This is a genomic window from Rhizobium sp. BK619, from assembly GCF_014195245.1.
Taxonomy (GTDB): domain Bacteria; phylum Pseudomonadota; class Alphaproteobacteria; order Rhizobiales; family Rhizobiaceae; genus Rhizobium; species Rhizobium acidisoli.
In genome coordinates, this window is the sequence record NZ_JACIBH010000005.1 from 168,605 (window position 1) to 394,531 (window position 225,927).

220 protein-coding genes, 2 pseudogenes and 2 riboswitches (2 of these 224 only partly in view) are annotated in these 225,927 nt (G+C 61.9%); of the genes and pseudogenes, 89 read left to right on the forward strand and 133 right to left on the reverse strand.

Going from position 1 to position 225,927, the window contains the following annotated elements; all coding sequences use genetic code 11:
- A protein-coding gene (gene recA, locus FHX14_RS11145) for a recombinase RecA (protein ID WP_003586201.1) crosses the window boundary here: on the reverse strand, window positions 1–249 show its beginning. Its footprint begins 840 nt before the window's first position; the window shows 249 of its 1,089 coding nt (coding positions 1–249); it begins with the start codon at window positions 247–249; its stop codon lies off the left edge, out of view.
- Window positions 250–478: 229 nt separating this feature from the next.
- Here recA and FHX14_RS11150 point away from each other — a divergent pair, with 229 nt between their 5' ends.
- The gene (locus FHX14_RS11150; protein ID WP_184377137.1) at window positions 479–1,423 is read left to right on the forward strand and encodes a carbohydrate kinase family protein; all 945 of its coding nucleotides are present in this window, start codon (window positions 479–481) and stop codon (window positions 1,421–1,423) included.
- An 86-nt stretch (window positions 1,424–1,509) separates the two neighbouring features.
- On the forward strand, window positions 1,510–2,436 hold the full coding sequence (locus tag FHX14_RS11155) for a pseudouridine-5'-phosphate glycosidase (RefSeq protein WP_184377138.1): 927 nt from the start codon (window positions 1,510–1,512) through the stop codon (window positions 2,434–2,436).
- A 265-nt stretch (window positions 2,437–2,701) separates the two neighbouring features.
- Here the strand turns inward: FHX14_RS11155 and FHX14_RS11160 are convergent, their stop codons facing one another.
- Window positions 2,702–5,305, reverse strand: coding sequence for a PAS domain-containing sensor histidine kinase (locus FHX14_RS11160; protein WP_184377139.1), 2,604 nt, complete (start codon window positions 5,303–5,305; stop codon window positions 2,702–2,704).
- A 305-nt stretch (window positions 5,306–5,610) separates the two neighbouring features.
- Here FHX14_RS11160 and FHX14_RS11165 point away from each other — a divergent pair, with 305 nt between their 5' ends.
- Together FHX14_RS11165 and FHX14_RS11170 are read left to right on the forward strand one after the other, a co-directional pair.
- Window positions 5,611–6,678: a flagellar biosynthetic protein FliO gene (locus tag FHX14_RS11165; RefSeq protein ID WP_184377140.1), complete on the forward strand. Its 1,068-nt coding sequence runs from the start codon at window positions 5,611–5,613 to the stop codon at window positions 6,676–6,678.
- A 291-nt stretch (window positions 6,679–6,969) separates the two neighbouring features.
- A complete protein-coding gene (locus FHX14_RS11170) occupies window positions 6,970–7,734 on the forward strand; it encodes a DUF1062 domain-containing protein (RefSeq protein ID WP_080518704.1) in 765 nt (254 codons plus the stop codon).
- A gap of 65 nt (window positions 7,735–7,799) precedes the next feature.
- Here FHX14_RS11170 and dksA read toward each other — a convergent pair whose 3' ends face one another.
- Complete coding sequence (gene dksA / locus FHX14_RS11175; protein ID WP_003569003.1) at window positions 7,800–8,219, reverse strand: RNA polymerase-binding protein DksA; 420 nt, start codon at window positions 8,217–8,219, stop codon at window positions 7,800–7,802.
- Between the two features lie 276 nt (window positions 8,220–8,495).
- On the opposite strand from dksA, the gene FHX14_RS11180 reads away from it, so the two are divergent.
- The 4 genes from FHX14_RS11180 to FHX14_RS11195 all read left to right on the forward strand — a co-directional run bounded on the left by FHX14_RS11180 (window position 8,496) and on the right by FHX14_RS11195 (window position 12,379).
- Window positions 8,496–8,990 carry a histidine phosphatase family protein gene (locus FHX14_RS11180; protein WP_184377141.1) on the forward strand — a complete coding sequence of 165 codons (495 nt, stop codon included), beginning with the start codon at window positions 8,496–8,498 and terminating at the stop codon, window positions 8,988–8,990.
- A gap of 75 nt (window positions 8,991–9,065) precedes the next feature.
- Window positions 9,066–10,541: a YcjX family protein gene (locus tag FHX14_RS11185; RefSeq protein ID WP_003586187.1), complete on the forward strand. Its 1,476-nt coding sequence runs from the start codon at window positions 9,066–9,068 to the stop codon at window positions 10,539–10,541.
- Window positions 10,538–11,617, forward strand: a complete 1,080-nt coding sequence (locus FHX14_RS11190; RefSeq protein ID WP_184377142.1) for a TIGR01620 family protein — start codon at window positions 10,538–10,540, stop codon at window positions 11,615–11,617. The genes FHX14_RS11185 and FHX14_RS11190 overlap by 4 nt, the downstream gene beginning before the upstream one ends.
- A gap of 210 nt (window positions 11,618–11,827) precedes the next feature.
- Window positions 11,828–12,379 (forward strand): hypothetical protein, encoded by a 552-nt coding sequence (locus tag FHX14_RS11195; protein WP_003579600.1) that lies wholly within the window; start codon window positions 11,828–11,830, stop codon window positions 12,377–12,379.
- A 68-nt stretch (window positions 12,380–12,447) separates the two neighbouring features.
- Here the strand turns inward: FHX14_RS11195 and folK are convergent, their stop codons facing one another.
- From folK to folP, 3 genes are read right to left on the reverse strand one after another with little or no spacing between them, the layout of a single operon-like run.
- A complete protein-coding gene (gene folK / locus FHX14_RS11200) occupies window positions 12,448–12,951 on the reverse strand; it encodes a 2-amino-4-hydroxy-6-hydroxymethyldihydropteridine diphosphokinase (protein WP_012557833.1) in 504 nt (167 codons plus the stop codon).
- A gap of 7 nt (window positions 12,952–12,958) precedes the next feature.
- Entirely contained in the window at window positions 12,959–13,324 is a 366-nt protein-coding gene (gene folB, locus FHX14_RS11205) for a dihydroneopterin aldolase (RefSeq protein WP_003586182.1), read from the reverse strand.
- A complete protein-coding gene (gene folP / locus FHX14_RS11210; protein WP_184377143.1) occupies window positions 13,321–14,190 on the reverse strand; it encodes a dihydropteroate synthase in 870 nt (289 codons plus the stop codon). Before folP ends, folB begins: the two co-directional genes overlap by 4 nt.
- Before the next feature lie 101 nt (window positions 14,191–14,291).
- Here folP and FHX14_RS11215 point away from each other — a divergent pair, with 101 nt between their 5' ends.
- Window positions 14,292–14,918, forward strand: a complete 627-nt coding sequence (locus tag FHX14_RS11215; protein WP_184377144.1) for a DUF922 domain-containing protein — start codon at window positions 14,292–14,294, stop codon at window positions 14,916–14,918.
- 517 nt (window positions 14,919–15,435) lie between these two features.
- Here FHX14_RS11215 and FHX14_RS11220 read toward each other — a convergent pair.
- Both FHX14_RS11220 and FHX14_RS11225 read right to left on the reverse strand, forming a co-directional pair.
- A complete protein-coding gene (locus tag FHX14_RS11220; protein ID WP_003569017.1) occupies window positions 15,436–15,756 on the reverse strand; it encodes a 2Fe-2S iron-sulfur cluster-binding protein in 321 nt (106 codons plus the stop codon).
- A 201-nt stretch (window positions 15,757–15,957) separates the two neighbouring features.
- Window positions 15,958–16,341 carry an Hpt domain-containing protein gene (locus FHX14_RS11225; RefSeq protein WP_003569019.1) on the reverse strand — a complete coding sequence of 128 codons (384 nt, stop codon included), beginning with the start codon at window positions 16,339–16,341 and terminating at the stop codon, window positions 15,958–15,960.
- A 464-nt stretch (window positions 16,342–16,805) separates the two neighbouring features.
- Here FHX14_RS11225 and FHX14_RS11230 point away from each other — a divergent pair, with 464 nt between their 5' ends.
- Complete coding sequence (locus FHX14_RS11230; RefSeq protein ID WP_184377145.1) at window positions 16,806–23,813, forward strand: hypothetical protein; 7,008 nt, start codon at window positions 16,806–16,808, stop codon at window positions 23,811–23,813.
- Between the two features lie 121 nt (window positions 23,814–23,934).
- Window positions 23,935–24,495 carry a cysteine hydrolase family protein gene (locus FHX14_RS11235; protein WP_054183017.1) on the forward strand — a complete coding sequence of 187 codons (561 nt, stop codon included), beginning with the start codon at window positions 23,935–23,937 and terminating at the stop codon, window positions 24,493–24,495.
- 23 nt (window positions 24,496–24,518) lie between these two features.
- Here the strand turns inward: FHX14_RS11235 and FHX14_RS11240 are convergent, their stop codons facing one another.
- Window positions 24,519–25,040: an AAA family ATPase gene (locus tag FHX14_RS11240; RefSeq protein WP_184377146.1), complete on the reverse strand. Its 522-nt coding sequence runs from the start codon at window positions 25,038–25,040 to the stop codon at window positions 24,519–24,521.
- A 193-nt stretch (window positions 25,041–25,233) separates the two neighbouring features.
- Complete coding sequence (locus FHX14_RS11245) at window positions 25,234–25,983, reverse strand: aminoacyl--tRNA ligase-related protein (protein ID WP_184377147.1); 750 nt, start codon at window positions 25,981–25,983, stop codon at window positions 25,234–25,236.
- Window positions 25,984–26,383: 400 nt separating this feature from the next.
- Between FHX14_RS11245 and FHX14_RS11250 the strand changes: the two genes are divergently transcribed.
- Window positions 26,384–27,259 (forward strand): D-alanyl-D-alanine carboxypeptidase family protein, encoded by an 876-nt coding sequence (locus tag FHX14_RS11250; protein WP_054183015.1) that lies wholly within the window; start codon window positions 26,384–26,386, stop codon window positions 27,257–27,259.
- A gap of 9 nt (window positions 27,260–27,268) precedes the next feature.
- On the opposite strand, the gene FHX14_RS11255 is transcribed toward FHX14_RS11250, so the two are convergent.
- The 5 genes from FHX14_RS11255 to FHX14_RS11275 all read right to left on the reverse strand — a co-directional run bounded on the left by FHX14_RS11255 (window position 27,269) and on the right by FHX14_RS11275 (window position 32,705).
- Window positions 27,269–28,522 (reverse strand): sensor domain-containing diguanylate cyclase, encoded by a 1,254-nt coding sequence (locus tag FHX14_RS11255; protein WP_184377148.1) that lies wholly within the window; start codon window positions 28,520–28,522, stop codon window positions 27,269–27,271.
- Between the two features lie 148 nt (window positions 28,523–28,670).
- Window positions 28,671–29,282 carry an ABC-type transport auxiliary lipoprotein family protein gene (locus FHX14_RS11260; RefSeq protein ID WP_184377149.1) on the reverse strand — a complete coding sequence of 204 codons (612 nt, stop codon included), beginning with the start codon at window positions 29,280–29,282 and terminating at the stop codon, window positions 28,671–28,673.
- 24 nt (window positions 29,283–29,306) lie between these two features.
- Entirely contained in the window at window positions 29,307–30,677 is a 1,371-nt protein-coding gene (locus FHX14_RS11265) for an MlaD family protein (RefSeq protein WP_183690676.1), read from the reverse strand.
- Between the two features lie 8 nt (window positions 30,678–30,685).
- Entirely contained in the window at window positions 30,686–31,534 is an 849-nt protein-coding gene (locus FHX14_RS11270; protein ID WP_184377150.1) for an ABC transporter ATP-binding protein, read from the reverse strand.
- Between the two features lies 1 nt (window position 31,535).
- Window positions 31,536–32,705 (reverse strand): MlaE family lipid ABC transporter permease subunit, encoded by a 1,170-nt coding sequence (locus FHX14_RS11275; RefSeq protein ID WP_179610449.1) that lies wholly within the window; start codon window positions 32,703–32,705, stop codon window positions 31,536–31,538.
- 99 nt (window positions 32,706–32,804) lie between these two features.
- Here FHX14_RS11275 and dgcA point away from each other — a divergent pair, with 99 nt between their 5' ends.
- Window positions 32,805–33,788, forward strand: coding sequence for an N-acetyl-D-Glu racemase DgcA (gene dgcA, locus FHX14_RS11280; protein WP_184377151.1), 984 nt, complete (start codon window positions 32,805–32,807; stop codon window positions 33,786–33,788).
- On the opposite strand, the gene FHX14_RS11285 is transcribed toward dgcA, so the two are convergent.
- Both FHX14_RS11285 and FHX14_RS11290 read right to left on the reverse strand, forming a co-directional pair.
- On the reverse strand, window positions 33,740–34,957 hold the full coding sequence (locus tag FHX14_RS11285; protein WP_184377152.1) for an MFS transporter: 1,218 nt from the start codon (window positions 34,955–34,957) through the stop codon (window positions 33,740–33,742). The two genes, dgcA and FHX14_RS11285, sit on opposite strands and share 49 nt — an antisense overlap.
- Window positions 34,958–35,169: 212 nt before the next feature.
- Entirely contained in the window at window positions 35,170–36,012 is an 843-nt protein-coding gene (locus tag FHX14_RS11290; protein ID WP_003586159.1) for a UDP-2,3-diacylglucosamine diphosphatase, read from the reverse strand.
- Window positions 36,013–36,200: 188 nt separating this feature from the next.
- Here FHX14_RS11290 and FHX14_RS11295 point away from each other — a divergent pair, with 188 nt between their 5' ends.
- Complete coding sequence (locus FHX14_RS11295) at window positions 36,201–36,950, forward strand: phosphoglycerate mutase family protein (RefSeq protein WP_184377153.1); 750 nt, start codon at window positions 36,201–36,203, stop codon at window positions 36,948–36,950.
- Between the two features lie 24 nt (window positions 36,951–36,974).
- Here FHX14_RS11295 and FHX14_RS11300 read toward each other — a convergent pair whose 3' ends face one another.
- Entirely contained in the window at window positions 36,975–37,565 is a 591-nt protein-coding gene (locus tag FHX14_RS11300) for a hypothetical protein (protein WP_246713378.1), read from the reverse strand.
- A 160-nt stretch (window positions 37,566–37,725) separates the two neighbouring features.
- A complete protein-coding gene (locus tag FHX14_RS11305; protein ID WP_184377154.1) occupies window positions 37,726–39,165 on the reverse strand; it encodes an FAD-binding oxidoreductase in 1,440 nt (479 codons plus the stop codon).
- Between the two features lie 216 nt (window positions 39,166–39,381).
- Here FHX14_RS11305 and FHX14_RS11310 point away from each other — a divergent pair, with 216 nt between their 5' ends.
- Window positions 39,382–41,694: an NADP-dependent malic enzyme gene (locus FHX14_RS11310; protein ID WP_116406126.1), complete on the forward strand. Its 2,313-nt coding sequence runs from the start codon at window positions 39,382–39,384 to the stop codon at window positions 41,692–41,694.
- A 17-nt stretch (window positions 41,695–41,711) separates the two neighbouring features.
- Here the strand turns inward: FHX14_RS11310 and FHX14_RS11315 are convergent, their stop codons facing one another.
- On the reverse strand, window positions 41,712–42,245 hold the full coding sequence (locus FHX14_RS11315; RefSeq protein ID WP_184377155.1) for a ribonuclease H: 534 nt from the start codon (window positions 42,243–42,245) through the stop codon (window positions 41,712–41,714).
- 153 nt (window positions 42,246–42,398) lie between these two features.
- On the opposite strand from FHX14_RS11315, the gene FHX14_RS11320 reads away from it, so the two are divergent.
- The gene (locus FHX14_RS11320; RefSeq protein WP_184377156.1) at window positions 42,399–43,490 is read left to right on the forward strand and encodes a DUF2865 domain-containing protein; all 1,092 of its coding nucleotides are present in this window, start codon (window positions 42,399–42,401) and stop codon (window positions 43,488–43,490) included.
- Window positions 43,491–43,511: 21 nt separating this feature from the next.
- Here the strand turns inward: FHX14_RS11320 and bluB are convergent, their stop codons facing one another.
- Window positions 43,512–44,201 carry a 5,6-dimethylbenzimidazole synthase gene (gene bluB / locus FHX14_RS11325; RefSeq protein ID WP_184377157.1) on the reverse strand — a complete coding sequence of 230 codons (690 nt, stop codon included), beginning with the start codon at window positions 44,199–44,201 and terminating at the stop codon, window positions 43,512–43,514.
- A gap of 41 nt (window positions 44,202–44,242) precedes the next feature.
- Window positions 44,243–44,429: riboswitch (cobalamin riboswitch) on the reverse strand.
- 171 nt (window positions 44,430–44,600) lie between these two features.
- Between bluB and FHX14_RS11330 the strand changes: the two genes are divergently transcribed.
- The 4 genes from FHX14_RS11330 (at window position 44,601) to FHX14_RS11345 (ending at window position 50,105) form a co-directional block, all read left to right on the forward strand.
- On the forward strand, window positions 44,601–46,007 hold the full coding sequence (locus FHX14_RS11330) for a DHA2 family efflux MFS transporter permease subunit (protein WP_184377158.1): 1,407 nt from the start codon (window positions 44,601–44,603) through the stop codon (window positions 46,005–46,007).
- A gap of 198 nt (window positions 46,008–46,205) precedes the next feature.
- Window positions 46,206–48,080 carry a HAMP domain-containing methyl-accepting chemotaxis protein gene (locus FHX14_RS11335; protein ID WP_184377159.1) on the forward strand — a complete coding sequence of 625 codons (1,875 nt, stop codon included), beginning with the start codon at window positions 46,206–46,208 and terminating at the stop codon, window positions 48,078–48,080.
- Window positions 48,081–48,141: 61 nt separating this feature from the next.
- Window positions 48,142–48,723, forward strand: a complete 582-nt coding sequence (locus FHX14_RS11340; protein WP_184377160.1) for a hypothetical protein — start codon at window positions 48,142–48,144, stop codon at window positions 48,721–48,723.
- Between the two features lie 314 nt (window positions 48,724–49,037).
- Complete coding sequence (locus tag FHX14_RS11345; RefSeq protein WP_184377161.1) at window positions 49,038–50,105, forward strand: 3-deoxy-7-phosphoheptulonate synthase; 1,068 nt, start codon at window positions 49,038–49,040, stop codon at window positions 50,103–50,105.
- Between the two features lie 226 nt (window positions 50,106–50,331).
- On the opposite strand, the gene FHX14_RS11350 is transcribed toward FHX14_RS11345, so the two are convergent.
- From FHX14_RS11350 to FHX14_RS11365, 4 genes are all read right to left on the reverse strand, one after another.
- Entirely contained in the window at window positions 50,332–50,898 is a 567-nt protein-coding gene (locus FHX14_RS11350; RefSeq protein ID WP_184377162.1) for a hypothetical protein, read from the reverse strand.
- Window positions 50,899–51,417: 519 nt separating this feature from the next.
- Window positions 51,418–51,858: a hypothetical protein gene (locus FHX14_RS11355; RefSeq protein WP_210301010.1), complete on the reverse strand. Its 441-nt coding sequence runs from the start codon at window positions 51,856–51,858 to the stop codon at window positions 51,418–51,420.
- 336 nt (window positions 51,859–52,194) lie between these two features.
- Window positions 52,195–53,025: a PD40 domain-containing protein gene (locus FHX14_RS11360; RefSeq protein ID WP_184377163.1), complete on the reverse strand. Its 831-nt coding sequence runs from the start codon at window positions 53,023–53,025 to the stop codon at window positions 52,195–52,197.
- 25 nt (window positions 53,026–53,050) lie between these two features.
- Window positions 53,051–54,730 carry an NAD+ synthase gene (locus FHX14_RS11365; protein ID WP_003586139.1) on the reverse strand — a complete coding sequence of 560 codons (1,680 nt, stop codon included), beginning with the start codon at window positions 54,728–54,730 and terminating at the stop codon, window positions 53,051–53,053.
- Between the two features lie 190 nt (window positions 54,731–54,920).
- Here FHX14_RS11365 and FHX14_RS11370 point away from each other — a divergent pair, with 190 nt between their 5' ends.
- Window positions 54,921–55,451 carry a DUF1003 domain-containing protein gene (locus tag FHX14_RS11370; RefSeq protein WP_012557862.1) on the forward strand — a complete coding sequence of 177 codons (531 nt, stop codon included), beginning with the start codon at window positions 54,921–54,923 and terminating at the stop codon, window positions 55,449–55,451.
- A gap of 100 nt (window positions 55,452–55,551) precedes the next feature.
- Here FHX14_RS11370 and FHX14_RS11375 read toward each other — a convergent pair whose 3' ends face one another.
- Entirely contained in the window at window positions 55,552–55,950 is a 399-nt protein-coding gene (locus tag FHX14_RS11375; RefSeq protein WP_012557863.1) for a GFA family protein, read from the reverse strand.
- A gap of 299 nt (window positions 55,951–56,249) precedes the next feature.
- On the opposite strand from FHX14_RS11375, the gene FHX14_RS11380 reads away from it, so the two are divergent.
- Complete coding sequence (locus FHX14_RS11380; protein ID WP_184377164.1) at window positions 56,250–58,085, forward strand: ABC transporter ATP-binding protein; 1,836 nt, start codon at window positions 56,250–56,252, stop codon at window positions 58,083–58,085.
- A 56-nt stretch (window positions 58,086–58,141) separates the two neighbouring features.
- Here the strand turns inward: FHX14_RS11380 and FHX14_RS11385 are convergent, their stop codons facing one another.
- The gene (locus FHX14_RS11385; protein WP_003586134.1) at window positions 58,142–59,515 is read right to left on the reverse strand and encodes a 3-deoxy-7-phosphoheptulonate synthase class II; all 1,374 of its coding nucleotides are present in this window, start codon (window positions 59,513–59,515) and stop codon (window positions 58,142–58,144) included.
- Between the two features lie 253 nt (window positions 59,516–59,768).
- Between FHX14_RS11385 and FHX14_RS11390 the strand changes: the two genes are divergently transcribed.
- Entirely contained in the window at window positions 59,769–61,052 is a 1,284-nt protein-coding gene (locus tag FHX14_RS11390; RefSeq protein ID WP_184377165.1) for a vWA domain-containing protein, read from the forward strand.
- A 15-nt stretch (window positions 61,053–61,067) separates the two neighbouring features.
- Here FHX14_RS11390 and gor read toward each other — a convergent pair whose 3' ends face one another.
- Window positions 61,068–62,453, reverse strand: a complete 1,386-nt coding sequence (gor, locus tag FHX14_RS11395; RefSeq protein WP_184377166.1) for a glutathione-disulfide reductase — start codon at window positions 62,451–62,453, stop codon at window positions 61,068–61,070.
- A gap of 183 nt (window positions 62,454–62,636) precedes the next feature.
- Here gor and FHX14_RS11400 point away from each other — a divergent pair, with 183 nt between their 5' ends.
- Entirely contained in the window at window positions 62,637–62,855 is a 219-nt protein-coding gene (locus tag FHX14_RS11400) for a hypothetical protein (RefSeq protein WP_003579675.1), read from the forward strand.
- Between the two features lie 45 nt (window positions 62,856–62,900).
- On the opposite strand, the gene FHX14_RS11405 is transcribed toward FHX14_RS11400, so the two are convergent.
- From FHX14_RS11405 to rpiA, 3 genes are all read right to left on the reverse strand, one after another.
- Window positions 62,901–63,185, reverse strand: coding sequence for an acylphosphatase (locus tag FHX14_RS11405; RefSeq protein ID WP_184377167.1), 285 nt, complete (start codon window positions 63,183–63,185; stop codon window positions 62,901–62,903).
- 94 nt (window positions 63,186–63,279) lie between these two features.
- Complete coding sequence (locus FHX14_RS11410; RefSeq protein ID WP_184377168.1) at window positions 63,280–63,849, reverse strand: DUF2059 domain-containing protein; 570 nt, start codon at window positions 63,847–63,849, stop codon at window positions 63,280–63,282.
- 15 nt (window positions 63,850–63,864) lie between these two features.
- The gene (gene rpiA, locus FHX14_RS11415; RefSeq protein WP_003586129.1) at window positions 63,865–64,563 is read right to left on the reverse strand and encodes a ribose-5-phosphate isomerase RpiA; all 699 of its coding nucleotides are present in this window, start codon (window positions 64,561–64,563) and stop codon (window positions 63,865–63,867) included.
- A 273-nt stretch (window positions 64,564–64,836) separates the two neighbouring features.
- Between rpiA and FHX14_RS11420 the strand changes: the two genes are divergently transcribed.
- A complete protein-coding gene (locus FHX14_RS11420; protein WP_184377169.1) occupies window positions 64,837–65,547 on the forward strand; it encodes an HAD family hydrolase in 711 nt (236 codons plus the stop codon).
- Window positions 65,548–65,856: 309 nt separating this feature from the next.
- On the opposite strand, the gene FHX14_RS11425 is transcribed toward FHX14_RS11420, so the two are convergent.
- A complete protein-coding gene (locus FHX14_RS11425; RefSeq protein ID WP_184377170.1) occupies window positions 65,857–67,767 on the reverse strand; it encodes a murein L,D-transpeptidase in 1,911 nt (636 codons plus the stop codon).
- Window positions 67,768–68,165: 398 nt separating this feature from the next.
- Here FHX14_RS11425 and fumC point away from each other — a divergent pair, with 398 nt between their 5' ends.
- Window positions 68,166–69,557, forward strand: a complete 1,392-nt coding sequence (gene fumC, locus FHX14_RS11430; RefSeq protein WP_179610430.1) for a class II fumarate hydratase — start codon at window positions 68,166–68,168, stop codon at window positions 69,555–69,557.
- A 187-nt stretch (window positions 69,558–69,744) separates the two neighbouring features.
- On the opposite strand, the gene FHX14_RS11435 is transcribed toward fumC, so the two are convergent.
- On the reverse strand, window positions 69,745–70,572 hold the full coding sequence (locus tag FHX14_RS11435) for a VCBS domain-containing protein (RefSeq protein ID WP_184377171.1): 828 nt from the start codon (window positions 70,570–70,572) through the stop codon (window positions 69,745–69,747).
- 242 nt (window positions 70,573–70,814) lie between these two features.
- On the opposite strand from FHX14_RS11435, the gene FHX14_RS11440 reads away from it, so the two are divergent.
- Together FHX14_RS11440 and FHX14_RS11445 are read left to right on the forward strand one after the other, a co-directional pair.
- Window positions 70,815–72,422 (forward strand): fumarate hydratase, encoded by a 1,608-nt coding sequence (locus tag FHX14_RS11440; RefSeq protein WP_184377172.1) that lies wholly within the window; start codon window positions 70,815–70,817, stop codon window positions 72,420–72,422.
- A gap of 250 nt (window positions 72,423–72,672) precedes the next feature.
- Window positions 72,673–73,740 carry a GGDEF domain-containing protein gene (locus FHX14_RS11445; protein ID WP_003586120.1) on the forward strand — a complete coding sequence of 356 codons (1,068 nt, stop codon included), beginning with the start codon at window positions 72,673–72,675 and terminating at the stop codon, window positions 73,738–73,740.
- Between the two features lie 24 nt (window positions 73,741–73,764).
- Here the strand turns inward: FHX14_RS11445 and FHX14_RS11450 are convergent, their stop codons facing one another.
- Window positions 73,765–74,376 carry a pyridoxamine 5'-phosphate oxidase family protein gene (locus FHX14_RS11450; RefSeq protein ID WP_184377173.1) on the reverse strand — a complete coding sequence of 204 codons (612 nt, stop codon included), beginning with the start codon at window positions 74,374–74,376 and terminating at the stop codon, window positions 73,765–73,767.
- A gap of 37 nt (window positions 74,377–74,413) precedes the next feature.
- Window positions 74,414–75,394, reverse strand: a complete 981-nt coding sequence (locus FHX14_RS11455) for an alpha/beta fold hydrolase (RefSeq protein WP_184377174.1) — start codon at window positions 75,392–75,394, stop codon at window positions 74,414–74,416.
- 47 nt (window positions 75,395–75,441) lie between these two features.
- Here FHX14_RS11455 and FHX14_RS11460 point away from each other — a divergent pair, with 47 nt between their 5' ends.
- Window positions 75,442–75,909, forward strand: coding sequence for a MarR family transcriptional regulator (locus tag FHX14_RS11460; RefSeq protein ID WP_184377175.1), 468 nt, complete (start codon window positions 75,442–75,444; stop codon window positions 75,907–75,909).
- A 46-nt stretch (window positions 75,910–75,955) separates the two neighbouring features.
- Here FHX14_RS11460 and FHX14_RS11465 read toward each other — a convergent pair whose 3' ends face one another.
- The 3 genes from FHX14_RS11465 to FHX14_RS11475 are packed head-to-tail and all read right to left on the reverse strand — an operon-like array spanning window position 75,956 to window position 77,926.
- The gene (locus tag FHX14_RS11465) at window positions 75,956–76,318 is read right to left on the reverse strand and encodes a pentapeptide repeat-containing protein (protein ID WP_184377176.1); all 363 of its coding nucleotides are present in this window, start codon (window positions 76,316–76,318) and stop codon (window positions 75,956–75,958) included.
- A 12-nt stretch (window positions 76,319–76,330) separates the two neighbouring features.
- A complete protein-coding gene (locus FHX14_RS11470; protein ID WP_184377177.1) occupies window positions 76,331–77,521 on the reverse strand; it encodes a low temperature requirement protein A in 1,191 nt (396 codons plus the stop codon).
- A gap of 30 nt (window positions 77,522–77,551) precedes the next feature.
- Complete coding sequence (locus tag FHX14_RS11475; protein WP_003586110.1) at window positions 77,552–77,926, reverse strand: DUF971 domain-containing protein; 375 nt, start codon at window positions 77,924–77,926, stop codon at window positions 77,552–77,554.
- A gap of 182 nt (window positions 77,927–78,108) precedes the next feature.
- Here FHX14_RS11475 and moaA point away from each other — a divergent pair, with 182 nt between their 5' ends.
- A complete protein-coding gene (gene moaA, locus FHX14_RS11480; protein WP_184377178.1) occupies window positions 78,109–79,155 on the forward strand; it encodes a GTP 3',8-cyclase MoaA in 1,047 nt (348 codons plus the stop codon).
- A gap of 287 nt (window positions 79,156–79,442) precedes the next feature.
- Here moaA and FHX14_RS11485 read toward each other — a convergent pair whose 3' ends face one another.
- Window positions 79,443–80,228 carry a methyltransferase domain-containing protein gene (locus FHX14_RS11485; protein WP_184377179.1) on the reverse strand — a complete coding sequence of 262 codons (786 nt, stop codon included), beginning with the start codon at window positions 80,226–80,228 and terminating at the stop codon, window positions 79,443–79,445.
- Window positions 80,229–80,343: 115 nt separating this feature from the next.
- Between FHX14_RS11485 and FHX14_RS11490 the strand changes: the two genes are divergently transcribed.
- The 3 genes from FHX14_RS11490 to FHX14_RS11500 are packed head-to-tail and all read left to right on the forward strand — an operon-like array spanning window position 80,344 to window position 83,304.
- Entirely contained in the window at window positions 80,344–81,480 is a 1,137-nt protein-coding gene (locus FHX14_RS11490) for an ABC transporter substrate-binding protein (protein ID WP_184377180.1), read from the forward strand.
- A gap of 7 nt (window positions 81,481–81,487) precedes the next feature.
- Entirely contained in the window at window positions 81,488–82,558 is a 1,071-nt protein-coding gene (locus FHX14_RS11495; RefSeq protein WP_184377181.1) for an iron ABC transporter permease, read from the forward strand.
- Window positions 82,552–83,304: an ABC transporter ATP-binding protein gene (locus tag FHX14_RS11500; protein WP_184377182.1), complete on the forward strand. Its 753-nt coding sequence runs from the start codon at window positions 82,552–82,554 to the stop codon at window positions 83,302–83,304. The genes FHX14_RS11495 and FHX14_RS11500 overlap by 7 nt, the downstream gene beginning before the upstream one ends.
- 109 nt (window positions 83,305–83,413) lie before the next feature.
- Here FHX14_RS11500 and FHX14_RS11505 read toward each other — a convergent pair whose 3' ends face one another.
- The 4 genes from FHX14_RS11505 to FHX14_RS11520 all read right to left on the reverse strand — a co-directional run bounded on the left by FHX14_RS11505 (window position 83,414) and on the right by FHX14_RS11520 (window position 87,687).
- Window positions 83,414–84,364 carry a sugar-binding transcriptional regulator gene (locus FHX14_RS11505; RefSeq protein ID WP_054182988.1) on the reverse strand — a complete coding sequence of 317 codons (951 nt, stop codon included), beginning with the start codon at window positions 84,362–84,364 and terminating at the stop codon, window positions 83,414–83,416.
- A gap of 21 nt (window positions 84,365–84,385) precedes the next feature.
- Window positions 84,386–85,852, reverse strand: a complete 1,467-nt coding sequence (locus FHX14_RS11510) for an FGGY-family carbohydrate kinase (protein WP_184377183.1) — start codon at window positions 85,850–85,852, stop codon at window positions 84,386–84,388.
- 68 nt (window positions 85,853–85,920) lie between these two features.
- Entirely contained in the window at window positions 85,921–86,877 is a 957-nt protein-coding gene (locus FHX14_RS11515) for a transketolase family protein (RefSeq protein ID WP_184377184.1), read from the reverse strand.
- The gene (locus FHX14_RS11520; RefSeq protein WP_012557889.1) at window positions 86,878–87,687 is read right to left on the reverse strand and encodes a transketolase; all 810 of its coding nucleotides are present in this window, start codon (window positions 87,685–87,687) and stop codon (window positions 86,878–86,880) included.
- A gap of 214 nt (window positions 87,688–87,901) precedes the next feature.
- On the opposite strand from FHX14_RS11520, the gene FHX14_RS11525 reads away from it, so the two are divergent.
- The 5 genes from FHX14_RS11525 to FHX14_RS11545 all read left to right on the forward strand — a co-directional run bounded on the left by FHX14_RS11525 (window position 87,902) and on the right by FHX14_RS11545 (window position 93,308).
- Complete coding sequence (locus FHX14_RS11525; RefSeq protein ID WP_012557890.1) at window positions 87,902–88,882, forward strand: ABC transporter permease; 981 nt, start codon at window positions 87,902–87,904, stop codon at window positions 88,880–88,882.
- Window positions 88,883–89,000: 118 nt separating this feature from the next.
- Complete coding sequence (locus FHX14_RS11530) at window positions 89,001–89,930, forward strand: sugar ABC transporter substrate-binding protein (RefSeq protein ID WP_003586088.1); 930 nt, start codon at window positions 89,001–89,003, stop codon at window positions 89,928–89,930.
- A 28-nt stretch (window positions 89,931–89,958) separates the two neighbouring features.
- Window positions 89,959–91,437, forward strand: a complete 1,479-nt coding sequence (locus tag FHX14_RS11535) for a sugar ABC transporter ATP-binding protein (protein ID WP_184377185.1) — start codon at window positions 89,959–89,961, stop codon at window positions 91,435–91,437.
- Window positions 91,438–91,514: 77 nt separating this feature from the next.
- Window positions 91,515–92,303 (forward strand): SDR family oxidoreductase, encoded by a 789-nt coding sequence (locus tag FHX14_RS11540; RefSeq protein ID WP_003594163.1) that lies wholly within the window; start codon window positions 91,515–91,517, stop codon window positions 92,301–92,303.
- 222 nt (window positions 92,304–92,525) lie between these two features.
- Complete coding sequence (locus tag FHX14_RS11545) at window positions 92,526–93,308, forward strand: glucose 1-dehydrogenase (RefSeq protein ID WP_003594161.1); 783 nt, start codon at window positions 92,526–92,528, stop codon at window positions 93,306–93,308.
- Window positions 93,309–93,635: 327 nt separating this feature from the next.
- Here FHX14_RS11545 and FHX14_RS11550 read toward each other — a convergent pair whose 3' ends face one another.
- The gene (locus tag FHX14_RS11550; protein ID WP_184377186.1) at window positions 93,636–94,403 is read right to left on the reverse strand and encodes an SDR family oxidoreductase; all 768 of its coding nucleotides are present in this window, start codon (window positions 94,401–94,403) and stop codon (window positions 93,636–93,638) included.
- Window positions 94,404–94,742: 339 nt separating this feature from the next.
- Here FHX14_RS11550 and FHX14_RS11555 point away from each other — a divergent pair, with 339 nt between their 5' ends.
- Genes FHX14_RS11555 through mobB form a run of 3 tightly spaced genes read left to right on the forward strand, consistent with a single transcriptional unit; the run spans window position 94,743 to window position 96,808 of the window.
- On the forward strand, window positions 94,743–95,651 hold the full coding sequence (locus FHX14_RS11555) for a DMT family transporter (RefSeq protein ID WP_184377187.1): 909 nt from the start codon (window positions 94,743–94,745) through the stop codon (window positions 95,649–95,651).
- A gap of 9 nt (window positions 95,652–95,660) precedes the next feature.
- Window positions 95,661–96,290, forward strand: coding sequence for a molybdenum cofactor guanylyltransferase MobA (gene mobA / locus FHX14_RS11560; protein ID WP_003594155.1), 630 nt, complete (start codon window positions 95,661–95,663; stop codon window positions 96,288–96,290).
- Window positions 96,287–96,808: a molybdopterin-guanine dinucleotide biosynthesis protein B gene (mobB, locus tag FHX14_RS11565; protein ID WP_003594154.1), complete on the forward strand. Its 522-nt coding sequence runs from the start codon at window positions 96,287–96,289 to the stop codon at window positions 96,806–96,808. The genes mobA and mobB overlap by 4 nt, the downstream gene beginning before the upstream one ends.
- Here the strand turns inward: mobB and FHX14_RS11570 are convergent.
- From FHX14_RS11570 to FHX14_RS11580, 3 genes are all read right to left on the reverse strand, one after another.
- The gene (locus tag FHX14_RS11570; RefSeq protein ID WP_281414165.1) at window positions 96,740–98,908 is read right to left on the reverse strand and encodes a response regulator; all 2,169 of its coding nucleotides are present in this window, start codon (window positions 98,906–98,908) and stop codon (window positions 96,740–96,742) included. The genes mobB and FHX14_RS11570 overlap by 69 nt on opposite strands.
- Complete coding sequence (locus FHX14_RS11575) at window positions 98,880–100,391, reverse strand: ATPase domain-containing protein (protein WP_012557899.1); 1,512 nt, start codon at window positions 100,389–100,391, stop codon at window positions 98,880–98,882. The genes FHX14_RS11570 and FHX14_RS11575 overlap by 29 nt, the downstream gene beginning before the upstream one ends.
- Window positions 100,392–100,551: 160 nt before the next feature.
- A complete protein-coding gene (locus FHX14_RS11580) occupies window positions 100,552–101,445 on the reverse strand; it encodes a LysR family transcriptional regulator (protein WP_003594149.1) in 894 nt (297 codons plus the stop codon).
- Window positions 101,446–101,589: 144 nt separating this feature from the next.
- Between FHX14_RS11580 and FHX14_RS11585 the strand changes: the two genes are divergently transcribed.
- Both FHX14_RS11585 and FHX14_RS11590 read left to right on the forward strand, forming a co-directional pair.
- The gene (locus FHX14_RS11585) at window positions 101,590–102,012 is read left to right on the forward strand and encodes a cupin domain-containing protein (protein ID WP_184377188.1); all 423 of its coding nucleotides are present in this window, start codon (window positions 101,590–101,592) and stop codon (window positions 102,010–102,012) included.
- Window positions 101,999–102,988: an aldo/keto reductase gene (locus tag FHX14_RS11590; protein ID WP_184377189.1), complete on the forward strand. Its 990-nt coding sequence runs from the start codon at window positions 101,999–102,001 to the stop codon at window positions 102,986–102,988. The genes FHX14_RS11585 and FHX14_RS11590 overlap by 14 nt, the downstream gene beginning before the upstream one ends.
- 47 nt (window positions 102,989–103,035) lie before the next feature.
- Here the strand turns inward: FHX14_RS11590 and maiA are convergent, their stop codons facing one another.
- From maiA to FHX14_RS11620, 6 genes are all read right to left on the reverse strand, one after another.
- Window positions 103,036–103,671, reverse strand: coding sequence for a maleylacetoacetate isomerase (maiA, locus tag FHX14_RS11595; protein WP_184377190.1), 636 nt, complete (start codon window positions 103,669–103,671; stop codon window positions 103,036–103,038).
- Complete coding sequence (locus FHX14_RS11600; protein ID WP_003594126.1) at window positions 103,668–103,820, reverse strand: hypothetical protein; 153 nt, start codon at window positions 103,818–103,820, stop codon at window positions 103,668–103,670. The genes maiA and FHX14_RS11600 overlap by 4 nt, the downstream gene beginning before the upstream one ends.
- Before the next feature lie 38 nt (window positions 103,821–103,858).
- Entirely contained in the window at window positions 103,859–104,275 is a 417-nt protein-coding gene (locus tag FHX14_RS11605) for an organic hydroperoxide resistance protein (RefSeq protein ID WP_012557904.1), read from the reverse strand.
- A 193-nt stretch (window positions 104,276–104,468) separates the two neighbouring features.
- Entirely contained in the window at window positions 104,469–105,788 is a 1,320-nt protein-coding gene (locus FHX14_RS11610; protein WP_184377191.1) for a HAMP domain-containing sensor histidine kinase, read from the reverse strand.
- A complete protein-coding gene (locus FHX14_RS11615; RefSeq protein WP_003594121.1) occupies window positions 105,785–106,525 on the reverse strand; it encodes a response regulator in 741 nt (246 codons plus the stop codon). The genes FHX14_RS11610 and FHX14_RS11615 overlap by 4 nt, the downstream gene beginning before the upstream one ends.
- Window positions 106,526–106,647: 122 nt before the next feature.
- Entirely contained in the window at window positions 106,648–107,682 is a 1,035-nt protein-coding gene (locus FHX14_RS11620; RefSeq protein ID WP_012557907.1) for an alpha/beta hydrolase, read from the reverse strand.
- Window positions 107,683–108,009: 327 nt separating this feature from the next.
- On the opposite strand from FHX14_RS11620, the gene FHX14_RS11625 reads away from it, so the two are divergent.
- Window positions 108,010–109,779 carry a cytochrome c biogenesis protein DipZ gene (locus tag FHX14_RS11625; RefSeq protein ID WP_184377192.1) on the forward strand — a complete coding sequence of 590 codons (1,770 nt, stop codon included), beginning with the start codon at window positions 108,010–108,012 and terminating at the stop codon, window positions 109,777–109,779.
- A gap of 52 nt (window positions 109,780–109,831) precedes the next feature.
- On the forward strand, window positions 109,832–110,590 hold the full coding sequence (locus FHX14_RS11630) for an alpha/beta hydrolase (protein ID WP_184377193.1): 759 nt from the start codon (window positions 109,832–109,834) through the stop codon (window positions 110,588–110,590).
- Window positions 110,591–110,721: 131 nt separating this feature from the next.
- On the opposite strand, the gene FHX14_RS11635 is transcribed toward FHX14_RS11630, so the two are convergent.
- The gene (locus tag FHX14_RS11635) at window positions 110,722–112,926 is read right to left on the reverse strand and encodes an OmpA family protein (protein WP_184377194.1); all 2,205 of its coding nucleotides are present in this window, start codon (window positions 112,924–112,926) and stop codon (window positions 110,722–110,724) included.
- 329 nt (window positions 112,927–113,255) lie between these two features.
- Here FHX14_RS11635 and FHX14_RS11640 point away from each other — a divergent pair, with 329 nt between their 5' ends.
- From FHX14_RS11640 to FHX14_RS11655, 4 genes are all read left to right on the forward strand, one after another.
- Window positions 113,256–114,029, forward strand: coding sequence for a transporter substrate-binding domain-containing protein (locus FHX14_RS11640; RefSeq protein WP_003569151.1), 774 nt, complete (start codon window positions 113,256–113,258; stop codon window positions 114,027–114,029).
- A gap of 113 nt (window positions 114,030–114,142) precedes the next feature.
- Window positions 114,143–114,949, forward strand: a complete 807-nt coding sequence (locus FHX14_RS11645; protein ID WP_003594112.1) for an ABC transporter permease — start codon at window positions 114,143–114,145, stop codon at window positions 114,947–114,949.
- On the forward strand, window positions 114,946–115,776 hold the full coding sequence (locus tag FHX14_RS11650) for an ABC transporter permease (RefSeq protein ID WP_003594111.1): 831 nt from the start codon (window positions 114,946–114,948) through the stop codon (window positions 115,774–115,776). Before FHX14_RS11645 ends, FHX14_RS11650 begins: the two co-directional genes overlap by 4 nt.
- A gap of 173 nt (window positions 115,777–115,949) precedes the next feature.
- A complete protein-coding gene (locus FHX14_RS11655; protein ID WP_003594110.1) occupies window positions 115,950–116,216 on the forward strand; it encodes an usg protein in 267 nt (88 codons plus the stop codon).
- 16 nt (window positions 116,217–116,232) lie between these two features.
- Here the strand turns inward: FHX14_RS11655 and FHX14_RS11660 are convergent, their stop codons facing one another.
- Complete coding sequence (locus FHX14_RS11660) at window positions 116,233–116,958, reverse strand: DUF2270 domain-containing protein (RefSeq protein WP_003594109.1); 726 nt, start codon at window positions 116,956–116,958, stop codon at window positions 116,233–116,235.
- 114 nt (window positions 116,959–117,072) lie between these two features.
- Between FHX14_RS11660 and FHX14_RS11665 the strand changes: the two genes are divergently transcribed.
- From FHX14_RS11665 to FHX14_RS11680, 4 genes are all read left to right on the forward strand, one after another.
- Window positions 117,073–117,891, forward strand: coding sequence for a methyltransferase domain-containing protein (locus tag FHX14_RS11665; protein ID WP_003594108.1), 819 nt, complete (start codon window positions 117,073–117,075; stop codon window positions 117,889–117,891).
- A gap of 102 nt (window positions 117,892–117,993) precedes the next feature.
- Window positions 117,994–118,680 carry a glutathione S-transferase family protein gene (locus FHX14_RS11670; RefSeq protein ID WP_184377195.1) on the forward strand — a complete coding sequence of 229 codons (687 nt, stop codon included), beginning with the start codon at window positions 117,994–117,996 and terminating at the stop codon, window positions 118,678–118,680.
- Entirely contained in the window at window positions 118,677–119,018 is a 342-nt protein-coding gene (locus FHX14_RS11675; protein WP_003594106.1) for a metalloregulator ArsR/SmtB family transcription factor, read from the forward strand. Before FHX14_RS11670 ends, FHX14_RS11675 begins: the two co-directional genes overlap by 4 nt.
- A complete protein-coding gene (locus tag FHX14_RS11680) occupies window positions 119,015–119,491 on the forward strand; it encodes an SRPBCC family protein (RefSeq protein ID WP_012557913.1) in 477 nt (158 codons plus the stop codon). The genes FHX14_RS11675 and FHX14_RS11680 overlap by 4 nt, the downstream gene beginning before the upstream one ends.
- On the opposite strand, the gene FHX14_RS11685 is transcribed toward FHX14_RS11680, so the two are convergent.
- The 7 genes from FHX14_RS11685 to FHX14_RS11715 all read right to left on the reverse strand — a co-directional run bounded on the left by FHX14_RS11685 (window position 119,488) and on the right by FHX14_RS11715 (window position 123,666).
- Window positions 119,488–119,940 (reverse strand): DUF1801 domain-containing protein, encoded by a 453-nt coding sequence (locus FHX14_RS11685; RefSeq protein ID WP_184377196.1) that lies wholly within the window; start codon window positions 119,938–119,940, stop codon window positions 119,488–119,490. The genes FHX14_RS11680 and FHX14_RS11685 overlap by 4 nt on opposite strands.
- Before the next feature lie 35 nt (window positions 119,941–119,975).
- Entirely contained in the window at window positions 119,976–120,446 is a 471-nt protein-coding gene (locus FHX14_RS11690) for a DUF1801 domain-containing protein (protein ID WP_012557915.1), read from the reverse strand.
- A gap of 10 nt (window positions 120,447–120,456) precedes the next feature.
- Complete coding sequence (locus FHX14_RS11695) at window positions 120,457–120,663, reverse strand: hypothetical protein (protein ID WP_184377197.1); 207 nt, start codon at window positions 120,661–120,663, stop codon at window positions 120,457–120,459.
- A gap of 42 nt (window positions 120,664–120,705) precedes the next feature.
- Complete coding sequence (locus FHX14_RS11700; RefSeq protein ID WP_184377198.1) at window positions 120,706–121,116, reverse strand: SRPBCC domain-containing protein; 411 nt, start codon at window positions 121,114–121,116, stop codon at window positions 120,706–120,708.
- On the reverse strand, window positions 121,113–121,436 hold the full coding sequence (locus FHX14_RS11705; RefSeq protein WP_003594094.1) for a metalloregulator ArsR/SmtB family transcription factor: 324 nt from the start codon (window positions 121,434–121,436) through the stop codon (window positions 121,113–121,115). The genes FHX14_RS11700 and FHX14_RS11705 overlap by 4 nt, the downstream gene beginning before the upstream one ends.
- Window positions 121,437–121,788: 352 nt before the next feature.
- Window positions 121,789–122,964 carry an FMNH2-dependent alkanesulfonate monooxygenase gene (ssuD, locus tag FHX14_RS11710; protein ID WP_184377199.1) on the reverse strand — a complete coding sequence of 392 codons (1,176 nt, stop codon included), beginning with the start codon at window positions 122,962–122,964 and terminating at the stop codon, window positions 121,789–121,791.
- 339 nt (window positions 122,965–123,303) lie between these two features.
- Window positions 123,304–123,666 carry a hypothetical protein gene (locus FHX14_RS11715; protein ID WP_184377200.1) on the reverse strand — a complete coding sequence of 121 codons (363 nt, stop codon included), beginning with the start codon at window positions 123,664–123,666 and terminating at the stop codon, window positions 123,304–123,306.
- 265 nt (window positions 123,667–123,931) lie between these two features.
- On the opposite strand from FHX14_RS11715, the gene FHX14_RS11720 reads away from it, so the two are divergent.
- A complete protein-coding gene (locus tag FHX14_RS11720) occupies window positions 123,932–124,831 on the forward strand; it encodes an NAD(P)-dependent oxidoreductase (protein ID WP_012557920.1) in 900 nt (299 codons plus the stop codon).
- A 78-nt stretch (window positions 124,832–124,909) separates the two neighbouring features.
- Window positions 124,910–125,593 (forward strand): DNA alkylation repair protein, encoded by a 684-nt coding sequence (locus FHX14_RS11725; RefSeq protein ID WP_184377201.1) that lies wholly within the window; start codon window positions 124,910–124,912, stop codon window positions 125,591–125,593.
- Between the two features lie 47 nt (window positions 125,594–125,640).
- Here FHX14_RS11725 and FHX14_RS11730 read toward each other — a convergent pair whose 3' ends face one another.
- The 5 genes from FHX14_RS11730 to FHX14_RS11750 all read right to left on the reverse strand — a co-directional run bounded on the left by FHX14_RS11730 (window position 125,641) and on the right by FHX14_RS11750 (window position 130,437).
- The gene (locus FHX14_RS11730) at window positions 125,641–126,537 is read right to left on the reverse strand and encodes a LysR substrate-binding domain-containing protein (protein ID WP_184377202.1); all 897 of its coding nucleotides are present in this window, start codon (window positions 126,535–126,537) and stop codon (window positions 125,641–125,643) included.
- Between the two features lie 450 nt (window positions 126,538–126,987).
- The gene (locus tag FHX14_RS11735; protein ID WP_184377203.1) at window positions 126,988–128,013 is read right to left on the reverse strand and encodes a porin; all 1,026 of its coding nucleotides are present in this window, start codon (window positions 128,011–128,013) and stop codon (window positions 126,988–126,990) included.
- Between the two features lie 671 nt (window positions 128,014–128,684).
- Window positions 128,685–129,173 (reverse strand): Lrp/AsnC family transcriptional regulator, encoded by a 489-nt coding sequence (locus tag FHX14_RS11740; RefSeq protein WP_003540387.1) that lies wholly within the window; start codon window positions 129,171–129,173, stop codon window positions 128,685–128,687.
- A 69-nt stretch (window positions 129,174–129,242) separates the two neighbouring features.
- Entirely contained in the window at window positions 129,243–129,875 is a 633-nt protein-coding gene (locus FHX14_RS11745; RefSeq protein WP_184377204.1) for a uracil-DNA glycosylase family protein, read from the reverse strand.
- 4 nt (window positions 129,876–129,879) lie between these two features.
- Complete coding sequence (locus FHX14_RS11750; protein ID WP_184377205.1) at window positions 129,880–130,437, reverse strand: thermonuclease family protein; 558 nt, start codon at window positions 130,435–130,437, stop codon at window positions 129,880–129,882.
- Between the two features lie 106 nt (window positions 130,438–130,543).
- Here FHX14_RS11750 and FHX14_RS11755 point away from each other — a divergent pair, with 106 nt between their 5' ends.
- Window positions 130,544–132,079: a HAMP domain-containing sensor histidine kinase gene (locus FHX14_RS11755; RefSeq protein ID WP_184377266.1), complete on the forward strand. Its 1,536-nt coding sequence runs from the start codon at window positions 130,544–130,546 to the stop codon at window positions 132,077–132,079.
- A 1-nt stretch (window position 132,080) separates the two neighbouring features.
- Here FHX14_RS11755 and FHX14_RS11760 read toward each other — a convergent pair whose 3' ends face one another.
- Together FHX14_RS11760 and cobT are read right to left on the reverse strand one after the other, a co-directional pair.
- Window positions 132,081–132,464 carry a diacylglycerol kinase gene (locus FHX14_RS11760; protein WP_003594077.1) on the reverse strand — a complete coding sequence of 128 codons (384 nt, stop codon included), beginning with the start codon at window positions 132,462–132,464 and terminating at the stop codon, window positions 132,081–132,083.
- A 106-nt stretch (window positions 132,465–132,570) separates the two neighbouring features.
- Entirely contained in the window at window positions 132,571–133,587 is a 1,017-nt protein-coding gene (gene cobT, locus FHX14_RS11765; RefSeq protein ID WP_003594075.1) for a nicotinate-nucleotide--dimethylbenzimidazole phosphoribosyltransferase, read from the reverse strand.
- Window positions 133,588–133,775: 188 nt separating this feature from the next.
- On the opposite strand from cobT, the gene FHX14_RS11770 reads away from it, so the two are divergent.
- The 5 genes from FHX14_RS11770 (at window position 133,776) to FHX14_RS11790 (ending at window position 137,154) form a co-directional block, all read left to right on the forward strand.
- A complete protein-coding gene (locus FHX14_RS11770; RefSeq protein WP_003594074.1) occupies window positions 133,776–134,558 on the forward strand; it encodes an adenosylcobinamide-GDP ribazoletransferase in 783 nt (260 codons plus the stop codon).
- Between the two features lie 18 nt (window positions 134,559–134,576).
- Window positions 134,577–134,795 (forward strand): DUF1289 domain-containing protein, encoded by a 219-nt coding sequence (locus FHX14_RS11775; protein ID WP_184377267.1) that lies wholly within the window; start codon window positions 134,577–134,579, stop codon window positions 134,793–134,795.
- Window positions 134,792–135,493, forward strand: a complete 702-nt coding sequence (locus tag FHX14_RS11780) for a TIGR02281 family clan AA aspartic protease (RefSeq protein ID WP_012557931.1) — start codon at window positions 134,792–134,794, stop codon at window positions 135,491–135,493. The genes FHX14_RS11775 and FHX14_RS11780 overlap by 4 nt, the downstream gene beginning before the upstream one ends.
- Window positions 135,494–135,677: 184 nt before the next feature.
- Entirely contained in the window at window positions 135,678–136,115 is a 438-nt protein-coding gene (locus tag FHX14_RS11785; RefSeq protein WP_179610385.1) for an EamA family transporter, read from the forward strand.
- A gap of 115 nt (window positions 136,116–136,230) precedes the next feature.
- A complete protein-coding gene (locus tag FHX14_RS11790; RefSeq protein WP_184377206.1) occupies window positions 136,231–137,154 on the forward strand; it encodes a LysR family transcriptional regulator in 924 nt (307 codons plus the stop codon).
- On the opposite strand, the gene FHX14_RS11795 is transcribed toward FHX14_RS11790, so the two are convergent.
- The 12 genes from FHX14_RS11795 to FHX14_RS11850 all read right to left on the reverse strand — a co-directional run bounded on the left by FHX14_RS11795 (window position 137,117) and on the right by FHX14_RS11850 (window position 152,312).
- Window positions 137,117–137,854 (reverse strand): SDR family oxidoreductase, encoded by a 738-nt coding sequence (locus tag FHX14_RS11795; protein WP_012557934.1) that lies wholly within the window; start codon window positions 137,852–137,854, stop codon window positions 137,117–137,119. The two genes, FHX14_RS11790 and FHX14_RS11795, sit on opposite strands and share 38 nt — an antisense overlap.
- 110 nt (window positions 137,855–137,964) lie before the next feature.
- Window positions 137,965–138,726, reverse strand: a complete 762-nt coding sequence (locus tag FHX14_RS11800; protein ID WP_012557935.1) for an ABC transporter permease — start codon at window positions 138,724–138,726, stop codon at window positions 137,965–137,967.
- Window positions 138,723–139,649: an ABC transporter ATP-binding protein gene (locus FHX14_RS11805; protein WP_184377207.1), complete on the reverse strand. Its 927-nt coding sequence runs from the start codon at window positions 139,647–139,649 to the stop codon at window positions 138,723–138,725. Before FHX14_RS11805 ends, FHX14_RS11800 begins: the two co-directional genes overlap by 4 nt.
- Window positions 139,650–140,106: 457 nt before the next feature.
- A complete protein-coding gene (locus tag FHX14_RS11810) occupies window positions 140,107–141,720 on the reverse strand; it encodes a glycoside hydrolase family 43 protein (protein ID WP_184377208.1) in 1,614 nt (537 codons plus the stop codon).
- Window positions 141,721–141,949: 229 nt separating this feature from the next.
- Window positions 141,950–142,981 carry an L-glyceraldehyde 3-phosphate reductase gene (mgrA, locus tag FHX14_RS11815; RefSeq protein ID WP_184377209.1) on the reverse strand — a complete coding sequence of 344 codons (1,032 nt, stop codon included), beginning with the start codon at window positions 142,979–142,981 and terminating at the stop codon, window positions 141,950–141,952.
- 297 nt (window positions 142,982–143,278) lie between these two features.
- Window positions 143,279–144,412 (reverse strand): Gfo/Idh/MocA family oxidoreductase, encoded by a 1,134-nt coding sequence (locus FHX14_RS11820; RefSeq protein WP_184377210.1) that lies wholly within the window; start codon window positions 144,410–144,412, stop codon window positions 143,279–143,281.
- Between the two features lie 8 nt (window positions 144,413–144,420).
- Entirely contained in the window at window positions 144,421–145,182 is a 762-nt protein-coding gene (locus FHX14_RS11825; RefSeq protein WP_003594056.1) for a sugar phosphate isomerase/epimerase, read from the reverse strand.
- Between the two features lie 39 nt (window positions 145,183–145,221).
- On the reverse strand, window positions 145,222–147,681 hold the full coding sequence (locus tag FHX14_RS11830; RefSeq protein ID WP_179610380.1) for a glycoside hydrolase family 2 protein: 2,460 nt from the start codon (window positions 147,679–147,681) through the stop codon (window positions 145,222–145,224).
- Window positions 147,682–147,982: 301 nt separating this feature from the next.
- Complete coding sequence (locus FHX14_RS11835) at window positions 147,983–149,089, reverse strand: ABC transporter ATP-binding protein (RefSeq protein WP_054184791.1); 1,107 nt, start codon at window positions 149,087–149,089, stop codon at window positions 147,983–147,985.
- Window positions 149,090–149,093: 4 nt separating this feature from the next.
- The gene (locus tag FHX14_RS11840) at window positions 149,094–150,038 is read right to left on the reverse strand and encodes a carbohydrate ABC transporter permease (RefSeq protein WP_003594053.1); all 945 of its coding nucleotides are present in this window, start codon (window positions 150,036–150,038) and stop codon (window positions 149,094–149,096) included.
- Entirely contained in the window at window positions 150,031–150,936 is a 906-nt protein-coding gene (locus FHX14_RS11845; RefSeq protein WP_179610378.1) for a sugar ABC transporter permease, read from the reverse strand. The genes FHX14_RS11840 and FHX14_RS11845 overlap by 8 nt, the downstream gene beginning before the upstream one ends.
- Before the next feature lie 140 nt (window positions 150,937–151,076).
- Window positions 151,077–152,312 (reverse strand): ABC transporter substrate-binding protein, encoded by a 1,236-nt coding sequence (locus FHX14_RS11850; protein WP_003594051.1) that lies wholly within the window; start codon window positions 152,310–152,312, stop codon window positions 151,077–151,079.
- A 455-nt stretch (window positions 152,313–152,767) separates the two neighbouring features.
- On the opposite strand from FHX14_RS11850, the gene FHX14_RS11855 reads away from it, so the two are divergent.
- The 4 genes from FHX14_RS11855 (at window position 152,768) to FHX14_RS11870 (ending at window position 156,234) form a co-directional block, all read left to right on the forward strand.
- Window positions 152,768–153,808 (forward strand): LacI family transcriptional regulator, encoded by a 1,041-nt coding sequence (locus tag FHX14_RS11855; protein WP_184377211.1) that lies wholly within the window; start codon window positions 152,768–152,770, stop codon window positions 153,806–153,808.
- A gap of 165 nt (window positions 153,809–153,973) precedes the next feature.
- The gene (locus tag FHX14_RS11860; RefSeq protein ID WP_184377212.1) at window positions 153,974–154,588 is read left to right on the forward strand and encodes a C39 family peptidase; all 615 of its coding nucleotides are present in this window, start codon (window positions 153,974–153,976) and stop codon (window positions 154,586–154,588) included.
- 33 nt (window positions 154,589–154,621) lie between these two features.
- Window positions 154,622–155,698 (forward strand): D-alanine--D-alanine ligase family protein, encoded by a 1,077-nt coding sequence (locus tag FHX14_RS11865; RefSeq protein WP_184377213.1) that lies wholly within the window; start codon window positions 154,622–154,624, stop codon window positions 155,696–155,698.
- Window positions 155,699–155,700: 2 nt separating this feature from the next.
- Entirely contained in the window at window positions 155,701–156,234 is a 534-nt protein-coding gene (locus FHX14_RS11870) for an AAA family ATPase (protein ID WP_184377214.1), read from the forward strand.
- Window positions 156,235–156,253: 19 nt separating this feature from the next.
- On the opposite strand, the gene FHX14_RS11875 is transcribed toward FHX14_RS11870, so the two are convergent.
- From FHX14_RS11875 to gndA, 5 genes and pseudogenes are all read right to left on the reverse strand, one after another.
- A complete protein-coding gene (locus FHX14_RS11875) occupies window positions 156,254–156,871 on the reverse strand; it encodes a class I SAM-dependent methyltransferase (protein ID WP_184377215.1) in 618 nt (205 codons plus the stop codon).
- A gap of 97 nt (window positions 156,872–156,968) precedes the next feature.
- Entirely contained in the window at window positions 156,969–157,478 is a 510-nt protein-coding gene (locus tag FHX14_RS11880; protein ID WP_184377216.1) for a GNAT family N-acetyltransferase, read from the reverse strand.
- Window positions 157,479–157,491: 13 nt separating this feature from the next.
- Window positions 157,492–157,934 (reverse strand): annotated as a pseudogene (locus FHX14_RS11885) (N-acetyltransferase).
- A 36-nt stretch (window positions 157,935–157,970) separates the two neighbouring features.
- A pseudogene (locus tag FHX14_RS11890) lies at window positions 157,971–158,705 on the reverse strand (carbon-nitrogen hydrolase family protein).
- A gap of 99 nt (window positions 158,706–158,804) precedes the next feature.
- Complete coding sequence (gndA, locus tag FHX14_RS11895) at window positions 158,805–160,256, reverse strand: NADP-dependent phosphogluconate dehydrogenase (RefSeq protein ID WP_184377217.1); 1,452 nt, start codon at window positions 160,254–160,256, stop codon at window positions 158,805–158,807.
- 204 nt (window positions 160,257–160,460) lie between these two features.
- On the opposite strand from gndA, the gene FHX14_RS11900 reads away from it, so the two are divergent.
- From FHX14_RS11900 to FHX14_RS11910, 3 genes are all read left to right on the forward strand, one after another.
- Window positions 160,461–161,252 carry a helix-turn-helix domain-containing protein gene (locus FHX14_RS11900; RefSeq protein WP_184377218.1) on the forward strand — a complete coding sequence of 264 codons (792 nt, stop codon included), beginning with the start codon at window positions 160,461–160,463 and terminating at the stop codon, window positions 161,250–161,252.
- Window positions 161,253–161,322: 70 nt separating this feature from the next.
- Window positions 161,323–161,721, forward strand: a complete 399-nt coding sequence (locus tag FHX14_RS11905; protein ID WP_012557950.1) for a polyketide cyclase — start codon at window positions 161,323–161,325, stop codon at window positions 161,719–161,721.
- Window positions 161,722–162,081 carry a VOC family protein gene (locus FHX14_RS11910; RefSeq protein WP_003594033.1) on the forward strand — a complete coding sequence of 120 codons (360 nt, stop codon included), beginning with the start codon at window positions 161,722–161,724 and terminating at the stop codon, window positions 162,079–162,081. It begins immediately after the preceding gene.
- Window positions 162,082–162,225: 144 nt separating this feature from the next.
- Here FHX14_RS11910 and FHX14_RS11915 read toward each other — a convergent pair whose 3' ends face one another.
- From FHX14_RS11915 to FHX14_RS11945, 7 genes are all read right to left on the reverse strand, one after another.
- On the reverse strand, window positions 162,226–162,942 hold the full coding sequence (locus FHX14_RS11915) for a PAS domain-containing protein (protein WP_003594032.1): 717 nt from the start codon (window positions 162,940–162,942) through the stop codon (window positions 162,226–162,228).
- A gap of 287 nt (window positions 162,943–163,229) precedes the next feature.
- Complete coding sequence (locus FHX14_RS11920) at window positions 163,230–164,165, reverse strand: lipid A biosynthesis lauroyl acyltransferase (RefSeq protein ID WP_179610371.1); 936 nt, start codon at window positions 164,163–164,165, stop codon at window positions 163,230–163,232.
- Window positions 164,166–164,172: 7 nt separating this feature from the next.
- On the reverse strand, window positions 164,173–165,201 hold the full coding sequence (locus FHX14_RS11925; protein WP_179610370.1) for a zinc-binding dehydrogenase: 1,029 nt from the start codon (window positions 165,199–165,201) through the stop codon (window positions 164,173–164,175).
- A 151-nt stretch (window positions 165,202–165,352) separates the two neighbouring features.
- Window positions 165,353–166,639 (reverse strand): beta-ketoacyl-ACP synthase, encoded by a 1,287-nt coding sequence (locus tag FHX14_RS11930; RefSeq protein ID WP_184377219.1) that lies wholly within the window; start codon window positions 166,637–166,639, stop codon window positions 165,353–165,355.
- 12 nt (window positions 166,640–166,651) lie between these two features.
- A complete protein-coding gene (locus FHX14_RS11935; protein WP_179610369.1) occupies window positions 166,652–167,857 on the reverse strand; it encodes a beta-ketoacyl-ACP synthase in 1,206 nt (401 codons plus the stop codon).
- Window positions 167,854–168,336, reverse strand: a complete 483-nt coding sequence (locus FHX14_RS11940) for a 3-hydroxyacyl-ACP dehydratase FabZ family protein (RefSeq protein ID WP_003594025.1) — start codon at window positions 168,334–168,336, stop codon at window positions 167,854–167,856. The genes FHX14_RS11935 and FHX14_RS11940 overlap by 4 nt, the downstream gene beginning before the upstream one ends.
- A 116-nt stretch (window positions 168,337–168,452) precedes the next feature.
- Window positions 168,453–168,731 carry an acyl carrier protein gene (locus FHX14_RS11945; RefSeq protein ID WP_003540486.1) on the reverse strand — a complete coding sequence of 93 codons (279 nt, stop codon included), beginning with the start codon at window positions 168,729–168,731 and terminating at the stop codon, window positions 168,453–168,455.
- Window positions 168,732–169,135: 404 nt separating this feature from the next.
- Here FHX14_RS11945 and FHX14_RS11950 point away from each other — a divergent pair, with 404 nt between their 5' ends.
- A complete protein-coding gene (locus tag FHX14_RS11950; RefSeq protein ID WP_054184768.1) occupies window positions 169,136–169,858 on the forward strand; it encodes a Crp/Fnr family transcriptional regulator in 723 nt (240 codons plus the stop codon).
- Here the strand turns inward: FHX14_RS11950 and FHX14_RS11955 are convergent.
- The 9 genes from FHX14_RS11955 to FHX14_RS11995 form a co-directional block, all read right to left on the reverse strand.
- Entirely contained in the window at window positions 169,848–170,276 is a 429-nt protein-coding gene (locus tag FHX14_RS11955) for a L,D-transpeptidase (RefSeq protein ID WP_003594023.1), read from the reverse strand. The two genes, FHX14_RS11950 and FHX14_RS11955, sit on opposite strands and share 11 nt — an antisense overlap.
- Window positions 170,277–170,407: 131 nt before the next feature.
- Window positions 170,408–170,608, reverse strand: a complete 201-nt coding sequence (locus FHX14_RS11960; RefSeq protein WP_003594021.1) for a hypothetical protein — start codon at window positions 170,606–170,608, stop codon at window positions 170,408–170,410.
- Between the two features lie 106 nt (window positions 170,609–170,714).
- Entirely contained in the window at window positions 170,715–171,077 is a 363-nt protein-coding gene (locus FHX14_RS11965; protein ID WP_054184766.1) for a hypothetical protein, read from the reverse strand.
- Window positions 171,078–171,132: 55 nt separating this feature from the next.
- The gene (gene cbiB, locus FHX14_RS11970) at window positions 171,133–172,113 is read right to left on the reverse strand and encodes an adenosylcobinamide-phosphate synthase CbiB (RefSeq protein WP_184377220.1); all 981 of its coding nucleotides are present in this window, start codon (window positions 172,111–172,113) and stop codon (window positions 171,133–171,135) included.
- Window positions 172,110–173,153 carry a threonine-phosphate decarboxylase CobD gene (cobD, locus tag FHX14_RS11975; RefSeq protein WP_184377221.1) on the reverse strand — a complete coding sequence of 348 codons (1,044 nt, stop codon included), beginning with the start codon at window positions 173,151–173,153 and terminating at the stop codon, window positions 172,110–172,112. The genes cbiB and cobD overlap by 4 nt, the downstream gene beginning before the upstream one ends.
- Complete coding sequence (locus FHX14_RS11980; RefSeq protein WP_184377222.1) at window positions 173,150–174,457, reverse strand: cobyrinate a,c-diamide synthase; 1,308 nt, start codon at window positions 174,455–174,457, stop codon at window positions 173,150–173,152. The genes cobD and FHX14_RS11980 overlap by 4 nt, the downstream gene beginning before the upstream one ends.
- Window positions 174,454–175,293, reverse strand: a complete 840-nt coding sequence (gene cobA, locus FHX14_RS11985; RefSeq protein WP_003594012.1) for a uroporphyrinogen-III C-methyltransferase — start codon at window positions 175,291–175,293, stop codon at window positions 174,454–174,456. Before cobA ends, FHX14_RS11980 begins: the two co-directional genes overlap by 4 nt.
- Window positions 175,294–175,483: 190 nt before the next feature.
- On the reverse strand, window positions 175,484–176,434 hold the full coding sequence (locus FHX14_RS11990; RefSeq protein ID WP_184377223.1) for a nucleoside hydrolase: 951 nt from the start codon (window positions 176,432–176,434) through the stop codon (window positions 175,484–175,486).
- Between the two features lie 70 nt (window positions 176,435–176,504).
- Complete coding sequence (locus FHX14_RS11995; protein ID WP_184377224.1) at window positions 176,505–176,924, reverse strand: cobalamin biosynthesis protein; 420 nt, start codon at window positions 176,922–176,924, stop codon at window positions 176,505–176,507.
- 148 nt (window positions 176,925–177,072) lie between these two features.
- Between FHX14_RS11995 and FHX14_RS12000 the strand changes: the two genes are divergently transcribed.
- The 3 genes from FHX14_RS12000 to FHX14_RS12010 all read left to right on the forward strand — a co-directional run bounded on the left by FHX14_RS12000 (window position 177,073) and on the right by FHX14_RS12010 (window position 179,127).
- Window positions 177,073–177,858, forward strand: a complete 786-nt coding sequence (locus FHX14_RS12000) for a TSUP family transporter (protein WP_184377225.1) — start codon at window positions 177,073–177,075, stop codon at window positions 177,856–177,858.
- A 109-nt stretch (window positions 177,859–177,967) separates the two neighbouring features.
- The gene (locus FHX14_RS12005) at window positions 177,968–178,333 is read left to right on the forward strand and encodes a nuclear transport factor 2 family protein (protein WP_184377226.1); all 366 of its coding nucleotides are present in this window, start codon (window positions 177,968–177,970) and stop codon (window positions 178,331–178,333) included.
- Complete coding sequence (locus FHX14_RS12010; protein ID WP_184377227.1) at window positions 178,333–179,127, forward strand: helix-turn-helix transcriptional regulator; 795 nt, start codon at window positions 178,333–178,335, stop codon at window positions 179,125–179,127. The genes FHX14_RS12005 and FHX14_RS12010 overlap by 1 nt, the downstream gene beginning before the upstream one ends.
- 3 nt (window positions 179,128–179,130) lie before the next feature.
- Here FHX14_RS12010 and cobO read toward each other — a convergent pair whose 3' ends face one another.
- The 4 genes from cobO to cobU are packed head-to-tail and all read right to left on the reverse strand — an operon-like array spanning window position 179,131 to window position 185,491.
- Window positions 179,131–179,766 (reverse strand): cob(I)yrinic acid a,c-diamide adenosyltransferase, encoded by a 636-nt coding sequence (cobO, locus tag FHX14_RS12015; protein ID WP_184377228.1) that lies wholly within the window; start codon window positions 179,764–179,766, stop codon window positions 179,131–179,133.
- Entirely contained in the window at window positions 179,763–183,908 is a 4,146-nt protein-coding gene (gene cobN, locus FHX14_RS12020) for a cobaltochelatase subunit CobN (protein ID WP_184377229.1), read from the reverse strand. Before cobN ends, cobO begins: the two co-directional genes overlap by 4 nt.
- 4 nt (window positions 183,909–183,912) lie before the next feature.
- Window positions 183,913–184,962, reverse strand: a complete 1,050-nt coding sequence (cobW, locus tag FHX14_RS12025; RefSeq protein WP_183690863.1) for a cobalamin biosynthesis protein CobW — start codon at window positions 184,960–184,962, stop codon at window positions 183,913–183,915.
- A gap of 4 nt (window positions 184,963–184,966) precedes the next feature.
- Complete coding sequence (cobU, locus tag FHX14_RS12030; protein WP_183690865.1) at window positions 184,967–185,491, reverse strand: bifunctional adenosylcobinamide kinase/adenosylcobinamide-phosphate guanylyltransferase; 525 nt, start codon at window positions 185,489–185,491, stop codon at window positions 184,967–184,969.
- Window positions 185,492–185,873: 382 nt separating this feature from the next.
- A riboswitch (cobalamin riboswitch) is annotated at window positions 185,874–186,270 on the reverse strand.
- A 255-nt stretch (window positions 186,271–186,525) separates the two neighbouring features.
- Between cobU and FHX14_RS12035 the strand changes: the two genes are divergently transcribed.
- On the forward strand, window positions 186,526–188,316 hold the full coding sequence (locus FHX14_RS12035) for a chloride channel protein (protein WP_184377230.1): 1,791 nt from the start codon (window positions 186,526–186,528) through the stop codon (window positions 188,314–188,316).
- Window positions 188,317–188,322: 6 nt separating this feature from the next.
- Here the strand turns inward: FHX14_RS12035 and FHX14_RS12040 are convergent, their stop codons facing one another.
- The 3 genes from FHX14_RS12040 to FHX14_RS12050 form a co-directional block, all read right to left on the reverse strand.
- Entirely contained in the window at window positions 188,323–189,411 is a 1,089-nt protein-coding gene (locus FHX14_RS12040) for an adenylate/guanylate cyclase domain-containing protein (RefSeq protein ID WP_184377268.1), read from the reverse strand.
- Between the two features lie 260 nt (window positions 189,412–189,671).
- A complete protein-coding gene (locus tag FHX14_RS12045; RefSeq protein WP_184377231.1) occupies window positions 189,672–190,442 on the reverse strand; it encodes an SDR family oxidoreductase in 771 nt (256 codons plus the stop codon).
- Window positions 190,443–190,525: 83 nt separating this feature from the next.
- Window positions 190,526–191,980 carry a cobyric acid synthase gene (locus FHX14_RS12050; protein ID WP_184377232.1) on the reverse strand — a complete coding sequence of 485 codons (1,455 nt, stop codon included), beginning with the start codon at window positions 191,978–191,980 and terminating at the stop codon, window positions 190,526–190,528.
- Window positions 191,981–192,712: 732 nt separating this feature from the next.
- On the opposite strand from FHX14_RS12050, the gene FHX14_RS12055 reads away from it, so the two are divergent.
- Both FHX14_RS12055 and FHX14_RS12060 read left to right on the forward strand, forming a co-directional pair.
- Window positions 192,713–193,714, forward strand: coding sequence for a glycine betaine ABC transporter substrate-binding protein (locus tag FHX14_RS12055; RefSeq protein ID WP_184377233.1), 1,002 nt, complete (start codon window positions 192,713–192,715; stop codon window positions 193,712–193,714).
- Between the two features lie 34 nt (window positions 193,715–193,748).
- A complete protein-coding gene (locus tag FHX14_RS12060) occupies window positions 193,749–194,099 on the forward strand; it encodes a hypothetical protein (protein ID WP_184377234.1) in 351 nt (116 codons plus the stop codon).
- Window positions 194,100–194,175: 76 nt separating this feature from the next.
- Here FHX14_RS12060 and FHX14_RS12065 read toward each other — a convergent pair whose 3' ends face one another.
- Together FHX14_RS12065 and FHX14_RS12070 are read right to left on the reverse strand one after the other, a co-directional pair.
- A complete protein-coding gene (locus tag FHX14_RS12065) occupies window positions 194,176–194,331 on the reverse strand; it encodes a hypothetical protein (protein WP_003540537.1) in 156 nt (51 codons plus the stop codon).
- A 99-nt stretch (window positions 194,332–194,430) separates the two neighbouring features.
- Complete coding sequence (locus FHX14_RS12070) at window positions 194,431–195,372, reverse strand: LysR family transcriptional regulator (protein WP_184377235.1); 942 nt, start codon at window positions 195,370–195,372, stop codon at window positions 194,431–194,433.
- Between the two features lie 71 nt (window positions 195,373–195,443).
- Here FHX14_RS12070 and FHX14_RS33460 point away from each other — a divergent pair, with 71 nt between their 5' ends.
- Window positions 195,444–195,632 (forward strand): hypothetical protein, encoded by a 189-nt coding sequence (locus FHX14_RS33460; RefSeq protein WP_003593984.1) that lies wholly within the window; start codon window positions 195,444–195,446, stop codon window positions 195,630–195,632.
- Window positions 195,633–195,673: 41 nt separating this feature from the next.
- Here the strand turns inward: FHX14_RS33460 and FHX14_RS12075 are convergent, their stop codons facing one another.
- The 14 genes from FHX14_RS12075 to FHX14_RS12140 form a co-directional block, all read right to left on the reverse strand.
- On the reverse strand, window positions 195,674–196,399 hold the full coding sequence (locus tag FHX14_RS12075; protein ID WP_184377236.1) for an ABC transporter ATP-binding protein: 726 nt from the start codon (window positions 196,397–196,399) through the stop codon (window positions 195,674–195,676).
- Window positions 196,400–196,401: 2 nt separating this feature from the next.
- Window positions 196,402–197,148: an ABC transporter ATP-binding protein gene (locus tag FHX14_RS12080; RefSeq protein WP_003593981.1), complete on the reverse strand. Its 747-nt coding sequence runs from the start codon at window positions 197,146–197,148 to the stop codon at window positions 196,402–196,404.
- Entirely contained in the window at window positions 197,145–198,158 is a 1,014-nt protein-coding gene (locus tag FHX14_RS12085) for a branched-chain amino acid ABC transporter permease (protein WP_063824033.1), read from the reverse strand. Before FHX14_RS12085 ends, FHX14_RS12080 begins: the two co-directional genes overlap by 4 nt.
- A complete protein-coding gene (locus tag FHX14_RS12090) occupies window positions 198,155–199,039 on the reverse strand; it encodes a branched-chain amino acid ABC transporter permease (RefSeq protein WP_184377237.1) in 885 nt (294 codons plus the stop codon). The genes FHX14_RS12085 and FHX14_RS12090 overlap by 4 nt, the downstream gene beginning before the upstream one ends.
- Before the next feature lie 49 nt (window positions 199,040–199,088).
- The gene (locus FHX14_RS12095) at window positions 199,089–200,237 is read right to left on the reverse strand and encodes an ABC transporter substrate-binding protein (protein ID WP_184377238.1); all 1,149 of its coding nucleotides are present in this window, start codon (window positions 200,235–200,237) and stop codon (window positions 199,089–199,091) included.
- 133 nt (window positions 200,238–200,370) lie between these two features.
- The gene (locus FHX14_RS12100; protein ID WP_003593977.1) at window positions 200,371–201,216 is read right to left on the reverse strand and encodes a shikimate dehydrogenase; all 846 of its coding nucleotides are present in this window, start codon (window positions 201,214–201,216) and stop codon (window positions 200,371–200,373) included.
- 91 nt (window positions 201,217–201,307) lie between these two features.
- On the reverse strand, window positions 201,308–203,200 hold the full coding sequence (locus tag FHX14_RS12105) for a bifunctional sugar phosphate isomerase/epimerase/4-hydroxyphenylpyruvate dioxygenase family protein (RefSeq protein WP_184377239.1): 1,893 nt from the start codon (window positions 203,198–203,200) through the stop codon (window positions 201,308–201,310).
- A complete protein-coding gene (locus FHX14_RS12110) occupies window positions 203,197–204,081 on the reverse strand; it encodes a shikimate dehydrogenase (RefSeq protein WP_246713381.1) in 885 nt (294 codons plus the stop codon). The genes FHX14_RS12105 and FHX14_RS12110 overlap by 4 nt, the downstream gene beginning before the upstream one ends.
- A gap of 162 nt (window positions 204,082–204,243) precedes the next feature.
- On the reverse strand, window positions 204,244–205,173 hold the full coding sequence (locus tag FHX14_RS12115) for a LysR family transcriptional regulator (RefSeq protein WP_184377241.1): 930 nt from the start codon (window positions 205,171–205,173) through the stop codon (window positions 204,244–204,246).
- Between the two features lie 52 nt (window positions 205,174–205,225).
- Window positions 205,226–206,053, reverse strand: coding sequence for an amidohydrolase family protein (locus FHX14_RS12120; protein WP_184377242.1), 828 nt, complete (start codon window positions 206,051–206,053; stop codon window positions 205,226–205,228).
- Window positions 206,054–206,114: 61 nt separating this feature from the next.
- Window positions 206,115–207,182 (reverse strand): 4-oxalomesaconate tautomerase, encoded by a 1,068-nt coding sequence (locus tag FHX14_RS12125; RefSeq protein ID WP_184377243.1) that lies wholly within the window; start codon window positions 207,180–207,182, stop codon window positions 206,115–206,117.
- A complete protein-coding gene (locus FHX14_RS12130; protein WP_184377269.1) occupies window positions 207,175–207,846 on the reverse strand; it encodes a 4-carboxy-4-hydroxy-2-oxoadipate aldolase/oxaloacetate decarboxylase in 672 nt (223 codons plus the stop codon). Before FHX14_RS12130 ends, FHX14_RS12125 begins: the two co-directional genes overlap by 8 nt.
- Window positions 207,847–207,848: 2 nt before the next feature.
- Complete coding sequence (locus FHX14_RS12135; protein WP_184377244.1) at window positions 207,849–208,811, reverse strand: VOC family protein; 963 nt, start codon at window positions 208,809–208,811, stop codon at window positions 207,849–207,851.
- Window positions 208,812–208,838: 27 nt separating this feature from the next.
- A complete protein-coding gene (locus FHX14_RS12140; protein WP_184377245.1) occupies window positions 208,839–209,573 on the reverse strand; it encodes a PIG-L deacetylase family protein in 735 nt (244 codons plus the stop codon).
- Window positions 209,574–209,859: 286 nt separating this feature from the next.
- On the opposite strand from FHX14_RS12140, the gene FHX14_RS12145 reads away from it, so the two are divergent.
- The 7 genes from FHX14_RS12145 (at window position 209,860) to FHX14_RS12175 (ending at window position 216,838) form a co-directional block, all read left to right on the forward strand.
- Window positions 209,860–210,714, forward strand: a complete 855-nt coding sequence (locus tag FHX14_RS12145) for a branched-chain amino acid ABC transporter permease (RefSeq protein WP_184377246.1) — start codon at window positions 209,860–209,862, stop codon at window positions 210,712–210,714.
- The gene (locus tag FHX14_RS12150; protein WP_184377247.1) at window positions 210,714–211,754 is read left to right on the forward strand and encodes a branched-chain amino acid ABC transporter permease; all 1,041 of its coding nucleotides are present in this window, start codon (window positions 210,714–210,716) and stop codon (window positions 211,752–211,754) included. The genes FHX14_RS12145 and FHX14_RS12150 overlap by 1 nt, the downstream gene beginning before the upstream one ends.
- Window positions 211,751–212,506: an ABC transporter ATP-binding protein gene (locus FHX14_RS12155; protein ID WP_184377248.1), complete on the forward strand. Its 756-nt coding sequence runs from the start codon at window positions 211,751–211,753 to the stop codon at window positions 212,504–212,506. Before FHX14_RS12150 ends, FHX14_RS12155 begins: the two co-directional genes overlap by 4 nt.
- Window positions 212,499–213,209: an ABC transporter ATP-binding protein gene (locus FHX14_RS12160; RefSeq protein ID WP_184377249.1), complete on the forward strand. Its 711-nt coding sequence runs from the start codon at window positions 212,499–212,501 to the stop codon at window positions 213,207–213,209. Before FHX14_RS12155 ends, FHX14_RS12160 begins: the two co-directional genes overlap by 8 nt.
- Before the next feature lie 84 nt (window positions 213,210–213,293).
- A complete protein-coding gene (locus FHX14_RS12165) occupies window positions 213,294–214,463 on the forward strand; it encodes an ABC transporter substrate-binding protein (protein WP_184377250.1) in 1,170 nt (389 codons plus the stop codon).
- 297 nt (window positions 214,464–214,760) lie between these two features.
- Window positions 214,761–215,642, forward strand: coding sequence for an NAD(P)-dependent oxidoreductase (locus FHX14_RS12170; protein ID WP_184377251.1), 882 nt, complete (start codon window positions 214,761–214,763; stop codon window positions 215,640–215,642).
- Window positions 215,639–216,838: a LysR family transcriptional regulator gene (locus FHX14_RS12175; protein WP_184377252.1), complete on the forward strand. Its 1,200-nt coding sequence runs from the start codon at window positions 215,639–215,641 to the stop codon at window positions 216,836–216,838. The genes FHX14_RS12170 and FHX14_RS12175 overlap by 4 nt, the downstream gene beginning before the upstream one ends.
- A gap of 9 nt (window positions 216,839–216,847) precedes the next feature.
- Here the strand turns inward: FHX14_RS12175 and FHX14_RS12180 are convergent, their stop codons facing one another.
- Window positions 216,848–217,456, reverse strand: coding sequence for a LysE/ArgO family amino acid transporter (locus tag FHX14_RS12180; protein WP_183690877.1), 609 nt, complete (start codon window positions 217,454–217,456; stop codon window positions 216,848–216,850).
- A 99-nt stretch (window positions 217,457–217,555) separates the two neighbouring features.
- On the opposite strand from FHX14_RS12180, the gene FHX14_RS12185 reads away from it, so the two are divergent.
- Window positions 217,556–218,449, forward strand: a complete 894-nt coding sequence (locus tag FHX14_RS12185; RefSeq protein ID WP_184377253.1) for a LysR family transcriptional regulator ArgP — start codon at window positions 217,556–217,558, stop codon at window positions 218,447–218,449.
- A 6-nt stretch (window positions 218,450–218,455) separates the two neighbouring features.
- On the opposite strand, the gene FHX14_RS12190 is transcribed toward FHX14_RS12185, so the two are convergent.
- On the reverse strand, window positions 218,456–218,815 hold the full coding sequence (locus FHX14_RS12190) for a hypothetical protein (RefSeq protein WP_184377270.1): 360 nt from the start codon (window positions 218,813–218,815) through the stop codon (window positions 218,456–218,458).
- Between the two features lie 130 nt (window positions 218,816–218,945).
- Complete coding sequence (greA, locus tag FHX14_RS12195) at window positions 218,946–219,428, reverse strand: transcription elongation factor GreA (RefSeq protein WP_184377254.1); 483 nt, start codon at window positions 219,426–219,428, stop codon at window positions 218,946–218,948.
- Between the two features lie 233 nt (window positions 219,429–219,661).
- On the opposite strand from greA, the gene FHX14_RS12200 reads away from it, so the two are divergent.
- Entirely contained in the window at window positions 219,662–220,381 is a 720-nt protein-coding gene (locus FHX14_RS12200; protein WP_184377255.1) for an MgtC/SapB family protein, read from the forward strand.
- A 38-nt stretch (window positions 220,382–220,419) separates the two neighbouring features.
- On the opposite strand, the gene FHX14_RS12205 is transcribed toward FHX14_RS12200, so the two are convergent.
- From FHX14_RS12205 to FHX14_RS12215, 3 genes are read right to left on the reverse strand one after another with little or no spacing between them, the layout of a single operon-like run.
- The gene (locus tag FHX14_RS12205) at window positions 220,420–220,605 is read right to left on the reverse strand and encodes a DUF3008 family protein (RefSeq protein ID WP_003579905.1); all 186 of its coding nucleotides are present in this window, start codon (window positions 220,603–220,605) and stop codon (window positions 220,420–220,422) included.
- A 32-nt stretch (window positions 220,606–220,637) separates the two neighbouring features.
- Window positions 220,638–220,847, reverse strand: coding sequence for a DUF2945 domain-containing protein (locus tag FHX14_RS12210; RefSeq protein WP_183690884.1), 210 nt, complete (start codon window positions 220,845–220,847; stop codon window positions 220,638–220,640).
- Window positions 220,848–220,894: 47 nt separating this feature from the next.
- Complete coding sequence (locus tag FHX14_RS12215) at window positions 220,895–221,128, reverse strand: DUF2171 domain-containing protein (RefSeq protein ID WP_012557983.1); 234 nt, start codon at window positions 221,126–221,128, stop codon at window positions 220,895–220,897.
- Between the two features lie 51 nt (window positions 221,129–221,179).
- Here FHX14_RS12215 and FHX14_RS33365 point away from each other — a divergent pair, with 51 nt between their 5' ends.
- The 3 genes from FHX14_RS33365 (at window position 221,180) to FHX14_RS12225 (ending at window position 222,922) form a co-directional block, all read left to right on the forward strand.
- Entirely contained in the window at window positions 221,180–221,314 is a 135-nt protein-coding gene (locus FHX14_RS33365; protein WP_280114328.1) for a hypothetical protein, read from the forward strand.
- Between the two features lie 89 nt (window positions 221,315–221,403).
- Window positions 221,404–221,604 carry a hypothetical protein gene (locus FHX14_RS12220; protein WP_003593933.1) on the forward strand — a complete coding sequence of 67 codons (201 nt, stop codon included), beginning with the start codon at window positions 221,404–221,406 and terminating at the stop codon, window positions 221,602–221,604.
- A gap of 295 nt (window positions 221,605–221,899) precedes the next feature.
- Complete coding sequence (locus FHX14_RS12225) at window positions 221,900–222,922, forward strand: GlxA family transcriptional regulator (protein WP_003564299.1); 1,023 nt, start codon at window positions 221,900–221,902, stop codon at window positions 222,920–222,922.
- Between the two features lie 56 nt (window positions 222,923–222,978).
- On the opposite strand, the gene FHX14_RS12230 is transcribed toward FHX14_RS12225, so the two are convergent.
- Together FHX14_RS12230 and FHX14_RS12235 are read right to left on the reverse strand one after the other, a co-directional pair.
- Window positions 222,979–224,310, reverse strand: a complete 1,332-nt coding sequence (locus FHX14_RS12230) for a diguanylate cyclase (RefSeq protein ID WP_003593931.1) — start codon at window positions 224,308–224,310, stop codon at window positions 222,979–222,981.
- A 186-nt stretch (window positions 224,311–224,496) separates the two neighbouring features.
- On the reverse strand, window positions 224,497–225,327 hold the full coding sequence (locus FHX14_RS12235; RefSeq protein WP_003593930.1) for a response regulator: 831 nt from the start codon (window positions 225,325–225,327) through the stop codon (window positions 224,497–224,499).
- A 307-nt stretch (window positions 225,328–225,634) separates the two neighbouring features.
- On the opposite strand from FHX14_RS12235, the gene FHX14_RS12240 reads away from it, so the two are divergent.
- Window positions 225,635–225,927, forward strand: the start of a protein-coding gene (locus tag FHX14_RS12240; protein WP_003593929.1) for a hypothetical protein. The gene runs 691 nt beyond the window's last position; only the first 293 of its 984 coding nucleotides appear in the window; it begins with the start codon at window positions 225,635–225,637; its stop codon lies off the right edge, out of view.

The following is a 225,927-nucleotide window of genomic DNA, read 5'->3' on the forward strand; positions in this document are numbered from 1 at the left end:
CTTACCCGAGCTTTCCGGCCCGTAAATTTCGATGATTCGGCCCCTCGGCAGACCACCGACGCCAAGTGCGATATCGAGGCCAAGCGAGCCGGTCGAAATCGTCTCGATCTCGACAACATTCTCGTTGGAGCCGAGTTTCATGATCGAGCCCTTGCCGAACGACCGCTCTATCTGTGAGAGTGCCGCTTCAAGCGCTTTGCTTTTGTCCACCGATTTGTCCTCTACCAGCCGCAATGAATTCTGAGACATTCGATCCACCTTTAGGTTATTGAAGCCGCCCAAGCAATGTCGAGTTTGTACCCTATTTGTTCTACTCTCGCAATAGGCGATCAAACAATTGAAAGAAAAAGGTAAAACGACCCGTGTTCTATTTTTGTTTTATCAATGCAAAGCAACGGCTTAGACCTGAAATGCCGATACCCGCGCAAGAGAGCCCATCGCATCGATTCGCGTTTCGGGCATCAAGAGAGTGGCTGCAATGAGCGGAAAGATTCTCGTGCTCGGCGGTGCCCATATCGATAGACGCGGCCGCATCTCCGGCGAGACGGCGCCTGGCGCCAGCAATCCCGGCACCTGGTTCGAGGAGCCGGGCGGCGGCGGCTTCAATGCAGCCCGCAATCTCGCAAGGCTTGGTTTTCAGGTGACGATGATCTCGCCGCGCGGCGGCGATCCGATGGGCGAGATGGTCGGCGAAGCCGCCGATTTCGCCGGCATCGACGACCGGCCTTTTGTCTTCCTCGACCGCAAGACCCCGAGCTATACCGCGATCATCGAGAAGGACGGCAATCTGGTCATCGCCCTTGCCGACATGGATCTCTACCGCTTCTTCGTGCCGCGGCGCCTCTCCATCCGCTGGGTACGGGAGGCCTTCGCCGCCCATGATCTCATCCTTTTCGACGCCAACCTGCCGGAAGAAACGATTGCGGCGATCGTCGCCAAGGCGCATTCCCTGGCAAAGCCGGTCGCGGCGATTGCCATTTCGCCGGCCAAGGTCGTCAGGCTGAAACCGTGCATCGGGGATATCGACTACCTGTTCCTGAATGAGGCCGAGGCCGCCGCCCTTGCCGGTGAGCAGCCGGAAGACGCTGCCGGCTGGCCGCCGCTTCTGAACGAGCTCGGCATCAGGAACGCCGTCGTCACCCGCGGCCGCCGTGAGCTCGTGGCGCTTTGCGAGGGCCGCGCCGTGACGCTGCAGCCGCCGGTCGCCGACACGGTCGCCGATGTCACCGGAGCCGGCGATTCTCTTGCGGCCGGCACCCTCGCCGCCCTGATGGCCGGCCTGCCGCTCGAAGAGGCGGTTCGCCACGGCACGGCCGCCGCCACGCTCACCGTGCAGTCGCGGCACGCCGTCAACGAAAATCTGACGCCGGATCTCTTGAATGCTGCGCTTGCCCTTGTTCCCAAGGTCAGAATTCTGCATTGAAGCGGCTAAATTGAAGTTCAACATGATGTCGTCCGAAAACCGCTGAGACTTTCGGCATCATGCTCTATCGACGACAGGATAAGATCATGACCAAGCCCATTTCCCCTCTTCTGCCGATCGCCTATTCGAAGGAGGTCGCCAGCGCCAAGCAGCGTGGCGCGCCGCTGGTGGCGCTGGAATCGACCATCATCACCCATGGCATGCCCTATCCCGGCAATATCGAGATGGCCCGCAGCGTCGAGACGATCATTCGCGAACAGGGTGCGGTGCCGGCGACCATCGCCGTCGTTCACGGCACGCTGCATATCGGCCTTGAAGCCGGCGAACTGGAGCAGCTTGCCAAGGCGACCGAGGTGATGAAGGTGTCGCGCGCCGATCTCGCCTTCGCGATCGCCGAGCGTCGCACCGGCGCCACCACGGTCGCCGCGACGATGATTGCCGCCGCCCGTGCCGGCATCCGCGTTTTTGCCACAGGCGGCATCGGCGGCGTGCACCGCGGCGCCGAGGAAAGCTTCGACATATCAGCCGATCTCGAGGAATTGGCCCGCACCGGCGTCATCGTCGTCTGCGCCGGCGCCAAGGCGATCCTCGACATTCCGAAGACGCTGGAAGTGCTGGAAACCCGCGGCGTTCCCGTCGTCACCTATGAGAGCGAAGAATTCCCGGCCTTCTGGTCACGCGCCTCGGGCATCCGCAGCCCGCTGTCGCTGAACAGCCCGGCCGCCATCGCCAACTTCCAGACGGTGCGCGAACAGCTCGGCATCGACGGCGGCATGCTCATTGCCAACCCGGTGCCCGAAGCCGACGAGATCGCCCGCGAGGAGATGGAAATCTACATCGAGCGCGCACTCGACAGCGCCGAGCGCGACGAGATCACCGGCAAGGCGGTAACGCCCTATCTGCTCTCGACCATCTTCGATCTGACGGACGGCCAGAGCCTCAAGACCAATATCGCGCTGGTGGAGAACAATGCGCGGCTGGCGGCGGAGATTGCCGTGGCGCTTGGCGAGTAAGGGATGGGCGGGCTGTAATCGCCTTGGCAGATCGGGCGTGCCGTGCAAGCCCCCCTCTGCCCTGCCGGGCATCTCCCCCACAGGTGGGGAGATTGGCTGGGAGCACCGGTCTCCCCAAACAATTAGCATTGCAAACTGCACAACGTTAGCGATGGGCGAAGGTCAAGCCGAGAGTCAATCTCCCTCCTTGTGGGGGAGATGTCCGGCAGGACAGAGGGGGGTGCCCCACCGGACGCCCTATCCAAAATCGACCAAACCGTAACCGCTAACTATCCAGCGTCTCCTTGACCACAACAGCCAGCTGCTTCAGCGAAAACGGCTTCGGCAAAAACCCGAACTTTGACTCGGGCGGCAGGTTGCGGGCAAAGGCATCTTCGGCATAGCCGGAGACGAAGATGAATTTCATGTCGGGATAGGTCTTGCGCAGCTCGCGCAGCAGTGTCGGGCCGTCCATCTCAGGCATGACCACGTCGGAAACGACGATGTCGACCTTGCCGTCGAGCTCTTCCATGATGCTGAGCGCCTCGACGCCAGAACCCGCCTCGTGCACGGTATAACCGCGCGTTTCCAGCATGCGCTTGCCGCCACGGCGCACCGCCTCCTCGTCTTCGACGAGAAGGATGATCGCCGATCCCGTCAGGTCTTCCGGCTGCTGCGCCGTCGGCGCCTCCGGCCGCATGCCGATCTCGGCGACGGCGCTGTCGATCGCACCGGCTTCGGCGGCAACCGCCGGCTCCGGGATGTGGCGCGGCAGGAAGACCCGGAAGGTCGTGCCCTTGCCGACTTCGGATTCCGGCTGGATATAACCGCCCGACTGCTTGACGATGCCGTAGACCATGGCAAGGCCAAGTCCCGTGCCCTTGCCGACATCCTTGGTGGTGAAGAAGGGCTCGAAGATCTTGTCCATGATCTCAGGCGCGATACCAGTGCCGTTATCGGCGACTTCGATCAGCACCATGTCCTCGGCCGGCATGTAGGAATAGTTGAAGGCCGAGACTTCGGCAGCCGTCAGGTTTCGGGTGCGCAGCGTCAGCGTGCCGCCCTCGGGCATCGCATCGCGCGCATTGACGCAGAGATTGATCAGCACCTGTTCGAATTGCGAAAGATCGGTTTTGACGGGCCAGAGGTCGCGGCCATATTGCACGTCGAGCTTGACGTTGGTGCCGGAGAGCAGCCGGTCGACCAGCATGCGCAGGTCGCCGACGACATCGGTGAGGTTGAGCACCGAAGGCCGCATCGTCTGCTTGCGCGAGAAGGCGAGCAGCTGGCGCACTAGCACCGCGGCGCGGTTGGCGTTGCGCTTGATTTCCATCAGGTCGGCAAAGCTCGCATCGGCCGGCCGCGCCTGCAACAGCAGATGGTCGGAGGAAAGCAGGATCGCCGTCAGCACGTTGTTGAAATCATGCGCGATGCCGCCGGCAAGCGTGCCGACGGCATTCATCTTCTGCGTCTGCGCCATCTGCGCTTCCAGCGCCTTCTGCTCGGTCACCTCGACGGCATAGACGATCGCCGCTTCTTCTGGCGCCTCGTCGCTCTGGTCGATGACGGCATTGACGTAGAAGCGGAAATAGCGCGCCTCGTCGGTCGGCGTGCGGGTATCGAGGGGCGCGATATCGCCTTGCCGGTCCTTGGCCGCCGCCAGCGCCTCGGCGAGCTGCGGCCGGTCGCTTTCCTGGACGATGGTTTCGAGATGCGGCGCCTTTTCGAGGTCGTCGCGCGAGACGACGCCGGAGAACAGCTTCAGGAACGGCGCGTTGGTCCGCAGGATCCGCCCTTCGCCATCCACCGAGGCGATCGCCATCGGCGTGTTGTTGAAGAAGCGGGTGAAACGCATGGCGGCGGCCGAAGCGGACTGGCCGCCGGCCTCGCTCTTTTCACGCCCCAGCACGATCGTCCGGCTCTCGCCAGGCGCGCCGTCGCGCATCGACGTGACGCTGTGGATGATCTGCACCGGCAGGCTCTGGCCGTTGGTCTTGCGCAGGTCGAGATCGAGCGTCACCGTCTTCTTCAGGCCGGGTTCGGCCTGCACCGACTGGATCAGCGCCAGCCCCTCACCCGCCACCACGTCGCCGATCGTCATCGAGCCGGGCACGAATTTGGTGAGATCGAGGCCCAGCCACTCGGCAAGCGTGGCGTTCAGATAGAAGATCTCGCCCTTCCTGCCGGCGGAGAAGAAACCGGCCGGCGCATGGTCGAGATAGTCGATCGCGTTCTGCAATTCCTTGAAGAAGCGCTCCTGGTCGTCGCGCTCGGTGGTGATATCGGTGATCTGCCAGATCTGCAGCGGCTTGCCGCCGTTTTCCTCCGGCTGCAGCAGCCGCGCCTTCAGCCGATACCAATGGGCGCCGGAGCTGTTGCTGCCAGGCCCGACGGCGCGCAACAGGCGGAATTCCTCCCGGCCTTCCTTGCCCTCGCGCAGGCCGTTGACCAGTCGATAGAGCGCCTCGTTCGATTCGCGGTGGCGCGACAGCAGGGTTTCCAGCGTCTGCACCTCGGTCGCCTTGCGTGCGCCGGTCAGCGCGCCATAGGCGGCATTGGCATAGATGATCCTGCCCTTTTCGTCGGTGATCAGCGTGCCGTCGGGATGGCTGTTGAGGAAGGCGCGCGCCAGGCTGTCGGACTGGCGCTGCGGCATCACCTCGATGAAGCCGATGACCGAGGATACCAGGAAGAAGATGCCGACCATGGCAAGCACGCCGAGACCGCCGAGCACGATCTCATTGTCGAGCGATCTCTTGAAGACGACGAAGCCGCCGGCGGCTGCAATCAGCACAAGGGCCAGCAGAAGAATGCGCAAAACCGTGCCAGAACGCCCCCCACGATCCACAAGCGGTGCGTTATAATCGTCGGCCTGACGCGGTTTCGTCATGTATTCCTCACATAAGCCCTCCAGCTTCGTAGCACGAACACGAAGCGGGAATCAGGCACTCTTTCCTTCTTAGCAATTTGCCGCGTCGGCAAAAACACCGGCGGCCGGCAAGACTGCTTGAATTCACAGGCAACAGCGCCATCTGCCCCTGAACCCTGTCGCGGCCACCCTGCGAAAGATCGCCGAGCACCCAAGCATCGAAACACGAAATCGCGTTCTCCCGTGACTGGACAGCACCGGCGGCCCTTGCCTAAGGAACGGAAAAGTCGTCAATATGTGCCGAATATGAAATGGAGTAAGTGATTATGTTGGATGATGTTGTCGGAGCTTATGGCAGCCGTTTTCTGCTTGCCGCCGGTGGCGTCGGTCTGGCGCTTCTCCTGCTCATCCTCGTGCTCTGGGTGATCCGCAGCCGGGCGCCCTCGCCCTTCGTGCGCGGCGGCCGCAACCGCCAGCCCCGTCTGCAGGTTCTGGATGCCGCCGCTGTCGATGCCCGCCGCCGGCTGGTGCTGGTGCGCCGCGACGACGTCGAGCATCTGATCATGATCGGCGGCCCGAGCGATATCGTCATCGAAAGCCGTATCCTGCCCGCTGCCGCCGGACAGCCGGAAACCGCCGACCGTCCGCAACCGGTCGAACAGCGTCCAGTATCACCCCTGGCGCGCCCGGAAACGCCACCGGTTTCTCCGCCCCGCGCCGCAGTTGCGGCTCCGGTCGCACCGCCTGCCCCCGCCCGCGTCGAGCCAGCCGCCGAGCCTTCCTTCTCCGCACCGGTTTCGCCGGAGCCGCGCCCGCGCCCCGAACCGCAGGCCCAGCCGGCCGTGGCACCGCCGGTGGCAACAAGCCCTCTTCCGGCAAACCCGGTAACAGTGCCCCTGTCGGCCGAACGCGACATTCCTCCGCCTGCCCCGCCCCAGCCGCGCCCGCCGGAGCGTCCCGTTGCTCCCCCGGTCGCGCCCGCAGCATTCCACGATACCGCAAGTGCGGCCGAGATCCTCGATGCCGCCCGCCAGCGCGTGCTGCCGCAGCAGCGCATCGAACCCGAGATCTCCGCCCCGCCTGCCCACGACATGCCGGCCGCCGCCCGCGCAGCCCCCGGCCCAGCCGAGGACGATGCGGCTGCGCGATCGGCAGCGGCGACCCGCCATGATTTCCAGCGGGTGCTGGAAGAGGAAATGTCGAACAATCTGACGGCTGAACGCATCGTGCCGGCGCCGGCAAACCAGGCCCCGCGCCAAGCCATACCGCAGCCGCAACCGAGCAACCTGCCGCGCCGCGATCCCGACCTCGCCCCGATCACCGGCGCCGATACGGAACTGCAGAAGGAAGTTGCCCGCATCTTCGGCGAAATGAGCGTCAATCGCGACAAATGAGGGCAAAGACGCCCGCGTTCACGCTGGGTTGCCACACCTTCTCTTTCACCATGAAGTTGCACAAAAGCCGCATACCGCGGCTTTTTCAGTGTGCTGATGTCTCGGGCCTCCCCATCATACCGATCATTTGCTATCGGGGTGAAGAGCGTTGGCGCATCCGAGGTTGCATTTTGCCTAAGTAAACACCGGTCTCACTCCAGTTTCACCCGTACTGCCGCCTAGCGACATGCTGGCGGCATGCGACCATGTTCATCGGGTGGTGGCGAGAGACCGGTTTGGCATTGTTCCAATGTGCCATGTGCAGCTCCGCTGTCTCAGCTCTTCAGCCGTCCACAACATCGCCACACCGCGCCCGCAAGGGTTTTCTCATGCACCATCTCGACGGACTTCCGAACGGAAGACCAAGACGATATGTGCAAGACGCTTCGGGTCCGATGGACCATTATTCCCAAGACAGCTCCCCAGCCCTGGATCGCATGTGGCGGATGCGGAGGCCTGAGAGCCTTCGCATGCAGCGGCAAGATTCGGCTCAACGCCAACGGCCGCAAGCTGGATGCCTGGCTTATCTACAAATGCCTGACCTGCGAAAGGACATGGAACCGGCCTATATTCGAGCGCCGCAATGTCCGCGACATCGATCCTGCGGTCCTTGACGCGCTGCAATCCAACGATCCGGACTGGATCCGGGCCGAGGCCTTCAACCTCGATGCTCTACGACACAAATCGCTGCGTGTGGACGAGTTTGCCGAGTTTGAAATCACCAAGGAGATGCGGCACGAAACCGAAAATTGGACGACATTGGCAATCGAACTGACGGTCCCGGTCCCAACGAGCACACGCCTCGACCGCCTGCTGGCCTCGGAGCTGAAGCTTTCACGCTCGAGGCTGCAGGCTCTTCATGCTGAAGGCATGGTTCGGACGGATCCTGAGAAAGCGGGCATCCTGAGACGCCGACTGAGGAACGGCACCCTTGTCACAATCGACATCTCCATGGAGGCCGAGCGAGAGCAATCGTGGAAAGCTCTGGCGACAGGCATTTGTGCAGCGGAGCAGTGATAAACGAACAAGCGCCGCTATCCGATCGCGGCGCTTGTTCTGCTCTCATCTCTGCATGAAAACCGTTATTCGTCGCGATAGACTTTTTCGCGGCGTTCGTGGCGCTCCTGCGCCTCGATCGACAGCGTCGCGATCGGGCGGGCGTCGAGACGCTTGAGGCCGATCGGTTCGCCGGTTTCCTCGCAATAGCCGTAAGTACCGTCTTCGATGCGCTGCAGTGCCGCGTCGATCTTGGAAATCAGCTTTCTCTGCCGATCACGGGCGCGAAGTTCGATCGCCCGGTCGGTTTCCGACGACGCCCGGTCGGCGAGGTCGGGATGGTTTGCGCTTTCCTCGGCCAGGTGGTCGAGGGTTTCGCGCGCTTCTCGAAGGATATCATTTCTCCATGCAACCAGCTTGGTCCTGAAGTAGGCACGCTGGTTTACGTTCATGAACTCTTCCTCTTCCGAGGGAACGTAATTGCTAAGATCGATCTTCTCACTCAACGCGATTCTCCTGAAGAACATCTCATCTGGGCGGGTGTATATCCCAAGCGCTAGCCGCGATTCAAGCCAAATACGACAGGTAAACAGATTTTTAAATCTGTTACAATTTTAGGCTAACGATCTATTTTGTCATGGTTATTCCGGCTACCGTTTTCTTCTTCGCCTTCAAAACGCCGTGTTGTCAGCCACGTTTTGCGCCGTTGCGGCATGGCTGGCGATTGACGGCGGCCAAGCGCAACCGCTACTGAAAAGACCCGCCCGATCCTGGATTTGCCCATGACCGTACCGCTGCCTCCGCCGAACCGCATCTATCTCCTGCGTCATGCCGAGGCGGCCTGGGCCGAACCCGGCCAACGCGATTTCGACCGGCCGCTCAATGAAAAAGGCTTCGGCGATGCCGAGATCATTGCCGACAAAGCCGCCGACAAGGGCTACCGTCCCGATCTACTGATCAGTTCGACGGCGCTGCGCTGCCGCGGCACCGCCGATGCGGTCCATCGGGCGATGGGCCTCACGCTCGACCTGCGTTACGTCGACGCGCTCTATAACGCCACGGTCGACAACTATCTCGAAATCGTCGATTCGCAGGAAGAGGCGGCCGTCATGCTGGTCGGCCATAATCCAACCATGGAGCAGACGCTGGAAGTGCTGATCGGCCATGAAGCGATGGTCAGCGCCCTTCCCGGCGGCTTCCCGACGGCTGGCCTTGCCGTCGTCGATTACGACGCTGCCGCCGGCGGCTGGCGTCTCACCGATTTCGTGGTCGTCTGAAAGCTTTCGCGCCGCGTCTTTTTCAGGCGGCGCGCCCTTCCTATATTGCCGGCAGTCACCAACCGGATTAGCGCCTTGCCGCCACGCCTCACATCCTTTGCCGACGACGCCCGTATCGCCTTCGACAATCTCGCCGATCGGGCAAGCGGCCTCGTCAATCCGACCGTCCGGCTCGGTGTTACCGGTCTCTCCCGCTCCGGCAAGACGGTCTTCATCTCATCGCTGGTGCACAATCTCCTGCATGGCGGCCGCCTGCCGCTGTTCGAGCCGGTGCAGTCCGGCCGTGTCTCGGCGGTGCGGCTGGAACCGCAGCCCGACGATGCCGTGCCGCGCTTCCAGTACGAGGATCATATCCGCGCGCTGGTGAAGGATCGTATCTGGCCGGATTCGACCCGCGCCATCTCAGAGCTGCGCATCACGCTGGATTATCAGAGCGCCAGCGGCTGGAACCGGCTGTTTTCGCCCGGCCGGCTGTCGATCGATATCGTCGATTATCCCGGCGAATGGCTGCTCGACCTGCCGCTGCTCGGCAAGGATTACCGCACCTTCAGTGAGGAGACGATTGCGCTGGCGAAAACCGGCGTCCGCTCCGAACTGTCGCGCGGATGGCTGGCGCTGACGCATGCCGCCGATATTCAGGCCGGCGCCGACGAGATGATCGCCCGTGACCTCGCCACCGCCTTCGCCGACTATCTCAAGGCCTGCAAGGCCGACGAACGCTCGCTCTCCACCCTGCCGCCCGGCCGCCTGCTGCTGCCCGGCGATCTCGACGGCTCGCCGGCGCTGACCTTCGCGCCGCTGGCCTTGCCGGCGGACGGCCGTCCCGATCGCGGCTCGCTCTGGACGATGATGGAGCGGCGCTACGAGGCCTATAAATCCGTCGTCGTCAAACCCTTCTTCCGCGAGCATTTCGCCCGCCTCGACCGACAGATCGTGCTGGTCGATGCTTTGCAGGCGATGAACCGTGGCCCCGAAGCCGTCCAGGATCTGGAACGCGCGCTGACCGATGTGCTCGCTTGTTTTCGCCCCGGCACCAATTCGCTGCTCTCCTCGCTGCTCGGGCGGCGCATCGACCGCGTGCTGGTCGCCGCCACCAAGGCCGATCATCTCCACCATGAAAGCCACGACCGGCTCGATGCGCTGACCCGCCGCCTGGTCGATCGCGCCATCGACCGCATCGGCATGGCGGGCGCCGGCATCGACGTCATGGCGCTGGCCTCGGTGCGCGCCACCCGCGAGGCATCGGTCAAGCGCGACGGCCATGACCTGCCTGTCATCGTCGGCACGCCCATGGAAGGCGAAACCATCGCCGGCGAGCGTTTCGACGGCCAGAGAAAGACCGCGATCTTTCCCGGCGACCTGCCGGCGGATCCAGAAAGCCTGTTCGACCGCATCGCCGCGGGCGAGAGCGGCCTGCGGCTGCCCGATGTCAATGTCGTCAGGTTCCGTCCGCCGCAGCTCGAGGAAACCGGCGGCGGCATCAAGCTGTCGGTGCCGCATATCCGCCTCGACCGCGCCATGCAGTTCCTGTTCGGAGATCGTCTCGCATGAGCAAGCCCCCCTCCGATCCGCCACGCCGCCCGCCCGCGGCTTTTACCTATGAGGACGAGGCCGCCGAGCACCATGACAACGGCCGCCAGGGGGAGCAGCGGCGCAAGCCGGAAAGCTTCTCCGAAAACATCGTCGTGACGGCGGATGAGGACGATCCCTTCCTCAATCCCGACAAGGATCTGAGCGCGGTGCCCGTGGCAACGCCGCTGAGACGCCGAACCTCCTTCGGCAAGATCGCCGCCGGCGCCTTCGGCATTCTGCTGTCGCTTGGCATCGGCCTCTGGACCGACAGCCTGATCCGCGATCTCTTCACCCGCGCCGACTGGTTGGGTTATCTGGCCCTTGCCGTGCTCGCGGTCGGCATCCTCGCCGTGCTTGCCCTCGTCATCCGCGAGACGTCAGGCATGATGCGCCTTGCCGCCGTCCAGGCGATCAAGGCCGAGGCGGAAGCCGCGATGGTCGAAACCCGGCCGGCGAAGGCGCGCGCCGTCGTCGCCCGCCTCGTCACGCTGCTTTCGGCCAATCCCGAGACATCGAAGGGCCGCGCCACGCTGAAGGCAACGGAAGGCGAGGTCATCGATCCCCCGCATCTGATTGCGCTCGCCGAACGGGAATTGCTGACGCCGCTCGACCGCAAGGCCCGTGCCCTGATCGTCAATGCCTCAAAGCGCGTCTCGCTCGTCACCGCCGTCAGCCCGCGCGCAGTGGTCGACCTGCTCTATGTGCTCTATGAGGCCGTGCGCCTCATCCGCGCCATGGCAGAGCTTTACGGCGGTCGTCCCGGCACGCTCGGCATGTTCCGCCTGCTGCGCGACGTGCTGGCGCATCTGGCCGTCACCGGCTCGATCGCCGTCGGCGACAGCCTCGTCCAGCAGGTGCTCGGCCATGGGCTGGCCTCCAAGCTCTCGGCCCGGCTCGGCGAAGGCGTCATCAACGGCCTGATGACCGCCCGCATTGGAATCGCGGCGATGGATCTCTGCCGCCCGCTCGCCTTCCATGCCCTGAAGCGGCCGGGAATCGGCGATTTTATCGGCGATCTCACGCCCTCCATGTCGCCGCGCGGCAACACTCCCTGAGAGACAGGGCAATTCCGCAGCCCTTGCCATCCCTAACGTAATGTTGGCGAAATTACAGCAAATTCAAGACTATAACGACGATATACTGAAATCGGAATTGCGCGAAGCCCCTGTATTGCCTTGCATTTCGGCACAATCGAAAGGAAGGATTAACCATTCCAAGGCAAAACTTGCAGCCAGTTCGTGAGTGGTGTTTGCCAAGGAAAATCCATGTATTCGCGCAAGTTTCTCATTATATGCGGTCTGGCCGCCGCGGCATTGTCTCCCGTCGCAGATGTCGCTCCGGCAGCCACCGCCGCAACCCGTGACAAGGCCTTCTTCGATTCCGTCGCCGGCTCCTGGAAGGGCCCGGGCGAAATCGTCGCCGGCAAGTATAAGGGTACGAAATTCACCTGCAATCTGATCGGCGAGCCCACGGGCGACAGCGGCGCCGGCATCAAGCTCGACGGCACCTGCCGCGTCGGCGTCTTCAAGCAGCCGATGACCGCCGTCATCTCGCAGTCGGGCTCGACCTACAAGGGCAAGTTCCTGGACGGCGCCGCCGGCAAGGGTCTTGACGTCGTCTCCGGCGCCGTCAGCGAGGATACCGTCGTCGTCGGCATCAACCGCGCCAAGCTGAACGGCGCGATGATCGCCCGTGTGCGTGATGACAAGACGATGAATGTCACCGTTTCGGTCAAGGTGGAAAGCCAGATGATCCCGGTCATCGGCCTGACGCTGACCCGTCAGGTCGACGAGATGGCCGTCGGCTCCATCCAGTAGATCAAGCGTGTAGCGGATTTTCCTGAAGCGGCGGGTTTCCCGCCGTTTTCCGTTTCAGGATCTCCGCCTCAGCTTTGCAGCCACCAGTCGCGGCTGTTATCGGCAACCTCGATGCCCGCCACCTCGGCATCTTCAAGCCAGTCGCTGACCGCCCTGCCCCTGACGAGCAGGCCCGGCGCGATATCGGCAAGCGGCATCAGCACGAAACCGCGATCGGTCATGCGCGGATGCGGCAGTTCCAGCCGCGGCGCCTCCTGGATAACGTCGCCATAGGTCAGCACGTCGATATCGAGTGTGCGCGGACCCCAGCGCTCGATACGCTCGCGTTTCATCTCCCGCTCGATCGACAGGCAGACATCGAGCAAAGCCTCGGGCTCCAGCCGGGTTTCGACGGCGGCGCAGGCATTGAAGAAGAAGGATTGGTCGGTCTTGCCCCAGGGCGGCGTGCGATAGAGCCGCGAGACCGCCGTAATCCGGCAGTCATCTCGTCCGTCCAGCCGCTGCAGCGCGGCGGCCATCGCTTTGACGGGATCGCCGATATTGCCGCCGAGGCCGAGTGTGGCCGATCGCATTGCGGTCTCAGGCAAAGTGTTCAACGCTCACCTGCACGAAATCGAGCACGCCGGGCACCGGCGCATTCGGCTTGCGCACCGTGATCTTTGCCCGCCGGACCTGCGGGAATGTCTCGCAGAGCCCCTTGGCGATATCGAGCGCCAGCGCCTCGATCAGGTAACGGCGCTTGCCGGTGACGATCCCCTCGATCACCGTGAAGGCGATGCCGTAATTGACGGTATCGTCGATCGAGTCGCTTTTCAGCGCCTCGCCGGCAACGACATCCAGCTCGGCATCGACGAAGAAGCGCTGGCCGAGGAATTCCTCCTCGTCATGCACGCCGTGGCGCGCAAAGAAGGCGCAGTTCTGCAGCGTGATCGTGTAGGTGGTCATGTCGGCCGCTTCCTCTCGAATTCCTGGCGCGCATTCAGCATAGCATCGGCGATATCAAGCGCATCCCTGTTGATTGCGACATTGTGCACCCGGAAAACCGCTGCCCCTTGAAGCCTGAGCAGGGCACTGGTGACGGCCGTAGCTACATCCCGGTCGGCAGCCTCACGCCCCGTCACCGCGCCGAGGAAGCGCTTGCGCGACGTCCCGGCAAGCAGCGGCAGGCCGAAGCGGGAAAGTTCGGAAAACCGCGCCATCAGTTCGAGGTTCTCCTCCGCCGTCTCCTTGGCGAAGCCGAAGCCCGGATCGAGCACGATGCGGTCGCTGTTGACGCCGGCGGCCCGAGCGATCTCAAGCGACCGCTTGAGAAAATGCACCTGGTCGGCAATCACGTCGGGAAGCTTCGCCCTGTCGCGGCCGGTATGCATGATGCAGAGCCCGGCGCCGGTCGCCGCGGCGATGTCGGCGATATCGGGCTCCTTCTGCAGCCCGAACACATCATTGACGATATGGGCGCCGGCACTGACCGCCAGCCGCGCCGTTTCGGCGCGATAGGTATCGATCGAGATCAGCGCCTGGGTGCGCCCGCGCAGCGCCTCGATCACCGGCAGCACGCGCGCCTGCTCCTCGGAGGGGCTGACCGCAGCGGCGTTCGGCCGGGTGGATTCGCCGCCGATGTCGACAATCCCGGCTCCCTCGTTAACCGCCCGAAGCGCGTGTTCGACAGCAGCATCGACGGTTTCGAAGCGTCCGCCGTCGGAAAAGGAGTCCGGTGTCACGTTGATGATCGCCATGATGACAGAACGACCGCCGAGTTCGATCTCCCGGCCATGGCCCACACGCCATAAACTGCCTTCGAACCCTGTCACCAGACTTATCCCATCGATCGCGAAAAAAGCGCCATCCGATATTGCGCTTGCGGTGGCTATGCCCCAAGCTCCGGTCGATTTCAACACGGGTTGCGTTCAGAATGCCGCTTGCAGTGCGTTATATGGTCCTTCCTATCGCCTTTTCCATTGCTCTTTCCGTCTGCAGCCCGGTGGCAGCAGAAGTGATCGCAGCGAAAAGCTATTCCTATTTCGACATCCGCGGCAAAACCGCGGATGAGCTCGACCGCGAACTCAGCCGGCGCGGCCCGACCTCGAGCGGCTCCTCGTCGCGCCACCCCGGCGCAACGAAGATCCGCTTCGGTGGTGAGGCCACTTATATCCAGGATAACGGCCGTTGCCGCGTCGGCAACGTCAAGGTCACGGTCCATACCCAGATCATCCTGCCGCGCTGGACCAGCCGCAAGGGCGCCAGCAAGGAGCTGTCGGTGATCTGGGACGCCCTGTCGAGCGATATCAAGCGCCACGAGGAGCGCCATGCCGAAATCGCCCGCGATCAGGCCCGCGCCATGGAACGCGCCATCCGCACCTTGCCGCAGCAGCGCAGCTGCGAGGCCATGCAGGAACTCGTCTCAGGCGAATCAGCTCGCGGTATAGAGGAGCACGATCGGCAGCAGGCGCGATTCGACCGGGTCGAGGCGGTCAATTTCCAGAAGCGCATGCTGAGATTGCTGAACAATCGAATCAACGGCCGAGCCGGCGCAAAATAAGGCTTTTTTGGTCTGGTTGCGAGCGGAAAACCTTAGCTGCACAACGAAACTTGTGCGAAACTTGCACCCTCCCCAGTGATTGAATGGTCATTTTTCATCCTGGCAGACTCAACCGGAACGCGTTAATATGAACACATTCGAAAGTGCAGCTACGGCATCTGCCCTTTCATCGCTGGGTTCTCCTGGCGCGTTCCGAAGCCGCGGATGTTCCTCCCTCATCCGTAGGTAATGCGCCCGCCTCGCCTCGCTCGCACCAGCGCGCGAGGCGTCTTTTTTGTGGATCCTATTCCGGTCAAGTTTGAAGCGCAGCGCGCTTAAAGCATGTCGCGCAAAAGTGTGCAGCGATTTTCCCAGGCAAAGCGCGAAGCGGTTTTGCCAGGCAAAGCGCGAAGCGGTTTTGCCAGGCAAAGCGCAAAGCGGTTTTGCAGGGCAAAGCGCGAAGCGCTTTTGCCGCAACGACATGCATAAAACAAAGAGCTAAAGCGCAAGGAGCGAATCTGAAAGATCGCGACGCGCTTTAAGCCTGGCGTTCCGGCACGTGCACCACGAGGCCGTCATAGACAGCCTTCATGCGAATCTGACAGGACAGCCGCGAGGTCGGGCGCACATCGAAGGCGAAGTCGAGCATATCCTCTTCCATCGCTTCCGGCTGGCCGACCTGCTCGGTCCATGCCTCGTCGACATAGACATGACAGGTCGCGCAGGCGCAGGCGCCGCCGCATTCGGCCTCGATGCCGGGCACCGAATTGCGCACGGCATTTTCCATGACGGTGGAGCCTTGGTCGACATCGAGGTCGAAGCGCGTGCCGTCGAAGGCGACGATGGTAAGTTTTGGCATCAGGACTATTTCCGGTCTTCAAATGATGGGCGGATTTTCTTCCGACAATTCGACGCTTCAGTCAACATCGGGAAAGTCGCCATAACCTCGCAGATCAGGCCTTCGCCCGCCGTCTTCAAAGCGTCATGGAAGACGTCGCAAAAAGACCCGCGGTTCCGCAATGGAACAACGGGCCTCATTCGAACGCATTCTCAAACAGGATCAGCCGCGGCAGAGCTTGAGGATGAAATTCTCGGCGTCGATGACGGCGGCACCCAGCGCTGCCGTCGCCCCGGCGTCACCGCCGGTTTCCTCGACGGCTTCGGCCGTCTGCGACACGCGGAACGCGCCGACCGAGCTTGCCGCGCCCTTCAGGCGGTGTGCGGCAGCGCCGACGCGGATGGTTTCGCCGCTCGCAATATCCTGCAGACATGCGCGAGCCTGGCGCGCAAACATCTGAAGGACTTCGATTTCCAGCGACTTGTCGCCCATTGTCTGCTTGGCGAGATGGACGAGATCGATCGGCCGGACCTTCGAGGGACAGGGTCCCTTTGCATTATCCGGCGCCTCGAATACGATGTTCAAAGCTGCCATCTGAGCTGCCATTGCCAATTCTCCCGTCTCGTGTCGTCCGCAGTTGCAACAGTTCTGCGACAGGAGGGTGGCCATCACGTTAAATTCCGGCACATGCGGTGCGGAAATCTCGCCATATGGTTAACGTCCGTTAAATATCGCTAAATTATTGGTTTTTAAGCGGTGCCGCGGATTTAAAGATGTTAACAACGGGTTAACGGACCTGGAATCTCAAGCCTTCATTAATTGTGTGAAGAGCCCAGATGTGTCACTACGATACTGGTGGAGCGGGTTTATGGTACGCGCCTTTGCCGAGCGAGTGGATAATGGTAGTGTTTTGATACCTTCCGTTTGAAAAAGCGGCTATCTACTCTGAAATGACATGCTTATCCGTCCGTCGTTGGGATGGAAGGCTGGAACGGCAAAGTTGTTCCCCGGGTGAGGCGGAAGCCCGGGATTGCGCTGCCGGACCGGCCGACAGTAACGAGGCATAACCAATGGCGAACAACAAATATAACGAGTCGATTGAGGACAAGGCGTTCAAGGCATTGGACGAGGCGCTCCAGATCGATTTCGGCAAAGATAACGTGCCGTCTCGCCGCGGCGATGCGCCTGAGGCCCCGGAGGCTAATGTGTCTGATCCATCGAATGCGCGTAACCAGCAGGCCCAGGAAGAAGCGCAGCGCCGCAACCGCCGCGGTGCCACCGGCGAGCAGGCTTCCAGGGGGCCGGCTTTCACGCCCGCCAACGATGCCAGCCGCAACACGCCCGCCTCGATCCTGAAATCCTTCGACGGCGCCTCCAGCCGCTCGGCGGTGCGCACCGCCACGCTGTTCTCAGTGCTTTGGGTAATGGGCGGCCTCGGCCTGATGTCGCTCCTTTATGCGCCGCAGATCTGGCAGATCCGTTCACTCGCCGATCTCGTCGCCCTGCCCGGCGTCATCGCCGGTCTCGTCGGCATCATCATCCCCGTCATGATGTTCTATGCTTTCGCCATCATGATCGCCCGCGCCCAGGACATGCGCAACGCCGCCCGTTCCATGGCGGAGGTCGCATTGCGCCTGGCGGAGCCGGAAACCATCGCCTCCGAGCGCATCATGACCGTTGGCCAGGCCGTGCGCCGTGAGGTCTCGGCCATGAATGAAGGCATCGAGCGCACCATCGCACGTGCCTCCGAGCTGGAAACGCTCGTCCATTCCGAAGTCAATGCGCTTGAACGTTCCTATGCCGACAACGAGTTGCGCGTCCGCGGCCTCGTCCACGAACTCGGCTCCGAGCGCGAGGCGATCGTCAACCATGCCGACCGCATCCGCACCTCGATTGGCAGCGTCCACGACCAGCTGAAGGAAGAGTTGTCGCTTGCGACCGAAGAGATCGCCGTGCGGCTTTCCACTTCGGGCGAAGCCTTTGCCTCGCTGATCGATACGCGTGCCGCGACGATTCTGGAAAAATCGGACAACGCCCTGCAGTCGATCGGCAGTCTGCTCGCCGCCAAGACCGATAGCCTGCTACAGACACTGAACGCATCGGGTTTCGCGCTCGCCACCGAATTCGACAACCGCCTCGAAGCGCTCTCCGTCAACCTCAATGACCATGGCGAAAAACTGCTCAGCCAGTTCGAGACGCGCGCCTCGACCATGGACAGCAGCACCGAGAAGCTGAATGCCGCGCTGCACGAGCGCACGCAGCAGCTCAGCGAGATCCTGATCGCCCGCACCCGTGAGATCAATGAGAGCCTGACATCAGGCGAACGCACCATCGGCGGCACGCTCGACGACGTGCTGTCGAAGCTGAACAGCGCCCTCGACGAAAAGGGCGCGAGCTTCCGCCAGAGCCTGCAGAGCACCGCCGACGACGCCGTTATGGATCTCGACGTCCGCTCCGGCTTCTTCGAAGAGCGGCTGCAGACGACCGTTGCCCAGCTGTCCACCGCCTTCGACGAACGCGTCGCCGAATTCACCAGCGCCTTCGACAAACGCACCGGCTCGCTCGACACCAAGCTGATGGAGAGCCTCGCCCGCATCAACGAGACGCTGACCGGCGGCTCGGATTCGCTCGACGGCATCCTGAGTTCCGGCATCGAGCGGCTGAGCTCGTCGATGACCGACCAGTCGCTGGCACTCGCCACTGCGCTTTCCACCGGCCACGAAGTGCTGGAAGGCGCGATCGGCACCCGGGCGGACGAAATCACCGCGGCGCTCACCAGCCGCACCGGCGAACTGACTTCGGCGCTGCAGAGCGCCACCTCGGAAATCGCGCTGACGCTTGCATCCGGCACCTCCGATCTCCAGAACAATCTTCAGGCCCGCTCGGCCGAATTCCGCGACACGCTGCGCACCACCACCAGCGATCTGACCACCGCCGTTGCCGCCGGCACCGAGCAGGTCACCGCAGCCTTCGGCGGCCGCGGCGAGGAACTGAGCGGCATGCTGACTGCCCGCGCTGCCGAAATCAGCGAGGCGCTCGGCACGGCCCACGGCCGCATCGACAGCGTCATGGCCGAGCGCGGCGGTGCGTTGGTCGATGCGCTCACCACCCATCACGGCCGCTTCGAAGAAGCGCTGACATCACGCGCCGATGCCATCATCGATGCCGTCTCCGGCACCCACGACCGTCTGGCCGAGACGCTCGACGAAAAGGCCATGGCGCTCGCCATCTCCCTGAACGAGAGCCAGGCCCGCATCGAGGATACGCTCGAGACCCGCTCCGAAGCGCTGCTGAGCGCGGTATCGGGCACGCATGACCGCCTCTCCGAGACGCTCGATGAAAAGGCGATGGCGCTTGCCATTTCGCTCAACGAAAACCAGGCCCGCATTGAAGATACGCTCGAGACCCGCTCCGCGGCCCTGCTGAACGCCGTCTCCGGCACCCATGACCGCCTGTCCGAAACGCTGGACAGCAAGGCAGCCGCCCTGACCACCTCGCTCGACGAGCGCCATGCCCGCATCGACAATGCGTTGGGAACGCGTGCCGAAGCATTGCTGAACACCGTGTCTGGCACACGCGATCGTCTTGCCGAGACCCTCGACGAAAAGGCGGCCGCCTTCGCCATCTCCTTGAACGAGAGCCAGGCCCGCATCGAAGAGACGCTCCAGACCCGCTCGGCGGCACTGCTGAATGCTGTCTCCAGCACGCATGACCGCCTGTCCGAAACGCTGGAAGGCAAGGTGGAAGCTTTTGCCACCTCGCTCAGCGAAGGCCAGGCCCGCATCGACGAGACGCTCGAAAGCCGCTCCGCGGCCCTGTTGAATGCGGTCTCCGGCACCCATGAGCGTCTGTCCGAAACGCTGGACGAAAAGGCGATGACCCTCGCCATCTCGCTGAATGAGAGCCAGTCGCGGATCGAAGACACGCTGGAAGCGCGCTCCGAAGCCTTCCTCAAGGCCGTGTCCGGTACGCATGAGCGGCTTTCGGAAACGCTCGATGAAAAGTCGGCAGCCCTCGCCGCCTCCCTCAACGAGGGTCAGAGCCGCCTGCAGGACACTCTGGACAGCCGCTCGGAATCCTTCCTCAGTGCGGTTTCCAGTACCCACGACCGCCTGTCCGAGACACTCGACGACCGGGCAATGGCGCTTGCCATTTCGCTGAACGAGAGCCAGAGCCGCCTCGAGGAAGCCCTGACATCGGGCGCCGATGCGATCACTCAGGCGGTTTCCGGCACGCATGACGGCCTGAACGGCGTGCTCGACAGGAAGGCCGCGGCCATCGCCTCCTCGCTGAACGAAGGCCAGGCCCGCCTCGAGGAAGCTTTGGTGCACCGCACCGCCGCGATCATCGGCGCCGTAACGGCAACGCACGACAGGCTGACCGACACGCTCGACGAAAAGACCATGGCGCTCGCCATTTCGCTCGACGACAACCAGAGCCGCTTCGACAGTGTGCTCGAAGCGCGCAGCAACGCCATCATGGAGGCCGTCTCCGGCGCCGAGTCACGCGTTGCCGGCGCCTTCACCGACAAGACCGATGCTATCCGCGCCGCCTACACCGACAATCAGCAGCGGCTCGAAAATGCGCTTTCCGAGCATAGTGCCGCCCTTTCTGGCGTTCTCGATGCCGGCGGCTCCCGCTTCGAGGATCTCGTCGGCGGTCTGACCGGCCGCATCGAAGGTCGTCTGAGCGATGCCCATGCACGGCTCGGAGGCCTCGCCGACGAGGCCGCGGCGCGTATCGAAGGCGGGCTCACCTCTGCCCATGAGCGCATCCGTACGACGCTTGAAGATCGCGCCAATGCCATCGACCTGTCGCTGAACCAGGCCCATGCGCTGATCAACGATACGCTGACTGAACACGCGACCAGCATCGGCACCTCGGTGGCGACGAGCGTCAGCATGCTCGAAATGTCGCTGGAGGACCGGGAAGCCTCGATCCGCCAGGCCATCGATGCCAGCGCCCAGACGTTGGAAGAGCGCATGCATGCCGGCGCCGGCCAGATCGCCGGCCGCTTCCAGGAGGCGGCAAATGCGATTTCGACCTCCACGCAGAATTTCTCCGCCCAGCTCGATCAGTCGGTGGAAAGCCTGACGGGCCGTTTTGAAGAAACCGGATCGCGGGTAGAATCCGGCCTTGCGGCGATCGAGACCCGCATCAGCAACGGCGTCGGCGGTGTCGCCGAAAAGGTCGAAGCCGCCAGCGGCCAGCTCTCCGGCGTGCTTGCCGACGGCATCTCCCGTATCGGCGCGCTTAGCGACGACGCCAACCGGCGCATCACGGCAACGCTGGAAGGCAGCGCTGCAAGCCTCACCCAGGCGATCGACAGCCGCGCCGCCAATCTGGCCGAGACGCTCGACAGCCGTGCCACAACCCTGACCGGCGCCATCGACGGCCGCACCGTAAGCCTTGGCGAAACCCTCGACCGCGGCAATGAACGCATCGAGGAACGCCTCTCCACGATGGATCGTGCGCTGACCGTCGGCCTCGATGCCGTCAACCGCACCATCGAAGGCAAGGCCGCCGGCCTCGCCTCGACGCTGCGCAGCGCGGTAGCCGAGGCGGCCCAGGGAATGGAAGGCGAAGCGACGAGAACCACCGAGCTGCTCGGCAAGACCGGCCAGCAATTCGCCGTCGATCTCAATGCGAAAAGCGACGAATTCACCCGCACCATGGATGAGCGCTCGTCGCAGATCGTCACCCGCGTCGCCGAGGCCCAGAGCCGGCTGGCAAGCCAGGCCGCAGCCGTCGCCCAGACCTTCTCGGAAGCCGGCAACGCCATCGTCAACAAGGTTGCCGAGGCCGAGACCATCGTCGGTACGCAGGTCAATGCCATCTCCAAGGCGCTGTCGGATGCCGGCCAGTCTCTGGAGACGCGCGGCGATGCCATCCGCTCGACGCTGTCGGGGGCCGGCAGCGAGATTTCCGCCACCATGGCGGATGTCGATCGGGCGCTCGAAGCCCGCAGCAACGCTATCCGCTCCAATCTCGAGGAGCGCGCTCGCGAGATCGATACGACCTTCTCCGGCATCGACCGGGCGCTCGAAGCGCGCGGCAATTCGATCCGCGCAACACTCGACGAGCGCACCCGCGACCTCAACTCGATGCTCGCTGGCCGTTCGGTCGAATTGACCCGCATCCTCGACGAAACCGCCCGTCCGATCATCGACCGATATACCGATGCCGGCGAACAGGCGGCCGCCCGCATCACCGCAGCAGCCAACCTCAGCGCCGACCGTCTGCGCGCCGAAAACGAAGCGCTCGCCAGCGCCGTTGCCGCCCGCACCGAGAATGTCGCCAACGCCGTCAGCGCCATCGAAAACAGCCTGGTCGGCAACGTCAACGGCCTCGTCGAGCGCATGTCGGAAAGCAGCGCGGCGATGGCGATGATGATGAACCGCGCCGTCGAGCAGCTGACCAGCGTCGACAGCCGTCTCGGCGAAACCACGACGCGCTTTGCCGACTCCACCACCAAAGCCGCCGAGATGGTCAACGCCTCGACCCGGCTTCTCGAAGGCAAGGTCGACCGCCTCTCCGACATTTCGGGCCAGACGCTGTCGCAGGTCGGCGGCATCATCGGCCGTTTCGACGAACACTCCAAGGTCCTGACACAGGCCTCGCAGCTTCTCGGCGCCGCCCAGTCCAACCTTGCCTCGACGCTCGAGGAACGCGAAGGCGCGCTGCAAGCGCTCTCCGTCAGCCTGGTTCAGCGCTCCGACGAGATCGAAAAGACCATGCGCGGCCTCGGCGGCATGATCGAGACCGTCTTCGAGCGAGCCGAACAGCGCTCCAGCCAAGTCACCGGCAATCTGCGCCAGGGCGTGCAGTCCTCCTTCGCCGATATCGGCCGCATTCTCACCGAAACCGAGAAACGCGCCCAGGAAGCTGCCGAGACGATGCGCGAGGCGATCACCCGCGCCGGCGACGAGGCCAATACGACGATCGACGGCACCTTCGCCAATGTCGAGCGTCGCTCCGGCGATCTCTCCAACCGCATTCGCGGTGGCCTGACGGCATCGCTGTCGGAAGTCGAGCGCATGCTCGGCGAAGCCGGCCGCGCCTCCGACGGTGCCGCCCAGCATATGCGCGAAGCATTGCGCGAGGCGATCGATGATGCCGTCGGCCGCTTCTCCGGCGCCACCGACGATATCCGCCGTTCTGCCGCCGACATCCGCAACGAGCTCGACGCCACCCGCGCCGAACTGAAGCGCGGCGCCTTCGACCTTCCCGAGGAAGCCAAGGAAAGCGCCTCGGCCATGCGCCGGGCCGTCGCCGAGCAGATCAAGGCGCTGCAGGATATCTCCCAGCTGGTCGGCCGTTCCAGCCAGCAGCTCGAAATCTCCGAACCCGTCGCCCGCACGCTCGCCCAGGCGCAGCCGGCCCCGCGTGCCGCCCAGCCGATTGCAAGTCAGCCGATCGCAAGTCAGCCGGTGGCACCCCCGCCGCCGCAGCCGGCAGCGCCCGCGCCGATCGAAGCGACGGGCCTGCGCGGAACGATCGCCCCGACGGCACCGGCTGCCGCTCCCCAGCGCGCCGCTCCGCAGCCTGCCCCTGCCCGTCAGGAACCAGGCCGCCAGGAACCGGCTCGCGCCGAAAGCGGCGGCTGGATCAGCGATCTCCTGCGCGGCGCATCGCGTGAGGAGGCCGCCGACGAGGCGCCTGCCCGTGCCCCGGCCCGCTCGGCGGAAACCGCCGCACCGGCTGCGCGCAGCAGTGATATCCGCAATCCGCGCCACGTCGTCGAATCGCTGAACTCGCTCTCTGTCGATATCGCCCGCGCCATCGATCACGACGCTTCGGTCGATCTCTGGCGCCGCTATCAGCGCGGCGAGCGCGACGTCTTCACCCGCCGCCTCTACACGCTGAAGGGCCAGCAGACCTTTGACGAGATCAAGCGCAAATATGACCGCGAACCGGAATTCCGCACCGCCGTCGATCGCTATATCGGTGATTTCGAAAAGCTGCTCGCCGACGTCGCCCGCACCGACCCGAACCAGATCGTCTCGCAGTCCTACCTCACCTCGGATACCGGCAAGGTCTACACCATGCTTGCCCATGCCGCAGGCAGGCTCAGCTGAGTTCGCCGATCTGAATTGACGTTGAGGGAAAGCCGCTTGAACATGTGTCAGGCGGCTTTTCTCGTAAGATGCCGGTGCGACTAGGATCTCTCTGCCGAGAAGCAAGGAAAACTTCCCCCGAATGACCCAGGCCCTTCTGATCATCGACGTGCAGAATGCGATCGTCTCCGGAAAAGCATCACCGGAGCGGCAGCCTCGGATTGATGCCGCACTCGACGAGACCGTCGCGCGGCTGGCCACGCTGCAAGAAAAAGCCAGGCAGGCGGGCGCGCCGGTCGTGCTGATCCAACATGACGGCGATAGCGGCCATCGACTGGCCGTCGGCACGCCGGGGTGGGCGCTGCGCCAGGAGATTGCCCCGGAACCAGGCGAGGTCGTCGTGCGCAAGAAAAGCGCCGACTCCTTCTTCGAGACAGACCTTGCCGAACGCCTGGACGAACGCTCAGTCACCCATCTCGTCATCGGCGGCTGCATGTCGCAATTCTGCGTCGACACGACGGTCAGGCGCGCCGTGTCACTCGGATATGACGTGACGCTGATAGCCGACGGTCACACGACGGGCGATACGGCGACCCTCACCTTCTCCGAGATTGTCGCCCACCACAATGAAACGCTCGACGGTTTCGACGCCGGCAAGGCGATCGTCGATATCCGTCCCGCCGCCGACATTCACTTTTCATAAGGCTCCGGCAGCAACAGCCGACATCAAATCGGAAGCAGGCGATCGCTCCTCAACTTGACGATCAGCGCCTCGACGACCTCCGGCACATCCCTTACAGCCGTATCGACAATGATCGGCCTTTGCCCCCAATCGTCATATTCTCGCTCGACGGTTTCCTGCCACGTCGGTTTCACCAGACCTTCCACATCCGTTTTCCGCGTCTCGGCCCGGCGGCGGTGCTCGATCTTGTCGGAACAGATCACTTCCACTTCGACCGCGATCACACCGGACCGCGCCGCGACCGCCAGCCAGGCGCCGCGGGTTATGTCAAGCGGATTGACCGAGTCGGCGATCACCACGCGGCCGAGGGTGAGATTGTCCTCGGCAACCCCATAGGCGACGACATACCCTGCCGGACCGAGGTCTCTTGCAGGGTCACCACCCGACGCTCTGATCGCCTGCTCGATCGTGTCCACCCGCACGTATACGGCTCCCAGCCGTTTCGCGAGCGCACGGGCAAAAGTCGTTTTCCCGCTACCCGGCAAGCCGCCAAAGATAATCAGCATGGCTTCTCATCCCATTGTTCGATGAATGCATGTCAGGCCCGAGGAGATATGACGATCGTGTCCTTGTCGCTGATCATATTCATAGCAACGAGACGCCCGAACGTTCAACACCGGCAAACGACGACAGCTCGCTACCGACTGCATCATGTTCCACGGAAAGCCGGGACCGCCGCAGCGACCCCGGTTCCCTTTCTCACCGATCGGCCGCTATGCCCCAATTGTAAATGCACCGATCGAGGCCAATGGCGATTTCGAGCACGGTGACGTCGTGATCGATGGCAGGCCCCTTCTTCGGCTGCGACCGGTAGCGCTGCGGGAAGTCCGTGCGTCGCGAGATCGAGCAGACCTCCATCCATTTGTCGCCATTGTCGACCTCGATATCCATCGTCACCTCGGAATAGGCGGGCAGCCGGTCGGAGGGCACGATCCGCGTCGGCAGATGGATAAGCGAGGCGATCATGCGGCGCACCGGTTCGAGGCAGGCGGCGTGATAGTCGTTGCCGCTGTCGGCCGTGAAGGCGCATTGAAATTCCAGCTGCCAGAACTCCTTCAGCCGAATGTGTTTGGTGGCCTGCTCCTGCTCGCGGCGATAGGACCGGCCGGCCTGCCAGACGCAGAGCGGCAGCCGCGTCTTCGAGTGATTGCCGAGAATATGCTGCATATAGGCATAGCTCGACGGCGTGGTCTCAGGCCTCAGCACCAGCGCGGTGTCGCCGGCGGAGAGCTGTTCCTGGACCCAGATATCGGCGTTCGAATAAGCGCTTGAAACGAGCGCCCGCGGCATCAGTGCCGGCGCCTCGACCCTCCTGACATCCCAGGCCGGATTGACCGATCTGAGAAAGCGGCCGACCTCTTGCGAGAAGAAACCGATCATATGATCGCGCAGATGGATCTCACGCTCTTCCCAATGGACGAGCGAATTGACATGATAAAGATTGAGCACGGTGCCTGTCTCCTTGGCAGCGTTGATTGACGTGGTGAGGGGCTTTACGTCCAGCAGCGCGCCGGACGCCCGGAGCGCCCAACGTCACAGCAGGACGCGGAGACCTCGTCCGTCAAATGCGCGCACACTCGCGACCTGCAGGCAGGTGCTGAAATGGCGGGAGAAAGGCGCGCGCTTCATGCTCATGATGAATTTTCTACGTGCCGCCCGCGCCTTTGTCAAAACCCCAAGACGGTGAGACAAAATGAATCAGCTGTGGATTGGGCTTTTTTATTGCCGCCTGTCCTTCATTTCGTCACAAACTTTCTCGATCCGCTTGCGTTTAGCCAACGGCTGACCCGACCTTCCAACGCCCGACCTTCCAACGCCCGACCTTTCAACGACAGAGACAGTAACATCGATGACCAAGACGACCTCCCGGCTCCTTGCCACCGCGCTCTCTTCCGCCGTTCTGCTGGGCGCGTTCACCCTGGCCGAGGCCGGCCAGGCAAGCTTCGTCGTCGATGTGCAGTCCGGTCAGGTTCTCGAAGCCTCCAATCAGGACGATCTGAACTATCCGGCGTCGCTGACCAAGATGATGACGCTCTACCTCGCCTTCGAGGCCCTGCATGAGGGACGCCTCAACTGGGACCAGAAGCTGACCATGTCGGAAAATGCCGAGAGCAAGGAGCCGTTCAAGCTCGCCGTCGGCGCCGGCCGCCAGGTGACGCTGCGCGAAGCGGTCGAAAGCATCGTCGTCTTGTCCGCCAACGACTCGGCCGTGGCGATCGCCGAACAGCTCGGCGGCTCCGAACAGGCTTTTGCCAAAGCGATGACCGACAAGGCGCGCCAGCTCGGCATGACGAATACGGTCTTCAGGAACCCCTCAGGCCTTCCCGATCCCGAGCAGGTCACCTCGGCACGAGATATGGCGACCCTCGGCATTTCGCTGATGCGGGACTTTCCCGAGGAGTTCAAGCTCTTCTCCATGCGCGGCTTCCAGTTCCGCGGCATGAAGCTGCGCGGTCACAACAACCTCATGTATCGTTATGACGGCGTCGACGGCATCAAGACCGGCTATACCGATGCATCGGGCTATAATGTCGTGACATCGGCGCTGAAGGACGGTCGCCGCGTTGTCGGCGTCGTCATGGGCGAAAAGACAGCGAGCCTGCGCGACGACAAGATGGCCGGCCTGCTGGACAGCACGCTGCCGTCGTCCTCGACCGCCACGGCCTCCACGATGCCAGGCAAACAGCCCGGAGCGACGATGACGGATGCACAGCCGACGAAATAGCCTGCTATTCTATCTGAAAGCCACTTCCAGGTGCTGCCGGTCCTGAGCGATCACCCGGCAATTCGTTTCGAATCCTTCTCCCTTGATGGCAAGAATGAATTCGGAAGGAATGCCGGCCGAGCTGGACACCGAAATGCCGGCGCTTTCCGAGCCGATGGATTTGACGGTGCAGTCGATGGTCGAGCGTCGATCGTTGAACAGGATCGATCCCGCCTTCAGCACTCGCCGCCGCGCGCCGATAGCGTGATCGGCGTGGATGGAACTCCATGACACACAACGATTTCGTCCCGCATGTTTGGCCTGGTACATCGCGGCATCCGCCTGAGCCAACAGCGTCTCGATCTCCTTACTGACGATCGAGAGCGCCGACGTTCCGAAGCTCGCCGTGACATTCAAGGAGCCGTGGTCGCCGCGAATGGGCTGCGCGGCGATGGCGGCTCTGAGCTTTTCGGCGACGGCGAAAGCCCCTTCCCGGTCGACATGCGGCAGGACGACGGCAAATTCCTCGCCTCCGATACGCCCGAACAGATCGCCGGCGCGAAGAGTCGCCTTGCAAATCGAGGCAACCGCCTTGAGAACCGCATCTCCCGCGGCATGCCCATAGGTATCGTTCACCTTCTTGAAATGGTCGATATCGAAGGCGATGCAGGACAGATCATGCCGATGCCGCAAAGCGAGCGAAATCAGCTGATCGGCTTCCTGCTTGAAAGCGCGCCGCGTCATCGCCTCGGTCAGGCTGTCGGTGGCGGCCGACTGCACGAGTTCGATGCGGTCCATCGCCGCCCCCGCCAGCTCCTGAAGAATATCGAGATCTCTGCTGCCGAACGATCTCGGCTGGCGGTCGATCGCGCAGACCGTTCCGATCATATGCCCGGCCTTCGTTCGCAACGGAACGCCGGCATAAAAGCGGATATGGTCCTCGCCGGTCACCGCAGAATGTTTTGAAAAGCGCGCGTCCTTGGTCGCATCCTGCACGATAACGGGCTCGTCGCAGTCCACCACGCAGCGGCAGAACGTGTCGTCGAGCGACACTTCGTCGGCGGCGAGGCCGGAGCAGGCCTTGTACCATTGCCGGTGCGCATCGATCAGGGAGACGATGCCTATGTCGATGGAAAAGATCTGCTTTATCAGGCGGACGATCCGCTCAAATCCTTCGTCCCGCGGCGTGTCGAGAAGATCAAGCTGCTGCAGCGCAGCCAGTCGGTCGTTATCGCGCTGGATCGCCTCAGACGACGACTTTCCGAATACTCGTGCGACCCCCATGCAAGCATGCCTCCTGACAGCGATAACATGATGCGTTCCACAAATTCATGAAGAAATTGAATACGATGGCAGCCCTGCCGCCATGGGGCCGCATATTTTTCGAAATCGGCAACCCTCGATGTCGACGCGGCAATCGCCAAACGCCATCTCAGATTGAACGCAGCGTCCAGTTGACGATCTCGGAGACAACCGTGGAGAAGGCGCGGTCCAGACCCTTCACGAAGCCAGCGTTATCGCCGCCGGCCCGCGCCACGGCACGGAACACCTTCTGGGCGCGCACCGAGCCGTTGCGGTCGTTGAGGATCTTGGCGGAGATTTCGACCACCGCCTGGTTGCCGTTTGAAGCGTCGATCTCGAAGGAGCGAATATCGGTGACGACCTGATAGTCTATCGCCAGTCCCTGCCCCGGTATGCCGACGCCACCAAGTTTGCCGGAGTTCTCAAAGGCTTCCACCAGCTTCGACTGCACCATGCGCGGCAGCTTGTCGCCCCATTGCGCCCGCGAGAGATATTGAATTTCCGATGGCGAAACGCGAATGACGATCTGCTCGCTGCCGACCGCATTCAGCGCCGTTGGCGAAGCGATCAGGATCTGGCGAGATTTGGCCGCGGGTCCGTCGCCGTCGACGGCAGCGGACAGGTCATAGGTATCGTTCTTGGCCGCAGTGCCGCACCCCGAAAGGATCAGCGCCGTTAGCGGCAGCGCGATCACCGTTCCCCTGATCCATGAACGGCGCGACAACAGATGCGATGCGACCATATTAGGCTACCCCTGACTTCCCAGTTAACGCCGCGTCCGGCCGTCATATTGCTTCACCGTGTCCCCGCCGAAGATCAGCCGTTGCGGATTGCGGTCGAAGTTGGTGATCGTGTCGTTGAGATTGTTGACGGTTCCACGCATGTCGTTGACGAGCGTCTGCACGTCGCGCAAACCGCCGCTTGAGAATTTCTGCAGATTGTCGGCGATCGGCCCGATGCGCGCATTCAGGTTGTCGGCGACCTTCTTGAAGGATTCCAGCGTATCGCGCGCCTCGGTAAACAGCGATTGCGTGTTGTCGGTTCCGAGCAAGGCATCAACTTTGATGAGAATGCCGTCGATCCGGGTCGAGGCCGAATTCAGCTTGTTGGCAAGCTGCGAGACGTCCTGGATGGTCTGGTCGATATCTTTCTGACGCCCCGAAACCGTATTGGCGACGTCGCGGATGGACGCGACCGCAACGCGCGCATCCTTGGTCGCCTGCGAGATATCGTCGACAGAGCCCTTCAGCTTGGCCGGGTCGATCTGGGCGACAAGCGTGTCGACGCGGTCGAGCGTCGCCTGTGCCTGCTTCCCGAAATCGTTGAAAGTGGTGGCCGTCTGGTCGAACTTCTGGATCGCCCCCTTCAGATCGCCGGAGGCATCGGCGACATTGGCGGTGATCTTGTCGGCGTTGGAAACGATGTTGTCGATCTTCTTCGCATCAACCGCCTTGACCAGCGATTCCACCGCTTGAAGCGTCGAATCGACACGGCCGGAGACCGCCTTCACCGTATTGGAAAGCTCACCCACGCTCTGCAGGAAGGCGTCGATATTGCCGGAATTCTTGGCAAGCGCATCCGAGAACGTCTCGGCATTCTTGAACGTCTGGGTCAGGGGCGCGCGTGAATCCTCGATGAAACCCTGAAGTTCACCGACCGCGTCGTTGGCGCGATCGAGGATCTTGTCGGCGGTCGCCAGAAGATTGGTGACGCTCGATTGATCGGCGACGATGACGGCGCGTTTGCCGTTGTCGATCGCATGCTGGAGGATGCTTTCCTCGCCCTTGCGGCCGCCCGACAGTTCGATATAGGCGGCCCCCGTGAGGCCCTGGATTTCAAGAGCGGCCTTGGTCGAGGGATAGATCGGCGCATCGGTGCGCACCTGGGTGAACGCCAGCGAATATTGCGGATCGTCGGCATCGATCGACAGGGTCTGCACCGAGCCGATCTGAATGCCGTTGAAGCGCACCGGCGAGCCGACACTGAGGCCGTTGGCCGAACCCGGAATACGCACGATCAGCTCGGTCATTGGGCCGCCGCGGCCATATTCGGCCATCCAGTAGACAAAGCCGAAGGCCGCCGCGATCACCAGCACCGTGAAAAAACCGACAATCGTGTAATTGGCTTTGGTTTCCATTTATCCGATCACTTCCCGCTGCTGCCGTGCCGCGCGCCATCATCCTGCGGCACGATCGCCCGCGCCCGTTTACCCTTGAAATAGGCCTGCACCCACGGGTCGTCATAGGCCAGCATGTCGTCGATCGTGCCTTCCACCATTACCCGTTTCTTTCCGAGCACGGCAATACGGTCGCAGACCGAAAACAGGCTGTCGAGGTCATGCGTCACCATATACACGGTCAGTCCCAGACTATCGCGCAGGTTGGCGATCAGTTCGTCGAATTCGGCAGCACCGATCGGGTCGAGACCCGAGGTCGGCTCATCCAGGAAGACGAGTTCCGGATCGAGTGCCAGCGCCCGGGCAAGGGCAGCGCGCTTGATCATGCCGCCTGACAGTTCGGACGGGTATTTGTCGGCGGCATCGGCGGCGAGCCCGACCATGCGGATCTTCAGATGCGCCAGTTCGTCCATCAGCGAGCGCGGCAGGTCGAGATATTCGCGCATCGGCACCTGGATGTTTTCCTTGACCGTCAGCGACGAGAACAGGGCGCCCTGCTGAAACAGCACACCGAGCCGCATATCGAGCGCATTGCGCTGCGGTTCGTCGAGTTCGTCGAAATCCTGGCCGAGGATCTTGATCGTGCCGGAACGGCGCGGCAGCAGCCGGAGCACGGTGCGCATCAGCACCGATTTGCCGGTGCCGGACGCGCCGACGAAACCGAGGATCTCGCCGCGATAGATATTCAGGTTGAGATTATCGAGCACCACCTTGGAGCCGAAGGCGACGGTAACGTCGCGCGCCGAGAGCACGATGTCCCTCTCGTTCTTGTCGTTCCTGTCTTCCGTATCGATCGGTTTTTCCACGCGATTCGCCATGCTAGAAGTCGATCGCTGCATAGAACATCGCAAAAAGCCCGTCCATCAGGATGACGACGAAAATCGCCTTCACCACCGCAGCCGTCACATGCTGGCCGAGCGATTCCGCGCTGCCGCCGACCTTTAGCCCTTCGACGGCGGCGACGATGCCGATGACCAGCGCCATGAACGGCGCCTTGATCATGCCGGAGAGCACCGTCGACAGCGTGACCGCCTCGTGCAGGCGCGACAGGAAGTTGGCGAAGGTAATGCCGGAATAGCCCCAGGCGACAGCAGCGGCCCCCGCCAGTGAGGCGAAATTCGCCAGCACCGTCAACAGCGGCAGCGCGATGGTCAGCGCCACCAGCCGCGGAAAGATCAGCACGCCGATCGGGTTCAGTCCCATCACCTTCAGCGCGTCGATTTCCTCGCGCATCTTCATCGAGCCGATTTCGGCGGTGATCGCGCTGCCGGAACGGCCGGCGATCATGATCGAGGTCAACAGCACGCCGATTTCGCGCAATTGCAGGATGCCGACGAGATCGACGACGAAGACCTCGGCGCCGAAGTAGCGCAGCTGGAAGGCGCCCTGCTGGGCAATGATCGCCCCGATCAGAAACGACATCAGAAGGATGATCGGAACGGCGCGGACGCCCATGTGGTCGATCTGGTTGACGATCGAGGCCGGCGAAACGCCGCTGCCGCGGCCGAACTTCATCTGCGCGCCGCGCACCGCCGAGCCGAGGATATACATGGCGGCGGCGAAATTATCCCAGATGTCGTAGGTCATCCTGCCGATCGGCGCGAGGATGCGCGCCGCAAGCGAGACCTTCTCTTTCTGCTCCGGCTCCGGTTTAGCCGGCTCCTCGGAAAACATCTCCAGCATTTCATCGATATGCGGATTGGTGCCTTCGAAGCGGACGGTTCGGCCGGCGGCCTCCTCTTCCTTCTTCAGCCGGCACAGCAGCCAGATCCCGGCGGTATCGATATCGGTAATGTCGGAGAGATCGACCGTCAGGTCGCCGGCCTTCTGATGCAGCAGCTTCTCGAAGTCGCGCAGCACGAAATGCACATAGGCGCTGCGCCAGTTGCCTTTAAGACGCACATGCTGCCCCGAACCACCGGATTGGTCGTCCACGTCAAGTGAGGCAACGTTGCGATTCTCGGCGTTCAAGATACTTATGTCTTTCAAGGCTTAGGGGCGACATTGCCGACTCGGCGGATCCTTTGCCGCCCGGCGCGTCAATATACAGAAGCAACGTGCGATTTCCATGCTCACAGGACAGCAATAATGCCGCGCACCCTCAATATCCAGATGAATTCCTTTCCGATTGCCGGGGCCTTCACCATCTCGCGGGGCGCCAAGACCGAGGCCGAGGTGGTTACCTGCACGCTCGCCGAAGACGGTGCGCGGGGGCTTGGCGAATGCGTGCCCTATCGCCGCTATGGTGAGACCATGGAGAGCGTGTTCGCCCAGATCGAAGCCGCGCGTCCGCTGGTCGAGGCCGGGATCTCGCGCCGCGATCTGTTGTCGGCAATGCCGCCGGGGGCTGCCCGCAATGCCGTCGATTGCGCCCTTTGGGACCTCGAAGCGAAACAAACGGGTGAAACCGTCGCGGCCCGCCTCGGCCTTGCCGATCTGAAGCCGCTCACCACCGCCTACACCATTTCGCTCGGTGAACCCGAGGTGATGGCCGCAAAGGCGCGCGAACATGCCGGCCGCGCGCTGCTCAAGGTCAAGGTCGGCACCGGCGACGATGAAAGCCGCATCCGCGCCGTCTGCGCCGCCGCGCCCGATGCATCGATCATCCTTGACGCCAATGAGGGCTGGCCGGAAGCGGTGCTGGAACGTCATCTTAATATCGCGGCGCAAGCCGGCGTGGCTCTCGTCGAGCAGCCGCTGCCGGCCGGCCGCGACGCACTGCTTGCCGAAATCCGCCGCCCGCTCCTCGTCTGCGCCGACGAAAGTGTCCACCATACCGGCGATCTTGCAAGCCTTGCCGACCGCTATGACGCGATCAACATCAAGCTCGACAAGACAGGCGGGCTGACGGAAGCCCTGGCGATGAAGGCGGAAGCCGAGCGGCTTGGTTTCAGCATCATGATCGGCTGCATGGTCGGCACCTCGCTTGCCATGGCGCCGGCGGTGCTGCTCGCCCAGAATGCCGATTTCGTCGATCTCGACGGCCCGCTGCTGCTTGCCCGCGACCGCGAACCCGGCCTGCGCTACGCCGCCTCCCTGGTCTTTCCGCCCGAAAGCACGCTCTGGGGCTGAAGGTAGTAGGCCAAGATGACGAGGCCGAGGCCGGAGAATGCGACCAGCGCCATGACGTAATAGCTGACGACGCCGAGCCAGGCATAGAGATAACCCGATACCAGGGTCATCAGCGCCATCGCCATGCCGACATAGAAGAAGTAGGCGCCTTGCGCCGAGGATTCCTGGGTCTCCTGCACCGTCGCCATGATCCGCCGCTGCACGCCGGTATGGACGAAGGCATAGGTGAAGCCGTGGAAACATTGCAGCAGGAAAAACCCGGCAAAACCCGCATTCATGGGAAACAGGATCCAGCGGCAGACGCTGACGGCGCAGCCGAAGCGGATCAGCGTCCAGGCGTCGAAGCGCCGGTTGAGACGCTTCGACAGGAAGAACACCGTCACTTCGGAAGCAACGCCGGCGCTCCAGAGCAGGCCGACCTCCGTGCCGGAAAAGCCGAGATGATGCCAGTAGATCGACGAAAACGCGTTGAGCACCGCATGGCTCGACTGCTGGATGGCGACACCGATCAACAGCAGCAGCAAATGCGGCTCGCGCAGTCCGCTGCCGGTGGCGGCCGGAATGTTGATCGGCTGACCGCGCCGCCGCGTCGGCCCGATGCGCGGAGAGAAGATCGCCATGACAACGGTCATGGCAAAGCCGAACACCATGACGTCGAGCACCAATCCACCGCCCCAACGGCTGATCAGCTGGCCACCGACCAGTGTCGAGACGATGAAGGCAATCGAGCCCCAGACGCGCATCGACCCGTAATCGAGCCCCCAGCGGCGCACGCCCGAAATGACGATCGATTCGACGACGGGCACATAGGGCGCGAAGGTGGCGCCCTGCAGCGCATAGACGATCGTCACCGGCCAGAAGCTCGTGGTCCAGAAAAGCGCGATCGCCGTCAGCAGCGACAGGCTGCCTGACCAGAGCAGCACGTCGGCGCGCTCCTTCAGACGGTCGGCGATCATCGCAACGACGGGCGCCACCAGCACGCGCACCACCATCGGTATGGCAAGGATGATGCCGATCTCGTGGTCGCTGAAGCTGTGGGTCGCGAGCCAGACCGGAAAGAACGGCAGAACGATGCCGTTGACGAGCAGCGGTGCGCAATAGGAAAGCGCGCTGAGCAGCCGGAAGCGCGGCGGCGCTCCCTCACCCGGGGAATGTTGAGCGGGAATCATTGGTGGACCTGAAGGAAACTGGTCGTTGTCCTAACACACCACCCAGGAGGCGACTATTGCGAGAAATAGCCACACTGAAACGTTTTAGAAAATAAATAGGGCCTGTCGCCTGACGGTAACGGCTAAATCACTGGGAGCGCGAACGCAGATGCGCCGGCGCCAAAATCAAGCCGCCCTAAATCAGGCGGCTGTAAAATTATGCGGCCCTAAAATCATGCCGCTTGCGGGGCCAGTTCGCCTTCGTCGTGCATTTCAATGGCGGCAAGCGCCGGCACGCTGCTGGCGAGCGCCCGCCAGGTGATCAGTTCGAAAGTGCCATCCTCATGCTCGGCGACCGCCGTGCAGCTTTCCACCCAATCGCCCGTATTGATGTAGCGGATGCCGTCCATGTCCTGGATGATGGCATGATGGATGTGTCCGCAGATGACGCCGTCGGCGCCGTTTTTGCGGGCTTCCTCCGCCACGACGCGCTCGAACTCGCCGATGAAGTTGACGGCATGTTTGACCTGCAGCTTTGCCCAAGCCGAAAACGACCAGTAGGGCATGCCGAGGCGGCGGCGCACGGCCGCGAGCAGCAGGTTGATGCGGATCGCCGTATCGTAGGCCCAGTCGCCGAGGTAGGCGAGCAGACGGGCGTTACGGACGACGACGTCGAATTCATCGCCGTGCAGGATCAGATATTTCTTGCCGTCGGCGCCGTCATGCATCATGCGCTCGACAACCTCGATGCCGCCGAAATGCATGCCCGGGAAGTCGCGCAGAAATTCGTCGTGATTGCCGGGGATATAGACGACGCGCGTGCCCTTGCGCGCCTTGCGCAACAGCTTCTGGACGACGTCGTTGCAGACCTGCGGCCAGTACCAGCTGCGCTTCAGGCGCCAGCCGTCGACGATGTCGCCAACAAGCACGATCGTATCGGCCTCGTGGTGGCGCAGGAAATCCAGGAGGAAATCAGCCTTCGCGGCCTTCGAGCCGAGATGGACATCGGAAATGAAGAGCGTGCGGAAATGTCTGGGTTCCATCATGTCTATCACGAGCTGTCGCTCATGCCCCATCTTTCATCTAGCCTTCCAAAACCAGACTCGTGTTTCAGGAAGATGACAAGCTGGGGAAAAGCCCCGCAAACTCGGTCCCACACAGGCAAGTTGCGTTCCGTCGGCTGCGTCCTCCCGGCAATATTGCCCTCTCCATAAAGCGCGTTCATGATGACGGCGATTCCATATCCGACAATGCGGGATGGCTGATGCGTCTCTTTCTCGTTCGCCACGGCGAATCTCTCGGCAACCTCAACGAACAGGCCTATCGCCAATTCGGCGATCACAACGTGCCGCTGACGCAATGGGGCCATCGCCAGGCGGTGGAAGCCGGCAGCGCCATCGCCTCCTATTTGAAGGCATTGCCGGGCGCGGATTTCGGCAAGCTGCAGATCTGGTACTCGCCATTCCTCAGGACGCGGCAGAGCAAGGATGCCTTGCTGACCGCCTTGCCGGAAAGCTTCGTCGGCGAGATCCGGGAGGATTACCTGCTGCGCGAGCAGGATTTCGGTCTTTTCACCGAAATCTATGACCACGCCGAACAGAAGCAAAAATTTCCCGAAGAGTTCGAAAAATGGGCGAGACTGCGCAGCAACAGCGGCAAGTTCTACGCGCGGCCGCCGGACGGCGAGAGCCGGGCGGATGTAGCCCAGCGCGTGCGCCTCTTCCTCCAGACCGTCATGCGCGACGCCGAAAACAGCAGCCACAACGTGGTGATCGTCGGCCATGGCGTCACCAACCGGGCCGTCGAAATGAATTTTCTGCACCGCCCCGTCGAGTGGTTCGAGCGTTCCGACAACCCGGGAAATGCCGATATCACCCTGATCGAGGGGACTCGCCTGCAAGGATACGCGTCGATCCTGCTGCACCAGGCCGCCGACCGGCAGCCGGGACAGGAAAATGAACTGCGCGAGGCCTATGGCGCCGACGTGAGGATCACGCCGAAGCCTGGCAGATAGGTCTTCCCTTCTCCCGGCAAATTCTTAACGCCCTCCCCAATTTCGGCCCCGGATCTCCTGGAGTCCGCGTTGCAGCACATAGGGGAATTCGTCCCGCGTGACGCCCCAGCCAACGGCGTCCTGTAGCTTGGAAAGAATGAGTTCCACTTTGGCGTAAGCATAGTTGCAGGCGGCGGTGTTTGGCCGCTGGAAATACTCCATGTCTGAGAGGCAATCAATCATATCGTAGTCGGGTCCAAATCGCTTCAACGAGCTTGAAACGTCGTCGACCATCGCATCGATATGCGGTTTTGCGGGGCGTTCGAACCGAAGAGGAGATTTGTCGCCTATGACGTCTTCGACAATTGAACGAACGGCAGCGCTATCTGAGATTTCGATCTTGGGAAGATGGGCTTGGCCCTGTGCGAGGATAATCACCATGGCGCTGGTGCGGCAAGCGGGATGATCGATATTGTCCAAAAGCTTGATAGCCGTTGCGCATCTAAAGAAGGCCTCCCGCTCTGGCGAAAGCTTTTTAACCGCATCGCTCACCCCCCGATTTTCGTCTGCCGCCACGGCATTTGTGACGACAAGAACTATTGAGAGAAAGGCGATGAAAACGGATCGCTGATTCATGCGGAATATTCACCAACCTATCCAAACCCCAATCCCCTTTTATCGCAAATCAACCATCGGAACGCTACTGAAGCCGCATGCGCGGAGGACTTTCAAACTCTTTGATTCCACGACGTCACCCCGCGCCCGAGCACTGTCACTTGAGCGCGGGATGATCAGGTTAGACAGCCCGCACAGCCGCCAGCGGCTTCACATTCTGGTTCATGCGGAACAGGTTGCTCGGATCGTAACGCCGCTTGATTTCGGCAAGCCGGGCGTAGTTGGCGCCGTAGGCCATTTCCACCCTATCGGCCTCGTCCTCGGGCATGAAGTTGATATAGGCGGTACCCACAGCATGCGGCTTGGTTGCCTCGAAGAGTTCGCGCGCCCAGCCGGTGCAGCTTGCATCCATCCCGGCCTCCCGCCAGCGCGCATGCACATTCATGACGAAGTGCGAACTGCGCTGCGGAAATGCGGTGGCTTCGGTGGCAATACGGCCGGCCGCACCGCCGACATGGCCGACGAATACCTCGCATTCCGGTCCCGGCAGCTTGCGCACGGCGTTGAGCAGCACCTCGATCGTCGCATCCGAAAGCGAGGCAAAATCCTGGCTCTTCCAGTAATTGCGCGCACCTGGCGTTAGCAACGGATCAAATGCCTGCTGCCAGCCGGTGAACGGCACCGGACCAACGACATCGGCAATCGGTTTTCCGATCGCTCGCAATCTTTCCGTCGCTTTTTCTCCCGCCGCGATATCTCCACAATAGCACATGGCGAGCACCACGACCTCCTTGCCGTGCCATTCGGCCGGAAGGAACGGCAGCGGCGGCGCCTGGCGCATCACAACCCAGCAGGTCAGTTCATCGGGTGCGGCTTCCAGCGCCTGCCGATATTCCCTCAGCACTCTCTCCGCGTCAGCGAAGGGATGTACGACCAGTCCGGCAAGAACATCGGAATGCAGCGGGTTGAGCTGGAACTCAAAGGAGGTGACGACGCCGAAATTGCCGCCGCCGCCGCGCAAGGCCCAGAAGAGGTCCGGCCTTTCCGTCTCGCTCGCCTTGACCAGCTCGCCATCGGCCGTCACTACATCGACCGAGACCAGATTGTCGATCGTCAGCCCGAATTTGCGGGTCAGCCAGCCAAAGCCGCCGCCAAGCGTCAGGCCGGCGATGCCGGTGGTGGAATTGATCCCGGTCGGCAGCACCAGCCCGAAGGTCAGCGTTTCCTGGTCGACATCGGCAAGCGTTGCACCGGGCTCGATCCGGGCGCGGCGCGTCTCAGGGTCGACCCGCACCGATTTCATCGCCGACAGGTCGATGACGACGCCGCCCTCGCAGACGGCGTTGCCGGCAATGCCGTGCCCACCGCCGCGCACCGAAACGAGCAGATCGTTGTCGCGAGCAAACTTTACCGCGCGCACGACATCGGCAGCACCGGCGCAACGCGCGATAAGCCCGGGCCGCCGGTCGATCATCGCATTCCAGATCGCCCGGGCCTCGTTGTAATCCATATCCTTGCTTGTCAGGAGCTTGCCGCGAAAACCGGCGGCAAACGCATCGATGGCCACATCATTGACCATCGTCTGCCCCTTTTGCAGGGTCGTCAGGTTCAAATTGTCCATGATTTCCTCCATGCGACCGGCGCCCCGCACCGTCGCGGCGGCATATTGCGCCTGCGGTGATCACCAAACAAGTTTTCCAAAAGGATTAGCTAATTGCCGCTGCAGCCACCGGAAGCCCGCCTCGCGAAAACTTCTCCCATCCCCCATTTCCATACTGTCGCCCGTATCCGATTGATGTATGGAGGAACTTCAAAAAAGACGTGCACGGAGGCGGCAATGGATCACCAGGAAAAATCCAAGACGGAAAAGAACCTGACAAGCGGCGATCTCGACGAGCAGGCGCTGTTCTTCCACCGCTATCCCCGCCCCGGCAAGCTGGAAATCCAGGCAACCAAGCCGCTCGGCAACCAGCGCGACCTGGCGCTCGCCTATTCGCCCGGCGTCGCCGCCCCCTGCCTTGCGATCCGCGACAATCCCGAGATGGCGGCCGAATATACCTCTCGCGCCAATCTCGTCGCCGTCATCTCCAACGGCACCGCCGTGCTCGGCCTCGGCAATATCGGTCCGCTGGCGTCAAAACCGGTCATGGAGGGCAAGGCGGTGCTCTTCAAGAAATTCGCCGGCATCGACGTCTTCGATATCGAGATCGACGCGGCAAGTGTCGACCAGATGGTCTCGACCGTCAGCTCGCTGGAGCCGACCTTCGGCGGCATCAACCTCGAGGACATCAAGGCGCCCGAATGCTTCGAAGTCGAGCGGCGCCTGCGCGAAAAGATGAAGATCCCGGTCTTCCACGACGACCAGCACGGCACGGCGATCATCGTCGCGGCCGCGATCCTGAACGGACTGGAACTCGCCGGCAAGGCGATCGAGAACGTCAAGATCGTCGCCTCAGGCGCCGGGGCCGCCGCCCTTGCCTGCCTCAACCTGCTTGTCATTCTCGGGGCAAAACGCGAAAACATCTGGGTCCACGATCTCGAAGGCCTCGTTTATGAGGGCCGCACCGAGCTGATGGACGAATGGAAATCCGTCTACGCTCAGAAGAGCGACACCCGCACGCTCGCCGAAAATATCGGCGGCGCCGACGTTTTCCTCGGCCTGTCCGCCGCCGGCGTGCTCAAGCCCGAACTGCTGGCGCAGATGGCCGACAAGCCGCTGATCATGGCGCTCGCCAATCCGACACCAGAAATCATGCCCGACCTCGCCCGCGCCGCCCGTCCCGACGCGATGATCTGCACCGGCCGCTCGGATTTCGCCAATCAGGTCAACAACGTCCTCTGCTTCCCCTATATCTTCCGCGGCGCGCTCGATTGCGGCGCCGAGACGATCAATGAGGAAATGAAGATGGCGGCCGTGCGCGCCATCGCCGCCCTTGCCCGCGAAGAGCCGTCCGATGTCGCCGCCCGCGCCTATTCCGGCGAAACCCCGGTCTTCGGCCCGGATTACCTGATCCCCTCGCCCTTCGATCCGCGCCTCATCCTGCGCATCGCGCCTGCAGTCGCCAAGGCTGCCGAACAGAGCGGCGTGGCGCGCCGCCCGATCCAGGATTTCGACGCCTATCTCGATCAGTTGAACCGCTTCGTCTTCCGCTCCGGCTTCGTCATGAAGCCAATCTTCACCGCGGCCAAGGCCGCCGAGCGTAAGCGCGTCATCTTCTCCGAAGGCGAGGACGAACGCGTGCTGCGCGCCGCCCAGGTGCTGCTGGAGGAAGGTCTTGCCGACCCCATCCTCATCGGCCGCCCGCAGGTCATCGAGACGCGCCTGAAGCGCTACGGCCTGCGCATCCGGCCGCTGCAGGATTTCGAGGTCATCAATCCGGAAGACGATCCGCGCTTCCGCGAATATGTCGATCTCTATTTCTCCCTCGTCGGCCGCCGCGGCGTCATCCCGGAGGCCGCCCGCACCATCGTGCGTACCAATACCACCGTCATCGGCGCGCTGGCGCTGAGGCGCGGCGAGGCCGATGCGCTGATCTGCGGTCTGGAAGGCCGCTATGAAAAGCATCTGCGCGATGTCCGCCAGATCATCGGCAAGCGCAAGAATGTCCGCGATTTCTCAGCCCTCAGCCTGATGATCTCGCAGCGCGGCGCCACCTTCTTCACCGACACCTACGTCACCTTCAATCCCAGCGCCGAGGAAGTTGCCGAGGCAACGGTGCTGGCGGCCGAAGAAATCCGCCGTTTCGGCATCACCCCGCGCGCTGCCCTCGTCTCGCACTCCAACTTCGGCTCTCGCGAATCCGAAAGCGCCACGAAGATGCGCAACGCCCTGCAGCTGGTGCGCGAGACCGCCCCAGATCTCGAGGTCGACGGCGAAATGCATGGCGAAAGCGCCATCACCGAGGCACTGCGCAAGCGCGTCATGCCGGATACGACGCTGCACGACGAGGCGAACCTGCTGGTCTTCCCGAACCTCGACGCCGCCAACATCACGCTCGGCGTCGTCAAGTCGATGACCGACGGCCTGCATGTCGGCCCGATCCTGCTCGGCACCGCCCTGCCCGCCCACATCCTGGCGCCTTCGGTCACCTCCCGCGGCGTCGTCAACATGGCCGCCCTCGCCGTGGTCGAGGCATCGCAGCCGGCGTAAGCCGGTTGCCGGCAATGTCAGCCACCGGCTATCGACAGGCGGCCTTGATCTGCGAGCGCATCCGCGCGCTCATTGCCGGTAATACCCGAATGCCCCTTGCACCAGGCAATGGTCACCAGGGCATTTCGGGACAGCTGAAGATCGACGGCTTTCCAGAGGTCCGCATTGTCGATCGTTCGCCTTCGTCCATTCCCGTTCGGACTGCTCTTCTTCCAGCCGTTATTCTTCCAGATATGTCGCCGGCTGTTGCAGCCTTTGACGGCATAGATGGAATCGGACCAGATGATCGCGGCTTCGCCCGCTGTTTGGCTATTGATCCACATGGCTGCCCTGAGAACAGCGGTCAATTCCATGGAATTATTGCTGGAGTCTTCAGCGCCACCGAGGCCGGAGGCGATCTCCACCGCATCGCGATAAGCGACAAACGACCAGCCTCCATGCCCGGAACCGGGCTCATAACAACCGTCCGCGAAGACGTGCAGCCCCTGCTGGGATTCCGCTACGCCTGATGCCGGTGCGGATGATCTGATCTCGTCGCGAATGCCTGTCATTTTCACCGGGTCTCGGGCGATTGCTGGATAAGATCGCGTAAATACGCTAGGATTTTCTTTGAGCTTATTAAGAGAAATAGATTAAGAGGAAACGCGCGGCGAGGTGACGTCGCATTCGCCCCACCGACCGTTTGCTCATTCCGGGACGACGCCGTGAAACGCCGAAACCTGTCTCTTGCCCTCCTCCTCGCCTTCGCAGCGCCCGCCGCTGCGCAGACCAGCGCGATCTGCGAGGATTTGCGCGGCCGTCTCGCCGACCTGCCGCGATCGATCGGCAATAGCAACGGCCCGGAAGCCCGGCAATATTCCAGCGCCATGGCCGAGCAGAACCTCGAGCTGCGCAAGGTTCGCAACGACCTGCGCAGTTACGGCTGCACCTCAGGCAGCATGGTGGTGATCGGCGGCGAAAATGCCGATTATTGCGCCGAGCTCTCGCAAGCCGAAACCCGGATGATCGACAATATCGGCTATCTCCAGGACCGCCGTAACGAGCTGGCCGGCCGGAACGGCGGCGATGACGCCCGCCGCGAACTGATGGCCGCGCTCGACCAGAACGGCTGCAACAGCGAAAATTTCTACGCACCCTCCGAGCGCAGCGCCAACGACCCCGCCCCGAGCATCGAGGAACAGGCGATGCGCTCCGATACCTTCATACCGCTCGGCGGCGGCCAGGAGGCCGATCCGCGTTACGGTCTGCCGCGGGCCGACATGCTCTCGCCGGTCAGCACCATCTGCGTGCGCAGCTGCGACGGCGGCTTCTTCCCGATCAGCTCGAACGCCACGTCGGTCGATTTCGGCCGCGATGCGCAGACTTGCGCCAAGATGTGCCCCGGCATCGAGACCCAGCTATTCTATCGCGACGTGACGAGCACGGAAGCCTCGAACATGATCTCGGTCGCAACCGGCACGCCCTACAGCGCCATGAAGAACGCCTTCGCCTACAAAAGCCGCGCGCCCGGCGAGAAAAACGCCTGCGCCTGCAATCTCACCGCCTATTACGACGAGATGCGCGGCAAGCAGGCGGTAAGCCAGCCGCCGCAGCAGGGATCGATCACCACCATCCGCACCAATCCGCCGGTGAAGGATACAGCCGCCGCCGCCGCGCCACAGCCATCGATTCCGGAGCGTCCCTACGACCCCACGCAGAACAAGGTCCGCCAGGTCGGCCCGCAATTCCTCGCCGGCGACCAGGGCTCGATCGACCTTGCCAATCCTGCCGCACCTGGCCCCCAACCGCAGCAGTAGCAGCCACAGCAGCAGTGATCGCTACCTCTCGCTCCTTCCCCAGCCATCGTGGAAGACGAGTTCCTCGAGCGGCAGCCGCTGCCGCCAGCCTTTGACCGAGAGTTCCGGCTGGTCATAGAGCCGGTCGACGAAACCGGCGCAGAGCCAGGCAACCACCTCGATATGCTCGGGGATGCCGAGAATGGTCTTCAAGTCGGCTTCGTGAAAGATGCTCACCCAGCCAATGCCGACCCCTTCGGCGCGGGCCGCCAGCCAGAGATTCTGAATGGCGCAGACTGTGGAATAGCTGTCCATCCGCGGATTGTGCGTGCGCCCCAGCACCACGCTGCCGCCGCGGGTAGGATCGCAGGTCACGCAGATGCCGAGCGGCGCCTCCACGATGCCTTCGAGCTTGAGAGACCGATAGGCCTGCCGCCGCTCGCCCTCAAACATCAATGCCGCTTCCTCATTGGCCTTGGCAAAGGCATCCCGGATTCGGGCTCGCACCGTTTGACTTTTCACCAGGATGAAATTCCACGGCTGCATGAAGCCGACGGAGGGTGCGTGATGGGCGGCCGTCAGCAGCCGTTCCACCACGTCGTCGGGCAAGGGCTCGGGCAGGAACTGGCTGCGAACGTCGCGCCGCGTCATGATCGCATGATAAACGGCCTCGCGTTCGGCCGAGGAAAAACCGGACGCCGCAGACAGGGCATCCTCATCAAAGGGTCGCATCGTCAAATCCCCAACAACGCAACCGCCCGCCGTCCGCGCGGGTTGGGTCTATCTTGCCAGGCCGGTCTTCTGACTTGGCGTCACCCGTCTGCCGCAGCCTTCCCGGCGGAAGCCAGTGGCATGATGAGCGGCATACGTCGGCCTTACAGCGTTGGGCACGTTCCGGTCTTGCACCGGATTCCCGATTCTCCCGCTTGAAAAGCGGGCACCTGACGGCGCATCTATTTCAGCAAACCCGCCCTGCCGCAAGCGGCCTCATGCCGCATTCTCCCGTATGTGACATCGATCGCGTGGACAGCCGCGCATCGCTGCCGTAGAAACGAACCGATCCCAACCGACGCCCGTTGCGCCGCAATATTCCTCTTTGCACCCCGGTTGCCCGTGCCCCGCCTGACACCCATGATCCTTGCGGTCGCCCTGTTCATGGAACAGATGGATTCGACCGTCATCGCCACCAGCCTGCCGGCGATCGCCGCCGATATCGGCACCTCGCCGATCGCGCTGAAGCTTGCCATCACCAGCTATCTGGTGGCGCTGGCGATCTTCATTCCGATCAGCGGCTGGATGTCGGATCGTTTCGGCGCACGCAACATCTTCCGCATGGCGATCTTCGTCTTCATGATCGGCTCGGTCGCCTGCGCCTTTTCCAATTCGATCGCGGCCTTCGTCGTCGCGCGCCTGATCCAGGGCGCCGGCGGCTCGATGATGACGCCGGTCAGCCGCCTGCTGCTGGTTCGGGGAACGCCGCGCCACGAACTCGTCGATGCCATGGCCTGGCTCACCATTCCCGCGCTGATCGGCCCGATCATGGGGCCGCCGATCGGTGGTTTCCTCACCACCTATCTCAGCTGGCACTGGATCTTCTGGATCAATGTCCCGATCGGCGTGCTCGGCATCATCCTCGTCACGCGTTTCCTGCCGACGGTCGAACCGCGCAGTCCGCGGCCGATGGATTTTCCGGGCTTCTTCCTTTGCGGCATCGGCTTTTCCGGCTTCGTCTTCGGCCTTTCGGTGATCAGCCTGCCGGCCGTACCCGTCATCTACGGCTATGTCACGGTGGCCGTCGGCATCCTTGCCGGCCTCCTCTATCTCCTGCATGCCCGCCGCGCGCCTTATCCGCTGCTCGATCCCAAAATGTTCCGCTACCCGATGTTCCGGGCGGCGATCCTCGGCGCCTCGAATTTTCGCATGGGGCTCGGCGCCCTGCCCTTCCTGATGCCGCTGATGCTGCAGCTCGGCTTCGGCCTGACGCCGCTGCAATCGGGCTCAGTCACCTTCGTCAGCGCGCTCGGCTCCATGGGGTCGAAATTTGCCGCCTCGCGCACCTTCAATGCCTTCGGCTTCCGTACCGTCATATCGATCACCACCTTGCTGGCGGCAATCTGCCTCGGCCTCAACGGCTTCTTCACCGCTGAAACGCCGCTGCCGCTGATCATGGCCTGCCTGCTGATCGGCGGCCTTTTCCGCTCCATGGCCTTTTCGGGCGTCAACGCCATGGCCTTCGGCGATGTCGATGATGCCGACAGCAGCCAGGCGACCGCGATCAACGCCGTTGCCCAGCGTATCTCCATGGCGATGGGCGTGGCGATCGCCGGCGGCATCCTCGAAATTTCGAGCAGTCTTCATGGCGGCAGGCTGCTGGTTGCGGATTTCCACATCGCCTTTTTCAGCGTCTCGGCGATTTCGGCTCTGGCCTGCATCACCTTCCTGCGCCTGCCGCGCGATGCCGGCGCCGAATTGACGACGCGCCGCCGCAAGCACCACCAGCCCGAGCCTGAAGAGGCGATCGCGGAAAACAGCCCTTAATCGGACAGGTCGCCGCTCCGGTATCCCATTCTACTTTATGATTTATTCACACATCAAAGACACACTGCGTCTGCGCGTTTTGGGTCGCTATCAGGACATGGGCATGAGCGCTCGTGATGTGACCGCCGGCGTGGATGCCCGTGTTGATACGCCGGTCGGGAACAGATCCGACTGAGCCGCAATTCCAGGCCCCGCGGAATGTTCCAATTTTTGAAGACGATGCCTCTGACAGCCAAGCTGGCGGCGATTATCGTGACCGTCAACCTTTGCGGCATCTCCGCCTTTGCCACCTACACCTGGATGTACGAAACCAAGGCGTTGATCGATGGCGCCAAGGCCAACTGGTCCAAAGATGCGGAGCAGTTTGCGTCTCTGGCCGCCGGCGGCGTGAAATGGGGCAAGGCGAATGCTGTGCGCGAGGCCTATTCGCTCTATCGCGACGACCCCTCGCTTGATCTTGTGCAGTTTGCCGCCTTCAACGCCGAACCTGCTGCCGTCGATACGTGGACACGCGACGGCATCAGCGGTTTGCCGGCACCCGCCGATCTGGCAAAGAGCCTCAGCGCCAAGCCCGAGAAAACGACGATCGATGACAGCGGAATATCTGCTGGCGTCGTCACGATCATTGCGCCGCTTCCGCTGGATAAATCGGGCAAGGCGACCGGTTACGTCGTCACTAACTGGTCGGTCGAAAAAATCGCTGCCGAAGTCAAGCAGAAGGTCCTGATTTCGCTGCTGACGCAGTTCGTCATCACCGCCCTCGCCGTTGTCGCCTTCCTTCTCGCCATGCGCAGCCTCGTCGGCCGCCCCCTCCGGGTACTCAGCGAACGGATCAGCGCGCTACAGAAGGGCGATCTGGCCTCTCCCGTCACCTATAGGGAAAATGGCGACGAGATCGGTTTTCTCGCACGTGCCTTGGAAGTTTTCCGCAACGAGGCGATTGCCAAGGTCGAAAGAGAGCAGGCCGCGGCCGAGCAGAGCGCCTCATTCGACGCTGAACGGGCGCGCAACGCATCCTTGACGGAGGAAGCCAGCAACGCTCAGCGGCTGGTCATGATAGCGCTCGCAAATGAATTGGAAAAGCTCGCCGCCGGCGACTTCTCGATCCACCTCGCCGATCTCGGCCCCGAATTCGATAAACTGCGGCAGGATTTCAACCGCATGGTTGAAGCGGTCGCAGCAGCGCTGACCGAGATCAAGACCGCTTCCGTCGCCGTTGAAGGCGGGTCAAGCGAGCTGGCCTCCTCCGCCGATCAGCTCGCCAAGCGGACCGAGCAACAGGCAGCAGCCTTGGAACAGACCGCCGCCGCACTGGACGAGGTGACCACCACGGTGAGAACGTCGTCGCAACGGGCCGAGAGTGCCGGGAAGCTGGTCGAAGAAACAAAGCGCAGCGCCCATGTCTCGGCGACTGTCGTTCGTGATGCGATCGGAGCGATGGACCGGATCCAGACCTCGTCGAGCCAGATCGGCCGGATCATCGGCGTCATCGATGAAATCGCCTTCCAGACGAACCTGCTGGCGCTGAACGCCGGCGTCGAGGCGGCGCGCGCCGGCGAAGCCGGCAAAGGGTTTGCGGTCGTCGCGCAGGAAGTGCGCGAACTCGCCCAACGGTCCGCCAATGCGGCAAAGGAAATCAAGAACCTGATCAGCGTCTCCGGCCAGGAAGTGGCAGCCGGCGTCGGGCTTGTGAACGAAACCGGCGATGCCCTCTTGAAGATCGAGGAGCAGATTAACCGCATCAGCGACAGCATTGCTTCGATCGTCCAGTCCTATCGCGAACAGGCGACCGGCCTGCAGGAAATCAATGGCGCCATCAATCAGATGGATCAGGCCACACAGCAGAACGCGGCCATGGTCGAAGAGACCAACGCGGCATGCCAGGAGCTGCGCACACAGGGACGCCTTCTGCAGGATTCGGCCGGCAGGTTCACTGTCGCAGCCTCCGCCGCCAGCCAGCCCAAAGCTACTCAACCCGTTCGTCAATCCCGCCCGGAACAGAGAGTCTTTTCGCAGCGCCATGCGGGCAACACCGCCGTCGCCGCTTCTCCCGATGCCTGGGAAGAGTTCTGACGCCAACTTCACTCGATAAGCTTTCAATCCTCAACACCCCAAAATCGGGAAGGGAACAGTTATGAAGAAAGTCGTGACCGCATTTCTTTTGGCCTGCACCGCAGTTGCCGTGCCTATGGGCGTATCCATGGCGCAGGATGCGAAACTCGCCCCGATCTCCGACTACGTGACAAGCGACATAAAGCCCTGGCTGAACGATCCGGTCGTCATCGAAGCCATCAAGGCGCAGAATGCCGCAAACGCCAATCTCGGCCAGGCCGATATCGACGCCCTCGACAAGAAGTGGCGCGCTGAGGTCGATGGTTCTGACCATTCCATGATCGACGGCGTGCTCGGCAATGCACTGTCGAAATTCCTTCAGGAAAAGAAGGCTGCCTCCAATGGCAAGATTGCCGAGATCTTCGTCATGGATGCAAAGGGGCTGAATGTCGGCCAAAGCGACCCCACCTCCGACTACTGGCAGGGCGACGAAGGCAAGTTCCAGAAATCCTTCGGCGCCGGCAAGGACGCCGTCTTCGTCGACGAGATCGAAAAGGACGAATCGACCCAGGCGCTGCAGTCGCAGGCAAGCGTCACGATTTCCGACGACAAGGGATCGCCGATCGGCGCCATCACCGTCGGGGTGAACGTCGACGCCCTCTGATCTCAGTCTGCTTCATATCGCCCAGAAGCCCCGCGCTTTTGGGCGATATGCTTTCTGCTCCCTGCGGGAAGAGTGCCACGCCCGAACTCCTGGTTTTTAAGCCGCAAATTCTGCGTGACAAAATGCTGCCGCGACGCTACATACGCCCGATGTCGACCACTTCGATCTACGCCTCGCGATTTTATTGGTACCGCTGCTCCCAGCGGATGCGGGTCTATGCGTAACTGGAGTTGACGCGACGACAACCCGAACAGCCGCTAGTCTACCTGGCGGCTTTTTTGTTCCGCACGGTATGACCAAACAGGAGCCATACCGTGTCTGATACCATTGACGATCTCCGTATCCTTGAGGTCATCCCGCTGACCAAACCCGCCGATATCATTGCGGAAATCCCCCGAACTGTTGCCGTCAGCGAGACGGTGACCAGCAACCGCCATGCGATCCATAAGATTCTCGAGGGAGAAGACGACCGCCTGATCGTCGTCATCGGCCCTTGCTCCATCCATGATCCTGCTGCGGCACGCGAATATGCCGAGCGGTTGGCGGAACAGCGGCAGCGTTTCTCCAGCGATCTCGAAATCGTCATGCGCGTCTATTTCGAAAAGCCCCGCACCACGGTCGGCTGGAAGGGCTTGATGAACGACCCGCATCTCGATGGCAGCTACCGCATCGAGGAAGGGCTTCGGATTGCCAGGCGCCTGCTGCTCGACGTCAATGCGATGGGCCTGCCCGCCGGCGTCGAATTCCTCGACACGATCACGCCGCAATACATTGCCGATCTGGTGAGCTGGGGCGCGATCGGCGCGCGCACAACCGAAAGCCAGATCCACCGGCAGCTCGCCTCCGGCCTTTCCTGCCCGATCGGTTTCAAGAACGGCACCGACGGCGGCGCACGCGTGGCACTCGACGCCATCCTTGCCGCCTCGCAGCCGCATCACTTCCCGGCCGTCACCAAGGACGGACAGGCTGGCATCGCCTCGACGACCGGCAATGAGGACTGCCACATCATTCTGCGCGGCGGCAAACAGCCGAACTACGAAGCGGCCGATGTCGAAGCGGTCACGGCCGAGGCCGTCAAGCTCGGCCTGACCCCGCGCATCCTCATCGACGCCAGCCATGCCAACAGCGGCAAGGATCCGATGAACCAGCCGCGCGTCGTCAAATCCGTGGCCGCGCAGATCGCCGCCGGAAACCATCACATCAAGGGCATGATGATCGAGAGCAACCTCGTCGCCGGCCGCCAGGATCTCGTGCCCGGCAAACCGCTGGTCTACGGCCAGTCCATCACCGACGGCTGCATCGACTGGGACATGTCGGTGGCGACCCTGGAAGACCTGGCGCAATCCGCCCGCGCCCGGCGCAAGGCCGCCATCGCAGCCTGATAGACAGCATCAAGCGCGGCGGGCAGACACCCGCCGCCCAACAGGGCGGTGGGGGTCAACCCGGTTATCTCACGGCTACGCCTACCGGACTTCATAACTCACGCGCCCGGATGATCGATTCAAGTTCCGATTTGAAAGCTGCTACGAGCAACCTGGGCTTACCAACCCGCCGCCACGCCGCTATGGGTGGAGCACTGGGCCACCAGCACGCGGAATAGGAGCAAATTTAAAAGAGCAGCGATGGATTCACTGAATCGGGCTCGTGTTCAGTCGCGACCCTGTAATAGGTACGCATGTCGTCGCGCTCTTTTTCGTAAGTCCACTTCAAGCCCCATCTGCATTCTTCCGTCATGCACTTACGGCTCTTCGATTCGAACATATCGAGTTGAAATGCCTCGCCATTGATTTCGCCCGTAATCGAGCCGGTTTTCCCCTTGTCCTTCGATATGAGTTCAAACGCCCCTGCTCGACCATCCAGACAGTAGATCTTCCCGCGATAGGTTCGCTCGCCGGTCTCCAGCTTCCAGAAATTTGTCTTCACCTGCGATACGCTGTAGCGACCCTTGCATTGCTGCCTTTCGGCCGAGCCGATCTCGATCGTTCCCCCCATCTCCTCACTCTCGTTACTTGCGATCACCTTTCCGAGCACCGGAGTACCCGTTGCGAGGTAGCTTCCCTCGACACCACGGACAAAAAGATATGAACATCCTGCGAGCGTAAAACCCATTGCCACCACGGAGCCGGCGATCGTGAAACCACGCAGCGTCCACGCACATCTCAAGACAGCCAGCAAGTCTATACCTCCAGGTTCATCTTCATGTTTGCGGATATCAAAAGAGCGAGTTGGAGCAGGGGGCGGCCAGTCGTTACCAGCCAGAATAGCACTGATATTCAGGTCACGATATTTCCCCACAATTAGGAAGATGAATAAATGCCACAGCTCATCTTGAAATAGAATACTCCGTCCGCTTCGGCGAGTTACACGGACCTGGGGCCTTTGTTGCGACGTTCCCCTGGATGTGCCTAGTTGCACTTTTCGGCCCTGACGAGGCTTATACTGGTGACCACATCACTTACCAAAACGGCATGATGACATGGTGGGGATTGCTGGAGACGCTCAAATTCCTCGCAGTGACAGCTGTATTCGGCTTTGCTGCTGGTGGACTGTTCTGGCTAATGGCCGCCGCTGGCGTTAAAAGACAGCCCGTTTCTTAAACGGTTCCAAGCAAAGCGCTCGAGTAGGCGGTCTCTCGATATCATCAGGAACCCACCACCCCGCCATCAATGTTGGCTCGATCGCCGGCGAGGGCTTTCACGACGTGCGCCTGTGCAGGCACTTAGAGGCGACGACCATATTATAAGCGGTCACGGTTCGGATAGAGTCGAGATATTCATTCTCGTCATAAACGACGTCACTTAAAAACAGGAGCGCAATCTTGTCCTGTGACTGGAGCATAAGCTCCTCTTCCGGCGAAAGCGGCAGGTCATCGAAAAAGCTCATGGCATTATAGTTCCTGAAGTACGTCTCGTTACCGCAAGCATATCTCATATCGTGCTGAATATAGAATTTGGCGATGGGAACCGCCATCTGATTTAAAGCCTGAGACTCTTGGTATTTTCCGAACAACCGCAGATACTCCACCGGAAACGCGGCAAAGAATAAAATAGGACAGCAGGTTATGATGGCTAATGTCCCGAACAACACGGCGCGCACGATCGATTGACTTCCTTTAACCTCATTGGCGGGACCCATCTAGGCCCATTACCATATCAGATGGCGAAGCCCTATAGAGAACATACTGTCCCCACCGCCCCATCATTATCTGGCGCCTTGTGGCATGCTGGCGAGAGCGATTTCACACATGCCTCGACCACGACCTTGGCTTTCGCCAACGTGTTGTCACGGCGCGGAGCCGCTGCCAAGCCTGGGAAGCAAAGGATCAGGACAAGAATTATCTGCGGGCGCAGCCGTGTGGCTAATGTTGAAGGCATCTTCGCGTCTCTTCAGGGCGCGGCCAATGCCTGTTCCAGTAGAGTTGCGTCAGGCTAAAGGCCACCACCACCCCATAAAAATGGCGATGCGCCGCTCTCAAGATCTCGCCGGGAAATAGCGCACGTAGGCAAACTCGTCACCATTTGGTGACCAGCAGGGCACGTTGATCGTGCCCTGCCCGCCGAACAGCTCGAACAGCGTCCTCGGATTGCCGCCATCCATGTCCATCAGCCGCAGCCGCACGTCCAGGTCGCGCGGATGGTCGAAAACCGAGGGGTCATAGGACAGGATCAGCACCTTGTCGTTCTTGGGCGATGGATGGGCGAACCAGTTGCCCTGATTGTCCGACGTCACCTGCTCCAGCCCGCTGCCATCGGGGTGGATGCGCCAGATCTGCATCAGCCCGGTGCGGCTGGAATTGAAATAGATCCATTGTCCGTCGGCCGAATAGTCCGGCCCGTCGTTGCGGCCCTCGCCATGCGTCAGCCGCGTCTCGGCGCCGCCGTCGACGGAGATCGTATAGATGTCGAAGAGGTCGTCGCGGATGCCGCAATAGGCAAGCTGGCGGCCGTCGGGCGACCAGCCGTGCCAATAGGAAGGCTGGTTCTCGGTGACCAGCCGCGGCGTGCCGCCGTCGATCGGCAGGACGTAGATCGTCGACTTGCCGAATTCGGTCTTATCGGAGATGACGATCTCGGTGCCATCGGGCGAAATGCCGTGATCATTGTTGCAGTTGACGGCAAAGCCGGTATCGACCTTGACGACTTCGCCGCCATCGAGCGGCAGCCGATAGAGCAACCCGTCGCCGTTCAAGAGCAGATAGGAACCGTCGGGCGAGAAGTTCGGCGCCTCCACCAGCTTATCCGTCTGCCAAACCTCGCGGGCGCTGCCCGTTCTGAAATTGTAGATCTCGACCGAGCTGCGCATGTTTCCTCCCTTGAATCTAGTCGCGTTAGCGATCCCGGAACCGGTTGGTGATGGGATAGCGCCGGTCGCGGCCGAAATTCTTCTTGGTGATCTTCACGCCCGGCGCCGACTGCCGGCGCTTGTATTCGGCGAGATAGAGCAGGTGCTCGATGCGATGGACGGTCACCACGTCATGGCCGCGCGCGACGATTTCTTCGACCGCCATCTCCTTCTCCACGAGGCATTCGAGAATATCGTCGAGGACGGGATAGGGCGGCAGCGAATCCTGATCTTTCTGGTCGGGACGCAGTTCCGCCGACGGCGCTTTGTCGATGATATTTTTCGGGATCACCTCGCCTGACGGCCCCAGCGCACCCGGCGGCACGTTCTCGTTGCGCCAGCGGGCCAGCGCATAGACCTGCATCTTGTAGAGGTCCTTGATCGGATTGAAGCCGCCGTTCATATCGCCGTAAAGCGTGGCGTAGCCGACCGACATTTCCGACTTATTACCCGTCGTCACCACCATCGCGCCGAACTTGTTGGAGATCGCCATCAGGATGACGCCGCGCGCCCGGCTCTGCAGGTTTTCCTCGGTGATGCCGCTGTCCGTGCCGGCGAAGAGATCGGAGAGCGCGCTGCTGAAGCCCGTCACCGGTTGCTCGATCGGCACGATGTCGTAGCGGCAGCCGAGCGCCTTGGCGCAGTCGGCCGCGTCCTTCAAAGAATCCTCCGATGTATAGCGGTAGGGCAGCATGACCGTGCGCACCCGCTCCTCGCCCAGCGCATCGACGGCGATTGCCGTGCAGATTGCCGAGTCGATGCCGCCGGACAGGCCAAGTACGACCGTCTTGAAGCCGTTCTTGTTGACGTAGTCGCGAAAGCCGAGCAGGCAGGCCCGGTAGTCGGCCTCCTCGCCTTCAGGAATATGCGCCATCGGCCCTTCGGCGCAGTGCCAGCCGGCTTCGCCGCGTTTCCATGTCGTCACCGCCAGCGCGGTCTCGAACTGGCTCATCTGGAAGGCGAGCGACTTATCGGCGTTGAAGGCGAAGCTCGCGCCGTCGAACACGAGTTCGTCCTGGCCGCCGAGCTGTGCGGCATAGACCAGCGGCAGACCGGTCTCGATCACCTGCTTCAGCACCACCTGATGGCGGATATCGACCTTGCCGCGATAATAGGGCGAACCGTTCGGCGACAGCAGGATTTCCGCCCCGCTTTCGGCCAGCGTTTCGCAGACGCCGAGCTCGCCCCAGATATCCTCGCAGATCGGAATACCGATGCGCACGCCGCGGAAATTCACCGGCCCCGGCATGGCGCCCTGGTTGAAGACGCGCTTCTCGTCGAATTCGCCGTAGTTCGGCAGATCGATCTTGTCGCGCACCGCGATCACCTTGCCGCCGTCGAGCACGGCGACGGAATTGTAACGCCCGGTCTGGTCCTGCCGGGGAAAACCGATGAGAACGCCCGGCCCGCCATCGGCAGTGTCGGCGGCAAGACTCTCCACAGCTTTCCAGCAGGCGCGGATGAAGGCCGGCTTCAGCACCAGATCTTCAGGCGGATAGCCGGAGATGAAAAGCTCGGTCAGAACGAGCAGATGCGCGCCTTCGCGCGCCGCATCGGCGCGCGCTTCGCGTGCCTTGGCGAGATTGCCGGCGACATCGCCGACCGTCGGGTTGAGCTGGCCGATAGCGATGCGGAAGATATCAGAGAGAGCGTTTTCCTGTGTCATGTCATTTATTTAGCTTGCAGCTTCCGCAACGGCAACATGTCCGCGGCGAAAGCCGCACCCTGCGATGACGAAATTTTTGTGAACGGACGCGCTACGGCCTCGCGGCATAGACACGCATTGCAATTTGTTGGAGGAGCGGAATACTGCCCCCAAAAGCGACTTCATCGATAACGGGCACCGGAAACAGGCCATGTCTAATCTTTCGAACTTCATGCACCATCATTTCGACAAGCCGGCCGACGAACTCGGCGACATCGAAAAACGCGTGCTGGCGAAGGCGCACGAGCGCAAGGTCATCTCGACCGATGTCAACGCGGCTCTTTCCGCCGAAGCCTCGTTCGGCGAGCGTGTTGCCGATGGAATTGCCCGTGTCGGCGGCTCCTGGTCTTTCATCCTCGCCTTTCTGGCCTTCCTCGTCGTCTGGACGCTGATCAACACCATCATCCTGGCGACCGGCGCTTTCGACCCCTACCCCTTTGTTTTCCTCAACCTGATCCTGTCGATGCTCGCCGCCATCCAGGCGCCGATCATCATGATGTCGCAGAACCGTCAGGCCGAACGCGACCGCTTCGAGGCCGCCAAGGATTACGAAGTCAATCTCAAGGCCGAACTCGAAGTGCTCTCCCTGCACCAGAAGATCGACATGCGCGTGCTGACCGAGCTGACGGCGCTGCGCGAGGACGTCGCCCGCCTCAGCGCCGAGCTTTCCGCCAGGGGCTAAGCGTGTCGTGCAGAAGTGTGCAGCGGTTTTCCCAAGCAAAGCGCGAAGCGCCTTTGCCACAACGACGTGCGTAAAAACAAAGACCTAAAGCGCGAGGGATTTAGACAGGAAACCTGTCATATTGCGGCAGGCCATCCGATATCTCGTAAAAATCGCCCTTGTCGGCGCAGTAGATATGGTGGCTGAAGGCAAGACCGCTCGGTTCGTCGAAGGCGCCAGCCATAACGGAAACCTCCGGCGATTGGTCCCCCTGCCAGAACAGCGCCGAGCCGCAATTCGAGCAGAAGCCGCGCTGGGCTTCCGCACTCGAGCGATACCAGCGGACCGCGCCGGCATCTTCCACCGAAAGGGCGGTGCGCGGCACATTGACCGCGGCATAATAGAACCCGGTCTGCCGGCGGCATTGCGAACAATGGCAGCCGACGACGGGTCCGGGCTTCGCCCCAATTGAAAATCGCACGGCGCCGCAAAGACAGCCGCCTGTATGCCGTTCGGTCATGATCGCTCTCCCCTTTTATGAAAGAAAATTGCCGCCGATCGCGCTTGCCGTCAAATCCATTCCGCTCAACAAAATCATCAGAAATCTTGAAGGCTGCAGGCCTTGCCGATGCTTGGCTGCTGCGGTCGCCGCTGTTGCTTGCCGACAACACCCGCCCATCCCGTCCCATCCCGGCATTGAATTACTCGCTGTAGTCGGCGATACTGCAGCTCCAATTTCATTCAACCTCCGGGAGACTGACATGAGAGCGACCCTGTCCAAACAGAAAGGAAACATCGCCCACAGGGACATTCTGCCTCATGAATATTCGGTTCTCCCGCGCGAGGAAAAGCTCGCGACGCCATAACGCCTTCCTGAAACTCTTCCTGGACGATTCCAACGTCGACCGCGGCCGGCGCTGGTCGCGCATGCGAAAATTTCTCTCCTATTATCGCCCACATCTGCCTTTGCTGCTGGCGGATCTGCTGTGCGCCATCCTCGTCGCCGGCACGGCGCTCGCCATGCCGCTCTGCGCCAATATCGTCACCAGCCGTCTTCTGTCTCTGCCTAACGCCCCGGAGGCCTTCGCCCAGATCCTCGGGATGGGCGGTGTCATGCTGGCCGTCCTGGCAGTCCAGATCGCCGCCATCTTCTTCGTCGATTATCGCGGCCACGTCATGGGCGCCCGTATCGAAGCGACGGTGCGGCAGGAACTCTTCGAACACTGCCAGAAGCTCTCCTTCAGCTTCTACGATCGCCAGCGCACCGGCCAGCTGATGAGCCGTATCACCAATGACTCACTCTGGTTGGGCGAACTCTTCCACCACGGCCCCGAGGACCTTTCCATCGCCGTGCTGAAATATGGCGGCGCCATGCTGGTGCTGTTCTTCATCGATCCGCCGCTGGCCGGCCTCATCCTGATGCTGACCCCTGTCGCGGTGATCTATGCGCTGTATTTCAACCGGCGCATGAACCGCGCACTCGAAGCCAGCAAGCATCAGATCGCCGCCGTCAACGAGCGGGTGGAGGATGCGCTCGCCGGCATCCGCGTCGTTCAGTCCTTCGCCAACGAGGCGCTGGAAAGGGAACGCTTCGCCGAGCAGAACCGGCGCTTCCTGCAAAGCCGCGCCGAAGGCTACCGCAGCGAAGCATGGTTTTCGGTGGGCACCGAAACCTTCGCCCAGCTCGTCACCATACTGGTGATCGTCGTTGGAGGCCTGCGTATCCTGACAGCGGAACTGACCGTCCCGGATATGCTGACCTTCCTGCTTTGCGTTGCCGTGCTTGTCGATCCCGTCCAGCGGCTCGCCAATTTCGTGCGTCTCTGGCAGGAAGGCTATACCGGTTTTATCCGGGCGATGGAAATCCTGGAGATCGACCCCGATATCACCGATCGGCCCGCCGCCCGGCCGATGCCGGCGCCAAGGGGAGAGATCAGTTTCTCCAACGTCGCCTTCGGTTACGAGGCCGATGGGCCGCGCGTGCTGGAGCGGCTTTCCCTCACCATCGCGCCCGGCGAGTTCGTTGCCCTCGTCGGTCCTTCAGGGGTCGGCAAGAGCACGCTTTGTGCACTCATCCCGCGCTTCTATGATGTCGAGGCCGGGGCGATCCGCATCGACGGTACCGATATTCGCGATGTGACGCTGGCCTCGCTGCGGCGCCATATCGGGGTGGTACAGCAGGATGTCTATCTCTTTGCTGGCACCGTGGCGGAGAACCTGCGCTACGGCAGGCCCGATGCCGGCGATGCGGAGCTGGAGGCGGCCGCCCGCGCCGCCAATGCGCACGATTTCATCATGGCCCTGCCCGAGGGCTATGACACCGATATCGGCCAGCGCGGCGTCAAGCTCTCCGGCGGGCAGCGCCAGCGCCTGACCATCGCCCGCGCCTTTCTCAAGGATCCGGAGATTCTGATCTTCGACGAGGCGACCAGCGCGCTCGACAATGAGAGCGAACGGGCGGTGCAGCAGGCGCTGCTGAGCCTGGCGAATGGCAGAACCACCCTGGTCATAGCCCATCGCCTGTCGACCGTCCGCCATGCCGACCGCATCCTGGTTCTGACGGCAGACGGCATCGTCGAACAGGGCACCCATGATCAGCTCATGGCGCAAGACGGCGTCTATGCCAATCTCCACAGCGTCCAAGCCAGCATTTGAAGGCAATAAAAAACCCGGCATCGCGCCGGGTTTTTCTTCATTCGTATCGGCTGGTCTCAGCCGTGGGCGACCATGCGCTTCTCGTCGCGGCCGCCCTTCATGCGCTCGGCAAGCAGGAAGGCAAGCTCGAGCGCCTGGTCGGAGTTGAGGCGCGGATCGCAATGGGTGTGGTAGCGGTCCTGCAGATCGTCGGCGGTGACGGCACGGGCGCCGCCGGTGCATTCCGTCACGTCCTTGCCGGTCATTTCAACATGAATGCCGCCGGGATGCGTGCCTTCGGCGCGGTGGATCTGGAAGAAGCTTTCGACTTCCGACAGGATCCGCTCGAAAGGCCGGGTCTTGTAGTTGTTGAGCGTGATCGTGTTGCCGTGCATCGGGTCGCAGGACCAGACGACCTTGCGGCCCTCGCGCTCGACGGCGCGGATCAGACGCGGCAGGTTTTCGGCGACCTTCTCATGGCCGAAGCGGCAGATCAGCGTCAGGCGCCCGGCTTCGTTCGCCGGATTCAGGATGTCGATCAGCTGCAGCAGATCGTCGGCCTGCAGCGACGGGCCGCATTTCAGGCCGATCGGGTTCTTGATGCCGCGGCAATATTCGATATGCGCATGGTCGGCCTGGCGTGTGCGGTCGCCGATCCAGATCATGTGGCCTGATGTTGCATACCAATCGCCGGAAGTGGAATCGACACGGGTCAGCGCCTCCTCGTAGCCGAGCAGCAGCGCCTCATGGCTGGTGAAGAAATCGGTCTCGCGCAGGCTCGGGTGGTTTTCCGAAGTGATGCCGATCGCCGTCATGAAATCCATGGTTTCGCTGATGCGGTCGGCAAGCTTGCGGTAACGCTCGCCCTGCGGGCTGTCCTTGACGAAGCCGAGCATCCACTGATGCACGTTTTCGAGATTGGCGTAACCGCCCATCGCGAAGGCGCGCAGAAGGTTCAGCGTCGCGGCCGACTGGCGATAGGCCATCGCCTGGCGTTCCGGGTTCGGAATGCGCGACTCTTCGGTGAACTCGATGCCGTTGATGATGTCACCGCGATAGGCCGGCAGCGTCACGTCGCCCTGCTTCTCGACATTCGACGAACGCGGCTTGGCGAACTGGCCGGCGATGCGGCCGACCTTGACGACCGGCAGCTGCGCGCCGAAGGTCAGCACGACGGCCATCTGCAGGAAGGCGCGGAAGAAGTCCCGGATATTGTCGGCGCCGTGTTCGGCAAAGCTCTCGGCGCAATCGCCGCCCTGCAGCAGGAAGCCGTTGCCGTCTGCGACATTGGCAAGATGCTTCTTCAGGCGGCGCGCCTCGCCGGCGAAAACGAGCGGCGGATAGCTGGCGAGCTGAGCCTCCGTTGCTGCCAATGCGGCCGCATCCGGATATTCGGGAACCTGCAGGATGGGCTTTTGCCGCCAGCTGCTCGGGGTCCAATTCTCTGCCATCTCACTCACCTCATTCACATCCGTCCCTGGATGCACCTATCCTTGATTGCGGCGGCTTATAGACCTTTAGATCGGGCTTGCAAAGGCCAATCGCCCGAAGCTCCGGGCCGTGCCGCCGCCATCGGCTAAAGCTCGCATATAGGTGGCAAAAATCCCCGTTTCCATCGTTAAACCGGCATATACCACGTCGGTTTCCCCATATTTTAGACTTTGAATGTAGAACCGGGAAGAGTTTCAACATCGGGGACACATCATGGCGATCCTTCCGCCGGGATTCATATCGGATCGTTCGGGCAATTTCGGCATCATGACGGCGTTGCTGATGGTGCCGCTGCTCGGCATGGCAGGCATGGCGGTGGATTTCGCTCACGCCATGAGCCTGCGCACGCAGCTCTTTGCCGCCGCCGATGCTGCCGCCGTCGGCTCGATCGCCGAGAAATCCGGCGCGGTCGCCGCCGCCATGACCATGACCGGCAACGGCACGATCTCGCTCGGCAAGACCGACGCCCGCAGCATCTTCATGTCACAGGTGTCGGGCGAGCTGGCGGATGTTACCGTCGATCTCGGCATCGACGTCACCAAGACGGCCAACAAACTGAACTCGCAGGTTTCCTTCACCGCCACCGTGCCGACCACCTTCATGCGTATTCTCGGCAAGGATTCGATCACCATCTCCGGCGCGGCGACCGCCGAATACCAGACCGCCGCCTTCATGGATTTCTACATCCTGCTCGACAATACGCCCTCGATGGGCGTCGGCGCGACACCCACCGACGTTTCAAAGCTGGAGGCCAAGACAGGTTGTGCCTTCGCCTGCCACCAGATGGATCAGAGCACCAACAATTACACCATCGCCAAAGGCCTCGGCGTCGCCATGCGCATCGACGTGGTGCGCCAAGCGACCCAGGCGCTGACCGATACAGCCAAGGCCCAGCGCGTCAGCAGCGACCAGTTCCGCATGGGCGTTTATACGTTCGGCACCAAGGCCGAGGACGCAAAGCTCACCACGATTTCCGGCCTGACCTCCGACCTGACGAAGGTGAAGAACTATACCGACACGGTCGATCTCATGACCATTCCCTATCAGAACTACAATAGCGACCAGATCACCAACTTCGACAGCGCCATGACGCAGATGAACACCATCATCGATCCGGCCGGTGACGGCACGTCGAACACCAGCCCCGAAAAGATCCTGTTCTTCGTTTCCGATGGCGTCGGCGACAGCTACAAGCCGTCCACATGCACCAAGAAGACGACCGGCGGCCGCTGTCAGGAGCCGATCGACACCTCTTTCTGCAAGCCCTTGAAGGATCGTGGCGTCAAGATTGCCGTGCTCTATACCACCTATCTACCGTTGCCGAGCAACAGTTGGTACAATACCTGGATCAAGCCCTTCCAGAACGAAATCCCGACGAAGATGCAGGCATGCGCCTCGCCCGGCTTCTATTTCGAGGTGTCGCCGACCGAAGGTATCGCGGATGCGATGAAGGCGCTTTTCCTCAAGGTCATCCGTGCGCCGCGCATCACCAGCTAAGCGCACCCGGATGACTCAGACGCGCTGCCCGTCACGGACCCGATAGCTCGGCGCATACATGGTGACGAGCTCTTCGGCCGCCGTCGGGTGCAGCGCCATGGTCTGGTCGAAATCGTCCTTGGTGCAGCCGGCCTTCAGCGTGACGCCGAGCAGCTGCGCCATCTCGCCGGCATCGTGACCGAGGATATGGGCGCCCACCACCTTGCGGCTTGCCGCATCGACGATCAGCTTCATGATCATCCGCTCGGCGCGGCCGGAAAGTGTCGCCTTCAGCGGCCGGAACTGAGCCCGATACACCTCGAGCTCACCGTAACGCTTGCCCGCCTCTTCTTCCGAAAGACCGACAGTGCCGATCTCCGGCTGCGAGAAGACGGCCGTCGGGATCAGCTCGTAGTCCGGCCGGGTCGGATTGTTCTTGTATTCGGTTTCGATGAAGCACATCGCCTCATGGATCGCCACCGGCGTCAGCTGTACCCGGTTGGTGACATCGCCGAGCGCGTAGATGTTCTCGACATTGGTGCGGGAATAGTCGTCGACGATAATTGCGCCGCGCTCGTCGACCGCGACGCCAGCCGCCTCGAGGCCGAGGCCTTCGGTGTTCGGGTCGCGCCCCAGCGCCAGCATGACGACGTCAGCCTGCAGCGTGCCGTTGTTCAACGTCTCCAGAACGAGCCCGCCCTCGCCCTTCGAAACCTTCTGCAGCGTGTCGTGGCAAAGGATGCGAATGCCCTTGGCGACCATCGCCTCGTGCAGCCCGCGCCTCAGATCCTCATCGAAGCGCGACAGGATCTCGGCGCCGCGATAGATCAGCGTCGTCTCGACGCCGAGGCCATGGAAGATATTGGCGAACTCGACGGCGATATAACCGCCGCCTGATATGACGATCGACTTCGGCAGTTCCTCGAGGTGAAAGGCCTCGTTGGAGGAGATGCACAACTCGTGGCCGGGAAGGGCCGCATGCGGGTTCGGCCTTCCGCCGGTGGCGATCAAGATCGTCTTTGCCGTCACCGTCTGGCCTGTTTTCACAAGCCGCACCGTATGGGCGTCGACGAGCTCGGCGCGCGTTTCCAGGATCTCGGCATTGGCGCCGGCAAGTCCCTTCTTGTAAAGGCCTTCCAGCCGGGCAATTTCGACGTCCTTGGCCGCCACCAGCTTCTTCCAGTCGAAGCTGCTTTCGCCGACCGTCCAGCCGAAGCCGGCTGCATCCTCGAAATGCTCATGGAACTGCGAGGCATAGACGAACAGTTTCTTCGGCACGCAGCCGCGGATGACGCATGTGCCGCCGTAGCGGTATTCCTCGGCGATCGCCACCTTTTTGCCGAGCGAGGCGGCGACACGCGCGCCGCGCACGCCTCCGGAACCGCCACCAATGACGAAAAGGTCGTAGTCGTAGGAAGACATGAGGAGCTCCGGAAGGGAATCGCAGGAAGGATGTCCCTGATATAGGGGCGATCGCCCTCAAAACAAAAGCCCGCTCCTGCATCATGCCGTTCCCTTCGCCCGAATCTTCGCGGCAAACGGTTGACCCGGTCGCCTGAGGCTGGCAGGCAAATCCACACAGTAAAAAAGAAGCCGGAGCAAAAGATGGATCAAACTCTCTTCGCCAACCTGTGCAAGGCTGGCAAATTCAAGGAAGCGCTCGGCCTCGCCATCCAAGGCCACGAGAACGAAAAATACGCGCCGAGCCGCTTCGCAATGGACAAGAAGACAGGACTGCCGATCTTCTACCGCGGCAACAAGCGCGTCGAGCCGGATGAAACGGGCGTATGGCAATTGGCCAAGAGTTTGAAAGATTGGGGCTGAGGGTCCGGCGCTCAGAGAGAGTCATCTCCGGGCGGTTTGCCGCTTTCAAGCGGTGATGCGGAAGTCCGTGGGCATTTCCGCAAGCTGGGTCGCTTCCGTCTCGACGCCGGAAACCGATGCTCCCGCAGGTCCGCGGCCGAAACGCGCGATCATTGTCGAGATGGCGGTATCGGATCCTGCGATCAAAGCGGCGACCGATCCGTCCGTTTCATTGCGAACCCAGCCCGTGAGCCCGAGCCGCAACGCCTCCTCGCGCGCCCACATGCGGAACCCGACACCTTGGACCCTGCCTGATACCCGCACGCGCACAGCCTCGTAATGAACAGACATGTTGCCTCGCCAAAGCCTCATTGGTATTGCCGCATCCATCATAGCAAAAAAGCCCGGACGATGCCGGGCTTTTGCAAATCTGCGGAGGCAGCCCTTACTTCTGGGCAGCCGGGGCCGGCGCCGGAGCGGGTGCCACCGGGCTGTCGGTTGCCGGCGGCGGCGCCTTGATGACCTTGGAGAGTTCGGCATTGCTCTGCTTTTCCAGGTCGCGGGAAATGCCCTGCGCCCAGATGTCGGCAGCCTTCGCCGTCTCGCGCGAGGCGACCGGGCCGTCGCGCAGCAGCTTCTTGCCGACGTCGGAATTATAGAATTCGGCGATCGCCTTCAGTTCCTCGGCGGTGAAGGTCTTGGCATAGGTGAGCGCCGCCTCCTTCTCCAGATCGCCGCGGCGCGGCGCCAGTGCCAGCGCCTGCGCGTCGACCGTCGACGAAATGATGTCCTGGTAGTTCGGCGAATCCTGGATCAGGCCGGCCTTCAGGCGCTCGGCAAGGCCGGGCAGGATGTTATCGAACTGGGCGGTGGCGCCGATGGCGTCGATCGCCGCGCGAGAGGCCTTCAGCTGCTCCTCGGAGACCTCCTGCGCCTTGACGGCGGAGCCGAAGGCAAGCCCGGAAAGAACGATGGTCGCAGCGGCAAAACGGCCAAGACCTGCAATGTTCATCATGTGTGTACGCTCCTGTTATCTGTTTGCCTGCAGCGTGCGCGCACCCGCAGGACCGGCAATGATTGCAAGTGCCGCCATATTGATAAAGAGCCCGTGTTCGACGACGCCGGGTATGGAATTCAGCTCGCTCGAAAGCGCCTCTGCATCAGGAATGCGGCCAAAAGATGCATCGATAATGTGATGACCGCCATCCGTGGTAAACTCTCCGTCACCGGATTGGCGCAGGCTGAGTTCGCCGGCAAGGCCGAGCCGGGCCGCGACCTTCTCGATCGCGATCCGTGTCGAGACGAGCCCGAACGGATTGACCTCGATCGGCAGCGCGTAGGCGCCGAGCGTTTCCACAAGCTTGCTCTCGTCGGCAATGACGATCATCCGCTCGGAAGCGGCCGCGACGATCTTTTCGCGCAGCAACGCGCCGCCGCCGCCCTTGATCAATCTCAGCGCCGGATCGACCTCGTCGGCGCCGTCGATCGTCAGGTCGAGTGCCGGAAGTTCATCGAGCGACTTCAGCGGCACGCCGAGTTCGACGCAAAGCCGCGCCGTTCTTTCAGACGTCGGAACGCCTTCGACCTTGAAGCCGCTTGCGACTTTCTCCGCCAACAGACGAACGAATTCTTCCGCGGTGCTGCCGGTGCCGATGCCGAGGCGCATTCCGTCTTCGACATGGGCAAGTGCGGCCGCGGCGGCCTTGATCTTCATTTCGCGGGCATCCATGCGCCGCCAGCTCCGAATTATTGCGTTGGATGTGCTGTTTACACGGCTCGCTTGGCAAACGAAAGTCAAAATCATCACGGAAAATGAAAAGCCGAAACAAATGCCTGCGGCCTTCCCGGCCCGCATCCGGACGTTGCTTTCCGCCGCGCGATCGCCTACCTCAGGGATGATCCACCGTTCCGGGGGCGACCTGTCGTTCCCAGGGGAAACCTGTCGTGCCTCAGCACGACCTGTCGCTCTCCAGAACGACCCATTGCACAAAGAGACAAACCCTTGACCCCTTCCCACGCCCGCCCGGCACTCATCGTCTTCGATCTCGACGGTACCCTTCTCGATACCCATACGGATCTGGTCGAGAGCCTCAATCATACGATCGCAGCCCTTGACCTCGACCCGGTCAGCTATGACGACCTCACCCATCTCGTCGGCCACGGCGCGCGCGTGATGATCGAGCGCGCCTGCCGCCTGCGCGGCTATCCGCTGGAAAGCGACGCCCTGCCGGCGCTCGTCGAGCGCTTCGTCGCCCATTATGCCGGCAACATGCCCGGCCATACCGAACCCTATCCCGGCCTCGTCGCCGCGATGGACCGGCTTAAATCTACCGGTTACCGCCTCGCCGTCTGCACCAACAAAATGGAAAGCCTGGCGCTCGGCCTGCTCGAGAAGCTCGACCTCGTCGGCTATTTCGACGCCATCACCGGCGGCGACAGCTTCGCCGTGCGCAAGCCCGACGCCCGCCACCTCACCGGCACCATCGAACGCGCCGGCGGCGACATCACCCGCAGCGTGATGATCGGCGACAGCATCAACGATATCGCCGTGGCCAGGAATGCCGGCGTCCCGTCGATCGCCGTGCCTTTTGGCTATTCGGACGTGCCGGTTTCCAACCTGGATCCGGATATGATCATCACCCATTACGATGAGCTGACGCCGGAACTGGTGGAGCGGCTGCTGCGGGATTATGCGGTGAAGGTCGCGGTCTGAGGCGAGCCCCCTTCTGCCCTGCCGGGCATCTCCCCCACAGGTGGGGAGATTGGCTGGGAGCGCTGGCTTCCCCAAACAACTGACGTCGCAGCCCGACGAAACAGTAGATGGGTGCGAAGGTTTGGTCACTTGTGTTCTCCCCACCTGTGGGGGAGATGCCCGGCAGGGCAGAGGGGGGCCGGCACGGCACACCCTTTCCTTCGTAATTCCTAGCTAGGCTTAAGCCCAGAACGGCGCCGTTGGCATCTCGTCCAAACCAAAACGGGCGGCCCACAGGCCGCCCGCTCCATAATCCAATAAAAACCTACGTCAGATCTGCGCGCCACGCGCCTTGGTCGTCGCGTCGAAGGCCTTGTCGACATAACCGTCGCGGCCATAAACGTCGTCGAAATATTCCACCACGCCGTCCTTGTTCGGCCAGGCGGTGAAGTAGGAGACGTAGACCGGGATCTTCTGCGGCACCTTCACAGCATGGTTCTGCCCGCTGGCGATCTGCTTGGCGACGTCGTCGACCGTCGTGCCGAGCACGGCAGCTGCCATCGCACGCGGATTGGCAAGGCGGACGCAGCCGTGGCTCAAAGCCCGCATGTCGCGCTTGAAGAAGCTCTTCGACGGCGTGTCGTGCATGTAGATCGCGTGGCTGTTCGGGAACAGGATCTTCAGTTCGCCGAGCGCATTGTCGCTGCTTGGCGGCTGGCGCACCGAGACGTTATTGGTCGAGCCGTACCAATCGACGCTCGACGAGGCGACGGCATGGCCGTTCACCTCGACTTCATAGCCGAGCTGGTCGAGATAGTTCGGATCCGAACGCAGCTTCGGCAGCATCTCGTTGATGATGATCGACTGCGGCACACCCCAGAACGGGTTGAACTCCACAGTCTCGATCTCGTCGTCGAAGAAATAGGTCTGATTGTTCTTGCCGCCGACAACCACCCGCATCGACAGCTGTTCCTTGCCGTCATTGTGGTAATAGACCATGAAGGCCGGCTGGTTGATCATCACGTAACGGGAACCGAGATCCTCCGGCAGCCAGCGCGCCTGCTCCATGGCGACGACGAGCTTGTCGATCTTCGAGGCATTGGTATCGCCGCCGGTCATGGCGCGCACGGTCGCCTGGCCGATGACGCCATCGGCTTTCAGTCCGCGCTCCTGCTGGAAGGCCTCGACCAGCGAGACGATATCGGGAGAATAGTCGCTGCTGCCTGCGTAAGCGGCAAGCGTTGCCGCGTGATCGGTCTTCAGCGTTTCGGACCCATGCTTGCCGATCGCCTTGACGATATTGGCAATCTCGGGCGAGCTGTCGCCAGGCTTCAGCGACTTGTCGAGCGAAACGACGATTCGCTCCTCGTTGCCGCCGTCGGCTGCGCGAAGCTTGGCAAGCTCCGCCTTCAGTGCCTCAAACTGAGCACCATCGGGCGAGCGGCTGGCGATGTAGGCGCCGACATCGGGGCTCATGCGGGCAAGCTTCAGCACCGACGTCAGATTCACCGCCTTGCGCTGAAAGTCATGATAGCCGGAAATCTTGTTCGGATCGATGCGGCCACGCACGGTGTCCTGCACGAAAGCCAGCACCTTGGCGGAGAGTTCGAGCTCAAACTGCGTCAGCGCCCGGTCGCGGAAGGCGGGATCGGGATTGGCCGGGTCAATCGCCGGCGCCTGGACCGTGTAATCGGCAGGGTCGAGACCGACGGAGGCCGCATCGGCAAGTGTCGCCATCGCCGACTTGGCGCGGTCGTTGATCTGGTTGCCATCGACCCAGACGAGCGGATTGCGGCTGTCGCCGTAATAGGCTTCGAGCACCTTTGCGACGTCCGCATTGGCGCGCACCTTGGCCTGCGCCAGGAAACGGCGCTGGACTGCGGGTTCGGCGCTGGCATCGCCGCTCGCCGAAACATCGGCGACCGCGCCGGTGACGACCGGATCGGCGAACTTGCCGGTATCGACGAATTGCAACGTCTCGGCTTTGTAGGTGTAATAACGCGGGCCGCTTACCTTCGGCAGCGGCGCCTCCGGATCGAGCCCACCGAGCGAGCCGCCAACCGCGCCGCGCGGCACCGGCCGGCCGGGCGCCTGATCCATGAAGATGGTGCTCTGGGTCCGCTGCTTGTCGCCGCGCAGCATGTCCATCAATGTATAAGCATGCGCGGGTGCGGCACTCATAACCGCCACGCCGCAGGAAATTGCCAATGCGGATGCCGCGCTTTTCAAAACGAACGTCATATATCTTCCAGTCCCGGTGTCATGCTGTTCTCAGCTCAAATCCCGCGAAACTCAGCGTCCGGCTCATTGATCAGAAACCGGCCTGCGCCGCCAGCGCCGGCGGACTCAATTTTGTGTGACGGAGATCCTGCGCGGCGCTGCGCAGAAGTTCACACAAAATTATGAAATTATTAGTTAATTTTTTACCGAATTTTCGCATCCGGGCCAGTGGGACGAAATCGCCTGGACGCATAAAATTTTCAAAGTGGCCGAAAAAGCACGCCCTACAACCCACCCAAACATGACTTTCAATTTCAATATTTCGCACAGGGTCCGGTTTTCTTGTCGGGCGTTCCAACCTATAAGACCTCATCTTGCTCGGATGACCGAAAACAGCATGTAAAGGGAAGGCAAGGCCGATGACCGCAACCCGCACCGAAACCGATACTTTTGGCCCGATAGACGTCGCCGCCGACCGATATTGGGGCGCCCAGGCCGAGCGTTCGCTCGGCAATTTCAAGATCGGCTGGGAAAAGCAGCCGCTGTCGATCGTGCGTGCCCTCGGCATCGTCAAGCAGGCGGCCGCCCGCGCCAACATGTCGCTCGGCCAGCTCGACCCCGCGCTTGGCCAAGCCATCGTCGATGCCGCCCAGGAAGTGATCGACGGCAAGCTCGACGAGCATTTTCCGCTTGTCGTCTGGCAGACCGGTTCGGGCACGCAGTCCAACATGAATGCCAATGAGGTGATCTCCAATCGTGCCATAGAAATGCTTGGCGGCGTCATGGGTTCCAAGAAGCCGGTGCATCCGAACGATCACGTCAATATGAGCCAGTCGTCGAACGACACCTACCCGACGGCGATGCATATCGCCTGCGCCGAACGGATCGCCCATCACCTGCTGCCAAGCCTCAAGCACCTGCATGCCGCCCTCGACATGAAGGTCACCGAATTCAGCCACATCATCAAGATCGGCCGCACCCACACCCAGGATGCCACACCGCTGACGCTCGGCCAGGAATTTTCGGGTTATGCCGCCCAGGTCGGCTCCGCCATCAAGCGCATTGAAATGACTCTGCCCGGCCTCTGCGAACTCGCCCAGGGCGGCACCGCCGTCGGCACCGGCCTCAATGCGCCGGTGGGGTTTGCCGAAAAGGTCGCCGAAGAGATTGCCGCCATTACCCAAATGCCCTTCGTCACCGCGCCGAACAAGTTCGAGGCGCTCGCCTCGCATGACAGCATGGTCTTTTCCCACGGCGCCATCAATGCGGCGGCTGCCGCCCTCTTCAAGATCGCCAACGACATCCGCCTGCTCGGCTCCGGCCCGCGCGCCGGCCTCGGCGAACTGGCGCTGCCGGAAAACGAGCCCGGCTCCTCGATCATGCCCGGCAAGGTCAACCCGACCCAGTGCGAGGCCCTGACCCAGGTCTGCATCCACATCTTCGGCAATCATGCCGCGCTGACCTTCGCCGATAGCCAGGGCCATTTCGAGCTCAACGTCTACAATCCGATGATGGCCTATAATTTCCTGCAATCGGTGCAGCTGCTGGCCGACGCCGCAGTCTCCTTCACCGACAATTGCGTCGTCGGCATCGAAGCGCGCGAAGACAACATCAAGGCCGGCCTCGACCGCTCGCTGATGCTGGTGACCGCCCTTGCCCCGAAGATCGGCTACGACGCAGCCGCCAAGATCGCCAAAACCGCGCACAAGAACGGCACGACGCTGAAGGAAGAGGCACTTGCGAGTGGACTGGTCTCGGCGGAGGATTACGATGCGATCGTCCGGCCGGAAACGATGATCGGCCCGAAATAGGTTAGTTGGGGTGGTATGCCGCCTCTCCTCCCTCATTCCTGTGCTCGTCACAGGAATCCAGCCACGGCGCGTCCGCGCCGTGAATGAATCAGATCGTAACGAAAAAGTCTCTCGCGCCCAAAGACTTGGGCGCACTGGATTCCTGTGACAAGCACAGGAATGAGGGAGATAGACGTGCCGGCAAACCTCAAACCAACAGCGAAAAATTGTCCATCACGACAGAATTTCCCATGAAATCGAAGCGGACTTCTTCAATGTCTTCGAGATTCACCTCGAGACTGGGGCCAGTGACCTCAAGCTCCTGCTGATAGACAATCTGGCCGTCGTTCAGGGCAGTGAGCGTCAGGTGAAAGGGCAATGCGGACAGTTCTGCGATCGAGACGCTCTGAAAGGTGAAATCCCCGCCGTCGACCATTTTCAACGTCACGGGCGCCGAACCGGGGGATAGGACGGTATCGCTGAAGCCGTCCTCGGTGATGGCGTCGACGCCCGGGATGGTATCGTAGACGAACCCGTTCAGAAGCGTCAGTTCCTGACTGCCGTTCACGGAGAGCGCAAAGCCCCGATAGTCGGGAAGGAAGAAATTATCCGCCCTCGACGTGACGCCCATGTCGTCGAAATCCAGGACCTCGTGGTATTTTTCGCCTTCGTTGACGCCGTCGATCGCCAGCGTCAGCACGCCGAGGTCCGTGCCCCCTGAGCCATCGGACATCTTGTAGCTCAGCGTCTCGATGAGCTGATCGTATTTCCCTAAATTCTTCACCACGTCGAGCGTGTAGTCCAGCTCATATGTGAAGTGACCGTCAGGTTTCACCTTGAAGGTTCCGTACTTGCCCTCAATGATCGTTTCATGGTCAGGCCCATGTTTGGCGTCGATACGCACGCCATTGACGAAGCGGGCATACATATCCGCTTCCTCGGGATCGCTGGCGAGGCGCAGCAGATCTCCGCGGATCCAATTGTTTTCGAAAAAAACGAGAAGGTCGTCGACAGCAGTTGGCTTTGCATTTGTCATTGGAAGCCCCGGCAGGTTAACGCTGCCGGGAATATGAACTGGCCCCGAGCGGAAATCAACCTGAAGTCGTCGGCTTCGATTTCGCCTTTTCCATCACTCGCCTACCGCGTGTATCATGCCGACTGCATACCGCGGCACGACATGGCTCCTCTCCACAGTCCGGCCGCATCCAGATTGCTTTTGCCCCGCGGCGGATTTAGACCGGTTCCAAATTAGCGACGCACACCAGAAAGGTCACTTCGATGGCTGACGATCTCTTCCCGCTCGGCAAGGACACCACCCCCTATCGCAAGATCAGCGGCGACTATGTCTCGGTCGACAGCTTCAAGGGCCAGGAGATCCTGACCGTCGAGCCGGAAGGCATCCGCCTGCTTGCCGAAACCGCCTTTGCCGACATCAACCATCTGCTGCGCCCCGGCCACCTGAAGCAGCTCGCCTCGATCCTCGATGATCCGGAGGCGACGGACAATGACCGCTTCGTCGCCTACGACCTGTTGAAGAATGCCAATATCGCCGCCGGCGGCGTGCTGCCCATGTGCCAGGATACAGGGACGGCGATCATCATGGGCAAGAAGGGCCGCCGGGTCTGGACCGAGGGCGGCGATACCGCCGCACTCGCCCGCGGCGTCATGGATGCCTATGAGAAGAAGAACCTGCGTTATTCGCAGCTCGCGCCGGTGAAAATGTTCGAGGAGAAGAACACCCGAAATAACCTGCCGGCCCAGATCGACATCTACGAGGAAGGCACCGACGCCTATGAATTCCTCTTCGTCGCCAAGGGCGGCGGCTCGGCCAACAAGACCTTTCTCTACCAGGGCACGCCCTCGCTGCTGACGCATGATCGGATGATCGACTTCCTTAAGGAGAAGATCCTGACGTTAGGGACGGCAGCCTGTCCCCCCTACCATCTGGCGATCGTCATCGGCGGCACCTCGGCCGAGATGAACCTGAAAACCGTCAAGCTCGCCTCGACCCGCTATCTCGACGAGCTGCCGACCGAAGGGTCCGAAAGCGGCCACGCCTTCCGCGATCTCGAGATGGAGAAGGAAATCCACAGACTGACACAGCAGATGGGCGTCGGCGCCCAGTTCGGCGGCAAATATTTCTGTCACGACGTGCGTGTCATCCGCCTGCCCCGCCACGGCGCTTCGCTGCCGATCGGCCTCGGCGTCTCCTGTTCCGCAGACCGCCAAGCCAAAGGCAAAATCACCCGCGACGGCATCTTCATAGAACAGCTCGAAAGCGATCCGTCGAAATACATGCCGGAGATCGATGAGGCAAAACTGTCGGAATCGACGGTGCATATCGACCTCAACCGGCCGATGGCCGACGTGCTTGCCGAACTGTCGAGACATCCCGTCAAGACGCGCCTGTCGCTCACCGGCACGATCATCGTCGCCCGCGACCTGGCCCATGCCAAGATCCGCGAGCGGCTGGAAAAGGGCGAAGGCATGCCCGATTACCTGAAAAACCACCCGGTCTACTATGCCGGCCCCGCCAAGACGCCGGCCGGTTACGCCTCCGGCTCCTTCGGCCCGACGACGGCCGGCCGCATGGACAGCTACGTCGACCAGTTCCAGTCCTTCGGCGGCTCGATGGTGATGCTCGCCAAGGGCAACCGGTCACGGGCGGTGCGCGAGGCCTGCAAGAAACACGGCAGCTTCTACCTCGGCTCGATCGGCGGCCCCGCCGCCCGCCTCGCCCAGGACTGCATCCGCAAGGTCGATGTCTTCGAATATCCCGAGCTCGGCATGGAAGCGGTGTGGAAGATCGAGGTCGAAGACTTCCCCGCCTTCATCGTCATCGACGATAAGGGCAATGATTTCTTCCAGGAATTGAACCTGGGGTGATATCGACAAGTCGAATACGATCTCCTCAAGAGAAGAACTGTAAGTTTTTCAGACACCACTCCTATACAATGAGTATGCACTGTCTCGCCAAAGAGCCGTTTTTACGTGCAGAATCATGGGCCTGCCGGAAGTATTGACCTATAGGGCAATTGTCGTATGTAGTATTTGGTATATATCGCTTTAATCTTTTCCCAAGAAATTTAAGCTACCAAATAGAATATTGCCTTTGAATATATGAGGAGTTCGCCGGATGAATACGGCTGTCGCGCCCAAGGTGCAGGTTCCCGATGTTGCGGGCCAGATCACCTATGCCATGCGCTCGATGGGCGTTGCGCCGATACCGCGCAATTACGAACTCTTCTACGAGGCCTATATCGGCTCCAATCCGGCGCTCACCCGGGAGCTTTCAGCGCTCGGCAGCCAGGCGACGCAGGCCGAACTCGACGCGCTCGGCGCGCAATATTTCACCAGCAGCCCGGCTCGCGTCGTCGATGACGCCCATACCCGCATATCAGGCGAACTCGATGGCCTGCTGCGGATCCTGAGGCAGGAACAGAGTTCGCTCGAAAGCTATACCAGATTGCTCGGCGAGACCCATAAGCGCATCACTTCCAAGAGCAATGCAAGCGTCGAGCTGATCGAAAACGCCATCGAACTTTTGAGCCAGGCGACCGGCGACACCATGGCGCACGGCGAACGCACCGTCGAGGACGTCGTCCAGCGCTCGCAGGAGATGGACCAAGTCCGCAAGGAACTCGACGAATACAAGCGGATCGCCAACACCGATTCGCTGACGCGCCTGTCCAACCGCCGCGCCTTCGACGAGCGCCTCGCCGCCGTCTTCAACAATCCCGGCATGCGGCCGGTGACGGCCCTGCTGCTCGCCGACATCGACAATTTCAAGAAGATCAACGACACCTACGGCCATCCCGTCGGCGACAAGATCCTTGCCACCGTCGCCTCCGTCATCCGCAGCAACGTCCGGCGTGACGTCTTCGTCGCCCGCGCCGGCGGCGAGGAATTCGCCCTCATCATCGACGGCAATACGCCTGAGGAAATCACGGCAATCGCCGAGCGCATTCGCCGCACGCTGGAAACGACCCCGTTCAAGAATTCGCGCACGCGGGTCAATTACGGGCCGATCACCGTCTCGATCGGCATCTGCATGGCCTCCAGCGCCGAGGATGCCGGCGAACTCTACAGCAAGACCGACATCGCCCTTTACGGCGCCAAGAATGCCGGCCGCAACTGCACAATCCTCTATCAGGACGGCATGCAGAAGGATTTCACCAAGAGCTGGCTGATCTACAAGACCTGACGGCCGTTCCGCGCCACGGCGGTTTTACCACATCGTCTTCGCCGCGCGGCCGGGCCATTCCCGGTCGTAGGTTTCCTGGTCGAAATCGCCGACCGCGGCCTTCAGCATCTGGCCGGGACTGGGTAGCTTTGCGGGATCGGCGAAATGCTCAGCGTTCCATAGTTCGGCCCGCATCACGGCGCGCGCGCACTGGAAATAGACCTCGTCGATCGAGATGACGACGACGGTGCGCGGATGTTTGCCGTCCATCTCGAAGCTTGCAAGCAGCGCCTCGTCATCCGAGACGATGCCGCGGCCGTTGATGCGCATCGTCGTGTTCGAGCCCGGGATCAGGAACAGCAGCGCAAGCCTGGGATCACGCACGATATTGGAGAGTGAATCGACGCGGTTGTTGCCGCGCCAGTCCGGCAGATGCAGCGTCTCGTCGTCGACGACGCGCACCACGCCGCCGAGATCGCCGCGCGGCGAACAGTCGAGCCCTTCCGGCCCGACGGTCGCAAGTGCTGCGAAGGGCGAGATATCGATCATCGCCCGATAGAGCGGCGTCAGCCGCTTGGTCACCTTGTCGACCGAGGCCTGTGACAGGCCGGCGCCGTAGATCCTGTTGAGCTCTTCGATGCTGCTGATGATTTTCATGAGGCGTCCCGCCGCGGCTTGATCGTTGCGACGGACGCTACAATGCCGCGCGCCGCGCCGGAAGCTCAAAAAACGGAATGATCTCCGCATCTTTTTTGATGCTTTCGTCGGAAACACCCTCTTCGCCCCGATCGCCGTCGAGAAATGCCGCGATCACGGCAAGCACCGGCGCCGCGCCAACGATGCGCCGATGGCCGAAGCCGTTCGCCCAGAACAGCCGGACCTCCCTTCCGGCGGCCTGATAGCGCCTGGCATGGGCCGGCGGCACCTCCTTGTCGTCCTCGGCATGGATGACGAGCACCGGCCGGCCGATTGCGCCCGCCGTATTGCCGGCATCGAACTCGTCAAGTCTCCGGCCGGTGACGCGCTGGACTTCCGTCTCCAGCGCCCCTTGCGCAGCTGCGCGAAGGCCAATCATCCGGCCGAAATCGGTAAACAGCCAGGCCATCTCACTTGGCGCGCCGATCAGCACCAGCCGCTCGCAGGCAACAGGCGCCACGCCGGGCAACAGGCCCGCCGCTGAAACCATCAGCGCCGCACCGCCAAAGGAATGGCCGATAACCGCATCGAAGGCGCCGAAGCGAGCCGCGGCCGCGGCGATCGCTCCGACCGCAAGCCCCATGTGCAGGAAACGCCCGGCCGCCCGCCCGTGGCCGGGAAAATCGAGCGCCACCACCTCCGCACCCGTTGCCGCAAGCATCGAAACCAGCTCGGCCATATATTCGGCGCTCGAGCCCCAGCCATGCGTCACCAGGAAACGCCGGCGTTTTCCCAGCGCCCCGCCATTCAGCCGATAGGCATGCGCTTTCGCCCCGTCGGCGAGCTTGAGAGTGAAGCGCTCGGCGCCGGCCAGCCGGGCCGCGCCCGCGGCATGCGCCGCCTTCGCCCTTGCTCCCTTCGGCCGCGGCGACGGTGTGCGGCAGAACAGCCGGAACGCCGCCCTGCCCGCCAGATCGGGCGAAATCGCCTGCAGAGCCGAAAACCCCAGACGGGTGACCTCAAGCGCAAAATTTGCCATAGTGAGAATCCAAAAGACTGTTCAACACTGAACAATAAAGTACAACGATGAACAAAAATCAATCCCTTCCCTGGGATCATCCGCGTTTTCGCAGTTGGATCGCGGTGGCGCGCGCCTGCCAGCTGATGCAGCAATCGCTGACGCGCTCGCTTGCCTATCTCGACATCAAGCCGCCGCACCTCGACATTCTGATCAATCTCTACCGTTTCGAAGGCATCTCGCAGCAGGAGCTGGCGCGCAAGCTGCTGGTCGGCCGCTCCAATATGAGCATGCTCTTGCCGCAGATGGAAAAGCGCGGGCTGATCGAGCGGCGCGGCGACGAACGAGACAAGCGCGTGCTGCGCCTCCACCTCACCGGCGAAGGCCGAAGGTTGACCGAGGCGGCGATGGCGATCCAGACCGACCTCATCGAACGCACGCTCTCCGACGAGCCGATCGAGCAATGCATGGCGACCGCAGATTCTATGGAGCGCATCATCGGCGCGTTGCTACAGGATCTCAGGGACGAGGACTAAATCTCGTTCAGCAGATCGATTTCGTAGGAATTGTCGCCAGCCACCCTCAGTGTGACGGCAATTCGCCCTTGCCGAAAATATGCCCGAAGGCACCGGCCTTTTCGAAGATAGCGCCCGTCAGATCCGCGCCATTGAAGACGGCCGCATCGATTGCCGATCCGAGGAAGGTTGCCGATGCCAACCTTGCGCCCGAAAAGTCGCAGGTTTTTACATTGCAATCGGAAAAGTCTGCGCCTTCAAGGTTCGCGCTTGCGAAGCTCGCAACAATGAAACTTCCGGCGAAGACCGCCCCGCGAAGATCGGCATGGCTAAAATCGTAAGCTCCATCGTCGAGTTCCAGCCCCCGAAAATTGCGTTCTCCTGCTGCATAGCGGGCCAGAATTTTTTCGGATGTGATGTCACGGCTCATACCGGCAGGTCCTCAATGCAGCGTCGGCGCCGGCGATGTACCGCTCAGCGAGCGGTATTCCCAGGCGGCGACGACGATCAGCACCAGCGTCGCCAGAATGCCCAGCAGATAGATCTCGATGAAGGGTGCCGCGAAGGCAAGCAGGATCAGCAACACCAGGCCGGCCAGATGCGACAGCGGCAGCTGCCCGCTGGTCGCGCCCTTGAACCAGAGATTGCCGATCAGGAACAGGGCGGAGCCGCCGAGCACCGCGGCTGCGATGCCGAAATCGCCCATCTCGTGCGGATGCGAGAACATGAACTCGACGGCAACCGCATGGACGATGATGCCGGCGAGGATCGGGATATGCCCGTAGGTGAAAGCCTGCCGCGCCAACGCTCCCGGCGTCGCCTCATGCTCGATGCGGTGGGCGGCGCGCCCGTGGCCAAAACGGAAATAAAGCCACCACATGGCGACCGTTCCGATGAAACCGGTGATGAAGACGATGCCGGTCAGCCCCGAAACCGGCAGCTCCGAAAAGGTGCGGCCGGAAACCAGGATCGCCTCGCCGAGGCAGATGATGACGAAGAGCGCACAGCGCTCGGCCATATGCGCGCCGGAAACGTCCCAGTCGCTCGGCTTCGAGCGGCCGAGCCCGGGCACGGCAAAGCCCGCGGCCGGGCCGGCATATTCGATCGCCAGCGCGATCACCCAGGCGATCAGCCGGGCCTCATGCTCGAGCAGCCCGCCGGCGATCCAGAAGACGGCGGCCACCACGAGCCAGGTGGTGATGCGAATAAAATTCAGCGTATTGGCGCGGTCGACGCGTGTCATCGCATAGGTGGTAAACAGCGAGCGCCCGACCTGCATCGCCACATAGGCGCCGGCAAAGAGCAGCCCCTTGTCGCCGAAGGCCTCGGGAATGGAGGCTGACAGCAGCAGCCCGAGCATCATCAGCGCCACCAGCATGCCGCGCACCGGCATCTTGTCGGGATCGAGCCAGTTGGTCACCCAGGCGGTGAAAATCCAAACCCACCAGACGGCAAAGGTCATCAGCGCCGCTTCGGCGGCACCGAGCGGCGTATAATGGGCGGCAAGCGCATGCGAAAGCTGCGAGATCGAAAAGACGAAGACCAGATCGAAGAACAGTTCGAGAAAGGTCACCTTGCTGCCGGCCGCGCTCCCCTTGGCGCGCAGCCAGTTCTTTCCGTTCGTTTTCGCCATATGGCCCCCCGATGGCTGGTTATGTGAAATTCAGCGCGGCTTTTCCGCCGTGTCGCGGTTCATGCCCTTTTCTTTAAGTTCGTCCTCATAGGCCGAAAACAGCTCGGCGCCCCGTTCGCCGAGTTCGCGCAGATAGGTCCAGGTGTAGATGCCGGTATCGTGCATGTCGTCGAAGCCGATCCTGACGGCATAATTGCCGGTCGGCGTCATCGAGATGATCGCGACGTTGCGCTTGCCCGGCACCGTCACCCGCTGTCCCGGCCCGTGGCCCTGCACCTCGGCCGACGGCGACAGCACGCGCAAAAGCTCGGCCGACAGGTCGAAGCTCTGGCCGTCGTCGAAGGTTATCGCCAGCCTCTGCCGGTCTTTCGAAACACGAAGTTCGCTCGGCCAGATATCGCTCATCTCTGTCACCTCTTTCCTCTGGAGCAGTAGGCGTTCGCCTTTTTCGAGGCAAGCGCAAATTAGCGTGTGCGAAATCCGTTTCCCTTGACGGCGCAATCACATATGCACACATAGAAAGATATCGCTTGAAAACAGGCAGGCATCTGGTCTGGCGCGCTTCAGATCCGCCCGCGGAGGAATTGGTGAATACGAGAGTCGGAACGATAGGCAACGCATCGCCTCTCACGGCGGATGCACATCCGATGATCGACCCTTTCGGCCGGGCAGTCACCTATCTCCGCGTCTCCGTCACCGATCGCTGCGATTTCCGCTGCACCTATTGCATGGCGGAGAATATGACCTTCCTGCCGAAGAAGGACCTGTTGACGCTTGAGGAACTCGACCGTCTCTGTTCCGCCTTCGTCGCCAAGGGCGTGAAGAAGATCCGGCTCACCGGCGGCGAACCCCTGGTGCGCAAGAACATCATGTATCTGGTCCGCCGGCTCGGCGAAAAGATCGGTTCCGGCCTCGACGAGCTGACGCTGACCACCAATGGCTCGCAGCTGTCGCGCCATGCCGAGGAACTTTATGATTGCGGCGTGCGCCGCATCAACGTCTCGCTCGATACGCTCGACCCCGACAAATTCCGCAAGATCACCCGCTGGGGCGATTTTGCCAAGGTGATGGAAGGCATCGATGCCGCTCAGAAAGCCGGCATCAAGATCAAGCTCAACGCCGTAGCACTCAAGGATTTCAACGACGCCGAGATGCCCGAAATCCTGCGTTTCGCCCATGGCCGCGGCATGGATCTCACCGTCATCGAAACCATGCCGATGGGCGAGATCGACGAGGACCGCACCGACCAGTACCTGCCGCTCTCCGAATTGCGCGCGGATCTGGAGAAACAGTTCACGCTCACCGATATCGATTACCAGACCGGCGGCCCGGCCCGTTACGTCAGGGTCACAGAGACCGGCGGCCGCCTCGGCTTCATCACGCCGATGACCCATAATTTCTGCGAGAGCTGCAACCGCGTCCGCCTCACCTGCACCGGCACGCTCTATATGTGCCTCGGCCAGAACGACGCCGCCGATCTGCGCGCCGCACTCCGCGCCACTGAAGACGACGCCCTCCTCCACGCCGCCATCGACGAAGCCATCACCCGCAAACCAAAGGGCCACGACTTCATTATCGACCGCACGCATAACAGGCCGGCGGTGGCGCGGCATATGAGTGTCACCGGTGGGTGAGACGCGGTCCCGCAAAGCGGGAGCGATCGATCGATCCAGTGAATCGATCGCAGCGTCGAACGCCCTGAGCCCAAGCGAAGGGCCGGGATACAGTGCGGCAGGCTCCCTCTTCTCCCCAGCGGGGAGAAGATGCCCTTCAGGGCAGATGAGGGGGGCGCGACGACAGGAGCGCATGCGCTGAGCGCAAGCGAAGGGCAATAGTAAATGGCGTGCCGTGCCGCCCCCTCATCCGACCCTTCGGGCCACCTTCTCCCCGCTGGGGAGAAGAGGGAGAAGCCGCAGCCCCCTCACCCAGGCTTACGCGCACAAATCGCAAACCGCTCCTGCACCATCCGCTCCAGCCCCCGCAGAAACGGCATCTTCCGCGCCTGCGCCCAGTGAATGTCCCCAAGCTTGCGGTCGATCACGATGTCGACAAAACCGGCGTTGCGCAGAAGCTCGACGATCGCTTCGGCAGGCATCTCATGGGAGAAATGCACGCGGGAGCGGATCTTCTGGTGCCGCGCCATCATCTCAGGCGACATGTGGCTCGCCGCCGGCTTGCCCGTGAGCTTCGTCCAAAGCTTCTGCAGGCCCTTGACCCAGGTCTCCCTGCCCATGTTGCCGTCGACGATCAGCACTTTGCCGCCCGGCTTCAGCACCGCGAACCATTCTTTGAAGGCCGACGCCGGATCCACCAGCGTCCAGACGAGATGCCGGTTGGTGATGGCGTCGTAGCTGTCCTTCGGCTCCATGGTGTTTTCGGCGTCGCCGGAAACGAAGCGGATATCGGTGCCGCGTTTCTTCGCCTTGGCGCGCGCCTGCGCCAGCATCGCATCCGACCAGTCTAGCCCGGTGACCTTGAAGCCGACATCGTTCATCAGATGCGAGATCACGGCGGTGCCGCAGGCAAGATCGAGCGCTGCCCGTCCCTGCCCCGCGCCGAGATGCTTACGGATCAACCGCTGCCAGCCCTTTCGCTCGCCTTCAGAAAAGATTTCATGGCCGACGCTCTGGTCGAAGGTTTCAGCCCTCTCCGACCAGAAATCGCGGATTTCGTCGCGGATGGAGTAATTTGTATTCATCGAATTCATCTTGAGAGCCCCGGCATCGGATCAGTTTGGAAACGCTCTAAAACATATAACTTGATTAACAAAGTCATATTTCTTATGCCTGCGGACATTATTCAGACGTCAGGGGAATTTCCAGATGAATTTCGTGAAAATGCTCGCAGTTTCCGCAGCTGCGATTGCCGGCTTGATGCCGCTTTCGGCTTGGGCGCAGTCCTTCACCATCAAGGATGTCGCGGGCCGCGAAATCAGCTTCGACAAGCCGGTCGAGCGTGTGATCCTTGGGGAAGGCCGCATGCTCTACGCCGTCGCGCCGATCGAGAAGGAAGATCCCTTCGCCAAGATCGTCGGCTGGCGCAACGATCTCTGGACCACCGACAAGGACGGTTTCAACGCCTATGTCGAGAAATTCCCTAAGGGCAAGGACCTGTCCTTTCTCGGCAATCTGACGGACGGCACGCTGCAGACCGAGACGGTCGTCAAGCTGCATCCCGATGTGCTGCTGCTGCCGATCGGCAACAAGACGGCAGCCGACGAGGTGAAGCTCGAGGACATGCTCGCCGGCATCGGCGTCAAGATCGTCTATATCGATTTTCGCGAGCACATCCTCGCCAACACCGAGCCGAGCCTGAAGATCCTCGGCAAGCTCTTCGGTCATGAGGACCGCGCCGAAGCCGTCGCGGCCTATTGGAAGGAGCAGATGGCGCGGGTGACCGACAGGCTGAAGGCGGCCAATCCGCCAAAGCCGAACGTCTTCATGTACCGCGCCGCCGGCCTGGTGGAATGCTGCGGCACCTTCGGGCCTGACAATTTCGGCCTGATGGTCGATTGGGCCGGCGGCCATAATCTCGGCTCCGATTTCCTGCCCGGCTACACCGGCTCGATCAATGCCGAGCAGGTCGTCGCTTCCAACCCCGATGTCATCGTCGTCACCGGCTCCAACTGGAGCCAGACCAAGGACGCCAAGGACTTCGTCAATGTCGGCCCGAATGCCGCATCCACCTTCGGCGACAGCCGCAAGGCGCTGAACACGCTGATGGAAAATCCGGCTTTCACCGGCTCCAGGGCGGTTGCCGGCGGCAATGTCCATGCGATCTGGCATCAGTTTTATACCAGCCCCTATCAATTCGTCGCCGTCCAGCAACTCGCCAAGTGGTTCCACCCAAACCTCTTTGCCGATCTCGATCCGGATGCCACCTTCAAGGAATTCCACGAAAAATTCCTGCCGGTCGCCTATCAGCCGGGCTACTGGGTCGACGCCAAGGCAGCTGAGTAAAGCAGATATGGCCGAGATCGCCGCCATATCGATCGAAGCCGAAGCCGGGAGGGAGCGCTACCGCGCGCTCGCCCGGCGCAAGCTGTTGATCCTCGCCGCCATGACGGCAGCGCTCTGTCTTTCATTTGCCGTCGATCTCGCCTGGGGCCCGGCCCGCTACAGCCTCAGTGAGGTCGTGGCCGCCCTCCTCGACCCCTCCTCCGTTTCGGATCAGGTCCGCGCCGTCGTCTGGAACATCCGCATGCCGGTCGCCATCATGGCGATCGTCGTCGGCGCCTCGCTCTCCGTTGCCGGCGCGCAGATGCAGACGATCCTCGCCAATCCGCTCGCCAGCCCCTTCACACTCGGCATTTCGGCGGCGGCAAGCTTCGGCGCAGCCCTTGCGATCGTCACCAGCGTTCCGCTTCTGCCGGTGGCCGCCGGCCTGCTCGTGCCGGTCAATGCTTTCGTCATGGCGCTGATTGCCACGCTCTTCATCCATTTCGTCTCGCAGGCCCGCGGCGTCTCGGTGCAGACGGTGGTGCTGCTCGGCATTGCCCTGGTTTTCACCTTCAATGCGGCCCTCGCCTTCCTGCAATATCTCGCCTCCGAGCAGGCGCTGTCGGCGGTCGTCTTCTGGACGATGGGCAGCCTGACCAAGGCGACATGGCCGAAAATCTGGGTGACGCTCGCCGTCTTGCTGATCGCGTTGCCGCTCTTTGCCCGCAATGCCTGGGCGCTGACCGCCATCCGCCTCGGCGAGGACAAGGCCGCCAGCTTCGGCGTCAATGTCCGCCGCATCCGGCTGGAAACCATGCTGGTTGTCTCGCTGCTTGCCGCAGTCCCCGTCAGCTTCGTCGGCACCATCGGTTTTGTCGGCCTGGTCGGGCCGCATATCGCCCGCATGATTCTCGGCGAGGATCAGCGCTTCTTCCTGCCGGGCTCGATCCTGTCAGGCGCACTGTTGCTGTCGCTGACCTCGATCGTCTCGAAGTCGATCATCCCCGGCGTCGTCTTTCCGATCGGCATCATCACCGCGCTGGTCGGCGTGCCCTTCTTCTTCTCGCTCATCCTCTCGAACAGGAGCCGGTCATGGTAGCGCTTCAGTTGCAATCGGTCGGCGCCTATCATGGCCGCAAGCTCTTCGTCGAGAACGTGACGACACCCGTAATGAAATCCGGCGAGATCGTCGCGGTCATCGGCCCGAACGCCGCCGGCAAGTCGACGCTTTTCAAGCGCATCACCGGCCTGCTCAAGGGCCCGGGCCATGTCGTCGTCGAAGGCTCGAAGGTAAAAAACGCCATCAGCTACATGCCGCAGGATAGCTCGGCCAATGCGGTGCTGACCGTCTACGAATCCATCCTGCTCGCCCGCAAGCAAGGCCAGTCCTGGGCGGTCGGCGACAGCGACCTGCGCTTCATCGACGAGATCATGGCAGCACTTGATATCACCGCGCTGGCCTTCCGCGATCTCGGAGCGCTGTCCGGCGGCCAGCGCCAGCTCGTCTCGATCGCCCAGGCGCTCGTCCGTGAGCCCGAGATCATGCTGATGGACGAACCCACAAGCGCGCTCGACCTCCACCGCCAGGTCGAGGTCCTCGATTTCATGCGCCGCCGGGCCCGCGCAAAAGGCATGCTGGTGCTGATCGCCATCCACGACCTCAACCAGGCGCTCCGCTTCGCCGACAAAGTCCTCCTCATCGCCAACGGCCGCATGCGCGCCTGCGGCGCCCCAAGAGATGTGGTCACCGCCGAGATGCTGCGGGAGATTTATAGGGTCGAGGCACGGGTGGAAAAATGCTCGCTGGACCACGATCACGTGATCGTCGACGGGACGGCGCATTGACGCGATAGAGCCTTTCCTAACGCGCCAATACCCAAGAGAGCTCATCCTGAGGTGCGTAGCCCAGAGGGCGAAGCCTCGAAGGACGAGGCGGCGCTCCACCCTGCCTTCGTCAATCGATCAATCGCTGCGCCGTAAACTTGTCCGTCACCAGCATGTCGATGACCCCCACCCGCAGCGCGCCGGCGATAGCGTCAGTCTTTTTCGACCCGCCGGCAAGAGCGATAACCCGCTCCACCCGCTCGAGATCCTCAAGCGGAAGCCCGATGACCCGATCATCAAGGGGTGTCTTGACCGGCTTGCCGTTTTTATCGAAGAAGCGCAGCGAGATATCGCCGACGGCGCCCGCTTCGGCGAGATCGGACAGTTCGCGGGATGAAAAGATGTTGCCGGACCGTGCGAGAAGTTCGGACGGTTCGACGGCGCCTATACCGACGATCGCGAGCGTTATGCTGCCGAACAGGTCCATCGTCTCGCGGACGTACGGATCGGCCTGCATCAGAAGTTTTGCTTCTCGGGATGACGTCACGCCCTGCACGGGGAGCAGTTTCGGCTCGGCGCCGGTCAGCCGCGCAAGCCGCGTGGTCAGCTGCGTCGCATGCGTCTGCACGGAAGGATCGCCCATGCCTCCAAGGGTCTGGACGACATATTTCACCTGAGCGCTCTTCTGCGGATGAATGTTCTCGACCATCTTGAAAATGGTCTGACTCCAGCTCGAAACGCCGATGATCTCCCCCGGCGCAAGCGTCACCTCCAGCAGATGCGCCGCGGCCTCGCCGATGCGGGCCATGATGGCGCCGTCCCGATCTTCCGTGCATTCGACGACGATCGCCTCCGGCAGATCGTATTTCTCGCGAAGCGCGCTCTCGAGTTCGCTGTAGGTGCCGACGGGAGGGATCACGCTGGTTCTGACGATATCTTCAGCCTCGGCGCGCTTGAGCATGCGCGACACCGTCGCCTGCGACAGGCGAAGGTGCTGTGCGATCTCCGCCTGCCGCCGCCCCTCGATATGGTACATCTGGGCGACCCTTGAAATGAGGCGGAGTTCGTTGAGGCGAGTCATCGCTAATCCCAGAGTGAATTTTTATTCACCTTTAGCCTTTGTTTCGCGGGCCGTCGAGCGGGCGAGCGCATCATTCCAGCTATCGAGAAGCACCGCTCGATCCACGGATTGCGGCTGGATGGTTTGCGACTTTCGCGGCAGCCCCGCCACCATGTCGAGATCGCTCCACAAGCCGAGTGACAGCCCCGCCAGATAAGCAGCGCCCAAAGCCGATGCCTCGGGAGCTTCGCATTGGATCACCGGATGGTCGATGAGATCGGAGACACACTGCATCAGGAAGCGGTTCTGGCTCGGTCCGCCATCCACATAGAGCGCGCCGAGCGCACCGCCGCTCTGCGCCCGCATGGCCGCGATCACGTCATGCACCTGCAAGGCGATGGAATCGGTGACCGACCGCGCCATTTGCGCCCGCGTGGTATTGAAGTTGATCTGGGAGAACAGGGCGCGGGCATCGGCATTCCAGTAAGGTGCCCCCAGCCCCACGAATGCCGGCACGAAGCCGGGTCCGCCCGGCTCGGCACTTTCCGCAAGTTCGACAAGCGCCGCCACATCCGCAAGGCCGAGAATATCAGCCATCCAGGGAAGACTGGCGGCGCAGACGAGAATATTGCCTTCGAAAGCGAAGGTCGGCTTTCCCCCGATACGCCATGCGACCGTGGTTGTGACGCCGTTGCGCGGGGCAATGTATTGCGCAAGCGTCGTCATGATGGAAGAGCCGGTTCCGAAGGTCACCTTGCCGTCGCCCGGCGTGAAGGCGCCGTGACCGAACAGGGCAGCGTGGCTGTCGCCGATCGCGGCCATGATGGGCGTGCCATCCGCCACCCCCGGCAATCCCTGCGTTCTGCCGAAATCGGCAGAACTGTCGAGCACCTCGGGAAGGAGCGCGATATCCACGCCGAAGATCTCGCCAAGCTCCTTGCTCCATCTCTGCTCCCGCAGATCGAACAACTGGCTCCTGGCGGCATTCGACGCATCGCAAACATGCCGGCGCCCGCCGGTCAGGCAGTGGACCAGCCAGCTGTCGACCGTTCCCAGCCGCACCGATCGCCCGGCCGGAACACTGTCGAGCAGCCATCGGAACTTGGAACCCGGAAACATCGGATCCAAGGGCAGGCCTGTGAGCGCCTGCACCCGGTCGAGGTGGCCCTCGGCAATGAGCCGTTCGCAATCGGGTGCCGTTCGGCGGCACTGCCAGCTGACCAACGGTCCAAGCGCTTCTCCCGTTTCGGCGTCCCAGGCAGTGACGGATTCACGCTGGTTGGAAATCGCCACGGCCTCGATGGTGACAGCCGAGCTGGCCTTCAGGCAGGCGTCGACCGCTTCGCGGACCGAGGCGTAAAGCCGGCGCGGGTCCTGTTCAACCCAGCCCGGCTTCGGATAGGAGATGCCGACGGGAGCCGAACCTCTGCCGACGATTTCTCCCTTTTCGGAAACGAGAACTGCCTTTGAATTGGTCGTGCCCTGGTCGATCGCCAGAATTGCCCGCATTCTATCCTCCCCGGATCAGGTGGCTGCCGGGCGACAAATGCGCCCCGGCCGCTTCACGCGATCCCCAGTTACTTGCGCTTGATCAGCGCCTGTGCAGCGTCGGCGATTGCCGACGGCGCCATCCCGAACTCGTCGAGCAGGAACTCTGCCGAACCTGTGGGGGCATAGACGCCGGGAACGCCGAGACGCTTCATCGGGACTGGAGCATTGTCGACCACCACTTCGGCGACTGCGGAACCGAGCCCGCCAAAGATCGAATGCTCTTCGGCTGTGACGATCGCTCCGGTTTCCCTAGCCGCGGCGATGATAGCCTCCTCGTCGATTGGACGAACCGTCGCAAGGTTCAGAACCCTGGCATTGATGCCGCGGTCCGCGAGGATTTCGGCAGCCTTCAGAATTCGATGAGTCAAAGTGCCGTTGGCAATAAGGGTGACGTCGGAACCCTGGCGAAGGAGATTTGCCTTCCCGAGTTCGAACCTGTGCCCCTCCGGAAGCAGGTCGGGCACGCCAACGCGAGACAGACGCAGGAAACAAGGCCCGTTATAGGTCGCGGCCCACGCAACGGCAGCGGCGGTTTCAATGCGGTCACATGGTGCAATGACCGGAAGGTTGGGCAGCACCCGCGTCCAGGCGAAGTCTTCGATCGAGTGATGCGTCGGACCGAGTTCGCCATATGCCATTCCGGAAGAAATGCCCACCAGCTTGACGTTGGCATTCGAGTAGGAAATATCGGCCTTGATCTGCTCCAGCGACCGGCCCGTCAGAAACGGAGCAGCGGCGCATACGAATGGAAGGCGTCCGCCGTTGGCAAGGCCTGCTGCAACGCCAACCATGTTCTGCTCGGCTATGCCGACATTGACGAGGCGCTCTCCGAACTTCGCCTTGAAGCCGCCGAGCTTGGAGGAGCCGACGGAGTCGTTGCAAACGGCAACGATCGTGTCGTTTTCGGCTGCCAACCGTTCAAGCGTAGAGGCGAATGCGTCGCGGCAATCATAGAGCTTGGGTGGGTTTACTGACGCGTTCATTTAGAGTGCCTCCGACAATTCTGCCAATGCAATTTCGTACTGTTCCTTGTTCGGCACCTTGTGGTGCCAGTCGACCCGGTCTTGCATGAACGATATTCCGTGGCCCTTGTTGGTATGGGCGACGATGCAATGAGGTCTTGATCCCCGGTGTTCGAGAGCCGGAACGACTTCGCTCATCGTGTTCCCGTTGATCTCGGTGACCTCCCAATCGAAGGCCTCGAGCTTCGGACGAAGCGGAGCGAGATCATTGGTTTCGGCGAGCGCCGCACCCTGCTGGAACCTGTTGTGATCGATGACCAGGGTCAAGTTGTCGAGTTTGAACTGAGCGGCCGCCATGATCGCTTCCCAGTTCGAACCCTCCTGCATCTCACCGTCGCCGGTGACGACGTAGGTATGATATTTCGCGCCTGAGAGCTTGGCGGCTTTCGCCATTCCGACTGCCACCGGAAGACCGTGGCCCAGCGGACCGGTATTCGTTTCGACGCCGGGAACCTTGTTGCAATTCGGATGCCCGTTCAGCCTCGAATGCGGCTGCAGAAAGGTGGAGACCTCCTCCTCCGGAATGAAGCCGCGTTTTGCCAGCGTCACATAGAGAGCACACGCCGTATGTCCCTTTGAAAGGACGAACCTGTCGCGGTCGGGATGTCCAGGCTGATCCGGCCAGACATTCAGGACACGAAAATAGAGCGCCGCCAAAATGTCGATGACCGACATCTCCCCGCCAATATGGCCGGCGCCCGCTTCAAAGACCGCCTGCAGATCGCGCAATCGGATCTCGCGGGCGATGCGCTCGAGTTCTATCGTATCCATGGGTTCCTCGCGTGTGCATAAATATTCACTTATCAATATTTTTGCACAAGAAGCCGATTAGTCAAGCCCCTTATACGATCCAACAACAGCGAACGCCCTGAGCAAATCTTGTTGACAGCCAGAAAGCAACTTGTTAATGAATTTTCCAACAGGCGTGAATAATTATTCGAGCCTGCACAAATATCGGATACAAGCCTAGGCATAGGGAGGAGCAATGGTGGCGCTCGACATCAATGAACACAGGCTTTCGTCCGGAGCCTGGCTGAGCAAGCTCAAGGGAGCAACCGGCCCGCTCGTCGGACTGCTCGCGCTGTGCGTCTTTCTGAGCTTGAGCACCGACACGTTTCTTTCGGTTCGAAACGGCCTCAACATCCTCGATCAGATCACCGTTCTCGGCATCATGGCGGTTGGAATGACCTTCGTCATCCTGATCGGCGGCATCGATCTCTCGGTCGGCTCGGCGCTTGCCCTGGCGATGATGGTCATGGGCTGGACCGCCAATGTCGCCGGCCTGCCGCTGCCGGTCGCGATCGCTTTTGCTCTGGTCGCATCGGGAGTTTCGGGCCTGATCGTCGGACTTCTGGTGACACAGTTCAGGGTCCCGGCCTTTATTGCCACTCTTGCGATGATGTCCGCCGCTCGCGGCGTCGCCAATATGATCACGGACGGCCAGCAGATCGTCGGATTCCCCGACTGGTTCATGATGCTGGCAATCGACCGCCATTTCGGCGTGTTGACCGCCACCGTGTTTCTCATGCTTGCGGTGGTTCTTGCGGCATGGCTTTTCCTGCACTTCCGCTCCGAAGGTCGCATGCTTTATGCGGTCGGAGGAAATCCGGAAGTCGCGCGCCTCGCCGGTATCAACGTCCCGCTCGTGACGATTGGCGTCTACGTCGTAAGTTCAGTCCTTGCCGGCCTCGCAGGCATCGTACTCGCAGCAAGGCTGGATTCAGTCCAACCATCAAGCGGTCTGGGCTATGAACTGGACACCATTGCTGCGGTCGTCATCGGCGGCACGTCGCTCTCCGGCGGCGCCGGCGGCATCGGGGGAACGCTGATCGGCGTTCTTATCATCGGTGTGCTTCGCAACGGTCTCAACCTTCTCAACGTCTCGCCGTTCCTTCAGCAGGTGATCATCGGCATCGTCATCGTGCTCGCGGTCGGCGCGGAAACCATTCGCAGGCGTCGCGCCTGACGAGCGGGGTCCGCCGCGTTGGCGGACCCGAAAATTCCGCTCCAAGGGTTTGGGGCGGATCAATACCCCGAGGGGGAGGACATACCCGAGGGTTCCATCAAACAACGGAGGAAATACAATGAAAATTGCGCGCACCATGCTCGCTTCTGCTGCACTGCTCGGCCTCACGCTCGGCCCCGTACACGCAGCCGAACTGAAGAAGCTCGGCTTGGCCGTTGCCAACCTTCAGGCAAACTTCTTCAACCAGATCAAGCAATCGGTCGAAGCCGAAGCCAAGAAGCGCGGCATCGAAGTTGTCACGGTCGACGCAAAGGGCGACGGGCCGACCCAGGTCAACCAGATCCAGGATCTTCTGACCCAGAAAATCGACGCGCTGATCTACATTCCGGCCGGTGCGGCCGCTGCGACCGTTCCGGTCAAGCTCGCGAAGAGCGCCGGCATCCCGGTCGTAAACGTCGACCGCAACGCCGAGGGAGCACCGGGCGATACATTCCTTGCGACCGATTCCGTCGCCTCTGCCAAGGCGGTATGCGACTACATCCTCAAGGAAGCCGGCGGCAAGGGTAAGATGGTGATCATCCACGGCCAGAAGGGCACGACGCCGGAAGTCGATCGCTCGAAGGGCTGCGCTGAATCCCTGAAGGCATATCCTGATGTGAAGGTTGTCGCCGAGCAGTTCTCCAACATCTGGAGCCAGGACGAAGGCTTCCAGATCATGCAGAACATGCTGCAGGCAAACCCGGACGTTTCGATCGTCTTCGCACAGGCCGACGGTCTCGCACTTGGCGCCGCGCAGGCGATCAAGGTCGCCAATCCGTCGCAGAAGATCGTCGTTGGCGGCTTCGATGGCGACACCGCGGCGCTTGAAGCCCTCAGCAAGGGTGTCTTCAACGTCACTGCGACGCAGCAGACGCAGAAAATGGGCCGTGACGCGGTTGAAAATGCCGCCAAGCTTGTCGCCGGAGAAAAGGTGCCCCCGGTCCAGCTCCTGGATGCCACGCTGACAACCAAGGAAAACGTCGCAGGCTTCATCGCCAACCATCCGTGATGACGTCGAGATCTTGAGGAGGTGTGCGATGACTGATCCAGTTCTTTCCCTGAGGGGCATATCCAAGTGGTATGGGCCGCTCCAGGTGCTGAAGGATGTCAGCTTGGACGTTTATCCGGGCGAAGTGGTTGCACTTCTCGGTGAAAACGGAGCGGGCAAGTCGACGCTGTCGGGCATCATTGCCGGGTCACGCACGCCCTCCGAAGGATCAATGACATGGCTGGGGCAGCCTTATGCCCCGGCCACCCCAAGGGAAGCCATAGACAAGGGCGTTGTCCTGATCCATCAGGAGCTTCAGCTTCTGCCGCAGCTATCGATCGCGGAAAACGTCTTCATCGGACGCTGGCCGATGAAGAACGGTGTCGTCGACCGTGCCCAGATGGTTCGTCGGGCCCAGGACCAGCTCGCGCGCTTGAACCTTCATATCCCGGCAACGCGAACGGTCGCCGGCCTTTCCACAGCAAATCAGCAGCTCATCGAAATCGCCAAGGCGCTGGCTCTCAACGCAAAGCTCCTGATCCTCGATGAGCCGACAGCCGCGCTTGGCGGCGCGGAGACCGAAGCTCTCTTCGAACAGGTTCGCAAGCTCCGCTCGGAGGGCGTGGGCATCGTCTACATTTCCCACCGCATGGAAGAGATCAAACAGATAACCAACCGGATCGTCGTTCTTCGCGACGGGGAACGGGTGCAGGAATTCTCGGACAGCGCGACCCCGGTGCGAACGATTGTCGAGAGCATGGTTGGACGCCCGCTCGACCGCTTGTTCCCCACCCTGCCCGTTCCGACAGACCGCCCAGTCCTCCAGGTGTCCGGGCTGAGTTCGCCGGACAATTCGTTCCGGGACGTAACCTTCGAGGTGCGGGCCGGAGAAATTCTCGGGATCGCCGGTTTGGTCGGCGCCGGCCGCACCGAACTGGTGCGCGCGATTTCGGGCGCCGATCCGATCAGTGCCGGTTCGATCACGCTGGAAGGCGAGGAACTGAGGCTGCGCGATCCGGCGGACGCGATCGCCAAGGGCATTGTGATGGTTCCGGAAGACCGCAAGGAACAGGGCCTGGTCGTCGGGCACCGGATCAGCGAGAACATTATCTACGCTAATCTCGACAAACTGGGCGGCGGTTGGATTACTCCGAGCGTCAAGCGCTCGTTTGCGCAAAAGGCAGTTGCCAAGTTCGGCGTCAAGGGCCGTGCCGAGCAGTATGCTTCCGACCTTTCTGGCGGCAACCAGCAGAAGGTCGTGATCGCAAAGTGGCTCATGCGTGATCCCAAGGTCGTCGTGCTCGACGAACCGACGAGAGGCATCGATGTCGGCGCTCGCGCAGGCATCTACGACATCATCGTCAATCTTGCCAAACAGGGCGTGGCGGTCATCGTCGTAAGCTCGGACCTCGAGGAAGTTCTCGGAGTCTCCAACCGCATTCTCGTGCTTGCCCAAGGCAAGCAGGCGGGAATCCTCGATCGTGACCAGGCAAATGACGTCTCGGTCATGGAGCTAGCTACCATCTAAAGCAATTCCAGCAAAAGTGTGCAGCGGTTTTGCGCCAGGAATTGCGTGAAAGAAAACAGAAAGAGAAAGGAAGAGCGGTGTCCGACATCACTCTGAACGCCCCAAAGCTTTTCGATCTCAGCGGCCAGGTTGCCATCGTCACCGGGGCCGGAAGCGGCATCGGGCAGCGCATTGCCATCGGCCTTGCCCAATGCGGCGCCGACGTGGCCCTGCTCGACCGTCGAACCGACGACGGATTGGCCAGGACGGCCGAACATATCAGCGCCGCCGGCCGCCGCTCGATCCAGATCGCGGCTGACGTTACGAACAAATCTTCGCTTGGCGATGCGGTCGCACGCACCGAAGCCGATCTCGGCGCCTTGACGCTTGCCGTCAACGCTGCAGGCATCGCGAACGCGAACCCGGCGGAGGAGATGGAGGAGGACCAATATCAGACGTTGATGGATATCAACCTGAAAGGCATCTTCCTTTCCTGCCAGGCCGAGGCTCGCGCCATGCTTAAGAACGGACGCGGCTCCATCGTCAACATTGCTTCCATGTCGGGCGTGATCGTCAACCGGGGGCTGAACCAGGCGCATTACAACGCCTCCAAGGCGGGCGTCATCCATATGTCGAAGTCGTTGGCCATGGAATGGGTCGGCCGCGGCATTCGCGTCAACACCATTTCCCCTGGATACACGGCGACGCCCATGAACACCCGTCCGGAGATGGTCCACCAGACCAAGCTCTTCGAAGAGCAGACGCCGATGCAGCGCATGGCTGATGTCGACGAGATGGTCGGTCCGGCCGTGTTCCTGCTGTCGAATGCAGCAAGCTTCGTGACCGGCGTCGATCTTCTCGTCGACGGTGGTTTCTGCTGCTGGTGAGCCGATGCGGCGTTCACCGCCGGCAAGTCGAAATGAACGGTCTCGCTTCCTCCCTGGCTGAGATCGAGGCTGAAGGGAGCAACGGGCCAGACGGCGTGCGATATCGTCGTCTGCCCGCCCTTCACGCCGATCGGACAATCTGTCGCCTGAGCTCGAATAATGATCGCAGGGCAGGTGTCGCCCGGATTTGCTGTTTATCGATGGATACCGGAAGGAAAGAGCATGAAACGCTTTGAGCAAAAGACTGTCGTCATTACCGGGGCTAGCCGCGGTATCGGGGCGGCGATCGCCAAGCGGTTTGCGAAAGAAGGCGCCAACCTCGTCGTCTCCGCGAACGAGGACCTGGTCCACGCCGTTGCCGAACAAATCCGGGCCGAAGGCGGCAAGGCGATCTCTTTCATCGGCGACGTCACCGACAAGGCGAGTGTCATCGCCCTCTATGATGCTGCCGAGACGGAATTCGGCGCTGTCGACGTCTCGATCCAGAATGCCGGCGTCATCACCATTGCCCGGGTCGAGGACTTGACCGAGAACGAATGGGACAAGGTCATGGCTGTTAACACCAAGGGCGTTTTCCTCTGCGCCCAGGAGGCGATATCGCGCATGCGCAAGCACAAGCGCGGCGGCCGCATCATCAACACTGCCTCCGGCCAGGCCCGCGACGGCTTCATTTTCACGCCGCATTATGCCGCCTCAAAAATGGGCGTGGTCGGCATCACCCAGAGCCTTGCCAAGGAAGTCGCGATCGAGAAGATCACCGTCAACGCCTTCTGCCCCGGCATCATCGAAACCGACATGTGGGCCTATAACGACCAGGCCTGGGGCAAACTGCTGGGCAACTACGCCCCCGGCGAGTTGATGAAGGAATGGGTCGAAGGCATCCCGATGAAACGCGCCGGCTCCGGCGAAGACGTCGCCGGCCTGGTCACCTTCCTCGCCAGCGACGACGCCGCCTACATCACCGGCCAGACGATCAATGTCGATGGCGGGTTGATTATGTCGTAGGCGGGCTTGGGGTGGCACTGAAATTGGACGTCATTTGCCTTTCGCTTGCCGCTCAAGGCGTTCGTCGCTGCCGCTCCTCACCCCCCTCATCTGCCTTACGGGCATCTTCTCCCCGCTGGGGCGAAGGGCGAGCAAGACGCACGGTCGCCACACTTATCGCAACGTCTCAAATGGAGCGAGGCGCCGCCGCGATTCCGCTTCTCCCCAGCGGGGGTCCGAAGGACGGGTCGAGACCCGTGGCTCGACCCCGGTCGATGCCGGCAGGCAGATGAGGGGGCCACACGGCACATCTTTCATTGCCTGGGCAAAAATGCCCCCTCAACCACTCTAGGTCCGGCTGATCGAAACCCCGCCATCCGCAAGCATCGCCGTCCCGGTCACGAAGCTCGCCATGTCCGACGCCAGGAACAGCGCCGCATTGGCGATTTCCTCCGGCTGGGCCATGCGCTTCAGCGCATGCAGCCCCTCGACGAAGGCGAGCACCTCTGCCGTCGCATCCGGCGCATTGGTGATGCTGGCCGGCGTGTCGGTGCCGCCGGGCAGCAGGGCGTTGACGCGGATATTCTGCCGCCCGAGTTCGGCGGCGAGCACCTGTACGAAACCGATCAGCCCCGCCTTGCTCGCCGCATAGGCGGCCATGCCCGGCATGCCGGCGGTGTGGCCGACGAAGGTGGAGGTGAAGACCAGCGACCCGCCGCCTTTTCTCATCGCTGCCGACTGGTGTTTGGCGCCGAGGAAGGCAGCGGTGAGATTGGTCTCGATCGTCTCACGCCAGCCCTCCGGCGACATCTCCGCCACCGGCCCCATCTCGCCGAGAATGCCGGCATTGTTGAAGCCGATGTCGAGCCCGCCAAAGCGTGAGACAGCCGTTTCACAAAGCCTTGCCTGCAACCCCTCGTCCCGGACGTCGCCCGATATTGCGACGGCCTGCCCGCCCTCCGCCTCGATTTCGGCGACGACGGCGTCGAGCGCCTCTTGTCGCCTTCCGGTGACCACGAGCCTGGCGCCCTCCCGTGCAAAAAGTTTCGCCGCAGCGCGGCCGATGCCGGAGCTTGCGCCGGTGATGATCGCGACCTTGTCGTTCAGAAGTGTCATGTCCGTTTCTCCTCAGTTATCGAGGCATCCGGAATCTCAAACATAGGGCGCTGCAGCCACCCGTTTCCCGCGCGGGGAAACGAATACCGCCGACAGTCGATGTTTTCGGCCAGCGATCAGCCCCCAGCAGCGGGGGGACAAAAGCCTCGATCCCGCATCGGAAATATCGAAATTCGCGTTGCAAAACGCCACCTTGCCGGATCTGCCACATCCGAACCTGCCGCTGCGTCAGGACCATTGTGCGCTGCATCATCGATTTATCCCGGGTGTGACATTCATCCGATTCCCTTCATGTATCTTCCCGACTAAGAAGGGACGCACAGGTAAGGGAATCTCTTCATGCCACGGTCACGCAATACTGAGGGCGCCATCTATATGAGCATGGCGATGGCCGGGTTTTCCGCGAGCGACGCTCTCTCCAAATCGGTGATCGCCTACATGAACGCCGGCGAAATCATGTGCCTGCGCGGCCTCTTCACCAGCCTGCTCGTTTATCTGATCGCCTGGAAAATGGGCGCTCTGCGCTCCTGGCGCGTGGTGCTGAAGCCGATCATCTTCCTCCGCATCGTCTGCGAGATGTTTTCCGCCGTCACCTATATCACCGCGCTCGGCATGATGCCGATCGCCAATGCCTCGGCGATCCTGCAGTCGCTGCCGCTGGTCGTCACCTTCGGCGCTGCGCTGTTCTTCAACGAGCCGGTCGGATGGCGGCGCTGGTCGGCGATCCTCGTCGGCCTGGTCGGCGTGATGATCATCATTCGCCCCGGGCCGGAAGGGTTCACCGCCGCCGCCCTGCTCTGCGTCACCGCGGTGCTGACGACGGCCGGCCGCGATCTCGCCACCCGCTCGATCGATCCGGAGATTCCCTCGCTGATGATCACCGTCATCACCGCCATCTCCATCTCCTTTTTCGGCGCTTTGCTCATCCCGGTGCTCGGCGGCTGGCAGCCGGTCAGCGCCACGTCGCTCGGTCATCTCCTGCTTGCCTCGGTGCTTGTGCTCGTCGGCTACCAGTCGGTCATCCTCGCCATGCGCACCGGCGAAATTTCCTTCGTCGCGCCGTTTCGCTATACAAGCCTGATCTTTTCCTCGCTGCTCGGCTTTTTCTTCTTTGCCGAAGTGCCGGACAGTTGGATGCTCGTGGGCGCTGCGATCGTCATCGCTTCCGGCCTCTATACGTTCTATCGTGAGGCCAAGCGCCGTGTGCCGCCGATCGCGCAGGAATCTGCGCCGCGCTCACCGGTTTGAGGCAGGATGATGACTGAATTCTCTATCGGCAGATCCGAAATAGCAGGCGTCGTACTGGCCGGAGGCCGCTCGCAGCGCATGGGCCGCGACAAGGCGGGCGCAATGCTCGGGGCCGAAAGCCTGCTCCGCCATGTGCTGACCCGACTCTCGCAGCAAGTCCTTCCCGTTGCCGTCAATGCCGATGCCGCCGCCGAGGATGTGCCGGTGATCCCCGACCGTTTTCGCGGCAAGGCCGGGCCATTGGCCGGCATCCATGCGGCGATGGTCTATGCTGCCGGCCTTCCTGGGATCACCCATGTCGTCACCGTCTCGGTGGATTGCCCGTTCTTCCCGGCCGATCTCGTCGCCCGGCTGGCGGCAGCGCTCGAGCGCCCGTCGCAGATCGCCATCGCCGCCTCCGAAGGCCGCAGCCATCCCGTCTTTGGTCTCTGGCCGGTGACACTCGCCGCCGACCTCGAAGCCTGGATCGTCAGCGACGAAAAGCGCCGCGTGCGCGACTTCCTGTTGCGGCATGACGTTACGGAAGTTTCGTTTCCGCTGCATCCGACGCGCGCCAGCCTGCTAGATCCTTTCTTCAACATCAATACGCCGGATGATCTCGTCGAAGCCGAACGCTGGCTGGAGGCCCTTCGCGCATGACCGCACCCAAAATCTTCGGCATCGCCGGCTGGAAGAACTCGGGCAAGACGGGGCTCGCCGTTCGGTTGGTGACGGAGTTCACCCGCCGCGGCTACAGGATCTCGACGATCAAGCACGCCCATCATGATTTCGATATCGACAAGGTCGGCGCCGACAGCTACCGCCACCGCGAGGCCGGCGCCCATGAGGTCACCATCGTCTCCGGCACCCGCTACGCCATCATGCATGAGCTGCGCGGCGCGCCCGAACCTGAATTCGAGGAGATCCTTGCGCGCCTTGCCCCCTGCGATCTCGTGCTGATCGAAGGCTACAAGCGCGAGCCGATCCCGAAGATCGAGGCCCGCCGCCTGGAGGCCGCCAATCGCCAGCCGCTGGCGCCGAGCGATCCCCATATCTGCGCCATCGCCGCCGACCACGCCGTGACGGATACGGCCCTGCCGGTCTTCGATCTAGACGACACAGGCGCCATCGCCGATTTCATCGCCGGCATCGTCGGTCTCGGGACGCCCCGCCCCTGAGCCGCTTATCCGGCTATCGAACCTGAGAGGCGGATCTGCTTCGCCTGCCACCGCCTTAGCGATTTCCCTGGCAAGCTGGTCCTGGTTATAGGGTTTCGCCAGTCTCGGTAGATCGATGTCGGTGCCGGCGGGAAGATCGGCATAGCCCGTTGCCAACACGATCGGCAGGGACGGATGAATGGCCCGCGCCGCCTCGGCGAGCTGTGCGCCGGTCATGCCGGGCATCGAATAGTCGGTGATCATCAGATCGAAATGCCGGCCGCGCCCGATCAGCTCGAGCGCCTGCGCGCCGGAATTTGCCTCGACGACCTCGTGGCCGAGATCTTCGAGCATGTCGACCGAACTCATGGCGATCAAAGCATCGTCATCGACCAGAAGGATCTTCAGCCGGGATGCAGCCTGCGGTGCGGAGAGCACAGCCTCAGCCGGCCGCTCGGCGCGCTGTTCGGTCGCCGGAAGCCACAATTCGGCGGTCGTCCCTACGCCAAGTTCGCTTGTCAGAACAAGCGCGCCATTGAGCTGAACGGAAAGTCCATGGATCATCGAAAGGCCGAGGCCAGTACCCTTTCCGAGTTCCTTGGTCGAGAAAAACGGATCGACGGCCTTCTTCAGCGTCTCGGCATCCATGCCCGTACCGCTGTCGGCCACCGCCAACACGAGATAGGCTCCCTCACCGAGATCGCCGTCATTGCCGACAACCTGCTCCTCGCGTAGCGAAATCGACAACATTCCGCCATCCGGCATCGCATCGCGGGCATTGACCGCAAGGTTGAGCAGCGCCAGTTCGAGCTGGTTCGCATCGACCAGCGCCGGCGGCAATTTCGCCGGCAAGGTGGTGTCAATACTGATCGAGGATCCGACCGAGCGCCGCAGCAGGTCGTTCATCCCGGAGACCAGATCGGCCAGATCGACGGGCTTGACCTGCAGATCCTGCTGCCTGGCAAAGGCAAGCAAACGCTGTGTCAGCGCCGCCCCTCGGCGCGCGCCCTGAAGCGCCCCGTCGACCAGCCGCATCGCCTTGCCATCTCCGGCAAAATGTTTGCCGAGCAGCTCCAGATTTCCGAGAACCACCATCAACAGATTGTTGAAGTCGTGGGCAACGCCGCCCGTGAGTTGACCTATCGCTTCCATTTTCTGGGATTGGCGGAGCTGCTCTTCGGCTCTCTCCCGCTGAGCAACCTCTTCAAGCAAGGTCTGGTGGGCGGCGTTGACTTCCCTCGTCCGTTCCCTGACGCGCTCCTCGAGATTCTCGTTGAGCCGTCTCAGATTCTCCTCGATGGTCTTGCGAACAGTGGTATCGGAGCAGACCCCGACAAGCTTCCGGGCAGAACCATATCTGTCGGCATAAAGCTGGGCATGAACCTCGGTCCAATGCTCTGATCCATCCGGCCAGATCGTTCTATGCTCGATCGAATAATCGCGTCCCGTATCGATCGTCTGGCGAAGGCGTGCCAGCACAAGGTCGCGATCGTCAGGGTGGATGCTGGCGATCAGATCATCACGCGTCACCTCAACGTCCGGCTCTCGACCGAAGACAGCTTTGCAGGTCGCCGACGCAGACAAGACCATCGAGGATAGTTCCAGCTCCCACGCCCCGAGACGGCCGGCCGCAAGTGCTGTCTGCAACCGCCGCTCTCCCTCGCCTAAAGCCTCCAGCCGGGCGCGCGCTTCATACTGGCGCAGGCGCCCCCTTAATGCAGTCCGCGCAACGCTGATGAAGGACGTCGCATGGAAGGGCCTCTCTAGAAAGGTCACATTGCCAAGGATTTCGGAAAGCTTGGCGGCGGCAGGGTTTCGTTCAGGTCCCCCGCCGCGCTGGGTCAGGACGATGAATGGCAGGTCGGACCAACTCGGTTGGGCGGCAACCCAGGCAGCAATCGGTCTGAGGTCATTTCCGCGGACGGCCTCTTCGGTCAGGACGCCGACCGCGATTTCCTCATCGAGTGACGCGGCGAACTGCCTCAGATCGGCAACAGCTATCGAAGGTAATCCGGTCTGATCGGTCAATGATGCGGCGACCTGTGCGTCGCGTCCGGCCGGTGCGTAGATCAGGGCCTTCGGGTTCGGGAAATTAGGAATTGCCGCCGTCCTTGTTGTCAGTTGGCAAAAGCGGCGCGGATGCTGCGATGAATTCGGGAACCCCGCGGAGCACCCCCTGGAACCCGACGAGAGGATCTCCGAACCGCAAGCCGGTCGCATCGATACGATACTCTCGTATCGTGTCCTCGTGGAAGCCGGTCCTCTTCTTGATCACCGAGACCGCCCGCCGCACCTTTCCCGCAGCTTCGAAGTAGCGCAGCAGAATGACGGTATCGGCGAGATAGGTGACGTCGACGGGCGCCTTCATGTCACCGACCAGTCCGTGCTGGGCAACGGTGAGAAAGGTGTTGGCTCCTTGCCTGTTCAGATATTGCAGCAGTTCGTGCATATGCAAGATCAACGAATTCTCGTCCGGCATTGAAGCCTGGTAGCCGTTGATGCTGTCGATAATCACGGTCTTCGCCCCCGATCTGTCGACAGAAGTACAGACGCGATGGGCAAATTCACCGGGTGACAGCTCGGCGGCATCAAGCTGCTCGATGTGCACCAAACCTTCATCCCTCAGAGCCTCGATATCCATGCCGAGCTGTTTCAGGCGTGTGAACAACAAGCCGAGCTCTTCGTCAAAAATAAAAACCGCCACCTTTTCGCCGCGTGCGACGGCCGCCATCACAAATTGAAAAGAAAAGGTGCTCTTGCCTGTGCCGGCAGGACCGAGGATCAGCGTACTCGACCCTCTTTCAAGCCCGCCGCCCAGAAGCAGGTCCAGCCCGGCAATGCCGCTGGCAAGCTGGTCGCGGACATAACTCGATCTGTGTTCGGCGGCGACGAGGCGCGGAAACACGACGACACCACCGGTTTGGATGGTGAAATCATGGTATCCGCCGCGGAAAGCCTGTCCGCGATATTTCGTCACCCTCAAGCGTCGGCGTTCGGCGCCGTAACTCGGGGCCAGCTCGTCGAGATGAATGACTCCGTGCACGACGCTATGCACCGTCTTGTCGAGGGTGTCAGATGTCAGATCGTCGAGCAGAAGGACGGTTGCACCTTGTCGGGCAAAATAATGTTTGAGCGCAAGGATCTGCCGGCGGTAGCGTAGCGAGCTTTGCGCGAGCAGCCTTATTTCGGACAGGCTGTCGAGAACGACCCGGCTCGGCCTGATCCGCTCGAAAGCTGCGAAAATTTCCTTGGTGGTCTCTCCGAGTTCGAGATCCGACGAGTAAAGCAAACTCTGCTGCTGCTCGGCGTCCAGCAGACTTTCCGGAGGCACGACCTCGAACACCTCGATATTGCCGTCGATCACCATTCCGTGTGAGGCGGCCCCGGCGCGCAGTTCGCTTTCGGTCTCCGAAAGGGTGATATAGAGTCCCCGTTCGCCGAGCCGCGCACCTTCAATCAGGAACTGCAACGCAATCGTGGTCTTCCCCGCCCCCGGATTTCCCTCCAGCAGAAAGACGTGGCCCGTGGAAAGTCCCCCCGCCAGAATTGTGTCCAAACCAGACACTCCGGTCCGGGCTTTCGTGGCAGGCAGTGCAGTATTCATTCATTGTTTCCTTCAGTTTCAGGTGTGAATTAGTGGCGAATGATGGAATGTCAAATCGCCGGCGCAGCATGTTTTCACTCCAGCCAAGTGTCTGCCGGAGTGTTTTAACAAGTGCTGGCGTGGATGCCCGCTCGTTGACGCGATCTGGGAATATCGGCCGCTATTCTCGATAGCGAAGCGCATCGACGACGAGGACGAAGGCCGCCGAGGCGTGCCGGCGGCTCGGATAGTAGAGATGATAGCCCGGAAACGCCGGGCACCAGTCTTCGAGCACGCGCACCAGCCGTCCCTCGGCAAGATGCGCCTGTACGACATCTTCAGGCAGATACGCCAGCCCCGCCCCGGCGAGCGCCGCGTTCAGCCTGAGTGCAATATTGTTGAAGATCAATTGTCCCTCGACACGCACCTTCAACTCGCGCCCATCCCGCTCGAACTCCCAGGCGTAGACGCCGCCATAAGTCGGCAGGCGCAAATTGATGCAGTTGTGATCGGTGAGATCCTGCGGCGTCAGCGGCTTCGTCCGTCTTTCGAAATAGCCGGGAGCGCCGACCACAGCCATGCGCATGTCGGGACCGATGCGGACCGCGATCATATCCTTGGCCACCTGCTCCCCCAGCCGCACACCCGCATCGTAGCGTTCGGCGACGATGTCGGTCAGCCCGTAATCGACGATGATCTCGACATTGATATCGGGATAATCAGGCAGGAGCTTTTCCAAGCCGGGCCAGAGGATGGCATCCGCCGCATGCTCGCCGGCATTGATGCGAATGCTGCCGGCCGGCTTTTCCCGAAACGCGCTCAAGGCGACGAGCTCAGTCTCGATCTCATCGAGCCGCGGGCCGATGGTGAGAAGCAGGCGTTCACCCGCCTCCGTCGGCGAGACGCTGCGCGTCGTGCGCGTCAGCAATCGCAATCCAAGCCGCTCCTCGAGCCCGCGGATCGTATGGCTGAGCGCCGATTGCGACACACCGAGCTTCGCCGCCGCCTTCGTGAAGTTTTTTGCACGGGCAACGGCAAGGAAGGCGATCAGGTCATTGACGGCAGGACGCGGCATTTATGAAACTTTCTCATAAGTCCGTGCCAGAACTACCATCTAATCACGGCCAAAGGCACGCGCTAAATATCCTGTCATCTGAGGACGAAGACATCCGCCGCGCGCGGACGAACGCCCCCAACTCTCCGACAGGAAAGAACGATCATGGAAATCAAGCGAAGCGGCTCGCAGCCTTCGGCCAAAGGACCGGCAGACTGGTTCACCGGCACGGTCCGCATCGATCCTCTCTTTCAGGTGACCGACCCGGCCCGCGCGGCTGGCGCCAGCGTCACTTTCGAGCCCGGCGCCCGAACCGCCTGGCACACCCATCCGCTCGGCCAGACGCTGATCGTCACATCCGGCTGCGGCCGCGTGCAGCGCGAAGCTGGGCCTGTGGAGGAGATCCGCGCCGGCGACGTCGTCTGGTTCTCCCCCGGTGAGCGCCATTGGCACGGCGCATCGCCGACGACGGCAATGACCCATATCGCCATCCAGGAACAGCTCGACGGCAAGGTCGTCGACTGGATGGAACATGTCACCGACAGTCAATACCAAGCTTTGAAAGGAAACGGCGATGCAAAAGCGTGAGCTCGGAAAGAGCGGTCTCGAAGTCTCGGCCATCGGTCTCGGCTGCATGGGGCTGAGTTATGGATATGGCCCAGCGACAGATATCCGGGAAGCCGTCGCGCTGATCCGGCAGGCGGTCGAACGTGGCGTGACCTTCTTCGACACCGCGGAAGCCTACGGCCCCTATAGAAACGAAGAGCTTTTGGGAGAAGCACTTGCTCCCTTTCGCAGCGAGGTAGTGATCGCAACCAAATTCGGCTTCAACCTCGATGCCAATGGCGGCCAGAGTGGCATGAACAGCCGGCCCGAGCAGATCCGGGCAGTTGCCGACCAGGCGTTGAAGCGCTTGAAGACCGATGTCATCGATCTGTTCTACCAGCATCGCGTCGATCCGGATGTTCCGATCGAGGACGTCGCTGGCACGGTCAAGGCGCTGATTTCAGAAGGCAAGGTGAAGCATTTCGGCCTCTCGGAAGCCGGCGCCAAGACGATCCGCCGCGCCCATGCCGTTCAGCCGGTGGCGGCGCTGCAGAGCGAATATTCGCTCTGGTGGCGCGAGCCCGAGCAGGATATCCTGCCGGTGCTCGAAGAACTCGGCATCGGCTTCGTGCCGTTCAGCCCGCTCGGCAAGGGCTTCCTGGCCGGCGCGATTAACGAGACGACCAGCTTCGACAGCAAGGACTTCCGCAACATCGTGCCGCGCTTTTCACCAGAAGCGCGAAAGGCCAACCAGGCACTCGTCGAGCTCCTCGCGGAGATCGCCGCACGCAAGCAGGCGACCTCCGCCCAAGTGGCGCTCGCCTGGCTGCTGGCGCAAAAACCTTGGATCGTGCCGATCCCCGGCACCACCAAGCTGCATCGCCTGGAGGAGAATATCCGGGCCGCCGAGGTCGAACTGACGGCAGAGGATCTCGGCAATATCGAAAGCGCGCTCGCCACCATCAAGGTGGAAGGCGATCGATATCCCGCGCATCTGCAGGCAAGGGTCAACCGCTGAGAACAGAAGCGGCCGCCATCATGTGCGGCCGCTCTTCATTGATCGCATCACCGTCTCGGCGCCGGCGCGTTCTCCTCGAAAGCCGGGATCGTCTCGAGCCTGCCGACAATCTCCGCAATATTGGGCCACCGGGCGAGATCGAAGCCCATGCGCCGGGCGCTGATCGCCTGCGGGAAGAGAAAGATATCGGCAAGACCAGGCCGGCCGCCGACGGCGAAGGCGCCCTGCCGGCGGTCGGCAATCATCGTCTCCACAGCGGCCATTCCCTCACCGACCCAATGGCGGCTCCAGGCCGCAACGGCATCGGCATCGGCCTGGAAGGCCGCTTTGAGATGCAGGCCGATCCGCGGCGGCAGCAGCGCATGGATCTCGGCTGCGATCGCCAGCGCGATCGACCGCGCCAGCGCCCTGCCCTCTGCCGTCTCCGGCAGCAGCGACGGTTGCGGCTGGATCTCGTCGAGATATTCGACGATCACCAGCGACTGGGTGATGAGAACGCCGTCATCCGTCAGCAAGGCCGGCACCAGCCCTTGCGGATTGACGCTGCGATATCCGGCCTGCCGGCTCTCGGCCTCTTCGCCGAGAATGGTGACCGGCAGCGCCTCGGCCGTCAGCCCCTTCAGCGCAAGCGCGATCCGGACTCTTGAGGTCGCCGAGGAAATTTCGTTCTGATAAAGTTTCACTGTCTTTCTCCCTGATGGCCTGAAGAGGAAACCGTGGACGCCGCCGTCACAAGGCCGGCGAGCGGCGAAGGCTCCCGCGAGCTTACGTCGTAAATGCAGGGCGCGGCGAAGACCGTCGCGCCCAGAATGCAGATGATCACCAATCGCATCAAATCCTCCATCGGCGAGGCCGATCGGTCGTTATCCGTCAGACAACGATCAATTCGACATCGATATTGCCGCGCGTGGCCTTTGAATAGGGGCAGGTCCGGTGCGCCTCATCCACCAGCGCCTTCGCGACATCCACTTCGATGCCGGGCAGGCTGACCTTAAGGCGTGCCTGCAGGAAATAGCCGCCGTCGGTCGTTCCGAGGTCGACCTCGGCATTCACCGCGGTCTCCGTGGGAAGCCTGACCTTCAGCTTGCCTGCGGCAATGCCGATCGCGCCGATGAAGCAGGCCGACCAGCCGGCGGCGAAAAGCTGTTCGGGATTGGTGCCCGGCCGCGCGCTGCCGGGAGGCGAGAGCTTGATATTGAGCTCTCCGTCGTCGCTCTGCGAAGCGCCGTCGCGCCCGCCGGTGGTGCGGGTCTTGCCGGTATAAAGAACCTTGTCGATCTTGGTCATGGAAACACTCCTTGTCTGGCTCGCTATTCGCGATCGGATCGCCTCAGGCGATCGGGTTGAACGGAGTGTGGTTTGATCGGGTGATATATCCGGCATGTTTCCGAAATCGGCCGAAATGTCACAAAACGTAGCATCCGGCATCCAGGACATGGTCCCATACAAATCGCCGGAAATTTTCCGGCGATCCCCATCATCACCGAAGGGTGACTTCCGCCGCCAGTCCGCCGCCGGCGCGATTGTAGAGCCGGAGCGAACCGCCGATCTTGGCCGTCAGCTGCTGGGCGATCGCAAGACCAAGACCGGTGCCGCCGGTCTCCCGGTTGCGGGATTGCTCCAGCCGGAAGAAGGGCTGCATGGCGGCTTCGAGCATATCGTCAGGGATACCAGGCCCCCGATCCATCACGGTGATGACGACATTGTTTTCCGCGTTGTGCTCGACGCTGATTTCGGCGGCACCCGCAAACTTCAACGCATTGTCGATGAAGTTCGACAGGATGCGGCGAAGAGCGTGTGGCTTGGTCAAGGCGGCGCCCTGAACCAGCCCGACGACCGTCACCGCCTTTCCGGTGTCCTGATAGTCGTAGGATATGCTGTCGATGAATGAGGCGAGATCGATGCGGGCATTCTTCTCGCCGCTGCCGTGGGCGCTGCGCGCATAGGCTATACCGTCCTGGACGAGGCGCTGGATCTCCCCGAGATCATGCACCAGCTTGTCCTTTTCAGGCGAATCCTCCGCCATATCGGCGCGCAGCCGCATGCGGGTGATCGGCGTCTGCAGATCGTGCGAGATGGCCGCCAGTATCTGTACACGCTCTTCGAGGTAATGGGCGATCCGCTCCCGCATCGCATTGAATGCCCTCACCGCATGCGCAACCTCGCTCGGACCGGCCTCGCTCAAAGCGGGACCGTCCTTGTTGGGGTCGAGGGCATCGGCTGCGGCAGCAAGCGCACCGAGCGGCCGGATTGCCTGGCGAACCGCAAACCAGGTGCAGGAGATGAGCAGCAGCATCTGGATGACGAAGACATAGGGCAGCCATGCGGCGATCGGCATGACGCCCTTCGGCGTGACGTCGATCGTCAGCGGGCTTCCATCGCTCAGCGTCAGATGCGCCTGCAATCGGTTCACCTCACCTGGAATCCGTTCGATGCTGATCGGAAAGCGATGTCCGATCGCCTCCTCGATCTTGCCTGATACCTCCGCCCCCTTGCTTGACGTGTCGGGCACGCCTGGAAGGCCGGTCCCGAGCACGAAGCGGTAATTGCCGCGGCTCAGCCGGTCGAGGAGAACGCCGCGCTCGCCTGGTGGAAGCCGGTCGAGAACGGCGATCGACGTTGCGACGTCATTCTCCAGCGTGCCGAGCATCACCGCCTTGGCCGACATGGTGCGCTCCATATAGAGCACGCTGAAGGACAGCCCGTAGGCAAGGGCGAGACCGATGAGCAGGATGAGGAAGATCCGCGACCGCAACGTCCTCGGCCACATCAAACCCGAGAACCAGGGGATCGCCCTCATTGGCGCAGCTCCGTGATTTCGACCGGAACCGAAAATACATAGCCTTCGCTGCGCACCGTCTTGATGTAGGTCGGTTCACGCGCATCGTCCCGCAGCCGCTGCCGCAGGCGGCTGACCAGGAGATCGATCGAACGATCGAAGAGATCGGCATCGCGGCCCTGCGTCAGGCTCAGAAGCTGGTCGCGATTGAGCACCCGCTGCGGGTGATCGATGAAGACGCGAAGCAGCCGGTACTCGGCGCCGCTGAGTGCAATCGCGGTCCCCTCCGTGTCGAGAAGATGCCGGGCGACCGTATCGAGCCGCCAGTCGCCGAAGCTCAGTAACTGTCCGGCCTCGCTGATCTGCAGGTTAGGCGGCAGCATGCGCGTGCGCCTCAGCACCGCCTTGATCCGGGCCAGCAACTCGCGCGCGGCAAAGGGCTTGGCGAGATAGTCGTCGGCGCCCATTTCCAGCCCGAGGATCCTGTCCATTTCGTCGGTGCGGGCCGTCAGCATCAGGATCGGGATCGCCTTGTGCCGGCCGGCGCGCAGTTCGCGGCACAGCACCAGCCCGTCGTCACCCGGCATCATCACGTCGAGCACGATCAGGTCGACGGCATTGGCTTCGAGAAAGCTGCGCATCTGGCGCCCGTCCGCGGCAGTGCTGGTCCTCAGGCCGTTCTTCTGCAGATAGCCCGAAACCAGCTCGCGGATTTCGCGATCGTCGTCGACGACCAGGATGTGATCGACATGATCCATATGTTCCTGTTCCCTTACCGATAGAAGCGGCCGCGTCCTCCTCCTCGATATCGAGGCGGCTGACGCGACCTACGCATATTCCGCCGGCCCAGGCAACGAGGCTCTGCGGCCGGTCTCATCGATCAGAAGCGGTCGACGTCGATGACCGCCTGCGCAAAGGCCTGCGGCGCTTCCTGCGGCAGGTTGTGGCCTATGCCGCCATTAATCGTGCGATGCTCGTATTTGCCGGAGAATTTTCCGGCATAGGCGGATGGCTCCGGATGCGGCGCACCGTTTGCATCCCCCTCCATGGTGATCGTCGGCACGGAGATCATCGGCAATGCGGCAAGCGTCTTCTCATAGGCATCGTACTTGGCCTCGCCTTCGACAAGCCCCAGGCGCCAGCGATAATTGTGAATGACGATCGCGACATGGTCGGGATTGTCGAAGGCAGCCGCCGACCTGTCGAAAGTCGCATCGTCGAAATTCCACTTCGGCGAAGCCGTCTGCCAGATGAGCTTTGCGAAATCATGCGTATTGCTCTCGTAACCCAGCCGCCCACGTTCGGTTGCAAAATAGAACTGATACCACCAGGCCAGTTCCGCCTTCGGCGGCAGCGGCTTCAAATTAGCCTCCTGGCTGCCGATCAGGTAGCCGCTCACCGAGACCATCGCCTTGCAGCGCTCCGGCCATAGCGCCGCCATAATGTTGGCCGTCCTCCCGCCCCAGTCATAGCCGGCAATCACTGCCTTCTCGATATCGAGCGCATCGAGCAGCGCGATCATATCGGCAGCCAGCGCCGACGGCTGACCGTTGCGCGGTGTCTGGTCGTCCAGGAAGCGGGTCGTGCCGTAACCACGCAGATAGGGGACGATCACCCTGTAACCCGCCGAGGCCAGCAGCGGCGCAACATCGACGAAACTATAAATATCGTAGGGCCAGCCATGCAGCAGCAGAACAACGGGACCATCCGCGCTGCCGGCCTCGGCATAACCAATATCGAGCACGCCCGCCTTCACCTGCTTCAGCGCTTCGAAAGACGTATTGGTTCCGGCCTTTACGGCGGGCAGCGCCGACTGGGCGACGGCTGTCCCGGCCACGCCGAATTCGACGGCCGCAAGGGCGATTGCCGTCATGCCGAAGAAGCGGCGGCGGTGATGGTTGATTTGCTCTGACATCGGTCTCTCCTGTCGAATGAATCACGTCCTCAAAAGACGTTCCACTTGTATCAGCGATATGTCATGAGCAATCATTATTGAATGCTGATGTAGCTTCCGGCCGCCAGGATACATTCCGATACAATCGCGCCGTTTTCATCGCTCGCGGTATCTGCGACGCCGGTTTGTGTCGCTCTGTATCGCGATCGCCCATCAGCAACACTTCGGTACATTTTCCGGCGAAACCCGACACATCCGGGATACGTCCGCCCGGCCATATCCTCGCCGTTGCTGGTTCAGGCCCATCGCCGTCCAGAGCCCGATCAATCGGTTTCAAAGGAAACGATGATGACACTGCTGATCATTGCCTATCTCGGAGGTGCGCTGACGATCCTCAGCCCGTGCATCCTGCCGATCCTCCCCTTCGTCTTCGCCCGTGCCGGGCAGCCCTTCGTCCGCAGCACGCTGCCGATGCTGGCGGGCATGGCCGCCACCTTCGCTCTCGTCGCGACACTGGCCGCGGTCGGCGGCAGCTGGGCCATCCGCGCCAATGAATATGGCCGTCTTGCCGCGATCGTCCTGCTGGCGCTCTTCGGCGCCAGCCTGCTTTCGCCGCGCTTCGCCAGCACCCTCGCCCGGCCGATCGTCGATCTCGGCAACAATCTCCTGAACGCCAACGGCGGTGGACGCGCTGCGCCGACGGTGAAGAGCGCCCTCATCCTCGGCGTCGCTACCGGCCTGCTCTGGGCGCCCTGTGCCGGGCCGATCCTCGGCCTTGTTCTCACAGGTGCCGCCCTGCAGGGCGCTAACCTGCAGACCACCTTCCTGCTCGCCGCCTATGCCGCCGGTGCTGCAACCTCGCTCGCGGTCGCCCTGCTTGTCGGCGGCAGGATATTCGCCGCGATGAAACGCTCGCTCGGCCTCGGCGACCGGATTCGCCAGGGTCTCGGTGCTGCGGTACTCGCGGGTGTCGCCGTCATCGCCCTCGGCCTCGACACCAGCCTGCTGTCGCGGCTTTCCTATGCGAGCACCGCATCACTGGAACAGGCAGTGCTCGACAGGTTGCATGCCAAGCCCGCAGCCGGCGCCCCCGCCGAGGTCGCCAGCAACGGCGTGATGATCGCAGACGCCAAGAAGCCCTTTCGCAGCGATCTGCCGGTCGAAGGGTATGCGCCTTCGCTCGACGGCGCCGTCGAATGGCTGAACTCCAAGCCTCTGGCCACCGAGCAGCTGCGGGGCAAAGTGGTGCTCGTCGACTTCTGGACCTATTCCTGCATCAACTGCATTCGCACGATCCCCTATGTCAAAGCCTGGGCGGAAAAATACGCTGATCAGGGCCTCGTGGTGATCGGCGTCCACGCCCCGGAATTCGCCTTCGAGAAGAAGCTCGACAACGTCAAGAAGGCGGTCGGCGATTTCGAGATCGGCTATCCCGTCGCGATCGACAATGACTACAAAATCTGGCGCGCCTTCGAAAACAGCTACTGGCCGGCCGGCTATCTCATCGATGCCGAGGGCCAGATCCGCTACCACCATTTCGGCGAAGGCAACTATGGCAGGACCGAAAAAGCCATTCAGGACCTGCTGCGCGAAGCCGGCAGCCAGATGACGTCAAGTGCGCCGGTCGCACCGGATGCCAAGGGCGTGGAAGCCTCTCCGGACCTTGGCAATATCCGCTCCGGCGAAACCTATCTCGGCTACGAACAGGCGGCGAATTTTGCCTCGCCCGAAGGACTGCAGGCCGACGCGCCGCATGAGTATTCGATCGCAGAACCCGGCCTCAACGGCTGGGGTCTGTCCGGAACCTGGACTGTCGGCAAGGATCAGGCGAGGCTTGATCAGGCCGGTGGCGGTATCACCTATCGCTTCAGCGCCCGCGACCTGCATCTTGTTCTCGGCCCGGGCACGGACGGCAAACCGATCCGCTTCCAGGTGACGGTCGACGGCAAGGCGCCGGGACCGGATCACGGCTCAGACATCGATGCCGACGGCAACGGCACGGTGACGGCGACTAGGCTTTACCAGCTGGTGCGCCAGTCCGGCACGGTCGGCGCCCGCAACTTCCAGATCCGCTTCCTCGATCCCGGGGTGCAGGCCTACGCCTTCACCTTCGGCTGACCCGCAGACTGATTAATTCCGATCCTCGACAACGACCAAAGGAGTGATACCCATGAACCGACGTCTTCTCTTCACCGCAGCCCTTGCCTTCGCCACCACCGCCATCGCCTTCGCAGCAGAGGCTGCGGCGGTGAAGAACATCGTAATCGTCCACGGCGCGCTCGCCGACGGCTCAGGATGGCGCAAGGCGACGGAGATTCTCCAGAAACGCGGCTTCAACGTCACCATCGTCCAGGAACCCATCACCTCGCTCGACGACGATGTGGCGGCGACGAAGCGGGTTCTCGACCTCCAGGACGGACCGAGCCTGCTCGTCGGCCACAGCTATGGCGGCATGGTCATTACCGAAGCCGGCAACGCCCCCAATGTCGCAGGCCTCGTCTATGTCGCGGCCTTCCAGCCCGACAAGGGCGAAAGCCTGCTGAGCCTCGCCAGCTCCAAGCCCGCCGGCAGCATGGATATCAAGGAAACCAAGGACGGCAAGTATCTCTATCTTGACCCCGCAGCCTTCGCCGCGGATTTCGCCGCCGACCTGCCGCAAGCCGAAGCCGACTTCCTGGCAAGATCACAGGTCTTCGCCTCGAAGCAGGCGTTCTCCGCCAAAATCGCCGAGCCGGCATGGCGGACAAAACCGAGCTGGTCGATCGTCGCTACGGAGGATCGCGCCATCAACCCCGAACTGGAACGCGACATGGCAAAACGGGCCGGCAGCGACGTGACCGAGATCAAGGCAAGCCACGCCGTCTTCGCGTCCCAAGCAGAGAAGGTCGCCGACATCATCGAAAAGGCGGCCAGGAAAGCCGGCGAGTAGAACCGGCGGGATGGGGGCAGCAGATCATCGACGGCCGCCCTCATCCAACTCGCGGATCCCGTCCTTCGCCCCGCTGAGAAGAAGGAAAAGGCCATAAAGCCCCTCCCCACAATGGAGAGGGGCAACGATATTTACTGGTTGGCAGCCACCGGCCGAACCAGCGCCGTCACGCGGCGGACGGTGACGCGGCGGTTTTCCTGTTCAGGGCCTGACGTATTGACCTTCAGATATTGCTCGCCATAGCCCTGAGTCGCCAAGTTCTCCGGCGGGATGCCGTAGACGTCGGAGAGCACGTTCGCGACCGATTCCGCCCGCTGGTCGGAGAGGACCAGGTTGCTCTGATCGGTTCCGACGGCATCCGTATGACCCTCAATCAGGAAGGTTTCACTCGGATCCTTTTTCAGCACTTGGCTGATCGCGTCGGCAACCTTGCGCAGCGTGCGCGCCTGCGTCATCGGAATATCGGCGCTGCCGGTCGCGAAGGTGATCGTGTCGAGGTCGATGCGGCGCACCTTGTCGCGGATACGGGCCGAATACTTCACCTCGTCAAGCGAGTAGACACGCTCCACCGGCTCGACGGGCGGCTCGCTCAGGAACTCGTAATAATCCCGGTCCGGGTCACTGCGAGTATCGATGATGTAATCGTTGAGCGGTACGCGCAGCCGCATCGGCGGCAGGTCGGCACCCGGATCCTCGAAATAGTCGCGGTCCGGATCGTCGTAGAGGTCCTGCGAATAATAGAGCACATGCTCGCGCCCGCGGGCGTCGACGCGCGACCGTTGAATGATGTCGCCGTAGCGGTTGCGGATTGTCACGATGCGGTAACCCTCCGGCCGCGTGATCGTCTCGCGGTAGCGATCACCCGACAGCTCCTCGTAGCTCGGCCGTTCGCCGTCGCGCAGGAACCGCCTGTCGTCGTCGCCACGCACGATCACCCGATTGTCGTACTGGATGATCACACGATTGTCGTCGGTGCTATCGTCGACGCGCGCACCGTCGGGACGGACGAATTGCGGCCGCGCATCGAGCTTTCTACCCTTCTCGCTGGTCACCGCTTCAAGCTTGATCGTCGGCGCCGCCTTGGCGCCGCTGGCGGCCTGCGCATCGGCATCCGAGGTCGGCACCTTCACCTCCTGGGTCTCGGCGCGCATCTTGTCGCGGTCGCGGCGGCCTTCGCGGCCCTTGCTGCGGTCGGCATCCTTGTCGCTGTCGAGCACGGCGGCACCGTTTTCGACCGGCAGCACGACGGTTTCGTTGCTCTTGGCAGGATCCGCGGCAATCTTCTTGCGGCGCTCCAGCTCTTCGGGCGAGGCCTTTTCCGGCGCCGGAATGGCCTGCTCGACCTGCTTGCCGCCGCTGGCATCCGGCAGCGGCTGAGCAGTGTCGGTCGCCGGCGCGGCCGGCTGCGCGCCGGCGGGCTGTTCGCCGGCAGGCTTGGCGGCGGTGCCGTCCTTCGGCTTTTCGGCGGGTACGGCTTCTGGTGCCGCCGCTTTATCTTCGGTCGCCTTGCCTTCAGTTGCCTTATCTACAGTTGCCTTGCCTTCGGTCGGCTTCTCCGCAGGTGCTGCGGCTTCGCCCTTTGCCGGCTTCTTCTCTGCCGGTGCTTCGGCGGCGGGTTTTGCCTCCGGCTTGACTTCGGGTTTGGCCTGCTCCTCGGCCGGCGTCACGGCTTCGGGAGCCGCAGTCTCGGCTTTGCCCTTGCCTTTATCCTTGCCCTGGGCCTTGTCCTGCCCTTTGGCGCGCTTGCCGCCTTCCGGCTTGGCTTCCGGCTGCGCCTGCTCCGTCTCCGGCTGCGCTTCCTTTGCCGCCGGCTGCTGTTCGGGCTGCGGCTGAGCCTCCGGCTCGGCCTGCTTCTTCGGCTTCCTCGGCTTCTCCTGCGTTACCGGCTGCTCCTGCTGCGGCGCGGCCTCCGGCTTGGCCTTCCGCTCGGGTTTGCTTTCGGCCTGCGGCGCGGGTTTTTCCTTCGGCGCTTCGGCCTTCGGCGGTTCCGGCTCTGCCTTGGGTTCAGGCGCCTTGGGTTCGGGCGCCGGTGCCTCCTTGCGCTCGGCCTTCGGCTTTTCGGCGGGCGCCTCCTTCGGCTGCTCGGCGGCCGGTGCCTTTTCGGCCGGAGCCTCTTCCTTCTGCTTGCGCTTCTTCTTCAGCAATTCCTCATCGGAAGGCGCATCCTGAGGCGCGTCCTGCGCCACTTCGAAACTGCCTTGTTCGACTTGCCGCACGGCCTGTGCCTGCGTCGCGGCGTCGCGCACGGCAGCCATTGCCGATGCCGGCTGGAATGCCAGCGAGAGTGAAAGCAACGGAAAAGCCGCGCTTGCGAACAATCTTGATTTCATGCCCATCGGGTTTCCTCGATCCTGTTTGAGCTTCCTGAAGGCCGATAGGCCCTGCTTCCGCCCCTAGCGTCGCAATGAGGCGAAACGGCGAAATGGCAATTGCCGAACCGCCGATTTGTTCCGGTTCTAGGAAGCTGCAGATTAACCTCGCGTGAATGTTGCAGTCTGCCGACGTTCATCTCGACTGCTATTTGCACCGCCCAATTGCGATGGGATTTGTGTTGCAATTCCATGAAAAAAAGTCTGATTATCGCCGCAAGGCGGTCTCGGACCGTTGAACTGCAGCCGTCAGCCCGCGAGAAAAAGAGCGGCGGCTACCAACAGAGAGGATCCTCATGCATATCTCCACCCGTATTTTCGCGGCAGCCTCGATCGCGGCGATGTCCCTTTTCGCCGGCTCGGCCATGGCCGATGGCGAGAAGTATGTGATCGGCACCGATTCGACCTATCCGCCCTTCGAGTTCGTCGACGCCAGCGGCACGATCCAGGGCTTCGACATCGACATCACGAAGGCGCTTTGTGCCGAGATGAAGGCTGAATGCTCCTTCGTCAGCACCGACTGGGACGGCATCATCCCGGCGCTCAACGCCAAGAAGTTCGACATGATCGTTTCCTCCATGTCGATCACGCCGGAGCGCCTGAAGCTCGTCGACTTCTCCAACAAGTACTACAACACCCCGCCGGCCATCGCCGTGCCGAAGGATTCGAAAATCACCGACGTTGCCGGCCTCAAAGGCAAGGTGATCGGCGCACAGACCTCGACAACGCACGCCAACTACGCCGAGAAGCACCTGGCCGACACCGAACTGAAGCTCTATCCGACGGCTGACGAATACAAGCTCGACGTCTCCAGCGGCCGTGTCGACGCCGTCATCGACGACGTCGTCGTTCTCTCCGAATGGGTCAAATCCGACGCCGGCGCCTGCTGCAAGATCCTGACCACCCTGCCGGTCGACAAGGAAATCAACGGCAACGGCGCAGGCATTGCCATCCGTAAAGGCGATCCGCTCAAGGAAAAGCTGAACACGGCAATCGCTGCGATCCGCGCCAGCGGTGAATACAAGAAGATCCAGGACAAGTACTTCGACTTCGACGTTTACGGCGAATAAGAAATTCGCTATCTGGCCAGTCAAGGTAATGGCGGAAGGCTTGCTCTTCCGCCATTTTTGTTTGACAAAGATGGCAAGATCAAAACGGCAAAAGCCGTGAGGGGAATTCACGCATGGGCGGATTATTTTCCGCGCTCGGCTCCTTCTGGAGCGCACTTGTGCACATTCTGGATCCGCTGTGCGGACCCGTCGGCATCTTCACCTGGCTGGGTCAGTCGACGATCCTTGCCTGTGGCGATACCGGCTGGGGCGACGAGATTGCACTTGGCCTAGAGGTCACCGTTTCCGTGGCGATCGTCACCCTGCCGATCGGCCTCGCCATCGGCTTCCTGGTGGCGCTCGGCCAGCAGTCGGAAGAAAAATCGCTGCGGCTGGCGGCCGGCATCTACACGACCATCTTCCGCGGCCTGCCGGAGCTCCTGACGCTCTTCATCATCTATTACGGCATGCAGATGCTGATCCAGTCTCTGCTGACCTTCGTCGGTTATGACGGACCTCCGGTCGAGATCAATGCCTTCCTCGCCGGCGTCATCGCGCTTTCGGTGGTTTTTTCAGCCTACTGTTCGGAAGTGCTGCTCTCGGCCTTTCGCGCCATTCCCAAGGGGCAATATGAGGCCGGCGACTCGCTTGGCCTGCATCACGGCCGCACGCTGCGTCTGATCATCCTGCCGCAGCTGGTGCGCATCGCCTTGCCGGGCCTGACGAACCTCTGGATGGTGCTCCTGAAGGACACCTCTTACGTCTCGATCATCAGCCTTGCCGATATCCTGCGCCAGACGAGCGTCGCCGTGCGGGTCACCAAGGAACCCTTCTTCTTTTATGGCCTGGCCTGCTGCCTTTATCTGGTGCTGGCCATTCTCTCCTCCTTTCTGCTCGTCTATGTCGAGCGCTGGGCCAAGCGTTCGGAGATCCGCCGATGAGCTACGCCGAAACGCTGATCCCGCCGCAACCCGCACCTCGCGAAGTGATGAAGCCGATGACGCCGGCGCGTATGGCCGGCTATATTTTCGTCGCCGCCTGGGCTGTATTCGGCGCGCTGCTGGTGATCTCCGTCGTCAACGGCTGGGATCCGGAAAAATTCACCCGCTACGGACCGCGCTATCTCCACGGTCTCGGGGTCACGCTCAGCCTCGTTTTCATTTCCGTCATCTGCGGCGCAGTTCTGTCGCTGCCGCTTGCCGCGGCGCGCATGTCGAAGAACCGGGTGCTGAATGCGCTCGCTTACGGCTATATCTATTTCTTCCGCGGCACACCGCTGCTGGCCCAACTGTTCCTGGTCTATTACGGCCTTGGCGTATTCCGGCCGCAGCTTGAGGCCGTCGGCATCTGGTGGTTCTTCCGCGAAGCCTGGTATTGCGGCCTTTTTGCCATGACCATCAATACCGCGGCCTACCAGGCGGAAATCCTGCGCGGCGCTATCGAAAGCGTACCGCACGGCCAGCACGAGGCAGCCGCGGCCCTCGGCATCCACAAGTTCATCGCCTTCCGCAAGATCGTTCTGCCGCAGGCCCTCATCGTCGCGCTTCGCCCTTACGGCAACGAGATCATCCTGCTAATCAAGGGCTCGGCGGTCGTCGCCATCATCACCGTGCTCGACCTGATGGGCGAGACCCGCTATGCCTTCTCCCGCACCTTCGACTACCAGACCTATCTCTGGGCAGCGATCTTCTACCTCGTCATCGTCGAGGCACTGCGCCATCTCTGGGCCTGGATCGAGCGCCGCCTGACCCGGCATCTCAAGCGTTGACGCGTGCGGTTCCGGCCTGGCAGCACTCTCGGCGCGATGCTGCCAAGTCGTTGATATCAAAAATAAATTGTCCTTTTATGAAGTATCTGTAAAGCTTCCGTTAACCACTCGCATGTTTCCATATCACGTAGCGCTAATAAGCGCGCGAGTGGGAACGAGAAGAAGTGAACACGATGCACAAGGACATGGAAAAACAACTGCAGGGCTATGGCCTGACGACCGCCCAGATCCTCTACCACCTGCCGGATCATCCGGCGATTCTGCAGACTTATGTCTGGCAGGAATATGATCTCGCCCCCGATTTCCCCGAAATGCGCGGCTTCCTGAAATTCTGGGAAGAAAAGCTCGACGGACCGCTGCATTCGGTGCGCTACATCCACCGCAAGCTGATCTCCGCGACCGAGTGGCGGGCGCTGAAGGGAGAGTTCATCCTGCACTGATCCGGCTTGCGCAGAATCAGACATGTGCCTCGCCATGGCCGAATTCGCCTTGGTCGCGGACCGGGCTGAGCGCAAAACAGAGGATGCCGAGGTAGAAGACGGCGACGATGACGATGACCGCAAGGCCGGGAATAGGCCCCAGCACGGCATTGTCGATGACATAGGTCCAGGATTGCGCCTGCAGCGCCGGCATGCCCTCCGTCTGCAACTTCGGCGTCGAGATTTTCAGGCACCAGGCAAGAAACAGGATGGAATACATCCAGACGTAATTGCGTCTGAGCCGGCGGTGCATCGCGTCCCGATAGCTGAGCAGGAAACGCGGTTTGCGCAAGCTGCTGGCAACCACCGCGGCCCATTCTCTCCCGGCCCCCGCCTCCGGCGCCAGGATCTGCGCAAAATAGCTGCGCTCGATCTGGCGGATGCGGGCGCGGTAGATGTCGAAGAAGCGGTAGCGCCGCGCCTCGATGATCAGAAGCAGCGTCACCAGCATCATCCCGAACAGCAGAACGCCGTGATGCGAGGTCGGCGTCGACAGCGACACCGAAAGCAGCGCCGCCACCACGGTGATTGCCCAGTTCGACGTCCGGTCGATGCGGTCGCGCCAGCTCGTCATCCGTCCGAGTTCGCCGCGGTAATAATGGCTGAGCGTATTGGTAATCTCGCCCGGCGTACCAGGCAGCAGTAACGCCCGCGCAGCCTCTCCTTCCAATACCGATGACACCCTTTCTTGCTCCGATTTCATGACTTTTCCTCCCTTCGTCTTGTTTTTGGCCATTCTGCGCCCACAGCCACGCCATTGCAAAACATCGAAAGCCGCCTTAGACGCATGCGTGAAACAAAAGGACGGCGGACTGCTATGGCAAAGAAGATCGACGAAGAAGCCCTTGGCGAGGCTTATAACCGCGCTCTGGCGCTGGAAAAGGCCGGCGATGTCGACGCGGCCGTTGCAGCCTATGAGGAAGTCCTGGCGATTGATCCCGACGATCATGGCGGTGCAGCCGTGCGCATCGCCGCGATGGGCCGGGGCGAGACGCCGGTCAGGGCGCCGGACGCCTATGTCGAGACCCTGTTCGACCAGCATGCCGAGGTTTTCGAAGACGTGCTCGTCGAGCAGCTCGGTTATCACGTGCCGATGCTGGTGCGCCAGCGGCTGCAGGCGCTGAAGCTCGGGCCGTTCAAGCGACTGCTCGATCTCGGCTGCGGCACGGGCCTCACCGGCGGCGCGCTGCGCGACCTCTGCGCCGATATGACCGGCCTCGACCTTTCGGAGAAGATGGTCGAGGTCGCCCATGAGAAGGATCTCTACGAGACGCTCTTCGTCGCCGAGGTCGAGGACTTCCTCGACGACAATGATGAGGAAGCCTTCGACATCATCACCGCCACCGACGTGCTGCCCTATCTCGGCGCGCTCGAACCGCTGTTCTTCGGCGCCGCCGAGAACCTGACGTCCGGCGGCCTGTTCATCTTCTCCTCGGAAACCCTGCCGGAGGAGACCCTTGCCGGCCGCGCCTACATGGTCGGCCCGCACCAGCGCTTCGCCCATGCCGACGCCTATGTGAAAGAACGTCTGGCGGCAACCGGCTTCGAACTCATCGAGATATCGGATATCAATGTGCGCATGGAAGACGGCCAGCCGACGCCCGGCCATCTGGTGATCGCCAGATATATCGGCTGAGGCAATAGTTACACGATCGACGAACTATCTGTTGCGCATTGCTTTCCGACCTGATACTTAGTCGGTCGGTAAAGTTTTCCACCTAACAGGAAAGGTCGCCGCATGTCGCTCGTGTTCTATGGGCATCCGCTCGCCTCCTTCTGCCACAAAGTGTTGGTCGCGCTTTACGAAAACGGCACGCCCTTCGAAAACCGCCTCGTCGATCTCTCCGACGAGGGCTCGCGCGCCGATCTTTTCCGCTTCTGGCCGATCGGCAAGATGCCGCTGCTGCGGGACGAAGCGCGCGACAGCACGGTTCCCGAAACGTCGATCATCATCGAATATCTCGATCATTATTATCCCGGCCCCGTTTCCCTGCTGCCGCTGGAAATCGACCGTGCGCTGCAGGTCCGCCTCTGGGATCGCTTCTTCGACCACTATGTCCAGGCGCCGATGCAGACCATCGTCAGCAATCGCCGGCGCCCCGAGGGCAAGGAGGACGAGACGGAGGTGGCCGCCTGCAAGGCGACACTTGCCACCGCCTATGCGATGATCGAAAAACAGCTCTCCGAGAGCTCATGGATCTCGGGCGAGGCCTTTACCATGGCCGATTGCGCCGCCGCCCCCGCCCTCTTCTACGCCGAGACGCTGGTCCCGTTTTCAGAGGAGCAGCAGAAGCTTCGCGCCTATTACGACCGGCTACTCGCCCGCCCATCCTTTGCAAGGGCGCTGGAAGAGGCCCGCCCCTATTTCAAGTTCTATCCCTACCATGACAGGCTGCCCAGCCGCTTCCGGGATGCGGCGGGATGATCGACGGCCAGGCGGGACTCGATCGCATGTTCCACGCGCTTTCCGATCGCAGCCGTCGCGGCATGATCGACCGCCTCGGCCGCGGCCCGGCTTCTGTCACCGAGCTGGCCGCGCCGCTTGCGGTTGCCCTGCCAACGGTGATGAAACATCTGCAGGTGCTGGAGGAAAGCGGCCTCGTACTCTCCGAAAAATCCGGCCGGGTGCGAACCTACCGCCTGCAGCAGGACGCGCTTGCCGCCGTCGAGCGCTGGGTGGAACAGCGAAAGAGCCGCTGGAACGCTACCTTCGACAGGCTGGATCAATATCTCGCCGAAGAACCGGAGACCTTTTCCGAATGACGACACGATCCGCCGAACACACCACCCTCGTCATCGAGCGGCGCCTGAAGGCGCCGGTCGCCCGCGTCTTCCGCGCCTGGTCGACACCGGAGGCCAAGCGCCAATGGTTCGCCTGCCATGGCGAATGGGCGCCGCTGGAATACAGACTCGACTTCCGTCCCGGCGGTACCGAGCGGAACCATGTCGCCGATACCGACGGGCTTTTACATGCTTTTGACGCCCATTACATCGATATCGTGCCTGATTCCCGCATTATCTATGCCTATGAGATGAAGCTCGGCGAAAGGCGCATTTCCGCCTCGCTCGCCACCGTCGCCTTCGAAGCCGACCCCGAGGGCACCAGGATGATCTTTACTGAACAGGTGGTCTTTCTCGACGGCTACGCCGACAACGGCGCACGCCTCCAGGGCACACAAATCGGTCTCGACAATCTCGAACTTTTTCTGGAGCGCGAGGCGAGCCCGATCCATTAGCCGCTTGATTTCTTCCGGGAGGCGGCAGCCTTTGCTGACATATTCAACGCCGCAGCGGCGCGAAAGAGCGCCTTCAACGCCTCCTCGTCGATCTCGTCGCCCTCATGGAAATCGATGGCTCGCCGCGTGTTGCCGTTGAGGCTGGAATTGAAGAGACCTGAAGGGTCCTGCAATGATGCGCCCTTGGCGAAGGTCAGCTTCACCGCGCTCTTGTAGGTCTCGCCGGTGCAGATGATGCCGGAACGCTCCCACACCGGAACCCCTCGCCACTTCCATTCCTCGACCACCTCGGGCTCGGCCTGCCTGATGAGCGCACGGATCCGGGCGAGCATTTCGCCGCGCCAATCGCCGAGTTCCTTGATCCTGGCGTCGATCAGTTGAGACGGCGAGGCTCCCCCGTTTGCGTCCCCGGAAGCGCTCGTCTTCATTGCTGCTGTCGCTTTCTTCATAGTTCCTCCCGCCCTCATGCGAGGGGTATTGGTGATTACATCCGTTCGCCGGGCAGTTGGCTGGCCTGCTCCACCCAGGCGGCAAGCTGGGCTTCATCGATTTCGTCGTCCTCGCGAATATCGAGATAGCGGACTTCCTTCTGCTTGGAATGGCCGGGCGGCAGAGGCTGAAGCGACGCACCCCGGAAGAATGCCACCTTGATGTATTTCGTGAAGCAATGAATGCCGAGGAACCAGCCCTGCCCTTCGATGCCGTAGAAGGGCGAGTTCCATTTGACTGCCTTATACACATTCGGCACGATACGCGTGATCAGTGCATCGAGGCGGCGCCCGACGTCACTTTTCCAGCCCGGCATCGCGGCGATATAGGCCTGCACCGGAGCTTCGCCGTAACCCTTGGCGATCTGCGGATTGCCGCCCGAGAGAAGGGTCGGCTCTGCAGCGGCCCGCTTGGCGGCGGTCTTCTCGGTGAGCGTCACTTGGGTCTTGGACGTCTTGCCGGCCATTGTGTCACTCCTATCTCCCACGCCATCTGGCAGCATAGGGCAGCAGGAAGAGGCAAAGACCGGCCAGCAACAGCAGGCCAAGCGGCAGCACTGCCAAGACGTCGCACCAGACGGTCGATTTCTCCTGTACCACAGCGATAATATTGAGAATGACCGCTACGGTAAAGGCAACGGACAGCCAGCGGGGGATCTGCAGCAACCAGTAGTTCCAGCTCAATAGGGCCTACCCCGTTTACGTCAGCCGAGGCGACGGGCCGCCTCACTCCATCCGCGCCAGCACCTGCTCCAGATTTCCAAGGAACTGCGTCCACCCGCTCCTGGCGCCGCCGTAAGCCTGCCGCTGATCCGGCCGGAAACCCGATTGCTCCATACGCAGATGCGTGCCCGTGGCGGTCGGAGTGAGAGTCCAGGTGACGATGCTTTCAAGACCGTAGGCATCCCAGCTATAGGACAGGGTCTTGTTCGACTCGACCTCCAGAACCTTGCAATCGACCGAGCCCCAATCGGCGTTGAAGCTGAAGCGATGATCAACGGCCGGCTTGAAGTCGCTCTTCATCAGCCACTCCTGGATCAGGTGCGGCTGCGTGAGCGCCCGCCAGATCTTTTCCGAAGGAAAAGGGATTTCCCGTTCTATGACGACGGAGCGCGTTTCTGTCGATATGTCGGTCATTGATCCATCCTTTTCAGCAAATCCTCGAGATCGTTGAAGCGGTTTTGCCAGAACCCGGCCATCTCGCTCGTCCAGTCGACCAGCGGAGCAAGCGCACCGAGCTGCGCGCTATAATGCGTCTGGCGGCCCTCATGGCGGTCGCGTACCAATCCGGCCTGCTTCAATATGCCCAGATGTTTTGAGACGACCGGCTGCGAGACCCCGGCCCGAGCCGTCAGAGCCCCGACCGTCTTCTCCCCTTCCCGGCACAACCGCTCGAACAGAGCCCGCCGGGTCGGATCAGCGAGTGTTTTGAACAGCGCATCTTGAGCGTCGGACATTTGGAATCCATATCTATTAAGCTATGGATTAACGTATAGCTACACAGGTATGCGTTCGTCAAGAGGTAAAGCGAAGAGGAAGGAATGAATAGGCCTGTTGATGGGAATCAGGCAGCGAACACGCTCTTGAAGAAAACGGTCAGCGACTTCAACATAGCTAATTGGCTATGCATCGATGCATTTGACTGGGTCATGCGCACCGGGACGATTCCGGCCAGGTTGCCGCGAGGATTAGGCGAGCAGTCGTTTCGAAATGGGCGCCGCCGCACGCACCTGCGCGTCAACTTGGCAACAGAACGCCGAAAGCCGTGGGCGGCTTCCGGCGATGTCAGACTTACTGCTTCGTTCGATCTCAGGAACCGGAAACGACCTTCAGATTGCCGCCATGGCTGCCGCCTGCAAAGACCTGCTTGCCGCCGAATTCGTTGTTGAACGCCAGGCGCTGCTGCGCGCGGGTGATACCGAGCTCGGGGAAGAGCAGCTCGGCGACGCGATAGGCTTCTTCGAGATGCGGATAGCCGGAGCCGATCACCGTATCGATGCCGATGTCCTGATATTCGGCAAGGCGTGCGGCCACCGTCTTGGGCGAGCCCACAAGCGCCGTGCCGGCACCAGCGCGTACCAGGCCGACGCCGGCCCAAAGATTCGGCGAGACCTCGAGTTTGTCACGGCGGCCGCCGTGAAGGGCGGCCATCCGCTTCTGGCCGACCGAGTCCGACTCATGAACGAAGCGCTCCTGCGCCTCGCGGATGGTATCGTCGTCGAGATGGCGGATCAGCCGCTCCGCCGCCTCCCATGCCTCCTCGTCGGTCTCGCGCACGATGAAGTGCAGGCGGATGCCGAAGCTCACCTCGCGGCCGCGCTCGGCCGCCGCCTTGCGCACCTTGGCGACCTTTTCGGCCACCTGCGCCGGCGGCTCGCCCCAGGTCAGATACTTGTCGACGCGGCCGACCGAGAAATCGATGCCGGCATCCGACGAGCCGCCGAAATAGAGCGGCGGACGCGGGTTCTGCACCGAGGGAAAGCCGAGGCGCGCATTGGTCGCCTTGATATATTTGCCGTCGAAGCTTGCCGTTCCCTTGTCCAGCAGTTCCTCGAAGACGGTGAAAAACTCCTCGGCATGGGCATAACGCTCGTCATGCTCCAGATGGATGCCGTCACCGGCAAGCTCTGCCGGACTGCCGCCGACGACGATGTTAAGCAGCAGGCGGCCGTTGGAAATGCGGTCGAGCGTTGTTGCCAGACGCGCGTAATAGGCCGGTGACGCCGTGCCGGGGCGGATCGCCACCAGGAACTGCAGTTGCTCGGTCTTGGCTGCGAGCGCCGCAGCCGTCACGAAGGACTCCTCGCAGGCAACCCCGGTCGGCAGCAGCACGCCGGAATAGCCGAGACGATCGACAGCCTGGGCGATCTGCGTGAGATAGCCGATTTCGGGCGCGCGGTTGAGATCGGCGGAACCGAGATAGGTGCCATCGCCCGACGTCGGGATGAACCAGAGGAAATTGATGGGATCGGATATGGCGGTCATGGAAACGGTCCTTTGCTGCGAAATTCGAAAATCGGCCCGCGCGATTTAGCTGGCCCTTGGTAACGTGCCTGCGGGCGCCGCCACGCAGAAGCCTGCGAGGATGGCGGTGCGGCGGAAGAGGATGCCGGGGCTTGTCTGCGCGTGAACATCTGAAATACCTGTCGATCGATGGCGGCGGCCGGATGCCTTGAGCCATCGTTCGCCGGAATACTGGCATAGACTATAAATTATATCGACAATATCAATTTGCCATTGTCGTCCGCTTCGGGGAATAATTTTCCTCGTTCCGTCGCTTGCCGGCAAGCGCCTGCTGATGGCGGCGTTCCGCCGCTATCTCCCTCAACGTTCGGCGGCCAGCCGCTCCCGGATAAAGCCGGCCCCACCCGCAAGACGCGTCGCCAAGAGGCTCGTGGGATCGACCATGCGCCAATAGGGCGTGACCATCGAAACCGGTTCGCCCTTTTGCAGGGCGAGGAAAGACAGATCGGCAATCGCGCGCAGATGCCGCTGCACGGTGACGGGACAACAGGCGTCCGCCCCGTATTCGGCAGCGAGGCGGCGGCGAAGGACGCCAAGCTCGGTGAAAACACCTTGCCGTGCGGATCGAATCTGTTCTGCAACCATCTGCTGCGATGGAATAAGCATCGACTGCATTCCACTGCGGCCTTTGCGCCGCGGCTCGATCGTCGGAGTTTCGCGCATGTCACCCCCGGAAACATTTGCCTAAAGCATGTCGCGCAAAAGTGTGCAGCAGTTTTGCGATAACGGCATGCGTAAAAACAAAGAGCTAAAGCGCAAAGAGCGAATTTGAAAGATCGCGACGCGCTTTAGTCTCCATTTAGGGCTGAGGCGAACGGCGACCAGCCTCATATCCGTCTATCGCGAGGAACTCCGTCTTCACGGCTTTTCTGCTCCGGCCGTTTCGGTTAATCCTCAGGGCCTCGCACTCGGGATAAGGACAGGACATATGGCTAAAGTCGCATTCATCGGTCTCGGCGTCATGGGTTTTCCCATGGCCGGTCATCTGAAGACGAAGGGCGGCCACGATGTCACCGTCTACAATCGCACAGTCGAAAAAGCCGTCGCCTGGGCTGAAAAATTCTCCGGCAAATCCGCATCCACCCCGGCCGAGGCTGCCGCGGGCGCCGATTTCGTCTTCGTCTGCGTCGGCAATGACGAAGATCTCCGCTCGGTGACATCGGGCGAAAACGGCGTCCTGCACGGCATGAAGCCGGGGTCGGTGCTGATCGACAACACCACCGCCAGCGCCGAGGTCGCGCGCGAACTTTATGCCGCTGCCAAGGAAAAAGGCGTCGATTTCATCGACGCTCCCGTTTCCGGCGGCCAGGCCGGCGCTGAAAACGGCGTCCTGACCGTGATGTGCGGCGGCGACGAGGCCGTCTTCGATCGTGCCAGGCCCGTCATCGACGCCTATGCCCGCATGGTCGGTCTGATGGGACCTGCAGGCTCTGGCCAGTTGACCAAGATGGTCAACCAGATCTGCATCGCCGGCCTCGTCCAGGGGCTTGCCGAAGGATTGCATTTCGGCAAGCGCGCCGGCCTTGATATCGAAAAGGTCGTCGAGGTGATCTCCAAGGGGGCGGCAGGCTCCTGGCAGATGGAAAACCGCCACAAGACCATGAACGCCGGCAAGTATGATTTCGGCTTCGCGGTCGACTGGATGCGCAAGGATCTCGGTATCGTGCTCACCGAAGCCCGCCGCAACGGCGCCAAGCTGCCGGTCACCGCCGTCGTCGACCAGTTCTACGGCGACGTCCAGGCGATGGGCGGCAATCGCTGGGATACATCCTCATTGCTTGCGCGTCTGGAACAGGAAGATTTTAGGCCGGATCGGCCTAAAATCTGAATCCTGTTCCAAACTAAGAGGAAGAGCATGATGTCGTCCGAAAACCGCTCACACTTTTCGGCATCATGCTCTGGAAAAATGATCGACCTCTCCTCCAGCGCAGCCGACATGATCGCGCATCTCGAAACGCTGCGTTCGGAGGAGAACGTCGCCGGCATGGCGCGTTTCGGCATCATCACCACACACGCCCTCGGCATCTCCAATCCCGATATCAGGGCGGTCGCCAGACTGGCGAAGAAGAATCACGCCAGAGCGATCGAGCTCTGGCGAAGCGATATCCGTGAAGCCCGACTGCTCGCCCTTTGCACCGCCGAGCCGAAACGGCTGACGGCGGAAGAAGCCCGGAATTGGGCCAATGATTTCAATTCCTGGGAGATCGTCGATTGCGCCGCCGATCTCTTCGTCGAGGCCGGGCTGGACGCACTCATCTCAGAATTCGCCGACGACGAGCGCGAATTCGTCAGGCGCACGGCCTTCGCCATGATTGCAGGTGCCGCCGTCCATCGCAAGAACGAGCCCGACGCCACCATCCTTGCCTGGCTGCCGCTGATCAAGGCTCATGCCGGCGACCCTCGAAACTTCGTGCGCAAGGCCGTCAATTGGGCACTCCGCAGCATCGGCAAGCGCAATCTCGCCTGCCATGCACCGGCGCTCGCCCTTGCAAAGGCGCTGGCGGAAAGCCCTGACAAAACCGCCCGCTGGATCGGCAAGGATGCTGCCAAGGAACTGGCGGGCGAAAAGCTGCTGGCACGGCTGAAATAAGCGCATGCCGGTTTCTAGGCGAAGCCCTTGTTCGTAATGCCGCTTTATCAATGCTGCCGGGATTTTTCGACCAGGAAATCGATCAGCACCCGCACTGCCGGCGGCATGCCCTTGGCGGTCGTGAAGACGATATAGAACTGGCTCTCCTCCGACTGCCATTCCGGCAGCACGCGCACCAGCTTGCCGGCCTGGAGATCGGCTTCGCAGGCGCTCTCGAGCAAAAGCCCGAAGCCGAGACCGGCCCGGGCCGCGTCAAGGATGGCGGTCATGCTGCGGCAGGTGAGCCGCGGCTGATGCCGAATCACTCGTTTGGCGTCATTTGGACCGATCAATTCCCAACTGTGAAAAGACACCCATGACGTCATTGCCAGCGTCGGAAGGTCGCCGAGCTCGTCCACGCAATTCAGGCTGCCGGTGCGCTCGACCAGCGAGGGACTTGCGACCAGGATGCGCCGCGCCCGGTCAAGCTTGCGCATCGTCAGGCTCGTCTGCGTCTCCGGCTCGTTGGTCGCCCTCACCTCAAGATCGATCCGTTCGTTGATGAGGTCGGCGCGCCGGTCGGAGCCGATGATCTGCAACTTGATCTTCGGATAACGCTCGAGGAACTCAGGCAGAATTCCGCCGACCGAGATATCGACTAGGCCGAGCGGGCACCCCATTCGCACTACGCCTTGGGGATCGGATTGAGCCTCGCTGACGATTGACTTGGCGCGGTCGGCCTCCTGCAAGATGGTCTGGCATCTTTCGTAGAAAGCCTGACCGATCTCCGTCACCCGGAAGTGACGAGTCGAGCGTTCGATCAGCCTTGCCCCAAGCCCGTCCTCGAGCCGGCTGACCCGTCTGCTCAGCTTCGATCGCGGTATCTTCAGATCGCGACTTGCAGAGGCGAAGCCGCCGCTGGAGACGACAGCGGCGAAATAATAGTAGTCATTGAGATCGTCCATCAGAACAAGCTGCCCGCGAGAAGGAAACGATGCCGGCCCCCTGCAGAGGTTGTATCCCCTCTCCATAAAAGCTGTAATCACATTGTCGGCATTGGATTTTCTTTGCGCGACCTATTGCGGCAACGCCAGCCGACGATCCCAAACGGATGAGACCAACAGCGCCACCCACGAAGCGATACTGTCGATTGATCCAGTTCGCTTGAAAATTGAGAAGGAAGTGCCTCAATAAGCGGGGCTGGCAAGAAGCCGGCGTGCAAGACGTGACGAGCCGGTTCGGCTCAGCTAAAAAGGCTTCTGAAAGACTGCTCTGAGGATTGCGCGTCAAAACACTGCAAGGACGGCCCGGCAGGGAAGACCGGACCCGTCCCCGTAGCTGATCGGAGGTCACTCGGATCAGAAACTGATTTGAAGTGCCCCCGGTCCGAAGACCGGGAGCATCCACTAAGTGGATTAGAACGAACGCTGCAGACGGAAGTAGCCCGTCGTGGAGTCGTCGGAATCTTCCGGATCGAGGTACTGAACCGAAGCCTTGGCGTAGAAGTTGTCGACGATCTGGTAATCAACCGTCAGACCGACCTTCCAAGCATCGCCGTCAGCGAAGTCGCTGCCGTCAATACCGTAGTTGCTGTAGTACTGAACACCAGGGGTGATCTTGAGCTTGTCGGTTGCCTTGATAGCGTATTCGGCAGCAACAGCCCATTCAGCCGCGTTGTAGTAGGCGTTCGGGTTGGTGGAGTAGACAGCAGCGAGGCCAAGCGTGCCCGGTCCGATGTCAACCGTACCCATTGCGCGAACGGCGCCTTCTTCGTTGTCAGTGTCATAGCCGGCAGTGATCTGGTAGCTGAATACACCAGCAGTACCGCCGAGACCAACAGCAACGCCCCAGTTGTTGGAGGTTTCGCCATCATAGAACGGGCTGTCTTCCAGCTCATCAACGCTGATGCCAGCGTAGAACGTGCCGCTTTCATACTGATAACGCAACGAGTTGTGCAGCGTTACCGGAGAACCGATGTCGTCGGTTTCGCCGGAAAGGCCGTCGTCCCACCAGCTGTAGAACAGACCAGCGCGGAAGCCCGCGATGTCGAGATAAGCGGAGTCGAGGATGGCGTTTTGATCGGTGGCGTTGTCAGCATTGAACTGCATGACGATGACGCCGGTCAGCGGACCATATTCGGTGTCGCTCTTGGCGGTGAACTGAACCTGACCGCGAGTGACGGCATCCCAGTCGGAGTCGTTAGCACGAGTGTCGGAATTGCCGACCCGATCGCCAACGTTAACCTGGAAACGGATGTAGCCTTCGATCTTGAGGCAGGTTTCGGTGCCCGGGATGTAGAAATAGCCGGTGCCGTAAGCGTCGCAGACGCGAACATATTCAACCGGTTCCGGCTCAGCAGCAACGATAGCGTCAGCTGCAAGAACCGGCGTCGATGCAGCAAATGCTGCTGCTGATGCAAGCAAAACCATTCTGATGTTCATTTACCAATCCATTCCTTTGTCGATCGGGGCTGGCTTCCAATCGGGTAGTCGATTTGAAGCTGGCCCAGTTTGAACAGCCATCTCGGCGTGCGGATCGATCGAACCGCCAAACCGTCATCCCATACCAGGCCTTCTCAAGCAATTCTGGATACACGCCGGATGGCTCACGCAAAGCAACTTTCCCCAACAGCGTGATTTTTATACAACAATTTCAATTATTTAGGCAGAAAACACACCAAGCGGCTCCGCGACGGAAATCCTCCATCGCAAGCCGCAAACGCTATACCCCATTTGTCAAATTCTTCACCGTTCGACCCCCGTCGAACATTATTGGTGAAGCGCATAAACTCTACCGCCGGCTAATCAACACATACAAGGCAGCGGTTTAGAACATGGTGTCCTGAATTCGATACCAATGAGACGAAATGATGACATAGCGCTCGCTGGTTGCGTTCAACATAGCGCCGTATTCCTTACCAGGCTATGTATTTTTCCGAATTTTGGTGGGATTGGAGCGTTTTTTCGCTATTTCCTGGGCTTTTTTGCAGTCGTAATGACATTCCGCCGCTTCACCCTTGCCCGATCGGTACAATCAGAATGTGGCCGAATCGACCGAGACAGCACAATCTTCGCGTCTTTGGACCGTGCGGCCGCAAGGCCGCACGGCGATTTCAATCCTCGTTGGATTTGGCATTGTCGAGAATCATGTAATCGAGCGGCAGCTGCGTCGAATACTTGATCTGCTCCATCGCAAAGGCGGAGGAGACGTCGCGAATCTCGATCTTGGCGATCATCCGCTTATAAAAGGCGTCATAAGCGGCGATATCGGGCACGACGACTCGCAGGAGATAGTCGACATCGCCGCTCATCCGGTAAAATTCCACCACCTCAGGGAATTCGGCGACCACTTCGGAAAAGCGCCGCAGCCATTCGATCGAATGGGTGGCCGTGCGAATCGACACGAAGACGGTAACCTTAGTGTTGACCTTCTCCGGATCGAGGATGGCGACGCGGCGCTTGATGACGCCGTCTTCTTCCATTTTCTGGATGCGCCGCCAGCATGGCGTCGTCGAAAGCCCGACTTTTTTGGCAAGATCGGCCACGGCAAGGGTCGAATCTTCTTGCAGCAGACGAAGTATTTTTCGGTCGAGGCGGTCCATGCGCGCAACAGTCCTTTCGAATTATTTTCTTTGTATAACGCGATTCCGCACGACGAAAAGAATTTTGTTTCAGGAAAGCAGCATTTTCGTGCGATCCTGCAAGACTGGAAGCAATTCCTTCTCGAACCATGAATTGCGCTTCAGCCAGCCGCTGTTGCGCCAGCTCGGATGCGGCAGCGGCAGCACCGCCGGTGACCGGTTGGACAAAAGAGCGTCCCGCCATGCCCGCACCGTTTCGGTCATATTGCCCCGCCTTTCACCCTCCATGTGCCAGGCTTGCGCATATTGGCCGATGACCAGCACCAGTTCGATCTGCGGCATGGCCGCAATCACCCTTTGCCGCCAGAACGGCGCGCATTCGCGGCGCGGCGGCAGATCTGCACCCTTGTCGTCATAGCCGGGAAAGCAGAAACCCATCGGCACGATGGCGAATCGGTCGCGGTCGTAAAAGCTTGCCCTGTCAACGCCGAGCCATGACCGCAGCCGGTCGCCCGAAGCATCGTCGAACGGCAGGCCGCTCTCATGCACCCGAAGCCCGGGCGCCTGCCCGGCGATCAGGATGCGTGCGCTCGACGAAATCACCGCCACAGGCCGCGGCTCGTGCGGCAGCCGATATGCAAGGCCTTTCGCCGGCGCGTCACGACAGATGCGGCAGGAGGCGATCTCCCGCCGCAGGATCTCCAGCTTGGCTTCGTCGCTCATCGCTTCACTCCCATCCGACGATCCGCCTGATGAAGCGCAGCGGGCCGTGGAAATCGGAACTCTGGCGCGCATGATCGCGCACATCGCGCGGCCGCTCGAAAGTTCCGGCCCAGAGGCCCGCCTTGGCAGCCCTCGCCTCGGCCTCCTCCCTGCCATAACCGCCATAGGCGACGGCCATGCCCCGGCGCACCATGGCGGCGTTAATATCGCCGCCCGTCGTGCTCCGGCAGATGACGAGCAGCCTGTCGTAGCGGTCGCGCCGCCTGCCCTGGCAAAGCGTTCCCGATGCCAGGACCATGCCCTGCAGCGCCTCGCGCGCCGCCCGCCCGCAGGCCCAGGCATGTCCGGCCCGCTCACAACTCTGGTTGAGCTCCGGTGCATCGATGCCTTCAAGGCGCAAACGTGCGTCTCCCAAAGTCAGACTGTCGCCATCGGCAGCATGGAAAGCGCCCGCATGCTCAATTTTTGCTGCATCGTTGAACTTGGCGGCGATCAGCGCCAGGAGCGCCAGCAGGGCAAAAGCGGTCACGCCGTCGCGAATCAGGCGCAGGCTCCGTGTCACGCTTTCGCCTCCTTAAAAAACAAATCCTTGGCAAAGATGGCAAACATCTTCTTAAGAATTGCCGGTTAAGCTCTTATCCACCCTGGGATGAAGTTTCAACGTGCACATGAGTACCGGCGTCAGCACATCGACCGACAAGATCATCGTCGACAGGTCGCGCAGCCACCGCAACAAGGCCGTTTCCAAGGCCGTGCGGCAAACGCGCGAACGTCTTCAGTCCGGCCATGCGTCCAATTCCTCCTTCGATCGTGACGTGCTCAAGATGTATGTGGCGTCGATGCTGCAGGGCGCGACGATCATGCCGCTCTTCATCGTCCTCATCACCGCGCTTGGCGTCTATATCACTGAAGATACGCAGTTGCTCTTCTGGGCGCTGCTGACGCTCACCTGTCAAACCGGCAATATCCTGCTTGCGCGACGCGCCCGTCGGCAGGAAATCTCTCCGGAGAGCGCCCGCAAATGGCGCCGCCTATTGCTGCTCGGCCAGTTCTTGCTCGGCTGCTGCTGGGCGGTCTTCGCGCTGCAGGGCTGCGACACCTGCGAACCGTCGAGCTTCATCCTTTATAAGGGCGCGACGCTGCTGATCGCGCTCTCCGTCACGGCAATGTCGAATTTCATGCTGACGCCTGCCGTGCTCGTCGCCTTCACGCCGGCGATCCTGGCGCTTGCCGCCAAGAGCGGCCTGTCCCGCGATCTCCTCGAAATCAGCCTGACGGGGCTCTTCACCAGCACCCTCGTCTTCTTCAACTATATCAGCGACCGGCTGTTCAAGTCGAACCTCAGGATCCTTTCCTACCAGTCGGAGAAGGACGATCTGATCGCCGAGCTGGAAGTGGCAAAATCCATGTCGGACGAGGCCCGCCGCCGCGCCGAAGAGGCAAACCTCGCCAAGTCCCGCTTCCTTGCCTCCATGTCGCACGAGCTCAGGACCCCGCTCAACGCCATCCTCGGCTTCTCCGAGGTGATGTCGGCAGAAGTGATGGGGCCGCTCGCCAATCCGACCTACAAGGAATATGCCGGCGATATCCACCGCTCTGGTCAGCATCTGCTCGATCTCATCAACGAGATCCTCGACCTCTCCCGCATCGAGGCCGGCAAATACGAGCTCAGCGAGGAGGCGATCTCGCTTCTCGATATCACCGAAGATTGCATCGGCATGGTCCAGCTGCGCGCTCGCGCCAAGAACATCGCCATTTCGGATCAATTCGAACGTCAGTTGCCGGCCATCTGGGCGGATGAGAAGTCGATGCGCCAGGTGGTGCTCAACCTTCTCTCCAATGCGGTCAAGTTCACGCCGCAGGGCGGTGAAATCCATGTCAAGGTCGGCTGGACGGCCGGCGGCGGACAGTACATCTCCATCAAGGACAACGGCCCCGGCATTCCGGAAGAGGAAATTCCCGTGGTCCTGTCGGCCTTCGGCCAGGGTTCGATCGCCATCAAGAGCGCCGAACAGGGCACCGGCCTCGGCCTGCCGATCGTCCAGGCGATCCTGGCCAAGCATGACGGACAATTCCTGCTGAAATCGAAGCTGCGCGAGGGCACCGAGGTCATCGCAATCCTGCCCGCCAAACGCGTGCTGCAGAGCCTGCCGGCCGTGGAAGAGGCCCAGGCGGTCGCGCGCAAGCGTAAGAGTTTTGCCTGATTCAGCCAAAAAACAAGTGTTTGCCGAGGACGAAGCCGAGATAGAGGCAGCAGGCGGCGATCATGCAGCTGACCGCGAAGGAGCCGAGATCCTTGGCATGTTTGCCGACGATCGAAATCTCCGGCGAAATCCGGTCGATCACCTCCTCGACGGCGGTATTCATCGCCTCCATCGAAAACAGCCCGAGAAATAGAACCACAGCAACGACGATCTCGCCGACGGTCGCCCCGACCAGCGCCAGCGCCGCGATCGAAACGACGAAGAAACCGAGTTCCTGGCGGAAGGCTGCCTCTCTCAGAACGCGCAGGAAGCCTGCCCAGGAATAGCTGGCGGCGGCGGTGAAATGCCGAAATCCGGTCTCTTTCGTCACCGCAGGCTTCGTCAAGGCGCCCTCTCCTCTTGCAGACCGGGAAAGGCTTTGCCGCCCCGCTTGATGACCGAATACGCAGATACCGAATCCATCTGGGCGGCGCAAGCGAAGCCGCGCGGGCTCAGTCTTTGCCGCTCACGCCGGCCTGGGCAAAGGTCGCCATGCCGGAATGGCAGGCGGCGGCGGCTTTGACGATGCCGGCGGCGAGCGCTGCCCCGGTGCCTTCGCCGAGCCGCATGCCAAGTGCCAGAAGCGGCGTCTTGCCGAGCATTTCGATCGCGCGCAGATGCCCGGGCTCGGCGGAAACGTGGCCGATCAGGCAATGGTCGAGCGCCGATGGATTGGCGGCTTTGAGGATCGCAGCCGCGGCGGTTGCGACATAACCGTCGATCAGCACCGGGATACGCTCCATGCGGGCGGCAAGGATGGCGCCGGCCATCGCCGCAATCTCGCGGCCGCCGAGCCGGCGCATGATTTCGAGCGGATCGTCGAGATGATCGCCGTGGAGCTCCACGGCCTTTTCCACCGCCGCGATCTTGCGCTCCAGCATCTCGCCTTCCGAACCGGTGCCGGGTCCGACCCAGTCCCGCGCCGAACCGCCATAGAGCGCATAGTTGATCGCCGCGGCAATCGTCGTATTGCCGATGCCCATTTCGCCGATGCAGAGCAGGTCGGTGCCGCCGGCGATCGCCTCCATGCCGAAGGCCATGGTCGCGGCGCAATCGCGCTCCGAAAGCGCTGCCTCCTCGGTGATGTCGCCGGTGGGGTAATCGAGCGCCAGATCGAAGACCTTCAGCCCGAGATCGTAAGCGACGCAGATCTGATTGATCGCAGCGCCGCCGGCTGCAAAATTCTCGACCATCTGCTGTGTCACGGCCGGCGGAAAAGGTGTGATTCCCTGCCTGGTGACGCCGTGATTGCCGGCGAAGATCGCCACCAGCGGCCGGTTGACGGCAGGGGTGCGGCCCGTCCAGGCGGCAAGCCAGAATGCGATTTCTTCAAGCCGTCCGAGCGCGCCCGGCGGCTTGGTCAGTTGCGCGTCACGTTCGCGTGCGGTCACCAGCGCACGGGCATCCGGCCCCGGCAGGTCGCGGAGCAGGGTACGGAAATCGTCGAACGGCAGGCCTGAAACGCTCATCTGTGCGGTTTTCCTATGAATCCGGGTATTCTTGTTTTCACGCAAACCACTTGTTTGCGTCGAGCAAATCAGCTTCTTTGCGGGTCGCAACTCTCTTAAAGCGGGCTGACGGGGCGAACAACAGCAAAAGCGCCGCCGCGACTATAAGGCAGCGCGATAAGCGGAAACCTTAGGCAGAACGAAGCAGAATGAAGATCAAGGACCATGCGGTCGATACCGCCCGCGCCGTCGCCTTCCTCAGCCGCATTCCCATGCCGCAATCGCTGTTCAAAACCTATGACGGCAGGCTCGGCCGGCTGGTGCGCGCCTTTCCCTTCGCCGGCATCGTCATCGGCTTTGTTCCCGCGCTCGCCCTGCTCCTGCTTCTGGGACTGCGCGCCGATCCGCTGATGGCGGCCCTGATCGCGCTTTCCATCCAGGTTGTCGTCACCGGCGCACTGCACGAGGACGGCCTGGCCGATACTGCCGACGGCATCGGCGGCGGCAAGAGCCGCGAGCAGAGCCTCGAGATCATGAAGGACAGCCGGATCGGCACCTATGGCGCGATCGCGTTGATCCTCTCCTTCGCGATCCGCGCGGCCGCACTTGCCGCCATCGCCCGCCATTCCCTGCCGCTTACATCAGTCCTTGCCATTCCCGCCGTCGCAGCGCTGAGCCGCGGCGCCATCGCCTGGCACTGGCAGCGGCTGCCGCCGGCCAAGGCCGATGGCGTCGCCGCCTCGAACGGCCAGCCGGATGAGGCGGCGATGCAGTTTGCCCTCGCCTCGGCCGGCCTCGTCGCAGCGCTTCTGATCTGGCCTGCCTTCGGCCTGCGCCCGCTGGTCGCAAGCCTGCTTGCCTCAGGCATCGCAGCGCTTGCCTTCACCGCCTTCATCCGCCGCAAGCTTGCCGGCCATACCGGCGACACGCTGGGCGCGACGCAGCAAATTTGCGAGATCGCCGCGCTTTGCGCCCTTGCCACAGCTCTTTGAAACTCCGATATGTCCCTCATGCAAACACCCTGCATTCATGTCTGCTCGATCGAGCCCGCCACCGGATTTTGCGCCGGATGCGGCCGGACTCTTCAGGAAATCGGCAACTGGGTGAGCTACTCCGACATCGAGCGGAGACGGATCATGGCCCTGCTGCCGGCAAGGCTTGCGGGCGCCGCCGCGCTATTGAACGACATGAAAGCAGGCCACGCCAGCGGGCCGGAGCGGCCTTTATGATCCGTTTGACCGTCTTCCTCGTCGTGATCGGCATCGGCCTTGCGGTGCTGATCGTCAACAATGACAGCAGCCGGATCCTTGGCCTGCAGAGCGATGACTTCGTCCGCGTCGTCTATCTGCTGCCGATCGCACTGATGCTGTCGGCCGGCATCTGGGCGCGCCGGAGCAGCATCGGTGAAACGATGCGCCAGATGATGATCTGGCTGGTGATCATCCTGGCGCTCGTGACCGTCTATCTCTATCGTCAGGAAGCGCTCGGCGTCGGCAACCGGCTGCTCGCCGGCCTCGTTCCCGGCCGCGCCGTCGTCGTCACCACAAGCGAAGGCGGCCAGGAGATCATCCTGCACAAGCTGCTGAACGGCCATTTCGAAGCCGATGTCGCCGTCAACGGCAAGACGATCGAGATGCTCGTAGACACCGGCGCCAGCATGGTGGCGCTGTCCCACGAAGATGCCGAGCGGATCGGCATCGACCTCTCCCGCCTCAGCTATTCCATGACCGTCATGACCGCCAACGGCCGCGGGCGCGCAGCACCCGTCACGCTCGACCAGGTGGCGATCGGCCCGATCGTCCGCAACAATGTCGCAGCCAGCGTCGCCGAGGACGGCCGGCTCGACCAGAGCCTGCTCGGCATGAGCTTCCTGGAAACGCTTGGCTCCTTGCAGATGCAGACCGACGAATTGCGAATGCGCGACTGAGCCGCAGCGCTCGCGATCTGCCGCCACCGCGGCTTTACGGCGGCGTTCGCATCTGTCACCTTCAGGCGCAACAACAAGACCACAAAGAGCAAAAAGAAACTCCTAGTCTGGTGGCACCCGCATGCTCGACCGGCCTTCGCCTGCGGCGAAGGCTTTGACCTATGGGTGCGACAGGAGTTTCGCGATGAATTCACTCTGGCCGATCGTCATCGGCGGCATTTTGCCCGCCATTTTCTGGGGCATCACCGCCATCTTCCAGAAGCAGAGCGCCACGGCCGCGACCGGCTCCGCCGTCTATCTGATCGCCTTCGGCGCCGCCTGCGCGCTGGCCGGCCTGATTGCCGCGCTGATCTGGCGCCCTGCCCCCTGGACCGCCGAAGGTCTTGGTTTTGCCGCCACCGCCGGCGCCTGCTTCGCCGTCGGTACCGGCCTCATCAGCTTCGCGCTCTTCGCCTATGGCGTCCCTGTCTCGAAACTCGCGCCGATCTGGAGCTGCAACGTGCTGGTGACGCTGGCAATCGGTGCCGTGTTTCTCGGCGAAGCTGCCGAGCTCAACATCTTGAAGCTCGTCGCCGGCACCCTCCTCATCATCTCAGGCGCCCTTCTCGTCAGCAGCGCCTGAGGGAAAGGGCGCTACACAAACGGCCCCTTCGTCGCCAAAATGCTCCTGCGTTGCAGCAGGTTCCGCTTTGTTGATATCCTGCGTCAAGGCGCCTGCGCGCCCAGCGGAGCTTGAGATGAATCCACGACAGTTGAAGACATTCCTTGCGGTGATCCGGCATAAAAATCTCACCCGCGCCGCCGCTGAGGTCAACCTTGCCCAATCGAGCCTCAGCGACCAGATACAGGCCCTGGAGGAAGAGCTTGGCGTGGAACTCTTTCTCCGCTCCCGCCAGGGTGTCGCCCTAACGCCGGCGGGTGCGGCGCTAAAGGCCTATGCGGAGGAAATCCTGGCGCTGAATGACGAGGCAAAGGCCGCCGTCTATGCTGCAGCCGGCAGAAGCGAGCAGTCCATCATCCTGGGCACGCTCGAAACCATCGCCGCCGAAAGGTTGGCGCCCTGGCTCTCTCTCGTCCGCAGGCAGAATCCCGGCCTCGGTCTCAAACTCAAAGTCGGTGGCAGCGGCGAGCTGCGTGCGCAATTGCAGCACGGTTCGATCGACGTCGCCTTCACCTTCGATCGCGGTGAGCAGGACGAGCGCGTCGCGACGCGCCGCATCTCCATCGAACCGCTGGTGTTGATCACGGGCCGCGATTCGCTGACCTGTAGACCCGAGAGCCTCGCGGCGCTGAGCGCCATGCCCTTCGTCACGACCGAAACCGGCTGCATCTATCGCCACCTCTTCGACACCGCTTTTGCCGAAGCAGGCCTGCCGGCACCGCCCATCGTCGCGCAAGCCGATAGCATCGCGACGATCATCAAGCTTGTCGCATCCGGCCCCGGTTACGGCCTCGTCCCGCGTCTTGCAATCAGCCCGGCCGCTGCGCGCAGCGATGTCGTCGAATTGCCGTGGCCGGGCGAACCGCCCACCGCTTCGCTGGTGATGATGTGGCGGCGCCGGCGCGTGCAGCCGCCGGCGCTCGCCCTCCTGATGCAATCGGCCAGCGAAGAATTTTTACCCCTCAGACCAGCCGATGCCCGCCTTCGACATGCAGGATAGTGCCTGTGGTGAAACCGTTGCCGATCAGGAAGCGGATCGCATCGGCGATATCCTCCGGCTGGCCGACACGTCCGGCCGGCAGGCGCTGCGCCATCGCGTCAAGCGTTGCCTGCTTGGCGTCCCCGGCAACGAAGCTCCAGATCGGCGTATCCACCCATCCCGGCGACACGGCATTGATACGGATCGGTGCCAATTCGACGGCGAGCGCCCTCACCAGGCCTTCAAGCGCCGCATTGACGGCGGCGACCAGCGATCCGCGCGCTGCCGGCCGATAGGCCGCGACACCCGAGGTGTAGGTGATTGATCCTGACGACGGCAGATGGGCGGCGCCGTATTTCGCCAGCAGCAGCGGGCCGTAGAACTTGCTCTCGACCACCCGTTGCGCCGCGGCAAGCTCGATCGACGGCAGCAACTGATAGGCGCCTTCAATATCGGCGGCGGTGCTGACGATGTGGTCGACCGATCCGACGATGCGAAAGAGTGCCGCGACCTCCTCCTCCCGCGATATATCGACAGCGTAGATTCCAAGTTTCGGATCGTCGTCGAGCTGGCGGCACGCTGCCGCAAGCCTCTCTTGACTGCGCCCCGCGATCGTCACAAACGCCCCCTCATCGAGCAGGCGCCTGGCAAGCGCCAAACCCATGCCCGAGCTGCCGCCGACGATCAACACTTTCGCACCTTCGATCTTGATTGCAGTCATCTCACATCTCCATTTGCATGGGAGAGCAGATGCCTCGGATCGGCGCGGAAGAAAAACGGAAGAAACCGATAGCATCATCGGCTTTCCCGATGATGCTGTTTACGAACCGATCAATTGCGCAGCCGGTAGCCAGTCTTGAAGATCCAGCCGAGTGTGCCGAGGCATATCGCCAGGAACACGGTGATCATCGCCAGGCTGATCGCCGGGTTGACGTCGGCGATCCCGTAAAAACTCCAGCGGAAGCCACTGACGAGATAGAGCACCGGATTGAGATGGCTGACCGCCTGCCAGAAGGGCGGCAGCATATTGACCGAATAGAAGCTGCCGCCGAGGAAGGTCAGCGGCGGTACGACCAGCATGGGAATGAGGTTCAACTGCTCGAAATTGCCTGCCCAGATGCCGATCATGAAGCCGAACAGGCTGAAGGTGACGGCCGTCAGCAGGAAGAACAGGATCATCATGAAGGGATGCTCGATCCTGACGTCGACGAAGAGATTGGCTGTGAGCAGGATGATGAAGCCGATGATCATGCCCTTGGTGGCGGCGGCCCCGACGTAACCGAGCAGGATCTCGGTCATCGCCACCGGCGCGGAGAGGACCTCGTAGATCGTGCCGGTGAATTTCGGAAAATAGATGCCGAAGGAGCCGTTGCTGATGCACTGGCCAAGCAGCGTCAGCATGATCAGGCCCGGCGTGATGAAGGCGCCGTAGGACACGCCCTCCACCTCCTGGATACGCGAGCCGACGGCCGCACCGAAGACGATGAAATAGAGCGAGGTCGAGATGACGGGCGAAATGACGCTCTGCAGCAGCGTGCGGCGCGTGCGCGCCATCTCGAAGAAATAGATCGATTTGATCGCCTCGACGTTCATTTGTCTGCTCCTACCAGCGCCACGAAGATGTCTTCGAGCGAACTCTGCCGCGTCGAGAGATCTTTGAAATGGATATTGTTTTCACCCAGCCGGGTCAGCAGCGCCGCAATGCTTTCCTGCTCATTGTCGGCGTCGAAATCATAAGTCAGCCGGCTGCCACCGGCTTCCAGCGTCAACCCGTTGCCGGTAAAACAATCCGGAAGCCGTTCGAGCGGCTCGGTGAGATCGAGGATGAGCTGCTTGCGGCCGAGCTTGGCCATCAAAGCCGCCTTGTCTTCGACAAGCAGCAATTGCCCGCCATTGATCACGCCGACGCGGTCGGCAATTTCCTCGGCCTCCTCGATATAATGGGTGGTCAGGATGATGGTAACACCCGAGGCCCGAAGCTCCTGAACGACATTCCACATGTCCTTGCGCAGCGTCACGTCGACACCGGCTGTGGGTTCATCGAGGAAAAGGATATCCGGCTCATGGGAAAGCGCCTTGGCGATCAGCACACGTCGCTTCATGCCGCCGGAGAGCTGGCGCAGCATGTTGTCCTTCTTGTCCCAGAGCGAAAGCGCGCGCAGCACTTTCTCGATATGGGCGGGATTGGCTTTCTTGCCGTGCAGCCCACGCGAAAAGCTCACCGTATTAAACACAGTCTCGAACTGGTCGGTGGTCAGTTCCTGCGGCACCAAGCCGATCATCCCGCGGGTGGCGCGGAAATCCTTGACGACATCGTGGCCGGCGACCAGCACCTTGCCGCTGCTCGGATTGGCAATGCCGCAGATGATCGAAATCAGCGTCGTTTTGCCCGCGCCGTTCGGCCCGAGCAGCGCCAGGATCTCACCCTTTTCGACGTCGAGGTTGATGCCTTTCAGGGCCTCGAACCCATTGGCGTAGGTCTTGGTAAGATTCTGAACGGAAATGATGGGGGTCATGCGTTACTCTTGAGGATTATCAAAGTATTTCGGCCCGCTATATAATGCCTTCATGACGCTTTGACATCCTCGGGAACGTGAACACTGCATTCGCGCCTTGCTAACACGGCCCGCAGGCGTCGGATCTTTGCGAGAGCCGCTCCGTTCCGGGGGAAGAAAGACAGCCGCCGGTTTTTGATGTCATCATCCGGTGATCTTCGTGCCCGATAAAAGAGCCGAGGCCAGCACCGGCATCCGCCCCGCCGCCCATCCCTTCGCGGAGCCGTCTTCGGGTGTTCTCGTTGCGCCCCTTTTCCGCTGCCTCGGCATGTAGTGAAAGTTATTGTTCAGTCACGAAGTGCTTGGAACCGGCCAGCATCCCCTGTTCAGCCGCGTTCGTCTTAGCCGGCCCTGCGCCGGCTTTCTTTTTTCTAGCTCGAAACCTCAAGGGCGTGAGCGGGCGGGGAGCAATGCTCCCTCACAATTCGTCATAGTTGAACCAGTCGAAATCCGCGATCTTCCCGCGTCCCGACGTATCGAAGGCAAACACACCGGTGAAAGCGCCGGTGAAGGAGCCGTGTTCGCCGCGTCCGCCCTCGTCGGAAATCATGCCGGCGTCGAGGATCGGACCGATCGGCTGCCAGGCGCCCTTGCCTTCGGTCTGCCAGAAGAATTGCAGATCGTTCTCGCGAATTTCCATGGCGAGCTGGACACGGCCCTCAGCAGCGATCGCCACACCGCTTTCGGCGGGAAAGCTGAGGCGTCCGTTCGGATAATCGCCATTGCAGGAGAGGATCGTCACGCAGCGGCCGAGTGTTTCGTGCAGCGTCACGGCAACGGCATGAAATTTATGCCGGTTGTAATAATGCGTCAGCCCCGCGACCTGCTGATAAGTGTCGGGCGAGAACTCGACCACAGTCTCGGCGCGGAAGCTGTGATGCTCCTGTCGGCGGGCAACCAAAGCCTGCTCGAACCAGGAGCCGATGCTTTCGCGCGCAATCAGCCTGAGGTGGCCGGGGCGGTCCGTCAGGTTGAAGATGCGCTCGGGCTTGGGCGTGCGCAGCCATTGGAAATCGGCCGGCAGGGTGTCGCCATCGAAGCTGTATTCGCTGCGCATCGGCTTTTCCGCCGGCACGGCGCCGAAGAGGCCGGGCACATCGACATCGGGCACCGAGGTGCCATTTTCGAGATAGAGCCAGTCATCGTCGCGCCAGACGCATTTCTGCAGGCTCGTCTCTCGCCCCAGCGTGCAGCGCCGCTTCGGCGGTAGAGGCCGGCCGCAGAGATGGGTGTGATAGGCCTCACCGTCCGGCGTCTCGACATATTGGCCGTGCCCTGCCCGCTGCAGCACCGCGCCCGGATGATCCTTGGAGGTGATGAGATGCATGTTCGGATGCATCTCGTAAGGGCCTTCGATGCGGCGCGAGCGCGCCATGGTGACGGCGTGGTCATAGCCGGTACCGCCTTCCGCGGTCGTCAGATAGTACCAGCCATTGCGATTGAAGAGGTGCGGGCCCTCGACCAGGCCGAGCGGACTGCCGGCGAAAATATTGCGGAGCGGGCCTTTCAGGGTCTTCGTCGCCGGGTCCCATTCCTGCAGCAGGATACCGTCGAAGGCCGGCGATTTCGGCGAGCCGCCATAGCTTTCGGTGCGGTGGTTCCACTGCATGTTGAGGAACCACTTGCGGCCGTCATCGTCGTGGAACAGCGAGGGATCGAAGCCGGAGGAATTGACGTATACCGGGTCGGACCATTCGGCCTCGATCGAAGGCGCGGTGACGATATAGTTCGGCGCGTCCTTGAAACTGCCATCGAAGCGCTTGACGTCGGTATAAACAAGCCAGAACTGCCCGTCGGCATAGGAAAGACACGGCGCCCAGATGCCGCAGCTGTCGGGATTGCCGCGCATGTCGAGCTGCGACCGGCGTTCCAGCGGCCGGCGCACCAGCGTCCAGTTCACCAGGTCGCGCGAATGGTGGATCTGCACGCCGGGATACCATTCGAAGGTCGAGGTCGCGATATAATAGTCCGCGCCCACGCGGCAGATCGACGGATCGGGGTTGAACCCGGGCAGGATGGGATTGCGGATCATGATGCGGCCTCCTCCGAGATTGTTGTTGTGGTACGTACGTCAAATGTGGGCGGTTACTTCACCTCCCCACCCTCATTTCTGTGCTCGTCACAGGAACCCAGCCGCCGCGCGTCCGCGCGGCGAAAAGAATCGATTCAGCCCAAGGACTTGGGCTGGCTGGATCTCTGTGACGAGCACAGAGATGAGGGCGGTGTTGCAGCGTGCCGCCCCAAACTCCAGCTCGACCTACCTATTCCCGCTCCGCCGACTTCGCCCAGAGATTGATATCCGCCTCGCGGGCGTAGACGTCGATCTCCGCAAGCTCCTCGGCCGTGAACTCCAGATTATCCAGCGCCTTGACGCAATCGACGATCTGCGATGAGCGGCTGGCACCGATCAGCGCCGAGGTCACGCGTCCGCCGCGCAGCACCCAGGCGATTGCCATCTGCGCCAGCGTCTGGCCGCGCTTCTCGGCGATGTCGTTGAGCTTCTTGATATTGTCGATGATCGAGGGACGGATGAAGTCGCGCTTCAGAAAATGGTTCTGCGCCGCGCGGCTGTCGTCCGGGATACCGCCGAGATACTTCGTCGTCAGCATGCCCTGGGCAAGCGGCGAGAACACGATCGAGCCCATGCCGACCTCGTCGAGCGCATCGAGCAGCTTGTCATCCTCGACCCAGCGGTTGAGCATCGAATAACTCGGCTGGTGGATCAGGCAGGGCGTGCCGAGCTCCTTGAGGATGGCAGCCGCTTCGCGCGTACGCTGCGAATTATAGGAGGAGATGCCGACATAGAGCGCCCGGCCGGAGCGGACGATATGGTCGAGCGCGCCGCAGGTCTCTTCAAGCGGCGTTTCCGGGTCGAAGCGGTGCGAATAGAAAATGTCGACATAGTCGAGGCCCATGCGCTTCAGGCTCTGGTCGCAGGAAGCGATCACGTATTTTCGGCTGCCCCACTCGCCATAAGGCCCCGGCCACATGTCGTAGCCCGCCTTGGAGGAGATGATCAGCTCGTCGCGAAGCCCGGAAAATTCGGTGCGCAGGATCTCGCCGAAGGCGGTCTCGGCGCTGCCGGGAGGCGGGCCGTAATTGTTGGCGAGGTCGAAATGGGTGATGCCGAGATCGAAGGCCGTGCGGCACATGTCGATCTTGCGGTCATGCGGTGTGTCGCCGCCGAAATTATGCCAGAGCCCAAGGGAAACGGCCGGCAGCTTCAGGCCAGACCGGCCCGTGCGGTTATATTTCATCTTCGAATAGCGGTCTTCGGCTGGTTGCCAGCTCATCTGAACGTCTCCTGAACCTGTCTGAAATTGCTTCCCTTTCGTATCCGCACTTCATGGCGGCCGAAAGCTAAAACATCTCCTCCGTCATGCTCGGTCTTGTGCCGCGCATCTGCCGCGCTCTCGGCAACTCACGCATACTCGCCTCCTCGGCAAAAAGGCTTCCGCCGTCCAATGCCGTCATCCTCGGGCTTGTCCCGAGGATCTGCTGACGGGTTGGCAGATCCTCGGGACAAGCCCGAGGATGACGGAAACGTTGGAGCGAACACGCGAGACGATAAGCGCCCGGCACGCCTCACCCTACCTCAACAGCGCCTGAGCCTCCTCGATACCAAGTGCCGCCGGCTGGGTGCAGGTCGTGGTCAGGTCGATGAAACGCCCCTCCTCGCCCGACTTCAGGATCGAGGTCATGACGTCGACCCCGTGCAGCGTGCGATCGAGCGAGCAGCGCGCGTCGCGGCCTTCGATCAGCGACATCACCATGTCGGCAAGGCCGGCCGTGCGGTAGTTGGCGCGCGATCCGTTCGGGTTTTCCTGGTTGATCTTGCCGAACGGATGCTCCCAGGCGTCGAGCGGCTTGATGTCCTTGTCGCGGCCGCTTGCCTCGACCGTGCCGCCGAAGAAGTTCGGATCCGGCACGTAGAGCGAGCCGTCGGTGCCGTAGACCTCCATATTGGCATGGCGATGCGACCAGACGTCCCAGCTTGCCGACAGCGTCACGGTGGCGCCGCTGACGAATTCGAGCAGCGCCTGGATCGTCGTCGGCGTCTTGACCGGGATGATCTCGCCGTTGCGCGGCTCGCTGGTGATGGTGCGGGTCGGCGACGCCATCGAGGTCATGGCGCCGACGCGTTTCACCGGACCGATCAGGTTGATCAGATTGGCGATGTAATAGGGGCCGAGATCGAGGATCGGGCCGCCGCCCGGCAGGAAGAAGAAATCCGGGTTCGGATGCCACATCTCCATGCCGGGGCTCATCACGTAGCAGGCGCCCGACGTCACCCGGCCGATGCCGCCGTCATCGATGAACTTGCGGGCGAGCTGATGGGCGCCGCCGAGGAAAGTGTCCGGCGCGCAGCCGACCGCCAGGTTCTTTTCCCTCGCAATGCGGCGAAGCTCTTCGCCCTCCTCAAGCGAAAGCACCAGCGGCTTTTCGGAATAGACGTGTTTTCCGGCCTCGAGGATCGACTTCGACACGCGGAAATGCGCATCCGGGATCGTCAGGTTGACGACGACGTCGATCTCGTCATTGGCGAGAAGCGCGTCGATCATCTGCGCCTTCACGCCATATTCTTTGGCGCGCGCCTCGGCCGCCTCGACGTTGATATCGGCGCAAGCCAGCACCTTCAGCCCCTTGAAGAGCGGTGCCAGCGAAAAGTAGGTGGTGGAGATGTTGCCGCATCCAATGATGCCGACGCCAAGTTCCCTGGTCATGATGTGCCTCAATAAGTCTGGAAGGATGCAATCGAACGGCTGATGTTGCGGTCGATGTCTTTGGGATTGTCATGTTCGACGACGAAGTGCTTCGCCTTGGTGGCGCGCAGGGCCGTCATCAGCTTGCCCCATTCCACCTTGCCGTGGCCGACATCGGCCCAGCCGTCTTCGTCCTTCGCCTCGCCAGCCGGCGCGATGTCCTTGACATGCACCGCAGTGATACGCGAGCCAAGCTTCTCGATCCAGGCGAAAGGATCGGCATTGCCGCGAATGACCCAGGCGATATCGGCTTCCCAGGAAATATCAGGCGCGCCCTCGAAGATGCGCTCGATCGGCAGCGAGCCGTCGGCCAGCTTGACGAATTCGAAATCGTGATTGTGCCAGCCGAATTCGTAGCCGGCTTCCTTATATGGCTTGCTCATCTCCTGCAGGCGTTTGCCGAAGGCGACCCAGCCGGCGGCGTCGGAGGGGCGCTGCTCAGCGGCCAGATGCGGCGCATAGATCGAATCCATGCCGAGAATCTTGGCAATGTTCAGCGACTTTTGCACGTCCTTCTCCAGGAAATCCGGGCTGAAATGGCCGGTCGCCATCACCAGGCCGTTCTTGTCGAGATCGGCGCGAAGGCTCTTCAGCCCCGCATCGTCGAGATCGGCATAAATGCCGCCGAAGCCCTCGACTTCGGCATAACCCGCCTTGCCGAGCTTTTCGAAAATCGCCGAATAAGGCTGGAAATTACGGGCGCTGTAGAGCTGGTAGCTGAGTTTCGTCATCATATTCTCCTCGGGCCTCGTGCCCATGCTTGGGAAGGATCAATCCGCCGATTGGCAGGAATGCAGGTCGTAGAAGCGGAACTCCGGAAGGGCGCCGCGATCAAGCTGATGTGCCGGGGTAAAGGTGATGCGGCGGCTCTCGCCGGCTGCAAGGTCGAAGGCATTGTCGGAATATTTGCCGTCCGTCTCGGTCTCGATCATCACGAAGAGCGCAAGTCCCCTCGCGGTGACGTTGATATCGATCGCACCACTCTCCCCGACATATTCGTGAGCGACCGTCAGGCCCGACGGCTCCAATTCCAGCGCCTTATAGGTGCCGTTGACATAATGCCCCTCGCCGCCCATGCCGTTCGACGCGGTGAAATGCCAGGCAAGCAGCGTGTCGGCGGGGATGTCGGAAACGTCGATGCTCGCAGCCGTCACCGCGGCATCCGGCGAGCACACGGCTTGCACGTCTTTCAGGTGCAGGCGTTCGCCCTTCATCGTCAGAGCCGAGATGGAAAGATCGATGCTGATATCTTCAAGCGTGTCGTTGACCAGCGAGAAGCGGATCGTCTTGCCGTCCTCGGAAGGAATGGCCGCGACCGCGACCGGCTGGAAGAAGCGCTTGACGAGATAATGCATCGCCTTCCAGCGGCCGCCATAGTCGAGGCTCGACCACGAGGCGACCGGCCATGTGTCGTTGAGCTGCCAGTAGATCGTGCCCATGCAATGCGGTTTGAGCGACCGCCAATATTCCACCGCCGTCTTGATGGCGAGGCCCTGCTGTATCTGGGAAAGATAGACGAAGTTCGGAAAATCCTTGGGGAAACGGAAATAGCGGAACATCGTGCCGGCGATCCGCTCATTGCCGCCGGCATTCTTCTGGTGCAGCTCCATGACGGGGGAAGCAACGTTCATGTCCTTCTCCTCGGCATAGGTCTTGATGACGGGCAGCGAGGTATAGGACTGGAAGCCGAATTCCGAGCAGAAGCGCGGCCGCACCGAACGGTAATTGTCGAACGACTTATTCTCGTGCCAGACCGACCAGTAATGCATGTCGCCGGAGCCGTCGGCATGCCAGGCATCGCCGAAATCGAGATAGCCCGAGGCCGGGCTCGACGGCCACCAGAGAGCGCCGGGCAGCGCCTTCTTCACCGCCTGCTCGATCGTCCGGTTGAGGCGGTCGTAGGAGACGAGATAGCGGTCGCGATCCTTCCGTGATTCCTCGAACCAGGTGAGTGCTCCCACAAGTTCGTTGTCACCGCACCAGAGCGCAATCGAGGGATGCGAAGAAAGCCGGCGCACCTGGTAATCGACCTCGATCGCGACATTGTCGAGGAAGTCCTCGGTCGAGGGATAGAGGTTGCAGGCAAACATGAAGTCCTGCCAGACCATCAGGCCCAGCCGGTCGCATAAATCGTAGAAATGATCCTGCTCGTAAAAGCCGCCGCCCCAGACGCGGATCATGTTCATGTTGGCGGCTACGGCCGATTGCAGGAGATCCTCGGTCTTTTCAGGCGACGACAGCGAAAACAGCGCGTCGGCCGGGATCCAGTTGGCGCCGCGGCAGAAAATCTCACGGCCATTGACCTTGAAGGCGAAGCGGCTGCCTGATGCATCCGGCGTGGTGATCAGCTCGATGGTGCGAAGACCGATCTGCTTCGTCACCTCATCCGTCGGCAATTCGACGGACAGGCTATAGAGCGCCTGCTCGCCGCTGCCGGAAGGCCACCATAGGCGCGGATTGTCGATATGGAAGAGATGGTTGACATGGGTCTCGCCATGGACGCCGACATCGAGGCGCACCCGCTCGCCATCGAGATCGAAATAGACCTGGGCAATACTCGGCCCCTTGGAATAGAGCGTCGCCGTCACCGTCAGATCGACCGATCCGTCGAAATTATGCGTCTGGCGGGTGACGACATGTTCGATGCGCGCGGTCTCGAGCTTCTTCAGCGCGATCGTGCCGTAAAGGCCGAACGGCGCAATGGCGATATTCCAGTCCCAGCCGAAATGGCATTGCGGCTTGCGCAGCATGTTGCCATCCGGGATCGGCGAATTGCCCGTGCTGTATGGGATGTAGAAGGGCTGCTTCTTCTGCCGCTCGGCCCCGACCGCGATGTTCGAGGCGAAGACGATGCGGATGACATTGTCGCCCGCTTTCAACATGCTGGACACATCGGGCCGGTAGCGGCGGAAGCTGTTATCGGCTTCGAGCGCCAGGAAGCCGTTGACATGGACGCTGGCGACCGTGTCGAGGTAGTCGATATCCAGATACCAGTCGCCATCGACCTCCGGCAGCGCGAAGCTGCGCTCCACCGCCCATTCACGCTCGGCGACCCACTGCACCTTTTCCTCGTTGCGGCCGAAATAGGGATCGGGGATCAGCCCTGCCCGGTGGAGCGCGGTATGCACGTCGCCCGGCAGCATGATCGCAGTGCGAATCTCGCCGTCGACGGAGGCGAGCTGCCACGAACCGGAAAGGTCGATGTTGGAGGGGGGCGTTTGTTGCGTCACGATGTCGTTTCCGAATTACGTTTTTGAAATGGACGGCGCATGATTGCCGTCCGGTCATTGTCGTTCGTTGTGACCCCGTTTTCTCCGTCATGCTCGGGCTTGACCCGAGCATCCACTCGGCATCGATCGGCAGCCGCGGCATGGATCCTCGGGTCAAGCCCGAGGATGATGGAGAGCGGAGTTGGCCTCTTGCCAAGCTCGTGCCTGTCTGAGGGAGGGTGGAGAGTTGGTCGAATTCATACAAACAGCCCTACAGCAAGCGGCGGCGGCACCATCCCCGGCCCCGCCCACAAGAATTCCCCTAAAGCCGCAGCTCACTCTCGGCATCGAACACCGAAGCCACCGTCATGTCGAAGCTGAGTTTCACCTTGGCTCCGACATTGAAGCGGCGCGCGCCGTTGACGCGTACCGACATCGTGTGACCGGCATGTTTCAACCACAGAAGATTGTCCGCGCCCATCGGCTCCTCGATATCGACGGTGGCGTCATGTTCTTCGCCGCCGACATTCTCGTTGACCTTGATATGCTCTGGGCGAACGCCGAGCACCACCTTGCGGCCGGGCTGCAGCGTCTCGCTGGCCTCGTAGGCAGCGAGCGAGAAAATGACGCCGTTGGCGGAAAAGGCAATGCCGTCGCCTGATTTGACCAGTTCGCCACGCAGGAAATTCATCGACGGCGAGCCGATGAAGCCGGCGACGAAGAGATTGCGCGGCCTGTTGTAGATCGTCGTCGGATCGTCGAGCTGCTGGATGATGCCGCTCTTCATGATCGCGATGCGGTCGGCAAGCGTCAGCGCCTCGATCTGGTCATGGGTGACGTAGATCATCGTATTCTTCAGCGACTGGTGCAGGCGCTTGATTTCGACGCGCAATTCCGAGCGCAGCTTGGCGTCGAGGTTGGACAGCGGTTCGTCGAACAGGAAGACGTCGACATCGCGCACCAGTGCCCGGCCGATCGCCACGCGCTGGCGCTGGCCGCCTGATAGTTCGGCCGGCTTGCGCTTCAAAAGCGGCTGGATCTGCAGGATTTCGGAGGCGCGCGCCACCCGCTTGTCGATCTCGGCTTGCGGCACCTTTGCGACACGAAGCCCGAAAGAGAGGTTCTTCTCGACGGTCATCTGCGGATAGAGCGCATAGGACTGGAACACCATGCCGATGCCGCGGTCCTTCGGCTCTTCCCAGGTGACGTTCTTGCCCTTGATGAAGATCTGCCCTTCGGAGGCATCGAGCAGGCCGGCGATGCAATTCAGCAAGGTCGACTTGCCGCAGCCGGACGAGCCGAGCAGCACCAGGAACTCACCGTCGTTGATGTCGAGGTTGAGATCTTTCAGCACGCTCACCGCGCCGAAGTTCAGCGACAGATCCTTGATGGAAACGCTTGAGTTGGAAACACTTGAATTCACGTTCATGGGATCAACCCTTCACTGCGCCAGCGGCGATGCCGCGGACGAAAAGTCGTCCCGACACGAAGTAAACGATGAGCGGCACGAGACCGGTGAGGATCGTTGCCGCCATGTTGACGTTGTATTCCTTCACGCCCTGGACGGAATTGACGATGTTGTTGAGCTGCACGGTCATCGGATAGGTATCCGGCCGGGTGAAGACCACGCCGAACAGGAAGTCGTTCCAGATGCCGGTCACCTGCAGGATCATCGCGACGACGAAGATCGGCAGCGACATGGGCAGCATGATCTTCAGGAAGATCTGCCAGAAGCCCGCACCGTCGACACGCGCCGCCTTGAACAATTCTTCCGGCAGCGACACGAAATAATTGCGGAAGAGCAGCGTCAGGATCGGCATGCCGAAGATCGAATGCACGATAACAAGGCCGGTCAGCGTGCCGTAGATGCCGATTTCACGCAGGATGATGACGATCGGATAGATCATCACCTGATAGGGAATGAACGCCCCGATGATGAGGATCGAGAAGAACAGCTCTGATCCCTTGAAGCGCCAGTTTGCCAGCGCATAACCGTTCACCGAGGCAATGGCGATCGAGATGATGACCGACGGCACGGTGATGCGCACCGAGTTCCAGAAACCGCGCGACAGGCCGTCGCAGTTCAAGCCTGTGCAGGCCTCCGCCCAGGCCTTCACCCAGGGCTCGAAGGTGATTTCCATCGGTGGCGAGAAGATATTGCCGAGACGGATTTCCGGCATGCCCTTCAGCGAGGTGACGACCATCACATAGAGCGGCAACAGATAATAGAGCGCCGCAATGGTTAGCGTGCCGTAGAGCATGATGTTGCGCGACGACAGCGCCGGGCGCGGCTTCGCGCCGCTCGGGCCTTCGCCGAGTCTCGGTGCGACGGCATCGATACCGGCAACGGTGGTGTTGAGAGTTCCTACATCAGCCACGCTTGCGCCCTCCACCGAATTCAAGATAGGCCCACGGAACGATGATGATCGCGACGGTGACGAGCATCATGGTCGAGGCAGCAAAGCCCTGCCCCAGGTTCTGCGCCTGGAACATGTAGTCGTAGACGTATTTCGCCGGCACTTCCGAGGAAATGCCCGGGCCCCCCGATGTCTGCGCCACCACGAGGTCGTAGACCTTGACGATACCCGAGGCGATGATGACGATCGTCGTAATGAACACCGGCCGCATCATCGGGATCACGATGAAAAGATAGGTTCTCCACATCGGAATGCCGTCGACGCGCGCCGCTTTCCAGATGTCTTCGTCGATGCCGCGCAGTCCGGCCAGCATCAGGCACATGACGAGACCCGTTCCCTGCCACAGGGCCGCGATCAGAATGCCGTAGATAACGATTTCAGGCGTATAGAGCGGATTGAAGGTGAAGCTCGTCCAGCCCATCGAACGCACGACCGACTGAATGCCGAAATCGGGGTTCAGAACCCATTGCCAGACGAGGCCCGTCACGATGAAGGACAGCGCGAAGGGATAGAGGAAGATGGTGCGGAATGTGTTTTCGAAACGGATCTTCTGGTCCATCAGCGCGGCGAGCATGAAACCGATGACCAGGCTGAAGATCAGTGAGAGCACGCCGTAGAGAGCCAGGTTCTCGATGGCCGTCACCCAGCGGGGTGCCGCCCAGAGTCGCTCGTACTGATCGATGCCGACAAAGCTCAACCGCGGAAGCAACTTGGAATTGGTGAAGGAATAAAAGACCGTCCAGAACGTGCCGCCGACAAAGATCACCAGCGCTGTCAGGATCATCGGGATGGACGCAATCTTGGCATTCAGATTGCGCAGTAACTTGATTGGCCGGCCTGCTTGCGCTTGACCCGTCATGAACACTTCTCCTCAATTCGCAGCTGCGACCCGTAACGGAACGGGTTGGCAGCGTTTGCCATCCTGTCCCGGGATTCGCCGGAATGCCGGAGACACGCCGCCGGCCGGACCATTGGTCCGGCCGGCGGCGAATCTACCGATCAGTCAGCCGAAGCGATGATTTTGGCGAAACGCTTCTGAGCGTCCTCCGGCGTCATCGACGGGTTGGCGAAAAATTCGGAAAAGAGGTCTTCCTTTTGCTTCTGGCTGTCGGCTGAAAGCAACTGGTCGGTACCCTGGATCACGTTGCCCTTCGCCAGGATGTCGAGACCCTTCTTCATGCAGTCGTTGGCGGCGGCGAGATCGACATCGCCGCGAACCGGCAGCGAGCCCTTTTTCAGGTTGAAGGCAACCTGGGTCTTGGGATCGAGGAGGGTCTTGGCGAGCACGGCCTGCGCCTTGGACTTTTCCTCGTCCTTCAGCAGCGGGAAGTAGAAGGCATCGCCGCCGGTCGAGATGATCTCGTTCACGCCGAGGCCCGGCAGGCAGGTGTAGTCGGTGCCGGCCTTCTGACCGGCGAGCGCGAATTCACCCTGCGCCCAGTCGCCCATGATCTGACCGCCGGCCTTGCCTGTGATGACGAGGTTGGTGGCCTGGTTCCAGTCCTGGACGTTGCTGCCTTTGGCCATGCGCCGCGCATCGTCGGCGGCCTTGAACACCTTGGCGATTTCAGGACCGGCGGCAACTTCCGCATCCTTGTCCTTGAAAACCTTGTTGAAGGTATCCTTGCCGGCAACCGCGACCATCAGCACGTCGAAGGCGCCTGTCGCCTGCCACGGCTGGCCGCCGACGGCGAGCGGAATGATGCCGGCCTTTTCGAGAGCCGGAGCGGCGGCGACGAACTCGTCCCAGTTCTTCGGCACCTCGACGCCGGCCTTCTTGAAGGCGGCATTCGACAGCCACAGCCACTGCCAGGAGTGGATGTTGACCGGAGCGCAATAGATCTTGCCGTCGATCGTGCAGGAATCGAGCAGGCTCGCCGGGCGAATGATGTCCTTCCAGTGCTCGGCGGTCGCCACGTCGGTCAGGTCGCGCATCAGGCCAGCCTGAACGAGTTCTTCAGCCTGGCGGCCGTGGTTGAACTGGGTGGCGCCCATCGGGTCGCCGCCGGTGATGCGGCTGATCATGATCGGACGGGCGGTGCCGCCCGAACCGGCGATAGCGCCGTCGACCCAGTGATTGCCGGTGGCGTCGAATGCCTTTGCCAGCTCGGCGACGGCAGCCGATTCGCCGCCTGAAGTCCACCAATGCGTGACTTCGAGATCGGTAGCATTGGCGGCGCCGAACGGAAGCGCGACCGAAGCGGCAAGCAGGGCCGCCATAATACGAATTTTCATGAGTTTTCCTCCCTCACTGAAACGTTGCCGGAAAAACTTAGATCAATCGATTTCCGCACGCAACCGCCCGCCTTCAAATTTTTCCTCGACAACGGGATTTACTACTTGTGCCTGTTTCGCCGCGGCCCGACCCTCCCCTCAGAACTGGCATTCGACCACACGATCTCGCAGATGCACTTTTTCTTTATAATATTGAAAATTCACATAAAAATCTCAACAATTGTTTTCAACTCCGCTATATCCTTTTCGCAATCGCAAAAAATCAGCAAGTGAACTACGGATTCAACCTATGCACACAATGCTGCAGAGCACACTGGAAAAAGCCCTCGACATTTCTACTGTATCGTTACAGATTGCGCTTCTTAGGGAGGCGCGATTTTGGCGGGCGGCGGGCTTACGGCGCCTGAAAAAGCCTCTATAAGCGACACCAATTCGCGCGAGGCAGGCCTACAGGGATGGAAAACAAGGGAAATTTCGGGCAAGCAGCATCGCCAGCGGCGCGCGAGCGCCCGACATTGAAGACGATCGCCTTCATGACCGGCCTCGGCGTGACGACAGTGTCGCGCGCCTTAAAGGATGCGCCCGACATCGGAGCTGAAACCAAAGAGCGGGTGCGCATGGTCGCCCGCCAGCTCGGTTACCAGCCGAACAGGGCCGGCGTGCGCCTGCGCACCGGCAAGACCAACGTCATCGCCCTCGTCCTCAGCATCGACGAGGAGATCATGGGCTTTTCAAGCCAGATGGTCTTCGGCATCTCCGAGGTGCTGTCCGGCACGCCCTATCATATCGTCGTCACGCCGCACTCCCACAGCAAGGATCCGATGCTGCCGGTGCGCTATATCCTCGATACCGGCTCAGCCGACGGCGTGATCATCTCGCGCATCGAGCCGGACGATCCGCGCGTGCGGCTGCTGACCGAGCGCGGCATGCCCTTCGCCACCCATGGGCGCACCGACGCCGGTCTGACGCATCCTTTCCACGACTTCAACAACGAAGCCTTCGCTCACCAGGCGGTGGAACGGCTCGTCAAACGCGGCCGGCGGCGCATCGCCCTGCTGCAGCCGCCGAGCAAGCTCACCTATTACGCCCATATCCGCATCGGCTTCCAGACCGGCCTGCATGATTACGGCGCCGAGGAAGTGCCGCTGCGCGTCAACAGCGACGCGCCCCTCGCCGACATTCGCGACGTCGTCGAGGTGATGATGCGCTCACCCAATGCCCCTGATGGCATCGTCTGTTCGGCCGGCAGCGCAGCAATCGCCGTCAATGCCGGTATCGAGGCTGCCGGCAAGGCGCTCGGCCGCGATCTCGATATGGTGTCGAAGCAATCGGTGCCGATCCTCAACTGGATTCGCCCGGAGATCATCACCGTCCAGGAAGACGTGCGCCAGGCCGGCCGCGAAATGGCCAAAGCCGTCATCGCCCGCATCGACGGCGTCGAACCGGAACTGCTGCAGAGCATCAGCCAGCCGATCTGGCCGGAGAGCGGCAGGTAGGGCGTATAACGTGCGCCCCGTCGGGTTTCGATGACTCAAATCGGTGACAGCGACGTAGTGAACTCGGCTCTCCCCCAACTCACCGCGCCAATCGCAAGCGGGGCATCGGCTCGAAAAAGCCAAGATTGCTCGCCATCTCAAAGCGAGTGACGGGGGATCGACAGAATGCAAGAAAGCGGCGTGCCCTATTTCAGCCAATGGGAAACACCCGGCATGACGCTGCCGGTGCTTGCCGAGGGGTCGCAGGCCTTGCTCGGCGATCCGCTCTGGCGCCATTCCGGCGCCGCGACGATCGAGGACTATGCGCGCTGGGCGGTCAATGTCTGCGGCATGGCCTGCCTGAAGATGATCCTTGCCGCCCGCGGTGAGATCCATCCGACCATCGAGCTTGCCCGCGCCTGCACTAGATATGGCGGTTATGTCGTCAACGAGATCGATGCCTCGATCAAGGGGCTGATCTACGCGCCCTTCGTCCGCTTCGCTGCCGAGCGGTTCGCACTGAGCGCGGAGACGATGACAGGCGTCGAGATATCTACCCTTCCAGAGCTTCTATCGAAGCGGCGCTTCTTCATCGCCTCGGTGCATTCGGGCATCCGCTGGCCGGAGCGCCTGCCGCCGTCGAAGGGCGGCCATCTGGTGCTGGTGACGGCGGCGAGCGACGAGGCGATCCGCTTCCACAACCCGTCCGGTCATGACGAGGCGAGCCAGGCTGATGTAACGCTGCCGCTTGCCGTCTTCGACCGCTTCTTCGCCAATCGCGGCATATCGGTCGACGCCTGACCTTTTCAACACCAGATCTTTTCGGAGGCTTTCATGACCCTTTCGCCAAACAGGCTGCGCATTGCCGTGCTCTTCGGCGGCCGCTCGGCCGAGCATGAGGTTTCCATCCTTTCCGCAACCAATGTCATGGGTGCGCTTAAGCCCGAGAAATATGACGCCATCCCCGTTTTCATTACCCGCGAGGGACAATGGCTGCTGAGCAATTTCGAGGACGGTATGCTGGGGACACCGTCATCAGGCGTAGAAATCTGCCTCGTGCCGGGCGGACGGGGACGGGTGCTGGAAATCCCGGCCCATGGCGCACCGCATGAGTTGGCAAGGATCGACATCCTGTTTCCAGTGCTGCACGGCCTGCATGGCGAAGACGGATCGGTGCAGGGCCTGGCGGAGGTGGCGCGCGTGCCGCTCGCCGGCTGCGGCATTCTCGGCTCGGCCGCGGCGCTCGACAAGGATATCGCCAAGCGCCTGCTCAGGGCGGCGGGCCTGCCGGTGGCGCGCTCGGTGACGATGCGTGAGGACACGGCCCCTTCGCTGGCAGCCCTCGAAGGCGAGCTTGGCCTGCCGCTTTTCATCAAGCCGGCGCGCCAGGGATCGTCGGTCGGCGTCGCCAAAGTCCATGCCAGCCAGGAATTCGCGCCCGCCATTGCCGAGGCGTTCCGCCACGATCGCATGCTGCTCGCCGAGGAGTTCGTCGCCGGCCGCGAGATCGAATTCAGCGTGCTGGAGGATGCGGCAGGCGAGCTCTTCGTCTCCCGGCCGGGCGAGATCGTGCCGGCCGAGAGCCACGGCTTCTACAGCTACGATGCCAAATATATCGACGAGAAGGGCGCGGCGTTGAAGGTCCCGGCCGACCTGCCTGAGGAGGTCGAGGCTGCCATGCGCGACATGGCCGCAAGCGCTTTCCGTGCGGTCGGCTGCGACGGCATGGCCCGCGTCGACTTTTTCCTGACGCAGGACATGCGGTTCCTCGTCAACGAGATCAACACCATCCCCGGCTTCACCGATATCAGCATGTATTCCAAGGCGATGGCGGCAAGCGGCGTCGGTTACGCCGAAATCATCGACAGGCTGGTGGAGCACGGCCTGGCGCGCGCCGGCCGGCCTACTTGAGCATGAACAGTTCAGTCCTGATTTCAGGATGCTCCGGCGGCGGAAAATCGACGCTACTGGCCGAACTCGGCCGCCGCGGTCATGCGATCGTCGAAGAGCCGGGCCGGCGGATCGCCAGGCAAGAGCTCGAAAGCGACGGCGCAGCCCTGCCCTGGATCGACATGGCGGCCTTCGCCCGGCGCGCCATCGAGATGGCGATCGCTGACCACGCAGCAGCACACGGCCGGGCCGGCTGGACGTTTTTCGACCGAGGGCTGATCGATGCCGCGGCAGCACTTCAACACCTGACCGGAGAACCGGTCCTGGACAGGTTGAGCGCCCTCCACCGCTATAACAGCAGCGTTTTTCTCACCCCGCCATGGCCGGAAATCTATGTCACCGACCCCGAGCGACGCCATGGTTTCGACGAGGCAGTCGCCGAATATGACCGGCTTGCAGCCATCTACCCGGCGCTCGGCTACAACGTCGTCACGCTACCGAAAATCGCGGTCGCCGACCGGGCGGATTTCATCCTCGATCGCTTGGAAGCGAAATAGCCGCCTCTCGGCCGCTTTCTCAACGCCTGCGAAAGACGCACCACTGAAAGGACTGCCGGCCGCCGCTGGGTGTCGTGTGCTCCTCGCGCCAGTCGCGCTCAAGCGTGAACGCGGAGGAGAATTCACGCGTAAGAGCGGCCGCGTCGTAACGCTGGACCGGCAAACCGCTGCACCGTTCCGGCCCGTCCGGCGCGAAGGTCGCGATGATCACGGCACTGCCAGGCGCCGTGCCGGTTTCGAGGGCGCGGCGATAGGCCAGCCGCTGCTCGGGTTCGGTGTGGAAATGAAAGACGGCGCGGTCGTGCCACACATCGTACTGACGCTCCGGTCTCCACGCGGTGACATCATCGACCACCCAGGCAACGCGGGCGGTTTCGTCCCCCAGCCGTGCTTTGGCGAGGTCGAGCGCCGGCGCGGCGATATCGAGAACGGTGAGATCGGACCACCCGCGCTCGACAAGGCGATCGACAAGGCTCGATGCGCCACCGCCCACATCGATCAGCGAGGCCGTGACCGGCAATCGCAGCGCGTCAAGCGCCTGCAGGGAAGGCTCGGGCGTCGGCTGATACCAGCTGACGCTGTCAGCAGCTTTCGTGCGGTAGACCGCGTCCCAGTGCTCCTGCTTCGCCTCCGTCATTCGGCATCCTCACTTTTGCAGCGCCCGATCCTGACCGATCAACATGTAAGGATTGAGACGTCTGCACAGCCGCGGCGCGCGGTGAGTTTACATGTTTTCAGGCAGCGAGATGACGATAAACGAGATCCCCAGGATCGGTTCGAGGAGCCGTCAGATCAAGACGCCCGCCCAACCGTTGCGCGACGGCAATCGAGGCGGCGTTGCCGGGGGCGATATAGCTGACGAGCGACGGCAGGCTGAGCGTCGCAAAGGCCCAGTCCCGCAACGCCATGGCCGCCTCGGTCGCATAACCTCTGCCCTCATGGCCCTCATAGACCAACCAGCCCAACTCCTTTTCCGGAAAGAGCGGCCCGTGATTGATGCCGACCTGACCGACGCATTCGCCGGTCTCGGCAAGGTCGACCATCAGCGCCCCGTGCCCGAAAAGCTGCCAGAGCGCCACGTCGTGACAGAACATTCCCCAGGCCGCGCGTAGATCGAACGGCCCGCCCATTCCGACCGACCGCGGTGAAGCCATGAGTTCCGCATAGGCGGCGAAATCATCCATCTCGGGCATGCGAAGCCTCAGACGCTCGGTTCGGATTTTTATCCCGCCGATTTCGGACATATCGTCGCCTCTGTCAGGTGGGGTTTGGGGTTTCAAACGCCGGGGCAAATTGCAGCATTCCGCTTGGCGTGGTTCCGCGGAAAACAATCCGCTGTACGAGCCGCCTATCGAGGTCGAGATACATCAGCTGCCCGTCGCTGCTGAAACCGACGCGACTGTAGATGTCCGGGTTTCCGATCAACGCACGGCCGGTGGCACCTCCGGCTTGACGGATATCGGACCCAGTCCGAACCAGCCGCCACGCACGCCGTTGATCGTCACCGGGGAAAATGAAACATGCCCCCGGATCTCCCCATCATCTTCAGCAACCAGCGATATCGTCAGATCGCCGCTCGCACGAAGTTTTCGAATGATCTCCGACTCCGTACCATCGCTGTAAGGCATCGGCGCAATGGCAATCGAGGTCAGATCGTGGATCGCATCGATATCTGCCGGCGTTTCACATCTGATGAGCATCTCGGTCAACCCCTCATGCATGATCGCTTGCCGATGCTAAGCAGGATAATCGAAAATGAGTAAGCCGGGTTTTTCCAGAGGCAATTGCGCCACGACCTGCCCTTCCGAGTTCAGAACCGCCGTAGGGCCTCAGGCGACGCGCCCATCGCGCTCGCCTGTCACGTCGGACGATATCATCCAGAGGCCGGTTTCGCGGCATCTTTCGCCGCGGACGACATTGTGCTGCTCCTTGAATACTTCCGCCTTATCACGTGGCATCATATTGTTGGAGCAACATAAGATCAGCGATGCGCCCAGCGCTGCGAGCTTTGCCGCCGCTTCGGGAAAGTTGGTGTCGTAGCAGATGTTTACCCCAAAGCGCAGATCACCGATCGCAAAGAGCGGGCTCTCCCTTCCCGCCTCGAAGGCCTGTTCGCCGCGTAACAGGTGGGGTTTGCGGTATCGGCCGATAAGAACGCCGTGCTCGACGACAACGGCGGTGTTGAACAGTCGCCCGCCATCGATTTCGATCAGCCCCATGACCAGCACCGGTCCCGACTTCGGTAACCGATGCAGGACGGCTCCGAACGCGGCCGATGCGAGATCGAGGGCAACGCGACGTGCCGATGGTTCATCGGTCAGGTAGCCCTGAAGAAACCCTTCGGGAAAGAGCAGCAAGGCCACGCCATCGGTCTCTGCTAGGGCTGCGACTCCAACGGCATAATCCAAGGCCGCCGCGACATTATCCCGAAATTCCGGCGTCTGCGCAGCGGCTATCCGGATGCTTTTCACATCGGTCGCCTTTCGGATGTCTCGTCGTCCGGGCGGCCCAAGCCACGAAAAAGCCCGGCACGGCGGCCGGGCTCTTCCTTGATGTCTGCTCGGCAAGCCTCAGAAGGTCGAAGCACCGCTGCCCCATGGGCCATGGTGGAAATCTTTGCCATCCAGGCGGTCGAAGCCGTGAGCGCCGAAGAAGTCGCGCTGCGCCTGGATGAGGTTTGCCGTTCCCCTGCCCTGGCGGTAGGCGTCGAAATAGGTGAGCGCCGAAGTCAGCGCCGGCACCGGCAGGCCGGCGGAAATCGCCGCGGCGACGACGCGGCGCAGTGCCGGGATCGATTCCTTGACCATGTTGGAGAAGGCCGGCGTGACGATCAGGTTTGCGGCGTCGGGCGCCTTGGTGAAGGCCGAGGTGATCTCGTCGAGGAACTGCGAGCGGATGATGCAGCCGGCGCGCCAGATCCTGGCAATGGTCGGCATCGGCAGCGACCAGTTGAACTCGCGCGAGGCTTCCGCCATCACCGCAAAGCCCTGCGCATAGGCGCCGATCTTGGCGGCAAACAGCGCCAGTTCGAGATCCTTGTTGAGTTCGGGACCGTAAGCGATCGGGAAGGATACGGCCTGCGTGCCGAAGATCTTTTCGGCAGCTTCGCGCTGCGATTTCATCGAGGAGAGGCTGCGGGCGGCAACCGCGGCTTCGATCGCCGTTGCCGGAATGCCCATGTTCTGTGCCTCGATCGCCGACCACTTGCCGGTGCCCTTCTGGCCGGCCTTGTCGAGGATCATGTCGACCATCGGGCCGCCGGAGACCGGATCGGTCGCGGCAAGCACCTTTTCGGAAATCTCGATCAGATAGGAGTTCAACCGGCCCTTGTTCCACTCACCGAAGACGCCGGAGATGTCGGAGGCGCTCTTGCCGAGGCCATCGCGCAGGATGCCGTAGATTTCGGCGATCATCTGCATATCGGCATATTCGATGCCGTTATGGATGGTCTTGACGAAATGGCCGGCGCCGTCATTGCCGAGCCAGGCGACGCAGGGCTCGTCATTGTAGCGGGCGGCAATCGAGGTCAGCACCTTCTCGACGCGCTTCCAGGAGTCTTCCGTGCCGCCAACCATGATCGACGGGCCATGGCGCGCACCTTCTTCGCCGCCGGAAACACCCATGCCGATGAAGGTGAGATCGGTATCCTTGAGGCGGTCGAAGCGCGCGACGGTGTCGCGGAAATTGGCGTTGCCGGCATCGATCATGATGTCGCCCTTGGACAGATGCGGGCGCAACGCCTCCATCTGCTGATCGACGGCATCACCCGCCTTGATCATGATGATGATCGGGCGCGGCGGCCGGATCGCATCGACGAACTCTTCGATCGTCTTGCAGGGAATAATCTGCTTTTTCAGATCGCCGGCGCTTTCGTAGAATTCGTCGGTTTTCTCAGGCGTACGGTTAAAGACCGCAATTTTATTGCCTTTTTCCGCGATGTTGAGCGCCAGATTGGAGCCCATGACCGCAAGACCGATCAGTCCGATTTCTGCCTTTTCCACGACAAACCTCCGATGTGTCATTTGGACCGGTGTTGTGGCACTGTCTCGGTCAAACGGCAAGTCTCGCAAGGGTCTAATCGGTTCGCAAAAGCAATGAAATGACGCTTGCAATATCCCGACTTGTCCGACAACCGCTTGTGCCGGCTGATTGTCAACCAAGTTTTCGCACGACCTGCCCTTGATGCCCTATCTGATGGTATTATCGGCGTTTCGGGAGAGATCGCCTTGGCACCGGAAAGACGAAAAGATACCGCGTTGCTCGCTGCCCGTGCCGGCCGCTACCGGGAATATGCGCCGCCGCTGAGGCTGCGACACCATTTCAGCCGGTTCTGGTCGCATGCGCTCAATGACGGACCGCCGGCACAGGTGGCGATCGTGCCGGACGGCTATTGCGACCTCCTCTGGATCGACGGCCGGCTGGCAGTCGTCGGGCCCGACAGGACGGCGGCCTTTCCCACTCTCCGGCCGGGAACAACGGTCATCGGCGCACGTTTTGCGCCGGGCGCCGCTGCACCCTGGCTGAAGACGCCACTCTCGGCGCTGCTCGGCCGCTCCGTGCCGCTTGCCGACATCGGCTGGAAGCACACGGCCGAATTCGAGGCACGGCTTGGCGATTGCCCCGATCCAGCGGATGCCATGGCGCTATTCGGCCGCCTGCTCGAAGAGGCCGCGCGCGATGCGGACGAACCCGCTGAGGATGCCGCCGTAATCTTCGCCGCCGCCGATCGCGGCCGCCCGGCGTCCGGGCTGCTCGACCGGCTCAGCATGAGCGAAAGGCAGCTGCGTCGCCGTTGCCACCACCATTTCGGCTATGGCGCCAAGACGCTGGAACGGATCCGTCGGTTCCAGCGTTTCCTCGACCTCTGCCGCAGGTCGGGCACGATGCCGCTTGCCCATCTTGCGCTCGAAGCGGGCTTTGCCGACCAGGCTCACATGACGCGCGAGGTCGGCGAGCTCTCGGGGCTGACTCCTACCGCCATTCTTGGCCAACTCAGCATGCCGAAAAAACCAAGCTGACCGTTTTGTTCAAGACGCCGCGGATCGGCCTGTTATGACAGCAAGACCCAATATCGAGGACCTGCAAGCCATGTCGACGATGCCCGCGAAAATCATCCACCAATCGATCGAGCGCGACTGGCGCGACGTCTATGATTTCGCCGGCAAGCCGGAGAACATGCCACTCTGGGCATCCGGCCTTGCGAGCGGCCTCGAGCCGAACGGCGCCGACTGGATTGCCCATGGCGCGCTTGGCACCGTAAAGGTGAGCTTCGTGCCGACCAATGAATTCGGCGTGATCGACCATACGGTGACAATCGAATCCGGCCTCCGGGTCTATAATGCGCTGCGCATCGTGCCGAACGGCGATGGTTGCGAGGTCATGTTCACGCTGCTGCGGCTGCCCGGCATGACCGATGCGCAGTTTTCAGCCGATGCCGCCCATGTCGAGAAGGATCTCGCCATGCTGAAAGCCCTGATGGAGAGATAGATGTCCGAGAAGTCAGAAAACCACGATCGCCGCATCGATTATGTCGAATTCAATGTCGCCGACATCGCCGCCGCCAAAGCCTTCTACGGCTCGGCCTTCGGCTGGCGTTTCACCGATTACGGCCCGAACTACTGCGAATTCGACGATGGCCGGCTCAAGGGCGGCTTCACCGATTTCGGTCCCGTGCGGCCGGGCGGCCCGCTGGTCGTCGTCTACGCCAGGGATCTCGAAGAGGTGCTGACGTCGGTCGAGAGGGCCGGCGGCACCATCGTCCGGCCGATCACCGATTTTCCCGGAGGCCGCCGCTTCCATTTCCTCGACCGCGACGGATATGAACTCGCCGTCTGGGCGACTGCCTGAAGGCGGCTGGCTGGTCGCGGCCAGCTAGAGCATGATGCCGAAAAGTGTGCGCGGTTTTCGGGCGACATCATGCTCTAACTCTTTAATTTAGAACAGGATTCAGATTTTAGGCCAACCGGGCCTAAAATCATCCTGTTCTAGTGATCAGCCAGTTGGCTGCTGCGGCTCGATGTCCTCCATGACGAGCAGCGCGCCAATCACCGTACCGCCGACATCGCGCAACGGCGACATACGACAGCGCACCTGCTCCGAGCTGCCGCTGGCGTTCGGACACTCATAGGCGTAGTCGATCTGCTCCCCGGCAAAGCAGTCGTCGAGCTTGTATTTGGCGCACGCGGCAAACAGCTCCTCTCCGATGAATTCGGAAAGATGGCGGCCGATGAGTTCCATCGGCTTCTTGTTGAGATGGGCGCAGTTGGCTGGATTGGAATAGAGGAAGCGATAGTCCCTGGTCAGCACCGCCACCCGGTCCGGAAGGCTTTCGAGGATCGCCGAATTGAGGAATTGGCCGTTGTCGGTATCAGGCACATAGGCCGGCGGCGGCTCGATGCGCACGTCCTGAGGCGACGGCACGCGCCAGTCCGGACCATGCGTGCCGAAATAACGGTCAAGCAGGAAGGATAGCACCGTCGTGTGCTCGGTGACGCTGGCGCTGTCGTCGGCGTCCTGGCCGATGAGATGAGTCACAAACTGCAGCTGCATGTAGACTTCGAGCAGATTGACCGCCTGATGGGCGAGGATTGCCTCGACCAGCGGTTCGACATGGCCGTCGAGCGCCGTGACGCGCTGATCGTCACCCAGGCGTATGGCTTCCTCTATCTGCGTGCAACGCAAGGAAAAAGCTCGAAAAAGCTCCAGCAAGACGCCCAACTCCCATTGGTCCAAGAGACGGTCCGAGACCTATTATGGCGGCATATTTCGAAAAATGCGCCCTTCGGTAGACATTATTCGCGTCTTGGTAGTGACGGGTAACATGAAAATGCACTCAGTTTCAATCCGACACCATTGCCGCTTTTCACCGCTGATAATTGGGGGTGGATATTCTGAAAGCATGTCGCGCAAAAGCGTGTCGCGGTTTTGCAGATAACGACATGCACCAAAACAAAGAACTAAAGCGGGAGAGCGAATCCGATAGATCGCGAGGCGTTTCAGGAGCTGAGCGTCTGCTTGATCTGCCAGCGGTCGTGGTACCAGAGCCACTGTTCCGGGTATTCCCGCACCCAGCTTTCCACCTTGTCGTTGAGCAGCTGGGCGGCCGCCGGCAGGTCGAGATTGCCTTTGGCGTCGCGGGGCATTTCCAGCCGCGGCTCGATTTCCAGCCGATAGCGGTTGCCTGGCAGCCGGATGCAACGCGCAGGATAGACCTCGCAATCGAACTGGCGCACCAGCTTCGGCAGCAGCGGATTGGTCTTGACGTCGCGCCCGAAGAAGGTGCCCTTCAGCCCCTTGCCAAATTTCTGGTCGACGAGCACGCCCACGCCTTGGCCGGCTTCCAGCTGACGGGCGAGCGCGAAGGAGGAGCCGGCATGCGACGGCACCAGCTTGCCCATCCGCGCGCTCCTGAAATCGAAGACCTTCTTGGCGACATAGGGATTGTTCGGCGGCCGAAACAGCACGGTCACATGAAGCCCGAAGGCGGCACCCGCCACCGGCAGCAGCTCGAAATTCGCGGTATGGCCGGTAAAGACGATGAAGGGGCGCGGATTGTCGCGCAGATCGAGAAAGATCGGGATGCCCGACACCTCCACCCTGCCCGGCTCGTCATTTGCGGGATCATAGTCGAACAACTGGTCGAGGAAGACGTATTCGGCCGCAAGCCGGCCCATATTGCCCCAGCTTGCGAGCGCGATCTCTTCGATCTCGGCCTCGCTCTTCTCAGGGAAGGCATTGCGCAGATTGACGAGCATCAGCTTGTGGCGGCGCGTCCGCCGGCCGAGGCGGCGCGTCATCCTGTCGGCGAAGCGAATCGCGCCATCAGCCGGAAACAGCTTCAGCAGGTTCAGAAAGCCGAACATCACCTGCGCTACCAGCCATTGCTGGAAGTGCCTGAGCGCCAGAACGATCCGGGTGATGAGGAGCTTCACTTGGGGCTCAATCCATTTTCAGAATGATCTTGCCGAAGATCTGGCGCGACTCCATCCGCTCCAGCGCTCGGTCGATATCGCCGAAGCTGACCTCGGTATCGATGACAGGATGGACGAGCCCGCGGCCCATCTTCTGCATCGCATCCGCCATGTTCTCCATGCGGCAGCCGAAGGAGCCGAAAAGCTTCAGCTGCTGCTGGAACAGCATCATCAGGTTCATTTCCGTGGAAACACCCGAGGTCGAACCGCAGGTGACGAGCCGCCCGCCACGCTTCATGCAGAGCATCGAGCCCGCCCAGGTATCCTTGCCGACATGTTCGAAGACGACGTCGACGCCCTTCTTCTTGGTGAGCTTGCGCACCACGCCCTCGAACCGGTCGGTGCGGTAATTGATAACGTGATCGGCGCCGAGCGCTTTGGCCTTTTCGATCTTGTCGTCCGAGCCGACGGTGGTGATGACGGTGCAGCCGATCTTCTTGGCAAGCTGGATCGCTGCCGTGCCAATGCCTGAGCCGCCGGCATGGACGAGGATCGTCTCGCCGGGTTCGAGCTTGGCATTGTCGAACAGCATGTGCTCAACCGTGCCGAAGGTGACGGGAGCGAGTGCCGCGCCGATGGCATCGACGCCGGGAGGAGCCGGCACCAGCAGCCGCGCCGGAAGGTTGACCTTCTCCTGCGCGAAACCGTCGAGATGGAAGCCGTGCACGCCGGAGACATGTTCGCAGAGATTGTCGCGGCCTTCGCGGCAGGGGCGGCACAGGCCGCAGGTGCGCGCACCGTAGATGGAAACGAGCTGGCCCGGCAGCACGTTGGCGACACCCGGCCCGATCGCTTCGACGACGCCGGAAGCCTCTGCGCCGATGACCAGCGGCATCTTGCGCTTGGCGAATGCCATGCCGCGCCAGCCCCAGACGTCGATATGGTTGAGCGCCACCGCCTTGACGCGCAACGTCACCTCGCCGGCGGCAGGCGCATCCGGTTCCGGCAGGTCGGTGATCTCAAGCTTGCGGTCATCGATCAGTTGCAAAGCGCGCATGATGTATAGTTCTTTCTTCTACGTGTATTGTCGTCATGCTCGGGCTTGTCCCGAGCATCTGCCAGCGGTCATGGAGTTACGCAAGTAGATCCTCGGGACAAGCCCGAGGATGACGTCAGAAACCACTTCTTTGCAAAATCAAGGAGGGTCTCTAAGCCGGTTCGAGCGCCATGACAAGGCTGGCATTCTGCCCGCCGAAGCCGAAGGAGTTGGAAAGCACGGCAGAAACCTGCGCTTCCCGTTTCTTGTTCGGCACGACATCGAGAACGATCGACGGATCGGGATTGGTATAGTTGATCGTCGGCGGCAGCGTCCCGGTCAGCATCGTCTGCAGCGAGAACACCGCCTCGACGGCGCCCGCCGCCGTCAGCGTATGGCCGATCATCGACTTGTTCGAGGAAACCGGGATGCTAGCGATCCGTTCGCCGAAGACGGCCGACATCGCCCCATATTCCATCTTGTCATTCTCGGGCGTCGAAGTGCCATGAGCATTGATATAGCCGATGCCGCTCTCGTCGATGCCGGCATCAGCAAGGGCGGCGCGGATCGTCGCGATTGCCGGGCCGCCGTCCGGCGAGGAGCGGGTGCGGTGGAAGCTGTCGGCCTTGTCGCCGGCGCCCTTCATGATGCCGAGCACCTTGGCGCCGCGGGCAACCGCCGCCTCAAGCGATTCCAGCACCAACGTCGCCGCACCTTCGGCGATGACGAAGCCGTCGCGATCCTTGCTGAACGGCTTGGATGCCTTGGTCGGCGGATCGTTCTGCGTCGAAAGGGCCGACAGCAGGGAGAAGCGGATCAGCGCTTCGGCGCTGAGAGAACCGTCGGTCGCAACCGTCAGGGCGCGATCGGTGCGGCCCTGGCGGATCGCCTCGATGCCGAGCTGGATCGCCGTGACGCCGGAGGCGCAGGCCGTCGACAGCGTGACGGGAAGGCCGCGCGTGCCGAACCGGTCGGCAAGGCGCTCGGAAATCGCGCCGAACAGGGCCGCCTCATGGAAGGCCGGATCCGGACGCTGGCGCAGCGCCGTCAGGAAACGTTCATAAGCATCACCAGGATGCTCGGAGGCCGGCGAACGGTCGGCAAGTTCGAAACGCGCGCTCCATTCCGGTTCGATCGGCGGGGCGGCAAGGAACAGCGGGCCGTTGAAATCGCCGGAAAGGCCGGCATCGGCCAACGCCTCGATCGTCGTTTCGCGCGCGAAGGCGTAGGAGCGCTCGACGGCATTCGGAGCCGGGATACCGATGAAATCGACGGTGCCGGCAATCCGCGTCGACAATCCTTCGGTCGGGAAACGGTTGATCTCGTGAATGCCCGAGGTGCCTGACGAAAGCGCTGCCCAGTTGTCGCTGAGGCCCTGACCGAGCGAGGTGATGATACCCATGCCGGTCACGGCCACGATCGGACGGCCGAGGTGATCCCTGTAAGCGGAAGCTGTCATATCTTTCACTCCTCACGCATTTGCGGAAAGGACGGCAACGCCCTCACCGCGCTGGTGTCCGACCGCGGTGACGACGGCGGCCGCGGCGCCTGCCCGCATCGGCGCCTCATGGGCGGCATCGAAGGGCGGAACCTTGGCCTTGCCGTCGACGGCAAGCGCCGCAAGCGCCAGACCCAGTGTGAACTGCGTCTCGATCGTGTGGCCGGTGACGCCGCCAAAGCCGCGGATTGCGGCACCGGGCAGTTGGTGTTCGAGCACCGCCCGCTCGCGGGCGGCAAGATCGTGCATACCGGTCGAGCCGGAAAAGATCGCCGTACTTTCGGCAGCAAGCCCGGCGGCGGGTGCCAAAAGCCGCTCCAGCCGGACCTCGAGATTGCCGGCATTGCGGTTGCCGCGGTCGCCCTCGACCGCATCGATGACGGCATAGATATGCGCGCCACGCGCTTCCGCATGCTGGCGCGATTCCAACACCAGGAAGGCGCCGGCCGAACCGGTGATCATGCCGCCGCCATCGCTTGATTTGCGCGACCAGAGCGGCACCCAGTCGCCGCGCGCATGGGCGCCGATCGCTTCGGTGAGCAGGATCATGTCCGGCCGCTCCGCCGCGAAGGCGCCGCCGACCAGCGCATGCGAGGATTCGCCTGATTTGATGCGATAGAAGGCGGTCTCGACGGCTGAAATCCCTGCCGCTTCCTCGCCCATGAAGGTGCGCGACGAGCCGGTGACCTTATGCACGATCGAGATGTTGCCGGCGAGCAGGTTGGAAAGCTGAGCGAGGAACAGCGTCGGCCTCAGTTCCGTCGTCAGCTTCTCGTTCAGCAGCAACTCGCGGTCGTTGCGCTTCAGCGCCTCGTCGACGATCAGCGTATCGACATTGATGTCGCGTTCGCCGCCGCCCGCCGCTACGATCATGTCCATCGTACCGCAGGCCTCGAGATTGTCCTTGAAGCCGGCATCGTCGAGTGCCAAGCCCGCGGCGAAGACGCCGATGCGCTGCCAGTTCTCCATCTGGCGCTGGTCGCCGCGCTTGGCGATCTGCTGCGACCAATCGATCTCCGGCAGCGGATGCACCGGATAAGGCTTGAACTTCTCGGTCTCGACGATCGCCTTCGGCGCGCTTGTCGCCGAAAGCAGTGCGATATGCGCATCCTTGCCGACGCCCTGACAGGTGACGATGCCGATGCCCGAGATGACGACGTCGTTTGCAGCCTTGCTCATCCAACCACTCCCTGCGCCGCGATCGCTTCGAGAAGTCCAATCTCGCCGGCACGTTTTTTCACGATATCGCCGAGCGGCACTTCGGAAAACGGCATGGTGCGAAGCTTCAGCTGCGCATCACAGACCTTCTTGCCGGCGCTGGTGATTTTAGCCTTGGTCACCGCGAAACCCGAACCGTCGTGCTCAAGCACCGCCTCGATGTCGAGCACGGCTTCCGGCTCGACGAACGTGCGCATCTTGGCGCCGTCGACCGACATCAGGAAGGGCATGGCGGCGAAGTTGGTGGCGGCAAGCACCAGCATGCCGGAGGCCTGCGCCATGGTCTCGATCAACAGCACACCGGGAACGAGCGGCATGCCGGGAAAATGACCCTCGAAGACGGGGCTCTTGGCCGGCACGACGGATCGCGCGTTCAGCGTGCCCTTCTTCAGGTCCACCGCTTCGACGCGGTCAATCATCTGGAAATATTCCAGCAGCATTCGGATCCTCCGGCCCGACAGGCCAGATCCGCCCGCCGGTGACGCCTAGTTAGGAACGAAACCGCCCAGCCGCCATAGTCAGGCGGCAGGGCGCTCAAAAAAAGACGGTTATGTCCTCAGGCCTTGGCTGCTTTGAGCTCGTCGATCTTGGCGCAGAGGTTCTTCAGCACGAAATATTCTTCGGTGGAAACCTTGCCCTCGTTGACTTCCTGCGTCCACTTTTCGAGCGGAATCTTGATGCCGAATTCCTTGTCGATCGCAAACACGATGTCGAGGAAATCGAGGCTGTCGATACCGAGGTCGTCGATCGTATGGCTCTCCGGCGTGATCGTCGCGCGGTCGATCTCGCTGGTTTCTGCAATAATGTCGGCAACTTTATCGAATGTAGCGGTCACGCGCTGTACCTCATGAAATGACGATTTAAACCTCCTCATAGGCAAATCCATTTCAAAAGCCAATGCTTTCGTCCCGGCGTTGCGGCAATTTGCCGGCCGGGTGTTGCCTAAACAGCAATGGAATGCAGGCCTTGGCCCTCACCCGAGGCGGATGGCGATGCCGCTGCCGGCAGCCCGCTGCGCCGGCAGCGCCGACAGGCCATGCGAATCAAAGCCGCGCACGACCTCGCCTCGGCGCGAGCATCCTCCCCGACCGAGCCGCAAACACGGACACTTGATCTGGATCAATTCGTAAGCCCGGCGAAATTGATAATCATCAAGCGCGGGAAGAAATCGGGATAGCCGGGCTCTCTCGCAGATGTCAGGTATGCCGGGGTATATCAGGATTTCGAAGGGATCGGGATATGGACGTCGCACGCAGTGAGGTTCTCAAAGCCGGCACGCCTGTCGCTTGCCGTTCCTGCCAGGCGCGGCACGGCGTCGTCTGTGGCGCCTTGTCGAGCAGCCAGCTGCGAGAACTCGGCCGCCATTCGCTGCGCCGCAAGGTCGATGCGGGCTCTGAGATCGTCGCTCAAGGGTCGGAAAGCTCTTTCTATTCGAACATCATGCGCGGGGTGGTGAAGCTCTGCAAGGTGATGCCGGACGGGCGCCAGCAGATCGTCGGCCTGCAATTTGCCCCCGATTTCGTCGGCAGGCCTTTCATGCGCGAGAGCACGCTGTCGGCCGAGGCTGCGACCGATGCCGAAATCTGCGTCTTCCCTCGCAGCCTGCTCGACCGAATGATATCGGAGACGCCGGAATTGCAGCGCAGCCTGCACGATCAGGCACTGAAGGAGCTCGATGCCGCGCGCGAATGGATGCTGACGCTCGGCCGGCGCACCGCCGAGGAGAAGGTCGCAAGCCTGCTCCACCTCATCGCCACGCATGCCGAACCGCAAACGGCCACCAGCACCGCCTTCGATCTGCCGCTATCGCGCGCCGAGATCGCCGATTTTCTCGGGCTGACGATCGAAACCGTCAGCCGCCAGTTAACCCGCCTGCGCAAACAGGGCGTCATCCGCATCGAGAACATCCGGCATATCGTCGTCCCCGACATGGATGAGCTGGAAAAGAAGATCAGCGGGTAATCACCACGCGGGTATTGGCAAGGCCGGCTTGGCGCGCCAGCGAGAAGAACTGGGCGGCATTGTCGGGGTGCAGTCGAACGCAGCCATGCGAGGCCGGCCGGCCCAGGCGCTTCAGGTCGAAAGTGGCGTGAACGGCGTAACCGCCGTTGAAGAACACAGCGTAGGGCATCGGCGCATTGTCGTATTTCCGGGAACGGTGATCGCGCGACAGCCACTTGGCGCTCCACGAACCGGTCGGCGTGACGTAGCCGTCGCGTGCAGTCGAAACCTTCCAGCGATACTTGACGAAGCCGTTCTCGGTGACGGTCATCATCTGCTTGCCGATGCTGACATTGGCAACCAGCGTCGCCGCCTCAGCGGCAACGGGAAAAAACTGCAGCAATAAACTTGCGGCCGCAGCCGCCAAAATCGTCTTCATGATAGCCCCTCTTCGCACCCGCGCAGTTTAATTGCGCCCTCACGACAGAGAGACTAAGGCAATACTTTCTATATTGCTTTAATCCGAATGGTAATCACAATTTTAACACGTTCAAGCCGTGAACGACTCACCTACTGGAGCTTGCGCCCGGCCGCAGGCCGGCTGACGCGCTGATAGGCCTTGTTCATCTTCTCGCGGATAGAGGCCATCGTGCCGAGATTGTGACCGCAGGCGGCACAGGTAATGATATCGGTCTCCCGGATTTCGGGCCGCTCGAACTTCATCTTCGTGCTCTTGCACTTCGGGCACGGTAATTCAACCTGAACTGTCATCGCTCTGCTTCCGGTCTGATGAGATATGAGGCGCATCGCATAAACCTTTGCGGCGCAGCTGTCCACCGGGCATTGGAGCCGCGCTCCGCGCTGCTGTTCGTATCGATCAACGTGACGTGTTCGGATATTCTCCGGCAATTGGCGGACTTGCCCACGGGCCAACATCGTAACCTGAATTTATGATATCAAGCTGCCGCTGCAGGACATCTTCCAATCCCCAATTCAAAGATTGGTATTGGGCGATCACGCCGTGCTCAAACCAGTTCGAAGCATTAAATCCATGTTCGAACTGGTTATAATATATGACAGTCGAGCCAATCAGCGCGACGGTCCAGCAGGAGCCGTAACCCCGCAATTGCCATTGCTCAGGCGGGCGTTTGATCGCTTCCCACAGATATCGCTGTTTGAACGACATACGCGTCCAGCTCTCATTAATCTCGTCCCATAGCTGTTCTTCTGAAAAAGACATATGAAGCCTCATGCGTTGGTGGCCTGCTCACCGCGAATGCTTTGCGTGATACCCCTTACAGAAAGCACAAAAACAACCCAAACGTCAGACCAGTGAGCACCATGCAGCTGGCATAGAACACCGACACGCCGTCCTCAATGTCGCCGGCGGTGGCAATGTCGCGGCCGGCATTGTTGATCATCGGCTCCGTCACGATCACACCGCCATAGATGCGCGGGCCGGCGAGCTGGACGTTGAGAGCGCCGGCCATGGCCGCCTCGGGCCTGCCGGAATTCGGCGATCGGTGCAGACCGCCGTCCCGCATCGCCACGCGGATCGCCTCGCGGCAGGGGCTTATGCCGCGCCGGATCCAGGCCCCGGCGGCGATCAGCAGGATGGAAAGCCGCGCGGCCGGCCAGTTGACGATATCGTCGAGCCGGGCCGCAGCCCAACCGAAATCGATGTATTTTTCCGATCTGTGGCCGATCATCGAATCGGCCGTGTTCAGCATCTTGTAGGCAAGCAGACCCGGCAGGCCGAAGACGGCATAGCAGAGAGCCGGCGCCACGACGCCGTCGGAGAAATTTTCCGCAAGGCTTTCGATCGCCGCGCGGCAGACGGCCGGCTCGTCGAGCGTTTCGGGATCGCGGCCGACGATGCGGGAGACGGCGTTCCGGCCGCCGGCAAGCCCTTCGCCGCGCAAGGCGGTGGCAACCGCCGCAACATGATCGGCAAGGCTCTTCTGCGCCAGGAAGATCGCCACCAGACCGGCTTCCAGCACGAGGCCGACAAGGCCGAAGAGCGCGAAGAACCGGTCGAACACGAAGCCAGCGGCAATCGACAGCAGCAGCAGCGCCAGGATCGCGGCGACGCCGTTCATACGGCGCTGGGAGCCGGTAAGGCTTGAAGGATTGAGCTGCTGGTCGGCATAGGAGATCGCCGCGCCGAAGATGACGACGGGATGCGGCACGCGTGACCACAGCCATTGCGGATCGCCGGCGATCCGGTCGAGCAGCAACGCCAGAAGCAGCACAAGAAGGTTTTCGTCGATCGTCATCGCTCAAATCCCTGAAGGGCTTCGCCAAGCCACCTGTCCGCCGCCGGATCGGGCGTCAAGCCGAACCGCAGCCAATCCGGCGCATAATCGAACTTGCGGACGAGAATATGATGCCGGCAAAGATGCGTGTAAATGTCGCTCGCCCTGCTATCGGCGGCAAGGGTGAACAAAGCCGTTCCTCCCCTGATCCGCAACCCAGCCGAGGTCAGCGTCGCCTGCAGCGCGGCGCTGCGTGTATCGACGGAGTGGCGGATCGCGGAGACGTCGGAGCGCAGCAGCGAGGCGGCCAGCGACAGCGCCGGGCCTGAGACCGCCCAAGGGCCAAGCCAGGCCTCGAAACCCGCCAGAATATCCTCGCGCGCGATCGCAAAACCGAGCCGCAGGCCGGCAAGCCCAAAGAACTTGCCGAAGGACCGGAAGATGATCAGGTTGGAGAGATTTTGCGCGTGGGCTGCGAGGCTCAGCGCCGGCTCGGTATCACCGAAGGCCTCGTCGACGACGAGAAGCCCGCCTGCCGCCTTCATCCTGTCGTGCAGGGCAATCAGCGTTTCGGCCGGCCAGACCCTGCCGTCCGGATTGTTCGGATTGACGACGACGGCCAGCCTGTGTTCACCGCCGATCGCATCAATATCGTCGACCGCGTCGACGGCAAAACCGACCGAAGTGAAGGCGCGCGCATATTCGCCATACGTCGGCGACACCACGGCAATCCTATTGTCCGTCACGGCGACCTTCTCGTCCGTCGCGGCGACCTGACCTCCCTGTCGAAGCAGGCGCGGCAGAAGCTGGATCACCGATTGCGTCCCGGGCACCGGCAGCGGCAGGATCGCTCCGCTGCCATAATGATCGCGGGCCGCAAATCTTGCCTCGTCGACGAGATGCCTGTCCGGCAGACGGTGCCAGGCCCTTGCCGGAATGTCAGGCAGGGCGACGGGACAGGGGTTGATGCCGGTGGAAAGGTCGAGCCAATCTTCCGGCCTGCCGCCGAACGCAGCGGCTGCAGCGGTGATGCCGCCGCCATGGGCGATCGGCGCGCTCATGCGGCCGCTCTCGCAAGATCGATCAGATGCATGTAGGAGCCCGCCACCTGGCCGCGTCTCAGCCCGACAGCACCGAGATCGGTTCCGAGTGCGTCCTGCGCTGCAAACAGCCGCTTTCCCTCGCCCTCGGAGACAACGGTGGAATAGTGGAATTCATGCGCCGTCATCGTCCGCGCGAAGAAGGCGCCGTCGAGCGGCGTGACACGGCGATAGCCGAGATGGCGCCGGCGCTCGGCATAGCTGGTGACAACAGGCAGCAGCCCGAGCATTTCGTGGCGCTTGCCCTCTGCATCGATCAGCCCGTCGCCGAGCACCATGTAGCCGCCGCACTCGCCATAGATCCTGATGCCGCGCGCCGCCGCATCGAGCATGCCGGCGCGAAAATTCTGCGCTTGGGACAGCCGCCCGGCATGCAGCTCGGGATAACCGCCCGGCAGATAGATCGCATCGGCGTTGGCGGCCGGCACCTCGTCGGCAAGCGGCGAGAAGAAGGAAATATCAGCCCCGCGCCGCCGCCAGCCGAGCAGCATATGCTCGTAGGAAAAGGCAAAGGCGACATCGCGCGCCACGGCGATGCGGGCGCCGATCGGCATCAGCCGGTCGATATTGGCGGCAGACGGCCGGTTGAGCCCCTGCCTTGCAATGCGCAGCAGGAATTCGAAATTGCATTCCTCGGAAACGGCGTCCGCAGCATGGTCGATGAAATTTTCAAGCGTCGCATGTTCACCGGCCTGGACGAGGCCGAGATGGCGCTCCGGCAGGGCAAGTGCCTTGTCGCTGCCGATCACGGCAATAACAGGCATGCGGATCGCTTCGAGCGCCTGGCGCAGCATCGCCTCATGCCGCTCGCTGCCGACCTTGTTGAGGATGACGCCGGCAACGCGGACATCGGCGCGGAAGCCGGCAAAACCTGATACCAGCGGCGCCACCGACTGCGACATGCGCGAGGCGTCGACGACCAGCACCACGGAAAGGCCGAGCTGGGCGGCAAGATCGGCCGCGGTTCCCTTTCCGTCGGCCGCTCCGTCGAAGAGCCCCATCATCGCCTCGATGACCAAAATGCGGTCGCCGAAGCGGTGAAGGGCTGAATTGGCCGAGATCAGTTCCGGGCGCATCGCCCAGGGATCGAAATTCAGGCAGGGCGTGCCGCTTGCCGCCGCATGGAAAGCGGGATCGATGTAATCCGGCCCGGCCTTGCCGGGTGCCACCGCAACGCCGCGCCGACGCAGCGCCCTCAGCAGCCCGAGCGTCACCGTCGTCTTGCCGGCGCCGGAGGAAGGGGCTGCGATCAGGAGGCCGCTCATATCAGCACCTTGCCGGACCGGCGAAATGGATCGGGTTGCAGGCGCCGGCCCGCCAGTGCGCCGAGCCAGTCGAGCGAGGCTCTGAGCCGCACTACCTCGCCGACGACGACGACCGCCGGCGGCTCGAGCCCGGAGGCGGCGACCGTCTCGGGCGCGTCGCCAAGCGTCGTTTCCAGCACCTGCTGCCGGCCGGTGGCGGCATTGCAGACGAAGGCGACGGGTTCGGAGGGCAGCCGGCCGGCGGCGATCAACCGGGTGCTGATCTCGGCAATATGTTTCATCGCCATATACATGACGATGACAGGGGAACCCCGGCCGATCGCCTCCCAGTTGATCCTGTCGGGCACGATACCGGAGGAATCATGGCCGGTGAGGAAGGTGACGGCATGGTTGATGTCGCGATGTGTCACCGGAATGCCGGCATAGGCAAGCCCACCGATGCCGGCGGTAATGCCGGGCACGATGCGGAAGGGGATGTTGTGCTCGACCAGCGTCAGCGCTTCCTCGCCGCCACGGCCGAAGACGAAGGGGTCGCCGCCTTTCAGCCGCAGCACCCGCTTGCCGGCCCGCGCCAGCTCCACCAGCCGCAGCGAGATGTCGCGCTGTTTCGCCGAAGGCTTGCCGCCGCGTTTTCCCGCAAATTCCACCACCGCTTCCTGCCGCGCCAGCGCCAGGCATTCCTCGTTGACGAGCGCGTCGTGCACGATGACATCAGCCTCGGAAAGTCCCTTGGCAGCCAGCAGCGTCAACAACCCGGGATCACCGGGGCCGGCCCCGACGAGCCAGACGCTGCCCGGCTCCAGCGCCGGAAGATGAGAGAGTTGGCTATTCAACATTTTGTTGATCTAGGCCCAGCAAGGAGCAAGGTCAACGCCGTGCGCCCCGCCTCACTTGAAGTTGCTGAGATGACCGTGACTCACTTTGCGACGAGGCGGATTCGAATTCTCCGAAAACCCGAATAACAATATGAATATATTATCATATAGTCGCAAAGGCCGGCCGCGGTGCAGCCGGCCTCCCAGTCGATCAAGCGCGAAGCAGCGCCTCGCGGATAAGGTCGATGACTTTCTCCGACTCGATGCCGGTGCAGACGATCTGCCTCGGCAGGCCATCCCAGTCGCCCGGCGGGAAACGGCGACCGTCCGGCTTGACGACCGTCTGGCCGTCGGCAATGCCGCCGCAGACGACGCGCACCGCACCCGATATCGTCGAGAACAGTTCCGGCGCCACGACATAGACCGCGGCGCAGCTGTCATGCACCATCATGCCGTCTTCGACCGCATGCTTGTAGAAATCGATGTAGGACTGCGACAGTGCGTCGAGCAGCTTTACCGCCCCGTCGCCCTTCGCCGCCATCTCGCCGAGATAGCTGCGACTCATCGTGGTGATCGAGGTGACGTCGAGGCCGATGACGGCGACCTTCCAGGGTGCGGTCATGACAATGTCGGCCGCCTCTGGATCGCCGTGGATATTGGCCTCTGCGACCGGCGAGACATTGCCCGGCACATAGAAATTACCGCCCATGATGACGACGTCCTTGACCAGGCCCGCAATCTCCGGGTCTTCCTTCAGCGCCCGCGCCAGATTGGTCATCCGCCCGACAGCGACGAGGCGCACTTCCCCTGGGTTGGCACGGACCGTATCGATGATGAAGCGATGCGCCGGGCGCGGATCGAGCGGCAGGTCGATCATCTCCGGCACTTCGATATCGCCGAGACCGTTGTCGCCATGCACCATCGCCGGCCATTCCCGCTCGGCGCGCGAGGGATCGATGGTGACGCTGGCGCCCTTGGCAACCGGCGCTGCGATACCCCATTCCCGCTTGAGGAAAAGCGCATTGCGGGTTGTCGTCTCAACCGAGGCATTGCCGAAAACGGTGGTGATACCAATCAGATCGATTTCGGGATGGCGGTGCAGGAAAAGAAGCGCCATGGCATCGTCGACGCCCGGGTCCGTGTCATAAATGACCTTGTGCATGGAGTATCCTTTTATATGTAAACCGCGAGCTGCCGGACGGCGCCGCGAATTGCCGCCACCATAACGCCCGTCAGTCTTTCTGCAACCCGATGCGGGCAATCGCCGCCGTCGCATGCGCGGATTTGATTTTGCTGAGCAAGAGCTCCGCATCCGGGCCAATGGCCGCAAGTGCCGCCGATTCCGCCACGCCGTGACAGCCGACGCGGGCAAAGACGATCTCGGAGGGATTTTTGAGCCGCGGCGTTTCCGCTTCCAGCCGCGGCGCATCGAAAAACAATGCCGGCACGGAAAAATGCTCGACAACGGCAAGGATTGCCGCCTCCTGCCTGCGGCTGTCGATGGAAGCGATGGCAGCAAGCTCCGCTCCGCCGATACCGGCCGCATCGAGGGCCGTGATCGCCAGCGCCAGAACCTCCGCAGAGGGCGTCCCGCGCTCGCAACCGAGCCCGAGCACGTGGCGTCGTGCCGTATCGAAGAAAATATCACTCATGGAAGCCGTCGAATGCGCTCTGCTGTGTCTCAGAAGATGATGCCGTCGGAAAACCGCTCCTGCTTGCCGGCATCATGCTCTGGCAGCCATTGCAGCTTGGGATGGGAAATGCAACAAAGCCACCCGAAAGCTCTTCCGGAATATCGTCTTGCCTGACATTGCTCCTCATCTGCTTCTGCTGCTCTGCGCGGCTGCCTTCTTTGCCGGTTTCGTCGATTCGATCGCCGGCGGCGGCGGTCTCATCAGCGTTCCCGCCATGCTGATTGCCGGCATTCCGCCGCTGCAGACGCTCGGCACCAACAAGGTGCAGTCGATCTTCGGCGCCGCCTCGGCAACGCTCGCTTATGCCCGCAAGGGCCACGTGCAGCTTCGCGAGCAATTGCCGATGGCGCTGATGGCGGTCATGGGCGGGGCGCTCGGCGCCGCTCTTGCCACGATCGTGCCCGGACAAGTGCTGCAGGCGATCATGCCGGTGTTGTTGCTGTCGATCGCGATCTTCTTTGCCGTCAAGCCGAACCTCAATGACGTCGATACCCATCGCCGGATCACGCCCTTCGCCTTCGGTCTGACACTCGTCCCGGCTATCGGCCTCTATGACGGTGTCTTCGGCCCCGGCACCGGTTCCTTCTTCATGCTCGCCTTCGTCACCCTCGCCGGCTTCGGCGTACTGAAGGCAACGGCGCACACCAAGCTTCTCAATCTCGGCTCGAATTTCGGCGCGCTGATCGTCTTCGCAAGTTTCGGCGCAATATTATGGAAGATCGGCCTGTTGATGGGCGTCTGCCAATTCCTCGGCGCGCAGCTCGGCTCCCGGCTTGCCATGCGCATCGGCGCAAAGCTCATCAAGCCGCTGCTCGTCATCGTCTGCGTCGCCCTTGCGATCAAACTGCTCGCCGATCCGGCAAATCCACTGCGGGTCTGGCTCGGCGTTTAGCCTAAATATTTGACCGCCTCCATTACCTCTGACGTAATTGATAGGCCGCATCGCCTTGCCCCATGATCGCGCTGCCTGGAATGGACGGGCGATCAAAAGGAGATGACCGATGAACGATGCAAACAGCAATGCCGAGCGCTACCTCGCCGTCTGGAACGAGACTGATGCGGCTCGCCGCCGCGCTCTCATCGCCGAGAGCTGGGCGGAAGCCGCAACCTACATCGACCCGCTGATGCGCGGTGAAGGCCACGAGCAGATCAATTCGCTGGTGGAGGCCGTGCAGAACCGCTTCCCCGGTTTCCGTTTCGAACTGATCGGCACGGCTGACGGCTATGGCGACAATCTGCGTTTCTCCTGGGGTCTCGGGCCTGACAATGGCGAAGCACTGATCAAGGGCACGGATTTTGCCGAACTCGAAGACGGCAAACTGAAATTCGTCCGCGGCTTCATCGATCAATTGCCGGAAGCCGCCTGATGACGCCGAACGCCCGCTCTCTTGGAGATCATCTGCGCGACTGGCGCCAGCGCCGGCGGATGAGCCAGCTGGACCTGGCGCTGGAAGCCGAAATCTCGCAGCGGCACTTGAGCTTCATTGAGAGCGGGCGCGCGACGCCCAGCCGCGACATGCTGCTGCATCTTGCCGAACGCCTCGGCGTGCCGCTCCGCGACCGGAACCCGCTGTTGCTCGCAGCGGGTTTCGCCCCCGTCTTTACCGAGCGCGCACTCGACGATCCCGCCTTGGAACCGGCGCGCCGCGCCATCGACATGGTGTTGAAAGCTCATCAGCCTTTCCCGGCGCTCGCGATCGACCGCCACTGGACGCTGGTTGCCGCCAATGCGGCGCTGGCGCCGCTCATCTCGGGCATTGCCGATCCGTCCCTGCTCGAACCGCCGGTCAATGTGCTGCGCCTCAGCCTGCACCCGCAAGGACTGGCGCCCCGCATCGCAAACTTCCCGGAATGGCGCGCCCACCTTATCGACCGGCTGCGCCGGCAAGTATCGGCCTCGGGCGATCCGGTATTGGAGAGGCTGCTGAAAGAACTGCTGTCCTATCCGGTGCCAGAAGCGGCGAACGACGCGCATACCGACCACGCCGGCATCGCCGTTCCGCTGAAGCTTTCGACCAAGGCCGGCCTGCTATCCCTGATCTCGACGACCACGGTCTTCGGCACGCCCGTCGACATCACTCTGTCGGAACTGGCCGTGGAATCCTTCTTCCCGGCGGATAAGGAAACGGCCGCGATCCTGCGCACCCTTTCCCTCAATTGATGCCTAGAATTCTACCCCCGGCTGCCCCTTGATGCCGGAGCGGAAGGGATGTTTGACGAGCTCCATCTCGGTCACCAGATCGGCGATCTCGATCAGTTCTTCCCTGGCGTTGCGTCCCGTCAGCACGACATGGGTCATGGCGGGCTTCTCGGTCTTCAGGAATTCCACCACCTCGTTGATATCGAGATAGTCGTAGCGCAGCGCGATGTTGATCTCGTCGAGCAGCACCATGGAATTGCGTTCGTCGCGGATCAGCTCCTTGGCCTTCTCCCAGGCCGCCGAGGCGGCGGCAACGTCGCGGGCTCGGTCCTGCGTTTCCCAGGTGAACCCCTCACCCATGGTGTGGAACTGGCAGAGATCGGAGAAATGCTTCTCGATCAGATCCCGCTCGCCGGTCCACATCGCGCCCTTGATGAACTGCACGACGGCCGAGGGTTTACCATGGGCGATGTGGCGGAAGATCATGCCGAAGGCGGCGGATGATTTGCCCTTGCCCTTGCCGGTATGGACGATGATCAGCCCCTTGCCGTCGGTCTTGGTCGCCATGATCTTGTCGCGCGCGGCCTTCTTCTTCGCCATCTTCTCGGCGTGGCGCGCATCGTCCTTGCCCGTTTCGTTGTCCAGGATTTCGTCGCTCATCGGTTCACCTCATTCTGTTGGATGGCCAGGTTGAACCGGGCCGAATTGCTGCGCGGCGTCCAAAGGCTGCGGTCGATCGCCTCGCGCAGCCGCGCCGCCATCTCGTCGAATGCCGCCGGGTTCTTTTCCACCATGAAGCTACGCACGGCCGGATCGGTGACGAAAGCCTGGTAGACCGCCTCAAAATGATGCGCGCCGACCGCACCCGTCGTCGCCGCGAAAGCAAAGAGATAATCGACGGTGGCGGCGATCTCGGCCGCACCCTTGTAGCCGTGGCGCATGACGCCCGATATCCATTTCGGGTTGACGACGCGCCCGCGCACGACGCGGCCGATCTCTTCCTCCAGCGAACGGATCACCGGCCGTTCCGGCCTCGAATGATCATTATGATAGATCGAGGGGCGCGCGCCGCTGAGCGCCTCGGCCGCCGCCGCCATACCGCCCTCGAACTGGTAATAGTCGTCGCTGTCGAGCAGATCGTGCTCGCGATTGTCCTGGTTCTGAACGACGGCCTGCACCGAGCGCAGCCGCTCTTCGAACAGGCCGCGTTCGGCCTTGCCCTCCTCGCCGGCTCCATAGGCATAGCTGCCCCAGACGAGATAGGCCTCGGCGAGATCGGCGCGCCGCTCCCAGCCCTTTTCGTCGATCAACGCCTGCAATCCGGCGCCGTAAGCGCCGGGCTTCGAACCGAAGACACGGTAACCCGCCCGGCGTTTCGCCGCGGCGACGTCGAGACCGGCGGCCGCAAGCCTTGCCGCCTCGCCGCACATGCGCGCTGCGATCGGATTGTCGGCCTCGTCCTCGTCAAGCGCGCCGACGGCGCGAACCGCCTTGTCGAACAGGGCGATCTGCTCGGGAAAAGCGTCGCGGAAGAAGCCGGAGATGCGGAGTGTCACGTCGACACGCGGCCGCCCAAGCATGGCTTGCGGTATGATCTCATAGCCGGTGACGCGGCGCGAACTCATATCCCAGAGCGGCTTGACACCGATCAGCGCCAGCGCCTGGGCGATATCGTCGCCACCGGTGCGCATATTCGACGTTCCCCATGCCGTCAGCCCAAGGGAAACCGGCCATTCGCCGTGATCCTGCACATAGCGGCGCACCAGCAGTTCGGCGGATTTCTTGCCGAGTTCGTAAGCGGCCGGCGTCGGCACCGCGCGGCTGTCGACCGAATAAAAATTGCGGCCCGTCGGCAGTACATCGGGCCGCCCGCGGGTCGGCGCACCCGACGGGCCGGGTGCGACGAAGCGGCCGTCGAGGCCGGCAAGCAGGCCGGATATTTCCGCCGGGCCGCAGGCAAGGATCGAAGGCTTGAGACGGGTCTCGATCTCGAAGAGCACCGCCTGCGTCGCCGTCCATTCCGCGGGGCAGGCGATCTCGCCGGAGACTAGCTTGGCCGCCAGCAATTCGATGCGCTCGACGGTGTCGCCGTTGGTGCGCCAGGGTGCATCGAGAACGTCGGCGAGTATTGCGGGACGCGTTCCGGTCCACGGGGCGGCCATGTCGCAGTCGAGGGGGTCGAACGTGGAATTACCCCCCTCTGTCCTGCCGGACATCTCCCCCACAAGGGGGGAGATCGGCAAGGAGTAAGACAATCGCTCTATATCGATTGTTTGGGGAGGCCGGTGCTCCGATTCAATCTCCCCCCTTGTGGGGGAGATGTCCGGCAGGACAGAGGGGGGTGCCCCAGGCACATTGCCTACCCCCGCATCCTCAGCAATCGCCCGCTGCAAACTCGCATCCCCGCCCTCACCCAGCCCGCGCGGCACCCGCGCCAGCGCCACGGACAAATCCGTCAGCAACCGCCCCTCCGGCGACACGCCGAACACATGCAGCCCATCCCGGATCTGCATTTCCTTGAGGTCGCAGAGATAGGCGTCGAGTTTCTTCAGCGCGTCGCCTTCGCTTTCGCCGCTCTTTATGCCGGCATCCCGGTCGAGGCCGATATCGGTCACGAGATCGAGGATCTGCCGGCTGAGCAGGCGGATGCGGCGGGGATCACCGCCGGAGGCCTCGTAATATTCGTCGACCAGCGCTTCCAGATCCTTGAGCGGCCCGTAGCTCTCGGCTCGCGTCAAAGGCGGCGTCAGATGATCGATGATGACGGCTGCAGTCCGGCGCTTGGCCTGCGTGCCCTCGCCCGGATCGTTGACGATGAAGGGATAGAGATGCGGTAGCGGCCCGAGGATCGCCTCGGGATAACACTCTTCCGATAGCGCCAGCGCCTTGCCCGGCAGCCATTCGAGATTGCCGTGTTTGCCCATATGAATGACGGCATCGGCGCCGAACTCGCGCCGCAGGAAAGCATAGAAGGCAAGATAACCGTGCGGCGGCACGAGATCCGGCGAATGATAGCTCTCCTTCGGATCGATATTATAACCGCGCGCCGGCTGAATGCCGACGAGAACGCTGCCGAAGCGGGCGAAAGGCAGGGCGAAGACGCCGTCGAGAAAATACGGATCGTTCTCGGGATCGCCCCAGCGGGCCCTCACCTCATCCTGAATCTTATTGGGAAGAGTATCCAGGAAGCCGTTGTAGAGACTCAGGGAAAGGGTCTCGCGAATGACCCTGCCGTCATGCCCTGAATTGGTCGGCCCTTGCATCAGATGCCGGATCAGCGCGTCGCCATCGGCCGGAACATCGGCGAGCGGATAACCCGCTGCCGCCATCGCCCGCAGCACCTCGATGCTGCCGGCCGGCGTATCCAGGCCGACCCCGTTGCCGAGCCGGCCGTCGCGGTTCGGATAATTCGCCATCACGAGCGCGATGCGGCGGTCGCGTGCCGGAGTGGCGCGTAGCCGCGCCCAGTTGGCGGCGAGTTCCGCCGCATAGCGCACCCGGCCGGCATCCGGCTCGCTGGCGACGATGTTGGTCTCGACGGCAGCATCGTAACGCGCCGCCGTCTTGAAGGAGACCGCCCGCGCCAGCACCCGGCCGTCGACTTCGGGCAGCGCCACGTTCATGCCGAGATCGCGTGCCGACAGGCCTTGCGACGAAGTTGCCCACGCCTCCCGCGACGAGGCCGACAGGATCGCCTGCAGTACCACCGCCCCGTTCGCCTCCAGCACCGTCGGCTGCCGATCCGCACCCGGCGCCGAGACCGCAAAGCCCGTCGTGTTGATGACGACATCGGGTTTCAGCGCCGAAAACACGCTTTCGAGAATGCCTGTGGAAACCGGGTCCTTGAGGCTATAGGCAAAGACCGGCAACGGCCGGAGGCCCTGAGCTTGCAAGGCGTCGATCAAGGCCTCGATCGGCTTGATCTCGCCGCTCTGCACGAGGGCGCGGTAGAAGCTGATGGCGACGATGGGGGAAATCTTAGGTTCGAATCCCGCCTCTTCCGTTGCGCTCGGGGTACCCCCCTCTGTCCTGCCGGACATCTGCCCCACAAGGGGGGAGATCGGGGATGCGAGGCTTCGCTCCATCTCTTCGGCCGAGCGCGCGGCATCCTCATAAGTTTGTTTCGTTGGAAGCCCAAGCGACTTGCCGATCTCCCCCCTTGTGGGGGAGATGTCCGGCAGGACAGAGGGGGGTATCGCGGCCTCAGCTGACGACGGCGCGGTCACCTGCCGCCACTCCTCGACCCCGATCAGCCCCCGCCCCGGCCACCAGATGCCGGCTTTCATCAACGGTACTGCCGGCGCCGGCTTTTCCGCACCCGACAGCATCACCCCGGCATAATCGAGAAAGGCGCGCGCATTGGCATCGCCGCCCTCGATCAGATAGGCCCAGAGTGCATCGAGATCATCGGCTGCGATGTTCGAGAAGGGTACCAGCCCTGCATCCGGCCTGGCGTCACCCGGCAGCACCGCAATCTGCGCGCCGGCGCGGGAGGCTGCCGCATGCAGCGCCTCCAGCGCGTAGCGGAAATAGCTGGCACCGCCGAGCGCACGGACGATGATGAGCTTGGCGTGCCGCGCCGTGCGCTCGACATAGGTATCGACCGACATCGGATGCTTGAGGCTCATCAGGCTGGCGAGCCGCAGCGAATGCGGCCCACCGCAGGCGCGATGGGCGGCCGCGATCGCCGCGAGCTCGCTGTCGGCGGCCGACAGGAACAGGATATCGCCCGGCGTCTGACCGAGATCGATTGCCTCTTCGCCGTCGCTGATCGTTCCCTGCTGGGCCAGAAGCAGATGCATGGGCTTACGCCAGCGCCTCGATTGCCGCCTTCACCGCACCCTGATCCATCTCATGCAGGCCGATGACGACGAGGCGCGTACCGCGCTTTTCCCCAGGCGCCCAGGCTCGATCGAAATAGTGGTCGATACGGCTGCCGACGGCCTGGAGCTGCAGGCGCATCGGCTTGCCCGAAACATCGACGAAGCCCTTGAGGCGCAGCACGTCATGGGCTGATATGATGCTCTTCAGCGCCTCGACGAAGCCGGCCGGATCGGCAACGGGGCCGAGCTCAACGACGAAGCTGTCGAATTCGTCATGATCGTGCGGCGTGCCGTCCTCATGCTCCAACTCGTGATGGGACTTGCGGTTGGCGATATCGTCCTCCGTGCCGATGCCGAGGCCGAGCAGAATGCCGGCCGGCACCTCGCCGTTTTTCGCCTCGATCATCACCGGCTTGCGCAGGGTGCGGGAGGCGACCTCGTCGCGCACCCGGCCGAGGCCGGCCACGTCGATCAGGTCGGTCTTGTTGAGCACGATGAGATCGGCGCAGGTGAGCTGGTCCTCGAACAGTTCCTCGATGGGGCTCTCGTGATCGAGCGATTGATCCTCGCTGCGCGCCGCCTCGACGGCATCGTGGTCGTCGGCGAACCGGCCGGCGGCGACAGCCGCGCTGTCGACGACCGTGATGACGCCGTCGACGGTCACCTGGGTGCGAATGTCAGGCCAGTTGAAGGCGGCGACCAGCGGCTGCGGCAGAGCGAGGCCCGAGGTTTCGATGACGATATGGTCGGGCCGCTGCTCACGCTCCAAGAGCTTTGTCATCGTCGGAATGAAATCGTCGGCGACGGTGCAGCAGATGCAGCCATTGGTCAGCTCGATGATATCGTCCTCGCTGCAGTTCTCCGCGCCGCAGCCCTTCAGCACCTCGCCGTCGACACCGAGATCGCCGAATTCATTGATGATCAGCGCGATCTTTTTACCGCCTGCATTGGTCAGCAGGTTGCGGATCATCGTCGTCTTGCCGGCGCCGAGAAAGCCGGTGATGACGGTTGCGGGAATCTTCTGCTGGTTCATGGACTTAACCCTTCATTTTCAGCGGCAGGCCTGCCGCGATAAAATAGACTTCGGCGGCCTTTGCCGCGATCATCTGGTGGAGCCGGCCGGCATGATCGCGAAAATCCCGCGCCATCCGATTGTCCGGTACGATGCCGAGGCCGACCTCGTTGGAAACGAAAACGAGCCGCGCCTTTGCCCGCGGCAAATAATCGGCGAGCGCCAAAAATTCCCCGGCCATGTCGCGCTCCGCCATCATCAGATTGGTGACCCAGAGCGTCAGGCAATCGATCAGCACGACGCGGTCCTCGCCGTCGATGGCGGCGAGCTTGCCGACGAGATCGAGCGGCTCCTCATGCGTCGTCCATGACGGGCCGCGATCGGCCCTGTGTTGGGCAATGCGCGCCTGCATCTCCTCGTCCCAGGCCCGCCCGGTCGCGAGATAGTGGCGGTTGAGGCCGCTTGAAACCACGAGGGATTCGGCAAAGCGGGATTTGCCGGAGCGTGCGCCGCCGAGGATGAAGACTGTAGTGATCGGGCCAACCGTCATGTGAGCGCCGCCCTTTGGCAGGATAGGGCCCGCCGTGCCGCCCCCCTCATCCGACCCTTCGGGCCACCTTCTCCCCGCTGGGGAGAAGAGGGAGCAAGCTTTTGTCTTTGACCGTCTCTCTGATCGCAGTGGCAGGAGAGGGACCGAGGCGTCGCCACGTACCTCTTCTCCCCATCGGGGAGAAGGTGGCGGCAGCCGGATGAGGGGGTGAGCGACGATAGAAGCGAATGCGCATAGCGCAAGCGAAGGACAATAAATTGCGAGCCGTATGGCCCCCTCGTCCAACCCGTTGCGCCATTGACCGCACCAAGCCATGCCGAATTCAATCGTTCAGCCAAAACAACCTCCGTGCTGGCAGCGGGTCTCTTGCCCAGGGTTGGGCTTTTCGCCCGGCACGAATGGCAGGTCTCCTGGCTCGCGGTTGTCGGCCGCGATCGGGGCGGACCGGAAACCGGTCGCCCCTGATCGTGCCAGCGGATCTGCCTCGCCTTCCCGGCTGCATCGGTGAAAAGGTGGACGATTCGTAGAAATGGAGGCGTCCGACCCCGGTTGATCACCATGCATGTCCAGTGGCTTTTCCGGCATGTCGCCCGTCCCGCCTGCCTGCACGATTGCAAGCTGCCAGCCGGAAGAGCTCGATGCCGGATGGAAGACCCTCACCGCTCTACAGTCGCGGGGTCGGCTGTGATGAAGGCGCCCGGTGTGGGTCCGCCCCGTCACATTCCCTTTTCATCCGGAAGGCGTAACGCCGATCCGGAACCATCCGTTAGTATCCGAGGATGGTCAGATGACCATCCGTTGAGGGATGGTTAGGCAAGCTCAAGAGTGAAGTCAACCGGCCTTGGCGGTCGGCCATCGGCGGCAAGGCAGGCACGCTCACTGAAACACGACTTACTCGACCAGGAATATCGTCATTTATCAGAGGCTTACGTCATAAATATTTGACCTACGCGCCGGCTTTTCGCCGCAATTGCACTGCAAGCGGACTGCGCCATCGCCCTTGACCGGGCCTCTTCCTGCCTAGTTGTCTTGCCATGCTTATGAAATTGGATCGGCGCCGGTTCCGAGCGCTGTGTGTTTTCTTCGATCCGGGGCGGCTGCGGGCGCTGACCCGCCGTAGCGAAGTCGGGCTGTCTCTGGCGGGCGCTGCCGTCGGCATTGCTTCCGGTCTTGCCGTGACCGGCATGAGCTTCGTCTCCAATGAACTGCATCAGCTGATCTTCGGTATCGCCGACAGCGAAAGGCTGAGCTCGTCGGTGATCGACGACAAGCTGCTGCTGCTCACCGCCCCGGTCATCGGCGGCATCCTGCTCGGCCTGTTGCTCTTCATTTTGGCCAAACGCCGCAAGAAGCCGATGGTCGACCCGATCGAGGCCAATGCGCTGCATGGCGGCCGCCTGTCCTTGACCGACAGCATCATCGTCGCCGTGCAGAACCTGATCTCCAACGGTTTCGGCGCCTCGGTCGGCCTGGAGGCCGGCTATACCCAACTTGCCGCCGGCCTCGCCTCGAAACTCGGCCTGAAGCTGCAGCTTCGCCGTTCGGATCTTCGCGTCCTCGTCGGCTGCGGCGCAGCCGGCGCCATCGCCGCCGCCTTCAACGCGCCGCTGACCGGCGCCTTCTATGCCTTCGAACTGATCATCGGCACCTATACGATCGTCTCGCTGACCCCTGTGGTCGTCTCGGCCCTCGTTTCCACCCTGATCGCAAGGCTGCTCACCCATGGCGATTTCACCATCGATATCGGCGGCTTCGGTGCGGTCGTGCCGGCCGACTATATCCCGGCGCTGCTGCTCGGCGCGGTCTCGGCCGGCGTCGGCATCCTGATCATGCAGGGCGTCGCCTTCGTCGAGGAACTGGCCCGCAAGAGCGCGATCGCCCCGCCCTTCCGCCCGGCGCTCGGCGGCATCATCGTCGGGCTGCTGGCGATGATCTCGCCGCAGGTGCTTTCGGCCGGCCACGGTGCATTGCATCTGAACCTTTCCCGCGACGTCGCCATCCCGGCGCTGATCGGCCTCTTCCTGTTGAAATCCTTGGCTTCGGCGATCTCGATCGGCTCGGGCTTCAGGGGCGGCCTGTTCTTCGCCTCACTGTTCATGGGCGCCCTGCTCGGCAAGCTCTTTGCCTATTGCGGTCCCTATTTTGCCGATGCGACGCTGACGCCCGTCATTTATGCCGTGGTCGGCATGAGTTCGCTTGCCGTCGCCGTCATCGGCGGGCCGCTGACGATGACGTTCCTGGCACTCGAAATCACCGGCGACTTCCCGATCACAGCGCTGGTGCTTGCCGCCGTCATCACCTCCTCGCTCGTCGTGCGCTCGACCTTCGGATACTCCTTCGCCACATGGCGCTTCCATCTGCGCGGCGAAAGCATCCGCAGCGCCCATGACGTCGGCTGGATCCGCAACTTGACGGTGGACAAGCTGATGCGCGCCGACGTCAAGACGGCAAGGGCGGGCATCTCGCTGGAGGAATTCAAGAAGGCCTTCCCGATCGGCTCGACCCAGCGCGTTATCCTCGTCGAGGAGAGCGACAAATATGCCGGCCTCGTGCTGGTGCCGGAGATCTACGCCAACCCGACCGACGCGCAGGACGAGGGCAAGACGCTCGCCGATTTCATCCATTATCGCAACGATTTCCTGCAGCCGCAGATGAATGCCCGGCAGGCGGCGGCGATCTTCGACAAGAGCGAAAGCGAAGCACTCGCCGTCGTCAACAACCTGATCGAACGCAAGGTGATCGGCCAGCTCAGCGAAAGTTATACGCTGCGCCGCTACAGCGAAGAACTTGACCGCCGCCGCCGCGAGGTCTCCGGCGAAATCTGAAGGGCGCTATGACGCTGCGCCGGCCAGCCGGAAGACGTCGGCCTTCTTCGACACGCCCCGCAATTCGAACGATCCGAGATACTCGCAGGGGACGGCTGACGTCGCCGCGAAGCTCTCTGACAGCAGCAGGTCCTGCTCGAGCATTCCGCAGAGCTTTTCCAGCCGCGAGGCTTCGTTGACCGCCCTGCCGATCACCGTGAAGTCGAGCCTGTCGTGGGCGCCGACGTTTCCGTAGAAAACTTCGCCGAGATGCAGCACGACATCGATGCCGATATCGGGGCCTCCGTTGCGCGTCCGCTCGCGATTGAGCTCTTCGTTGGCCTTCAGCAGATTCTGCGCCGAAGCCAACGCCGCTCTGCAGGCTTTTTGCGGATCCTCGGCCTCGGTCGGAAAGATCGCCAGCACGCTGTCGCCCATGAATTTGAGGATCTCGCCGGAATTTTCCTCGACATGCCGACCGATCAGCTCGAAATGCTCATTGAGAAACCCGACGATCTCCGCGGGCTGATAGACCTCGGTCAAAGCCGTGAAATTGCGAAGGTCGGCCAGCAGGATGGCGGCATCGATGGAACCGCCCATTCCCCTGCGGGTTTCGCCGGCAAGGATGCGCGCGCTCGTCCTGGCGCCGGTATAGACCGCGAGGATGTCGCTCGCCGTCTTCGACACCGCCACGCGGTAAGCTGCCAGTCCGAGTGCCGGGAATAGCTCTGCGACGACCGCCAGTTGATCATCGGAAAATCCGCCCGGTGCATCGCTCGTCAGCGAGAAACCGAGCCCGCGCAGCGCGACTTCCTTCGGGAATTCGAAAAGGCTGATCACGTGATCCGTGCCCCCGGAAAGCGCGAATTCGTTAAGCTCGGTATAATGGAGACCCTCGCCGCTTGCCAAATTCCATCGTCCCGTTCTTTCGCCGCGGCTCAAAAGGTAAAAGATCGGCGTCTTCTCGAAGTCACGCTCCGTCGCACTACCGTGCTCGGCATTTTCAAGGACGGTCTCACCGCCCCGCGTGAAATTGGCCGCGACGCCGCGATACATGGGATGCAGCGACGGCATTCTGATACTCGCCCGCCAGATCGGAAACCCGTCCGCAATCAGCCGTTCGCACAGGCCGGCAACGAGGTCGCCGATATGATCGCTGGTGATTCCCTGCTCTATAATCCATTGAATATGATCGCTAATTTTCGAACCTCCACATGAGCCGGCGCAACCTTATGACGGCAAATCGGGCAAATGGGCGGCGATGCCGAACCGGCTGACGCCCTCTTAATTGATAGTCGCGCCAAGCCGATATTTCCAGCCGTCATCAACGGCAAGTCTTTTCATACGAAGCCGACACAACGCCGGCGGGTATCTCCTCACATCCGGACCGTCATGCCGCCGTCGACAGTCAATACATGGCCGTTGACGAAGGAGGCGGCGCCGCTTGCAAGAAACAGCGCCGCGCCGGCGATCTCGTCCGGGCGTCCCCAGCGTTGGACCGGGATGCGCTGGCGCACGAAGGGCATCAATTCCTCATTCGCGGCCATTGCCGCGTTCGTCTCCGTGGCGAACCAGCCGGGTGCAATCGCGTTGCTGGTGATGCCGTAAGGGCCGAATTCGACCGCCATACCGCGCATCAGTCCGGTCAGGCCCTGCTTGGCAGCCGGATAGACGCAGTCGCCGGGCATGACGACATGACCGCTGATCGAGGTCACTGCGATCAGGCGACCATAATTGCGCCGCTTCATCAGCACTGCGGCATCGCGCGAAAGCATCATCGCCGCGGCCAGATCGGTCCGCAGCAGTTCGATGATGCCATCATCGTCGAATTCGGTCAGCAGCCGCCTGTCGCGGGCGCCGACATTGTTGATCAGAATATCGAGACGGCCGTGGACCTTTTCGATATCGGCCATCACAGCACGCTGAGCCTCGCGGTCGGCGATGTCGAACACGGCAGCCTCCGCCGAGCCGCCCGCCGCACGCAGCGTCCTTACGGCCTCCTCCAGCGTCGCCGCTGTGCGTCCGGTGACGATGACATGCGCGCCGGCCTCGGCAAGCACCCGCACCATCTCGAAGCCCAGACCGCGGCCGCCGCCGGTCACGAGCGCCACCTGACCCGCCAATGAAAATCTATCCGATATGCTCATGGTTTCATCACTCTCAACCGGTCTCGCCGCGAGAATTAATGGACTCAGTCAACTAATTTGGCAAGAGTACAAAGAGGGGCAGCCTAACCGAGCAGCCCGGCCAACCAGCGCGGATCGAGGTAACGCTCGAGTTCTCCGGCGATCTCATCAAGCGCCTGCTCGACACTCTCACGATAGTTCCGCCGCTCGCCCGAAAGACCGAAGCTTTGAAGCAGCCGGGTGCGATAGGCGTCGCTGCCGAAGAGCCCGTGCAGGTAGGTGCCCATGATTCGGCCGTCGGCGGAAATCGCGCCGTCGGGCACGCCATCGACGATTGCCGAAGGCCGGTCGCAATCCGGGCCGCTCGTCACGCCGAGGTGGATCTGGTAGCCGGCAAGCGGCACGTCGTATTCGGTCGAGCGGGCATGGCTGTTGCGCACGGTTTTTTCAGGCGCCATTTCGGTCTCGACGTCGAGAAGTGCCAGCCCCGGCGCCTCGAGCGTCCCGCCCTCGAGACCGAGCGGATCGTGCACCGTGCGGCCGAGCATCTGGTAGCCGCCGCAAATGCCGATCACCCGGCCGCCGCGTCTGACATGCATATGGAGATCGCGGTCCCAGCCTTCAGCCCTGAAATCGGCGAGATCCGATATCGTCGATTTCGAGCCGGGAAGAATGACGAGGCTCGCATCGGCAGGCAGCCGTTCGCCTGATCGCACGAAGACCAGTTCGACGTCCGGCTCTGCCCGCAGCGGGTCGAGATCGTCGAAATTGGCGATGCGCGATAGCACCGGCACGGCGATCTTCAGCGCGCCCGCCCTGCCCTTCGCCAGCCGTTCGAGCACGACTGAATCTTCGGCCGGCAGGCGCGCCGCACCCGGCAGCCACGGCACCACGCCGAAACACGGCCAGCCGGTAAAGCCTTCGATGGCGCGGATGCCGTCGTCGAACAGCGAGATGTCGCCGCGAAACTTGTTGATGATATAGCCGGCGATCATCGCCCGGTCGCCGCCATCGAGGATCGCATGCGTGCCGACCAGCGAGGCGATGACACCGCCGCGGTCGATATCGCCGACGAGCACGACAGGCACGCCGGCCCGGGTCGCAAAACCCATATTGGCGATATCGCCGGCCCTCAGATTGATTTCGGCCGGCGATCCGGCGCCCTCGACGATGACGAGATCGGCGCCTGCAGCGGCTTTTTCGAAGCTTTCGAGCACGGCGCCGAGCAGTTGTGGCTTCAGCCGCTGATAGTCGCGCCCCTTCGCTTGGCCGAACACCCTGCCCTGCACGATGATCTGGCTACCGTTTTCCGATTGCGGCTTGAGCAGCACCGGGTTCATGTGCACCGAGGACGGCGTGCGTGCAGCCAACGATTGCAGCCACTGCGCCCGGCCGATCTCGCCGCCGTCATCGGCAACTGCCGCATTGTTCGACATGTTCTGCGGCTTGAACGGTCGGACGGCAAGCCCGCGATTGGCCGCCAGCCGGCAAAGACCCGCGACCAGCACCGTCTTGCCGACATCCGAGCCGGTTCCCTGCAGCATGATCGCTCTTGCCATGGTGGCCGCCTTTCGCTGAGGCGAGGCCTACAATGGGCGACGACACCGGGTCAAGGCGTGCCCCCGGTCAAGACTTGCTCTGAGTCAGGACTTGACCCTGCTCAAGCGCCCCGCAGAAACGCGAAAACCGCGCATGGCCTTGGCTCTGCGCGGTTTGCCGAAAACTCAGGCGTCTTCGCCCCTACACGGCGAAGCTCGCTTTCTCCGGTACGCACTACCTGAACCGGAGAAGCGGCGGTCATTGCCGCCACGACCCAACTGATAACGGCACATTCTTACCGGAGAGTTATTGAAGCCTTACGCAAATGTTAATTTTGATCTTTTTTGACTTTCTCGCCGAAATTTCTGCCGAAGATCCGCCGGTAATCGCCAAGAGCGTGCAAACCGCTTAAAGGCGCTATTTTCGGGATATTGAGATAAATTCATCGAATTCAATCATTTAGTACCGCAACCATCAGCAGAAGACGGTTGATTTCTGCGAGCGAACGCGTAGGCTTCCCAAAAACGCCATTTTCGAGCCATGACCTGCGACAAGCTGCCGGAGCCGCAAGGACGAAGGCGCCGATGAACAGGAAAACCTCTGTCGCGGGATCGCCCGCGAGGCATTTCTTTTCGGGCGCCGGAGAAACTTGTCGCTGATTTCCGACCCCGGCTGCGCATCCGTAGATTCAAGTATCCCAGCATCCTTAGCGCGTCTGAAAAGACGCAGCGCTGTAAAGAAGAATTCGGGGAATGACGATGAAGACGTTTCTGATTCCAGCCGTCTTTGCCGCGGCTCTTTCTATCGTTGCGCCGGCCGAAGCCGCAGAGTGCGGCAAGGTTTCGATCGCCGAGATGAAATGGGCCTCGGCCGGTATTGCGGCGAATTTCGACAAGATCATCCTGGAAAAGGGCTATGGCTGCTCGGTCACCATCGTCGACGGCGACACGCTGCCGACCTTCGCCTCGATGAACGAGAAAGGCACTCCGGATATCGCCTCTGAATATTGGATCAATTCCGTCAGGGCCTTGCTCGATCAGGCCGTCAACGCCGGACGGCTGGTGCAGGGAGCCGAGATCCTGGCCGACGGTGCGGTCGAGGGCTGGTGGATCCCGAAATTCATCGCCGACGCCAATCCCGACATCCGGTCGGTCGAAGATGCGCTGAAACATCCCGAACTCTTCCCCGCCGAGGACGATGCGTCGAAGGGCGCAGTCTACAATTGTCCCGCCGACTGGAGCTGCCAGATATCGACCACCAACCTGTTCAAGGCGCTTACCGCGGACAAGAAGGGCTTCGAACTCGTCGAAACCGGCAGCCCCGAACGGCTCGATGCCTCGATTGCCCGTGCCTTCGAAAACAAGGTCGGCTGGCTCGGTTATTATTGGGCGCCGACGGCCGTCCTCGGCAAATACGACATGACGCGGCTGAGCTTCGGCGTCGGCCACAACAAGACCGAGTGGGACCGCTGCACGGCGGTTGCCGGCTGCATGAGGCCGGAACTCAATTCCTACCCGGTCTCGCGCGCCTTCACCTTGATGACCAGGTCTTTTGCCAGCCGCTCCGGACCCGTCACCACCTATCTCAAAACCCGCAAATGGGACAATCAAACGATCAATCAGGTTCTCGCCTGGCAAGACGAAGACCATGAAAGCAACGAGGATGCCGCGATCCATTTCCTTCGCAATTACGAGGGTCTGTGGATGAAATGGGTTCCGGCCGATGTAGCCGAAAAGGTCAAGGCGAGCTTATAACGTCAGGATACGATCAACGACCGGACGATTCGACATGAATGGCAACGTTCCCTTTCCCGACCGCGATACCGTTGCGGAAAAGCTCGCCGCGCTGTCGGAGACGGACAAATCATATCTGACGCTGCTCATGGAAAATGTCGCTCAGGACGATAACCTGCTTGACGGCCTGCGCCGCCATCTCGATCTCGCCGCCGGTTCGCGTTTCCTGAACTCGCTGAGGCTCGAAAATCTCGGCCGGTGGCTCGGAGCTCAAGCGCCGGACCGGCTGCAGATCCGGCTGATGGAAACCGCCCGCTCCAGCCAGCATCCGGCCTACCAAGCCTTCCGGACCGGTCTTGACCGATCCGGCGGCCTGGAAAAGGCTTATCCCCCGGTCAACCCTTGATCCGGCGCGGTCAACACGTGATCCGGCTCCCGGTTAAGACTTGATCCGGCGTTCTCCGTAGGAATCTGAACGGCCGTTACTTCTTTGCAGCGCGATCAACCGAGCGGCCGGCGTCCTGCGTGGCGTTCACGGTGTTTGCCGTATCTTTTCCTATGCCGCGGATCGTGTTGCCGCAGGAGGAAAGTGCAAGAAGAACCATCAAGGCTGCGGCGATCTTGGCCGTTGTCGTCATTTCGAATATCCTTGTTTGAAATCAACCCCGAACGGGACTTATGCCGTTCGCGCCGATAACGCACAAGGGGACAAAAGGTTCAACGCCTGAAAGAGATTATCAGGCGGCAACCGCCTTCGCTCTCTCGGCAAAGGCGCCGCGAATGCTGTCGGCCACCGTCTCGATCGGCCCCGATACTTGCGAGGCGGTCAGCAGGCGGATATCGAAAGCGCCGAGTTCCGGCAGGCCTTCCTGCGGGCCGAGGATCGCCATGTCTTCATTGATATAGGATAGCGGCAGCGGCGCAATGGCCAGATCGGAGAGCACGGCGGCACGTTGCGCCATGGTGTGGCCGCTGAGATAGGCGACGCGATAGTGCCGTTTGTTGCGTTCGAGCTGGGAGAGCGCCTCCTGGCGCCAGATGCAGCCATCCTCCCAGATCGAGATCGGCAGGGGATCGCGGCGATGCGCCGAACCGCACCTGGCGCCGGCCCAGACCAGCCGCTCGCGGAACACCACCTCGCCACCTGTCGGGAACGGCCGCGTCGCACAGTTGATCAAGGCCAGGTCGAGCCGCTGCTCCTCCATGCGCTTTTTCAGCCCGATGCTCATGTCGATCGTCACGTCGACCATGATGCCGGGATAACTTTCAGCGAAACTCTTCAGGATGCTTGGCAGCAGCCGCTCGCCGATATCCTCCGGCGCGCCGAGTCTGACGACACCGCTGAGTTCCGGCATGATGAAGCGCGACACCGCCTCGTTCGACAGTGCCAGGATGTTGCGGGCATAAGACAGCAGCATCTCGCCGTGGCGCGTCAGCGATACCGAGCGGGCGTCGCGCAAAAACAGTGTTGCGCCCAGCTGTTCCTCGAGCTTCTTGATCTGCATCGACACTGCCGAGGGCGTGCGGAAGACCGCCTCTGCGGCGGTCGAAAAATTGCCTGTCTCGGCGATGGCGACGAAGGTACGCAGCACATCGTTGTCAAGCAAAGGAATGGGACGGCGAAAGGGAAGGCTCATCGTCGCATCTTTCAATTTTTCTGATCTATAACCCCATATCATTTTGTTTGATTGAATGTCAATCAAGCCACATATCTTTGACGGTCGGAACGATGCAGCAAAGGAGGCCCGACATGTCGCAAACGAGCATCTGGAATATCGTACAGGCCCTTTCCGCATTCAAGTCGCAAAGGCGCAGAGATGCGAACCATGAGCATGCGCTCCAGCAGCTAAAGCGTTTTCCATCGCATCTGCTGGCCGATTGTCAGCCCGAAATAGAGTTGACCGTCGCAAAGCGCTGCGCGTCAGATAAGAGGCGATAGAGACCGCCTCTTAGCTTTCATTCGTTGCACATCGATGTCGATCAACTCGCAACGTCATCGATGTGCCCGCCCAGGAAGAGCCTGCCAACCCGCGGATCGGCAAGAAGGTCGCTGGCCTTGTCATGCATCCGCGTCCGGCCGAGTTCCAGGACTAGCCCGTAGTCGGACATGGCAAGCGCCGCCTTGGCATTCTGTTCGACCATCAAAATCGTCACACCCTGGTCGCGCAGCCGGATCAGCGTCCGGAATACCTCCTGGACGAGATTGGGTGACAAGCCGATCGAAGGCTCGTCGATCAGAATGAGCTTGGGGTCCAGCAACAGCGCACGCGCGACTTCCAACTGTTTCTGCTGGCCGCCGGAGAGTTCGATCGCTTTTCGATCCCGATGGGTCTTGAGCGCCGGAAACTGCTCCATCACCAGGTCGATGCGCTCGCGCACCTTCGATGGATCCTTCGAGGTGATCCCGCCGAGCTCCAGATTGTGATAGACGGAAAGCTGCGGCACGATGTTGCGCCCCTGCGGGACGTAACTGACGCCGCGGCCGAGCAGGTCGCGCGGCTTGTTGCCCGTCACATCCTGGCCGTTCAGCAGGATCTGGCCCGAATGAATGTTGAGCAGGCCGAAGATCGCTTTGAAGACCGTCGATTTCCCGGCGCCGTTCGGACCGATGATCGTTGTGATCGAGCCCCCCGGGATCTTGAACGAGACGCCGTTGAGGATCGTGATCTTACCGTAGCCGCCGTAGACTTCCTTCAATTCCAGCATGATCAGCCTCCCAGATATGCGTCGATGACCTGCTGGTTGGCGCGGATCTCGTCCGGCGCCCCCTCAGCAATGATGGCCCCTTCCGCCAGCACGATGATCCGCGTGCAGAGCGACATCACGAATTCCATATTGTGCTCGATCACCACGAAGGTCGTGTCGTGTTCGCGGTTATAGGTCAGGAGGCGTTCCTTCAGATTGCCGAGCATGGTCAGGTTGACGCCGCCCGCCGGCTCGTCCAGCAGCACCAGATCCGGCCCGGCCATGAAGGCCATCGCTGCATCGAGAAGCTTTTGCTGGCCGTAGGAAAGAGCGCCGGCCTTTTCCTCTTTCAGGTGCCTGAGCTTGAAGAAATCGACCAATTGTTCGGCCTGTTGCGTCAGCCCCGCATCGGGCTTTCCGAACAGCCTCGACAACATGGTTCCCTGGTGCTCCTGGCCGGCAAGGATGATGTTGTCGAGCACGGACATTTCCGGGAAAACCGAAAGCTGCTGAAACGTTCGGCCGACGCCGCGCTTGGCGAGATCGCATGACTTCATCCCTGCGACGGGATGACCGTTCACGAAGACCTCGCCGCGATCCGGTTGGAGCTGACCGAGCACGCAATTGAACAGGGTGGACTTTCCCGATCCGTTCGGACCGATCAGACCGAGCACCTCGCCTTTCATGACTTCGAAACTGACGTCCTTGACGGCCTGGATACCGCCGAAAGTCTTGGAAATGTTGCGCACTGAGAGAACGGAACTGTTCATAGCTGTGCTCCTTCCTTCATGTCGCCGCGGGTGACACGTCTCGGGCGAATAGCGCCGATCAGCCGTCCGCCTAACCCCATCAGGCCGCTTGGCGAAAACACCATGAGCAGGATGACCAGCGTGGAATAGATGATGAGGTAGTAGCCTTCGGTGAACCGGAGGAATTCCGGCAGAAGGATCACGACGGCAGCTCCGAGCATCGGGCCAAAGAAATAACCGGACCCGCCGACCACGACCATCAGCAGAATTTTCAGCGAGAAACTCAGCGCGAAAGAGTTCGGCTCGATATATTGAACCACCGGCGAAACCAGCGTTCCGGCGAGCCCTCCGGCCGCCGAGCCGATGGCAAAGGACAGCAAGGTGATCCGGCGGATGTTGAGGCCGAGGCTTTCGGCGCGAATGGGGTTTTCGCGCAGGCCCTTGAAAGCGCGGCCCCAGGGGGAACGGACCAGCCCGTACATCAGCATGGAGAAGATCACGAAGACAACCAGGCAAAGATAATACATCTTCTGGTTCGACGTCAGCGGGATCGACAGGACGGTGGATTTCATGCCGGTATTGAACAGCCAGAAATCAGGCCGCGGCATATTCGACTTTCCGTAGGAGCCCCCGGTCAGCCAGTCCTCGTTGCGAAGCACGAGCACGACCAGCGTGTTGAAGGCGAGCGTCACGAAGGCGAGGAAATGGCCTTTGACGCGCAGCGCCGGGAAGCCGACGAGTAGGCCGATGATAAAGCTGGCCGCCACCGATACCGGCATGGCGACGAGCCAGTGGATGCCGTTCATGGTCATAAGGGCAGTGATATAGGCGCCCACGGCCATGAACGAGGCCTGTGCCAGCGAAATCTGCCCGGCATAACCTAGCGTCAGGTTCAGGCCCATCGCCGCGATCGTGTAGATGAGCCACGAGCAGAGGATGAGGGCGACGTAGTTTCCCTGTCCGATCGGAGCAAGCGCCAGAAGAATGATTCCGACGACGATCAGGAGCCATTTCGGAACGAGGTTCATCAGACTTTCCTCCCTTCCGGTGTCCCCAGCAGACCTTCGGGCCGCCATAGGATGATGACAATGAGCAGGACGAGCGGAACCGCCGCACGATATTCGGCAGTCAGGTAGGTTGCCGTCATATTGTCGAGCACGCCGATCAGCAGGCCACCGGCGAGCGCGCCGCGGATCTGGTTGAAGCCGCCGACGATCGCGGCGATGAAGGCGATGAGGCCGAGATATTCGCCGTTCGAAAACTTGGCGAGATAGAACGGCGTGATGAGGAACGATGCCAGCGACGCCAGCGCCGCATTGATCAGAAAGGTGTAGAGTACCATGCGTTTCGTATCCACGCCGAGAATGCCCGCCACGTCGGGATTCCGCGCGGTCGCCTGCATGGCCCGGCCCGTTCTGGTGCGGTTGAGAAACAGGGTGAGAGCCACGACGACGGCAAGCGAGATAAAGAGATGGGCGATATCGGTGACCGAAATGACGACGCCGAAGATGTTCAGGCTGCCACCGGAGACGATCTCCGGAAAGGGCTGCGCTTCCGCCCCATAGAATTCCTTGACGCTCTCCCTCAACAGGATCGCCAACGCCATCGTCGCAATCACCAGCGGAAGACCTCCTCCTGCTTTCGACGCCTTCATCGGCTCCACGATCAGCCGCTTGAAGAGATAGCCGAGCACGAGAATGGAAGCCGCAAGCGCGACGAGAATGGCCAGAGGCAGCGGCAGCCCGGCCCCCAGCGCCATCAGCAGGAAGAAAGCGGGCAGCATGACGAATTCGCCCTGGGCGAAATTGACCGTCTGCGCGGCTTGCCAGACCAGCGTGAAGCCGATCGCCGCCAGCGCGTAGATCGATCCCGTTGCCAGGCCCGACATCAGGACTTGCAGAAACTGTTGCATAGATCTTGCCTCAAAAGGGTGCCGGCCCGGCCGGCACCCGTGCTGAACCTCAGTTCGCCGGAACGGTGCCGACGACCTTCTGCTTGCCATCCACGACCTGCGTCATGAAGCTTTCACGCGACATTTCGCCGGTATCGTCCCAGGTGGTGGTGAGCAGCATGCCGGGATATTTGGCAACATCGAGCGTCAGGCCGTGCAGCTTCTTCGCAAGCGCCTCCCGGTCGAGCGAGCCGTTGATCTCGGAGACGTACTTTACCGCATAGACGGCGACATAGCCTTTGAGGCCGTTGTGGTCGGTGACTCGATTGTACTTCTGTTTGAACTTCTCGGCGAAGGTCTGGATCGCCGGAACGGCAGCGCCGGTGGTAATGCCGACATGCGCGTAGGCGCCGTTGGCGGCTTCGCCGGCAAGATCGATAACCTTCTGGCCGGTCAAGGTGACTTCGCCGACGAGAGGGACCTTCAGCCCCTGCTTGCTGGCTTCCTTCAGGAAGCGGGCGGCTTCCTCTTCATTCAGATAAACGAAGACGGCTTCGGCGCCCGATTCCTTGATCTTCGAGACGTCCGCCGCGAAATCGGCCTGGCCCTGCTCGGAAGGAACGTCGGCGACGAGATCGATGCCGGCTCCCTTCATCTCACGGACGAAGACGTCATGGCCGCCCTTGCCGAACTCGTTGTTCACCCAGGCAACGCCGATCTTCTTGGCCTTCAGCGTGTCCTTGAAATAAGGCGTCAGTCCCGGCACGCCCTTTGCGGCGCTCGACGAGGTACGAAAGATATAGGGATTACCCTGCTGCGTGACGTTCGGGGCTTCCGAACCGGTGAACTGCGGGACGCCATTCTGCTGCGCGACCAGCATGTTGACGATCGTCGAACCGGAATAGACCGTTCCGATGATCGCATATGCATCGGCGTCGATCGCCTTCTGCACCAAGGCGCGGGATGTCGGTGCATCCGACTGCGTGTCGTAATCGTCCATGACGATCTTCTTGCCGAGGATGCCACCGCCGGCATTGATCTCCTCGACCGCCATGTGGGCGCCGTCACGGTAGTTCTGACCGGAGACCGCGCCAGCGCCGGAGAGTTCGCATACGCACGGCAACGAGACCGTGTCCTCGGCGCGCAAGCTCTGAGGATGCAGTGCAGCGCCTGTGATGAGGGACGCTGCGGCCCAAGCTATGAAATTACGTCTCTTCATGTTTTCCTCCCAAATACCTCCCGCTCATGCAGGAGACCTCCACCAATCGCCCGAGGCCGGCAAGCGCCGACGCCCGAACGGATTCATTTGAGCACTGCAAGACCGCCGTTCCCGGGACGGCCTATGCGCCCGCTCAGGCACCCGGCGACTTCGCACGGATATCGTCGATAAGAATTTGCCGAAGCTCACCAGTGACTTCAGGCTTGATTTTGAACCATCTGTTGAAGCCGACGACGCCCTGATGCAGCAGCATGCCGAGCCCGTCGACGCTGCGATGCCCCCGCGCCTTTGCGGCCTTGATCAGCTCGGTCTCGAGCGGCACGTAGATGACGTCGTAGACGATCGCATCCTTCTTCAGCGGACTGAGATCGATATCGAGCGGCGGTTGTCCAATCATGCCGAGACTAGTCGCGTTCACCAGCAGGTCGCATGTCGCCAGCAGATCCGGGAGTTCGCTCATGCCATGCGCGCTAACGCCGGCGCCGAAATGCGAAGCCAGGACCTCGGCTTGGGAAACGGTACGATTACACAAGGCGACCGTCAGTCCCCGGCTCAGAAGACCGTAGGTGGCAGCCCGCGTTGCGCCGCCGGCGCCGAGAATGACGGCGCGCTTCGCCCCCATGTCCCAGCCGGGCGCCAGTTCGTCGATATTGCCAAGGAAGCCGATGGCGTCCGTATTGCCGCCGACGAGAACGCCGTCCTCCCACCAGATGGTGTTGACCGCGCCCATTTTCGTTGCCGCATCGTCGATATGATCGAGATGCGGAATCACGGCAGTTTTATGCGGCACGGTGATATTGCCGCCGATCCATCCCGCCTCGCTGAAACGCGAGAAGAAGGTATCGACATCCTGAGGCGGAATGTCCAGGCGCTCGTAGCTGCCCTCAATCCCATAACGTTTCAGCCAATAGCCGTGCAGCATCGGCGAACGCGAATGCGAGATCGGGTGCCCCATGACAAATGCACGGTTCAGCGTCATTTATTTCCACTCCCTGAAATTCTTTGCGATGCGATCGGCTGCTTGCGAGCCGGCGCGATGTCTTCTTGCCGTGACTGTGGGCCGATCGGAGTCAGACACTTGGCATGCCCTCCGGTCTGAGGTGGCGCTTCTGGGCGGCTATGCGGAACGGCGCATTCGCGGCGCCATATCCCCGATATCCGCCGCGCCGTTCGACGATTTCGAAGAAAAAGCCTTCGCGGAAACCCGGACTGTAGAGCTGAAAATATTCGCCCTGCTCGTCGCGATCGTAGAGTATGTTCAACTCGCACAGCCGGTCCGCCACGACGGGATCCAGGCCGAAACGGGCCTCGACGTCGTCATAGTAGTTGCGCGGAATCTTGAGCGGCGAAAATCCATTGGCCTTGAGCGCCTCGGCGGTGGCGAAAATGTCCGCCGTCGAAAACGCCAGGTGCTGGATGCTCGAGCCGAAGTTTTCGGCGATGAAATGGCCGGCAAGCGTGCGCCGGTTGTCGGCGCCATTCATCGTTATCCGCAATGCACCATCGGCGCTCTCGACGACCTGGCTGCGGACGAGGCCGGAGGGATCGACAATGTCGATCATCGGCGTCTTCCTGAGATCGAAGATCGAAAGGTAGAACAGCAGCCAGGACGGCAGCTCGTCCGCTTTCATCGTTTGCCCCACGTGATCGACCCTGAAAAGGCCGGTCGCCACAGTGGCGTCCACCTCTTCCACGGGCTGGAAATCTATCTCCCACAGGCTGCCGAGTTCGCTCTTCTCGTCGACGAAATAGATGAGACCGCCGCCGACACCCCGAATTGCCGGAATTGCAAGCTCTCCCGGATGCACGGACTGTTCGAAAGGCTCCGCCCCCAGCGCCTTCGCCCTTTCGAGCGCGTTTTTCGCGTCGTCCACCTTGAGACAGACGGCATAGGCGGAGGTGCCGTGGACGACGAAGGACGAGTAGGCAAAACCCGACCGCTCCGTGTTCAGCAGTATGTTGATACCGCCCTGACGCAATAGCGTTACGGCCTTCGACTTGTGCCGGCCATGGACCTTGAAACCCATGATCCGGAGAAAGGCCGCGAGTTCATCGGCGTCCTCGACGCTGGTGGAAAATTCGATGAATTCCACACCTCTCACAGAGCTGCGGGGCGCGATCTCCGGCGCGCCGAAGGACACACCGCCTTGGCTGCGCGCCACACGGTCCGTCAAATCGACCAACGACCGGCGGCCGTCGACGGAGATCAGTTTCGCAGAGCCGCCGCGAAACTGGTCGTTGAAGATCTCCAGGGACAGCGGTCCCTTGTAGCCCGTGGCCGCAACCGCCCGCATGAAGTCGACGACGGGCAAATCGCCCTCACCCGGCATGTTGCGGAAATGCCGGCTGAGATAGAGAAGGTCCATGTCGATCACCGGCGCATCGGCAAGCTGCACGATGAAGATGCGGTCTCCGGGAATGGCCCGGATGGATTCGACATCGATCCGTCTCGCCAGCGTATGGAAGCTGTCCAGGATCAGGCCGATGTTCGCATGGTCGGCGCGCCGGACGATCTCCCAGGCGTCCCGATGATCATTGATGTGGCGTCCCCAGGCCAGCGCCTCATATCCCACCCGGATCGACCGTTTGGCAGCCCGTTCGCCGAGCTCGCGGAAATCGTCGGCGGCGCGATCGATGCCGCCAAGCGCGATGGTGGAGATGTTGGAGCAGACCAGCATCAGCTCGGTGCCGAGTTCCTGCATGACGTCGAATTTCCGTTCGGCGCGATCGAATGTCCTGGAGCGGTGCGGCTCGGGCATGCCTTCGAAATCGCGAAACGGCTGGAACAGGGTAATCTCCAGCCCGGCATCGCGCACCATCCTGCCGATCTCCCGGGGGGGAGCGTCGAATGTCAGGAAATCGTTCTCGAAAATCTCGACACCGTCGAAGCCGGCAGCGGAGATCGCCTCCAGCTTCTCCTGGAGATCGCCGCTGATCGAGACCGTTGCAATCGAGGTCTTCATTTTACCGCCTCCGGCACGACGGACAGGCCGTCCTCGCCCGTCGCGCCATTTGCGGATCGTGACGTCGGCTTGATGAAGCGAAGGTAGCTGAGCTGGATCGGCAGCTGCGCCACCGCCATTTCTTCACCGTTCTGAACCTTCAAGCCGTGCCGCTCCGCATCTTTGAGCCAGGGCGTTACGACAGGCTTGGTGACGGCGTCGGCGACGATCAGCGCACCGGCCAGTTCGGCGATTGGGAAAGGCAGCGGATCGCCGGAATTCATGCCGAGCGGCGAGGCATTGACGGCGATATCGATCTTGCGGCCTGCTGCGACGTGATCGAACACTTCGAGGTCGGGATGATAGCGGTTGAGCTCGGCCTTGAGCGCGCTACGGCGCATCTGGTCGGGCTCGATAATGGCAAGGGAGCTGGCGCCTTCCGAAGCCAGTTCGAAGGCGATCGCCGTACCCGCGCCGCCGGCTCCGATCAGCAAGGCATTGCAGTCGCGCACCTTGACGCCGTGACCCTCGAGCGCGGCGATCAATGCCATGCCGTCAGTCATGTCGCCGATCAGCTTTCCCGAAGGCGATCGCCTGATGGTATTGACGGCTCTTGCGCGGCGGGCTCGCTCGCTGACCTCGTCGCAGGCGACGAACGCGGCCTGCTTGTGCGGCATGGTGACGGAACAGCCGACGCAATTCTCCGTCCCCCGCAGGACATCGAAGAAAGCGGCGACCTTCTCCGGACGGATATCCATCGGCACGATGACGGCATCGACGCCGTGCTCGGCAAACCAGCTGTTCATCGGACCGGGCGATTTGACCTGCTCGACGGGGTGGCCGACGAGCGGGATGAAGACGGTCTTGCCGGTGACAAGGCGCCTGCGCTTAAGCGAAACCATCGATCCTCTATCCTCCATCCCGAACCGTTTACACGGGGATTTTCTCCCTATGCGAAGGCTGCTTCCTCGTGCCGCCATCGAAGAAAACGTCGACTTGGCGAGTGATGAACCGATGCGAAATGAATAGCAAATACCAAAACCCCTCAAAACAATAACATCATGTTAAGTTTTGCGCCGTTTCTGCAACCCTTGCTGCGGCGGGGACGAGACGGTCTTCATCTCGGATCGCAGAAGTTCGATGAGGGATTCGGCATAGACTGAAAGGGCCATATCGTTCCGGTAAGCCGCATAGGTGCTGAACGTCGTCTTCGCCTCGATCTCGAGGCATTTCACGTCGCGCATCTTGCCGTATGCCGCGGTGAACTCGTCGATGATGGCGATGCCCAGACCGGCAGCGACGAGGCTTCCCACCGTGATGCCGAAACGGGTCTTGATCTTCATGTCGAAGGAGAGCCCTTCGCGACGGAAGATCTCGGTCATGATGCGGCCGTAGGGATCGTTCGGATCGATGCCGATCAGCGGGTGCTTGACGATGTCGGCAGGACGGATTGAATCCTGCTGCGCCAATTCGCTGTCGAGCGAGACGATGCAGAACAGCCGCCCCGTGGCAAGCGGCGCGAAGTCGATGATCGAATGGTCGAACCGCGAGCTGATCGCCACGACCTCCCCGCGGCCGAGCAGCAGATAGTCGATCGACTGTTCGATCTTCAGGATATCTATCTCGATGCCGATATCGGGAAAGCGACGCTTCAGCCTTTCCACAGCACGCGGCACCATGACGTTGGCGATACTCGGCACCGAGGCGAAACTCAATTCGCGTCCGTCGCCTCTGCCGAGACGCCCGATGGCATTTTGCAGATCCTCGACCTTCAGATGAATATTGTCGAGGAGGTCGAAGACGTTGCGCGCTTCGGGTGTCGGCACGTAGCGGCCGTGCCGCCGGTTGAAAAGCGGCACGCCGACCATGTCTTCGGTATATTTCATCAGGCGGCTGACACCCGGCGCGGAAATGTTCAGCAGCTTGGCGGCGCCGGCGATGCTGCCGGTCACCATGATGGCGCGGATGATTTCTATCTGCCTCAGCGTCAGCACCGTAATGTCTCCCTCTGCTCCCGCAAACCCGGGACCTCCCGCAAAACCAAGGTCAGCCCCCGAAGAACAGCCGGCGCGGTGTTTCCCACAGAATCTGGCGGCGCTCCCCGATATCGGGAAACAGAACTTCAACCAGCTTGAGAAGCGGGCCGTAGTCCTGGCGGTCGGGCGCGCGCAGATAGGGCCAGTCGGATGCCCACATGCAGCGTTCCAACCCGAAAGCGCCGACCAGCGCCCGCAGGAATGGCCATGTGTCCTCGAAAGGATAGACTGTGCCCGCGAACTTCGCATAGCCCGACAGCTTTACATGGACCCGGCCGGTATCGGAGAGCCGCAGCAGGGTCTCGAATGCGGGATTATCCAAACCGTCGCGCGGGGCCGGGCGTCCGCAGTGATCGATCAAGACCTGCACAGGGATTCGTTCGATCCATGGCCGAAACATCGCCAATTGGTCGCGCTCAATCTGTATCTGGACGAACATATTGAGCTCGGCGAGCTTCGCCATCAAGCCAAAGGCGCTCTCGTAATAGGCATTTCCATGGAATGTCGGGTTGAGGGCAATTCCGACGATGCCCTGATCCCGAAGGTCGCGAAGCGCAGCCGTCTCCGCATCGAGAGGGGCGATCGCCACGCCCTTGAAGAGCGTGGGGTGGCGCGCGATCGCATCCAGCATGCAACTGTTGTCCGAGCCATATCCGGAGTTCGGCTGCACCAACAGAGCGTGACGGGTGCCATAGGTCTGCATTACCTGCACGAGCTGTGCCGTCGTGCCGATCTCCTGCCCCGACGGCTTGTAGGCCACATCGGCCGCATACGGAAATTGCGCGGGATCGAGGACGTGCGCGTGGCAGTCTATCTTCGGTTCTTCAAAAATACTCATTCGTCCTCCCAATGGACGGAATGCGCGCATCTTCACGACCGCGCACTATTGTTTTTGCCGGTCACGAAGCCAGCATATTCGCAAAAACCCTTCCGTCGAACAGTTTGCGCGCCGTTCTGATCGTCCCCGCCCCCTTGACCGAACCGTCTGCGGCAAGGTCGAGGAACACTTCCATCTCGCCTGTGGGATGCTCGATGCGGTAGCGACCATCGACGGGAAGGTTTGCGAGCGCATGCGCCGGAGACCCGCCAAGCCGGGTAGCCGTTGCAACCGTGACGGCGGCGAGAACGCCGACCGAAGCGTGAACGCGATACGGGATGAAGCTGCGCGTGCCGATCGATCCGCCGGCGCGAGGTTCGGAAACCAGGGTCATCTTGGGAACGGAAGCAGCAACGACGTCGCCGAGGTTCATCATCGGGCCGGCCTTGAGGCGGATGGCTTCAATCCGCGCCTTGAGGCTCTCGTCCGCCTCCAGCGCCTCCCGGGTTTCGCTGCCCGAAAGCCCGAAGTCCGCGGCCCGCATGATCACGCAGGGCATGCCGTTGTCGATCAGCGTCGCCTCGACACCGTCGATGACGTCGACCTCGTTTCCGGTGGGAAGAAGGGCGCCGCACATCGAGCCCGCGGTATTGACGAAGAGCAGCGGTATGGCTGCATGGCTTCCCGGCACACCGGCGATTTCAGCCTTGCCCTGGTAGTTCACCCGGCCATTCGGTGTCTCGACCCTGGCAACCGCCACCTCGCCCGAGTTGACCATGTGGATACGGACCGATGTGACTTCGCCCGACACCTTCACGAGGCCCCGCTCGATGGCGGCCGGACCGACCCCGGCCAGGATGTTTCCGCACCCTTGCGCATCGCTCACCAGCGCCTGATCGACGAAGACCTGCAGGAACAGATAGTCGACATCGGCATCCTCCCGCGACGAGGCCGAAAGCACCGCGACCTTTGACGTCAGCGGGTCGGCGCCGCCGATCCCATCGATCTGCCGCGGATCCGGCGAGCCCATGATGGCAAGCAGCAGCGCATCCCGTTCCCGGGGCTCGCGAGGCAGGTCTTCGGCCAGGAAATAGGCGCCCTTCGACGTCCCGCCTCGCATCCAGAGGCAGGCAATGCCGTCCTCATACATATTTCAGTCCCTTGGCCTCGAGCGTCGGCCGCATGCCGTAGAGATCGAGCCCGAGTTCGCCGGCGGCGAGGCGCTTGCGCTTGGCCTCTTCGTTCGCCATCCGCTTTTCCGCCGCGGCCAGGACATCAAGGGCTTCGGCGCGCTTGACCACGCAGACCCCGTCATCATCGGCGACGATGATGTCGCCGGCTTCGATGTGGGCGCCGGCGCAGACGATCGGAACGTTCACCGATCCCAGCGTTTCCTTGACGGTGCCCTGCGCGGAGACCGCCTTCGACCATACCGGGAACCGCATCTGGGTGAGATCCCTGACGTCACGGACGCCGGCGTCGATGACGAGGCCGCGGCAGCCGCGCGCTTTGGCCGAGGTGGCGAGCAGGTCGCCGAAATAGCCGTTGTCACAGGGGGATGTCGGCGCAAGCACCAGGATGTCGCCCTCCCGGATCTGCTCGATCGCCACATGCAGCATCCAGTTGTCACCGGGCGGCGCCGAGATCGTGACGGCCGAGCCGGCGATTTGCGCGCCCGCATAGATCGGCCTCATATGGCTGGCAAGCATGCCCTTGCGCCCCTGCGCCTCGTGGACCGTCGCAACTCCGGCCGCAGCGAGCCTGTCGATCACATCGGGTTCCGCTCTCTCTATGGTCTGCACCACGATGCCCATGCTCATGCTCCGTTCTTGTCCACCGGCGGCGTGCCGTGGGTGTGGAAGGTCTCGATCGTCTTCAGGCCCCAGGCCTGTCCCTTCTTGCGGTCCGCCTCGGTCCAGACGACCGGCTCCCAGTCGGGCGCCAGGATCAGACGCGCACCTGAATTGGCAAGCTCGACGCGATTGCCTGCCGGCTCCCAGACGTAGAGGAAAAACGTGCCCTGGATGGCGTGCTTGTGCGGACCGGTCTCGATATGGACGCCGCTCTCCAGGAAGAGATCGGCAGCCCGGAGGATATCCTCGCGGGTATCGGTCGCGTAGGTGACGTGGTGGAGGCGGGCATTGCCGCGGCCATGCTCCTCGGTGCAGGCAAGGTCATAGCTCTTGTTGTTGATGGTGAACCAGCAGCCTCCCAGCCGGCCGTTGTCGAGCTGGATCATTTCGGTCACCCGGGCTCCCAGGCAGGTTTCCATGAAACGCCTGAACTCGGAAACATCCGACGCCAGAAGATTGAGATGGTCGAGGCGCCGGGGATGGCATCCGCGTCCGTGATAGCGCTGCGCGATGTTTTTCAGCGCCGGTCTCTCACCCTCGGGCGGCTGGTAGCGGACCGTATCGTAATAGATCTCGAACACATGCCCGAACGGATCCTCGAAGCGGAAGGCCCTGTTGTGGCCGAGATCGCCGTCGACCCACCCGAGAACCTTGTAGCCGCTCGCCTCGATCGCCTTCACCCGCCGGTCGAGTGCGGCCTGCGAGGAAGTCCGATAGGCGATGTGCCCGACGCCGGTGGTGTGATGGCGCGTCAGCTTCAGCGTATGGAACTCGTAGTCGTCCCATGCCCTCAGATAGGCGGAGTTCTCGTCCTGGCCGGCAAGGCTCAGGCCATACACCCTGAGAAAGAAGTCGAGACTTTCATCGAACTTGTTCGAATACATCTCGACATGGGCGAGGTGGGCAATGTCGAAACAGGGTTCCATCTATCTTCTATCTCCTCCCTTGGCCGGTCAAAGCTCGTCGACCGTTCGCGGAAAGATTGATTGAAAACCTTCCGCATATTTGGCAGCGCGTCCGCCGGACTGGCCGCCGGAATTGCGCTGGAAATGGTTGGCGCGGTTCTGCGCGACACGGGTGTAGAATTCCCAAAGGTGCTCCTGGCCCTCCATGCATTCGATCGCCGCGCGCTTCTTCTCCCAGACCGGGGTTATGTCGAGGAAGACATCCGGCTTCCAGCCCATCTGCTCGGTCTGATGCGGCTCGAAGAGATAAAGCTGCGGCGCGCCGAGCACTTGCTGCCCGGGATTGTGGCCCCATGCCTGCGCGATCATCCGCGTCTCGAGCGCCACCTGCGTCGCATACATGTGATCAGTGTTGTAAGGATCATACTGGGAATGGCTCAGCATGAAAGCCGGCTGCACCTGCCGGATGACGTCGACCAGGCGGAACTTATCCTCGTCGGTCAGCCGCAGCGGATAATCGCCGAGATCGAAGCTGATGAGGTCATGCACGCCGAGCGCCTTTGCCGCCTTCTCCGACTCGGCCCTGCGGGCCGCCTTCACCTTGTCGAGCGTGATGCCGGGCTCCTTCCACAGCTTGGCGGATTCGCCGCGCTCTCCGAAGGACAGGCACACCACCGTGACGTCGTAACCCCTTTCGGCATGCAGCGCGATCGCGCCGCCGCAGCGCCAGACGAAATCCGCAGCATGAGCGCTGATGACGAGAGCCGTCTTCTTTTCCGACATGAATGTCTCCTTCCTGGTTGGGCAGATTTCATGCCCTGGCCCGCCGTTTGCCAATTTGGAATTGGCGCCGAGCCTATAAGTTTTCGCTATAGGGAATTTTCCAGGCAGGCCATGCCGCCAGCCAACTATAGCTTTTTCTTATATGTCGCCGACCATTTTGAAATGGGCATTTGCCTCATATCCCGACAGCCTAAGGCCAAGATCGGGCTCGCAGCACCATGCCGGGCCCACATACGCACCGGCGCCTCTCCTTCAATCAAGGCGGGCGTCGACGCAGGGAGGATCAATGCTCACCCTTCTTTTCGATGGGCTCGCTTATGGAATGCTGCTGTTCGTGCTGTCGTGCGGGCTGGCCGTCACCCTCGGGCTCATGAATTTCATCAACCTGGCGCATGGCGCCTTCGCCATGGCCGGCGGCTATGTCACCGTCATCCTGACCAACCGGTGGGGCGTGCCCTTCCTGCTGACGCTGCCGATCGCCTTCCTCTTCACCTCGGGCGCCGGCCTGGTTCTCGAGCGGACGCTTTATGCGCGGCTCTATGACAAGACCCATCTCGACCAGGTGCTCTTTTCGATCGGCATCGTCTTCATCACGGTCGCCGGCATCGACTATGTCATGGGTTCCCAGCAGCAGATCCTCAACCTGCCCGATTTCCTGAAGGGGCGCGTCGAGGTTCTCGGCGTCGGCATTGGCGTCTACCGGGCCTTTCTCATCGCCGTCTGCGGTGCGCTGGCGCTGGCGCTGCAATTAGTGCTCGCGAAGACCCGTTTCGGCAGCAGGCTGCGCGCCTCCGTCGACGACCGGCGTGTCGCGCGCGGTGTCGGCATCCGGGTCAACACCATCTTCGCCGTCACCTTCGCCGTCGGCTCCGGCCTTGCCGGCCTCGGCGGCGCGCTCGGCGCCGAAATCATCGGCCTCGACCCGACCTTCCCGCTGAAATTCATGGTCTATTTCCTCATCGTCGTTTCCGTCGGCGGCACCTCGAGCATGACCGGGCCGCTGGTGGCAGCCCTCCTGCTCGGCGTCGCCGATGTTCTCGGCAAATATTACGTCCCCTCCCTCGGCGGCTTCATCATCTACATCGTCCTCGTGGCGGTGCTGGTCATCCGTCCCCAGGGACTTTTCTCGAGGGCCGGCTGATGTTGAGTTCGAATTCGACGCATTCTCTTGCCGCCGATGTGCGCGGCACCCTGAAGCAGCAGGCCCGCTGGGGTATGCTTGAAATCCTGTTCTGGGCGCTCGCGGCTGCCGCCTGGTTCTTCCTGCCGGATGAGCATCTGATCCTGACGGAGATCGTGATCTTCGCGCTGCTTGCCCTGTCGATCGACCTCGTCCTGGGCTATGCCGGCATCGTCACGCTCGGACAGGCGGCAATGTATGGCGTCGGCGCCTATGCGAGCGGTCTCTTCTCCATTCATGTCTCTGGCGAACCGTTGACCGGGCTTCTCGTCGCAGCTCTCGCCGGCGCCGCCGTCGCGCTTCCGACCAGCCTGCTCTTGCTGCGGGGCGCCGATCTGACACGGCTGATGGTAACGCTCGGCGTTGCCGCCGTGCTGCTCGAGATCGCCAACCAGGCCGGCTGGCTGACCGGGGGCGCCGACGGCCTGCAGGGCATCACCATCGAACCGCTCTTCGGCGTGCTCGACTTCGACATCTACGGCCACACCGGCTACGCCTACAGCCTTGCCGTGCTGTTCGTGCTTTTCCTTCTCGCCCGCGTGATCGTCTCCTCGCCGTTCGGCTATTCACTGAAGGCGATCCGCGACAATCCGCTGCGGGCCTCGGCGGTCGGCATTCCCGTCAAGCCGCGGCTGGTCGCAATCTATACGCTTGCCGGCGCCTATGCCGGCATCGCGGGAGCGCTGTTCACCCAGACGCAGCAATTCATCTCACTGGACGCGCTCTCGTTCCAGAAGTCGGCCGACGGCCTCATGGTTCTGATCATCGGCGGCACCGGCTATCTCTATGGTGGCCTTCTCGGCGCGCTGGTCTACGAACTCATCCAGGACGCGCTTTCCTCAGTCACCCCGCAATATTGGCAGTTCTGGCTGGGCATCCTGCTGGTCGCTTTCGTGCTGATCGGGCGCGACCGTCCCCGGCAGCTCGTCCTGCTCCTCGCCGGCAGATTTTCCGCCGTGCGCCGCCTCGAGCCGGCAGCATCGAAAGGCAAAACTCCATGACCGCCCCAGCGCTCGAAACCAGGCATCTCAACAAGACGTTCGGCGCACTGAAGGCGACCACCGATGTCAGTTTCCGCCTCGAAAAAGGTGCGCGCCATGCCCTGATCGGGCCGAACGGCGCCGGCAAGACGACCTTCATTAATCTGCTGACCGGCGTTCTGCCTGCATCGACCGGCGACATTCTCTTGAACGGCGAGAACATCGCCTCGCTCAGGCGCGAGAAACGGGTACGCCGGGGCCTGGTGCGGACGTTCCAGATCAACCAGCTCTTCCCCGGTTTGAGCGTCGTCGAGAGCCTCGCGCTTGTTATCAGCGAACGCCGCGGACGCGGATGGAACTGGTTCCGCCCTGCGACAGCGGCAGTCGGCATCGAAGAGGAAATTGCCATGCTGCTGCGAGATTTCGGCCTCGAAGCCGTCTTCGACCAGCAATGTTCGGCCCTTCCCTACGGCAAGCAGCGGCTGCTCGAGATCGCCCTTGCCATTGCCTGCCGGCCGCAGGTGCTGCTGCTCGACGAGCCGGCCGCCGGCGTGCCCGAGGCCGACCGCAAGGAAGTGATGGCCCGCATCGCAGCCTTGCCCTCCGACGTGTCGATCCTGCTGATCGAGCACGACATGGACCTGGTCTTCAACTTCGCCAACCGCATCTCCGTGCTCGTCGCCGGGGCGCTCTTTGCCGAAGGCAACGTCGATGAAATTTCCAAGGATCAGCGCGTCAAGGAAGTCTATCTCGGAGGTGCGGGTCATGACTGAACTGCTGAAACTTGAATCCCTCTCTTCAGGCTACGGCAAGGCGACCGTCCTCTACGAAGTCAGCCTCTCGGTCGAGCGCGGCAAGGCGTTGGCGCTGCTCGGGCGCAACGGCGTCGGCAAGACGACCACTTTGAACAGCATCGTCGGGCTGACGCGCCACCACTCGGGATCGATCCGGTTGGACGGCGTCGACATCGCCCGGCTGCCGCCCGAACGGCGCGTCGAGGCCGGCATCGGCTGGGTGCCGCAGGAGCGCGGCATCTTCCGCTCCCTGACGGTCGAGGAGAACATCACCGCCGTCGCGCGACCGGGACGATGGACGCTGTCTGCCGCCTACGAGCTGTTCCCGCGCCTGAAGGAGCGCCGCGCCAATCTCGGCAACCAGCTGTCGGGCGGGGAGCAGCAGATGCTGGCGATCGCCCGCGCGCTGGTGCTGAACCCGAAGATCCTGCTGCTCGACGAACCCACCGAAGGCCTGGCACCGATCATCGTCGAGGAGCTGCTGGCGGCGATTCGCAGGATCGTCCGCGAGGAAGGCCTTGCCGCGATCATCGTCGAACAGCACGCCCAGCAGATCCTGGCGATCACCGACGAGGCGATCATCCTCGACCGCGGCAGCGTCGCCCATTCCGGCGAGAGCGCGCAGCTTTCCGAGGACCGTGAAACGCTCGGCCGGTTTCTGGGCGTCGGGGCGGCGGCGTGAGCCGGATTGCTGACCGTTGAAATCAATCAAGCAGATGGCGTGCACGAGAAGGTCTGCACGCCGAATTTCCAAAGGAGGAGAGCAATGAACATGAGAAAGCTTCTAACAGGTGCGCTTGCCGCGCTCTCGGTCGTGGCGGCGTCAGCCGTCACAACCCACGCCGAAGACAGCGTCAAGGTCGGCGTGGTCATTCCGCTGACCGGCGGTTTCCAGTCTAACGGCCGCCAGATGAACGCCGCGCTGAAGGCCTTCGTTGCCACCCATGGCGAGACCGCCGGCGGCAAGAAGGTCGAGTTCATCGTCAAGGACGACGGCAGCTCGCCCGACAATGCGCTGCGCATCTCGCAGGAGCTCGTCACATCGGACCAGGTTTCCGTTCTCACCGGCTTCGGCAATACGCCGACGGCGCTTTCGGTTGCCCAGCTCTCCAAGCGGGCAAAGATTCCGCAGGTCATCATGGTCGCCGCGACCTCGTCGATCATGAAGGCCTCGCCCTATATGCTGCGCACCTCGTGGACCATTCCGCAGGTTGCAAGCGTCATCGGCAAATGGGCGCCGGAAAACGGCGCGAAGAAATTCGTCAGCATCGTTTCCGACTACGGCCCCGGCGCCGATGCAGAGCAGTGGTTCGGCAAGACCCTCGAGGCGAACGGCGGCACCGTCATCTCCAAGCTCAAGGTTCCCCTTGCCAATCCTGATTTCGCACCCTTCCTGCAGCGCGCAGCCGATGAGAAGCCCGAGGCTCTCTTCGTCTTCGTGCCCACCGGCGCGGGTGCTGCCTTTATGAAGCAGTTCGTCGAACGCGGGCTGGACAAATCGGGCATCAAGGTCATCGCCATGGCCGACGTGACGGATGACGATCTGATCAACAACATGGGCGATCCGGCAATCGGCGTCGTTACGGGCGGCCCCTACTCCGCCAACCACGATTCGCCCGAGAACAAGGCCTTCGTCGAGGCATTCAAGAAGAACAATGACGGGATGCGCCCGAACATGGTGGCGGCCGCTGCCTGGGACGCCCTCGACCTGATCTACAAGACGCTCGACAAGACCAAGGGCGACGCCGGCGGCGATGCCTTCGTCGAAGCGGCCAAGGGCATGCAGATCCAGAGCCCGCGCGGCCCGATCTCCATCGATCCCGACACCCGCGACATCGTTCAGGACATCTATATGCGCAAGGTCGAAAAGGTGGACGGCGAGCTGTATAACACGGAATTCCAGACGTTCGAGCACGTCAAGGATCCAGCTCACTAAGGCTGAGAGGGGCGCGGCTGGGCCGCGCTCAGACTGCGGTTGGCACCAGTGGTTGCCCCTCACCCTAACCCTCTCCCCGTTCTAACGGGGAGAGGGGACGTGCCCTGCGAGGCGTTGGTGAGGGACGGAGAGCTTGCGGCATATCCCCTTCGCCCCGCAAGCGGGAAGAAGGTGGCGGCAGCCGGATGAGGGGCTCGCCGATCTCCCAAGCCGGGATATCGCGCAGCAACGCAGGCGTGGCAGAGCCGCGCCTGTCTTACAACATAGGTTCGGGAAAACCTCCGGAAAGGAAAATCCATGTCGGCGATAGCAACGATTGGGTTCGGCGAAGCGGCGCAGGCCTTCGTATCGGGCTGGAGATCCGAGGACGGTGTGTCTCTCGGTCAAATCTCCACCTTCGACATAAAGGTCGAGGCCCCTTCGCTACGCGACAATCTGCGTCACGCCTGCTCGGATCTCGACGTCACCTGTGGGGAAAGCCCCCGACACGCATTGGCTGGCGCCGTCACCGTCTTCAGCCTGGTCACCGCCGACCGTGCGTTGCAAGCGGCGGCGAATGTCGCCGAATTTCTCGAGAGGGACGCCCTCTATCTCGACTGCAACTCCTGCTCCCCCGCAACCAAGGCCGCCGCCGCCAGGCTCGTTGAAGCTGCCGGTGCGGTTTATGTCGATGTCGCGGTGATGTCGCCCGTTCATCCCGCCCGCCATCGCACGCCGCTTTTGCTCTCCGGATCGGAGGCAAAGCGCGCGCATAACATCCTCCTCAGCCTCGGAATGAAACCTGAGATAGCCGGAGACGAGGTCGGCAAGGCCTCTTCGATCAAGATGCTGCGGTCGGTAATGATCAAGGGCTTCGAGGCCCTGACCGCCGAATGCATGCTCGCCGCGCGCCGCGCCGGCGTCGAGAAAGCGGTGCTCGCCTCTCTCCAGGCCTCCGATCCAGGGATAGACTGGACCGCGCGTGCAGCTTACAACCTTGAGCGCATGATTGTTCACGGGAGGCGGCGGGCCGCGGAGATGCAGGAAGTCGCCGCGACACTAAGGGAACTCGGGCTGCCGGATCGCATGGCCGCAGCGGCGGCCGACTGGCAGCGCCAGATCGGCGAACTGGGCATCACAGCGCCGGAGAATTCCGTGGAAGCGCGGGCGGATGCCATCCTGGAGCGGAATCTGACTTGAACCCGACGGCATCTCAGGCATCGCAAGTCCAGCACAATCTCCGCCACCTCCGGGTCTTCCTGGCCGTGGTCGACACCAATTCCGTCACCAGGGCCGCCGATATCTGCCATCTCTCGCAGCCGGCCGTCACCCAGGCGCTCTCCAAGATCGAACGCGGCCTGCGCGCGACACTGTTCACCAGGTCGCCGCAGGGACTGTTCGCCAATGCGCAGGGAGACGTTCTGGCAAAACGCGTGCGAAGAGCCTTCGGCTTTCTCGACCCGGCTCTGAACGAACTCAGCCCGCGCCTTCGCATGGTCGCCACGACCTCGCAGCTGCAGGCCCTCATCGCCGTGCGCGAAGCTGAGAACTTCACCCTTGCAGCGCGCCGGCTCGGGCTGGCGCAGCCGACCGTTCACCGGGCGGTGACACAGCTCGAGGAAGAAGCCGCCCGCCCTCTGTTCGAGCGAACCTCCTATGGCATCGTCGCCACGCGTGCCGCCGGAACGCTCGCCCAGGCGGCACGCCTCGCCTTTGCCGAACTGGCGCAGGCCGAAGTGGATCTCGCCGAGACGCTATCGGAGGAAGCAGGCAGCATCGTCGTCGGCGCGATGCCACTCTCGCGCTCCTTCGTCCTGCCGCGCGCCATTGCCGAGTTCCGCAAGCTGCGTCCGAACACACCTATCCACATTCTCGAAGGGCCTTATGCCGACCTGCTCGCCGGTCTCAGGCGCGGCGAGATCGACTTCCTGATCGGCGCGCTGCGCGAACCCGCACCCATCGGTGACGTCGAGCAGCGCTTCCTGTTCACCGATACGCTTGTCGTCGTCGCCGGCAGCAACCATCCGCTGACGGCGCGATCCACGGTTTCGGTCGAAGAGCTTGCGGCCTATCCCTGGATTGTCGGCCAGCGCGGCACGCCGATCCGGCGGCATTTCGACGCCCTGTTCGAAGGCCTGGAGCGCCGGCCGGCGAGTATCGTCGAATCGAGCTCCCTCATCCTGATGCGCGAACTCTTGAACGGGACGGATCATCTCGGCTGCATTTCCTACCTGCAGGCCCAGGCCGAACTCTCCCGCGGCCTGCTCAAGGCATTGCCGCTCGACCTCGGTCACACCGCCCGGCCGATCGGCCTCACCCTGCGCGTCAACTGGATGCCGACACGCGCGCAGGAACAATTCCTCCAGTTCGTATCGTCGAACCAGGAAACACAGTGAAGAGGGACGTTACATCCCGCCGAGCAGCTTGAAGGCGATGATCCACATGGTGAAAGCGACGAGCGTTTCCAGCATCCGCCAGGACGATGGTTTCGAGAAAATCGGCCGCAGCCAAGTCGCGCCATATCCGAGCGAAAAGAAGAACAGGAAAGAACCCGTCACCGCGCCTGCGGCAAACGACGCCTGCTCACCGGGATAACGCGTCGAGATTGTGCCGAGCAGCACGACCGTATCGAGATAGACATGCGGATTGAGCCAGGTGAGCGCGAGGCAGGTCGCAAGCGTCTGGCGAAAGCTCGAAGTCTTGGCTTCTGCTGCCGAGAGGGTAGCGGATGACCGAAAGGCGGAATAGAGGCTCTTGGCGCCATACCAGGCGAGAAACGCCGCCCCTCCATAACGCATGACCGGATCGAGCCAGGGCATGAACCGGGCGATCTGCTGCAGGCTGGTCACGCCGAGCACGATCAGCACGGCATCGGAGAGCGCGCAGGCGAGGCAGACGACGAAGACATGTTCGTTGCGCAGCCCCTGGCGCAAGATGAAAGCATTCTGCGCGCCGATCGCGACAATCAGACTGAGGCCCATCATCAGGCCGGTGACATAGATCGAAAAATTCATCGCTTCGGCGAACACCCTCACTTCGGTGACGGTGGGGTATCGCCATTTCGAGAATTAGGATAGTTAATCCAACTTAGCCCAATTAAGCGAAACTAATTCATGCTCGATTATCCAGCCCTCCGCGCCGTCGCAACCGTCGTCCAGACCGGCAGCTTTGAACGCGCCGCCGCCATCCTCAACGTCACGCCTTCGGCGATTTCGCAGCGCGTGAAGCAACTTGAAGAGCGTCTCGGCACCGTGCTCATCGTCAGAGGCGCGCCCTGCACGGCAACGGAAAAAGGAGAGTGGCTCTGTCGTCACATGGAGAATGTCGGCATGTTGGAGGCCGAACTCCTCGGGCAGCTGCCGGCGCTCGTCGATCCCGACGCGCCGCGCCAGCGGGTCACCCTTCAGATCGCAACCAATGCCGATAGTCTCGGAACGTGGTTCGTCGAAGCCATGGCGAATTTCGCCAAGAACGCGTCCTACCTCCTGAACATTGCCGTCGACGACCAGGATCACACCGCCGAATGGCTTGAGCGCGGACGGGTGATCGCCGCCGTCACCAGCCTGGAAAAGCCGATCAGAGGATGCCGTCGCTTCGAGCTCGGCGTTCTCCGATATCACGCCACGGCAAGCCCAGATTTCGTTGCGCGCCACTTTCCTGATGGCGTTACCGCCGAAGCGATCCGCAATGCGCCGACCCTGACCTTCAATCAGAAGGACAGGTTGCAGAGCGGCTGGATAAGGCAAACATTCGGACACGATCTCGACCACCCCACCCACTGGCTGCCCTCGACGCAAAGCTTCGTCGAGGCCGCCCTTTCGGGCATGGGCTGGGGAATGAACCCGACCCAGCTGACCCGCGAACATTTCGCCTCAGGCCGGCTGGTGGAACTCGTTCCCGGTACACCGCTGGATATTCCACTGTATTGGCAGATCAACCGCCTCGCCGCCGATCGCCTGGCGGAGCTGACGCGCGAAGTCGTCACGGTGGCGAAGCGCCGCCTCTAGTTGCGATCAAACATAAGCCGTGCGGCTGCCGAACTCGCTGGTCTCGTCGAAATTCTTCGTGCCGATACGGTCGCTTTCGCCGGAGAGCTCCTGCGGAGCCTCAGCGGCTGGCTTCGATGCGGCAGACGCCTCGGTCTTACTGCTCTCGGACGCTTCGAGCTTGGCAATCTTGGCTTCCAGCGTCTCGATGGATTTTTCGATCGTAGCCTTCTCTTTCTCGTCCTTTGTCTGCGACAGGGCTGCCTGCTTTTCTGCAAGCTGCGCCTCGAGAGAAGCAAGTTGATCCGATGAACTGGAAGACGAGGTTGAAGCGGCTGAACTCAAAATGGTGGATGCAGAACTGGAAATTGCGCTGACCATGAGCATGACTTTCGATGATGGAATGTCACCTTCTAGGTCACGATTGGTAAATGCCTCATAAATAAAGTACCAAACAGTACCATTTTTATAACAATAATTGCGTTTCGCTGAATCCGGCACTGCTTGGACTAGCGTCCTACGCGATAGCAATGATCTCCAGCTCCTGGCCGCCGGTCTCCACTACATCGCCGACAGCCTTGCCCATCAGCAACCGCGCCACCGGCGAGACATAGGAAATCGATCCTGCCTTGGGATCGGCCTCGTCCTCGCCGACGATCCGATAGGTCTGCACCCGCCCGTCGTCACGGCTGAAGGTCACCGTGCTGCCGAAGGCAACAGTGTCGGTTGACGCAGGATCGGCCATGAACTGGGCGGTGCGCAGCCTTGCCGCGAGATAGCGCAGATCGCGCAAGGGACCTGCTGCCTGCCGCCGCCGTTCGTTCACGTCTTCTATGGTGCTCGCTGCATCATAAGCCTCGCGCGCCTGCTGGAACTGCAATTCCAGAGCCTTCAGCCCGGCCCCCGTCACCAGGTTCAGATGCGGCGAAACCGGACGATCGGGCAGCAGGGTTTCCGAAGCGGTTTCGAAACTCTCTTCCTTGGTGAAGGCGACGGCCAATTCTGTCCTCCGTTTTGGGCGCAGTGCCCTTTAGTTGACGGGCGAACCGCCCATATTTGAAACCATACATACACCGGCTGCAGCCGAACCGCCAATCTCGACCTGGCGGCGGCGACGCCGGCAACGGGAGCGTTCTGCGCCGCATGGCGTTTGAAGCCCTGATGCATCGAGGCCGAGGAGGATCGAATGCCCGACGAGCAGCGGAAAGGCCGCGATGAAGTCTGGAGCGAAACATGCCCTCGCTCCTGACCGACGCCATGCCGCTGGCCCCGAGCTGGTGGGATATCGCCGCACGCATCGGACTGACGGTCATTGCCGGCGGCCTTATCGGCCTCGACCGCGAGCGCGGCGGCCACGCCGCGGGCTTCAGGACCACGATCCTGGTGGCGCTTGCCGCCTGCATTGCGATGGTCCAGGCGAACCTGCTTCTATCGACCTACGGAAAAACCCTGAGTTTCTTCACCCAGATGGACGTGCTGCGTTTTCCCCTCGGCGTCCTCACAGGCGTCGGCTTCATCGGCGGCGGAGCGATCCTCAGGCGCGGCGACATGATGACCGGCGTCACCACGGCTGCGACCCTGTGGTTCATGACGGTCGTCGGCCTCTGTTTCGGCGGCGGCCAGATCGTCACCGGCACGGTGGCGACCATCGTTGCGTTCATCGTGCTGTCGCCGCTGAAACGCCTGGACAGCTGGCTGCGGTGCGAACGCAAGGCGACACTCGTCGTCTACGGCTCGAGTTCCGATATTCCCGACCTGTCAGCTGTGCTGGACTCTCTTGAATGCAGCGCATTGTTCGTTTCGCTGGGACAGACCGAAGATGGCCGCATCGGCGTGACGTTCGAATTGCGCTGGCTGGCGAAAGATCCGGATGCATCAGCACGCGCAATTCTTTTCGCCGTCTGCGAGACGCACGAGGTCGCCAATTTCTCGATGCATTCGACGACAACGTGAACCGGACGGCGCCACAGTCGCTGCCGCTGTTCTTCAACCTATTTCGAGGCGTGCTCCGGTTTACCCTTTCTTTTGGTGGATGCGAACTCCTCGAGCTGCTTCTCGCTCATGGATTCCTCCATCTGCTTCGAGGCACCCTTGAGTTCCTTCTTGGGCGTTTCGCCCCGCTTGGCCGAGAGTGCGGCACCCGCCGCCTTCTGCTGGGCCTTGGACTTGGCTGGCATATCGATCTCCTTCTCGTTGGGATCAGCAGCCCTTAAAGCTTCCTCAGTTCATCCGGCTTGTGTGCGGCGCGTTTTCCCGATTTGTCGCTCTCGACGATATATTGCGGTTCCGCCGCCGACGCTTTCACCTTGTGACCTTTGATCTTCGTCGGGCTGGCCTGCTTCTTCACCACCTTGCCTTCGGTCTCTCCCTGGCTGGTATCCCAGCTGACTTCATCGCCCTTCTTCAATTGTTTGGACATGTGCGTTCCCTTGATGGGCTGCGGCCGAAGCCGCAGCCAACCGCTCGTCAGTTGATGGTGGCCCACTGGCTGCGGACATCCCTTGCGTTCTTCGACAGGTGAACATGGGCGTCGACGTGATCGACCCAATCGATCGGGATCAGGTGGTGTTTGCCGTCTTCCGAGTCGGTCTTCGTCAGCTTGATGCGGGTGGGACCGTCGAGATGATCGACCGTCCCCATATGAGTGCCGTCGGCAGCCCGCACTTCCATATGTTCTCGGATCTGGTCTGCGGAAATCATCGATTCCTCCTTTGCGTCATTGCTACGAAGCGGCAACGACGTGGAGCGGACATGGTTCCGATGCGTCTTGCCGCAGCAGGAATTATGATTGCCGGGGCCAATCTGGTGACGCGGAACAACCCCACAGTGGTGCAGCGATCATTCAATATCTCTGATGTTATCCATAAACTCTATTCGTTTGAATGATGAGTTCACAGGGGCCATATTAGCATCATGGACATGGACGAACCTCCCATCGATGACCATGTCCCTGACCTAAAGAAAGGAACCGGAAAATGACCACGCTCACCTATCGCGGTGGCGGCAAGCCCTTCACCTCCGGCGCAGGCCGCTTCGATCTGGCAAATTATGCCCGCAAGCTCGTGCTCGCCTGGACCCGCTGGCGGACCGCCCGTGAAATCGAAGCCATGCCCTTCGACATCCGCAAGGATATCGGCTGGCCGAGCACGGACGACAACAAACACCGGACCATGTAATGAATGCGACATTCCTCCTAAGATGAGGGCGGCGTCTGCATCACGCAACGCCGCCTTTTTCGTGGCTTGACCGTTCCTTCCCAGGCCGTTTTCAGCCTTGAAGTTCAGTCGCCTGTCAGCCCGTTCTTTGCTCCATCTGCAGCCCTCCTTGCGGTTTGACTGGCGAGATCGCGACCAATGTCGCATATTTGCTCTTCCCGGCCGCATTTTTCCATGCCAGTGTCGCTTTCAGGACATCGGCGCGACGCATTCCGCGCAACGAATATGTCATCGTCCCTCGAGCATGGATTTCGCTATGAACAGGATGCAGATCAAGAAGCGTTCGCTGGTCTTCTTTATGGTACCGCAATTCACCATGCTGCCCTTTTCGGCGGCCGTGGACACCTTGCGCATCGCCAATCGCATGCTCGGCTACCAGGCCTATACCTGGCGGCTCGCCTCCCTTGATGGGGAGAAAGTCTATTCTTCCTGCGGCATCGGCGTCGAGGCCAATTCCTCGCTCGCCGAAGAGCGCCGCCATCTCGGCGGCGAAAACCGGCCGGGCATGGTGCTCGTCTGTTCCGGCATCGATGTCGAGCAGTTCAACAACAAGTCGGTCAATGCCTGGCTGCGTGAGTGCTACAATCGCGGCGTTGCCGTCGGCAGCCTCTGTACAGGCGCGCATGTGCTGGCGCAGGCCGGCCTGCTGAACGGCAAGCGCTGCGCCATCCACTGGGAAAACCTGCCGGGCTTTTCGGAAGCCTTCCCGCAGGCCGAAGTCTATGCCGATCTCTACGAGATCGACGGCAATCTCTATACCTGCGCCGGCGGCACCGCCTCGCTCGACATGATGCTGAACCTCGTCGGCGAGGATTTCGGCGAAAGCCTCGTCAATCGCATCTGCGAGCAGCACCTGACCGACCGCGTGCGCAACCCGCATGACCGCCAGCGCCTGCCGCTGCGCGCCCGCCTCGGCGTGCAGAACGCCAAGGTGCTGTCGATCATCGAGCTGATGGAAGGCAATCTCGCCGAGCCGCTGTCGCTGATCGAGATCGCCGACGGCGCCGGTCTCTCGCGCCGCCAGATCGAGCGGCTGTTCCGCCAGGAGATGGGCCGCTCGCCGGCCCGCTACTATCTGGAAATCCGCCTCGATCGCGCCCGCCACCTGCTGGTGCAGTCCTCGATGCCCGTCGTCGAGGTCGCAGTCGCCTGCGGCTTCGTCTCGGCATCGCACTTTTCCAAGTGTTATCGCGAACTCTACCATCGCTCGCCGCAGCAGGAGCGCGCCGAGCGTAAGATGACCATGGCGACTGCGCGTCAACAGGCGGTCGCGGCCTGAGAGTTTGAAAGAGCGCGCCGCCTGAAGTGAAAGGGCGGCGCCTTGCCAGAATGGCTCTATTGCGCCGCTTCTTCCGTCATCCTGGCGTCGGAAAAGACTTGGTTGCGGCCTCGGTGCTTGGCCATGTAGAGGAACTGGTCAGCGGCGTTGAGATAGTTCTCGAAGGTTTCGTAGCCCTCGATTTCGGCGATGCCGATCGAGATGGTGACGCCGAGTTCCTCGTCGTCGGCCGTCACCTTCAGCCGCGAGATGTCCGAGCGGATTTCGTCGCAGAGTTTGGTCGCGGCAGCCGAATCCATCTGCGGGAAGAGGATGGCGAATTCTTCGCCGCCAAGCCGCGAGAGAAGATTGTCGCTGCCTTCGAAGATCGTGAACAGCCTGTTTGCGACAGCCTTCAGCACCTTGTCGCCGATCTCGTGGCCATAGGTGTCATTCAGCCGCTTGAAATGGTCGATATCGAGAATGGCCACCGAACTCGGCACTTTCAGCCGCAGGCATTCGTTCACCAGCTTCGGGCCGTTGTCGTAGAAATAGCGGCGGTTGTAGAGGCCGGTCAGGTAGTCGCAGGCCGCCGCGGCCCTCAGCTGGCGCATCTGCGCCAGCGTTTCGGCATTGTTGGCGATGCGGCACTGCAATTCCTCGGCGACGAAGGGCCGGTAGACGAAATCGCTGGCGCCGGCCTTCAGGAAGCTGGCAGACAGCATGCGGTCGTTGGAGGAGGAGACACCGATGACGCGCAGTCTGTCGGAACCGAAGCGATGGCGGATACGCCGCGTCAGCTCGTAGCCGCTCATATCGGGCATATGGTGGTCGGTGACGACGAGTTCGATATCGCTGTAAGCCTCAAGCGCGGCTAGCGCCTCGAGCCCCGAATTTGCCTCGACGACGAGATATTGCTGCGCCTTCAGGAGGTCGACCAGCACCTGGCGCACCGAGACGACATCATCGACGACGAGGACCCGCGTCTTGCGGTTGGAGATCGCCCGCCGAACGGTGGCGACCAGATTGTCGAGCGCGAATTCATTGTCCTTGAGCACATAATCGATGACATTGCGCTCCATGATCCTGTTGCGCGTGTTGAGATCGAATGTCGCGGTAAAGACGATCGCCGGGATATCGTGCTCGATCGTGCAGTCGAGCGCTTCGCCATAGGGCGAATCCGGCAGGTTGAGATCGACGACGGCCATGGTGTAGCCGTGACCGTCCTCGGCAAGTTCTTCGCGAAGAGCCTTTAGCGACGGGCAGGATTTGACTGCAAGGCCGAGCTCGGTCTGGAACCGATGACAGAGCACAGCGGAAAACATCCGGGAATCTTCAACCAGAAGTATCTTGAGCCCGCCTGAACGGAGCCCGATGCCATCTCGCTGAAAATCCGCTTGAAAAGCCACAGCCGCTATTCCCCCATGCGTCCGATGGCCCCGACTCGGCCCTCCCCCCGGCGCGGCGGACGATAACCGAGAGGCCTGCGCGCGTGAAGGGGACAAATGACGGTGTTACTTGTAATTGCAGAAATTCGATGACGGCCTGCGACCGTCATCTCCGCCCGGCTGGCGATGCCGATACTGGAAGGGCCGTCAGGCAACCGCCCGCTCCCTGCGCATCGACTGGATCTGTAGCAGCGTATCGAGGTTCTGGTTGACGCGGCAGTAGAACTCCTCGTCGATGAATGGGCGCAACATGAAATCATTGCCGCCGGCCTTCAGGAACCGCGCTGAAAGCAACCGGTTCGAGGAAGAGGAAACGCCGATGATGCGCAACTCGTGCGAGCCGATATTCGAGCGGATGCGCCGCGTCAGCTCGAAGCCGTCGATGTCGGGCATGTTGTAGTCGGTGATCATCAGGCCGATATCGCGGTTGGCCTTCAGGATCTCCAATGCCTTGGCGCCGTTCTCGGCGGTGCTGACGCGGAAATTATAGCGTTTCAGCCGGCTCGACAGCAGCGCGCGGGCCGTCGCGCTGTCGTCGACGATCAGCACGTGGTGACGATGATTGGTCAGGAACCGGCAAATCGATTCCGCCAGAAGGTCGACGGCGAAGATATTGTCCTTGAGGATATAGTCGACAATGTCCTTGGCCATCAGCTTGTCGCGCATGCCATCATGGAAGGTGCCGGTAAAGACGATGGTCGGGATGGAAAGATCGACCAGATATTCAAGCGCTTCGCCGTTTTCGGCGCCGGGCAGGTTGATGTTCGAGATTGCCAGCGTGATCGGATCGGAAGACTTGTCGTAAGAAAACTGCAGATCCTCGAAGCTGCGGCAGATCTCGACGTCAATGTCGAACAGCTCCTTGAGGCGTTTGCTGATCATCGAGGTGAATACGTTGGAATCTTCCGCGACAATAATACGCGCGCCGGCAAACATTTCCCCGGAATATTGCATCCCCGAAATACCTAGAAACGCCATAGCAAACCTTTGATGTAAAATCTGTCCCCGGATCAATTTGGTACATCAATTGATTTGAGTAATTATTAATCGGCGCGCCCGCATATGAAACGAAGAAGCGGCCCGATGCGACCGTCTTCGATTTCTTGCAGATATGATTAAGAAATCAGACGCGAAGCGCAACGGTCTCAGCAGGACGGAGCCGGAACCTCGAAGGACGGAGACGGGTGCTGGGCGACCGGGTGAGATGCCCACTCCCCTCGGCTGGCAGCGCCCGGCCGAAGCGACTATAAATGCGGCATCGACCGACCCGCCGAGAGGTTCTCCCATGACCCAATCCGACCCGGTGATCGAATGGCTCCTCGATTCCGACCCGTCGATCCGGTGGCAGGTAATGCGTGACCTCATCGACACCCCCGAGCGCAATTGGATGGCCGAGCGGGCGAAAGTCGAGACCGAAGGTTGGGGTGCAAGGCTGCTTGCCTGCCGGGACGAGGACGGGCAATGGGCCGGCGGCGCTTTCCTGCCCGCCGGTTTCGATCCCCGGGAATGGCGCGAGCGCGGCCAGCCGTGGACGGCCACGACCTTTTCGCTGTCGCAACTCAGGGAATTCGGTCTCGA

Coding starts and splice junctions, on each gene's coding strand:
- FHX14_RS11505 (WP_054182988.1), bottom strand. CDS start 84,364: ATGACTCGCCTCAACGAACTCCGCCTCATTTCAAGGGTCGCCCAGATG.
- FHX14_RS12210 (WP_183690884.1), bottom strand. CDS start 220,847: ATGTCCAAACAATTGAAGAAGGGCGATGAAGTCAGCTGGGATACCAGC.
- FHX14_RS11940 (WP_003594025.1), bottom strand. CDS start 168,336: ATGCTGCTGGAATATTTCCAGATGATTGACCGCGTCGAAGCGGTGGAC.
- FHX14_RS11875 (WP_184377215.1), bottom strand. CDS start 156,871: ATGACGGAGGCGAAGCAGGAGCACTGGGACGCGGTCTACCGCACGAAA.
- FHX14_RS11930 (WP_184377219.1), bottom strand. CDS start 166,639: ATGACAGCTTCCGCTTACAGGGATCACCTCGGCCGTCCGATCGTGGCC.
- FHX14_RS11955 (WP_003594023.1), bottom strand. CDS start 170,276: ATGAAGACGATTTTGGCGGCTGCGGCCGCAAGTTTATTGCTGCAGTTT.
- FHX14_RS12105 (WP_184377239.1), bottom strand. CDS start 203,200: ATGAAGACCTCGATTGCAACGGTCTCGATCAGCGGCGATCTCCAGGAG.
- FHX14_RS11290 (WP_003586159.1), bottom strand. CDS start 36,012: ATGGGGCATGAGCGACAGCTCGTGATAGACATGATGGAACCCAGACAT.
- FHX14_RS11265 (WP_183690676.1), bottom strand. CDS start 30,677: ATGGAAACCAAAGCCAATTACACGATTGTCGGTTTTTTCACGGTGCTG.
- FHX14_RS11545 (WP_003594161.1), top strand. CDS start 92,526: ATGAAACGCTTTGAGCAAAAGACTGTCGTCATTACCGGGGCTAGCCGC.
- FHX14_RS11555 (WP_184377187.1), top strand. CDS start 94,743: ATGCCACGGTCACGCAATACTGAGGGCGCCATCTATATGAGCATGGCG.
- FHX14_RS11500 (WP_184377182.1), top strand. CDS start 82,552: ATGGTAGCGCTTCAGTTGCAATCGGTCGGCGCCTATCATGGCCGCAAG.
- FHX14_RS11605 (WP_012557904.1), bottom strand. CDS start 104,275: ATGACCAAGATCGACAAGGTTCTTTATACCGGCAAGACCCGCACCACC.
- FHX14_RS11425 (WP_184377170.1), bottom strand. CDS start 67,767: ATGACGTTCGTTTTGAAAAGCGCGGCATCCGCATTGGCAATTTCCTGC.
- FHX14_RS12150 (WP_184377247.1), top strand. CDS start 210,714: ATGTTGAGTTCGAATTCGACGCATTCTCTTGCCGCCGATGTGCGCGGC.
- FHX14_RS12075 (WP_184377236.1), bottom strand. CDS start 196,399: ATGCTGGAATTGAAGGAAGTCTACGGCGGCTACGGTAAGATCACGATC.
- FHX14_RS12070 (WP_184377235.1), bottom strand. CDS start 195,372: ATGATATGGGGTTATAGATCAGAAAAATTGAAAGATGCGACGATGAGC.
- FHX14_RS11180 (WP_184377141.1), top strand. CDS start 8,496: ATGACCGTACCGCTGCCTCCGCCGAACCGCATCTATCTCCTGCGTCAT.
- FHX14_RS11660 (WP_003594109.1), bottom strand. CDS start 116,958: ATGAAATCGGAGCAAGAAAGGGTGTCATCGGTATTGGAAGGAGAGGCT.
- FHX14_RS11730 (WP_184377202.1), bottom strand. CDS start 126,537: ATGGACGATCTCAATGACTACTATTATTTCGCCGCTGTCGTCTCCAGC.
- FHX14_RS11450 (WP_184377173.1), bottom strand. CDS start 74,376: ATGAAAATCATCAGCAGCATCGAAGAGCTCAACAGGATCTACGGCGCC.
- mobA (WP_003594155.1), top strand. CDS start 95,661: ATGACTGAATTCTCTATCGGCAGATCCGAAATAGCAGGCGTCGTACTG.
- FHX14_RS11455 (WP_184377174.1), bottom strand. CDS start 75,394: ATGGCAAATTTTGCGCTTGAGGTCACCCGTCTGGGGTTTTCGGCTCTG.
- FHX14_RS11635 (WP_184377194.1), bottom strand. CDS start 112,926: ATGGGCATGAAATCAAGATTGTTCGCAAGCGCGGCTTTTCCGTTGCTT.
- FHX14_RS11775 (WP_184377267.1), top strand. CDS start 134,577: ATGCAAACACCCTGCATTCATGTCTGCTCGATCGAGCCCGCCACCGGA.
- mobB (WP_003594154.1), top strand. CDS start 96,287: ATGACCGCACCCAAAATCTTCGGCATCGCCGGCTGGAAGAACTCGGGC.
- FHX14_RS12165 (WP_184377250.1), top strand. CDS start 213,294: ATGAACATGAGAAAGCTTCTAACAGGTGCGCTTGCCGCGCTCTCGGTC.
- FHX14_RS11230 (WP_184377145.1), top strand. CDS start 16,806: ATGGCGAACAACAAATATAACGAGTCGATTGAGGACAAGGCGTTCAAG.
- cbiB (WP_184377220.1), bottom strand. CDS start 172,113: ATGACGATCGACGAAAACCTTCTTGTGCTGCTTCTGGCGTTGCTGCTC.
- FHX14_RS11880 (WP_184377216.1), bottom strand. CDS start 157,478: ATGTCCGAAATCGGCGGGATAAAAATCCGAACCGAGCGTCTGAGGCTT.
- FHX14_RS11260 (WP_184377149.1), bottom strand. CDS start 29,282: ATGGTCGCATCGCATCTGTTGTCGCGCCGTTCATGGATCAGGGGAACG.
- FHX14_RS11460 (WP_184377175.1), top strand. CDS start 75,442: ATGAACAAAAATCAATCCCTTCCCTGGGATCATCCGCGTTTTCGCAGT.
- cobD (WP_184377221.1), bottom strand. CDS start 173,153: ATGAGCGCGCCGATCGCCCATGGCGGCGGCATCACCGCTGCAGCCGCT.
- FHX14_RS11640 (WP_003569151.1), top strand. CDS start 113,256: ATGCATATCTCCACCCGTATTTTCGCGGCAGCCTCGATCGCGGCGATG.
- FHX14_RS12135 (WP_184377244.1), bottom strand. CDS start 208,811: ATGGAACCCTGTTTCGACATTGCCCACCTCGCCCATGTCGAGATGTAT.
- FHX14_RS11670 (WP_184377195.1), top strand. CDS start 117,994: ATGTCGCTCGTGTTCTATGGGCATCCGCTCGCCTCCTTCTGCCACAAA.
- FHX14_RS11645 (WP_003594112.1), top strand. CDS start 114,143: ATGGGCGGATTATTTTCCGCGCTCGGCTCCTTCTGGAGCGCACTTGTG.
- FHX14_RS11685 (WP_184377196.1), bottom strand. CDS start 119,940: ATGAAGAAAGCGACAGCAGCAATGAAGACGAGCGCTTCCGGGGACGCA.
- FHX14_RS11600 (WP_003594126.1), bottom strand. CDS start 103,820: ATGCGATTGGTGATCATCTGCATTCTGGGCGCGACGGTCTTCGCCGCG.
- FHX14_RS11910 (WP_003594033.1), top strand. CDS start 161,722: ATGTCCGAGAAGTCAGAAAACCACGATCGCCGCATCGATTATGTCGAA.
- FHX14_RS12010 (WP_184377227.1), top strand. CDS start 178,333: ATGACGCCGAACGCCCGCTCTCTTGGAGATCATCTGCGCGACTGGCGC.
- FHX14_RS11770 (WP_003594074.1), top strand. CDS start 133,776: ATGAAGATCAAGGACCATGCGGTCGATACCGCCCGCGCCGTCGCCTTC.
- cobW (WP_183690863.1), bottom strand. CDS start 184,962: ATGAACCAGCAGAAGATTCCCGCAACCGTCATCACCGGCTTTCTCGGC.
- mgrA (WP_184377209.1), bottom strand. CDS start 142,981: ATGAGCTGGCAACCAGCCGAAGACCGCTATTCGAAGATGAAATATAAC.
- FHX14_RS11520 (WP_012557889.1), bottom strand. CDS start 87,687: ATGGATACGATAGAACTCGAGCGCATCGCCCGCGAGATCCGATTGCGC.
- FHX14_RS12145 (WP_184377246.1), top strand. CDS start 209,860: ATGCTCACCCTTCTTTTCGATGGGCTCGCTTATGGAATGCTGCTGTTC.
- FHX14_RS12190 (WP_184377270.1), bottom strand. CDS start 218,815: ATGCTCATGGTCAGCGCAATTTCCAGTTCTGCATCCACCATTTTGAGT.
- FHX14_RS12095 (WP_184377238.1), bottom strand. CDS start 200,237: ATGAAGAGACGTAATTTCATAGCTTGGGCCGCAGCGTCCCTCATCACA.
- FHX14_RS11390 (WP_184377165.1), top strand. CDS start 59,769: ATGGCGATCCTTCCGCCGGGATTCATATCGGATCGTTCGGGCAATTTC.
- FHX14_RS12160 (WP_184377249.1), top strand. CDS start 212,499: ATGACTGAACTGCTGAAACTTGAATCCCTCTCTTCAGGCTACGGCAAG.
- FHX14_RS11370 (WP_012557862.1), top strand. CDS start 54,921: ATGTCTAATCTTTCGAACTTCATGCACCATCATTTCGACAAGCCGGCC.
- cobA (WP_003594012.1), bottom strand. CDS start 175,293: ATGTTGAATAGCCAACTCTCTCATCTTCCGGCGCTGGAGCCGGGCAGC.
- FHX14_RS11270 (WP_184377150.1), bottom strand. CDS start 31,534: ATGGCGAATCGCGTGGAAAAACCGATCGATACGGAAGACAGGAACGAC.
- FHX14_RS11740 (WP_003540387.1), bottom strand. CDS start 129,173: ATGGACCGCCTCGACCGAAAAATACTTCGTCTGCTGCAAGAAGATTCG.
- FHX14_RS11220 (WP_003569017.1), bottom strand. CDS start 15,756: ATGCCAAAACTTACCATCGTCGCCTTCGACGGCACGCGCTTCGACCTC.
- FHX14_RS12060 (WP_184377234.1), top strand. CDS start 193,749: ATGAATGGCAACGTTCCCTTTCCCGACCGCGATACCGTTGCGGAAAAG.
- FHX14_RS11300 (WP_246713378.1), bottom strand. CDS start 37,565: ATGAATCAGCGATCCGTTTTCATCGCCTTTCTCTCAATAGTTCTTGTC.
- cobO (WP_184377228.1), bottom strand. CDS start 179,766: ATGAGCGACGAAATCCTGGACAACGAAACGGGCAAGGACGATGCGCGC.
- FHX14_RS11165 (WP_184377140.1), top strand. CDS start 5,611: ATGTTGGATGATGTTGTCGGAGCTTATGGCAGCCGTTTTCTGCTTGCC.
- FHX14_RS11580 (WP_003594149.1), bottom strand. CDS start 101,445: ATGCCGCGTCCTGCCGTCAATGACCTGATCGCCTTCCTTGCCGTTGCC.
- cobN (WP_184377229.1), bottom strand. CDS start 183,908: ATGCATCTGCTTCTGGCCCAGCAGGGAACGATCAGCGACGGCGAAGAG.
- FHX14_RS11495 (WP_184377181.1), top strand. CDS start 81,488: ATGGCCGAGATCGCCGCCATATCGATCGAAGCCGAAGCCGGGAGGGAG.
- FHX14_RS11360 (WP_184377163.1), bottom strand. CDS start 53,025: ATGCGCAGCTCGGTCGAGATCTACAATTTCAGAACGGGCAGCGCCCGC.
- FHX14_RS12155 (WP_184377248.1), top strand. CDS start 211,751: ATGACCGCCCCAGCGCTCGAAACCAGGCATCTCAACAAGACGTTCGGC.
- cobT (WP_003594075.1), bottom strand. CDS start 133,587: ATGAGCGTTTCAGGCCTGCCGTTCGACGATTTCCGTACCCTGCTCCGC.
- FHX14_RS11315 (WP_184377155.1), bottom strand. CDS start 42,245: ATGACAGGCATTCGCGACGAGATCAGATCATCCGCACCGGCATCAGGC.
- FHX14_RS11340 (WP_184377160.1), top strand. CDS start 48,142: ATGAAGAAAGTCGTGACCGCATTTCTTTTGGCCTGCACCGCAGTTGCC.
- FHX14_RS11590 (WP_184377189.1), top strand. CDS start 101,999: ATGCAAAAGCGTGAGCTCGGAAAGAGCGGTCTCGAAGTCTCGGCCATC.
- FHX14_RS11375 (WP_012557863.1), bottom strand. CDS start 55,950: ATGACCGAACGGCATACAGGCGGCTGTCTTTGCGGCGCCGTGCGATTT.
- ssuD (WP_184377199.1), bottom strand. CDS start 122,964: ATGACCGCCATATCCGATCCCATCAATTTCCTCTGGTTCATCCCGACG.
- FHX14_RS11490 (WP_184377180.1), top strand. CDS start 80,344: ATGAATTTCGTGAAAATGCTCGCAGTTTCCGCAGCTGCGATTGCCGGC.
- FHX14_RS11965 (WP_054184766.1), bottom strand. CDS start 171,077: ATGTCTTTTTCAGAAGAACAGCTATGGGACGAGATTAATGAGAGCTGG.
- FHX14_RS11225 (WP_003569019.1), bottom strand. CDS start 16,341: ATGGCAGCTCAGATGGCAGCTTTGAACATCGTATTCGAGGCGCCGGAT.
- FHX14_RS11285 (WP_184377152.1), bottom strand. CDS start 34,957: ATGATTCCCGCTCAACATTCCCCGGGTGAGGGAGCGCCGCCGCGCTTC.
- FHX14_RS11365 (WP_003586139.1), bottom strand. CDS start 54,730: ATGACACAGGAAAACGCTCTCTCTGATATCTTCCGCATCGCTATCGGC.
- FHX14_RS12225 (WP_003564299.1), top strand. CDS start 221,900: ATGAACAGGATGCAGATCAAGAAGCGTTCGCTGGTCTTCTTTATGGTA.
- FHX14_RS11335 (WP_184377159.1), top strand. CDS start 46,206: ATGTTCCAATTTTTGAAGACGATGCCTCTGACAGCCAAGCTGGCGGCG.
- FHX14_RS11295 (WP_184377153.1), top strand. CDS start 36,201: ATGCGTCTCTTTCTCGTTCGCCACGGCGAATCTCTCGGCAACCTCAAC.
- FHX14_RS11510 (WP_184377183.1), bottom strand. CDS start 85,852: ATGCGGGCAATTCTGGCGATCGACCAGGGCACGACCAATTCAAAGGCA.
- FHX14_RS12180 (WP_183690877.1), bottom strand. CDS start 217,456: ATGAATTTTTCGATCTATGTCACCGGCCTGATGATGGGCCTCAGTCTG.
- FHX14_RS12055 (WP_184377233.1), top strand. CDS start 192,713: ATGACGATGAAGACGTTTCTGATTCCAGCCGTCTTTGCCGCGGCTCTT.
- FHX14_RS11805 (WP_184377207.1), bottom strand. CDS start 139,649: ATGACCCCCATCATTTCCGTTCAGAATCTTACCAAGACCTACGCCAAT.
- FHX14_RS11485 (WP_184377179.1), bottom strand. CDS start 80,228: ATGAATTCGATGAATACAAATTACTCCATCCGCGACGAAATCCGCGAT.
- FHX14_RS11720 (WP_012557920.1), top strand. CDS start 123,932: ATGGCTAAAGTCGCATTCATCGGTCTCGGCGTCATGGGTTTTCCCATG.
- FHX14_RS11515 (WP_184377184.1), bottom strand. CDS start 86,877: ATGAACGCGTCAGTAAACCCACCCAAGCTCTATGATTGCCGCGACGCA.
- FHX14_RS11850 (WP_003594051.1), bottom strand. CDS start 152,312: ATGAAAATTCGTATTATGGCGGCCCTGCTTGCCGCTTCGGTCGCGCTT.
- FHX14_RS12005 (WP_184377226.1), top strand. CDS start 177,968: ATGAACGATGCAAACAGCAATGCCGAGCGCTACCTCGCCGTCTGGAAC.
- FHX14_RS11445 (WP_003586120.1), top strand. CDS start 72,673: ATGAATACGGCTGTCGCGCCCAAGGTGCAGGTTCCCGATGTTGCGGGC.
- folB (WP_003586182.1), bottom strand. CDS start 13,324: ATGACCACCTACACGATCACGCTGCAGAACTGCGCCTTCTTTGCGCGC.
- folK (WP_012557833.1), bottom strand. CDS start 12,951: ATGCGATCGGCCACACTCGGCCTCGGCGGCAATATCGGCGATCCCGTC.
- FHX14_RS11925 (WP_179610370.1), bottom strand. CDS start 165,201: ATGCGCGCTTTGCAACTGATCGATGACCGCAAGCTTGAGATCACCGAC.
- FHX14_RS11400 (WP_003579675.1), top strand. CDS start 62,637: ATGGATCAAACTCTCTTCGCCAACCTGTGCAAGGCTGGCAAATTCAAG.
- cobU (WP_183690865.1), bottom strand. CDS start 185,491: ATGACGGTTGGCCCGATCACTACAGTCTTCATCCTCGGCGGCGCACGC.
- FHX14_RS12140 (WP_184377245.1), bottom strand. CDS start 209,573: ATGTCGGAAAAGAAGACGGCTCTCGTCATCAGCGCTCATGCTGCGGAT.
- FHX14_RS11160 (WP_184377139.1), bottom strand. CDS start 5,305: ATGACGAAACCGCGTCAGGCCGACGATTATAACGCACCGCTTGTGGAT.
- FHX14_RS11535 (WP_184377185.1), top strand. CDS start 89,959: ATGACTGATCCAGTTCTTTCCCTGAGGGGCATATCCAAGTGGTATGGG.
- FHX14_RS11410 (WP_184377168.1), bottom strand. CDS start 63,849: ATGATGAACATTGCAGGTCTTGGCCGTTTTGCCGCTGCGACCATCGTT.
- FHX14_RS11980 (WP_184377222.1), bottom strand. CDS start 174,457: ATGAGCGGCCTCCTGATCGCAGCCCCTTCCTCCGGCGCCGGCAAGACG.
- FHX14_RS11680 (WP_012557913.1), top strand. CDS start 119,015: ATGACGACACGATCCGCCGAACACACCACCCTCGTCATCGAGCGGCGC.
- FHX14_RS12200 (WP_184377255.1), top strand. CDS start 219,662: ATGCCCTCGCTCCTGACCGACGCCATGCCGCTGGCCCCGAGCTGGTGG.
- FHX14_RS11675 (WP_003594106.1), top strand. CDS start 118,677: ATGATCGACGGCCAGGCGGGACTCGATCGCATGTTCCACGCGCTTTCC.
- fumC (WP_179610430.1), top strand. CDS start 68,166: ATGACCGCAACCCGCACCGAAACCGATACTTTTGGCCCGATAGACGTC.
- FHX14_RS33365 (WP_280114328.1), top strand. CDS start 221,180: ATGGTTCCGATGCGTCTTGCCGCAGCAGGAATTATGATTGCCGGGGCC.
- FHX14_RS11835 (WP_054184791.1), bottom strand. CDS start 149,089: ATGAACGTGAATTCAAGTGTTTCCAACTCAAGCGTTTCCATCAAGGAT.
- FHX14_RS11825 (WP_003594056.1), bottom strand. CDS start 145,182: ATGACGAAACTCAGCTACCAGCTCTACAGCGCCCGTAATTTCCAGCCT.
- FHX14_RS11785 (WP_179610385.1), top strand. CDS start 135,678: ATGAATTCACTCTGGCCGATCGTCATCGGCGGCATTTTGCCCGCCATT.
- FHX14_RS11255 (WP_184377148.1), bottom strand. CDS start 28,522: ATGGGGGTCGCACGAGTATTCGGAAAGTCGTCGTCTGAGGCGATCCAG.
- FHX14_RS11950 (WP_054184768.1), top strand. CDS start 169,136: ATGGACGTCGCACGCAGTGAGGTTCTCAAAGCCGGCACGCCTGTCGCT.
- FHX14_RS12130 (WP_184377269.1), bottom strand. CDS start 207,846: ATGGGCATCGTGGTGCAGACCATAGAGAGAGCGGAACCCGATGTGATC.
- FHX14_RS11465 (WP_184377176.1), bottom strand. CDS start 76,318: ATGAGCCGTGACATCACATCCGAAAAAATTCTGGCCCGCTATGCAGCA.
- FHX14_RS11620 (WP_012557907.1), bottom strand. CDS start 107,682: ATGTCAGAGCAAATCAACCATCACCGCCGCCGCTTCTTCGGCATGACG.
- FHX14_RS11905 (WP_012557950.1), top strand. CDS start 161,323: ATGTCGACGATGCCCGCGAAAATCATCCACCAATCGATCGAGCGCGAC.
- FHX14_RS12065 (WP_003540537.1), bottom strand. CDS start 194,331: ATGACGACAACGGCCAAGATCGCCGCAGCCTTGATGGTTCTTCTTGCA.
- FHX14_RS11715 (WP_184377200.1), bottom strand. CDS start 123,666: ATGCGCGAAACTCCGACGATCGAGCCGCGGCGCAAAGGCCGCAGTGGA.
- FHX14_RS11845 (WP_179610378.1), bottom strand. CDS start 150,936: ATGACGGGTCAAGCGCAAGCAGGCCGGCCAATCAAGTTACTGCGCAAT.
- FHX14_RS11550 (WP_184377186.1), bottom strand. CDS start 94,403: ATGACACTTCTGAACGACAAGGTCGCGATCATCACCGGCGCAAGCTCC.
- FHX14_RS11780 (WP_012557931.1), top strand. CDS start 134,792: ATGATCCGTTTGACCGTCTTCCTCGTCGTGATCGGCATCGGCCTTGCG.
- FHX14_RS11705 (WP_003594094.1), bottom strand. CDS start 121,436: ATGTCCGACGCTCAAGATGCGCTGTTCAAAACACTCGCTGATCCGACC.
- FHX14_RS11935 (WP_179610369.1), bottom strand. CDS start 167,857: ATGAGCAAGGCTGCAAACGACGTCGTCATCTCGGGCATCGGCATCGTC.
- FHX14_RS11655 (WP_003594110.1), top strand. CDS start 115,950: ATGCACAAGGACATGGAAAAACAACTGCAGGGCTATGGCCTGACGACC.
- FHX14_RS11610 (WP_184377191.1), bottom strand. CDS start 105,788: ATGAGGGCGATCCCCTGGTTCTCGGGTTTGATGTGGCCGAGGACGTTG.
- FHX14_RS11215 (WP_184377144.1), top strand. CDS start 14,292: ATGCCGCTTGCAGTGCGTTATATGGTCCTTCCTATCGCCTTTTCCATT.
- FHX14_RS11960 (WP_003594021.1), bottom strand. CDS start 170,608: ATGACAGTTCAGGTTGAATTACCGTGCCCGAAGTGCAAGAGCACGAAG.
- FHX14_RS11585 (WP_184377188.1), top strand. CDS start 101,590: ATGGAAATCAAGCGAAGCGGCTCGCAGCCTTCGGCCAAAGGACCGGCA.
- FHX14_RS11440 (WP_184377172.1), top strand. CDS start 70,815: ATGGCTGACGATCTCTTCCCGCTCGGCAAGGACACCACCCCCTATCGC.
- FHX14_RS11330 (WP_184377158.1), top strand. CDS start 44,601: ATGATCCTTGCGGTCGCCCTGTTCATGGAACAGATGGATTCGACCGTC.
- FHX14_RS11405 (WP_184377167.1), bottom strand. CDS start 63,185: ATGTCTGTTCATTACGAGGCTGTGCGCGTGCGGGTATCAGGCAGGGTC.
- FHX14_RS11190 (WP_184377142.1), top strand. CDS start 10,538: ATGAGCAAGCCCCCCTCCGATCCGCCACGCCGCCCGCCCGCGGCTTTT.
- FHX14_RS11385 (WP_003586134.1), bottom strand. CDS start 59,515: ATGGCAGAGAATTGGACCCCGAGCAGCTGGCGGCAAAAGCCCATCCTG.
- FHX14_RS11995 (WP_184377224.1), bottom strand. CDS start 176,924: ATGAGTGATATTTTCTTCGATACGGCACGACGCCACGTGCTCGGGCTC.
- FHX14_RS11435 (WP_184377171.1), bottom strand. CDS start 70,572: ATGACAAATGCAAAGCCAACTGCTGTCGACGACCTTCTCGTTTTTTTC.
- FHX14_RS11865 (WP_184377213.1), top strand. CDS start 154,622: ATGACCCTTTCGCCAAACAGGCTGCGCATTGCCGTGCTCTTCGGCGGC.
- FHX14_RS11755 (WP_184377266.1), top strand. CDS start 130,544: ATGAGTACCGGCGTCAGCACATCGACCGACAAGATCATCGTCGACAGG.
- gor (WP_184377166.1), bottom strand. CDS start 62,453: ATGTCTTCCTACGACTACGACCTTTTCGTCATTGGTGGCGGTTCCGGA.
- FHX14_RS11855 (WP_184377211.1), top strand. CDS start 152,768: ATGGAAAACAAGGGAAATTTCGGGCAAGCAGCATCGCCAGCGGCGCGC.
- FHX14_RS11475 (WP_003586110.1), bottom strand. CDS start 77,926: ATGAGCGATATCTGGCCGAGCGAACTTCGTGTTTCGAAAGACCGGCAG.
- FHX14_RS11990 (WP_184377223.1), bottom strand. CDS start 176,434: ATGCACAAGGTCATTTATGACACGGACCCGGGCGTCGACGATGCCATG.
- FHX14_RS12125 (WP_184377243.1), bottom strand. CDS start 207,182: ATGTATGAGGACGGCATTGCCTGCCTCTGGATGCGAGGCGGGACGTCG.
- FHX14_RS12050 (WP_184377232.1), bottom strand. CDS start 191,980: ATGGCAAGAGCGATCATGCTGCAGGGAACCGGCTCGGATGTCGGCAAG.
- FHX14_RS11800 (WP_012557935.1), bottom strand. CDS start 138,726: ATGAACGTCGAGGCGATCAAATCGATCTATTTCTTCGAGATGGCGCGC.
- FHX14_RS11380 (WP_184377164.1), top strand. CDS start 56,250: ATGAATATTCGGTTCTCCCGCGCGAGGAAAAGCTCGCGACGCCATAAC.
- FHX14_RS11250 (WP_054183015.1), top strand. CDS start 26,384: ATGACCAAGACGACCTCCCGGCTCCTTGCCACCGCGCTCTCTTCCGCC.
- FHX14_RS12035 (WP_184377230.1), top strand. CDS start 186,526: ATGCTTATGAAATTGGATCGGCGCCGGTTCCGAGCGCTGTGTGTTTTC.
- dgcA (WP_184377151.1), top strand. CDS start 32,805: ATGCCGCGCACCCTCAATATCCAGATGAATTCCTTTCCGATTGCCGGG.
- FHX14_RS12080 (WP_003593981.1), bottom strand. CDS start 197,148: ATGAACAGTTCCGTTCTCTCAGTGCGCAACATTTCCAAGACTTTCGGC.
- FHX14_RS12185 (WP_184377253.1), top strand. CDS start 217,556: ATGCTCGATTATCCAGCCCTCCGCGCCGTCGCAACCGTCGTCCAGACC.
- FHX14_RS12045 (WP_184377231.1), bottom strand. CDS start 190,442: ATGAGCATATCGGATAGATTTTCATTGGCGGGTCAGGTGGCGCTCGTG.
- FHX14_RS11795 (WP_012557934.1), bottom strand. CDS start 137,854: ATGACTGCAATCAAGATCGAAGGTGCGAAAGTGTTGATCGTCGGCGGC.
- FHX14_RS12170 (WP_184377251.1), top strand. CDS start 214,761: ATGTCGGCGATAGCAACGATTGGGTTCGGCGAAGCGGCGCAGGCCTTC.
- FHX14_RS11690 (WP_012557915.1), bottom strand. CDS start 120,446: ATGGCCGGCAAGACGTCCAAGACCCAAGTGACGCTCACCGAGAAGACC.
- FHX14_RS11735 (WP_184377203.1), bottom strand. CDS start 128,013: ATGAACATCAGAATGGTTTTGCTTGCATCAGCAGCAGCATTTGCTGCA.
- FHX14_RS11650 (WP_003594111.1), top strand. CDS start 114,946: ATGAGCTACGCCGAAACGCTGATCCCGCCGCAACCCGCACCTCGCGAA.
- bluB (WP_184377157.1), bottom strand. CDS start 44,201: ATGCGACCCTTTGATGAGGATGCCCTGTCTGCGGCGTCCGGTTTTTCC.
- FHX14_RS12235 (WP_003593930.1), bottom strand. CDS start 225,327: ATGGCGTTTCTAGGTATTTCGGGGATGCAATATTCCGGGGAAATGTTT.
- FHX14_RS11615 (WP_003594121.1), bottom strand. CDS start 106,525: ATGGATCATGTCGATCACATCCTGGTCGTCGACGACGATCGCGAAATC.
- FHX14_RS11235 (WP_054183017.1), top strand. CDS start 23,935: ATGACCCAGGCCCTTCTGATCATCGACGTGCAGAATGCGATCGTCTCC.
- rpiA (WP_003586129.1), bottom strand. CDS start 64,563: ATGGATGCCCGCGAAATGAAGATCAAGGCCGCCGCGGCCGCACTTGCC.
- FHX14_RS12100 (WP_003593977.1), bottom strand. CDS start 201,216: ATGACGCTGAACCGTGCATTTGTCATGGGGCACCCGATCTCGCATTCG.
- FHX14_RS11530 (WP_003586088.1), top strand. CDS start 89,001: ATGAAAATTGCGCGCACCATGCTCGCTTCTGCTGCACTGCTCGGCCTC.
- FHX14_RS11860 (WP_184377212.1), top strand. CDS start 153,974: ATGCAAGAAAGCGGCGTGCCCTATTTCAGCCAATGGGAAACACCCGGC.
- FHX14_RS12120 (WP_184377242.1), bottom strand. CDS start 206,053: ATGAGTATTTTTGAAGAACCGAAGATAGACTGCCACGCGCACGTCCTC.
- FHX14_RS11525 (WP_012557890.1), top strand. CDS start 87,902: ATGGTGGCGCTCGACATCAATGAACACAGGCTTTCGTCCGGAGCCTGG.
- FHX14_RS11745 (WP_184377204.1), bottom strand. CDS start 129,875: ATGAGCGACGAAGCCAAGCTGGAGATCCTGCGGCGGGAGATCGCCTCC.
- FHX14_RS11470 (WP_184377177.1), bottom strand. CDS start 77,521: ATGGCGAAAACGAACGGAAAGAACTGGCTGCGCGCCAAGGGGAGCGCG.
- FHX14_RS11625 (WP_184377192.1), top strand. CDS start 108,010: ATGACACTGCTGATCATTGCCTATCTCGGAGGTGCGCTGACGATCCTC.
- FHX14_RS11240 (WP_184377146.1), bottom strand. CDS start 25,040: ATGCTGATTATCTTTGGCGGCTTGCCGGGTAGCGGGAAAACGACTTTT.
- FHX14_RS12220 (WP_003593933.1), top strand. CDS start 221,404: ATGACCACGCTCACCTATCGCGGTGGCGGCAAGCCCTTCACCTCCGGC.
- FHX14_RS11155 (WP_184377138.1), top strand. CDS start 1,510: ATGACCAAGCCCATTTCCCCTCTTCTGCCGATCGCCTATTCGAAGGAG.
- FHX14_RS11150 (WP_184377137.1), top strand. CDS start 479: ATGAGCGGAAAGATTCTCGTGCTCGGCGGTGCCCATATCGATAGACGC.
- FHX14_RS11665 (WP_003594108.1), top strand. CDS start 117,073: ATGGCAAAGAAGATCGACGAAGAAGCCCTTGGCGAGGCTTATAACCGC.
- gndA (WP_184377217.1), bottom strand. CDS start 160,256: ATGACACATCGGAGGTTTGTCGTGGAAAAGGCAGAAATCGGACTGATC.
- FHX14_RS12090 (WP_184377237.1), bottom strand. CDS start 199,039: ATGCAACAGTTTCTGCAAGTCCTGATGTCGGGCCTGGCAACGGGATCG.
- FHX14_RS11700 (WP_184377198.1), bottom strand. CDS start 121,116: ATGACCGACATATCGACAGAAACGCGCTCCGTCGTCATAGAACGGGAA.
- FHX14_RS12110 (WP_246713381.1), bottom strand. CDS start 204,081: ATGGTTTCGCTTAAGCGCAGGCGCCTTGTCACCGGCAAGACCGTCTTC.
- FHX14_RS12205 (WP_003579905.1), bottom strand. CDS start 220,605: ATGCCAGCCAAGTCCAAGGCCCAGCAGAAGGCGGCGGGTGCCGCACTC.
- FHX14_RS11195 (WP_003579600.1), top strand. CDS start 11,828: ATGTATTCGCGCAAGTTTCTCATTATATGCGGTCTGGCCGCCGCGGCA.
- FHX14_RS11310 (WP_116406126.1), top strand. CDS start 39,382: ATGGATCACCAGGAAAAATCCAAGACGGAAAAGAACCTGACAAGCGGC.
- FHX14_RS33460 (WP_003593984.1), top strand. CDS start 195,444: ATGTCGCAAACGAGCATCTGGAATATCGTACAGGCCCTTTCCGCATTC.
- FHX14_RS11810 (WP_184377208.1), bottom strand. CDS start 141,720: ATGATCCGCAATCCCATCCTGCCCGGGTTCAACCCCGATCCGTCGATC.
- FHX14_RS11820 (WP_184377210.1), bottom strand. CDS start 144,412: ATGACCAGGGAACTTGGCGTCGGCATCATTGGATGCGGCAACATCTCC.
- FHX14_RS11630 (WP_184377193.1), top strand. CDS start 109,832: ATGAACCGACGTCTTCTCTTCACCGCAGCCCTTGCCTTCGCCACCACC.
- FHX14_RS11790 (WP_184377206.1), top strand. CDS start 136,231: ATGAATCCACGACAGTTGAAGACATTCCTTGCGGTGATCCGGCATAAA.
- FHX14_RS11355 (WP_210301010.1), bottom strand. CDS start 51,858: ATGGGTCCCGCCAATGAGGTTAAAGGAAGTCAATCGATCGTGCGCGCC.
- FHX14_RS11725 (WP_184377201.1), top strand. CDS start 124,910: ATGATCGACCTCTCCTCCAGCGCAGCCGACATGATCGCGCATCTCGAA.
- FHX14_RS11870 (WP_184377214.1), top strand. CDS start 155,701: ATGAACAGTTCAGTCCTGATTTCAGGATGCTCCGGCGGCGGAAAATCG.
- FHX14_RS11305 (WP_184377154.1), bottom strand. CDS start 39,165: ATGGACAATTTGAACCTGACGACCCTGCAAAAGGGGCAGACGATGGTC.
- FHX14_RS11575 (WP_012557899.1), bottom strand. CDS start 100,391: ATGAATACTGCACTGCCTGCCACGAAAGCCCGGACCGGAGTGTCTGGT.
- FHX14_RS12215 (WP_012557983.1), bottom strand. CDS start 221,128: ATGATTTCCGCAGACCAGATCCGAGAACATATGGAAGTGCGGGCTGCC.